This is a genomic window from Xanthomonas sp. NCPPB 4467 (assembly GCF_041475665.2).
Taxonomy (GTDB): Bacteria; Pseudomonadota; Gammaproteobacteria; order Xanthomonadales; family Xanthomonadaceae; genus Xanthomonas; species Xanthomonas dyei.
This window is the reverse complement of the sequence record NZ_CM191260.1, coordinates 1,719,453-1,950,138: the sequence shown is the minus strand read 5'-3', so window position 1 is coordinate 1,950,138 and position 230,686 is coordinate 1,719,453. Positions and strand designations below refer to the sequence as shown.

The following is a 230,686-nucleotide window of genomic DNA, read 5'->3' as shown; positions in this document are numbered from 1 at the left end:
GGTCGGCTGCGATCTTGGGTCGCTGGAAAAGATCCTGGCCTCACAGCAACGCGGCGGCGGGGGCGGCGGCGATGGCGAAAAACGCGCCTGGCGCCCGGAAATCAGCGCGATCCTGGCCGGCCTGGTGGTCGGCGTGCGCCGCAAGGGCGACAGCCAGGTGTTCGTGCAGCTGGAAGACGGCCGCGGGCGGGTGGAATGCAGCGCGTTCTCCGATGCGATGGCCGAGTTCGGCCACCTGCTCACCCGCGACCGCATCCTGATCGTCAAGGGCGGCCTGCGCGAGGACGAATTCAACGGCGGCTACAGCCTGCGCATCCGCCAATGCTGGGACTACGAGCAGATCTGCGCCGATCATGCGCAACGGCTGTCGCTGCGCCTGGATCTGCGCGAAAAACAGGCCTTCAAGCGCATCGACGCCCTGCTGGCCAAGCACCGCCCCGGCAAGACGCCGCTACGTCTGGATCTGCTGCTGCGCGCCCCCGGCGGCGGCGTGGCCGGCATGCTCGACCTCAATGGCAGCCACTCGGTGCGCATCGACCAGCACCTGATGGACAGCCTGCGCGCGGACCCGGCGGTGCGTACGGTGAAGATCAAGTACAGCCCACCGTGGGCGTGAGAATGGGGAGTCGGGAATGGGGAATCGCAAGGGCGAACCCCCGATGTCTTGCTCTGATTCCCGGTTCCCCATTCCCGATTCCTCTCCCAACCCCACCGTACGGGTCCATCGGACGCATTCGGCTACACTCCCCGCCTTACGTTGACGACGCCATTGCATGAATCCTAACTACCTCGACTTCGAGCAACCCATCGCCGATCTGGAAGCCAAGATCCAGGAACTGCGCAACGCCAGTACCGGGCCTGCAGTCAATGTGGAGACCGAGGTGCGGGCGCTGCGCGACAAGGCTCGCGTGCGCACCGCACAGATCTTCCGCGACCTGTCGTCGTGGCAGATCTCGCAGCTGGCGCGCCACCCGCAGCGCCCCTACACGCTGGACTACATCAACACTATTTGCGACGAATTCCAGGAGCTGGCCGGCGACCGCGCCTATGCCGACGACAAGGCGATTGTCGGCGGCCTGGGCCGCATCGACGGCCGGCCGGTGGTCATCATCGGGCACCAGAAGGGCCGCGACACCAAGACCAAGGTGGCGCGCAACTTCGGCATGCCGCGCCCGGAGGGCTACCGCAAGGCGCTGCGCCTGATGAAGCTCGCCGAGCGCTTCCGGCTGCCGCTGCTGACCTTCATCGACACCCCCGGCGCCTATCCCGGCATCGGTGCCGAAGAACGCGGCCAGTCCGAAGCGATCGCGCGCAATTTGCTCGAAATGGCCGAACTGAAAGTGCCGGTGATCTGCACCGTGATCGGCGAAGGAGGCTCCGGCGGCGCGCTGGCCATCGGTGTCGGCGACCGCACCTTGATGCTGGAATACGGCACCTATTCGGTGATTTCGCCCGAAGGCTGCGCCTCGATCCTATGGAAGGATGCGGGCAAGGCCAAGGACGCCGCCGAACAGCTCGGCCTCACCGCCAAGCGGCTCAAGGGCCTGGGCCTGGTCGACAAGGTGATCCGCGAACCCACCGGCGGCGCGCACCGCAATCCCGAGCAGATGGGCAAGCGCCTGAAGGCCGTGCTGCTCAACGAGCTGGACGCGCTGGAGAAAATCCCGGTCGACGCACTGCTGCAACAGCGTTACGAGCGCCTGCGCAGCTACGGCGCCTACGAAGGAAACTGAATCCTGCGGCTCCGCCTGGCGGAGCCACGAGGAACTTGCACCAGGGACAAGGACTCCTACCGGCATGAGCCCACTCATTCTTCTGTCGATCGTGTTGCAAATCGCCTGCTGCGTACATGTCGTGCGCAGCGGCCGGCCGCTGTACTGGATCTTGATCCTGCTGACGTTTTCGTATCTGGCCGTATTGATCTACGCGTTTGTCGCGGTCATCCCGGACATGCGTAACGACCCGACCGCACGGCGTGGCTTGCAGCGCGTGCGCCGCAAGCTGGACCCGCAACGCGAGCAGCGCGATGCCGCACGCAAACTGGATGTCTCCGACACCCCGGAAAACCGCCGCCAGCTGGCCCGCACCCTGCTCGAACAGGGCAACTATGCGCAGGCCGCCGAGGTGTACGAAGGCGCCTTGCGCGGCCTGTATCGCGACGACCCGGACCTGATGCTGGGGCTGGCGCAGGCGCAGTTCGGTCTTGGCAATGCCGCGCAGGCCCGCCAGACCCTGGATGCCTTGATCGCCGCCAACCCCAACTTCCGCTCGCATGACGGGCATCTGCTGTACGCACGCGCGGTGGAAAGCAGCGGCACCATCGAAGAAGCGCTGCACGAATACGAGACGCTGGTGCAGGGCTACCCAGGCGAAGAAGCACGCGTGCGCTATGCGCAGTTACTAAAACGCGCCGCGCGCCCGGAGGAAGCCAAGGCCATGTTCGACCAGGTGGTGCGTCGCGCTGCGGCCTCGCCCAAACATTACCAGCGCGAGCAACGCAGCTGGATCGACCAGGCGCGCAAGGGTCTGAGCGAGTTGGACGCCAGCGCCTGATCCAATCGTCACTCGGAGGCACCTGCGCAGCTACAGGCGACCTGCATTGAATCGATCGGCAATCTGATCAAGGCGACCAATCATGCAGAGAAAGCCGGACATCGAGGCAGGTCTCAAAGCCGAGATCGATCACTTGCTGGAGCATTCCGCACAGACATTTCGCAGCGGCGCCCTGGCGGAATCGCTCGCCCTGGGACTAAGGGCCTGGGCGCTGATCCCCGAGCCCAAACAGCATTGGGATGACTACCCGCAAAGCCTGTCTGCAAGTTTCGTGAAGGATTATGCCGACCGGCGCGACGAGGAGAACGTGCGAACATGGATCGAAGTGATGGCACTGATGTACGACGATCCAGGCCACACCGATCATCTTGTCCTGATGACCGAAGGCGAAGCGATGCTTCAGCTCGGGAATGACGCACGCGCCTGCGCTGTATTCGGCAAAATTTATGCGCTGTATGGCAGGAAGGGATTTGCTGGACACCAGAAAATCTATCTGGAGATGTTTCTCAAGCAACAGCAGACAGGCGCATAACCTCACTACGCCTGCCGCGTGCGTTAGACATCACGTTGGAGATCCTACGGATAGACTCATACAACTCTAATGGCGTTTACACCCCATGCCCACAACCGCTGAAACAGTTCCGCCCGCCATCCAGGAAGATCGCATTGATCGCTTCAATGTATCGGATACATGGAAGAAGCGTTTCAAGGTGATCGCGAAGGCGGGTGGTACAAAGCTGCCAGACTTTCGCTCCCTGAGCAGTGGCGAAAGGAGAGGAATCAACTTCAACTGGCTTGCATTCTTGCTGGGGCCGTTCTATTTCTTGGCAAAGGGGCTCTGGCGTCAGGCCGTTGTTTACGTGCTTCTCGCGATTGCCCTGGCAACCCTCTTGGAGCTCGTAGGCCTCGGTCAGCTCGGGAGAGCGGTAGGCTACGGATTCGCCGCGATCTACGCAGTCCGAGCGAACGTGAGCTATTACGCCAAAGTTGTCCAAGGGCAGGCTCCGTGGCTCTGATGTCTCGCAATGCATTCAAGCCGACGCCGCTTCGCGGCGCGGTTTGACTCAAGCGTCATCCAGTGATCACCGGCCGTGGCTGCATCGCGTGCGCAGATCGATCTGTCAGGTCAGTGGCTGGCCACCGACCGACGGCAGCGTGATGCGTCACGACACAAGGTCTGCATGCAGATCCGACAGCAGAGGCAGCGTCCCGCGCCTGCGAAACCGAACCGCGCAGGCGTGTTCCGGGCGCAGTGCAGAACGTGCTCAGAACGGCTTGGCCAGCACCAGCCAGATCACGCCGACCAGCAGAATCACCGGCACCTCGTTGAACAAGCGCAACGCCCGCCCGCTCGGGACCGCGCGGCCCTGGCCCGCACCCTTCAACCAGCGCCCGGCCACGATGTAATGCGCCAGGATGAGCGCCACCGCGAACAACTTGGCATGCAGCCAACCGCCGGTCACCATCGTCGGGAAATCGGGTATCACCCGGTAGCCTTGCCACAGCACCGCGCCCAGCAGCAGCGCCAGACCGAGCATGCTGTGGCCGAACCTGTAGAGGCGGCGGCCCATCAGCACCAGCCGCGCACGCACGGAGGGTTCGCTGCCGGCTTCGGCGATGTTGACCAGAATGCGTGGCAGGTAGAACACCGCCGCCATCCAGGCGATCACGAACAACAGATGGAAGGTTTTGATCCACACATACAGGGTCATGCGCTGGCTCCGTTGGCTCGCGTAGGATGACCCGCATTTTCACCTATCCGCGCACGCGAAAGCAGCTGAGCCCCATGCAGCAGTCAGACGAAAAACAGTACGACGCCCAGTATTTCCGCCGCTGGTACCGCGATGCCGGGCTGGCCGACCCGGCCCGGCTGCGGCGCAAGGCCGCACTCGCCGTGGCACAGGCCGAGTACTACCTGGAGCGACCGATCCGCAGCGTGCTGGATATCGGCTGCGGCGAAGCCGCCTGGCGCGCCCCCTTGCTGGCGCTGCGGCCCAAGCTCAGCTACCTGGGCTTCGACAGCAGCGCGTACGCCGTGCAGCGCTACGGACGCAGCCGTCAGATCCACCCTGCCCGCTTTGGCGATTTCGCCTGGCTACGTCCCTGCGCACCGGTGGATCTGCTGATCTGCGCGGACGTGCTGCATTACGTGCCCACGCGCGAATTCAACCAGGGCCTGCCGGGGCTGGCCGACATGTGCGCAGGCGTGGCGTTTCTGGAGACGTTTGCGCAGGAAGACGCGTTCGAAGGCGACCACGACGGCTTTCAGCCACGCCCGGCGCGCTGGTATCGCAAACGCTTTGCCAGCGTCGGCTTCGCCGCGCTGGGTTCGCATTGCTGGTTGTCGCCGCAGTTGGCAGGTGAGGCGTCGGCGCTGGAGCATGGTTGACGCAGCGTTGGCTGTTTGAGGCAGTTATCGTGTGTAGCGTCGCTCCGTACCCTCACCAATCTCCCGCAGGGAGAAGGGCTTACTCCCGTCAGACCCGCCGTTACCCTGCGGGCGAGCGCGATCTTCCAGCCCAGCGAGCTGTTTCTTCCCCCACCGGGAGAAGGTGCCCCGCAGGGGCGGATAAGGGTACGGACGAAGCCACAGAAAGTTGGATGCACATGTGGCTTCGCCCGTACCCCCCCTCTCCGGCAGGGAGACAGAGGCTTACCCCGCAGGCGAACGCGATCTTCAAGCCGTGCGAAGCCGCTCGAAAGACCACGACCAGCGGCAGCTAAGGCTGCTTACGCGTGCCCTAGCTTCTGTGACAGCGTCTACCGTCCGGAGCCCCATTAAGGTGCAAATGCGCCAAACCCGGTATGCTGCGCGGCAGCAAAACCGCACGGATGGGTGGAATGCTTTATCAACTGCATGAGCTGACCCGCAATCTGCTAGCCCCCTGGGTGCATCAGGCCCAGGCGAACGCCAAGATGTTCTCCGACCCCGACAGTCTGTGGGCCTCGCTTCCCGGCGCCGAACGTATGGCGGCCAGCAATGAGCTGTTCCATCGGCTGGGCAAGGAATACGAAAAGCCTGCCTGGGCGCTGGACGATGTCGAGGTCGACGGCCACTCGCTGCCGATCATCGAACGCGAGGTGCTGAGCAAGCCGTTCTGTCGCCTGCTGCGCTTCAAGCGTTTCAGCGACCACGTCGAGCTGATCGGCAAGATGAAGGAGCAACCGGCCGTGCTGGTGGTGGCGCCGTTGTCCGGCCATCACGCCACGCTGCTGCGCGACACCGTGCGCACCATGCTGCGCAACCACAAGGTCTATGTGACCGATTGGGTGGACGCGCGCATGGTGCCGCTGGAAGCCGGTGCATTCCGGCTCGAGGACTACATCACCTATATCCAGGACTTCATCCGCCATATCGGCGCCGAGCGCCTGCATGTGGTGAGCGTGTGTCAGCCCACCGTGCCGGTGTTGGCGGCGGTGTCGCTGATGGCGACCAACGACGAGCCCACGCCGCGCTCGTTGGTGATGATGGGCGGGCCGATCGATGCACGCCGCAGCCCCACCCAGGTCAATAATCTGGCCACGGAAAACGGCATCGAGTGGTTCCAGAACAACCTGATCCACACCGTGCCGTTCCCGTATCCGGGACATGGCCGCCAGGTGTATCCGGGCTTTTTGCAGCACGCCGGTTTCCTGTCGATGAACCCCAACCGGCACGTGATGTCGCACTGGGATTTCTACACCGATCTGGTCAAGGGCGATCTGCAGGATGCGCAGGCGCATCGGCAGTTCTACGACGAGTACAACGCCGTGCTCGACATGCCGGCCGAGTATTACCTGGACACGATTCGCGTGGTGTTCCAGGACTTCCTGCTGCCGCAGGGCAAGTGGAAAGTGGACGGCCAGCTGGTCAAGCCGTCGGCGATCCGCAACACCGCCTTGTTGAGCATCGAGGGCGAACTGGACGACATCGCCGGCCTCGGCCAGACCGAAGCGGTGCACGATCTGTGCACCGGTATCGATGCGGCGCACCGCCGCCATCTGGTGGTGGAAGGTGCCGGCCATTACGGCATCTTCAGCGGCCGTCGTTGGCGCGAAGTGGTCTACCCGCAGGTGCGCGAATTCATTGCGCGCTATGACGCAGACCCGGTGGGCAGCCGCGACCCGGCTACCGTCACGCCGATTCGCAAACGCGGCAAGCGCGCCTGATCTGCACAACAAAAAATCCCCGGCATGTCCGGGGATTTTTTTATGCTGAAAAATCGAGAGGCAATGTAAAACGCGGCATGCAAAGTGCGCTGCGCTATGGCCACGCGCGTGTTGCACGCCACTCTCGATCATCACGCATCCGCATCACCGCTTTTGACCAGCAGATGCTTGGCCAGCATGCCGTGCAACGTGCCTATCCCACGTGCCGCATGCAGGGTGACGAACAGCAACAGTACCCCCAGTAGAGACAACGGCACCACCATCAGCGGCATCACGATCACCTGCCCGTCCCAGGTGATGGACATTCCTTGATCGAAGAACAGCGCCAGCGGCGCAGCAGTGAGCGTCAACGCCACGCTCAGCAGAGTAGTAAACAGCGTGAAGTAGACACTGCCCAACGGCAGCATCAACACGAAGTACAGCAGCGTGCTCCAGGTCCGCACGTCGGTAAACATCGCAGCGATGCGCTGCAGCCAGCCGCCTTGCACGCCCGGATGTTGCGGGCGACGCGGCATGCGCACCCCGAGCAAGGTTTCCACCATGCGTCCTTCCACCAGCGACAACACGCGCACCGAGCCGAAGAACAGCACCATCAGCGGCACACCGATGATCAGGATCAACAGGCCCAGCGACAGGCTGACCCCGGTGACCACCCAGGTGAAATAGAACACGCCGGTGAGTAGCGACAGCAACATGTAGAACAGCGCGCCGTAGGTACGCGGGTCGGCGGCCACGCCAAAGAACTTGCCGATCAATGAAGGACGCTTGGGCGGCAGTGGCGGGCGCAACGCGCGGCTGACCGTGACCTCGGTTTCGCGATAGATCTCGGCCACTTCCTCGGGCGCACCGTAGCTGCCGGCGACCCCTGCAATGACCTCGGCTTCGCTCTTGCCGCTCTGTTCGGCAAGCTCGGCGCGCAGATATTCTTCGGCGTCGTAAAGCGCATCCTGGACCATCGCCGGATCGGCACCTGCCAGCGCCTGGCGCAACTGCGTCAGGTAATCGGCAATGGTGGTCGGCAACGGACGTGTCTGTGCGATCGTCATCATGAGTGGGTCCCCTCCAGCACTGAATCAACGGAATCACGGGTGGCGCGCCAGGCGGCGGTCCATTGGCGCAGGCAGTCACGCCCGCTGTCGGTAATGCGGTAATAGCGGCGCGGCGGCCCCGATGCAGACGGCTCGATATGGCTGTGCAACAGCCCCGCCCCTTCCAGATTGCGTAACACCGGATACAAGGCGCTCTGCTTGCCGCTGAGCACACCCTCCAGCCGCTCGAGCCGCTTGGCGATCAGATAGCCGTACAGCGGCTCATCGGCCTGCGCCAGCACCGCCAGCAAGGCCAGCGACACCGTGCCAGCACTCAACTCCTTCTGAAATTTACGCAGGTAGACATCCGGCTCGCTCATCGGTCATCTCCGCTAGGTCGAAGGTGATGCTATGTAGAACCTAGCTATAGCGAATGTGCCGGTAGTCATGGGCGGGGATTGGGGAGTCGCTTTTGGGGAGTCGCACAGGCCAAGGCCAAGGCTTGGTCGGCAAGCCACGTTGAGCATTATTGGTATCGCAATGAAGTTCACCGCATCCCGCAGCGCCGCCGTTGCGAATCCCCACTGCCGACTCCCCAATCGCCGCACCACTAGCGCCCGCCCGCGCAAACCCTAGTGCGTTCATGAGCTTAGAACCTTTGGGTTACTGCCTTTCTAGCACGGCTTAACTACAGTCGACGTCCCCCGTGCCGATAAGTTTCGCTCAGGGGTTTTTCACTTTTCGATGGGGCGATACGATGCAACTGACACGCTTGGCGCAGCCGGCCACGGCTGAAACTTCTTTTGGAGCCACCCGGCGCCTGTGCCTTGCGATCGGGTTGGCGCTGCCGGTACTGGGCTTTGCGCAGACACAACCTGCGCCAGCCAATGCCGAACAGACCCAACCGGAGCCCGCCAAGCCGCCGGTCACCGCCGCGCCCGCCACCGCCAAGGGCTATCCGCTCGAAGCGCAGGGCTGGGGCGCCAAGCAGGGCGGCAACATGTGGCAGGTGCGTTGGGCCGAAGATTGGTCGTATTTGAAGGACCCGTCCAAGCGCAAGAGCCCGTTCGATCCGCTCAAGTACATCCCGCTCACTGCGTCGGGCGATATCTACGTCTCGCTCAGCAACGAGCTGCGCCTGCGCAGCAATACCATCACCAATCCTGGCCTGATTCCCGGCAGCCATTCGCAGCAGCAATACCTGCTGCGCGCGTTCTTCGGTGCGGACCTGCATGTGGGCGAGCACTTCCGTCTGTATACGGAACTGGCGCACGGCAGCCTGGATGGACGCAACGAAGGCGCCAAGACCGGCACCCAGGAAAACAACGCGATCCTGCAACAGGTGTTCTTCGACGTGAAGGGCAACATCGGCGGCGCCGATACCGGTCTGCGTGTGGGCCGCCAGGTGTTCGTCGACGGGCCTGTCACCTTGATGGCGCTGCGCGACAACACCGATATCTTCGTGACCTTCAACGGTGCGCGCGCCTGGGCCATCGGCGACAAGACCCGTGTGGATCTGTTCGATTTCAATTTCAACCTGGACGGCACCGAAGGCCTGGGCGACGACCGCATCGACCGCTCGCGGCATTTCCGCGGCGTGGTGGGTGGCTATCGGTTGCCGACCGCCAAGCCGATGTATCTGGAGCCGTTCTTCTATCAGTTCCGCAACGACAATCAGCTCTGGGGCCGCCAGACCGCCGAAGAAAATCGCAACTATTACGGCCTGCGGTTGTGGGGCAACGTGGGCAAACTGCGCACCGATTCGTTCGTGACCGTGCAGCGCGGCAGTTTCGGCGGACGCGACCTGCGCGCCTATATGGCCAGCACCTCCAATGCGTGGACGCTGAGCGACACCGGTTGGAAGCCGCGCCTGGGCTTTCATAGCGAAATCGCCTCCGGCGGCGGCGGCACGTCCGGTACCGGCACGCTGCGCAACAACAATTTCCTCTATGGCAACACGATCTACTTCAGCTGGGCCACGTTCTTCGGCCCGGTGAACCTGGTCACTGCCGCGCCGACCTTCACGTTCTCGCCCACCTCCAAGCTCATCGTGAACCTGGAATGGGAAACCTTGTGGCGCCAGACCACCAGCGATGCGATCTACAACAACCAGGCGCGCGCCTACGCACGCACCCAGAGCACCGGCGAGCGTCGCATCGGCACCATGCCGCGCATCAACGCCACCTGGAACATCGATCCGAACTGGTCGGTGACCTTCCGCGCCGAGCACCTGATGGCCGGTCCAGCGCTGGAAAAGGCCGGCTACGGCGATTCGACCTTCGTGATGGGGTGGTTGAACTTCCGGTTCTAAACGCGGTGTTTGGTCAGCACGCTGCACTGTGCTGACTCGATGTGCATGCGTTTTGTTTTAACGAGTCGTTGCTCGATCACATGCCGCGTCCCGCAAGGATGCGGCATGTTGGTTTTCAGCATTGGATTGTTTGATGACCACGCGTCTTTCGCACGCGGCACGCAACAAACAATCGCTGCGTTCGGTCACTTGCGGCGACTGATTGTCGCGCGGCTCCAACGCTCGACCGATGCCGCCACTGGCTGCTTTGCACAGGCAACCGCGGTACGTATCCGCAATCGGTCTGCGCGTGCCAGGCACATCGAAAAGGCGCTCTTGTTACTGAATCGTCGTCGCCCGGCGCGCTGCCGCAAGCGCACTGCCGGCCAACGGCCAGCGGTCTTCAGCCGCGTTGCCTTCCGGCCGTGCGTACTGGTGCAGCAGCAGGCTGTTGCCGTCGGGGCCCGGCTGCAGCGCGCGTGCCTGCCCGCGCAACGAAGGCGGCAGCTCGGCAAGCCGCTGCACGAGCGGCCTTGCATCGGTTGGGCGATCGCGCAGCCACTGCAGCGCCGACAGCGCGCGCAACGCCGCGGCGGTGTCCTGCATCTTGTGCTGGTAATTGGCGTAGTCCGGCTGCCCTGCACGTGCCAGCAAGCAGCCCATCGCATTGGCGACGCAGGCCACCGATGCCGTTTGAGGCGCCGCAATCCATGCCTGCGGCACCGGCTGATCCTGCGCCAGCAAGGTACGCACCGGTGCGCTGCAGGCCCAGGTATAGGTCGGTGCGAGCAAGGCTTGGGTGCGTTCGCGATCGAACATGCGCAGCGACATGCGCTCTTCCCAGGACAGGTTGCCGTCTTGCGCAAGCACCCTGTCCTGCAGCAGCGAAAACGCCATGCGCGATTCACCGTGCAAGGCATTGCACAGCGCGATGTCCTCCACCGCCAGCGGTGCAAAGGCAGTGGCGCACTGTGCGGGCAACGGGTGCTGCGCCGGCAGTTCGGCCAGCATGTCGGCAAACAGATGCGCATTGCCGCGCAACATCGCCGCGCCGATCAACGGCATCACCAGATTGTCGCCACTGCGCAGCAACACCCGCGCAGTCTGCGCATCGGCGCAGACACCCGCTAACGCCTGCAAGGTATGTCCCTGCACGAAGTCCACTGCGTTGCCGTTCATCGACAACGATAACGGTGGCAGCTCCGGCAGCGGCGCATTGATGTCTGCGCGGAACGGGCTGCGGTAATCGGCGTACGTGGCCAGCGCGCGCAGCCTGGCCAGCAGCGGCGCCTGCGCGGCCAGCGCATCGGCATAGGCCTGCGGGTTCTGGCGCACCCGCTCCAGGCAGCCGCCGGCACTGGCGCTGCACAGCGCAGGGGCAGACGATGGCCAGCGCGGCGGGCCCGGCAGACGCGCCGCAGCACTCTGAAATGGCGTGCCTGCCGGCAACCGGTTGAACCGTTCCACATCCTCGGCCAGCAAGCTCTCTCGCTGCGTCTCGGGCATGGCATACGACAGCGACCAGAGCGCGACGAACATGTTGGTGCCGCGCAACGGCGGCGGCGGTTGCCGCAGCTGCGCCAGCGCCTGACGCTGCGCCTCGGGAATCGGCCAATGCCTGGAGACCGCATACAGCGCCACCAACGCTGCCAGCAGGATGCAAACACCCAACAACGCCGACTTGAGGAATTTGCCGAGCATGCGCGTTCCACCTTCCCTGGAGAGAGGCACATCTTAGTGCGACAGCGCGCGCATACGACAACCTGAGCGGAGGCGCATCGAGACAATCAACAGTGCGGTATTTCATGATGCAAAAATATCGACAGCCGTCCGACGGACAACCGCGCCCCGCTAGCCGAGACAGCACCACTGACCGCCCGCCGAAAGCGGTGTTTCGCTTGAGCAAGGCGGTGTCGGGCCCCGTCGCCCAGGCAGTGTCCTACGCGCACCCAGCGACGCGCACCTTGTTCTGGCAGAAGTAGAGAGTGGCCTGCCGCAGCCGTGGCACTCAACGTGCCGCTGCTCGATGGCGATGTTTCGCCACGCAGCAGCGCATCTTTTACCAATCCCCACGACCCAATCCCAAATCCCCGCCCCACCTGCACCGGACGCGGCCGAATGCCTACACTACGCAGATGTCCGAATCCCCCACTCCGCATACCCGCCCCTCCCTGCAACGCGTGTTTCTGACCGGGTTGCTCACCTTGCTGCCGGTCTGGCTGACCTGGGTGGTAGTGAAGTTCGTCTTCTCGCTGCTCTCTGGCATCAGCAGCCCCTGGGTGGTGCCGCTGTCCGGGCGCATCGCTGCCTCGTTTCCCGATTACCTGGGCTGGATCAAGGCACTGTGGGTGCAGAACACCATCGCCCTGGTCGCCACGGTGGCGGCGATCCTGTTTGTCGGCATCCTGAGCCGGCGGGTGATCGGCCAGCGTCTGCTGCGCTGGTTCGAGGCGATCATGCGGCGCATCCCGCTGGCCAGCGTGGTCTACGACAGCGCGCGCAAATTGCTCGACATCCTGCAGACCCAGCCCGGCAGCACCCAGCGCGTGGTGCTGATCGACTTCCCGCATCGCGATATGAAGTCGGTCGGCCTGGTCACGCGCGTGATCAAGGAGCAAGGCACCGGACGCGAGCTGGCGGCGGTGTATGTGCCGACCACGCCCAACCCCACCTCCGGCTATCTGGAAATCGTGCCGGTGGAGTTGCTCACGCCCACCGACTGGACTGTGGATCAGGCGATGAGTTTCATCATCTCCGGCGGCGCGGTTTCGCCGGAGTCGGTTCCTTTCACCCGTACTGCGGATCGCTGATGCCATGACACACACGCGTACCCTCGACGACCGTGCGGTCCGGCTGTTCATTGCCTTGGCGGCGTTCTTCTGCGTCAACGCAGCGCTGGCCGAGTTCATCGGCGTCAAGATCTTCGCGCTGGAAGACACGCTCGGCATCGCACCGCTGAACTGGAACCTGTTCGGCCAAACCGGCTCGCTCAGCTTCACCGCCGGCACCTTGTTATGGCCGGTGGTGTTCATCATGACCGACACCATCAACGAGTTCTTCGGCAGCCGCGGGGTGCGTTTCATCTCGTGGGTGGCGGTGGCGCTGATCGGCTACGGCTTCGTGTTTGCGTTCGCGGCCATTGCCCTGGCGCCGGCCGGCTGGTGGGTGACCGCAGCGCAGAGCCAGGGTGTGCCGGACTATCAAGCGGCGTTCGCCGCGGTGTTCGGGCAGGGCTTGTGGACGATCGGCGGCTCGCTGGTAGCGTTTCTGTTCGGCCAGTTGATCGACGTGTCGGTGTTCCATCGCATCCGCAAGGTCACCGGCGAAAAACACGTGTGGCTGCGTGCCACCGGCTCCACCGCAGTGTCGCAGTTGGTGGACAGCTTCGTGGTGATCTACATCGCCTTCGTGCTTGGCCCGCAGCATTGGTCCATCGACCAGTTCCTGGCGGTGAGCACGCTCAACTACGTCTACAAGATGGGCTTTGCGATCGCCCTGATTCCGCTGTTGTACCTCGCGCGCCGCGCCATCAGCGCGTATCTGGGCGCCGATCGCGCCGAGCAGCTGCGCGAAGAAGCCGCTGCCGACTAAGCGCAGCTAGCAAAGCAACTGGGCAGCCACCAGGCGGGCGCGGCCGGTGCTCGGTGCGGCATGTACCGTTCGTACGCGCCGGTTCCTCCGCGCCGTCCACACCCACCTGACGACTACTCGCTACGCTTTTTGAGCCTTTCTAAAGGCGGCGCCCCGCCCACACACTGCCTGCCCGTGGCCGGCTGTGCCCGTGGCAGCACGCTGCGCGGTGCGTTATCGCAGCGCACCATTCCAACGATGCACTGCGCCTGCCCGTGCCGCATCTGAATTGCATGTGCGCCGCATGCTCCGGATAGCTGGCCGTAATGGTGCGGATCGGGCAAGCTCCCCGCTCGCTTGTTTCCGGAGCCGGTAATGCCCCTCAGCTTTTCCCGCCTGCTGTCGCTGGCCCTCGCCGCTGTGTTGAGCCTGTCAGTGGCAGCGCCCGCCGATGCGGCCAAGAAGAAGACCGCCAAGGCACAGACCACGCAAACGCGCGCGAAGGCGAGCAAAGGCAAAAAGACCACCAAGCCGGCGGCCAAGGCCTCGAAGACGGCCAAGGGCAGCAAGGCTGCCAAGGCCAGGCCACGCGCAGTCGCCGCGCCGGTGGTGCTGACCAAGGCCCAGCAGCTCAACCTGCTCTACGACCAGTACTGGGACGCCTCGCTCAAGCTCAACCCGCTGCAGGCCACCTTTCAGGGCGAGAGCCGCTACAACGACCAGCTGCCCAACTTCCTGTCGCCGGCGTTCCGCCAGCAGTCGCATGATTTCACCGTGCTGTGGCTGGGCAAGGCAGAGGCGCTGGGGCCGGACGGCCTGAGCGGGCAGGACCTGCTCAGCTACCAGATCTTCGTGCGCGATGCGCGCAGTGCGCTGGCCGCCGAGCAGTTCCCCAGCTGGATGCTGCCGATCAACCAGTTCTACAACATCGCCAGCATTGCGGTGGTGCTGGGCTCGGGCACCGGCGCCCAGCCGTTCAAGACGGTCAAGGACTACGACAATTGGTCGCGGCGTGCGGTGGGCATTCCCGACCTGTTCGATCAGGCCATCACCAACATGCGCGCCGGCATGCAGGCCGGGGTGGTGCAGCCCAAGGTGCTGATGCAGAAAGTACTGCCGCAACTGGATGCGATCATCGCGCGCAGCGCCGAAGACAGCCTGTTCTGGGGCCCGGTGCGCAACCTGCCGGCCGATATGCCCGAAGCCGACAAGCAGCGCATCACCGCCGAATACAAGCGCTTGATCGAAGTGCGCATCATGCCGGCCTACCGGGAGCTGCGCGGTTTCATCGCCACCGAATACCTGCCCGCCTGCCGTGATACCGATGGCCTGGCGGCGCTACCCAACGGCGCGGCGTGGTACGCCTACGACGTGCGTCAGAGCACCACCTCCGATCTGAGCCCGGAGCAGATCCATCAGATCGGGCTGGACGAGGTCGCGCGCCTGCAGGGCGAAATCGCCGCGCTGGCCAAGCAGGTCAAGTTCCGCGGCACCCTGCCCAAGTTCTACAAGTTCATGCAGACCGACAAGCGCTTCAGCTTCCGCAGCGACACCGAGTTGCTGGACTATTACCGTGGCCTGCAGGGGCGCGTGCAGGGCGCGGTGCCGCGCCTGTTCAACATCCAGGGCATGCCGCCGCTGGAAGTGCGCGCGGTGGAACCGCAGCGGGCACAAGCGGCGGCCAACGGCTCGTACATGCGTCCCAGCGTCAATGGCAGCAACGGTGGCACGCCAGGCATCTTTTACGTCAATACCTCCGACCTACCCTCGCGCAAGACCTGGGAAGCGGAGAGCCTGTACCTGCACGAAGCGATTCCCGGCCACCACTACCAGCTCGGGCTGCAGCAGCAATTGACCGACCTGCCCAAGTTCCGCCGCCTCGGAGGCGAGACCGCCTACATCGAGGGCTGGGGCCTGTATGCCGAATCGCTGGGGCGCGAGCTGGGGCTGTATCAGGACCCGTACAACACCTACGGCTATCTGCAAAACGCATTGTGGCGCTCGATCCGGCTGGTCGCCGATACCGGCCTGCACAGCAAGGGCTGGACGCGTACCCAGGCGATCGATTACATGCTGGACAACTCGGCGATGAGCCGCACCGATGCCGAAGCCGAAGTCGACCGCTACATGGCCATCCCCGGCCAGGCGCTGGCCTACAAGGTCGGCGAGATGAAGATCGCGCAGCTCCGCGAGCAGGCGCAGCGCGAGCTGGGGCCGCGCTTCGACGTGCGTGCCTTCCATACCGAAGTGCTCAAGGACGGCTCGGTGCCGCTGGAGATCCTGCAGGACAAGATCCAGCGCTGGATCGCCACGCAGAAAGGCTGAGGTCGGCGATTGCGGCCGAGGGAAGGGTTATCGGCCGTCGCGTTCAAGCTGGTGTTAGACCTGGGTGCGGATCTGCGCTTGGCATGCGTCGCTCAACACCGGCATGACGTCGCCGGTTGCCGGTTGCGGGTGCTGCAGCGGCCACGCTCGCCGATTTGAGGCGTCCCCTCAAGGCGCGCCACCGACGAGGGTGGTGCCTTCAACCCACCGCCCGCGCCGCGGCCAATGCGGCGATATCGCGCGGCGTGGTGCGGCAGCAGCCACCGATCAACCGCGCGCCTGCGGCCAGCCACTGCGTGTGCTGGTCGGCCAGGGTGCACGCGGGCGTATCACCTGCATGCCAGCGTTTGTCGCCGGTGTCGTAGTGCTCGCCAGAGTTGGGATACACCACCAGCGGCAAGGCGGTCAGCGCCGACAGGCTGTGCAAGGCGGTGGTGACCCGATCCAGCGCAATACAGTTGATCCCCACCGCAATTACCTGCGCGCAGGCATCCAGTGCCGGCACGACCTGCGCCAATGGCGTGCCATCGCTCAAATGGTCGGCATCGCGCAAGGTGAAAGAGAACCACGCATGCAATTGCGGAAACTCTTCCAGCAGCAGACGTAACGCCACGATCTCGTTCGCCGACGGCAGCGTCTCGCAGGCCAGTACATCCACGCCCGCCGCTGCCAACGCGGCGATGCGCGGGCGATGGAACGCCATCAGCTGCGCCAACGGCAACACGTAGTCGCCACGGTATTCCGAGCCATCGGCCAGATACGCGCCATATGGCCCGACTGAGCCTGCCACCCACAACGGCGCAGCGTGCGGCTGCGCCTGCAGATGATCGGCACGCGCCTGTGCGGCCAGGGCCACGCTGCGTGCGATCAGCGCTTGCGATTGCGCCAGATCCAGACCGCGCGCGGCGAACCCCAGCGGCGTGGCCTGGTAACTGGCGGTGATTGCGCATTGCGCGCCGGCAGCGAAGTAGTCGCGATGCACCTGATAGATCAGCTCCGGTTGCTCCATCAGCACGCGCGCCGACCACAGCGCATCGTTGAGATCGCAGCCGCGTTGTTCCAGTTCGGTGGCAAGCGCGCCATCCAGCAGCACATAGCCATCGTGCTGGAGCGCCGCACTGAACGGCGCAGTTGCGCGCGGCTGGCGGGGAAGAATCGTCATGCGTGCAGTCTCCTGGTCGCGAGCCATTGGGTCAGCGCATAGGCGCCGTAACACAGCGCCACAAAGGGGATGCCGCACCACAGCGCGATGCGCTGTTGCGGATCGAATGCCAAGCCGATGCAGGCCAGCAAACACAGCGAGAATCCGAGGATCGGCGTCCACGGATACCAGGGCGCGCGATAGGCCAGCGTCTCCACGGCAATCCCGTCGCGGACCAGCTGCCGACGAAAGCGGTAATGCGATGCGCAGATGCTTAGCCACACCACCACCACCGCAAAGCCGGACACCGCGGAAATCGCAACGAATACCGTCTCGGCCGCGTATACGCCGGTGAGCAGGGCCAGCAGACCGCCCAGCATGCTCAGCAGCAAGGCCGGCAACGGAATGCCGCGACGGGTCAGGCGCGCAAGGCGCGCCGGGAGCGTGCCTTCGTTGGCCAACGACCACAGCATGCGCGCCGCCGCATACAGGCCCGAATTGGCCGCCGACAGGATCGCGGTCAGGATCACCGCATTCAAGATGTCCGCCGCGTACGGAATGCCCAGCAACTCGAACGCGCGCACGAACGGGCTGGTCTCGACGGCCGCCTGGCTGGCGGGCAGCAAGGCAGCAAGCACCAGCACAGTACCCACGAACAGCACCACCAGCCGCACCAGCGTCGTGCGGATCGCCAGCGGAATGGCGCGTGCCGGCTGCGCGGTTTCGCCCGCAGCCACGCCGATCAATTCGGTGCCGGAAAACGCGAAGTTCACCGCCACCATCGTCATCAAAATCGGCAACGTGCCGTGCGCAAACCAGCCATCGGCGCGCAGATGGCGCAAGCCGGGCGCAGGCGCACCATCGGCCAACGGCAGCAGGCCGATCACCGCCGCGCCACCGAGCACGATGAACACCAAAATCGTGATCACCTTGATCAACGAAAACCAGAATTCGCCTTCGGCAAACCAACGCGCCGACACCGTGTTCAAGCCGAAGATCAGCGCACAGAACAACAGACACCACGGCCACGCCGGGCTCTGCGGAAACCAGTACTGCATGCAGAACGCTGCGGCAGTCAGGCTCGACCCCAGCGCCACCGTCCAGGTCAGCCAATACAACCACGCCACCACATACCCGGTGGCCGGCCCCAGATAGCGCGTCGCATACACATGAAACGCCCCGGTCTGCGGCATCGCCACCGCCAGTTCGCCCAGGCATTGCATCACCAGATACACCACCAGCGCACCGATCAGATACGCGATCACCGTGCCCAGCGCACCGGTGCTGGCGATGATGTAGCCGGTGTTGAAGAACAGCCCGGTGCCGATCACCCCACCCAGCGACAACATCACCAGGTGGCGCACCTGCATGCTGCGCTGGAACTGCGGTGCGGCGCTGGAAGAAGGGTCTGGCATGCGTCGGTCTGATGGGCGGCGCACCATCCTGCCACGCGCATGCAGGCGAGCACAGCCATGCGGTGGCGAGCTGTGACGCTGTACAAGCACTTCAGGCAGGCGCGGGTATGCTCGCGTGCCGATCTTGCGGAGCACCGTCATGTCTGACACCCGTTACCGGCGCCTGCCTGCAGCGTTGCCGCCCCGCGCACGCTGCGCGCTACCTGCGCATGCGCCACACCGCCGCGCGCTGGATCTGCGCGAGGCGGTGATGGCGGTTGATCGCTGCCAGCAACAGGATCTGTCGGTATGGCAGCGGAGCGCAGCATGATGCTGGCCGGCATCCACCATGTGGCGATCATCGCGGGCGACTACGCGCGCTCCAAGCAGTTTTACTGCGAAATTCTGGGCTTGCGCGTGCTCGACGAGCATTACCGCCAGGCGCGCGATTCGTGGAAGCTGGATCTGGCTCTGCCCGACGGCAGCCAGATCGAGCTGTTCTCGTTCCCCAACGCCCCGTTGCGCCCCAGCCGCCCAGAAGCACGCGGTCTGCGTCACCTGGCCTTTCGCGTAGAAGACCTGGATAGCGCGGTGGCGCATCTCAACGCCCATGGCGTCATCACCGAAGACATCCGCATCGACGAATACACCGGCCGGCGGTTCACCTTCTTCGCCGATCCGGACGATCTGCCGCTGGAGCTGTACGAGATCGGCTAACTGCAGCTGCTCTGCCGCGCTGGCGGACGGGGGGTATCCCACGCTGACGTCGGCGTTGCGGCTAATGTGGTTACCGCGCCACGCACAGTCGCGCTGCGCGCATGCACCGGCAGCGTGCCCCCCTCCCCCCCGGTGCTTACGGCAAGACGGCACGTGTCGAACGCAATGCTGTAAGGCGGGACAGCGCCTACGTGGGTGGCTAGTTGATAAAACCTGATCGACGCAAGCATGCTCCAGGCCTGGATTCGCATCGGCACCGCCAGGTCGAAGTCACTGACCAGCGTCGACCATTCCCGAAATGCCGTGCCCAGCTCGCCGGCACTGCCGAGCCAGCGCGTACCAATGCCGCGCCGGCAACGCATGAACGCATCCCGCAGTGCGGCTTTCCGCCACCATACCCCACGGTATACATTCGCCATCAGGCCGCCGACGGCGGCCACAGCAATCCCTGGGAGGGGAACCATGCGCAAGACCTTCAAGACCCTGATGCTGGCTCTGCCGCTGGCGGCCGCCTCGCTGCTGGCCCAGGCCGCCGATTCGCCGGTGGGTCGCTGGAAGACCATCGACGACGAGACCGGCAAGCCCAAGTCGGTGGTGCAGATCGAACAGGCCGCCAACGGCACGTTGAGCGGCAAGGTGGTCGAGATCCTGCAGTCCAACAATGGCCCCAATCCGATGTGCGACAAGTGCGACGGCGCGCTGAAAGGCAAGCCGATCAAGGGCATGACCATCCTGTGGGGCCTCAAGGCCGACGGCACCGCCGTGTGGGATGGCGGCTCGGTGCTGGACCCGGCCAAGGGCAAGACCTACAAGGCCAAGATCACCCTGACCGAAGGCGGCAAGAAGCTGCAGATGCGCGGCTACGTCGGCATCGAAGCGCTGGGCCGTACGCAGACCTGGGTGCGTGAGTAGCTGGGATTCGGGAATCGGGAATCGGGAATCGCAAGAGCGGGCGTCCTTCGGGGCGCCTTTTTCTTTGCGGACCCGGAGTACCGGCAGGCGAGAAGACCTGACACGCAAAGGTGACCGTCATTGCGCTCCCACACCCGGCGACTAGCCTGCGCACATCAACATCGCGACAAACCTAGCCTGCTTCAACCGATTCCCCATTCCCAATTCCCCATTCCCGCCCCTTTCCCGACTAGTGCGATAATCGCGTGTCCCCCGCATCACGCCTGCCATGACCCGCACCGCACTTGTCACCACCGCTCTGCCGTATGCCAACGGTCCGCTGCATCTTGGCCACCTGGTCGGTTACATCCAGGCCGATATCTGGGTGCGCGCGCGCCGGTTGCGCGGCGACAAGACCTGGTTCGTCTGCGCCGACGACACCCACGGCACGCCGATCATGCTGGCGGCCGAGAAGGCCGGCGTCACCCCGGAAGCCTTCATCGCCAACATCCAGGCCAGCCATGAGCGCGATTTCGCCGCGTTCGGGGTGACCTTCGATCATTACGATTCGACCAATTCGCCGGTCAATCGCGAGCTCACCGAAGCGTTCTACAACAAGCTGGAAGCAGCCGGCCATATCAGCCGGCGCTCGGTGGCGCAGTTCTACGACCCGGCCAAGGGCATGTTCCTGCCGGACCGCTACATCAAGGGGATCTGCCCCAACTGCGGCAGCGCCGACCAGTACGGCGACAACTGCGAAGTGTGCGGTGCCACCTACGCGCCAACCGAGCTGAAGGAGCCCAAATCGGTGATCTCCGGCGCCACGCCGGAGCTGCGCGATTCGGAGCACTTCTTCTTCGAGGTGGGCCATTTCGATGGCTTCCTGCGTGAGTGGCTGGCCGGCGATGTGGCGTTGACGGGCGTCAAGGCCAAGCTCAAGGAATGGCTGGATACCGAAGGCGGCCTGCGCGCGTGGGACATCTCGCGCGATGCGCCGTATTTCGGCTTCCAGATTCCCGGCCAGCCGGGCAAGTATTTCTACGTGTGGCTGGATGCGCCGATCGGCTATCTGTGCAGCTTCAAGACGCTGTGCGCGCAGATGGGCGAAGACTTCGACGCGCATCTGGTGGCCGGCACGCAGACCGAGCTGCATCACTTCATCGGCAAGGACATCGTCAATTTCCACGGCCTGTTCTGGCCGGCGGTGCTGCACGGCACCGGCCACCGCGCGCCCACGCGCCTGCACGTCAACGGCTATCTGACCGTGGACGGCGCCAAGATGTCCAAGTCGCGCGGTACCTTCGTGATGGCGCGGACCTTCCTGGATGTCGGTCTGGAGCCGGAGGCGCTGCGCTATTACTTCGCCGCCAAGTCCTCGGGCGGCGTGGACGATCTGGACCTCAACCTGGGCGATTTCATCGCACGGGTGAATGCCGATCTGGTCGGCAAGTTCGTCAACCTGGCCAGTCGCTGCGCCGGCTTCATCGGCAAGCGCTTCGACGGCAAGCTGGCCGACGCGCTGCCCGATCCGGCGCAGTACGACCGCTTCGTCGCCGCGTTGGCGCCGATCCGCGAGGCGTATGAGCGCAACGATGCAGCCAGCGCGATCCGCCAGACCATGGCGCTGGCCGACGAGGCCAACAAGTACATCGACGACACCAAGCCGTGGGTGATCGCCAAGCAGGACGGCGCCGATGCGCAGCTGCAATCGGTCTGCACCCAGGGCCTGAACCTGTTCCGCATCCTGGTCGCCGCACTCAAGCCGATCCTGCCGCGCACCTGCGCCGAAGCCGAGGCTTTTTTGTCGGCGCCCATGGCCAGTTGGGACGATGTGCAGCGCCCGCTCACGGCGCACACGATCCAGCCCTACACCGCCCTGTTCACCCGTATCGACCCCAAACAGATCGACGCAATGACCGACGCTTCAAAAGACACCATGGCCGCAGCTGCGGCTCCCGCTACGGCCACCGCCAGCACTGCAACGGCGGCCAAGACCGATGCAAAGGCGGCTACGCCGGCCAATTCCCCTGCCTCCGTCTCGAATACAGGTCTTATTGGCATCGACGATTTCGCCAAGCTCGATCTGCGCATCGGCAAGGTGCTGGTGTGCGAGTTCGTGGAAGGCTCGGACAAGCTGCTGCGCTTCGAGCTGGATGCCGGCGAACTTGGCAAGCGCCAGATCTTCTCGGGCATCCGCGGCAGCTACGGCGAACCGGAAACGCTGGTCGGCCGCAGCGTGGTGTTCATCGCCAACCTGGCCCCGCGCAAGATGCGCTTCGGCATCAGCGAAGGCATGATTCTGTCGGCCGGCTTCGACGGCGGCGCCCTGGCGCTGCTGGATGCCGACAGCGGCGCCCAGCCGGGCATGCCTGTGCGGTGAAGCGGGATTGGGGAGTCGGGATTGGGGAGTCGGGATTGGGGAGTCGGGATTAGTAGAAGCCAGAGCTGATTGTTGAGAGAGACCTGACACGAGTGCTTGGCGCGTCCCCTCATCCGCCCCTGCGGGGCACCTTCTCCCGCAAGCGGGAGAAGGCGTTAGATCAGCGATATCGCAGCCCCTTTCCCGCGCGCGAGAGAAGGAGTTAGATCAGCGATGGAGCAGCCCCGTTCCCGCATGCGCGAGAAGGGAGTTAGATCAACGCTGGCGTAGCACCTCCCCCGCATGCGGGAGAGGAGAACAAACCGTCACCGCGCCCTCAACCCATCCCGAATCCCAACTCCCCAATCCCAGCCCCTATGCACCTGGCCCTGTTCGACTTCGACCACACCATCACCACCTGCGACACCTATGCGCGCTTCCTGCGCAAGGTGGCCACGCCCGCGCAGTTGGCATCGGCAAGGTGGCAGGTCGGTCCGTGGGTGCTGGGCTATCGGCTGGGCCTGGTGTCCGCTGCGGCGTTGCGTGCACGTGTGACCCGCATTGTGTTCAGCGGCCGCACGCTGGATGAGATGGCCGCACACGGCGTGGACTACGCGCGCACCGCACTGCCGGGCATGCTGCGTGCAGAGATGATGCAGCGCATCGACTGGCACCAGGCGCAAGGGCACGAGGTGGTGCTGGTGTCGGCATCGGTGGATCTGTATCTGCAGCCGTGGTGCACGCAGCATGGGCTGTCGCTGATCTGCAACCGGCTGGAGCACAGCGACGGCCGCCTGAGCGGGCGCTATGCCGACGGCGATTGCGGCCCGCACAAGGCCGCGCAGATTCGCGCGCGCTACGACCTGTCGCAGTACGCATGCGTGCATGCCTACGGCGACAGCCGCGAAGACACGCCGATGCTGGCACTGGCGCAACAGCGCTGGTATCGCGGCAATCTGCTGCACTGATCGTATGCCTGCCTCCGCCCCCTCCCTGGTCGAACGTCTCGACCGCCTGCTGCCACAGACCCAGTGCGGTCAATGCGGCTACGACGGCTGCCGCCCCTACGCGCAGGCCATGGCCGACGGGCTGGCCGACGTCGACCATTGCCCGCCCGGCGGCGATGCCGGCGCCCGCGCGCTGGCGCAGGTGCTGGAGGTACCGGCACGCCCGTTCGATCGCAGCCGCGGCGCGCACAAACCACCGCAGGTGGCCTGGATCGTGGAGGCCGATTGCATCGGCTGCACCAAGTGCATCCAGGCCTGTCCGGTGGATGCGATCGTCGGCGGGGCCAAGCACATGCACACGGTGATCGCGCCGCTGTGCACCGGCTGCGAGCTGTGCCTGCCGGCCTGCCCGGTGGATTGCATCGAGTTGCGCGCCGTCGGCTAGGCGCCGCGTGCGCACGCCGCTGCGCTACCCGTCTGGCACGACCGGCACTGGACATTGCATCGGCCACACATGGTGTTGCGATTGCCGCACTGGCGCTCGACCGATGACAAACGTGGAGGGGCTTGCCGGGCACCTCGATGCAGGTCGCAACGGTGATTCGGCCTGCCGGCATGACCAGCGGCGCCTCCCCACGCGCAACCGCCCGGGATCACGGCAACGCCAACGCCACCGGCCATGGCGACCGGGTCCTGCATTCAGTCAGGAACGTCCCGATGCCGCCGGCGCATCCATGCTGCGGCTGTGCCCGTATGCATAGGTACTCCCATCGAGGAATCGGCCGATGCGTCCATTTGCTGCTGTCGTTGCTGCGCTGGCACTCCGCTGCCGGCCGATTCCGCCATTGTTGCTGCTGGTGCTGGGCAGCGCGCCGCTCAACGCGGTGGCGGTCACGCGGGTGGACGGCGATGTGTTCGATGCCGACAAGGGCGCGCTGCGCTACCGCGAGTCGCACTGGCTGCTCGACGACGGCGGGCGGCTGGTGCTTTACCGCTGCCCGAACGGACAAGCGTTCGCACGCAAGCAGGTCGATGGCAGTGGCACTTCGCCCGATTTCAGCCTGATCGATGGGCGCGACGGCTACCGCGAAGGCGTGCGCACGCGCAATGGCGTGCGCGAAATGTTCCAGCAACAGCCCGGCAAACCCGAACGCAGCACAGCGTTACCGGCCGGCGAAGACGAGCGCGTCATCGATGCCGGTTTCGATGCCTATCTGCGCCGCCACTGGGATGCGCTTGCCAGCAAGTCGCAACGTGTGGACTTCGTGCTGCCCAGCCTACAACGGCAATTGGCGTTCCGGGTCGAACGCATCGACGACAGCGCCGGCCAGCGCCGCTTCCGCATTTCGCTCGACGCCTGGTATGGCGCGGCGGTGCCCTCGCTGGAAGTGCGTTATTCCATCGCCAACAAACGCCTGCTCGAGTTCCGCGGTGTGGGCAATCTGCGCGACGCGCAGGGGCGCTACCCGCGCGTACGCATCGTGTTCCCGGACAGCGCTGCGCGCGCAACCACTGCAGACGACCTGCGCCAGGCGCGCGAGCAGCCGCTGATCCGGAGCTGCAGCGCGTCATGAGCCAGGCCGGCACCATCTTCACGTTCGACCACGCGCCGTTGCGTACAACGGCCCGGGCACCCACTCCCCCTACAGGAACACGTCCATGGCAAAGGCCTATCTCTGGCTCAACGCAGTGCTCTACGTCGTGCTGGCGATCTGGTGCACGCTGTCGCCGGCCAAGACCGCAAACGCGGTTGGCTATACCCAGCTCTCGCCGGCCGGGCAATCGGAGTATCTGGTCATCTATGGCGGCCTGCAGTTGGGCATGGCGTTTCTGTTCGGTTATTTCGCCTGGATCAATCAACCGCGCACCGGCTTGCTGGTCGCACTGGCGTTCTACGTGCCCATCGTGCTGTTCCGCAACGTTGCGCTGTCGCGCTTGTGGCCGGTTTCCGCGCCAACCGTCGCGCTTGCCGGTGTCGAGATCCTGTTGCTGCTCGCCGCCGTGCTGCTGTGGTTGCGCAAGTGACAGACAGCGCCTGCACAGTCCGGTAGCATCGCCCCCACCTTACTCAACGCCCGACCGCATGAGTGCCATTCCTGGCCACGACGACGATGAAACCGGACGCCTGCTGACCGCAACTGCGGGTGGCGACCGGCATGCCTTCGAAGCGCTGTACCGGCAGACCTCGCCCAAGCTGTTCGGGGTCTGCCTGCGCATGATCCCGCAACGTGCCGAGGCCGAAGAGGTGCTGCAGGACGTGTTCACGCTGATCTGGCACAAGGCCGGGCAGTTCGATCCTACGCGCGCGCGCGGGCTGACCTGGCTGGCGATGATCGCGCGCAACAAGGCGATCGATCATCTGCGTGCCAATGCGCCGCAGCGCCGCAACGTGGCGCTGGACGATGCCGGCGAACTGCGCGATGGCGATGCGTCGCCGCTGGAGCGCACCGAGCGCGCCAGCACGCGCCGCCGCATCGACCACTGCCTGGCCGAACTCGAACCGCCGCGCAGCGAACTGATTCGCACCGCGTTCTTCGAAGGCATCACCTACGAAGAGCTCGCCGCGCGCACCGACACCCCGATCGGCACGGTCAAAAGCTGGATCCGCCGCGGCCTGGCCAAACTCAAGGCATGTCTGGAACGATGAGCACGCCCTTTCCCATCGACCAGGAACCGCCGCGCGACGTGTTGGCCGGCGAGTACGTGCTCGGCCTGCTGAGCGCAGAAGAACGCCTGGCAGCAGAACAACGCATCGCCACCGACGCCCAGTTCGCCCAGGCGGTGCTGCAGTGGCAGGATCTTCTGGCCCCGCTGCTGGAAGAGATCGCTGCCGTGACCCCGCCTGACCAGGTGTGGGCGCAGGTGCGGCAGGCGCTGGGCTTTGACATGCCGCTGCGTGCAGTGACGTCGGCCGCGCCGGCAGCCACCACCAGCAGACCGGCCGCGCCCTTGTGGAACAACGTGCGCGTATGGCGGTGGGCCAGCGCCGGCGGCCTGGCGACCGCTGCAGTGTGCGTGCTCGCGTTGTTGAACCTGCGCACGCCGCCGGCACCGGTACCGCCTGTTGGCGATACGCCGGTCGTACAGACCCCGGTCGCCCCACCTGCGACCACCACACCGCCGGCCACCGGCATTGCAATGACCTCCACGCTGGCCACCGAAGACGGGCGTCCGGGCTATGTGGCGCTGATGGATGCAGACAAGCACACCATCACGGTGACGCCGCTGGATCGCACCGCCACGGCCGACAAGGTGCCCGAGCTGTGGCTGATCACGCCGGACGGCAAGGCGCATTCGATGGGTACCTTCGACGATCAGCGTGCGCGTCGTGCGCAGATTCCCGACCAGCTGATGCCCATGCTCAGCAACGAGGCGATCCTGGCAGTGACGCTGGAACCGCCCGGCGGTGCACCGGGTGGCGTGGCCACCGGCACGGTGGTTGCCAAGGGCGGCATCAGCACGCTGGCAATGGCGCCCTGATCGGGCGCATGAGCACCTGCTGCGCGGCTGCGAGACGCGACGCAGCAGTGGCCTGACAGGGCCACTTCTCCTCACTGCCAATGTGTGCTGTCCGTCCGGGATGAGCACGCCTGCGTGGCGCTGCTCCCGCATGCTCGCCTGCGGCGCTCAGGCAGGCAACTTCACAAGCCGCCTCATCTGCGTCAGTGATACTGAGCGCACACATCGGTGCGCGCGCGTGCGTCATCGGGTTGCGCAAACGCGTCAATCCCGTCCGTGCGTGCGACGATCAAGCGGGCTGGTGCATCTGTTTGCCGGCAGCTTGCGTACAGGGTTTCGATAACCTACGGAGAACCACGCGTGCCGAGCACTGGACTCGACCCCCACGTCGCAACGCCTCAGCCCTCGCCCAAGCGGCGCGGCTGGGTTGCATCGCGCATCGGCAGCCTGCGTCGCTGGGTGGATTCGCAAACCGACGAGCCATTGGACGAGGCACGCGCCGACCGCATCGACTGGCTGCGTGCCCTGCCCTTCATCGCGCTGCATGTAGCCTGCCTGGCGGTGTTCTGGGTGGGCGTGTCGTGGTTTGCGGTGGGCATGGCATTGGCGTTGTACGCGCTGCGCATGTTCGCGCTCACCGGCTTCTATCACCGCTATTTTTCCCATCGCGCATTCAAGACCTCGCGCGTGTTGCAGTTCGTGTTTGCCGCCATCGGTGCGACCTGCGTGCAGCGCGGGCCGCTGTGGTGGGCGGCGCATCACCGCAACCACCATCGGCACACCGACACCGGCCGCGACCCGCATTCGCCGGCCCAGCACGGGTTCTGGTGGAGCCACACCGGTTGGTTCCTGACCCCGCGTAATTTCCGCACCGATTGGGAAGCGATCCCGGACCTGCGCCGTTTCGGCGAGCTGCGTTTTATCGACCGCTTCGACATCGTGATGCCGGTACTGCTCGCGCTTGGCCTGTATCTGCTTGGCGACTGGCTGGCCGATGCCGCGCCCGCGTTGCACACCAACGGCCCGCAGCTGCTGGTATGGGGATTCGTGCTGTCCACCGTGGCGCTGTTCCATGCCACCTTCACCATCAATTCGCTGGCGCACCGCTTCGGTAGCCGGCGATTCGAGACGCGCGACGACAGCCGCAACAACTGGCTGTTGGCGCTGATCACCTTTGGCGAAGGCTGGCACAACAACCATCACTTCTTCCCCGGGTCGGCGCGGCAAGGCATGCGCTGGTGGGAGTACGACGTGACCTGGTACGGCCTCAAGGCAATGTCGTGGGTGGGGCTGGTGTGGGACCTCAAGCCGATGCCGGCAATGCTCACGCGCCGCGCGCAACGGGTGGCGCGATGAGCGAGGGCAGGATTGCCGTGGTCGGCAGCGGAATCGCCGGCCTGGGTGCGGCTTGGCTGTTGTCGCGTCGCTACGAGGTCACCTTGTTCGAGGCGTCCGATTATCTCGGCGGCCACACCCATACGCACGACATCCAGCTGGACGGCCAGCGCTATGCGGTGGACAGCGGCTTCATCGTGTTCAACCCGCAGCACTACCCGCTGCTGACCCGCATGTTCGCCGAGCTGGACGTGGCATCGCAGCCGACCACGATGAGTTTTTCGGTGCACGATGCAGCCAGCGGGCTGGAGTACAACGCTGGTAGCCTGGATGGATTGTTTTGCCAGCGGCGCAATCTGCTCAGCCCGCGCTTCTGGCGCATGCTGGCGGACCTGCGGCGTTTTTATCGGCAGGCGCCAGCGGTGCTGCACAGCGACGAACGTTTCAGCACGCTGGGCGCGTATCTGCAACGGCATCACTATTCGGCCGCGTTTCGCGACCAGCACCTGGTGCCGATGGCGTCGGCGCTGTGGTCCTCGCCGTCGCAGACCATCCTTGAATTTCCGATGGGCCAACTGATCGGCTTCATGGCCAACCACCACATGCTACAGATCAGCGGCCGGCCGCAGTGGCAGGTGGTGCGTGGCGGCTCCAACAGCTACGTGCGTGCGTTGCGGCGGCGTTGGCAGGTGCTGGAGCGACTGTCCACGCCGGTGCATGCGATCCGGCGCACGCCTGACGGCATCATGCTCCGCTCGCTGCGCGGCGAAGAATATTTCGACGAGGTGGTACTGGCTTGCCATGCCGACGATGCACTGACCTTGCTTAGCGATGCCACCGCGTCCGAACGGCAGATCCTGGGCGGAATCACCTACCAGGACAACGACACCGTGCTGCATACCGATGCCGGCGTGTTGCCGCGCGACAAGCGCGCCTGGGCGGCGTGGAATGCGCATGTGCCGGCCGACCCGCAGGCGCCCTGCACGGTGAGTTACTGGATGAACGCGCTGCAGTCGATCGAGGCGCCGCAGCCCTTCATCGTCAGTCTCAACCGCGACCACGACATCGACCCGGCCAAGGTGCTGCGGCGCATGCGCTATCGCCACCCGGTACAGAACGCCGCCGCACTGGCGGCGCAGGAGCGCAAGGCAGAGATCCAGGGCCGCCACCACACCTGGTTTGCCGGTGCCGCATGGGGCTTCGGCTTCCACGAAGACGGCCTGCGCAGCGGTGTGGACGTAGCCCATGGCCTGGGAGTGACCTGGTGATGCAATTGCTGCGCGAAGCCAGCACCGACGCCGTGCCGCTACCTCCCGGTGAGGACAGCGGCACCGGCAGCGTGGCCGGCGGCTTGCGCAGCGCGATCTACACCGGATGGGTGCGGCATCGCCGCTTCGCGCCCAAACCGCTGGATTTCCGTTACCGCCTGTTTTTGATGTACCTGGACCTGTCCGAACTGGATCAGGTGTTCGCCCATCGCTGGCTGTGGTCGGTAGGTCGCGCCAATCTGGCGCAGTTCCGCCGCAGCGATTACCTGGGCGACCCCTCCATTCCGCTGGACCAGGCAGTGCGCGATTGCGTGCAGGCGCAGACCGGCGAGCGCCCGGACGGCGCCATCCGGCTACTGACGCATCTGCGCTACTTCGGCCATGTGTTCAATCCGGTGAGCTTTTATTACTGCTTCGATCGGCACGACGGTTTGCGCTGGATCGTGGCGGAAATCACCAACACGCCCTGGCAGCAACGGCACACCTACGTGCTGCCGGTCGCACAGGCACGCACGCATCGCGATGTGCATGCATGGCGGTTCGACAAACGCTTCCACGTGTCGCCGTTCATGGGCATGCAGCACCGCTACGACTGGCGCTTCAGCGTGCCGGATGCGCAGCTGCGCGTGCATATGGACGTGCTGGATGCCAACGACGACGTCGCTGAGTGCGCGATCGACAACAGCGGCACGCGCCGCTTCGATGCCACGCTGGTCCTGCAACGTCAGCCGCTGACCGCGCGCGCATTGGCGCGCACCTTGCTCGCCTATCCCTTGATGACCGTGCAGGTGGTGCTCGCCATCCACTGGCAGGCCTTGCGCCTGTGGCTGCGCGGCAACCCTGTCCACGACCACCCCCATCCGCCTGTGCGAGACCCCCGATGAACGCCACGTCCCTGCCCGATACTGCTGCGCCACGCGCGGCTTCATGGACGGACCGCCTGCTGCGCAAGCGCCTGCTGGCGACGCTCGGCGACCTGCGCGACGGCCAGCTGCAACTGCACGAAGGCGACGCGGTGACCACGCTGGGCACTGCCAGCGGTGCGCACGCGCTGCAGATGCAGTTGCGCGTCATCGACCCGGATTTTTATCGGCAGGCCGCACTCAACGGCAGCGTCGGTGCGGGCGAGTCGTACATGGATGGGCAGTGGCAGTGCGACGATCTGGTCGGGCTGATGCGCCTGCTGCTGCGCAATCGCGACCGGCTGGACGCAATGGAAACCGGCACCGCGCGCCTGGGTGGCTGGGCGATGCGTAGCCTGCATGCGTTCGCGCGCAATACCCGCAGCGGCAGCCGGCGCAACATCGCCGCGCATTACGACCTGGGCAACCCGCTGTTCGAGCTGTTTCTGGATCAGAACCTGATGTACTCGTCGGCGATCTTCGTCGATGGCGAAGAAGCGCAGGGCGAGGCGGCGCTGGAACGTGCGGCCACGCGCAAGCTCGAACGCATCTGTCAGAAGTTGCGCCTGGGCCCGCAGCACCACGTGGTCGAAATCGGCTCCGGCTGGGGCGGTTTTGCCCTGCATGCGGCGCGCGAACACGGCTGCCGGGTCACCACCACCACCATCTCGCGCGAGCAGTTCGATCTGGCGACACAGCGCATCGCCGATGCCGGTTTGAGCGACCGGGTCACCGTGTTGTTGAGCGACTACCGCGACCTGCAGGGCCGCTTCGATCGCGTGGTGTCGATCGAGATGATCGAGGCGATCGGCCACCAGTATCTGGACACCTACTTCGCCAAGGTCGGCAGCCTGCTTGCCGACGATGGCGAGGCGCTGATCCAGGCCATCACCATCGAGGATCACCGTTACAAGCAGGCGCTGCATTCGGTGGATTTCATCAAGCGGCATATCTTCCCCGGCAGCTTCATTCCGTCGGTTGCGGCGATGACCGGCGCGGTGGCGCGGGCCAGCGATCTGCGCCTGTTCCATCTGGAAGATATCGGCCCCAGCTACGCATTGACGCTGCGCGCCTGGCGGCAGCGTTTCATGACCCAGTTGCCGCAGGTGCGCGCACTGGGCTACGACGAACGCTTCATCCGCATGTGGGAGTTTTATCTGGCGTATTGCGAAGCCGGCTTTCTGGAGCGTTCGATCGGCGACGTGCACCTGTGGCTGAGCAAGCCCGGCGCGCGCCCACCGCAGTTCGTACCCGGTCTTGCGTGAGGCATGAAGCAGCTCGGTAACTATCTCGGCCTGCAGGTGCTCTGGGTGGTGGCGGTGGCCGCCGCCGCGCACGGGCGCGTGTGGCCAACGCTGCTGGCGCTGGCGTTATTTGCGCTGTACCAACTGCGGCCTTCGCGACGCGCGGTAGGCGATGTGCCGTTACTGATCGCCGCATTGGCGCTGGGCTTGCTGCTGGACACCACGCTGGCGGCCGGAGGCTGGGTGCGTTACGCCGCGCCGTGGCCCGGCAGCGCACTGGCACCGGCGTGGATTCTGGCGCTGTGGGTCGGCTTTGCGCTCACGCTCAATCATTCGCTGCGCAGCGTGATGCAACGCACCTGGCTGGCGGTGTTGCTGGGCGCCATCTTCGGCCCGTTTTCGTATTGGCTGGCGCAACGCAGCTGGCATGCGGTGGAACTGTTCCCGCCGCTGCTGCATACGGTGCTCGCCGTCGGCATCGGCTGGGGCGTGGCCTGCGGCGTGTTGTCGCTGTATGCACGGCGTTTGGCGCGACCATTGCCGCGTGACCTGACCGGAGAACTGCAATGACTGTGTGGCCGCTGCTGCATGTGGGCGTAGTCGCAAGTGGGGTGATGGTGCTGGGCTGGCTCTGGCAGCGCCGCAGCGGCAATGCCGGCCCCGTCGACGTGTTGTGGGCCGCCTGCCTGGCGGTGGCTGCGCCGTGTTGCGCGTGGATGTCCGACGGTGCGCTGCTGCCGCGCGTATTGGTGGCGGTGCTTGGCGGTGCGTGGGGCGCGCGTCTGGCCTGGCATCTGGGCGTGCGCGTGTTCGGCGACCCGCATGAAGACGGCCGTTATCGCGCGCTGCGTGAGCATTGGAACGGCGACCAGCGCAAGTTCCTCGGCTTCTTCCTGGCCCAGGCGGTGGTGGTGGTGCTGTTTGCGGTGCCGTTCCTCGCTGCGGCCAGCAACCCGAACCCGGCGTGGAGCGTGTGGAGCACCTTGGCGGTCGTGGTGTGGTTGATCGCGGTCGGCGGCGAGGCCGTGGCCGACCGGCAGTTGTCTGCACACAAGGCCGACCCGGCCAATCGCGGCAAGACCTGTCGCACCGGGCTGTGGCGGTATTCGCGTCATCCCAATTATTTCTTCGAGTTCGTGCATTGGTTCGCTTATCTGGCCCTGGCGGCCGGCGCCGGGCCCTGGCCGGTGGCGCTGTGCGCGCTCGGGCCGGTGGTGATGTTCGTGTTTCTGTATCGCTTCACCGGTATTCCCTACACCGAGCAGCAGGCCCTGCGCTCGCGTGGTGAGGATTACGCGCAGTACCAGCGCACCACCAGTGCGTTTTTCCCGCTTCCCCCTTCGTCCTGAGTTGCCTGGAGAGTTGCATGTCCACCGTCACCGCCCCGCCCTCCTCGCTGCCCGAAGAAGCCTTCGCCACCCGTCTGGCCGAATCCGGGGTGCTGCCCGACGCCGCGTTGCGTCATGGCATCCGGCGTCTGTGCGCGCAGCGTCTGCGCGATGAGCGCGGCGGCGATGCCGATGCCAACGGCGAGCGGCAGCGCGCTTTCATCGACAGCCTGCGCGCCAGCGCGATCGCGATCGAAACCGATGCCGCCAATCGCCAGCATTACGAATTGCCGCCGCAGTTCTTCACCCTGTGCCTGGGCAAGCGGCTGAAGTACAGCAGCTGCTACTGGGACGCGAGCACACCGGACCTGGACGCGGCCGAAGAACGCATGCTGGCGCTATACGGGCAACGCGCCGAGCTGGCCGATGGTCAACGCATTCTGGAGCTCGGCTGCGGCTGGGGCTCGCTGACCTTGTGGATGGCCGAGCGCTACCCCAACGCCACCATCACCGCAGTGTCCAATTCGCGCCCGCAACGCGCACACATCCTGGAGCAGTGCCGCCTCCGCGGCCTAGACAACGTGCAGGTCATCACCGCCGACGTCAACGCGCTGGCGCTGCCGCCGGGCAATTTCGACCGGGTGGTGTCGGTGGAAATGTTCGAGCACATGCGCAACTACCGCGATCTGCTTGCGCGTGTGGGCAGCTGGCTGGCGCCCGGCGGCAAGTTGTTCGTGCATATCTTCTGTCATCGCGATCTGGCCTATCCGTTCGAGGTGGCCGGCGAAGACAACTGGATGGGGCGGCATTTCTTCACAGGCGGGCTGATGCCGGCGGCCGATACCCTGCTGCATTTCCAGCAGGACGTGGTGATCGAACAACGCTGGGTCTTGTCGGGCGAGCATTACGAAAAGACCGCCAATGCCTGGCTGGAAAACCAGGACCGCCACCGCGCGCAGATCATGCCGCTGCTGAAGCAGACCTACGGCGACGACGCGCAGCGCTGGTGGCAGCGTTGGCGCATGTTCTGGCTGGCCTGCGCAGAGCTGTTCGGCTACGACCATGGCCGCGAATGGGGGGTGGCGCACTACCGCTTCGTCAAACGCTGAGCGCAACGCTGGGTCAAACGCCTGCACGGCGATGACTGACCAGCAGGCGCACCTGCCATGTATCCGCGTAGGCGACATCACGCGGACCATCACGGTAGCTGGCGATGTAGAGCAGGCGCGATGGATCGGACGCATCTATCGCGCGTCGGCCGGGCGCTTTGCAGTCGAGATAACGTGCACATGCTTCAACCTCGATGAGTGAAGCGTGCCAGGCACGACGCGGCTGAGCCCATGCAATCGCCCGTCATCCATGCACTGCGCTGACAAGCGCGTAGTGCGCGGGGGATGACAAACCGATCAAAGACGCCGCCGCGCACCCTGGCGGATACGCAGCCGTCTCGGTTGGCGCACGCGACGCGCGATCAGCCCGCCGCTGCGGTGATCACGATCTCCACCTTCCATTCCGGCCGCGCCAGTTTGGCTTCGACCGTGGCGCGCGCTGGGGTGAAGCAGTGCGGCACCCATTCGTCCCAGGCGACGTTCATGCCGTCGAAGTCGGCGATGTCGGCCAGGTAGATTTCGGCGCGCAGGATCTTGGTCTTGTCGCTGGCTGCCTGCGCCAGCAGCTTGTCGATCTCCGCCAGCACCTGGCGGGTCTGCCCGGTGATGTCTTCGCTGGTGTCATCGGCAATCTGGCCGGCCAGGTAGCACACGCCACCATGAACGGTCATCTCGGACATCCGCGGACCCGCATCGAATCGCTGCATTTCAGACTTCCTACGGTTGATTGGCCCGGCCATTGTCACGCGAATGCGGCAAACATGCAGCCTGCGCACGTATGTAGCGCGCCAACCACAGCCCAACCATCACCATCCAGGACACGATCGCCCCGATGGCACTCTTCTGGCTGATACCCAGCGGCACGCTGGTCACGCTGACGTGGAACAACAACAGCGCAAATGCCGCCAAGCCCAGACCGAACGCCGGTACGAAGTGCTGTCGCCACCAACGATCACCGCGGAAATACCAGGATTGCAGCAATATCGCTGCAATGACGCATAGAAATGCGGTATCCGCCGACAACAGATGCACCATCTCCGCCGCGTCGGGTGCGAACACCGGCATCCAGCTGTCGCCGATCGCCACAGCGCTCAGGCCTATTGCCGCCATGCAGAACAAGCCCACCACCGTGCGACTGCACGCTATCGGCGCCAGCGCCGCATACAGGCCCAGCGCCAGCAACGCCATGGCTGCGGCCAGCAGGCAATAAGCGGTGCGCAGCAGCAAGCCGTAAGCGCCGTGCAGGTAGGCACTCAGTTGTGCATCGATCCAGTCCAGATCGCCGCGCAGCCATTGCAGCGACACCACCAGAGCGATGAAGGCCATGCCCGTCCCTGCGGAGATCGCACCGGCGTAACCGCTCCAGCGTGGTGGACATGGCGGCCGGGTTTGCGCAGCATCGCGGTGATCGCCTGCATTGCCCGTCAACAGCCTGTCTCTCTCGCAACTGTCATCTGATCCATCTGGCTCCCCGACGGCACTTACGCGTGGCTTTGCCCTATGATGCGCGCGGCCGCCATGAGCGAACAACTAGCGGTATGGCAGAACCTTAGCGTTCACTTCATTTCTGCATTGACGCGATCACGCTGCACGCACTTCAATCGACCGGCCAATCCAGACCCTCCGCGCGCGCGGCACATTCCGTGCATGCACCCTCTTTCCCTCAAGTAGATCCCGTTGCCCTCATGACGGATACCCCCGTGTCTTCCGAAGCGTCTGCCAGCGGTTGGCGTCGCGCCCTGCCGGTCATCATCAGCCTGGCGATCCTGGCCATGGCGCTGCACGCGCTGTCGGCGCAGTTCACCGACCATGGGTACCGCCAGATCCGCCAGGCGTTCCGGGCGTTGGGTGCCGGGCAGATCGCACTGACCTTGCTGCTCGGGTTGAGCAGCTACGCATGCCTGGTGGGCTTCGACTGGGTCGGGCTCAAGCGCACCGGCAAGCGGCTGCATCCGGCGCGGGTGGGCATCACCGCCTTCATGGCACATGCGGTGGGCCAGACGCTGGGTTTTGCCGCGCTGACCGGCGGCGCGGTGCGCTTGCGCGGCTACGGCAGCGTCGGGCTGACCCTGACCGAGATCGGCCAGGTGGTGCTGATGAGCACGCTGGGCTTCATCTTCGGCGCCTGGGTACTGCTCGGGCTGGCCCTGATGCTGGAACCGGAAGCGGCCGCGCGTGCCCTGCCGATCACCGCCGAAAGCATCCGCATCGCTGGTATCGCCCTGCTGGCCGGCTATCTGGCGATGCTGGTGCTGGTGGGCAAACAGGGCCGCGAGTTCGGCATCCGCAGCCACCGCTTCTGGCTGCCCGACCGCACCACCGTGCTCGGCGTCACCGCCCTCAGCGTGGTCGAGCTGGGCCTGGCCGCGGCGGCGTTCTACGTGCTGCTGCCGCCGGACCCGGGCACCGGCTACTTCGGTTTTATCGGCATCTGGCTGGTGGCGGTGGTGGCCGGCCTGATCTCCACCGTGCCGGCCGGGCTGGGCGTGTTCGAGTGGAGCCTGCTCAAGCTGCTGCCACACGTGACGCCCGCCGCCGTGCTGGCCGCGGCGCTGGCGTATCGGGTCACCTACTACATCGTGCCGTTGCTGATTTCGGTGGCCATGGCGGCCGCCTCCGGGCTGGGGGCGCCGGTGCGCGCCAGCGCCAGCACCGCACGCACGGTGTGGAAGACGCTACGCCCGTGGCTGCCGCAGATCCTGGCCCTGGCGGTCTTCGCGGTGGGCGCGGGCTTGATGATCGACGGCACCCTGCCGACGCCGCGGGCGCGCCAGGAAGTGGCGCCGCTGCCACTGATCGAAACCTCGCATCTGCTGGTCAGCCTGGGCGGCATGCTGCTGCTGTTGATCGGCCAGGGCCTGCAGCGCCGCAGCCATGCGGCCTGGATGCTGGCGCTGGGCGTGTGCGTGCTGCTGCCGCCGCTGTCGCTGCTGCGCGGCAGCCATATCTCGGTGTCGTTGTCGGCGGCGCTGGCAGCGGTGGCGCTGTGGGCCGCGCGGCGCGAGTTCTACCGCCAGGGCGCGTTGCTGGACGAAGCCTGGTCATGGCGCTGGCTGAGCAATCTGGGTCTGGTGCTGGTGGCCACCTTTTGGCTGCTGTTCTTCGTCTACAGCCATGTGGAATACAGCAACGACCTGTGGTGGCAATTCGCCACCTCGGCCAATGCGCCGCGTGCGTTGCGCGCCGCGTTGATCCTGTGCGTGGGTGTGGTCATGTTCGGCATGGCGCGGCTGCTGCGCGGCGGGCGCCGCCCGATGCCGGCCGCCGATACGCAAACCCTGCAGACGCTGGCACCGATTCTGGAGATCAGCACCGACACCCAGGCCTGCCTGGCGTTGACCGGCGACAAGGCGTTTCTGTTCGATGCGCAGGGCCGCGGCTTTGTGATGATGCAGCGCTACGGTGGCTCGTTGATTTCGATGGGCGACCCGGTGGGGCCGCCGGAGGTGGCGCGCGCGCTGATCTGGCGCTTCCGGGAGGAGGCCGACCACATGGGCCTGCGCCCGGTGTTCTACCAGGTCGGCGAAAAATACTGGCAGACCTATCTGGACATGGGCCTGACCCTGGTCAAGCTAGGCGAAGAAGCGATCGTGCCGCTGGAAGGCTTCACTCTGGAAGGCCGCGACCGCGCCGATCTGCGCCAGGCCTGGAACCGCGGCAAGCGTGGCGGCCTGACCTTCCGCATGCTGCAACCCGAGCAGGTGGACGCGGTCTTGCCGCGCCTGGCCGAGGTGTCCGAGCAGTGGCTGGAAGAAAAATCCGGCGAAGAAAAAGGGTTTTCGCTCGGCAGCTTCGATGCGGACTATCTGCGCCGTTTCCCGGTGGCGGTGGCCGAGACCGACGGGCAGATCGTGGCCTTCGCCAATGTGTGGCGGGCACCGGCCGGCGGCGAGCTGTCGGTGGACCTGATGCGGCATAGCGCCGAGGCACCCAAGGGCACGATGGATTTCCTGTTCATCGAGCTGTTCCTGTGGGGCCAGGCCAATGGCTATACGCGGTTCTCGCTGGGCATGGCGCCGTTGTCGGGACTGGCCGAACACCGCCTGGCGGGCCGCTGGAACCGCTTTGCCAGCCTGGTCGCACGCCATGGCGAGCGCTTCTACGGGTTCAGCGGGCTGCGCCGGTTCAAGTCGAAGTTCGCCCCGACCTGGCGCCCGCGCTATCTGGTCGCGCCGGGCGGCATGCATCTGCCGGCCGCGCTGCTGGACGTAACCCGGCTGATCTCGGTGGACCCCGGCCGGCAGGAGTAACGCCGCTGACGCACCTGCGCCCTCTTCGGCGCAGCTGGGCATGCAGATCACACGATGTGCCTGGATGGCTTGGAGCAGCCGACAGAACATCGCCAGCCGTCGTCAGGTGGGCGCACTCACATCCCGCGCGCCGAGTAGCGCATCGCGGCACCGAACACCGGCCGCGCCCGCCTTGCAATGGGCGCGGTCGTTTTGTCGGGCGCTCTTACGTTCGGCAGGTGAGCCGCAGCGACCGGTGGCAGGGGCATCGTTGCGATGCCCTGCACCTTCAGGGTTTCGACAAGCCGTGCATCTGCTCCATGATCACCTTGGCCAGGGTGGCGTAGTCGCCCTTGAAGTGGTGATCGCCCGGCAGCGCCACGCGCTTGGCGGTCTGCGCAGGCAGGCTCGGGCACAACGCATCGTCGTCGTCCTGGCCGTAGATGCACACCGTGGTTCCGGCCGGAAGACGCTGTACTTCCGGCGCGATCGGCAGGCCTTCGTCGTCCGAGCCCAACCAGTTGCTGACATGGAATTCGTAATCGGCCAGCTTGCCCACCGACAACAACGCGGTCATGCGGATGTTCTGCCTGGTCTCCGCCGGCAATTTGTTGATCGCCGCCGGCAACACATCGGCACCTTGCGAGAAGCCGATCAGCACCACGCGCTTGCGCTGCCAGCGCTGCGCATAGACGCGCGCAATGCGGTCCAAGTCGTTGGCGAAGCCTTGCGGCGTGCGCTCGGTCCAGAAGTAGCGCAGCGAGTCCAGCCCGACCACCGGAATGCCCTGCGCGGCGAGCGCGGCGGCCACTTCCTCGTCCAGCCCGGCCCAACCGCCATCGCCGGACACGAAGATCACGACGGTGTCGTCGTCGCTGTCGCCGTCCGGCTTGGCCGGCAACTCGACCACGGGCAGGTCGGTCAGGCCGCCTGGCGGAGGCGGCAAGGCCACGCCCTTCTGCTCGCCCAGCGAACGGACGGCGGCGCGCAGGCCCGGCAAGATGTCGCCCTGCGCGGACCGCTTGAAGGTGCGGGCCTGCGGAATCTGTTTGAGGAAGGCGTCTTCGGCTGCCGCAGGACAGCGCTTGTCCTGGCTGCCGGCCAGCACCCACGGAATCTGCAGCGTCACCGGAACCAGGCGATTGCTACCAGGAGCCACACCCGGCTGGCAGATCGCCTGATCGGACACGGTGGCCGGGCACAGGCCATCGGTCAGCACCCCGGCCAGCACATGCGGCCTGGCCTGCGCGCCGATGGCGTAGGCCAGCGCCGCACCTTCGCCATCGCCAACCAGCAACGGCAGCCGGTAGGTGGGGATGTGATAGAAGGCCTGCAGATAGCGCGAGAAGTTCTCCACATCGCCCACCGAAAACGCGCACGTGCCGCCAACCTTGCGCAGGACAGCGTACAGATGCGCGGTGTCCACCACCGCCACCATCGCGCCATCGTCGCGCAGGGCTTGCGCCTGGGCCTGACGCGTGCCGGCATTGCCTGCGCCCGCCAGCCAGATCACCACACGCTGCGGCTCGCCCTTGGGCATCAACACCGGGATCTGTTCGAAACGCCCGTGGCTGACCGGTTCCGGAGCCTGCGCGGCGGCCACTCCCGACAGCGTCAACACCGCCGCGCCGCAGAGCGCGCTCCATCGTTCAAGTCGTCGCATGTCGCACCATCGGGAAAAGTGGTCCAAAGATAATCGTTCCGGCACTCGCCGCGAAGCGCGACGCTTCGCTCATCGCGCCTGTTCCGTCTGACGGGCTTCCCAGGCGGCCAGCGCCTGGCGATAACGCGTCAGTTCTTCGGCGTACAGATCGTGCACGCACAACGGGCAGCCGCTTTCGCAACATTCGTTGGGCGCCGGTGCCTGCGGCGGTTGCGGGCGGGGATCGGCGGCGGATGCGGTGCTGTCGTGCATGCGTCCATTGTAGCGTGCGCATCTACTGCTCCTGGTTGAAGCGGCGCGCCGCGGAAGCGCCGGCTCAGCGACCCAACCGGCGACGCAGGTTGTCCCGCGCTGCCGCGTCGATGCGTGCGTGGAAATAGTCGCTCAGAAAGATGCGCGGGCGCTTCAGCAGCCCGGCCAGGAAGCGGCGGCGATTGAGCCGGAACAGCAACGCTGGCACATGGCCCCGGTACTCCTCGGCAATCGCACGGTCGTAAGCGTCGAAGACGGCGGCGGGCGCGGCCAGAATCGCCATGTCGCAATCCAGGAACAGCGCCGCTTCCTCGTCCACATCCTGCGGTTGCAGTTGCCCATGACGCGCGGTGAGCAGGATCAGCGCCTGCACGCGTTGCAGATCCACCGCGGCCTGCGGCCACCAGCGCGGGATGCAGTCCATCGCCCACTGCGCAGATTCGGCTTCGTTGTCGCTGCGCCCGGGCTGATAGATCGCATCGTGAAACAGCACCGCCAGCCAGACCTCCGCCGGCTGCCGCCAACCCGGCCCCGCAGCCACCTCGGCGTAGTGCTGCAGTAGCGCGCGCACGTGGCCGAAGTGATGGTAGGCGCGCGGCGGCGTGGCATAAGCCTGCTCCAACGCGGCCAGATGGTCGGCATGCAACGGCAGAGGTGTGGTGGCATCCATGCGCGCAGGCTACCGCGTGCGCGCGCGTCTGCACACACCGTTGGGTCTCAACGCAGCGGCCAACGGCCTTCGATCTGATAACGCGACTGGCCAAGAAAGCTGCGCACCAAGGCAAAGTCGCGCACCGTCCAGGCAAGCGCGTCGCAGCGGCGTTGCGGCAAGGCCTGGTTGCAATACAGCAGCGTCATATGCGGCGTGTACTGCGCATCGCCGGCGATGCCCACATGCGCCAGCTGACGGCCAAGCGCCCCCTGCAACGCATACAGCCCGCGCACGCATTCTTCGCCACGCAGCACGCACGGCAGTTGCGAGCGCCGCCCACCGAAGGTGCCGACGCGATCGAACTCGACCTCAAAGGCCTCCATCGCCACCCGCTCGGCGGCCTGGCTGGCACGGCTCACCAACGAGGGCGGCAGCCCGCCGGCGTAATCGCCCAGATGATGCAAGGTCACATGCAGCCGCTCGCGCCCAAGCGGTTTGCCATCCACCTGCCCGCTCTGCAGCAACCCAGCGGCGATGCCAGCTGCGCACGCGGCGGTGGCCGCATCGGCCATCACCGCAAAGAACAGCCGCTCGGTGGTCTTCTCTTCCCCCAGGCCCAGCGACAACTGCGCTTCGGCCGATGACAGGTATAGAAACTGCTGCTTCATGGAGTGATTCCACGACCGCCTGCGCGGGCCTGGCTGAAGAAGGGCGGCGGATACTAGCAGACCCGATGCGTGTGCGAATACGCCACGCAATCCGGCGCCGACGTGGAACACGTCATCAGCGTGGAACGGCACTGTCGATCTGGCGACGTGATCAGCAGATCGCTGGCGGCATGCCGCACGCACAAAAAGAAACGGGCAGCGTGCGCTACCCGTTTCCCGCCTGTATCGATTTACTCCGAGAGCTGCATCAATGCCGATGCACCTCGGTCTTGCTGCCGTGTTATGCGGCGTTCTTCATTGCATGCTTGCGGTTGCGCATCACGTCGTGACATGCGCGCACTTCCGGCAGCAGACGCAGTGCGGCGTCGCGTGCCGCGGCCGGCGTATCGGCATCGGCGATGGTTTCATCGAAGGCCTTCAGCAGGCGATCTTCGGATTCTTCCAGCTCGGCCACGTAGCCGTACTTGGTGTCGCCAAGCGTTGCGCGCACCTTGCCGTAGAACTGCTGCATGCTGCCCACCATGGTGCCGTGCTTTTCCGGCGTACCGCCAGCCGATACCACCACACTGCTCAGGCTGCTCACGATGTCGGTCTTGACCCCGGCAATGCGGCGGAACAACGTCGCCAGCTCTGCATCGCCAACCTTGGCAGCGGCCTCGTCGTAGAAGTCCTTGCCGTCGCGGGAAATGGCGATGAGGTCGTTGAGGCTATGCTCGGTCTTGCTCTGAATGCTCATGTGTCGCTCCTTGTTGGATTCACCGGCGCTGCAGGAATGCAATGCGCTGGCTTTCGGGGGGTAGCGCAATCGATGCGTTGATTGCGCTGCCGTGACCTTGTGTACAGCTGCATCCTGGCGGCGCGACCATAACCGGCATGTGAGCGATACGGGCATCGTCCTCACGCCATCGTGCGGCCGATGAATTGCGATTCATCGATGGCAACGACGCATCAAGACCCTTTCGGCTGCCGACTCGCCCACATGTTGTCGATCAGATTGGGATACGGCCGCCCGGCGTCTTCTGCACGCTGCTTCGCGGCGGCCTTCTGTGCCTCGGTCAACGGTGTGGAGGCGGCTTTTCGCTTGGGATTGGGACGCTTCCACGGCGGTGGAGTGAATTCGGTCATGGCACTGTTCGGTCCGGTTGCACTGCGGGCAGTCTCGACGCACCGCTGTGAGGTGCTCGTGGATGCGCTGCGTGCATGCCGCACCCACCTCAATGCACACAGCGAACGCAAGCGCAGCGTCGCGTTGATCAGCCGATCATGCGGTCGACGAGCGCGCGTTGCACGCATCAAAGATGCAAGGGGTACAAGCAACATCCGCACGCGCCTCAAGCAGCGCAGCGCACGCCCGTCATCAAGCGCAACTGCATGGGTCAACCACTCAGCAGTTGGTCACCAACGTGCGCTGGCGTTGCTCCTGCCACACCGCCAGCGCGTAGACCAGCAACCCGCCCAGTGCAGTCGCTGCACCCACATACCCGGTAGAGGTCCAGCCCCAGCCCGCGGTGATCGCCATGCCGCCCAACCAGGGCCCCAAGGCATTTGCGGTGTTGAAGGCGGCATGGTTGGACGCTGCGGCCAAGGTCTGCGCTTCAGCGGCGACATCCATCAGGCGGGTCTGCAACGCTGGTGCCAGGGCGCCCATCGTGCCAACCGCCACGATGGAAACGAATACCCACAGGCCCGAGTGCGCAGCCAGCGGGAAGGTCAGCATCACCACGATCGACCACGCCAACAGCACCGGCACCGCGCGGAATTGCATGCGGTCGAACAACCACCCGCCCAGGATGCTGCCAAGCACGCCACCGACGCCGAATGCGGCCATCGCCAACGGAATGCGCGCAGGCGCTACGCCCGTGACCGCGGTCAGGGTCGGCGCCAGATAACTGAAAACGCAGAACATCCCGGAAAATCCCACCGCGCCGATCGCCAACGCCAGCCACACCTGCGGCTGATTGAACGCACGCAGCTCGCGCAGTGGTTGCTGACGCGGCTCGTCCGGCGCAGGCGGCAACAATGCGGCCACCGCCGCGACCGTGCCCAACGCGATCACCGATACCGACGCATACGCCCAGCGCCAGCTCACGATCTGCCCCAGCCAGGTCGCCAGCGGGTTGCCCACCAGCAAGGCAACGCTCAAGCCCAGCAGCACGCGCCCCACCGCGGTGGCGCGTTGATTGGGCGGGCTGATCGAAGCGGCAACCAGAGAGGCAACGCCGAAATACGCGCCGTGCGGCAGGCCAGCGATGAAGCGACACAGCAACATCGTGTGGTAGCTCGGCGCCAACGCACTGGCAATGTTGCCCAGCGCGTAGAACACCATCAGCAGCAGCAACAAGGTGCGGCGCGGCCAGCGCGCGCCCAGGATCGCCAGCAACGGCGCGCCGACCACCACACCCAGCGCATAAGCGCTGATGACATGACCCACCTGCGGCTCGCTGATCTGCAGGCCCTGCGCGATCTGCGTCATCAGGCCCATCGTGGAAAACTCGCTGATGCCGATCGCAAAACCGCCCATCGCCAGCGCAAGCAGGATCAGCACGTAATCGCGCCGTGGCACGCGCGGCGTTGAGGGATCGATATCGGACATGCCCGACTCCAGAATGACGGGGCGGCTTATTATTGTGCAATGCAGCAACCAACGAAAGGCGGCGGCCGATGACAGTTCAGCGCCAATCCGCAGCACATCACAGTTCGACCGGTTTGGCGCGATGCGGGGACGCAGTGTCCTATTGACGTCGCTCGAATCTGCTTGGGTCCGCCACCATCGCTGTGGGGCACCGCGATCGGCGTGGTGCCGCGCTTGGCGCGCTTCAACTCGAACTGGTTGCTGATGTCCAAATCCACTGAATCTCCGTTGTTTTCCCCGGTGCGCCTGGGCGCATTGGATCTTGCCAACCGCGTGATCATGGCGCCGCTGACGCGCAACCGCGCCGGCGCCGGCCAGGTGCCCTCGCCGCTCGCCGCCGAGTATTACGGCCAGCGCGCCACCGCCGGCCTGATCGTGGCCGAAGGCACGCAGATCAGTCCGCTCGGCCAGGGGTATCTCGACACCCCCGGCATCCATACCCAGGCGCAGGTCGAAGGCTGGCGCGCAGTCACCGATGAAGTGCACCGCCGTGGCGGCAAGATCGTGCTGCAGCTGTGGCATGTCGGCCGCGTCTCGCATACCAGCGTGCTGCCTCCGGGCGAAGTACCGGTTGCGCCCAGCGCCATTCGCGCCGAAGGCAAGACCTACACCAAGAACGGCTTTGAAGATGTGTCCGAACCACGCGAACTTGCGCTGGATGAAATCCCCGCATTGATCGAGGACTACCGTATCGCCGCACGCAATGCGATCGATGCCGGGTTCGATGGCGTGGAAGTGCATGCCGCCAACGGCTATCTGCTCGATCAGTTCCTGCGCGATGGCTCCAACAAGCGCACCGACGCTTACGGCGGCGACATCGAAAACCGCACGCGCCTGCTGAGCGAAGTGGTGCAGGCCATCGCCGACGAAATCGGTGCCGAGCGCACCGGCGTGCGCTTGTCGCCGGTGACTCCGGTGTACGGCGCGCACGACTCCGATCCGCAGCCCTTGTTCGAACGTGCGGTGGAGCGGCTCAACCTGATCGGTGGGCTGGCCTTCGTGCATGTGATCGAAGGCGCCACCGGCGGCCCGCGCGACAACATCGCCTTCGACTACGCCGCGTTGCGTGCCAAGTTCGATGGTGCCTGGATCGCCAATAACGGCTACAACCGCGGCATGTCCGAACAGGCCATCAGCAGCGGCTACGCCGATGCGATCGCTTATGGCCGCCCGTTCATCGCCAACCCGGATCTGGTGCGTCGCCTGCGCGAGAACGCGCCGCTGACGGAAGTCGACCAGACCACGCTGTACGGTGGTGGCGCCAAGGGCTATACGGACTACCCCGCACTGGCGGATTGAGTCCGACCACGGCTCGCCCGATCACCTCTGCAACGACGCGGCGGTGATCGGGCAGCGAATGCATCGCGCGCGCGCAGTGCGCGATGCAGTGCGGCACGACCACCGCAGACCAGCCAACTGGACGTCCTGCGTGTGCAGCCAAGGTTCGCATGGCGCGCCGACACCGCAGCATCGCCACATGACGCGCACATCGCATGCCGCTAGCATCCAGGCAGCCCTTGTTGCTGGACGACCCATGCGCCGCTTTCTCTCGTTTGCTCTGTGCTGCACGCTGCTGATCGGCGGGCCAGCGCTCGCCGTGCCGTTCTGGGGCGCGCACCAGTCCAGCCCTGCCGATACCTTGCCCACGCAGCTCAAACCAGGCGAATGGATCTGGGGTGGCGTCAGCAAAGGCTGGGGGCCGATGGCGGTGATCGTCAGCCTGACCGAACAACGCGCCTATGCGTATCGCAATGGCATCCTGATCGGCGTGTCCACCATCAGTTCCGGCAAGCCCGGGCACGAAACGCCGACCGGTGTGTTCACCATCCTGCAGAAGGACAAGGACCACCGCTCCAACATCTACAACGCCGCCCCAATGCCGTATCAGCAGCGGCTCACCTGGGACGGCGTCGCCCTGCACGCCGGCGGCCTGCCCGGCTATCCGGAATCGCACGGTTGCGTGCATCTGCCGTCAGAATTTGCGCGATTGCTGTTCGACAATTCCAACATGGGCATGGTGGTGGTGGTCGCGCAGGCCGGCATCAGTGCAGACGATGTGGTGCATCCGCGCGCGCTCAGCCCGATCGATCCCACCACCGGCGCCGAGCGCGCCCTGCTGCCGCTGCCCAACGGCCAGGCATTTGCCTGGCAGCCGGACCTGGCACCGACCGGCCCGATCTCCATGCTGATCAGCAGCACCGACCAGCAACTGGTGGTCTACCGCAACGGTGTGGAAATCGGCCGCGCGCAGGTTGCCTTGCATGCACAGCCCGGCGCCAAGCCGCTGGGCACGCAGGCGTTCATCGTCGGCCAGGGCTTTTTGCCGGGCGACCTACCCGGGTTGCCCGGTCAGCGCATGCCCAACTGGATGCGGATCGGCATTCCCGGCAGTACCACCGCCGCAGGGCAGGCGCTGGACGCCGCCACCATCGCGCGCCTGCAGGTGCCGCCCGCATTTCTGGCCGGGCTGCTGCCGCTGCTGACCCCTGGCGTGGTGTTGGTCGCCACCGACCAGCGCATCCTGCCCGAGACCACCGGCGCCAAGCTGCAGGTACTGAATTCGGATCCGCCTGAAACGCCATGAGCGCTATCGGCGCGCTGCCTGCCCAGGCGGCAACGGCACTGCTGTTTGCGTGCTGCGTGCTGCGTAACGTCGCGTGGTAACGGGCTGATCTGTCGCTGCGGGCAGCACGATTGTCAGCACAGCGCTGCTGGCACATGATGCGGCTACCTCATTGCCAAGGATGTGGGTGATGCGCCTGCTCGCTGCGGTTTTGTTCGGCATCAATGTTGTCGCATGGACCATGGCCGATGCATCGGCACAAACAGCGCGTCGTGCGCCGCCAAGCGCGGACTGCCTGGATGCGCGCCAGGTGACGGAATTGCATCAGGCCGATGCGCGCACGCTCGCGGTCGCACAACACGACGGACGCCTGTTCCGCCTGCAGTTGGTGCAGGACTGCTCACAGCTCGCCGCGCAGGCAGATGCCCATCTGCTCGCGCCGCACGGTTGGGTCTGCAATGGCGCACAGGCGTTTGTCAGCGTCGGGCAGCAACGGTGCGCCATCAGCCAGGTCGCCACGCTCAGCGCGCGCGACTACGCCGGTATTGCCCGGCAGCGCGACCGCGACGGTGTGCCCACGCTGGAAGGCGTCAGCGTGCGCGAGGCGCGTCGTCGCAACTTCGCCGGCGCGTCCAGCTACTGCTTCAATCCCAGCATGCTGCGCGCATGGTCGGAAGACGCGCAGGGCCTGGTGGTGGAAGTGTCGCCACGCCATCCCGGCACGCATCGCCATTATCGCGTCGAGTTGATGGATAGCTGCCGCGAACTCAGCAGCGCACCCCCCATCCGCTTCGTCTCCGGCATGGGCTTGAATGCGATCTGCGGCAATCCCGGCGACAAGGTCGATGTCCTCGACGAAATCGGCCTTGCCGGCGCAGGCGTCGGGACGGGCCAGCAAGGCGACCTGAGCACCACGCGCGGCGGGCAGTTTGCGCGGATGCGCCAGAGCTGCATGGTAGCCGCGGTCTATCCGCGCGATTGATCGCGCCTGCAAGACAGGCGCTGCATTGCACCGCGGGAGCGCGCGCGATGCAGTGCAGCTGCCCGCATCGCGCACAAGCGCATTCCTGCGCGAGCGATTTACCAGCGGGTGACGCTCACGCCTTGCGCAAAAAGCAGGTCTTCAGCACCAGTCCCTTGATCTTTTCCGAGTTGCCTTCGATATGCTCGGCATCGTCTTCGACCAGGCGGATATTGCGGATCACCGTGCCTTGCTTGAGCGGAATCGACGCGCCCTTGACCTTGAGATCCTTGATCACCGTCACCGTGTCGCCGGCCTGCAGCACGTTGCCATTGCTGTCGCGCACGACCGTCGCGCTCGCGGCGGCGTCGCCCGCACTCCATTGGAAACCGCACTCCGCGCAAACCGACAACGCGCCGTCGGCATAGGTGTTGTCCTGGCCGCATTGCGGGCAGGCGGGAACGCTAGACATGCGAGTCCTTGATCGAAACGGGCGTGGATTGTAGCTCCCCGGCGCTGCGATCACGCACCCGGCACGGCCGCGGCGCGATAGTGCCGTGCTTATCGAATACCCCGCAGGTCGCACGTGTCCAACCAGCCAGAGTCCCCCACACCGCGCGCCACACCCCCTGGTGACGCCGACGCTGGCCCCAGCGATGCGGGCCCGAGCAGCCCTGCAAAACCCAAGGGCTCGCACCTGGTGGTTTACGTCGCACTGGCGGGCAACCTGGCCATCGCAGTGGCAAAATTCATTGCGGCAGGCATTTCCGGCAGCTCGGCCATGCTCAGCGAAGGGGTGCATTCGCTGGTGGACACCGTCAACGAGGTGTTGCTGCTATACGGCTTGCGTCGTGCTGCGCAAGCGCCCACGCCCACGCACCCGTTCGGCTACGGACGCGAACTGTACTTCTGGAGTTTCATCGTCGCCTTGTTGGTCTTTGCGATGGGCGCGGGCGTCTCGCTGTACGAAGGCATCGTGCATCTGCGTCATCCCGAGCCGGCCAAGAGCCATCTTGTCGCCTATTGCGTGCTCGGTGTCTCGATCGTGTTCGAAGGCATTTCCTGGGTGGTGGCACTACGCGAATTCCGCGCCAAAAAGGGCCGCATGGGCTATTTCGAGGCGTTTCGCCAGAGCAAGGACCCCAGCACCTTCACCGTCTTGCTGGAAGACAGCGCCGCGTTGATCGGCCTGTTCATGGCACTGCTTGGCCTGGCCGGCGCGCAGTTGTTCGACATGCCCGAGCTCGACGGCATCGCATCGATCGGCATTGCCGGTGTGCTCGCTTTCACCGCGTTCCTGCTGGCGCGCGAAACCAAGGGCTTGCTGATCGGCGAGCCCGCGCATGCGCATGTCACCGAGTCGCTGCTGCGCATTGCCGCCAGCGACCCGGATGTGCGCGCCGCCAACGGCGTGCTCACCATGCAGATGGGCCCCAACCAGGTGGTTGCCGCGCTCAGCGCCGAGTTCGAAGACAGCCGCACCACGCCGCAGATCGAAGCCTGCGTCGGGCGCATCGAAACGGCAGCCAAGCGCCAGCATCCCGAGCTCACCGCGTTGTTCATCAAACCGCAGACACCGGAAACCTGGCGCGCGCGCCGCGCACAGATCGAACGTGGGGAGCAGACCGATTGAGCGCGCACATAGGTATCTGATGCGCACGCAATCCGCGCACAAAGTGCGGCGTTTCTAGTGATAGTGGCGCAGCACCTCTAACCAGCACGTGTGCCGCCACTGTATCGGCGCGGACAAGATAGCGAGCCGAACTGCACGCACATCACATGTGCCCGCGCGGCAAGGCACTGCGTCGCAGCATGGTCATGCCACGCTCTGCACCAAGCTGATCCTCGCCCCAACCGCAGCTGCAGCCACGGTTGCATCCCCGGCGTTGATTGCCTACGGTGTGCGGGCAACATCTCTTGGCATCGTGAATCAGCCGATGCACTCCCCTCGATCACCCGTCATGGAGGTTTCCAATGGAAATCAGCCAGGGTCGCGTTGCGACCATTCACTACACACTGTCCGACGACAGCGGCCAGGTGCTGGACCGCTCCACGCCGGACACCCCGCTGAGCTATCTGCACGGTGCCGGCAACATCGTTCCCGGCCTGGAGCAGGCACTGGATGGCAGGCGCGTCGGCGACACGCTCACCGCCGACGTGGCGCCCGAGCAAGGCTATGGCCCACGTCACGATCAGCTGATCCAACATGTGCCGCGCGATGCCTTCCCCAACGATGTCGACGTCGTGCCCGGGGTGCAGTTCGAAGCCCGCACGCAACAGGGTCCGGTGCTGGTGACCGTGACCGACGTCGGCCCGGAGCAGGTGACCGTGGACGGCAATCACCCGCTGGCCGGTCAGACCCTGCACTTCGCGGTGGAAGTGGTGGAGGTACGCGAAGCCACCACCGACGAACTGAACCAGGGCCACGTCGACGACATCGCGGCCTGATGCCCTGCGCCGCGTGCCACTTGGTAGGCGGCGCCTGGGCCTGGGCGCAACACCTGCGCGCCGGTCTGGACGGCGGATGCGGCAGCCGTAGTACAGTGCGCGGCCCGCTCTCAGGCACTGTGCATGAAACTCGGCATCGACTTCGGTACCAGCAACTCCGCCGCCGCGGCGATCGTCGATGGGAAGGTCGAACCGGTGCGTTTTGGCGAGGCCTTGCAGTTCCGCACCACGGTGTATTTCCCAGACACCATGCGCGATCCGGAGAATTTCAGCCTCACGCCAGCGCTGGAATACGAAATGGAGCGCCTGATCGACTCCGCCCGCCGCGATGCCGTTGCCGCCGGCCGTACCCCCAATCAGGACAGCCTGCGCCGCGAGGCGCTGCGCATCGTGCGCCGGCAATGGATGGAAGAGCAGGTGCGCGAGCCGCGCAGTTCCGCAGCACTGCTGCAAAACGCGGTGTACGGCGACGAGGCGCTGGATGCCTACTTCCTCGAAGGCGAAGGCAATCTGGTGCAGAGCCCCAAGTCGATGCTGGGCTATAACCTGCACCCGCGCGCGCGCCAGACCATCACCGGCATCGCCACGCACGTGCTGGAACATATCCGTCTCACCGCCTCGCGCCAGTTCGATCTCAACATCCGCAACGCCGTACTCGGCCGCCCGGTGCAATTTCGCAGTTCGATCGGCGAAGCCGGCAATGCACAAGCGCTGGAGATTTTGCAGACCGCCGCCATCGGCGCCGGTTTCGACAGCGTTGAGTTTCTCGAAGAACCCGCAGCGGCCGCGATGCACTATCACGTCAGCCACGACACCCGGCACGACACGGTGGTGGTGGACATCGGCGGCGGCACCACCGACATCGCGCATGCCAGCGTCGGCGGCAGTGCCCCGCCGCAGGTGCACCGCGCCTGGGGCATTCCGCGCGGCGGTACCGATATCGATCTGGCGCTCAGTCTCGCCGCCTACATGCCGCTGTTCGGCCGCGGCATCACCCGCGTGCCGGCGCACCACTATGTGGAAGCGGCGATGGTGCAGGACATGACCCGTCAACGCGAATTCCGCCTGCACAAATACCAGGACGTACCTGCCCCGTTCGACAAACGCCTGCAGGCATTGCAGGACACCGGCAATACCGCGCGCCTGTATCGCGGCGTGGAAGCCTGCAAGATCGCGCTCAGCGAGCTCGACCAGCATCAGGCATCGCTGGACTTCATTGAGCGCGGGCTGGGCGTGGATGTGCAGGCCAGCGCACTGGTGGCGTCCGCTTCCAGCTATCTGCGCGAACTGGAAGGTTTGCTTGCGCAGGTACGGGCCGACCTGGCCGCGCCACCGGCCACCTTGTTCCTGACGGGCGGCATGTCGCGCGCCGGCTATATCCGCGACACTGTGGCGGCGGCCTTCCCGGAATCGCGCATGGTGCATGGCGACCCCTCGTTCGGCGTGGTGCAGGGCCTGGCATGGGCGGCGGCACAGGGCGCCCGCCCGTCGGACGATTAACACAAATCGGCGCTCAGCGCCTATAATGCGCGGTTGCTGCCTGACGCCCCGCCGTCGTGTCAGCAAGGCACGCCCGTCGTGCCATCGCGATTGCGCACCGAACGCCATCGCACTTCTCGACACCGCTTTCGCGCGCACCACCCTGGCCGCACGCGGTGTCATTGCACTTCCCCGCTACAGGAGGCCACATGGCACGTCCCGCGACCAAGCAGAAATCCCAGCCCAGCATCGCTCGCAGCGAAGGCAAGTCGCAGCCGCTCAGTCGTGAGCGCATCGCTGCCGACATCGCCGCGTTCCGCAAGACCGGCGGCCGGATCGAAGTGCTCACCACCAACTTCGGCCCCGCCCGCAACGACGGCGACAAGATCGCGTAAGCAGCGAGCACGCTGTCACTTGCGCCCGCATCGCAGCGCGCGCTTGCGACAGTTGCCGCCAAGGGTTGCCTTGAAGTGTTACCGACGTGCCACCGCAAGGTGGCACGTCTTTTTTCGGCATCAGTTGCTGTAGTCGATACGCACCGAACCCGAGTGCGACTCCAGTTTGATATCGCCATTGCCGCCGCCCAGCGCCGCACGCAGGCTCTTGCCGGGGCCGTATTCCGGCCGTTCGACCTGCCCGGCCATCGAGCGGATGTCGCCACTGAAGACCTCCACATTCAGCGCCGCCGACACGTTGCGCGGCACACCCAGCGTGATCGTCCCGCTGACGCTCTCTGCAGAAATACTGCCACCCGGGGCCAACCCGGTCACCGTCACTGCGGTCGAGCCGGACACGCTCTGCGAACGCAACTGCGAGACCTGCCCCGCACCGATCCGGATATCGCCGGAGACGGACTCGGCCGACACGATGCCGCTGGCACCGGCTTGCGCATCGATCTGCCCGCTGACCGTGCCCAGCGTCACCCGCCCGCTGCTCACCGTGCTGCGCAACGTCCCACTAACCGTCTCCAGCTGCGCCTCCTTGGCGCGGCCGCGGGCCACCACATCGCCACTGACGGATTTGAGCTGCAGCCGTGCAAGATCGACCTGATCTACGTCCACCGAGGCGCTGACCGCATCCACCTGCAGCATGGCGGCCCGCGGTACGCGCAACTCCAGCTGCGCGCCCTTGCCGCTGCGACTGGTGCGCGGATAGATCACTTCCAACTGCAGCCGGTTCGAACTCGCATCGACCTTTAGCCGCTGGTCCTCGCCCAAGGTCCCGGTCAGCGCAACCTCGTCGCGGTCCCAACCACGCACGCGGATCTGCCCGGCAATGTTTTCCAGCTCCACACGTCCGCCGCGTGCCAACGGATGACTCTGGTTGACCGCAGTTTGCGCCACCGCCGGTGCGGCGCACACCGCAGCCAACAGCAACAGGGAAACAGATGCGTAGCGCATGAGCATGGTCCTCAACTTAGAAAGGGAGTCTGGCCCTGAGAGGCAAGACGGGTCAGTTGCAGCCGCTTGGCATAGGTGCGCTGCAGTTGCGATAACAAAAAAGCGGACCGCGGACTCTGCGCGATGGCCGCATGGATGGCCTGTGTGCTTTGATCCAGCTCGTCCAGCGCAGGGCGCAAATCGACCGGCACCTGCTGCAGCGGAACCTCGGCAATGGCTTGCTGGTATTGCCCGGCCAGCGCCTGCGCCTGCGCGACGAGGGCCGGCTGCGCAGGAGGCAGCGGCGATGTGTGTTGCCTGAGACCAGGCACCACCGCGACCCAGGCCACGGCCGCCGCCAACGCGACGCCAAGCACCGGCAGCGCCCAGCGACGACGACGCGGCCGGCGCGCCACCTCCGTGGCGTGCGGCAGCAATGCCGGTGCGATGCGCTCCCATACCTGCGCGGGCGGCTGACGCTGCTGCGGCAATGCCTGCAAGCGCGCGCGCAGCGCAGCGTCTTCGGCCATGGACTCGGCGTCGATGCGATCGGGGTGGTCGGGGGTCATGCGTGTTCTCCAAGCCGCGCGCGCAGCAGACCGCGCGCGCGATGCAGTTGCGCCTTCGAACTGCCGACTGCCATCTGCAATTGATCGGCAATTTCCTGGTGTTTCCAGCCTTCGATATCGTGCAGCACCAGCACCGCCCTGGCGCGCGGCGGCAGCGTTTCCAAGGCACGCTCCAGATCCATCCGGATCGAGTGACAACCGGCAGCATCGGGAACCGCCGCCAGCATCGCATCGGTGTCGTCACTGGCGTGATCGCCAAACGCCGCACGCGCGCGCAACTCCATCAACGCGGTATTGACGGCAAGCCGATGCAACCAGGTGCCCAACGCACTCTGGAAGCGAAACTGCGGCAATGCCTTCCACGCGGCGATGAAGGTGTCCTGCAATACGTCATCGGCGCGCGCGGCATTGCCGCCACACAAGCGCCAGACCAGCGCATACAGCCGCGGCGAGTGGCGCCGATAGATCGCCTCATACGCTGCACGCTCACCAGCCGCTGCCGCACGCGCCAACGCCGCGTCGTCGCGGTCGGCAGGAGTGGCACAAGGCAGGGCATCGATGGGCACGGAGGTGTCGAGCATAGCCAGTTGGATGCGCCGGGCAGCGGAAAGGTTTAAAGCCGCGCCAACTTTTTTTAAAGCCCGCAGAACGGCGCGAGCCCTGGCTGGTGTGCTGGCGGTGCCCCATGTCTGGATCCGGGGGAAACAGCCGTCCCACCACTGCAATCGCTGCAGTGTTCGCTAATACTCAGCGCAGTAGCCGATCACCACTGCGAGAGCGGCAGACAAAGCGTGGCGAGCAGTCGTCAGGTGGCGCGCAGGTAACGCACTCAGAACCGGGCGTACGGGTAGTCCCTGCCAATTCCCAGCCACGGCCGCCTGCCGGTAAGCGCAGTACGCATATTCGCGGCTCTAGACCTTTTGGCCGGCCGCCGCATCCAAGTCTGCAATGGCGCACTCCTGCGCCGCGGTGGCGCTGCCCGCTGGCGACACCGCGGCGCAGCGCCTGGTTTACGTTGGAGATCGTCATGCCACACCTGCTCGGACTGGCCCTGGCCTTGTGCACGCCTCACTGCCCCCAAGCGCAGCGACTGGACGCAGTGCAGCTCAGGCTGACGCCTAGCCGGATCGATGCGTGCTTATTGCAGAATCGTTCGACGCAGGGGTCCTGCATCGCTGCCAGCACGCCGGATCAGTGGATCCCTGTCCACGCGATTGCGCAGACGTTGAAGCGGTTAGCGGTCTTGGTGACGCATGACGCGCGTGATCGGCACTGACCTGAGGAGTGCTCACTACGTGTTGTGGGACGTTGATAGCGCAAGATCTGCGACTTGCTGCGCCGTCTACACCATGCCGGTGATAGGAGTCGCGACACAACGACACCGTCGATGCGCCTGTCTGCACACGCGTCACCGTCGCCAGAAAAGGCTTCCCGGGTGCGCGTTGTAGAGGTAGCACGCGCAACCAGCCGAGCATTCCGACGCGCAGACGTTCATCCCCTGCACCTGTCGCGTCCGGGTTGCGCCGTTACAATGGATATTCACTCCGCTTCCGCACGATCCGATGTCCGTGTCCGACCCCTTGCCCGCCATGATCCGCAGCCTGCTGCCTCACTGGAACCCGGAGTGGCTGGCAGTCGCAGTGCCAACGATCAAAGTCGTTCTGATACTTGCCTTGGCGGGCTTGCTACGCCTGTTATTGCGGCAATTGCTGCGACGCGTATGCACGCGCTACAACGTGCCCGCCGAGATGATGATCGGTATTCGCCGCGTTGGCAGCTCCATCATTTCGATCAGCGCGTTGCTGATGGTCTTGCACGTTGCCGGTGTCTCTGGCGAAACGCTGTGGACGGCGTTCACCGGTTTTGCCGCGGTCGGCGCGGTGGCGTTTTTCGCCGCATGGAGCGTGCTATCCAATATCTTCTGCACCTTCCTGATCATCACCACACGCCCGTTCCGCCTGCACGATCACATCGAGCTGCTCGAAGGTGGCGACAAGCCCGGCCTGAAGGGACGGGTGATCGATATCAACGTGATCTACACGACATTGGAAGAAACCGGCGACCATGCGGGCAGCGTGCTGCAGGTCCCCAACAGCCTGTTTTTCCAGCGCACCACGCGCCGGTGGCGCGAGAGCAGCGGATTTCATGCGCACTGAGCCGGTAACGGGCGCACAGAGTGCTGATGCTGTGATCGGCAGCCGCAAATTGCTGGAGCGTCTGCCCGTCTGACCGAGCACTCGCTCTCGTCCACACTCGCGTAAGGGTCAATCGAGGCGTCGGCAGCATGCGAGTGCTCCAAGGCACTCAGCGTAACTGGCTGTCCTTGCTGCCGCGACGGTTGAAGCCGCTTTGCGCGCCCTGCTCCAGGTCATGCGCCTGCTGACAGTTCACACACAAATGCACGCCAGGCACGGCCTTGCGTCGCGCTTCGGGAATCGGCGCATCGCAGGCTTCGCACTGGGTCAGACTTGGCCCCTGGTGCAGCTGACTGCGCGCACGCTTGATCGCGTCTTCGACGGTGGCATCGATCTGGTCCTGCACTGCCCCATCACCCGCCCATCCAGTCGCCATGATCGCCTCACCCTTATCCGGTCAGGCTGGATAGATGGTCATTGGCGCAGGCAAATCCAAGCCGGCCGTGCACGGTGCCCTCAAACTGAGTGCTCTAACATTCAGTCATCCGCACTCACAAGGATCCGCCATGGAACAACCTGTCCACCCGTTCTCCGAACTGTTCGCCCAGCTTGGCTTGCCTTCCGACGAAGCCAGCATTCGCAGCTTCATCGCCGACCATTCGCCATTGCCGGGCGATATGCGGCTGGAAGAAGCGCCGTTCTGGACACCCGCACAAGCGCAGCTGCTGCGTGAAGAACGTCTCGACGATGCCGACTGGATCGTGACCGTCGATCAGCTCAATATCGCGCTGCATATGACTGCTGACGATACCGGCGTCTAACTCAAGTTTGTCGGATAGTTGCGGTCGAGATCGCCTTCAACTATCGCGCTGTACAACGCGCTGATCAAAAAAGAGCGGCCAGTGGCCGCTCTTTTGCTTGCAGACGTGCAGCTCGCAGCAAGACGCTATCCGGCTGCACGCTGGACGTCAGGTCACCTTCTTGGCGATCGTCATGCCCAGCACGAACAGCACGATGGCGATGATGATGCCGGCCCAGAACAGGAACTTGGCAATTCCCATCGCAGCGCCTGCCATCCCGCCGAAGCCGAGCGCACCGGCAATCAATCCGATGATGGCGAAAATAATGGCCCACTTGATCATGTTGTTGTCTCCTAAACCGGCATGGCGCCGTTGTTCGATCGTGTGCTTGCGACACATCGCCGCAAAACATGCGCTGCACGCTACCCATCCGCATGTGCCGCGTTCGTGAATACAGCTGACACATACCGCCACACGCAGACGGCGTTCAGCGCTAACAGCGCACGGGTTTCCTGCAAAGACACTGCACGTTGACGCTTCGTCGACGTCACCAGGCAACTCGCGATCAATGCTGTTTTCAACACTGATCGAGTCGATAGCGACCACGCAGCAGGGGAGCTGATCGCGCTTCCCTGCATGAAACTGATGTCATTGACCGCAATCGTCGGGAACCATCCGAACGCTCTGCAGCGCGCCCGCTCCTCACGGTTAAGACAGATTCGCCAGCATCGGCGATCATGCAGCTCTTGCAGCAGTCGATCGCCATGGACACTCTTCGCTATCTCACCGGTTACCCGCCCGCCGTCCTGGATCAGGTGCGTGAGCTGATCGCACAGGACAAGCTCGCCGCGGTCCTGGCGCGGCGCTATCCGGAGCGGCACAGCATTCGCACCGATCGCCATCTGTACGATTACGTCAAGGCGATGAAGGAGCGTTACATGCGCTCCTCGCCCACCTTGCACAAGGCGATTTACGACAACCACCTGCAGGTGGTAAAGCATGCGCTGGGCACGCACACGGCCATCTCGCGCGTACACGGCGGCCGGCTCAAGGCCAGTCGCGAAATCCGGATTGCCTCGCTGTTTCGCGATGCACCGGAGCCCTTCCTGCAGATGATCGTCGCCCATGAGCTGGCGCACTTGAAAGAAGCCGATCACAACAAGGCCTTCTATCAACTGTGCAACCACATGACCCCGGACTACCACCAGCTCGAATTCGACCTGCGCCTGTATCTGACCCACCTGGCACTCGCAGCAGACAGCTGATCGCGTTGTGCCGGGTCACGGATTAGGATGCAGCCATGCACGCCTCGTCCCTCGCGCAACTCACCCTCGCCGCACAAGGCCGACAGCCCGCGGCCATCAATGCGTTGGCGCAGGCGCTGGTGCGCGCCGGCGAGACGGAGCAAGCTCTCGCCTGGTACATCCGTGGCGCAACCGCAGGCGATGCCACTGCCCAGATCGAAGCCGGCCGCATGCTGGCCTACGGCATCGGCGGTCCAGTGGATGTCGCTCAGGCCATCGCGCACTGGCAACACGCCGAACACAACGGCGTGGCTGCAGCGTCGTATCTGCTGGCGACGCTGGCTGTGGGCGAGGACCCTGGGCAGTTGGGAACACAAGCGCATGCGCGGTTGCACGCGGCTGCGGCGGCACACTACCCGCCGGCGCTGCGTGCGCTAGCCATTCAATCCGGTCGAATCGATCATCCTCAGCAGCAACAACAGTGCGTGCGCCTGCTGGAGCAGGCTGCATCGGCCGGCGATATACCAGCCGCGGTGCTGCTCGCCGAGCGCCTGCTGCGCGGCGAAGGCGTTACCGCTCAGCCAGACGCAGCAAAACAACTGCTCCAGCAATTGCAGCCACTGGGTGTCTCGGCCCTGCCCGACGTGCAGGTGGCGCCCCCCGATGCGGTCGATGACAGCGCGCGCGCGCACATCCACTTCACCCCACGCAGCGCGCCGACGCGGCTCCACCAGTGTCCAACGATCGAAAGGCACTCCGCGGTGCTTTCCGCCGACGAGTGCCGGCTATTGATCCTGCTGGCACGCCCGCATCTGCGTGCGTCCCAGGTGGTCGATCCGGACGATGCAAGCAGCCAGCGCACGCCGATCCGTACCAGCCGCGGCGCCACGCTTGACCCGATTCTGGAAGATTTCGCCGCCCGCGCCGCGCAGGCGCGGCTGGCCGCCTGCGCACGGCTGCCACTGAGGCACGCCGAGCCGTTATCGGTGCTGTGTTATGCGCCAGGGGAGCACTACCGCGCGCATCGCGACTACCTGCCGGCAAGCAGGATCGCTGCAGATCGTCCCGCTGCCGGCAATCGTCAGCGCACCGTCTGCGTCTATCTGAATGCGGTCGAGGCAGGTGGCGAAACCGACTTCCCGGTCGCTGGCGTCAGCGTGCAGCCCGGCGCGGGGTCGCTGGTGTGTTTCGACAACCTGCACGCCGACGGCCGACCCGATCCTGATTCGCTGCATGCCGGCTTGCCGGTGGCCGCCGGGACCAAGTGGCTGGCGACGCTGTGGTTCCGACAGCAACGCTATCGGGATTGGTGAACAGATTCATACACTGCGCCCTGCCGACGTGGTTTAAAATGTTGCAGCGCGACGTGATCGGACAGGGTCTGCAGACGTCGCTTTTTTGTTTCCCCATCGCACGGGTTCAGGCCCGGGGCCAGGGGAGGCACATCACGCAGCCCCGCGGAGCCTTCGATGCTTTTCGAAACCCTCGATACCACCGGTCACGAGCAGGTGATCTTTTGCCACAACCGCGACGCCGGCCTCAAGGCCATCATCGCCCTGCATAGCACCCGGCTCGGGCCAGCGTTGGGCGGCGTGCGCATGCGCCCCTACCCCAACAGCGAGGCGGCGCTCGCCGATGCGCTGCGACTCAGCCGCACCATGACCTACAAGAACGCGCTGGCCGGGCTGAATGTCGGTGGCGGCAAGGCGGTGATCATCGGCGACCCCAAAACCGACAAGAGCGAGGTGCTGTTCCGCGCATTCGGCCGTTTTGTCGACACCCTGGGCGGGCGCTACATCACCTCCGAAGATGTCGGCACCGACGTCAACGACATGGAACAGATCTACCTGGAAAGCGAGTACGTCACCGGCGTGCATCAGGTGCATCGCGGCTCCGGCGACCCGGCGCCCTTCACCGCCTACGGTGCCTTGCAGGCGCTGATGGCCTCGCTCAATCGCAAGCTCGGTCACGAAGAAGTGGGCAAGGCGAGTATCGCGATCCAGGGCCTGGGCCACATCGGCATGGAACTGGTGAAGTTGCTCAAGGAACGCGGCGCAAAGCTCTATGTGGCCGATCTGAATCAGGCGCTGGTGGATCGCGCAGTGGCCGAGTACGGCGCCGAAGCCGTGCGCCCGGACGAAATCCATCAGGTGCCGGCCGACGTGTTCGCACCGTGCGCGCTGGAAGGTGCGATCAACGAAAACACACTGCCGCAGCTCAAGGCCAAGATCATCTGCGGCACCGCCAACAACCAGCTCGCCAGCGCCGCCATCGGCGAAGAACTGCACAAGCGCGGCATTTTGTATGCGCCCGATTACGTGGTGAATGCCGGCGGGGTAATGAATGTGTCGCTGGAGATCGACGGCTACAACCGCGAACGCGCCATGCGCCTGATCCGCAGCATTTATCACAATCTGGAAAAGGTCTTCGACCTGTCCACGCAGTTGAACGTGTCGCCGCAGCAGGCAGCCGACCAGATTGCCGAAACGCGCATCGAGGCCATCAGCAAACTCAAACTGCCGCTGGGCCGCACTGCACCGCGTTTTTTGCATAAATTGCGCGGCGAATAAGCACGCCAACGCGCGGGCCGTGTTCGACGACCTGTGCGATGACGACACGTGCGTTGACGCAATCGCCGACGCACGCATGACGCCCGGGCATTGCACCCGGGCGTCATGCACACCGATCAGAAATCGGCGCTGTACTTCAGGCTCACCGCGCGGTCGTCGCCGCGCTCGCCCACGCGTTGGTCGTAGCCGAAACGCAACTGGCTCTGCTGGCCCAACGGCGCCGAGGCCGCAATGCCGAACACACCGCCCGAGCGCGCCGGCTGCATGCCGCGCAGCGGCGCCCATGCCTCCACACCGATGAAGCTGGCATCCAGCATCAACCCCTGGCTGCTCAACGCCTGCTGCCATTCGGCATAACCGCCCAACTGCAGGCCGCGCCAGCGATAGGCCGAACGCATGCCGGCCAGCAGTTGCGTGCGCGAGGACGTGCTTGCATCGGCACGCAGACCGAAACCATCGCCACCGCTTTCGCGGAACCCTTCGCTACGCAAACGCACGTAATCCAGGCCCATGTACGGCGTCAGCGACGCAGTTGCATGGCCCCAGCGATACCCGGTTTCCAGGTTGCCGCTGAGATAGCTGCCGCTGTAATCGCTGAAGGCACTGCTGCGGTCTTCGCCCAACTGCAGGGTGCGCTCGATCTGCCGGTTGACGTTACCGAAGCCCAGCTGGCCCAGCGTGTACGCCGACCCCAGCGTGGTGCCCCAGTACAACTGCGCCTGCACCTGCCGATCGCGGCCGCGTGCGCCATCCAGATCGCCCAGGCTGTTGGAACGTGTTTCGCCGAAAGCAAAGCCGGTGACCGCACCAGACGCCAAACGCAGATCGTTGCCCATCATCCAGCCGGAGGTAGCGAATCCTGCGGTGGTCACCCCACCCTCGCCCGGCCCGCCCAGTGCACGCTGCCAGGTGCCCAGCAGGCGCGGCTGTTGCGACAGACCATCGAAATGCGCCGCCAACGCGCGCCGGCCCAGATCGATGGTGTCGAAGGTCATCGCCGCAGAGGCCGCATGCGCACGTCCAGACAGACTGCGCAGCGAATCCGCTGCGGTTTTGGCATCGGGTGATTGCTGCAACGCCGCCGCGGCACGAATGAAGTCGCCGCTGATGCCACCGTTGCCCTGCAGCTGCTGCGCATCGACCTTCTGAAACGCCTGTTCGACGCGAATTGCCGACTCCATCGATGCCGTGCCGATTGCGCCCAGCGATGCGGCGACGGCCGTGACATCCATGCGCTGCAGCGACACGAACGCGGTGTTGGTGTCGTAGCTCAGAGTGGCGTTGAGGAAGGTCACCGCCGGCCCGCTACTGAGCGTGGCGAAGGTTCCCTGCAAGCCATTGGTCGCCTGCAGCACCGGATAGATCGTGTTGTCGACGACGTAATTGCGCCGGCCAAGCAATTGCAGGTCGCCTGCAATGGTCGCGGTGCCGGCGACATTCACACGGTCGCCGACATTCAGCGCCAAACGGCCGTTGCTGGCCTGGGTGTAGTTGCCGTTGACTGAGAGCACCGCGCTGCCGACCTGCAACGTGCCGGCATTGTCGACGCGGCCGCCGACCCTGCCAGCTCCGACCAGGCTCGCCCCGTTGGCGATCCCCACCCGCGCGCTTTGCAGACTGGCCGTCTGCAAGGTACCGCCCAGCACCTGCGTGTCACCCGTGAAGGTATTGGCGTCGCTGCCCAACACCAACGTGCCTGTGCCACGTTTGGTCAATCCACCGCTACCGCTGATGTCGTTGGCCCAGGTCGACCGTAAGGTATTGACCGTGACATCCACCGTGCCCCAGTCAAACCGCGCCGGCCCCAGTACCGCCTTGCCCACGTTGAGCAGGCCGTAACCGAATGTCGGATCGACGCCGGCCGCGCCCAGATCGGTGGCCGTTCCCAACAACGTCTGTCGGACCAGATCGTTGTTGAAATACGGAAATGCCTGCCACACCAATGCCGCCGCGCCCGAGACCAGCGGCGCGGCGAAGGAGGTGCCGCTGCCATAGAAATAGGTGATGTTGCTGGCGGTTGCATCGGGGTCGATAAATAGCGACGTGCCCGGTGCCACCAGGCAATACCGCATCGCCACGCCGCACGCGTTGGAATACGACGCCAGTTGGGTGGGGTTGGCGGTGTCCAGCGCGCCGACCACTAGCCAGCCGCGCTCCAGGTCTGCCGCCGGAAGCGTGCCGTTCGGACCCACCTGGCTGGGAAGCGCCGCCGTGTCGGACGGCTGCGCCCGCGACTCATTGCCCGAAGCGAACACCACCAGGCCATCGTTACCGATGACAAAGGCGCGATATTCCTGCGCGATCTGATTGGTGACCGTCGGGTCGTTCCAATACAGGCCGCCCCACGAGTTATTCATGATGCGCACACCGGCGCTGATCAGATCGGCATGCACTGGGCCCAGACCGAGCGGCCCGTCGACTTCATTGCCTTGGCCAGTGCCATCGTCCACCGGCGCGCGGTCGCTGATGATGCGCGCAGACACCAGGCCCGCACCGGGCGCAATACCGCCCGGCCATTGCCCCACCGCACGCCCGGCCGCCAGCTCGGCGACAACCGTGCCATGCCCGAGCACATCGCCCACGGCAACGTTGTTGGTGCGCGGGTCGACATAAAGGAAGCTGTCGCTCACACGCCCCTGCAGGGCCGGATGATTGGTATTGATGCCGCTATCGATGACACCGATGCGATAGCCCGCGCCGGTGAAACCCAGCGCCTGCGCGGCACGTGCATTGGTCAACGCCAGATGCGCGTCGATTGCCGGTTCCGGTGTCGGTGCAGTGACCGGCGGTGGAGGCGGCGGTGGTGAGGTGGGCGGCGGCGGCGGCGGCGGCGAGGTCGGTGGCGGTGCCGTCGGCGTGGTCGGACGAATACCGCCTCCGCCACCACCGCCGCCACATGCAGTCAACGCCACAGCCAACGCCGAGGCCAGGACAGTCCTGGCGACGTCTTTCTTCTTCATTCGTGTTCTCCCCGAACCCATTCCATGGATTGGGCCCCATCCCGGGCCCTAGTTCTCATCATATACGGCATCGCTTCGGGTCTGCAGCCGCACGTCAGCTTGCTGGCGCGAATCGGCCATGAGGCAGATAATCGTTTCACTTTAAACGGTATCCGCTCATGTCCGACATTGTCATCGTTGCTGCCAAACGCACTGCCATCGGCTCGTTTCTCGGTCAATTCAACGGGGTGCCGGCGCCGACGCTCGCCGCTGCCGCCATCGAAGGCGCGCTGGCGCAATCGGGAATCGCACCGGCCGACGTGTCCGAGGTCATCGTCGGTTGCGTGTTGCCGGCCAATCTTGGCCAGGCGCCGGCGCGCCAGGCGGCCATCGCTGCAGGTATCCCGACATCCACCGGCGCCACCACCATCAACAAGGTGTGCGGCTCGGGCATGAAGGCGATCATGTTCGGACACGACCTGATCAAGGCCGGCTCGGCCAGCATCGTGGTGGCCGGCGGCATGGAGTCGATGAGCAATGCCCCGCACCTGTTGCCCAATTCGCGCACCGGCAATCGCTATGGCAATTTTCAGGCGGTGGACCACATGGCGTGGGATGGCTTGACCAATCCATACGATGGACAGGCGATGGGCGTGTTCGGCGAAGCCACCGCAGAAAAGTTCGGCTTCAGCCGTGCCGATCAGGATGCCTTCGCCATCGCCTCGGTCGAGCGCGCGCAGGCTGCGCAGCGCAGCGGCGCCTTTGCCGATGAAATCGTTCCGGTGACCGTGGCCACGCGCAAGGGCGAGCTTGTTGTCGACAGCGATGAGCAGCCGGGCAAATCCGACATCGCAAAGATCCCGACCCTGAAGCCGGCCTTCAAGAAAGATGGCACTGTCACCGCAGCCAGCTCGTCGAGCATTTCCGACGGTGCGGCAATCACGGTGCTGATGAGCGCCGACGATGCGCAGCGCCGTGGCGTGACGCCGCTGGCGCGCATCGTCGGCCACGTCACCCATTCGCAGGCACCGGAATGGTTCACCACCGCACCGGTGTCGGCGATCCAGGCGTTGGTCGGCAAAATCGGCTGGCAATTGGACGAGGTGGACCTGTTCGAAATCAACGAAGCCTTCGCTGTTGTGGCGATGACACCGATCAAGGAACTGGGCATTGCGCACGAGAAGGTCAACGTGCATGGCGGTGCCTGCGCACTGGGTCATCCGATCGGCGCATCCGGTGCGCGCTTGGTAGTGACATTGGTGAATGCGTTGCGCACGCGCGGCGGCAAGCGCGGAATCGCGACGCTATGCATCGGTGGCGGTGAAGCGACAGCCATCGCTATCGAATTGATTTGATTGCCATTAACAGCGAATTTGCAAAGCTGAATGCGCATGCGCTTGACACTAGTCTTCGGGCCGTCATCATGTCGGGGGCGCGCAATAGCGCGTTGCCTAATCTAATCGACGAGGATTGAAACAATGACCATCAACAAGCTGCTGATCGCAATGGCTCTGGGCCTGGCCCTGACCGCTTGCTCGAAGCCGGAACAGGCTCAGGACGCTGCTGCTTCGGCTAACGAAGCTGCAACCGACGCTCAGACCGCTGCTGACCAGGCTGCTGCCTCGGGCTCGCAGTCGGCTGACGCCGCTCAGGCCGCTGCCAACACCGCCGCTGCTTCGGCCGACACCGCTGCTGACGCTGCCCAGGCTGCTTCCGGCGCCGCGACCGACGCTGCTGCCGACCAGGCTGCTGACGCTGCCAAGACGGCTGAAAACACCGCCGAAGCTGCTAAGGACACCGCCGAAGAAGCCAAGAAGTAATCACTTCTTAGCTCCAAGCGAGTTCGGAAAAAGCCGCTGGTTTCCAGCGGCTTTTTCTTTGCCTGCGATTTGACGCGCCGTTTGCGCACAAAGATGGATGCGCCGCGCCGGTGCGATTCAGACACGTGGCTTGTCCCAGGCAAGCCTGCCCCACGCAGGTAGCGGGCCGCACCTTGACGCAGAGTGCATCGGCTCCTGCATAAGCTCCGCTCTCCAACACCGGAACAGGAACAGGACCACTCATGAAGACGATCCGCATGCTGTCGTTGAGCGCTATCGCCGCCCTCACCCTCGCCGCCTGTCAAGGCCCTGATGCCGAGCAGGCCCGTCGCGATACCGCGTCCGCCGCCAAGCACGCTGCCGCTGCCACCGAGCAGGCCGCCGACCGCGCCGCAGTACAGGCCAAGGCCGCCACCGCCGATGCACGCGTAGCCGCACGCGAGATGGCAGCCGACGCCAGTCGCGCGACCGCCAACGCTGCCGATGCTACCGCCGACAAGACCCGCGAGATGGCCAACAAAGCTGAGCAGAATGCCGACAAGCACGACGCCGAGCATCCGCAGCACTAAGAACGACGAAAAACCCGCTGCGCTCGCCGGCAGGTGAGCGCAGCCCATCGCAAGAGTGGCGTTGCCCTATGCGCTTGGGTGCTAGAGGGCCGGCCAGTCAGCTGCAGCTTGCAATGCCCGTCAGCCGCTCTGAGCCGTGCATGTGCTGCGTCCACGCACAGACAATTTCGTGCTGGCGCACACGTCTTGCGTGGAGATTGATCTCGTCTTGTCGAGCCCGGCACGCTAGCATTCGGCATGCCCACCTCCTTTACATCGCGGCGCCGCAATCAGATGGCGCTGGTCTTCTCTGCGCTGATCTTTATCGCCATCGGCATCGGCATCTTTGTCGGCGCGCGCCGCTCGCTCGCCGATGCGGCGCTGGTCTCGCATACGCATGAAGTGATCGGGCGGGTCGACGAGATCCAGGCACGCTTGCTGGATGCCGAGTCGGCGCAACGTGGCTTCCTGCTCACCGGCAACGAGGCCTACTTACTGGATTACCAGACCAGTGTGGAACGCCTGCCGATCTTATTGAGCAATCTGCGCAGGTTGATTGTCGACAATCCTGCGCAAGAGCAGCAGCTGGATCAACTGCAAACCCTGGTGGAGACGCGGCTGCGGCAAATCCAGCACACGCTGGATGTCTATGCACAGGGCGGCCTGGAACCGGCACGCGCCGGCATCCGGCAAAGCGCGTTCCGCACCACCAGCGCCATCCGCGAGCAGGCGCTGACGATGGTGCAACGCGAGCAGGAACTGCTGGCGCTGCGCGCCGAAAGCAGCCGGCAAAGCGCCACCTTGTTGCTGACGCTGGCACTGGCCGGCATCCCGTTCGGGCTGCTGGTAGTCGGCGGTGTCTATGCGCTGCTGATGCACGAACTGCGGCATCGCGCACAGGCCGAACGCCTTGCCGCAAATGCCAATCGCGAGCTGGGCGATAGCGTCGGTGCATTGCAGCGCAGTGCCGCCGATCTCACTCTGCTCAGCCGCTATACCGGCCTGCTGCAAAGCTGCATCAGCGCCGAAGAAGCGTTGGTGGTGACCAGCCGTACCCTGGCCAGCCTGCTGCCGGGCATTGCCGGCAGCGTGTACCTGCTGCGCGCCTCGCAGGATCGCGCCGAGGCGATCAGCCACTGGGGCGAGCCGCTGGTACAAAGCGCACCGCATCTGTTGCCGGAAGAATGCTGGGCATTGCGCCGCGGCCAGCCGCACATCATCGAAGACCTCGCGCGGGATGCGCCGTGCGCGCATATCGATACGCCGGACACCCAGGCACCGATCACCACCGCGTGCCTGCCGATGTCGGCGCAGGGCACACAGCTGGGCTTTCTGTTTCTGTCCTCGCCTGGTCCGGGTCCGATGCCGCGCCTGGAAATCGCCGAGGCAGCGGCAGAGCAATTGTCGTTGGCGTTGAGCAATCTGCGCCTGCGCGAGTCGCTACGCCGCCAGTCGATCCGCGATGCGCTGACCGGACTGTACAACCGCCGCTATCTGGAAGAGTCGCTGAGTCACGAGCTGGCGCGTTGCGCGCGGCGCGGCCTGCCGTTGTCGGTGCTGATGCTGGACGTGGACCACTTCAAGCAATTCAACGATAGCCAGGGCCATGCCGGTGGCGACCTGCTGCTGGCGGCGGTCGGCGACCTGTTGTTGACCCGGTTGCGCGCCGAGGACGTGGCTTGCCGCTATGGCGGCGAAGAATTCACCGTGATCCTGCCTGAGGCCGATGGCGAGGAAGCCGTGCGCGTGGCCGAGGAGATCCGCGGCCATATCGCTGCGCTGGCGGTCAGCGATGGCCAGCGCGCATTGCCGCGCGTCACCGCCTCGATCGGCGTGGCCAGCTTTCCGGCCGATGGCGAGCTTGGCGCGAGCCTGATCCAGAAAGCCGACGCAGCGCTGTACGCAGCCAAGCATCGCGGGCGTAACCGGGTCGAGCGTCATGGCGGTGACGCACCGCTCGGGACCGACGTCGGGGCTTGAGCAGGCACGTTGTCGATCCCGGATTGTGCACTTCGTCACACAAAAGATCGATTGACGCAGCGATAGTCGGCCTTGACCCCCGAAGCGAGGCAATCCGATGTCGATGTGGCGCGATCAAGGTCCCAACAAGAAAGACGGCGTTCCCGCAGCGCCGGATGCTCCTGCCGCCGATGGGCGGCTGTTCAATGCCGACGCCAGCCCTGCCCCGCCGGTACCGGCGGCCACCGCCACGCCCAGCGTCGTCCCCACCGCCGCGCCGCCGCAGCGCCAGAGCGAGGCCAAGGAATCGCTGATCGCCGCCGACATCAGCATCGAAGGCAAGATCGAAGGTGCCGGCCACGTGCGCCTGGCCGGCCGCTTCAAGGGCGACGTCAACGTCAAGGGCGATCTGACCATCGAACGCGGCGCCAAGCTCAATGGCGGCGTGCGTGCCAACAAGGTCATCATCGCCGGCGAGCTGGAAGGCAATATCGAATCGGCGGCACAGGTGGAACTGCAGACCTCCGGCGTGCTGGTGGGAGACGTCAAGGCCGGTAGCCTCACCGTGGCCTCGGGCGCCCGTATGCGCGGCCAGGCCGACTTCGGCTGGGGCGAAGACACCGGCAAGCCGGCAAGCGCCAGCAAGGCGACTGTTGGCGGCGATAACGACGCCACATGAGTGCACCCCGCCCGGGCACGCCCGGAGCCACGCGCAGCTGTCCGCATTGCAAGGCGACGATCCTGGAAAGCGCCATTATCTGCCCTGCCTGCAAGCACCATCTGCGCTTCGACTCGGCGGCTGCGCAACACGCGCAGCCGGCGCCCATCGTGCCGTTGAAGGTCGACGGCACCATCCGTCATCCCGCCGACGGCGATCCGTGGGAATACACCGTGGTGGTGGTGGTGCGTAACGGCAAGGGCGAGGAGATTCGCCGCCACGTGGTCGATGTGGGCGCGATGCACGCTGGCGAAGAACGCGGATTTACGCTGGCTGTGGAAGCAAGCGCGGTGCGCGGATCGGGGCGGCGAACACGGCATTAGCGCGCTGGGTGCGGCATCGCCGCTGTGGAATCAGACTGGCGCAGCGGCAGCGCAGTTTTCGCAACGCCAGTGACGCTGAGCACAACAGCGTCCCTGGTAAAACCGCGTATCGCTTCGCCATTGCGCGCCGACGCAGGCCGACGATCGGCATCGCACTCCAAAGCTTGCAGCGGCTAACAACACCTAGCGAGCAGTCGCCGGGCGAGTGTAGGCGGCGCACTCAGCACCGGAGCGTACGCGCGGTGAATGTCGATTCCGACCACACGCCGCAGCCGCATGGTCGCACCGATGCGCGCCATTCCCATTCTCAGGATCTGCACACCGGCTTGGCCAGAGTTGCGGGCATGCGCAACGGCAACGACACGAACACACGCGGCGATCTGGTGGTGCTTGGCCCCGAGGGGCTGTATTGCCCGCAGGGCGACTTTCATATCGACCCCTGGCGACCGGTGCCGCGTGCGGTGATCACGCATGGCCACGGCGATCACGCGCGTGGCGGCATAGGCGAATACCACTGCACGCGCGACAGTCTGCCGATCCTGCAATGGCGGCTCGGCGAGCAGGTCTATCACACGCATGCCAATGGCGAAGCATTTACGTTGGGACACGCGCGCGTGTCGCTGCATCCGGCCGGACATGTGCTGGGCTCGGCGCAGGTGCGTATCGAAGTGGATGGCGAGGTCTGGGTGGCATCCGGCGATTACAAGCGCCAGCACGACCCCACCTGCACGCCGTTCGAAGTGGTGCCGTGCGACACCTTCATCACCGAAGCGACCTTTGGCCTGCCGGTGTATCGCTGGCCGGAGACATCCGATGTGGCGGCCGATATCGTCGCCTGGCGGCGCGAATGCGCCGAGCGCGGCGAGGCCGCTATTCTGTATTGCTACGCCTTGGGCAAGGCGCAGCGGGTGCTGGCCGAATTGCGCGCCTGGGACACGCAGCCCGCGCTGTTGCACGGTGCGATTGCGGCCGGGGTGGAGGTGTATCGCCAAGCCGGCATCGCGATGCTGGACACCCAACCGGTCAGCGAGCATGCGCGCGGTGCCGACTATGCCGGCCAACTGGTGCTGGCGCCGCCGTCGGCGGCGGGCAGCCCCTGGATCCGCCGCTTCCGGCATGCGCAACAGGGATTCGCCTCGGGCTGGATGCGCATTCGCGGCAATCGGCGTCGGCGCAATTACGACCGCGGCTTTGTGGTGTCCGATCACGCGGACTGGCCGGATCTGCTGCGCACCATCGAAGACACCGGTGCGCGCCGGGTGATCGCCACCCACGGCAATACCGATGCGTTGATCCAGCACCTGCGCGAGCGCGGCGTTGCGGCGGAAGCCTTCCGCACCGATTTTGGAGCCGAGGAATGAACCCGCCCCCCGTCTGCAGCGATGCGCGCGCGCGTTCGCGTCTGCGCTTGAGTGGCGCACTGGCGTTTGGCCGACACGCATTGGTCTGTCGCGTGCATCGCAGCGCGCCGGCCGCGTCAATCGGCCCACTCCGCCTGCGGCGCCGCGTGCGCATGTCAGGCGCATGTACTCGCCGTGCGCTGGAGCTGCGCGTTGGAGCTGCCGACACAACGCCCCAGGCGCTGCCGTGAAGCGTTTTGCCGCGTTGTACCGCACCCTCGACCGTAGTACCGGCACGCTCGACAAGCGCGCTGCGCTGGTGGCGTATTTTCGCCAAGCGCCAGCGCTGGACGCGGCCTGGGCGCTGTATCTGCTGGCCGGCGGCAAGGTCGCCGGCGCACGCATGCGCATCGCCAGCAGCGGCGAGCTGCGCGAGTGGATCACCGACACCGCCGGCATTGCCGATTGGTTGGTCGCCGACAGCTACGACCATGTCGGCGATCTGGCCGAAACGCTGGCGTTGTTGCTGGACGACCCGATCATCGAAGCACCGGATCTGCCGCTGGCGGAATGGATCGAACAGCGCTTGCTGCCGGTCGCCAACCAGGACGTTGCGCTGCGCAAGGCATGCATCGTGCAGGCCTGGCGCAGCCTGGCCTTCGATGAGCGGCTGGTGTTCAACAAACTGTTGACCGGCGCATTGCGCGTGGGCGTTTCGCAGCGGCTAGTGCAACAAGCGCTGGCCGAACTATCGGGCGTGGACATCGCACGCATCGCCCAGCGCATGCTCGGTAATTGGCGACCGCACCCGACCTATCTTGCCGATTTGCTGACCAGCGAAGAACTGCCGGGCGATCGTCAGCAGCCCTATCCGTTCTTTCTCGCCTCGCCGCTCGACGCCGAGGTCGACACACTGGGCGCCATTGACGACTGGCTGCTGGAATGGAAATGGGACGGCATCCGCCTGCAGCTGATCCGGCGCGCCGGCGACGCGGCGCTGTGGTCGCGCGGCGAAGAACGCCTGGATGGCCGTTTCCCGGAAATCGAACACGCCGCAATGCAGTTGCCCGACGGCACGGTCATCGACGGCGAGCTGCTGGCCTGGCAACCCGAGCAACCGGTGCCGATGCCGTTCACCGCCTTGCAGACGCGCATCCAGCGGCTCAAGCCCGGCCCCAAGACATTGGCGGCCGCGCCCGCGCGCGTGGTGGCCTACGACTTGCTCGAACTGGACGGCGTGGATCTGCGCGAGCGCCCGTTGCACGCGCGGCGTGCGCTGCTGGAGGGCGTGCTCACCGCGCTCGACGATCCGCGCATCGTCGCCTCACCACGGGTGCAAGCCGGCGATTGGCACGCCGCCGCACAGCTGCGCGTACAAGCACGCGAACGCGGCGTGGAAGGGCTGATGCTCAAGCGCGCCAACTCGGTGTATCAGGCCGGCCGCCGACGTGGCGACTGGTGGAAATGGAAGATCGACCCGCTCACTATCGATGCAGTGCTGCTGTATGCGCAGGCCGGCCATGGCCGCCGCAGCACGCTGTATACCGACTACACCTTCGGGCTGTGGCACGAGGGGCAACTGGTGCCGATCGCCAAGGCGTATTCGGGGCTGGACGACAAGGAGATTTTGCAACTGGACCGCTGGATTCGCGCCAACACTACCGAGCGTTTCGGTCCGGTGCGCGCGGTCAGCCCGCAGCATGTATTCGAGCTGGGTTTTGAAGCGGTCAACCGCAGCGCGCGGCACAAATCCGGCATTGCGGTACGGTTTCCGCGCATCCTGCGCTGGCGGCACGACAAGCCGTTTGCCGAGGCCGATCACCTGAGCACTCTGCAGGCATTGGCGCGGTGACGGCGACGCAGCAGGCACGCGGCACGCCATTGCAGCAGTGGCGCGACTGGTTCGCGCAGCGCGGCTGGGCACCGTTGCCGTTTCAACGCGATCTATGGAAGCGCTATCTCGCTGGCGAATCCGGCTTGCTGCATACGCCGACCGGGAGCGGCAAGACGCTGGCAGCATTCGGCGGCCCATTACTGGACGCATTGGCCGCGCGTGGCCACACGCTGCCGGTCACATCGGCCAAGCCTGCCGCTGCCGCACGCCGACAGCAACAACGCAACTTGCAGGTGCTGTGGATCACGCCCTTGCGTGCGCTGGCCGCCGACACCGCACGCGCACTGCGCGAACCGGTGGACGCGCTGGGACTGGAGTGGCAGGTGGGTTTGCGCACCGGCGATGCCAGCGCGCGCGACAAGCGGCTGGCACGCAGCGGCAAGCTAGATGTCTTGGTCACCACCCCCGAATCGCTGGCCTTGTTGCTGTCGTATCCGGACACCGCAGCGCAGCTGTCCGCGCTGCGCTGCGTGATCGTCGACGAGTGGCACGAACTGCTCGGCAACAAGCGTGGTGTGCTGCTGCAGCTGTGTCTGGCGCGCCTGCGCGGCTGGGCGCCTGCGCTGCGCATCTGGGGCCTGTCGGCCACGCTGGGCAATCTGGCGCAGGCACGCGATGTGCTGCTGCCGCATCGCCCCGATGCGGCGCTGGTGTCGGGGGTCAAACCGCGCGCCATGACGCTGGAAACGCTGTTACCCGACAGCGGCGAACGCTTTCCGTGGGCGGGCCATCTGGGTCTGGCGCAGTTGGCGCGCGTGCTGCAAAAAGTCATGCAGCAGCGCACCAGCCTGGTCTTCACCAATACGCGCGCACAGGCCGAGTTGTGGCACCAAGCGTTGAGTGCGGTATGGCCGGACGATCTCGCCACGCTTGCGCTGCATCATGGCTCGCTGGACCCCAGTCTGCGCGCCGCCGCCGAACAGGGGCTGCGCGACGGCAGCCTGCGTTGCGTGGTCGCCACTTCCAGTCTGGATCTGGGCGTGGATTTCCCGGCGGTGGATCAAGTGCTGCAAGTCGGCAGTCCCAAGGGCATCGCGCGCCTGCTGCAACGCGCCGGCCGCGCGCGTCACCGTCCCGGCGAATCCGGGCATGTGGTGTGCGTGCCCTCGCACGCCTTGGAACTGGTCGAATACGCCGCGGCACGTCGCGCCATCAACCACGGCCATATCGAAGCGCGGCCGCCACCGCGTTTGTCGCTGGATGTGCTGGCCCAGCACTGCGTCACCCTCGCCCTGGGCGGCGGCTTCGATGCCGCTGCATTGTTCGAGCAAGTGCGCGGCACCGATGCCTTCGCTGCGCTGGACATACCCACCTGGAACGCAGTGCTCGACTTCATCGTGCAGGGCGGCAGCGCATTGGCGCATTACCCGGATTTCCACAAGGTGGTGCGCGACGAGAACGGCGTGTATCGCGTCACCGACCGCCGCGTCGCGCTGCGGCATCGCCTGTCCATCGGCACCATCACCAGCGATGGCAGCGTGCGCGTGCAGTTCCTGCGTGGCGGCCGACTCGGTGCGGTGGAAGAACAATTCGTCGGCCGCCTGCGCCGCGGCGATCGCTTTCAATTTGCCGGACGTTTGCTGGAACTGGTGCGTCTGGAAGACATGACCGCCTACGTGCGTGTGGCCAAGGGCGGCAGCGGTGTGGTGCCCAAATGGATGGGCGGGCGCATGCCGTTGTCGTCGGCATTGGGCCGCGAAGTGGAAGCGCTGTTCGCCGCGCCCGGCGATGCGCCTGAAATGCAGGCGCTGGCCCCGCTGCTGCACTTGCAGGCATCGCTCTCGGCGCTGCCCGGCCCGGATCACCTGCTGGTAGAAAGCATCAAGGCGCGCGATGGCCGGCACGTGTTCGTGTATCCATTCGCCGGACGGCAGGTCAACGAAGGGCTAGCCGCGCTGCTTGCCGCGCGCTGGGGCCGACGTCAGCGCAATACCTTCAGCTTCGCTGCCAACGACTACGGCTTTGTGCTCTCGCCCGCGCAGGATGTGGAGATCAACGCCGACGTGCTGCGCGCCTTGCTGTCGCCGGCCGGGTTGTTGGACGATCTGCGCGACAGTCTCAACCTGGGCGAGCTGGCACGCCGGCAGTTTCGCGAGATCGCGCGCGTGGCCGGGTTGCTGTCGCCGTCCCTGCCCGGCCGTGCACCACGCAGCCTGCGGCAGCTGCAGGCCTCCAGCGGACTGCTTTACGACGTGTTGCAGCGCTTCGATCCGGAGCATCTGTTGCTGGCCCAGGCCGAGCGCGAAGTCTTTGAAGGCCAACTCGAACTGGCACGCCTGGCGCATGCATTGGAGGACTGCGCACGCCGCGACCTGCGCCTGTGCACGCCACGCAGCCTCACCCCGTTGTCGTTCCCGCTGTGGGCCGAACGCATGCGTGGTCAATTGAGTACCGAGGACTGGAAGGCGCGTGTGTTGCGCGCCGCCGAGCAACTGGAGCGCAAGCATGGGCGATAGCGTGCAGCTGCAGTTGGCCGGCGAAACGGTGGAACTGCTCGGCGAACGTGCCTTGTATCGACCAGCGCAGCGCGCCTTGCTGATCGCCGACCTGCATCTGGGCAAGGCCGATGTATTCCGGCGCGCCGGTATCGGCCTGCCCGCAGGCGGCACCGCGCACGATCTCGAGCGCCTGGACGCACTGCTTGCGCAGCGCCAGGTCGAGGCATTGTGGATACTCGGCGACCTGTTGCATGGTCCTGCCCCGCGCGCGGCCTGGCATCGCCGTTGGAGCGCATGGCGCGAGCAGCATGCCGACCTGCGCGTGATTGCCATCCGCGGCAACCACGACCGCGCCGTGGCCGGTGCGGATCTGCAGATCGAAGCGGCCGACGAACAGGTCGAAGACGGGCCGTTCGTGCTGCGCCACGATCCGTTGTCGCATCCCACCGGCCACGTGCTGTGCGGGCATCTGCATCCGTTGGCGGCCCTGCCGGGCCTGTCGCGGCGCTGGCCGGCGTTCTGGTTGCGCGAACGGCTCACCATCCTGCCGGCGTTCTCGCATTTCACCGCTGGCGTGGTACCGACACTGCTCGAAGGCGAGCGCCTGGTGGCCTGTGTGGAGGGCGATGCGGTGGCCTTGCCGGTGCGTTAGCCGCTGCGCTGCTGTGAGCGGCCAGCAAAAGGACTGCGCACTGCCAGGCGGGCGCGGCGGGCGCTCTGTGCGGTATGGATTCCTGGCGCACTCCTACTCGCGCACTCCGGTTCTGAGTGCGACGTCTACACTCGACGCCTGCTCGCCCGGCTTTTTAGCTGCTCCTGGCAACCGTGCGTACACCCGCTACGTCAGCGTTGCTAGGACGCGTGATGGCACCACATACACCACCCCGAACCATCGTCGAGCGGTGTGGCCGATACGCTCGACACCAAAGCATCCAACGATACCTGCCCCTTCCAACTACCCGCCACGCGGGGCGAGCACCTGCGTCCGCTCAGCCGCTGTTGGCGACGCTCTGCGGCCGTGGCAGCGCTTGCGGTAATGGTTGCGACAACGCGTCCACGAACTCCGGCGCCAGCGCCAACTTGCCGAACCAGCCATGCTGGGTGCCGCTGAGCACGCGCAGCATGTGGCCACGACCGCCCGGTACGCGCCCCATCGGCTGCAGCAACAGATCGCGCCCGCGTGCCCACACATCGCGCTCGGATTGAAACAGCGGCGTGAGCCAGCGGCTCCAGCGGTGATAGATCGCCACATGCGCCTGGCGCTCGCGCTGATAGCGCTGCAAGGCGTCATCGATATCTTCGCCCGCGCGCAAGGCATCGCGCATGGCCAATGCATCCAGCAATGCCATGTTGACGCCCTGGCCCAGCTGCGGGCTCATCGCATGAGCGGCGTCGCCGGCCAGCACGAAACGGCCACGATGCCAGCGCGTCATCACCGCATCGCGGTAGCTGGCGCGTGCCAGCGCGGTGTGCACCTGCACGCTGTCCAGACGCAGATGCGCGTCCGGCCACATCTGCGCCACCTCATCGCGCCACGCGCCGATGCCGCGCTGCTCCCAGGCGGCGAAATCGCTGCACGGCAGGCTCCAGAAAAAACTCAGGCGCGGGATGTCGTCGCCAGGCCGCGTGCCTACCGGCAGCAGCCCGATCATCTTGCGCGCACCGATATAGCGCTGGCGCAGTTCGTCGACAAACGGCCAATCTTCGCGCGGCAACAGACACCACAGCGCGCCCCATGGATACACCCGATCCAGCCGGGTGCCCTGCACCTGCGCGCGGAGCGTGGAAGCCGAGCCATCGGCGGCGATGATCAGATCGTACGGACCATGCCATTGCCCGCGCTGGTCCTGCACGCGCCTACCCTCGTGATCGATGGCGGTGATCTGGGTATCGGTCTGCAGCTGCGCGTACTCGGGCCAGGCATCGCACAACAGCGAGAACAACGCACCGCGCTGCATGCCCAGACCCATCAGGCGGGCATCCAGATCGCGGTATTGCATGTCCATCACCGCGCGCCCGCAGGGCGTTTCGCCGTACAGGCGGCGCACCGGCGCGCCATGCATCAGGGCCTGCGACAACAGGCCCATCTTCCACAACACCTGCAGGCCGCTGGGCTGCAGCAGGAAGCCGGCACCGACCGGCCCCGGCCTGGCGGCGCGCTCGAAGACGTCCAGTCGATGGCCATCGGCGCCCAGCAAGACCGCCAGCGCCTGCCCTGCCGTTCCATAGCCCACTACCGCAATCCGTAATGCTTGTTGCATCGTCCCTGCTCTGGTTCGCGAACACCGTCCTGCGTGGACCGGTGCAAAAAAAACCCCGCCGTGGCGGGGTTCTTCAACCGCACAATCGAGTCAGATTACTCGACCGGCGTGATGTTCGAAGCCTGGGCACCCTTGGGGCCCTGGGTCACGTCATAACTGACGCGCTGGCCTTCCTGCAGGCTGCGGAAGCCCTTGGAGTTGATCGCGGAGAAGTGCGCGAAGACATCGGCGCTGCCGTCCTCCGGTGAGATGAAGCCAAATCCCTTGGCGTCGTTGAACCACTTGACGGTACCGTTCGGCATGGTGATGCGAGACCTTTGCAATAATTAATGGGTGGTGTACGGCGGTGCGTACGCGCCGAGTATGCAAAGCTTATTCCCCAATGACAATCACCCGCGTGCAAGTTCGCCAATCAGTTCGGGCAACCCGGACGAGGCGGCATCCACGTTGGCCAACACCTCGGCCATGGTGATTTCCTGCGCGTCGCCGCAACCGGCCGCCCAGTTCGCCACGATCGCCAAACACGCATATTCCAGGCCTTTTTCGCGCGCAAGCCCGGCTTCGGGCATGCCGGTCATGCCGACCAGATCGCAGCCGTCGCGACGCATGCGGGCGATCTCTGCAATCGTTTCCAAACGCGGCCCTTGCGTCGCGCCGTAGCACCCGCCGGCCACCATCGTGACCCCGGTCACCTTGGCCGCAGCGATGACCTTGCTGCGAAACATCGGCGAATACGGATGACCGAAATCCACATGCTGCACCTCGCTGCCCGGCTCCTCGCAGAAGGTGGACACGCGCCCCCAGGTGTAATCGATCAGCTGATCGGGGCATGCCAGCACGCGCGGGCCGAACTGTTCGGTGATGCCACCGACCGTGTTGAGCGCAAGCACGCGCGAGGCGCCAATTTGCTGCAACGCAGCGATATTTGCGCGGTAATTGACCTTGTGCGGCGGCAGCGAATGACCTTCGCCATGCCGGGCCAGGAACGCCACCCGATGACCTAGCAGCATGCCGACGCGGATCGGCCCCGACGGCGCGCCGTAGGGCGTGTCCAGCTCGTGGGTCTGCACGTCATCGAGCTGCGCGAGCTTGTAGACACCAGTGCCGCCAATGACGGCCAATGCGATGGAATGGGAAGACACAACCGACCTCTGCAACGTAACGGACGTGGAAGCGCGCAAACGCGCACGAGTGCCCGCGCGGCGGCGGGCCAGTGATTCAGAAGCGACCAGTAAAGCGTAGCGAGCGATCGTCCGGCGGCGATGGGCGCCAAGGCAACACCGGGAGACACAAACCGTGCACGCCGATTGCGCGCAGCGGCCGCGTCCGCCTGGCGGCTACGCCGCCGCGTTGCTGATCACCGCGCGCGCTTTACTGCTTCATCGCATAGATGGCAGGAATACCGCGCAGCTGTTCGTTGACGTCCATGCCGAAGCCGAACACATAGCGGTCGGCCACTTCGACGCCCACGTAATCGGCGGTGACGCCCGGCACGCAGCGGTCGTGACGCTTGACGGTCAACACAGCCACGCGCACGTCGGTGGCGCCCTGCTCCAGGCACCACTGGCGCACGCCCTGCAGCGTGTAGCCCTCATCCAGAATGTCGTCGACCAGGATCACCCGGCGGCCGAACAGCGCGGTGGCCGGGCGGTGCTTCCAGACCAGCTCGCCTCCGACGGTTTCGCCACGGTAACGGGTGGCATGCAGGTAATCGAACTGCAGATCCTGCCCACGTGCGCCCAACTCCAGCGCCAACTGGCCGGAGAACGGCAGCGCGCCGTGCATGATGGTGAGATACACCGGCACTTCGCCGGCGTAGTCGCGCGCGATGGCATCGGCAATGGTGCCGACGGCGGCATCGATGGCCGGGCGGTCGACCAGCAGATCGGCTTGGGCCAGGGCCTGGGAAATGGTGAGCGTGGACATCAGGCAATTGATCCGAAAGGGGCGGAAGGAGTGTTGAAAGAGGCATCGGTGCCGGCAAGCAGGCCGTCCCAGCCGAGCGCGCCGCGGCCGATCAGGCCGATCAGCGCTGCGGTATTGAGGCTGCGGCCTTGCACGGCCTGCAGCGATTCGTCGACCAGTTCCGGATGGCAGACCAGCACCACGTCGCAGCCGGCATCCAGGTGCGCATGCACCCGGCCCGCCACGCCGCCGGCGCTGAACGAGGCCGCCATGCCGATGTCGTCGGAAAACACCACGCCGCGGAAGCCCATCTGGCCGCGCAGGATCTGCTCGATCCAGCGCTGCGAATAACCGGCCGGTTCCGGCGCGACCTGCGGGTAGACCACATGCGCCATCATCACCGCGTCGGCACCGGCCTCGATGCCGGCCACGAATGGCAGCAGATCGTCGGCCTGCAATTGCTCCAGCGAACGCGGGTCGCTGGCGTGATCCACATGGGTGTCTTCGAGCACCGTGCCGTGGCCGGGGAAATGCTTGAGCGTGGCGGCCATGCCGGCGCCGTGCAGCGCCTGCACATAGGCGCGGGTGAAGGTGGCCACGATCTGCGGGTCGTCGCTGAAGGCGCGATCGCCGATCGCGCGGTTGCCGCGCCCCAGGTCCACCACCGGCGCAAAGCTCAGGTCCACGCCGCTGGCGCGCACTTCAGTGGCCATTAGCTGCGCGTGCGCACGGGCCGCGGCGAGCGCGCCTTGCGGATCCTGCAGATACTGCGTACCGAAGCTTTGCAACGGCGCCAGCGCGCTGAAGCCGTCGCGAAACCGCTGCACGCGGCCGCCTTCCTGGTCCACGCACAGCAGCACCGGGCGCGGCGCGGCAGCGCGGATGGATGCCGACAGCTCGGCCACCTGGGTGCGCGAGGCGAAGTTGCGCTTGAACAGCACCACGCCGGCAACGGCATCGTGCTGCAGCCAGTCGCGTTCCTGTGCGCTGAGTTCGGTACCGGCAACGCCGATCAGAAGCATGTTGGGGGACTCCCGGGCCAGGCGCCACGAGGGCGCAGCGCGGCATTGTCGCAGATGCGCGTTGCAGCGTCAGATCGCGCATTCAGACAGGGGGACCCAAGCGCCTTGCGGCCAGGCGTTGCGGCGCCCGCGCACCGATACCGCGAGCCGCGTGATCGCCTTTGAGCTCGCGCCCCTGGCGCTGGCAGCGCCGGTGCCGTTATTCGCACCGCAAACGCAACAGCCTGCGTCCCCGGGCAGACACTCCGGCTGTGCTGCCCAGCTCGCCAGCGGCGTACGACACGCGGCGGTCTGCAGTAGGACGCATGCGGCAGGTTCACGACCGCACTGGCCGCCCAGCAGACAACTTCGGTCTACGCCGCCTCAAAGACGGTCCAGATTCGCCCGCCAATGTGCGGCCTGGATCTGGATGCCCTCCAGCACCTCGGGCGCCATGCCATCGAGCTGCCGATACGGCATCGCCAGGCGTTCGTTCGTGCCCAGCAGCGGGCGCTGCCGCGCGAGGAAATCCCAGTACAGCGCGTTGTACGGGCAGGCCCGCGCACCGGTGCGCGCCTTGCGCTGATAGCTGCAGCCGCTGCAGTAATCGCTCATGCGATCGATGTAGGCCGCACCACCGATATACGGCTTGCTGCCGAGCAGGCCACCGTCGGCAAACTGACTCATGCCCACCGTGTTGGGCAACTCCACCCACTCGAACGCATCGATGTAGACACCCAGATACCAGCGATGCAGCGCCTGCGGGTCCAGCCCCGCCAGCAGCGCAAAATTGCCGATCACCATCAGCCGCTGGATGTGGTGCGCATGCGCATTGGCCAGCGAGTTACCGACGGCATCGGCCAGGCACCGCATGCCGATCTGCCCGTCCCAGAACCACTGCGGCAGCGGCGCATGCTGATTCAACTGATTGGACTGCGCATAGCCGGGCATCTGCGACCAGTACACGCCGCGCACGTATTCGCGCCAGCCCAGAATCTGCCGGATAAAGCCTTCCACCGAGGCCAGCGGTACGTGCCCTTGCCGCCACGCCGTTTCGGCACGCGCAATCACTTCGGCCGGGTGCAACATCTTGACGTTGAGCGCGAACGACAGCAGCGAATGGAATAGCCGCGGGCTACGCGTGCTCATCGCATCTTCGTAGCGGCCGAAATCCGGCAACGCAGTGGCGATGAAGGCATCCAGATGCTGCAAGGCTTCATCGCGGTCCAGCGGCCATGGCAGCGCCTGCGCATTTGGCGCGCCGAAACTGCGCACGCCGGCAGCTTCGATGCTGCGCCACAACGCGCCATGGTCGTGCGCGGCGCGCCACTCCTGCGGCGCTGGCGGATCGCCGGGCCACGGCGCGCGGTTGTCGTGATCGAAGTTCCAACGCCCACCTTCCGGTTGGCCGGAGGCATCGAGCAAGATGCGATGGCGCGTGCGCATCCGTCGATAGAAGACCTCCATGCGCCACTGACTTCCGGCGCGGAAACACGCCGCCACCTCAGCGCGCTCGGTCAGAAAATGCTCGCTATCGACCATGTGCGTAGCGAATGCGCAGCCCGCGCTCCAGTGGCGCAGCGCCTCATCCAGCCGCCACTCATCCGGCGCCTGGTACTGCAGATGCTCGGCGCGGTAATGCGCCATCAACGCCTCGAGATTGCCCGGGATGGATTGCCGATTACTGGGGGCATCGATCGCGACATAGCGTACGCGGTGCCCGTGCTGCCGCAAACGCGCGGCAAACGCGCGCATTGCCGCAAAGATCGCCAGGATCTTCTGCGCGTGATGCAGCACGTAATCGGTTTCCTCGCGCACTTCCATCAGCACGTAGACCACGCCGGGGTCGTGCGTCGCAAACCAGCTGTGCTGCGGGTTGAGCTGATCGCCCAGGATCAGGCGCAGCGTATGTGCGGGCGTTTGCGAGGCGCTGCTGCGCGTATCGGACTCATGCATTGGTGCTGAGCTCGCGCACGCATGCAAGACACGCTTGCATCAGCGCGGCGCTCGGGTAGGCATTTTGAAACGCTGCACACGACATCTGTGCGTCTGCGTTGTCTGCAACGCAAACCCCGCTCTGCCATTGCGCGGCACTGATGCTCAAACACCACGGATGCGCCACCGGCTTATGCATCCGTATGGTGCGTGACATCGTCGGCACACACCCGCTGCGCCAAGGCGGTTCCGCTTTGCCACGCGCCCTCCACCTTGCCGCCCGCCAACCAGTCGCCACACATGCCAAGGCCAAGCTGCGCATCCCAGAAGCAGCCGGTCTGCAACGGCGGATCGGTGCTAGCCACCTCCCACCGATAGGCATCACAGGCCTGCGGCAGCGGCAGGCCGAGCGCCGCCAGTTCCGGCAGCAGCATGGCGATGACGTCCTCGGGCGTGGCATCGAAATGCAGCTGGCTCCAGTCGGCGGCGGCATGCAGCAGCCAGGTCTCGGCGCCCTGCCGTGCCGGTTTACTGGAGTCGCGCGCTACCCAGCGCAAGGGGCCGGCGTTGACGAACAGCGCGTCGTAGCCGGGATCGATCCGCGCGTCGAACCGCAGCACCACCGCCCAGGCCGGCTGCATGCATGCATCGCCGGCGATGGTCGCAAGCGCAGGCGCGACCCCTGCCAACAACGCCGCCGCATCCGGTGCGGCAAGTGCGAGCAGCAACGTATCGACCACATGCAACGCGGGCGCGCCGTGCACGCCCAACGCCCAGCCCTGGCCCCTGCGTTGCACGCTGCGTACCGCTGCATGCAACCGAACATCCAGCCCTGCCGCCAGCACGCGAGCGGGAGCGGCCATCTCCGGTACTCCAACAAAACGCGCCAACGCAGTGTGCGACGCACGCATCTCAGTTCCATCCCAGCTTGCGATGCGTGCTGGCCAGCGCGCCGCCACGCCCGCGGCGACCCATGTGCTCACCACTGCGGCAAAGTCCGGATCGCGCGCGGTGAAATATTGCGCGCCCACATCGCACTGCCAACCTTTGCCTGCACGGGCACGCATGCGTCCACCAGCCGCATCGCCCTGCTCGTACACCGTTACCACCGCGCCGGCGGCCTGCAGCGCCTTGGCACAGGAGAGCCCAGCCAAGCCGGCGCCAAGCACCGCGACCGTGCGCGGGTGGCGCGACATCGACGGATCAGTCACCGGCACGGGCATGACGCAGGCGATCTCTCACACCGCACATCCATCGGGCCCGCACGCATCGGCGCCGCCAATCGGCACCGATTCGGCGGCCAACTGCAGCAACGCCTGCGCAAACGTCTCCGGTGGCTGCGCGCCCTGGATCAGACTACGTCCGTCGATCACGAAGCTGGGCACTGCACGGATGCCCAGCGCGCTGGCCTGTGCCAACTGAGCCTGCACCTCCACAATGCCTTCGTCGGAGTCGAGCATCGCCTGCACGCGCGAGGCTGCAAGCCCGCCGGCCTCACCCGCACGCAGCAGCGTGTCGGTCGCAGCCACGTTCTGGCCTTGCGCAAAATGCGCATGAAACATGGCTTCCATCACCGTACCGACATCGCCTTCGTGCGTAGCCAGCCAGAGCAAGCGATGCGCCCGCAACGTGCTGACCTGTACCTGGCCGCGCCCGAAGTCGAACGGCAGGCCTTCCGCGCGTGCGGTGTCCTGGGTCTGCGCAAGCATCTGATCCACGCGCGCGGCACCGCCGAACTTGCGCGCCAGTGCATCGCGCAGCGGCACCGGCTCGGCACCGGCATCCGGGTCGAGCTCGAACGCGTGGTAATGGATGTCCAATACCGGCAGCTGCGCACCAAGCGCAGCGACCGCCTGTTCAAAACGGCGCTTGCCGATCCAGCACCAGGGGCAGACCACGTCGGACCAGATGTCGATGCGCATAAGGCTCGGATTCGTTGGTGGGAATTCGGGATTGACAAAGCATAAGCCCAATACCGAGACAGGGATTGGAGAATCGTGATGGGTGATGCGCAAGGCATCGCCCAAGGCCGACACATGCGCCTTGGCTCTTACGAATCCCGAATGCCCACTCCCGACTCCCGGCGGTCCACCCACTGCGAGAACGGGTGTGAGGCAAGCGCCAGGTTGTAATAGCGCACGTCGTCGGTGACTTCCGCACCGATCCATTCCGGCTTGGCGAACGTCTCGTCAGCACTGCCAAGCTCGATCTCGGCCACCACCAACCCTGCGTTATCGCCCAGGAATTCGTCCACTTCCCACACATGCCCCTGGTACTCGACCAGATGCCGACGCTTGTCGATCAAGCCGCCCACGCACAACGCCAGCAACGCGCGCGCATCGCCGAGGGGGATCGGGTATTCGAACTCCTGACGTGTGTGCCCAACCTCGCGCGACTTCAGATTGAGAAATGCATTCTCACCCTGAAGACGCACCCGCACCGACGCGTTCTGCGCGCCGCTGCGCAACGACGCCTGATCGTTGATGTATCCCTGCGCCATCGGGATCACGGCATGCGCAGCGCTACGCCAGCCATCGCCGGTGACAAGAAACTTGCGTTCGATTTCTAGAGGCATGGGAATCGGGAATCGGGAATCGGGAATCGGGAATCGCAACAGCATACGGCGAACCGCCTTCACCATTCCCGATTCCCTAATGACTAATCACCGCCGTTCAAACACCGCAATGCTTTCCACGTGCGCGGTGTGCGGAAACATATCCATCGCACCGGCCGACACCAGCGTAAAACCCTGTTCGTTGACCAGGTAGCCGGCGTCGCGCGCCAGCGAGCCCGGGTGGCAACTGACATACACGATGCGCTCGAATTTCTTCAGCGGCAGTTGCTGCAGCACGTCCAATGCGCCCGAACGCGGCGGGTCCAGTAGCAGCTTGTCGAAGCCCTGACGCATCCAGGGCGTATTGCGCTGATCCTGGGTCAAATCGGCCGCATAAAACTGCGCATTGTCCAGGCCATTGCGTTGCGCATTTTCCTTCGCGCGCGCCACCAACCCGGCATCGCCTTCCACGCCGACCACCTCGCGCACCGTTCTTGCCAGCGGCAGAGTGAAATTGCCCAACCCGCAGAACAGATCCAGCACGCGGTCATCGGGTTTGGCATCGAGCAGCGCCAGCGCGTGCGCAATCATCTTCTGGTTGAGCGAGGCATTGACCTGGATGAAGTCCAGCGGCCGAAATGCCAGCTCCACATCCCATTGCGGCAGGTGGAACGACAGCGGAACGTCCTGCGGCCACAACGGATGCACGCTGTCCACGCCGCCGGGCTGCAGGAAGATCGCAAACCCATGCGCCTGCGCAAACTCCGCCCAGGCCTGCCGATCGCGCTCGCTGAGCGGCTGCATGTGGCGGATGGTCAACGCCACCGCATCGTCGCCGCCGATGAACTCGATCTGCGGGATGTCGCGCTTGCCGTCCAGGCTTTCGACCAGGGCGGCCAGCAGCGGAATCTTCTCGCCGATCTGCGGGATCACCGTGTAGCAGACCGACAGGTCGGCCACAAAGCGCGGGTCGAGTTCGCGAAACCCCACCAGGGTCTTGTCCTTCTTCTCCACCCGCCGCACCGAGAAACGGCCTTTGCGCCGATAGCCCCAGGAGTCGCCCACCAACGCGGGCAGCACCGTCTGCGGGCTCACATGGCCAATGCGCTCCAGGTTGTCCGTCAGCACGCGTTGCTTGGCTACGATCTGCTGCGACTCCTCCAGATGCTGCAACACGCACCCGGCGCATACGCCAAAATGCGGGCAGCGCGGAGCCACCCGCTGCGGCGAGGCCTCCAGCACGTCGACCGTTTTGGCTTCATCGAAATGGCGGCTGCGCGCGGTGGGCTCGGCACGCACCAGTTCACCGGGCAAGGCGCCGCTGATGAAGGTGACCTTGCCGCCCTCGCCGTCGCGGCGCGCTACTCCGCGGCCGTCATGGCTCAGGTCGGTGATGGCGGTCTGGAAGGGGGTACGGTCGAAACGGTTTCGGGTTCTGGCCACGTGGCGACAAGCTGCGGGCAAAAAGGGTGCGTATTGTCGCAGATGCGATCGACCGAGGCCGCCCTGGGCGGCGTAGCAATTGTCGTGCCCTGCAAACACAGGCAAACTCCGCGTGCGCGCCGAAGTTCAGGATGCGTAACCGCTGACAAGGAGGCAGCAATGAATATGGCGACACGTCAGGAACCCCATCCACGACTCTTGTTGGTGGAAGACGACCCGATTAGCCGCGGCTTTCTGCAGGCTGCCCTGGAAAGCCTTCCGGCCCAGGTGGATTGCGCAGATTCGTTGTCGTCGGCGCTGGACCGCGCGCGCGAACGTCGCCACGACCTGTGGCTGATCGACGTCAATCTCCCCGATGGCACCGGCAGCGGCCTGCTGGGCGCGTTGCGCCTACTGCATCCGGACGTGCCTGCGCTGGCGCATACCGCCGATGGCGACATGGCGGTGCAGCGCGGCCTGCAGTCCGATGGCTTTCTGGAAATGCTGGTCAAGCCGCTGACCACCGAACGCTTGCTGCAGGCGGTACGCCGCGGCCTGGCGCGGGGCCGCTACAGCGTGGCGCCGGTCGGCGTGGTCGACATCGCCGCCAGCGATTGGGACGAGGCGGCAGCGCTGAGCGCGCTCAACGGCCAGCAGCATCACCTCAACGCACTGCGCGAACTGTTCCTGGCAGAGCTGCCGGGCACACGCGACGCAGTCACCTCGGCACTGAACATCAGCGATGAGCAGGCGCTGCGCAACCATCTGCATCGGCTGCAGGCCAGTTGCGGTTTCGTCGGCGCCGCGCGGCTGGCCGGCGCGGTCCGCCTGCTGCGTGGCGACCCGCAATCGCACACGGCGCAGACCCAGTTTCATGCGGCGGTGGCGGCCTTATTGCACTGAGTCGAGGGTGTCGTGATCGGTCGGCAGCGTCAGGAGCGTCAGGCGTTGAGAGGAGTACGTCTCCCGGTTGAATGACGCGCGGCAGTGCGCTCGGGCGGCGGCGTATCGATCAACGCCGCCTCGCCAGATCTTCGAGCATTTCCCAGGATTTCAGGCCGCGTCCGTTCAGATGATGCAACAGCACGCTGCGCATGCTGCGGCGCAGGCCGGGCATGTCATCGGTGGCCGGCATGGCGTCTTCCCCCAGGGCCAACAGCGCAGCACCAGTCACGGTTTCGCGCCGATCCTGGGCCAGACGTTCGCTCAGTACTCGCATGGCGCCCTCCTGCGGATCGAGTCGATAGCGCGCCGCCGGGTCGATCGGTTGCCCGTCGCTATCGTGTTGCAGATCGAAGGCAAACCCCAGCCCGTCCAGCACATCACGCTCGAACCGGCGCAGCCCCCATGCCAGCGACAACTCCGAGGCCAGATGCGCACGTGCCTGCGCGTAGCACGCATAAAGCTCCGGGACCGCATCATTGCGTGGGGCCAGACGCAGCAACAGCTCGCTGATATAGAAACCGGCCAGCATGCGTTCGCCCACCAACCGCGGCGCGGTGTCCAGCGCTTCGGCCTGACGCAGTTGCGCAAGTTCGCCACGCTGCACGGCCGTGAACTGGATCAACTGCAGCGGCTGCAGCGCCGCCCGCAGGGCCTGCTTGCGCGGGCCCTGCACCCCACGCGCCAGCAGCCCGACCCGCCCGTGCTGCTCGCTCAGCACTTCCACCAGCACGCTGGTCTCGCGCCAGGCGCGCACATGCAGGACGAAGCCGTGTTCGTGCTCGATCAGCATGGAAGCAGTTGCCGGGACTGGGGACCCGGGACCCGGGACACGTAGACAGCAAGGGCAGCGCCTCCGGAATGGCGACGGTGCGCAGCAGCGCTGCCCGAGCTGCATGCGCGGTCCACAGACACGCGCACCATTTGCACAACGCTTATCCCGGCATTGTTCCGCAAAGCTGAAAGCTCCGCCTCGTGTTGAGCGAGCGCCGCTCGCTCAACACGAGGCGCAGCATGCCGAGATATCGCCCGGCGACATGTCCTCAGCATTGGCGACGCACTTACGCATAGCGTGCGCTTTCCGGGTCCCGGGTCCCGGGTCCCCGGCCCCGGTTTCATTCGTATCCGAAGGCCTTCAACGCCGCTTCGTCATCCGACCAGCCTTCGCGCACGCGCACCCAGGTTTCCAGGAACACTTTTGCACCGAACAGCCGCTCCATCTGCAGCCGCGCCTTGCCGCCGATTTCCTTCAGACGGGTGCCGCCCTTGCCGATCACGATCGCCTTCTGGCCCTCGCGCTCGACCCAGATCACCGCACCGATCCGCAGCAGCGCGCCGTCTTCGGCAAAGCGCTCGATTTCCACGGTGGTGGCATACGGCAGTTCTTCACCCAATTGACGCATCAGCTGCTCGCGCACCAGCTCGCCGGCCAGAAAACGCTGGCTACGGTCGGTGATTTCGTCCTCGCCATACATCGCCTCGGCTTCGGGCACCAGCTTGAGCAGATCGCTCACCAGCGCTTCCAGCCCCTTGCGCTTGAGCGCGGACACCGGATGCACGGCGGCAAACGTACGGCCTTCGCTGACCTGCGCCAAAAACGGGAACAATGCGGTTTTGTCCTTGAGCCGGTCGACCTTGTTGACCACCAGCACCACCGGCACCTCAGCGTCGCTGAGCACGCGGAACGCCAGGGTGTCTTCTTCGTCCCAACGGCCGGCCTCGATCACCAGCACCGCGGCGTCCACACCTTCGAGCGACCCACGCGCGGCGCGATTCATCACCCGGTTCATCGCGCGCTTCTGCTCGCGATGTAGTCCGGGCGTGTCGACCAGCGCCAACTGCCCTTCCGGGAAGGTGGCAATGCCCAGCAACCGATGCCGCGTGGTCTGCGGCCGATTGGACACGATGCTGACCTTGGCGCCCACCAGGGCATTGGTCAGAGTGGATTTGCCGACATTGGGCCGGCCGATCACGGCAACGCTGCCGCTACGGTGGGGAGTGGTTTCGCTCACGTGTTTACATCCAGTTGTGCGATGACGGTAGCCGCCGCCTGTTGCTCGGCAAGGCGGCGCGACGTGCCCTGGCCCTCGGCGCGGGCGATGGGCTGCTCCAGGATGCAGGCGACGTGGAACTGCTTGGCATGCTCGTCGCCGCTCTCGCTGATCAGAGCGTAATTGGGCAGCGGCAGCTGCCGTGCCTGCAGCCATTCCTGCAGCCGGGTCTTGGGATCTTTTTCGGCCTTGCCCACCGGCAATGCTGCAAGCGATGGTTCGAACCACGGCAGCACCACCGCACGGCAGCGTTCGAATCCGCAGTCCAGATAGATCGCCGCAACGATCGCCTCGACCGCATCGGCCAGGATCGAATCGCGCCGATGGCCGCCGGACTTGAGTTCGCCCGGGCCCAGCGTCAGCCGCTCGCCAAGATTGAGCGTGCGCCCGATCACCGCGAGTGCGCCTTCGCGTACCAGCTCGGCGCGCGCGCGCGTCAATGCGCCTTCGTCGGCCTTGGGCCAGCGCTGATACAGCGCCTCGGCAATCAGCAGGTTGACGATGCCGTCGCCGAGAAATTCCAGTCGCTCGTTATGCGGCGTCCCGGCACTGCGATGCCGTAGCGCCTGGGCAAGCAGAGCCTGATCGGCGAATGCATGCCCGATCGGATCGCCACGTTGGAAGGTTCTATTCGACACCGCGCTTCGTCAAATCCTGTTCCGTGCCGAACTTGCCGACAACATCCAGATTGCCAACCAGCTCACGACGGACCTCGTAGTTGACCTTCATCCGCCAGCCGCCTTCAACACGCTCGAACTTGACGTCTTCTTTTTTGACGTTCTCCGAGTAATTGATGTACAGACGACGAAAGAACAGGTCCTGCAACTTGGACGGGTCCATGGTGGCACTGCCCGGCTCATTGGCCAGGCCCTTCATCGCAGTACGGACGGAGTAATACTCCTGATACATCGGAAACAGCTTCATCCCGATATACAGGCCGAATCCGACCACCGCCAGCACCACCACGAACGACGTCAACGTCATACCGCTTTGCTTGCGCTTCATTGTGCTTTCCCCGGCACGCCGTGCGTGCATTTACTGGATTCCAGTCCCGATCCGCGACGGATCGAAACTCCCCTTGCAGAACCACCCTTCGCAATTGAGCCAGATCAAAAACGCCTTGCCGCGCAGATTGGCTTCCGGCAGGAAATGCGTCTGGGTCCAGAACCGGCTGTCTTCACTATTGTCGCGATTGTCCCCCATCACGAAATAGCTGTCTGCCGGCACCGTCCAGTCGCCCTGGCCGGCAGGCATGTTGCGATCCACCCACTCCAGCACGGTATGCATGCGGCCCGGCAGGTCCTCGACCAGCAGCGTGGTGCCGGTCATCTCGGCGCCCTTACCCTTGCCGATGTACTCGCCCTTGACCGTATAGCGCATCGGCTTGTCGTTGATATACAGCGTGTCGCCGTGGAAGCCGATCTTGTCGCCCGGCAGGCCGACCACGCGCTTGATCCAGTTCTGATCCGGCGCATGCGGGGGTTTGAACACCACCACGTCGCCGCGCTTGGGCTCGCCGGTCGGGATGAACTTGGTATTGGTGATCGGCAGACGGAAACCGTAGGCGAACTTGTTGACCAGGATGAAATCGCCGATCAGCAGGTTGGGCATCATCGAACTGGACGGAATCTTGTACGGCTCTGCAACGAAGCTGCGCAGGATCAGCACCACCGCCAGCACCGGGAAGAACGCGCGCGAGTAATCGATGATCGCCGGCTCGCTGTCCAGCAGCCCGGCACGTGCGGCACGGCGCTTGGCCAACAACAGCTTGTCCAGCAGCCAGATGAAGCCGGTGCCAAGCGTCAGCACAACCAGGATGATTTCAAACCATTTCATTGATGTTCCTTCGGAAAGGGAATCGGGAGTCGAGAATGGGGAATCGGAACGGCAAGAGCGCGCAAGCCTCTGCGATTCCCCATTCCCGATGCACTATTCCCTGCTACTTATCCATCTGCAGCACGGCCAGGAAAGCCTCCTGCGGAATCTCCACGCGGCCGACCTGCTTCATGCGCTTCTTGCCTTCTTTCTGCTTTTCCAGCAGCTTTTTCTTGCGCGAAACGTCGCCACCATAGCACTTGGCCAACACGTTCTTGCGCATCGCCTTGACCGTGGAACGCGAGATGATCTGCGAGCCGACGGCGGCCTGAATCGCCACGTCGAACATCTGCCGCGGGATCAGTTCCTTCATCTTTTCGCATAGCTCGCGGCCGCGCCGGTCAGCATGGCTGCGGTGCACGATCAGCGACAACGCATCGACCTTGTCGCCGTTGATCAGCACGTCCACCCGCACGAACGGGCCGGCATCGAAACGCACGAAGTGATAATCCAGCGAGGCGTAGCCACGGCTCACCGACTTGAGCTTGTCGAAGAAGTCCAGCACCACTTCAGCCATCGGCAGTTCGTAGCTGATCTGCACCTGGCTGCCCAGATAATTGATGCTGATCTGGGTGCCGCGCTTTTCTTCGCACAACTTGATGATGTTGCCGATGTATTCCTCGGGCGTCAGCACGTTGGCGCGAATGATCGGCTCGCGAATCTCCTCCACCAGGTTCAACTGCGGCAGCTTGGCCGGGTTGTCCATGTTGATGATGGAGCCGTCGGTCTTGAGGACTTCGTACACCACCGTCGGCGCGGTGCTGATCAGGTCCAGGTTGTATTCGCGCTCCAGGCGCTCCTGCACGATTTCCATGTGCAGCATGCCCAGAAATCCGCAACGGAAGCCGAAGCCCATCGCCTCGGAGCTTTCCGGCTCGAAACGCAGCGCGGCATCGTTCAGACGCAACTTGTCCAGTGCTTCGCGCAGATCCGGATAATCCTCGGCATCGACCGGGAACAGGCCGGCGAACACGCGCGGCTGCATTTCCTGAAATCCCGGCAACGCATACGGCGCGGGGTCGGCAGCCAGGGTCAAGGTGTCGCCGACCGGCGCGCCATGCACATCCTTGATCGAAGCATTGATCCAGCCCACTTCGCCAGCGCCTAGCGAAGGCAGCTCCTTGCGCTTGGGGGTGAACACGCCGACCTTGTCGACCAGGTGCGTGCGCCCGGTGGACATCACCAGAATCTTGCTGCCCGGCTTGATCTGGCCCTGCATCACGCGCACCAGCGACACCACGCCCAGGTAATTGTCGAACCAGGAATCGATGATCAGCGCCTGCAGCTTGTCGGTATCGCGCGGCTTGGGCGGCGGAATGCGCTGCACGATCGCCTCCAGCACCAGGTCGATGTTGAGACCGGTCTTGGCGCTGACCGCCACCGCGTCTTCGGCATCGATGCCGATCACCGCTTCGATCTCGGCCTTGGCACGGGCGATGTCGGCGGTGGGCAGGTCGATCTTGTTGAGCACCGGCACCACTTCCAGCCCCTGCTCCACCGCGGTGTAACAGTTGGCGACCGATTGCGCTTCCACGCCCTGCGCCGCATCGACCACCAGCAGCGCGCCTTCGCAGGCGGCCAGCGAGCGGCTGACTTCATAGGAGAAGTCGACATGCCCGGGGGTGTCGATGAAGTTCAGCTGATAGACCTGCCCGTCCTTGGCCGTGTACGGCAAGGACACCGACTGTGCCTTGATCGTGATGCCGCGTTCGCGTTCGATCGGGTTGGAGTCGAGAACCTGGGCCTCCATCTCGCGCGCCTGAAGACCGCCGCATAGCTGGATGATCCGGTCGGCCAGGGTGGATTTCCCGTGATCGACGTGGGCAATGATGGAGAAATTGCGGATGTACCGCATTGAATCAGAGGACATTGAGGTGGGCGCCGGCGGTGCCGTCGTCAGGGTAACGCAGCATTATCGCACGGCCGGCCCCATTGGGGCCGGGGGAATTGGGAATCGGGAGTAGGGAATCGTGAAAGCCAAGGCAGGCCGCGCTCTTACGATTCCCGATTCCCGATTCCCGGCCTCGATCACCCGCCGGCCTTCAGCGCCACATAGCTGGTGGCCTTGCCGTCGGTGACCAGCAGCATGACCACGTCGCCCTTCTTGTAGCTGGACAGCGCGCGGTTGAGTTCGGCGACGCTGCCCACCTTGGTACGGCCGACGCGGGCGATGATCAGCCCCGGCGACAGCGGCGGCTGGGTGCTGCGCGCAGCAGCTCCAGTGACCGCGGCAATCCGCACGCCCTCACCCGCTTCCAGGCCCAACCGACTGCGCTCGGCGGCGGTCAGGTCGGCCACCTGCAGGCCGAGCAAGGCCACACTGGCCGGAGCCTCCGGCTTGACGTCGGCCGCTGCGGTGCGTGGCGCGGCGTCCTCACTGCCATCCTGCAATGGCGCCAGCACGACTGACACCTGACGCGGCTTGCCGTCGCGCAGGATGTCCAGGTTGACCTTGGCGCCCGGCGGCATCAGGCCGATCATCGGCGGCAGATCGCTGGCCACCTCGATCGGCTTGCCATTGACCGCACGGATGACATCGCCCACCTCGACACCGGCCTTTGCGGCCGGGCTGCCGGCGGGGATGTCGTTGACCAGGGCGCCGCGGCTATCCGGCAGGCCCAGCCCTTGCGCCTTGAGCGAGTCGATCGCGCCAACCTGCACGCCCAGCATGCCGCGACTGACCCGGCCGGTGGCTTTGATCTGTTCGGCCGCACTAAACGCCAGGTCGATCGGGATCGCAAAACTAATCCCCATGTAGCCGCCAGACGCGGAGAAGATCTGCGAATTGATGCCGACCACTTCGCCGCGGGTGTTGAGCAGCGGGCCACCGGAGTTGCCCTGGTTGATCGCCACGTCGGTCTGGATGAAGGGCACGTAGCGCTGATCCGCGTACGGATTGCTGCGGCCGGTGGCGCTGACGATGCCGGCGGTGACCGAGTGATCCAGCCCGAACGGCGAGCCGATCGCCACCACCCACTGACCTGGCTTGAGCGTATTGGAGTCGCCCAGGCGCACGGTCGGAAGCCCCTTGGCCTCGATCTTCAGCAGCGCCACGTCGAACTGTTCGTCGCTGCCCACCACCTTGGCCTTGAACTCGCGGCGGTCGGTGAGCTTGACGGTGACTTCGCTGGCGCCATCGACCACGTGGTGATTGGTCAGCACATAGCCGTCGGCGGAAATGATGAAGCCCGAGCCCATCGACTTGCCGGCGATGCCGCCATCGTCATCGCCACCGCCCTGGCCCGGCCCCTGCCGCGGGCCGCCCGGCATCTGAAAATCCGGGCCGAAGAAGCGCTTGAAGAACTCCGGCATCTGCTCGTCGTCCGGCATGCCGCCCTGACCGGGCATGCCACCCTGGCCACCGCGCCCGCCACGCGCCGAACGCGCCATCGCATCCTTGCGGGTGATGGTGGTTTCGATATTGACCACGCCTGGGCCGACCTGTTCGACCAGATTGGTGAAGTCCGGCAGGCCGGCGACCAACTGCGGCGCCGGGGTGGTGCTGCGGTTGGCGGCAATCGGCGCACTGGCCTTGGCGGCCGGCGCTGGCGCGGTTTGCTGAGCACAGGCTGCCAGCGGCAACGTCATGGCGATCAGGCCAAACATCTGGGTACGCATGCGGTGATTCATCGAGTTGCCTCCGATGGCAGGGCGACAGGGGCCGGAACCCGCGAGATGACACGGGCCCGGCAAGTTAACGGGAGGAAGCGCGCCGACTGGATGAAGATCGGCGGCCGGATCAGTTCTGCGGGACCTGCACCGGCAGCGGCCGGCTCTGCGCAGGGTTGCCGGTCGCCTGGGGCGCAGGCTCGAACGGATAGAACGCCGGACCCTGGCGGCTCTGGCTGAAACTGGCGTTGAGCGGGCTATCGCCGGCGCCGGACAACGCGGCGCGTGGCCACGGGCGCGCCTGCAGTGTCGTGTCCGGATGGGTAAATGGATTGGAGGTTGCCGCCGGGCTCACCGCAGCAGCCGGGGTCGCGGAAGCCACCATCCGGGCCGGGGTCTGTTGCTGACGCGTCGCGACATTGCGCGCCACCTGTTGGTTACGGGTAGCGGCACCGCGACGCGTGGACGCCAGCGCCGCAGCCGGCACCGCCGCCACAAGCGCGCCACCGTCGCCAGGGTTGGCCGGATCCGGCATGGCTGGCGCCTTCGGCGCGACTGGCGGCCGTGCGATGGCAGGCACTTGCGCCGTGGTGGCATACACCGGCACAACGGAGGCTGGCGGCGCCGTCTCGGGCAAGCGCTCGCGTGCCATGAACAAGGCGATTGCGGCAACCGACGCAGCAATCGCCGCACCTCCACCCCAACGCCAGCGTGCGGCCGAGCGCGGCGCCGGCTGCGCTTGCGGCGCTGGCTCATCGGCAATGGCGTTGCGCACACGCGCGGCAAAATCCAGCGGCGCCGGCGCACTGGCCGCACCGCGCAGTACGTCGCCGCACAGCTGCCAGCGTTCGTGGCAGCCGGCCAGCTCCTCATCGTGCGCCAGACGGCGCAGCAAGAAGCGCGACTCGTCGGCGTTCAACTCTCCGTCGACCAGCGCAGACAACTGCTGCCGGTAGTGACGTTCGAATTTGTCGGTGGTGGACATGGCAGGGTTATCGCTCATACACGGTGTCGCTCACGGGTAGCGCTTTCGGTCTCCAGCAGAGGCCGCAGCTCGATGTCGATGGCCTCGCGCGCCCGGAAGATGCGCGAGCGCACCGTTCCGATCGGGCAATCCATCTTTCGCGCGATGTCCTCATAACTCAGCCCCTCCACCTCGCGCAGGGTGATGGCCGACCGAAGTTCTTCCGGCAGGGCTTGGACCGCGCGCATCACCGTTTGTTCCAGCTCCTGTCGCATCAATTCGCGCTCCGGGGTGTCGTTGTCGCGCAACCGGGTCGCTCCGTCGAACTGTTCGGCATCGCTGATCTCGATGTCGTCGGTGGGCGGGCGGCGGTTGTGCGCAACCAGATGGTTCTTGGCAGTGTTGACGGCAATGCGGTGCAGCCACGTATAGAACTGGGAGTCGCCGCGGAAACTGTTGATCGCGCGGTACGCGCGCACAAACGTATCCTGGGCCACGTCCTGACATTCGCTCCAGTCGGCGATGTAGCGCCCGATCAACGCGACGATCCGATGCTGGTATTTGCGCACCAGCACATCGAACGCCGCGCTCTCGCCGCGCTGCACACGCCGGACCAGTTCCAGGTCCAGCTCCTGAGGTGTATCGACTTCGGCCATGTTGGGCCGCACTCCTGTCAGCCCACCGAAGTCGGGCAATGAGACCGCCGTTGAAGAGGAAAGTTCATACCGATCGGTACGATCGTCACGTATCAGGGTAGCGGCCCGGATGCGCCGCTGGCGACGCCTCCCGCGAAGCGCATGCCGTCCTGTCGACTGGTATGGGTATTTGACGTGATGGAAACAACCTCTGGATGATAACGGCCTTTCCTTATATCGCCGGACGGCCAGACGCATGCTTCCAGGTTTCGACGGGCTCCGATTCAGCCATTGGCAGGCCGACCTGCGCGAGGACGGCGTGGTCGTCCTCAGCCTTGATCGCCAGGGCGCACCGGTCAACGCGTTTTCGCAGGAGGTGCTGCTCGAACTCGGCGCGCTGGTCGAGCGGCTGGCGCTGGACCCGCCCAAGGGCGTGGTACTGCGCTCGGCCAAGTCCAACGGCTTCATTGCCGGCGCAGACCTGAAGGAATTCCAGGACTTCGACCGCAAGGGCACGGTCAACGATGCGATCCATCGCGGCCAGCAGGTGTTCCAGAAACTGGCCGAACTGCCCTGCCCCACGGTAGCGGCGATCCATGGCTTCTGCATGGGCGGCGGCACCGAAATCGCGCTGGCGTGCCGGTACCGGGTGGCATCGGACGACGCCAGTACGCGCATCGGCCTGCCGGAAACCAAGCTCGGCATCTTCCCCGGCTGGGGCGGCAGCGCCCGCTTGCCGCGCCTGATCGGCGCACCGGCGGCGATGGATCTGATGCTGACCGGTCGCACGGTGTCGGCCAAGGCCGCGCGGGCGATGGGGCTGATCGACAAGGTGGCCGCCCCTGCGGTGCTGGTCGATGTTGCCGCCGCCCTGGCCTTGAACGGCACCACGCGCCCGTTCAAGCAACGCGCGACCGCGTGGGCTACCAACACGTTGCCGGCACGCAAGCTGCTCGCGCCGCAGATGCGCAAGCAGGTCGCACGCAAGGCGCGCAAGGAGCATTACCCGGCGCCGTATGCCTTGATCAACGTGTGGGAGCGCGCGGGCGGCAGCGGCATCCAGGCGCGGCTTGCGGCCGAGCGCAAGGCGGTGGTCAAGCTCGCCAGCACCCCGACTGCGCGCAACCTGATCCGCATCTTCTTCCTCACCGAGCGCTTGAAGGCGCTGGGCGGCAAGGAGGCAGGCGCGGCGGCGTTGCCGCCGATTCGCCATGTGCATGTGATCGGTGCCGGCGTGATGGGCGGCGATATCGCCGCGTGGGCCGCCTACAAGGGCTTCGAGGTCACCCTGCAGGACCGCGAGCAGCGCTTTATCGATACGGCACTGACGCGCGGCGGCGAGCTGTTTACCAAGCGGGTGAAGGACGACGCCAAGCGGCCGGCGGTGGCAGCGCGGCTACGTGGCGATTTGGCTGGCGCGGGTGTGGCGCAGGCGGATCTGGTGATCGAGGCGATCATCGAAAATCCGCAGGCCAAGCGCGACTTGTATCAGTCCATCGAGCCGCAACTCAAGCCCGATGCAGTGCTGACCACCAATACCTCGTCGATTCCGCTGACCGAGCTGCGTGGTCACATTCAGCGCCCCGCGCAATTTGCCGGCCTGCACTATTTCAACCCGGTGGCGATGATGCCGCTGGTGGAAATCGTGCAGCACGATGGCCTGGATCCGGCCAACGTGGCGCGCCTTGCGGCGTTCTGCAAGGCGCTGGACAAGTTCCCGGTGCCGGTGGCCGGCACGCCCGGATTCCTGGTCAACCGCGTGCTGTTTCCGTATCTGCTCGAAGCGGCCACCGCGTATGCCGAGGGCATTCCGGGACCGGTGCTGGACAAGACTGCGGTGAAGTTCGGCATGCCGATGGGGCCGATCGAGTTGATCGACACGGTGGGGCTGGACGTCGCTGCCGGTGTCGGTGCCGAGTTGGCGCCGTTCCTGCATCTGCCGATTCCTGCCGCGCTTGCCACGGTGGACGCCGGCAAGCGCGGCAAGAAGGACGGCCAGGGCCTGTACACATGGGAGAACGGCCGCGCGGTCAAACCCGAAGTGGCCAGCGGCTATGCCGTGCCCGCAGATCTGGAAGACCGCCTGATCCTGCCGCTGCTCAACGAAGCGGTGGCCTGCCTGCACGACGGCGTGGTGGCCGATGCCGACCTGCTAGATGCCGGCGTCATCTTCGGTACCGGCTTCGCCCCGTTCCGCGGCGGCCCAATACAGCATATCCGCAGCGTCGGTGCGGATGCCCTGCTCGAACGTCTGCAGGCACTGCACGCCCGTTATGGCGAACGCTTCGCCCCTCGCCCGGGTTGGGATTCGCCGGTGTTGCGGGAGCCGGTGGCCTAAGCAGCGCTGCGGTACAACGACAACGAAAACGCCACCGCAAGGTGGCGTTTTTCTTTGCCTAGCAGCTGCGCGATCGCTTCGTCAGTGGTTCTAGTGCGAGTGCTTGTGCGCGCAATGCCCGTGTGCATGATCATGTACATCGTCGGCAGCAACCTGCATGGACGGCGTACCGCAGGGTTCGGTACCGCAATCGCCGCTTTCCACCTGCAAGGTGACGTGGGCGATGTCGAAGCGGTCGTGCAGCAGGTTGCCGAGGGCGTCGCGCAGGCGATCGCGGTCGGTGGTGTCGCCGACCACGACATGCGCGGTGAGTGCGGGCGTGCTGGAAGCCAGGGCCCAGACGTGCAGGTCGTGGACGTCGTCGACGCCGGGGTAGCTAGTCAAGGCTTGACGGACCTGCGCCAGGTCGATGCTTTTGGGGACGCCTTCGAGCAGGACGTTGATCGCTTCGCGCAGCAGCACCCAGGTGCGTGGCAGCACCCACAGGCCGATGAGCACCGCCAGTACCGGGTCGATCCATTGCCAGCCGGTCCAACGGATCAGCAAGGCGCCGATGATCACCGCCACCGAGCCGAGCATGTCGCTCCAGACTTCCAGATAGGCGCCCTTGACGTTGAGACTTTCGCCGCTGCCGGCATGCAGCAGCTTCATCGCGATCAGGTTGATCACCAGGCCGAAACCGGCGATCAGCAGCATGCCGTTAGAGGAAATATCCTGCGGCGCGTGGAAGCGTTGCGCGGCTTCCCAGAGGATGTAGGCACCGACACCGAACAGCAGCGCGCCATTGACCAGTGCCCCCAACGCTTCGAGACGGACATAGCCGTAGGTGCGGCGCGCGTCCGCCGGGCGACGGCTCAAACGCACCGCGAGCAGGGCGATCATCAGACCGAGCGTGTCGGTGGCCATGTGCGCCGCATCCGACAACAGCGCCAAACTGTTGGACACGAACGCGCCGATGACTTCGGCCACCAGAAAGGTGGCAGTGAGGCCAAGCGCCCACCACAACGGTGTTTCATGGCGGATTTCGCTGGGTGCGTGGTTGTGATCGTGTCCCATGGGGTGCAGTGGCCTTGTGCGATGCGCGCACCTTAGGCGCGTGCGATGGCGGAGACTATTACACCTGGGCGTGATGAGATTACATCACGTGAGCGCGGCGCGGCGCTTCGTTGTCCAGGCCGGGCAGCCACTCGGAGCGGCTAACAAACGCTCTCGAACGCCGCAGCAATGGCGGCAATGTGGGAACCACACTGCCTTCGTTGGCGGATGGAGTGATGTCGTCTTGGCAGTGACGTTGCTCAGATGGAAAGAAGCCGACCAGACCGCACCTCATCAGACGGCCGCGCTGGGTTCACTGCTTGCCCTGCTTGCAATCATGCGTACCGACCCTCCCGACCGGCCCTTGCCCGCTCACCGTCGCGGGACCTTATGCGGCATGGATGCCGCATAAGAGCCTTATCTGTTCGGAATCTGGCAGTTTAGGTGTCGAGAGCCGGCGTGGGCTGCCGTCAGAGCCTGGATCTCAGCGATCGCCATGCAGTTTGGTACCCACGCCGGATTCTCCCTTGATTCGCCCGAACAGTTGCCCGAGCTGACACTCGAAACGATAAGACTGGGCAAGCGAGGGAGCTCTCGACATTTTTAGCCTAGCGGAGATTTCCCATGAGCGGAATCGGGATCGATGTGTGCAAACACTTTCTGGACGTTGCCGTTTTTCGAGGCCAAACCCGTCAGTTCACCAACACCGCAGGCGGTCATCGGAAGCTTGTCGATTGGCTGAAGACGCTGTCGGTGCGGCAGGTGGTGCTGGAGGCGACCGGGGGCTACGAGCTGGCAGCGCTGGATGCCTTGCATCACGCCGCACTGCCGGTAGCGCGCGTCAATGCGCAACGGGCACGCAACCTGGCCAACGGTTTGGGACTGGCCAAGACTGACCGGCTGGACGCGGCCATGTTGGCCTGCATGGCCGAGAAGATGGAACTCCATCGGTATGTTCCACTGGAACCCTGGCAGCGCGATCTGGGCGAGCATGTACGTGCCCGTCGGCAACTGGTCGAACTGCTGAAAGCAGCAAGGCAGCAGTTGCTGCAGGTTGCGGAAAAAGCGCTACGAAAGATCCTGCAGGGCAACGTGAACCAGCTTGTGCGCAGCGTGGCGCGGCTAGACAACCTGATCGCCGGGCAGCTGAAGACGCTGCTCATCGAGCAACCGCACCTGGCCGCGTTGAAGACGCTCAAAGGGGTCGGTCCGGTGCTGCTGGCCGTGCTGGTGTCCCGGTTACCGGAGCTTGGGACGCTCAACGGAAAGCAAATCTCCCGATTGGTTGGCGTTGCCCCGCTCTCGCGCGACAGCGGCGCGATGCGTGGTAAACGGGGGATCGGCGGAGGCCGAGCCGATATCCGGCAGGCGCTGTATATGGCGGCGATGTCCTCGGCTCGGCACGAGCCAGGTCTGCGCGATTTTTACAGATCGCTGCGCACACGCGGCAAGGAAGGCAAGGTCGCCCTCGTGGCGGTGATGCGCAAGATGCTGGTCATCCTCAATGCGCGCGTGCGCGATCAAAGAGCCGCTCTGCAGCCCACCTGAGCGCGCTCGGCGGCCGTGAGTAAACGCAAAAGCGTGCCAGCCAGCGGCCGGCACCTACCGATGAACACGCCCGAAGGAAACTGATCAAAGGTCGCGGATTGAGGTCCTGACCAACACAGTTGCTCCATGGACGTACTTGCGGCGTGTCCCGCGAGGGTGGGCGGGCAAGGGCCCTGCAGCGAAGTGACAGATCGGTGACTCTGCAATCGATCTATCCACGCTGACCCATTCCTCCTCAGGGCTTGGCAGCAGCCTTGTCATCGCCGGTACTGAACACCGTGCGGCAATCCACGCGGATCTGTTCGTCGTTCCTGCGCCAATAGAACAGATCGCAATGGCGCTTGCCTTCGACGGTCTTTTTCACCGCCACCGCGTAGAACGATTGCGCGATCTCGTTGCGGCTGGCAGTGCCGTCGCCGTTCCAATCCATATCCTTGAACTCGACGCCCTGGGTGATGGCCATGCCCACGCTCCAGGCGTAGGCCAGCCACGCCAGGATCAGCACGATCACGCCCAACAGGATCTTGCGTCGGGTGGTGAATCGCCCGCGCAGGATCATGCGGTGCGCTGGATGGTCGCGCCCAGCGCCCCCAGCTTCTCCTCGATGTTTTCGTAACCACGGTCCAGGTGGTAGATGCGATCGATGGTGGTGTCGCCGTCGGCCACCAGCCCGGCCAGGATCAGCGAAGCCGACGCGCGCAGATCGGTGGCCATCACCGGTGCGCCGCTGAGGCGCTCGGCGCCGCGCACGATCGCGGTATGGCCTTCGACCTGGATGTCCGCGCCCAGGCGCAGCAGTTCGTTGACGTGCATGAAGCGGTTTTCGAAGATCGTTTCGTTGATCACGCCCACGCCCTCGGCCACGCAGTTGAGCGCCATGAATTGCGCCTGCATGTCGGTGGGAAACGCCGGGTACGGCGCGGTGGTCAGGTTGACCGCGCGCGGGCGCTTGCCGTGCATGTCCAGGGTGACGCTGTCGGCGGTGGTGGTGATGGTGGCGCCGGCTTCGGTGAGCTTGTCCAGCACCGCATCCAGAGTGTCCGGGCGCGCGCGACGCACGGTGACGCTGCCACCGGTCATCGCCGCAGCGACCAGGAAGGTGCCGGTTTCGATGCGATCCGGCAGCACCGCATGGTGCCCGCCCCCCAGACGCTCCACGCCGTGCACCACGATGCGCGGCGTGCCGGCGCCTTCGATCTGCGCGCCGAGCGCGATCAGGCAATCGGCCAGATCCGTGACTTCCGGTTCCATCGCCGCGTTTTCCAGCACCGTAGTGCCTTCGGCCAGCACCGCGGCCATCAGCACGTTTTCGGTGCCGGTGACGCTGACCATGTCGAACACGTACCGGCCGCCCTTCAGACGCCCATTGCTGGTGGCCTTGATGTAGCCGTTCTCTACGCTGATCTCCGCACCCAGCGCCTGCAGGCCCTTGATGTGCTGGTCCACCGGGCGCGAACCGATCGCGCAACCGCCGGGCAGCGACACTTCGGCGGTGCCGTAGCGCGCCAGCAGCGGGCCCAGCACCAGGATCGAGGCGCGCATGGTCTTGACCAGCTCGTACGGGGCAACCTGATGGGTCACCGAGCGCGGGTCGACCAGGATCGAGCGGCCCTTGGCCAGGGTGCCTTCGTCGATGGTGACCTCGGCGCCCAGCTCGCTGAGCAGCTTCACCGTGGTGATCACATCGTGCAGGTGCGGCACGTTACTGATTTCCACCGGCGCATCGGCCAGCAGGGTGGCGCACAGGATCGGCAGCACTGCGTTCTTGGCGCCGGAAATATTGACTTCGCCATGCAGCGCTTGGCCGCCGGTCACTACGATTTTTGCCATGGGAGCTTGGGAGATCCGAAAGAGATGTCGGGGGAATGAGATATCGCGGGATTAAGAGCTGAGACAACGGCGTGCCGGACGACGCGCCCCGGGCGGCACTGCGGCCGGGGCCGGTCTGCCCGACGGCGCCGCTCAGCCTTCGTCGGGGGTCAGCGTCTTGAGCTGCAGCGCGTGGATCGCGCCACCCATCAACTCGCCCAGGGTCGCGTAGACCATGCGGTGACGCGCCAACGGGGCCTTGCCGGCAAATGCCGGGCTGACCACGGTCGCCTCGAAGTGCACACCGTCGTCGCCGTGCACGTCGACGCGGGCTTCGGGCAAGCCGGATTCGATGAGTTTACGGATGGTTTCGGCGTCCACAGGGCGTTTCCTCATAAAATGAGTGCACATTCTACTCTTCACCCGAGTCCCGCATGGCCGTCTCGCACCTGCCCACCGCCACCGTCAGCGACGCCAGCCTGGTCGCCAGCGGGCAGCGCGTGCTGGAGATCGAGCGTGAGGCGCTGGCCAGCGTGGGCGCGCGCATCGGCGACGCGTTTGCCGCGGCATGCCGGCTGGTGCTGGCGTCGCGCGGGCGGGTGGTGGCCACCGGCATGGGCAAATCCGGCCATATCGCGCGCAAGATCGCCGCCACCCTGGCGTCCACCGGCACGCCGGCGTTCTTCGTGCATCCCGGCGAAGCCGGCCATGGCGACCTGGGCATGATCACCGAGGCCGATATCGTGCTGGCGCTGTCGTATTCGGGCGAATCGGACGAAGTGCGCATGTTGCTGCCGGTGCTCAAGCGCCAGGGCAACCCGATCATCGCCATGACCGGCCGCCCCGGCTCCAGTCTGGCCCTGGCCGCCGACGTGCACCTGGATGTCAGCGTCTCCGCCGAGGCCTGCCCGCTGCACCTGGCACCGACCTCCAGCACCACCGCCTCGCTGGCGATGGGCGATGCGCTGGCGGTGGCGCTGCTGGATGCGCGCGGTTTCACCGCGGACGACTTTGCGCGCTCGCACCCGGCCGGCAGCCTGGGCCGGCGCCTGCTGCTGCACATCACCGACGTCATGCACGGCGGCGATGACCTGCCCAGCGTGCGCGAAGATGCCAGCCTGAGCCAGGCGCTGATGGAAATGAGCCGCAAGCGCCTGGGCATGACCGCGGTGGTCGACGACGACGGTCGCCTGATCGGCCTGTTCACCGACGGCGACCTGCGCCGCGCACTGGACAGCGACATCGACGTGCGCAGCGCCGGCATTGCCGAGGTGATGACGCGCAACCCGCGCACCATCGGCGCCGACCAGCTGGCAGCCGAGGCCGCGCGGCTGATGGAGGACTACAAGATCAATGGCCTGATCGTGGTGGACGCCCAGCAGCGTGCGGTCGGCGCATTGAACATTCACGACCTGTTGCGCGCCAAGGTGGTTTAACAGGTTCAGTTTTCAACTGCGGAACCCCGTCCTCACCGATTCGTGCCGATGCCCTACTCTCCCTTGCAGCACCTCCCCGCCGAGCTGATCGAACGCGCCGCGCGTATCCGCCTGGCCTGTTTCGACGTCGACGGCACCCTGACCGACGGGCGCCTGTACTACGACCATGCCGGCAACGAGAGCAAGGCGTTCAACGTGCTCGACGGCCAGGGCCTCAAACAGCTCGAATACGCCGGCATCCATGTCGCGCTGATCACTGCGCGCGCCAGCCTGTCGGCGGAAAAGCGCGGCCAGGATCTGGGACTGCACGTGCAGATCGGAGTCAAGAACAAGCGCCTGGCGGTGCTGGCGCTGTGTCAGGAACACGGCCTGTCGCTGGACCAGGTGTTGTTCATGGGCGACGACCTGCCCGATCTGCCGGCGTTGCTGGCGGTCGGCCTGCCGGTGGCGCCAGCCAACGCGCACCCCTGGATCGCCGAGCGCGTGCAGTGGCACACCCAGGCACGTGGCGGCGAAGGCGCCGCTCGCGAGGTCTGCGATGTGGTGCTCGCCGCGCAAGGCCAGGTCCAGGGCATCATCGAAAGGTTTTCCGCATGAGCGTGAACTGGCGCACCACCCTGGGCGTGGTGCTGTTTGCCGCCGCCGTCATCTCCGGCTGGTCGGCATGGCAGCAACGCGCCCGCCCGGTAGCGGCAGCCGTGGATGAGTCGAAAGTCGACTATGTGCTGCGCGACTTCGAACTGATCGCCCTGGACAAGCAGAGCGGCAAGGAATCGATGACGCTGCGCGCGCCGGAAATGCACCGCAACCGCGCCGACCAGACCTCCGACATCACCACGCCGGTGTTCCTGCTGCCCGACAACGCCAACCAGCCGTGGACGCTGCGCGCCAAGACCGGCTGGGTCAGCCCCAAGGGCGACGAGCTGCGCTTGCGCGGCGATGTCCAAGGCGACAGCCCGACCGCCGGCGCGACGCCGCCCACCACCTTCCGCACCGAAAGTCTGGACGTGTTTCCGCAGCAGAACCTCGCCAAGACCGCTGCTCCGGTGACCATGCGCCGGCCGGGTATCATGCAAAGCGGGGTCGGCTTCGAAGCCGATCTCAAATCACGCCAGTACAAGCTCCTTTCTCAGGTCAAGACCCGCTATGAACCGAATGCTGCCCGCTAAACTGGCGTTTGCCGCGCTGCTGTTGCCTGCCATGGCGATGGCCAAGACCAGCGACCGCAATCAGCCGATGGCGATCGACTCCAATGCCAACGATTGCAACATGCTCGACGACAGCGGGAAGTGCCGTTTCAGCGGCAATGTGGTGATCACCCAGGGCACGCTGGAAATCCACGCCGATACCGCCGACATCTTCCAGAAGAACGGCCAGACCGACCGTGTGGTGCTCAACGGCAAGCAGGCCACGCTCAAGCAGCAGATGGACGACGGCGCGATGATGAACGGCCAGGCCGACAACATCGAATACAAGGTCGCCGACGAGATCATCATCCTGACCGGCAACTACAAGGTCGACTCGCCCAAGGGCACCAACGCCGGCCAGCGCATGGTCTACAACACCAAGACCGGCAATATGCAGAGCGGCGGCGACGGCAGCCGCGTGCGCACCATCATCCAGCCCAAGAATGCAGCCCCCACCGCGGCAACGCCGGCACCGGCCGCCAAGCCTGCTGCCAAGCCGCAGGGGAAGAAGTAATGCTGGTCGCCACCGGTCTGCGCAAGAAGTACAAGCAACGCGAAGTGGTCAAGGAATTCGGCCTCACGCTCGAGGCCGGCGAAGTGGTCGGCCTGCTCGGCCCCAACGGCGCCGGCAAGACCACCTGCTTCTACATGATCGTGGGCCTGGTCGAAGCCGACGCCGGGCGCATCGAGCTGGACGGACGCGACCTCACCGCCGAGCCGATGTACGCGCGCGCCAAGCTCGGCGTGGGGTACCTGCCGCAGGAACCGTCGATCTTCCGCAAGCTCACCGTGGCCGACAACATCCGGCTGGTGCTGGAGCTGCGCGAGGAACTGGACACCGCCGGCCGCGAGAAGGAACTGGCCTCGCTGCTGGAAGAATTGCAGATCACCCATGTGGCCGATCAGCTCGGCGCCAGCCTCTCCGGCGGCGAGCGCCGCCGCTGCGAGATCGCCCGCGCGCTGGCCGCAAAGCCGCGCATGATGCTACTGGACGAACCGTTTGCCGGCGTGGACCCGATTTCGGTCGGCGAGATCCAGCGCATCATCATTCACCTCAAGGAACGCGGCATCGGCGTGTTGATCACCGATCACAACGTGCGCGAGACCTTGGGAATCTGCGACCGCGCGTATATCCTCGCCGAGGGGGGCGTGCTGGCGCAGGGGGCACCGGACGCGCTGCTAGCCAATCCCGACGTCCGTCGCGTGTATCTGGGGGAAACTTTCCGCCTTTGAGCGCGTCGCCGCGCCATCGATTCTTCCAGTCAGTGCCTGCATGAAAGCCCGGCTTCAGACATCGCTAGGACAGCAGCTGGTCATGACGCCGCAATTGCGTCAGGCGATCAAGCTATTGCAGATGTCCACCACCGAGCTGGAACTGGAAATCGCCGAAGCGGTGGAAACCAACCCGCTGCTGGAATGGGCCGACGAAGCCGCGCATGCGGCCGGCGACACAGCGGTGGAGTCCGCGTCGTCCTCGTCCAGCGAGGAACCCCAGCGCGAAGAACCGGCGCCTGCCGAACGCGACGACGATTGGTCGCAGGACGAATTGCAGTGGACCGGCTCGGGCAGCGGTGGCAGTTTCGACGATGACGAGTCCGGCGATGCCGCCGAGCGCGTGGCCGAATCGGAAACCCTGGCCGACCATCTGCTGTGGCAACTGCACTTGTCGCCGTTGTCGCCACGCGACCGCCAGATCGGCGCGCTGCTGATCGATGCGCTGGACGAAGACGGTTATCTGCGCGAGCCGCTGTCGGCCATTCTCGAAACACTGGCGCTGGGCGCTGCGGTGGACGAGGCGGAAGTACTGACCGTGCTGCATCAGATCCAGCGTTTCGACCCGGTCGGCGTGGGTGCGCGTACGCTGGGCGAGTGCCTGACCTTGCAGCTGGCGGTGCTCGACCCGGCCATCCCCGGGCGCGAGCTGGCGCTGCAGATCGTCGCCGGCCCGCTGGAACGGCTGCCGCGTGCCGGTGTGCCCGGCCTGGCGCACGAACTCAAGCGCTCGGCCGCCGATGTCGAACAGGCCGTGCAGCTAGTGCGTTCGTTGGACCCGCGCCCGGGCAAGCAGATCGGCGACCTGTCACAAGACACCTACGTGGTGCCCGACTGCGTGATCTGGCGCCAGCGCGGCGTCTGGCGCGCGTCGCTGGCCGGCCGCTCGCAGCCCAAGGTCACCATCCATCGCGGCTACGAGAACCTGATCCGCAGCTGCGGCGAATCCGACGCCGGCTACCTGCGTGGGCAATTGCAGGAGGCGCGCTGGCTGCTCAAGAGCCTGGAAGCCCGCGGCGAAACCCTGCTGCGGGTGGTGCGCTGCCTGTTGCAGCACCAGGCCGGGTTTCTGGAATTCGGCGCGCAGGCGCTGCGCCCGCTGACCCTGCGCGAGATCGCAGGCGAGCTCGGCCTGCACGAATCCACCATTTCCCGCGCCATTGCCCGCAAATACGTGCGCACCCCGCGCGGCACCATCGCGCTGCGCTCGTTCTTTGCCTCCGGCATCGACACCGACAGCGGCGGCGAAGCGTCCAGCACCGCCATCCAGGCCATGATCCGGCGCTTGATCGACGCAGAAAACCCGCGCAAACCCTTGTCGGACGCCAAGTTGGCAGATCTGTTGAAGACTTCCGGCGTACCAGTGGCGCGGCGCACCGTTGCGAAGTATCGTGAGGCCATGAACATTTCCGCCTCCCACGAACGCGTACGCATCGCCTGACGTTGCAACCACCGCAACGCCGGCCTGCGCCGGGTGAGTCGGATCACCGGAAAGGTTCATTGGCCCACCGACCAATGGAGGTATCCGATGCGCATCGAGACGTATGGCCACCAGCTTGAAGTGACCCCCGCCCTGCGGGACTACGTGGCAAGCAAGCTGCAGCGACTGCAGCGCCATTTCGACCAGCACTGCGAAGTCCGAACGCAGCTGGCCGTTCGCAAGCCGGACCACCACGTGGTCGCCACCGTCAACCTTCCCGGTCGCACCCTGCACGCAGATGCCAGCGGTTCCACCATGTATGCAGCCATCGACCTGCTGGTCGACAAGCTCGACCGCCTGGTGCTCAAGCACAAAGAAAAGAAATGTAACCACCACGCACGCGAGGTGCGCGACAATCCCGCATGACGCTTCCCGCTTGATGCCCTCATGCCTTTAACCGATCTGATGGCGGCCGTGCGCACCGTGGTGTCGCCGGCCGCCGATCGCGACACCGTACTGCACACCGCCGCCGAGTTGCTGTCCTGCCGACAGGCCGGTGCCGACGAGCTCTACGCCAACCTGTGCGAGCGCGAGGCACTGGGCAGTACCGCCATCGGCCATGGCATCGCCATTCCGCATGGACGCTGCCCCAATCTGACCGAACCCCGCGGCGCGCTGCTGCGGCTGGATGCGCCGGTTGCGTTCGGCAGCGATGAGCCGGTGGACCTGGTGTTCGCCATGGCGGTGCCTGCGCACTACACCCACCAACACCTGATGCTGTTGTCGGAACTGGCCGAGCGCTTCTCCGACGCGCAGTTCCGTCAGAAGCTGCGCGCCGCGCCCGATGCCGACGCGCTGATGGCCCTGCTCACCGATGCGCCTCCACCACAGGCCAGCGCGGCATGAATACCAGCATCACCGCACGCGAATTGTTCGACCAGCAACGCGACAAGCTGGCGCTGCGCTGGGTCGCCGGGCAGAAAGGCGAGCACCGCGAGATCCAGGCAGGTAGCAACAACGCCCGCCGCCCGTCGCTGGCCGGCTATCTCAATGTGATCTATCCCAACAAGGTGCAGATCCTGGGCACCGAAGAGCTGGCCTGGCTGGATTCGCTGGACGCGCGGCAGCGCTGGGAGACCATCGAAAAGATCATCCAGGTGCAGCCGCTGGCACTGGCGATCAGCAAGAACCAGTCCTGCCCGGAAGATCTGCGTGCGGCGGCCGACGAATCGAATACCCCGCTGTGGATCTCGCCCAAGCGCGGCCATGAGCTGCTCAACCACCTCTCCTACCACCTGGCGCGCACGCTGGCGCCGCGGGTCACGCTGCATGGCGTGTTCATGGAGATCTATTCGATCGGCGTGCTGATCACCGGCGAAGCCGGCTCGGGCAAGAGCGAGCTGGCGCTGGAACTGCTCAGCCGTGGTCACCGCCTGGTGGCCGATGACGCGCCGGAATTCACCCAGATCGCCCCCGACGTGCTGGACGGCACCTGCCCCGAACTGCTGCAGGACCTGCTGGAAGTGCGCGGCTTGGGCGTGTTGAACGTGCGCGACATGTTCGGCGACACCGCGGTGAAGAAGAACAAGTACCTGCGCCTGATCGTGCACCTGACCCGGCCGATGACCGAGCCCACGCCGTCCGGCTACGAGCGCCTGACCGGCGATTCCGGCAGCCGCCACGTGCTGGATCTGGATGTGCCGCTGATTACCCTGCCGGTGATGCCGGGCCGCAACCTGGCCGTGCTGACAGAGGCCGCCACCCGGCTGCATATCCTGCGCACCAAGGGCATCGACCCGGCGGCGATGTTCATCGCCCGCCACAGCAACCTGCTGGAGCGACGCACGCCATGAGTACCGCGCCCTCCACGTTGATGATCGTGAGCGGGCTGTCCGGCTCGGGCAAATCGGTCGCATTGAAGACCTTCGAAGACCTGGATTACTACTGCTCGGACAATCTGCCGGTGGAGCTGCTGCCGGACTTCGTCAAGAGCCGCCTGCGCGGCAACCCGATCGGCGACCAGCGGCTGGCGGTCGGCATCGACGTGCGCAGCCGCAGCGACCTGACCCAGCTGGCGCAATGGCGCCAGGCCGCGCAGGAATACGGCATCGAGGCACGCCTGCTGTTTTTCGAAGCCAGCGATGAAGCGCTGATCAAACGCTATGCCGACACCCGCCGCCGTCATCCGCTGAGCCATCTCGGCCTGGCGTTGCCGGAGGCGATCACCCGCGAGCGGCAGTTGACCGAACCGCTACGCGCGCAGGCCGACGCCATCATCGATACCAGCACGCTCAACGTGCATCAGTTACGTCGCCGCGTGGTCACCGAGTTTGCGCTCGGCTCCAACGACCGCCTGTCGCTGCTGTTCGAATCGTTCGCCTACAAGCGCGGCGTGCCGGCCGAAGCCGACTTCGTGTTCGATGCGCGCGTGCTGCCCAACCCGCACTGGGACCCGGAGCTGCGCCCGCTCACCGGCCGCGATGCCGGCGTACGCAACTATCTGGACAACGAGGCGGACGTGCAGCGCTACAGCGCGCAGATCGTGGACCTGCTCGACACCTGGCTGCCGCGGCTGCGCAACGACACCCGCAGCTACGTGACCATCGCCTTCGGCTGCACCGGCGGCAAGCATCGCTCGGTGTACATGGCCGAACGCATGGCGCGGCATGCGCGCGAACAGGGCTGGCCGGAGGTGGCGACGTTTCATCGCGAGCAGGACTGATTGGGGCCGGGATTTGGAATTCGGGATTGGGGATTCGTCAAAGCGATCAAGCGCTGTCCTGAGTGCTGTGACGAATTTGACTGAACTGGATTGGAAGGTTTCTTTTGCGGGTTGACGCGTTGCCTACGCGTCGTTGGCGTGGATCGCGGGACTGGATGTAGCTGGCGCGCTTTGTCGCGGCTTCCTTAGTCTTTACGCGGTATTGCGGATTGCAGGTGCTTCGACACTCGCGTGCGCTTCGAAAAGCCTGCAAACCTGCACCGCATCTGGACGTGCACTGCTCCGCAAAGTGCCAACTGCAGCGCTCGCTTACTGTGCGTTCGGCAGCGACCCGATGCGGGTCACGGATCATTGGTCATACCCGCCGCAACGCGCTGGTTGCGCGCCGCGCACGCGCTCTGTTGTCGTGGTCCTAAACGGCTATTCAGTTCGCAACGCATCGGTGCGGGTAAACGCTATCGCGCGGTCACGCTGACCTGTTAACGTTTCGGCATGGCCTGTGGCATTCTCCTCATTACTCATCCCGGCATCGGCGCAGCGTTGTTGAACGTGGCGACGGGGCTGTTGCGGCATTTGCCGCTGAAGACCGAAGCATTCGATGTGCCGTTCGATGCAGACCTGGGCGCGTTGTTGCCCCAGGCCTCGGCGGCGATGCGTCGGGTCGACAGCGGCGACGGCGTGCTGGTCATGACCGACCTGTATGGCGCAAGCCCCAGCAATCTCGCCAGCCGGTTGGCCACGCTGGGCACGCCGGTTCGCCGGGTGTCCGCGCTCAGCCTGCCGATGCTGCTGCGGGTGATGAATTACCCCGAACAAGGTTTGCAGGAGCTGCCCGCCACCGCGGCGGCCGGTACCCGCAACGGAGCGATCATCGACGATGCTTGAACGCGAACTCATTGTGTCCAACCGACTCGGACTGCATGCGCGGGCAACCGCCAAGCTGGTGCAGACGTTGTCGTCCTATCGCAGCAACGCCACGCTGGCGGCCAAGGGCCGCGAGGTGAACGCCAAGAGCATCATGGGCGTGATGTTGCTGGCCGCCGGCCAAGGCACCAGCGTGATGGTGCGCCTGGATGGCGAAGACGAAGCGCAGGCCTTGCAGGCGCTGGTGGAGTTGTTCGAGCGTCGTTTCGACGAGGACAGCTGAGCATGCGTCGCGTCGGTGCCGTTGCGACCGACACGGCGCCACTGCGCCAGGCACACGCATGAGTCTGCGCCTGCGCGGACATGGCGCCTCGCGCGGCAATGCGCTCGGGCGCGCGCGCGTACGCCAGAGCCACACGCTGGAAGTGGCCGAGCAACGCGTGCCCGCCAACCAGGTGGAAACGCAGTTGCAGCGCCTGCACACCGCCATCGAGGCAGCACGTGTCGAAATGCAGGAACTGCGCGACCGCCTGCATGGCGCGCTGGCGCGCGAAGTCGGCGAATTTTTGGAACTGCATGCGCTGCTGCTGGACGACCCGGAATTGCTGCAAGGACTCGATGAGCTGATCCGCACCCACCGCTACAGCGCCGACTACGCGCTGCGCGTGCAGCGCGACCGGCTGGCGGCCGTGTTCGATGGCATGGAAGACGCCTATCTCAAGAGCCGCATGGACGATCTGGATCACGTGATCGGCCGCATCCATGCGTTCTTGCACAAGCGTGCGCCCGACCTCAAGGGCGTGGCCGGCGAGATCCTGGTCTGCGACAACGTGGCGCCGTCCGAACTGGCGCAGCTGCAGGCGCAAGGCGTGGTCGGCATTGTCACTACCGCCGGCAGCACGCTGTCGCATAGCGCGATCCTGGCGCGCAGCCTGCATCTGCCACTGGTGGTGGGAGTCAGCGATGCGGTGCAGCGGATCGACGATGGCGACGTGCTGATCGTCGATGCCGGCTCCGGCCAGGTCATCGTCGACCCCACGCCCGACCATCTGCGCGACTACCGCGAGCGTTTACGCACGCTGGCCAAGGAGCAGCGCGAACTCGGCCGGCTGCGCTCCAAGCCCACGCGCACCCGCGACAACGTCGATATCACCCTGCTGGCCAACGCCGAGTCGCTGGAAGACGTCGCGCGCGCGCATGCGCTGGGCGCCAGCGGCCTGGGCCTGTACCGCACCGAATTCCTGTTCCTGCAGCGTAACGAGCTGCCCGACGAAGACGAGCAGTTCCACACCTACCGCGACACCGTGCTGGGCATGAGCGGCCGCCCGGTGACTATTCGCACGCTGGATCTGGGCGCCGACAAGGCCGACCGCACCGGCCTGACCTTGAGCGACGAAGACAACCCGGCCCTGGGCCTGCGTGGCGTGCGCCTGTCGCTGGCCCGCCCTGCGGTGGCGCAGGCGCAGTTGCGCGCGATCCTGCGCGCCTCCGGCTACGGCCCGGTGCGCATTCTGGTGCCGATGGTCAGCGGCCGCGAAGAAATCCAGTTGGTGCGCAAACAGCTGAAAAAGCTCGCCGCGCAGCTGCGCGACGAAGGCCACGAGATTGCCGAGCACATTCCGCTGGGCGCGATGATCGAAGTGCCTGCCGCGGCGCTGGCGCTGGATTGCTTTATCGACGACATCGACTTCCTGTCGATCGGCACCAACGACCTGGTGCAGTACCTGCTGGCGGTGGATCGCAACAACGAGGCGCTGGGCGAGTTGTATTCGCCATTGCATCCGGCGGTGTTGCGGCTGATTGCGCAGGTGATCGCCACCGGGCGGGCATACGGCAAGCCGGTGGCGGTGTGCGGCGAGATTGCCGGCGACCCGCGGTTCGTACCGATGTTGCTGGCGTTGGGGCTCACCGAATTCAGCCTGCACCCGGCCACCTTGCTGGAAGTGCGCCGCGCGGTACGCGACATCCACCTGGGCGAGCTGCGCGTGCATGGCGACAAGTTGTTGCGCGCACGCGACCGCAAGGGCATCGAGAAGTGGCTGGCCTGCAATGCGCAGGCCGTGTTGCGTTAGCGCCACAGGCGACTGAGAGCAGCCAACAAAACGACTGTGTTCACCGCCATGCGTGCGCAGCCGGTGCTCGGTGCGGCATGTACCACACGGACATCCGGTTCCTCCGCGCAGCCCGCACCCAGCTGACGACTGCTCGCTACGTGTTGTTAGCCGATCTGATCGCCTCTGCCCTGCGCGCATCGCGACACGCAGAGTCGGCCATTTCATAGCCACTTGCGCACGCCGCACGTCGTTGGCCCGATGCGGCAAGCGCCGGCGCAATGCGCTCACCCTTTCAGGGCGCATCCTGCATCGCTTCGGCAATCCGCATGCGGATCGCCAAACCGCTGTATGTTTCGTCACCATGCGCAAGCGATAATGCCGTGCTGATCCAGCACCGCGTCTTCCACTGACGGCGCGTCCACTCTTCCGGGGAGCCGCGCATGGCCGAAGCCGTCCGCCACGACAAGACCGCGCGCCAGCTACGATTGCTGTCCGACGCGCTGGATAGCGGACGCTTGGGGCCGGTACGCCGGCTGGTCAACACGCTGGCGCCGGCGGAGATCGGCAACCTGCTCGAATCGCTGCCGCCCGGCAAGCGCGAAGTGGTGTGGGGGCTGGTCGACCCGGAAGACGATGGCGAAGTGCTGCTGCATGTCGGCGACGAAGTGCGCGAGAGCCTGCTGGCCGACATGGATACCGACGAAATCGTCGCCGCGGTCGAAGACCTGGACATCGACGATCTGGCCAATCTGGTCGAAGACCTGCCCGACACCGTCATCGACGAAGTGCTCAAGTCGATGGACCGCGAGAACCGCGAGCGGCTGGAGCAAGTGCTGTCGTATCCGGAAGACACCGCCGGCCGCCTGATGAACCCGGACGTGGTGACGGTGCGCGCCGACGTCAATGTCGATGTGGTGCTGCGCTATCTGCGCCTGCGCGGCGAGCTGCCCGATCACACCGATCACCTGTATGTGGTGAGCCGACGTCATCAGTACCTGGGTCGCGTGTCGCTGGCCGCGCTGGTCACGCATGAGGACAGCACGCCGGTCAATCGCTTGATCGACGACGAGCAACCGGCGATCGATGTGGGCGATGGCTCGGACGAGGTGGCGCGGCGCTTCTCCGATCACGACTGGATCTCCGCGCCGGTGGTGGACGACAACAACATCCTGCTCGGCCGCATCACCATCGATGACGTGGTGGACATCATCCGCGAGCAGGCCGAGCACCAGGCCATGAGCGCGGCCGGTCTGGACGAAGACGAGGACATGTTCAGCCCGGCGCGGCGTGCATTCCGTCGCCGGCTGATCTGGCTGGGCATCAATCTGTGCACCGCTTTTCTGGCCTCCAGCGTGGTCAGCCGCTTCGAAGGCACCATCGAAAAACTGGTGGCGCTTGCGGCATTGATGCCGATCGTGGCCGGCATGGGCGGCAACGCCGGCACCCAGGTACTGGCGCTGATGGTGCGCGGCCTGGCGCTGGGGCAGATCGGCTCGTCCAACGTGATGACCCTGCTCAAGAAAGAGCTCACGGTCGCGCTGATCAACGGCCTGTGTCTGGGCGTGGGGCTTGGGCTGATCGTGCTGGCCTGGTTCGGCCAGCCGATGCTGTCGCTGGTGATCGGCACGGCGCTGACCTTGAACATGCTCACCGCTGCCTTCGGTGGCGTGCTGGTGCCGGTGACGCTCAAACGGCTGGGCTTCGATCCGGCGCTGGCCGGCGGCGTGATCCTGACCACGCTGACCGACGTGATGGGCTTCTTGAGCTTCCTGGGCCTGGCCACGTTGATCCTGATGCCGTGAGCGCGTGCGCCTGACCGCGTGCACGCGCAACCGAAAATGGTGGAGCACATGACGCATCCACGTTGCTCGCCGCAACGCGACGTGCCAGCGCCCCTGCATGCGGCGATACTGCAGCTTGGTGATCGATGGGGAGTGCTGCGTGATTGCTCGTTGCGTCTTACTTGGAATTCTTGCGCTGGTGCTCGCCGGTTGCTCCAGCATGGCTGAGCGCAAACATGATGGGCGGCGCGGCCACTTCGTCGCCCGCACCCTGCAGCTGGAAGGCCGGCTATACCGCTATCAGGTGTTCGTGCCGGCCGCCAAGGCGCCGCAGCCACGGCCGATCGTGTTGTTTCTGCACGGCTCCGGCGAGCGCGGCGACAACGGACGCGACCAGGCCGAAGTCGGCGTCGGGCCTTACCTGAGCGAACACACCGCCGACTTCCCGGCACTGGTGGTGTTGCCGCAGGTACCCGACGACGAGGAATGGCTGGGCATCAATGCGCGCATGGCGATCGCCGCGCTGGATGCGGCCAGCGCCGAGTTCGCTGCCGACCCGCAACGCACCTACCTCACCGGCATCTCGATGGGCGGCTATGGCGCGTGGGAAATCGGGCTGATGCAGCCGCAGCGATTCGCCGCGATCGTACCGGTCTGCGGCGCGCTCAAGGCGCCACGCGACGAGCGCCGCACGCTGTACGTCAGCCTGGTGGCCAAGGAGGCCGACCCCTACACGGCAGCGGTCACCCAGCTCAAGCACGTGCCGATCTGGACATTCCACGGCGCCAAGGACACCTCCGTGCCACCGCACGACGACCGCGCGTTGTACCGCGCGGCAAAAGGCGTGGGCGCCAACCTGCGCTACAGCGAATATCCCGAAGGCAACCACAACGTCTGGGACGTGACCTACGCGGACCCGGCGATGTGGGAGTGGATGTTCAAGCAACGTCTGCGCTGAGCGTGTTGCAGTTGGCCGCAGTGGACGCGCGCTCAGGCGCGCGGAGATTGCTGCAGTGAAGGCGAAGGCCGGCCGTGATCGTGCCGGCGCCTACCTGGCGCTAGCGCGCGTTGCGCCTGCCAAGCGAGTTCGACCTACGCAGCAGTCGAAGACCTGACCGCCGCCATCAATGGTGGTAGCCGGTTTCCGCGGTGATCTTGCCGCGGAACACCCGGTACGACCACACCGTGTAGCCCAGCACCAGCGGCAGCAACATCACCAGCCCCACCATCGCAAACAGCTGCGAGGATGGCGGCGCAGCAGCCTGCCAGATGGTATAGACCGGCGGCACCAGATACGGCCACATGCCCAGCACCAGGCCCAGGAAGCCGAGGACGAACAAGCCCATCGCCAGCAGGAACGGCGGCGTATCCGGCCGCCCCGGTTCGGTGGCGCGCCACAGCGCATAGCCCACCACGGCAACCAGCACCGGTACCGGCATCAGCCACAGGTAATGCGCCTCGTTGAACCAGCGGTCCATCACATGCGATTGCAACGACGGCAGCCACGCGCTGACCAGGCCGATGAAAACCAGCACGCTCAGGGTCAATGGCCGGCTCAACTGACGCGCCAGCGCGTGCACGTGACCTTCGGTCTTGAGGATCAGCCAGGTGCTGCCGAGCAGCGCATAACCGAACACCAAGGCCGCGCCGGTCAGCATCGCGAACGGGCTGAACCAGCCCCAGATCCCGCCCACATAGCGGTCGTTCTCGATCGGCAGGCCCTGCACCAGCGCGCCCAGGATCACGCCCTGCGCGAAGGTGGCCAGGATCGAGCCGGCAGCAAACGCATTGCTCCACAACCGCCGCGAACGCTGCGCCTTGAAGCGAAACTCGAACGCCACGCCGCGGAACACCAGCGCCATCACCATCAGCAACACCGGCAGATACAGCGCCGACAGAATCACCGCGTAGGCCTTGGGAAACGCCGCCAGCAGCCCTGCCCCGCCCAGCACCAGCCAGGTTTCGTTGCCGTCCCAGATCGGAGCGGCGGTGTTCATCATCAGATCCAGCTGCGCCTCGTCCTTGCGAAACGGCGCCAGGATGCCGATGCCGAGCACGAAGCCGTCCAGCACCACGTACATCAACACCCCGAAGCCGATCACCGCGAACCATGCCACCGGCAACACTGTTGTCATGTCCATCATGCGGCTCCATCGATCGGTTCGTCCGCGGCCGAGAGCGGCCGTGCGGGGGTGTGTTCGCCATGGTCCAACTGCGGCGCATCGTGCGGGGTCGGCCCGATCTTGCCGATCTTGACCAGGTACCAGATGCCCCAGCCGAACACGAACGCATAGCCGGCCACATACACCGACAACGAGATGGCGGTCATCAGCGTCGACTGCGGGCCCACTGCGTCGGCTGTGCGCAGCAGCCCATAGACCACGTACGGCTGCCGGCCGATTTCAGTGACGAACCAGCCGGAAATCAGCGCAATGAAGCCGCTTGGCAGCATCCAGCGCCAGGTCGCCAGCAACCAGCGCCACTGCACCAGCGTGCCGCGCCACAGCGCGAATGCCGACACCCAGGCCACCAGCAACATCAACGAACCGATCCCCACCATGATGCGGAAGGCGAAGAACACCGGCGTCACCGGCGGGCGGTCGCGTGCCGGCACCGAGGTCAGCGGCGCGATGTTGCCGTCCAGGCGGTGGGTCAGGATCAGGCTGCCCAGGCGCGGAATCGCCAGCTCGTAATCGTTGCGCTCGGCCTGCGCATTGGGCACGGCAAACACCACCAGCGGGAATCCCTTGCCTGGTTCTTCGGCATGCCAGTGCGCTTCCATCGCCGCGATCTTCATCGGCTGATGCTTGAGCGTATTCAAACCATGCATGTCGCCGACAAAGATCTGCAGCGGCACGGTGATGGCCGCAAACACCACCGCCAGCTTGAGCATGCGCAGGCCGGCCTCGCGGTGCACGCCGCGATGCAGATACCACGCACCCACCGCGCCCACCACAAAACAGGTGGTGATGAACGAGCCCAGCGCCATGTGCGCAAGCCGATACGGAAACGAGGGATTGAAGATGATCTTCAACCAGTCCACCGGATGCACGATGCCGTCGATCACCTCGTAGCCGGCCGGCGTCTGCAACCAGCTGTTGGACGAGAGAATCCAGAACGTGGAAAACAGCGTGCCCAGCGCCACCATGCAGGTGGCAAAAAAGTGCAGGCGCTCGGAAATGCGCCCCCAGCCGAACATCATCACGCCCAGAAAACTGGCTTCGAGGAAGAACGCGGTGAGCACTTCGTAGCTCAGCAACGGCCCGATCACCCCGCCCGCAATGCGGCTCAGTTCCGGCCAGTTGGCACCGAACTGGAAGGCCATCACGATGCCGCTGACCACACCCATGCCGAACGACACGGCAAAGATTTTTTGCCAGAAGAAGTACAGCTCGCGCCAGACCGGCAGACGGGTGCGCAACCAACGCCATTCCAGAAACGCCAGCAAGCTGGAAAGCCCGATGGTGAAGGCGGGAAACAGCACGTGGAAGGCGATGACGAATCCGAACTGGATACGCGACAGCAGCAGGGCGTCCATGGAGAGTGCTCCAGGAAAAGGTGGGAAGCGTCGGCGCACATGCAGCAAATCGATCGCCGAGACACATTGCGGTGGTCGATCGCGACGTCTACGCGACACCCTCATGGTATGGACGGATGCACCCGTTCCCGATGCGACATGGCGTCGCATCTGCGGCAGTGTGTCGCAGCTGCCAGGCAAAAACGGCGCACCGGTGCGCATGCGGCTAGGCCCTGATCAGTGCGGCCCGTTCAGACGATGCGCGCACGTCGAACCGATTGCCGTGCCCTTAGATCGGCGAACAAAACGTAGCGAGCAGTCGTCAGGTGGGTGCGGGCGGCGCGGGGGAACCGGTGTGTACGAAGGGTAAAGGCCGCACCGAGCGCCGGCCGCGCTTGCCTGACGGTGAGCACAGGCGTTTTGTTAGCTGCTCTTGGTCGTCCGGCTCCCTGCCGACACCGGCACCGTTGAGCCGATTACAGCGCATTGCCCTCCCATGCCGTCGCCGCATCACCCAGGCCGCTATGGCCGCACCTGCTCCCAGACGCGCAGGAAATTGCCGCTATAGACATCGACGATACGCTGGACAGGCCAGCCTGCATCGAGCATTGCCTGGGTGAGCCGGGGCAGATCCGCGCCGCTGCGCATGCCAGTCGGCAGGCTGGAGATGCCGCCATCGAAATCGCTTCCGAAACTCAGATGCTTCCACGGATCTTCGACGATTCCCATGCCGGCGATCAGCCGGGCAAAGGCTTCGTAGTAGCCGATGACGAAGGCCAGATCGGCATCCATATTCGGGGTGCCGTCGGCCAGATACGCATGTTGCAGAAAGTACGGCGCCAGAATGACGCTGATGCAGCCACCGGTCTGCACGATGGCGCGGATCGCCGCATCGTCGAAGCCGCGCTCGAGATGACGCGATGGCCGCGTTTCGGTGCCACGGGTAATGCTGCGCGATGCGGCGTGCGAGGCCATGACCGGCACGTTGCGCTGCACGCAGATCTCGCACGCGTCGATCACCCCCTGGCTCGAGGTATGCGACAGATCCACCAGCAGTCCGACCGCGATGCAACGCTCCACGACCTGCCGACCGAATTGCGTCAGCCCCGCCCCTTCGATCGTGCGCCACGGATTGAGCGTGGCATAACCGGCCTGCGAGATGTCGGTATGGCTGAAATGGTTGAGTGTCAGGTAGGCGGCCCCTTCCTCGGCGGCGGTGCCCAGACGCTCCAGTCGCAACGCCTGGCTGCGACTGCCGCGTGGACCGAGCATATGCGCCCCCTCCAACGACAGGATCGCGCAACACAGACCTTCGGCCCGAATCGCACGCAGCTCGGCGGCGCTACGTGCCAACCGCATGCGTCCCCGGCTCGCTTCTACCATCGCCTCGACATAGCGCCGATGATCCACCCAGTTTTTCCAGGGATCGAAGAACGGCACGGCAATGAGGTTTTCCCAGAGCGCATGGGCACTGAAACAGGCACCGCCATAACCGCCCGCGAGAAAGTCCGGGCCGCTCACATGATGCATCAGCGGTTGATTGCGACCTCTCGGCGAGGTCTTGTTCATCAGCCAGAGGATCAACGAGCGTCGATGCGCCTTCCAGTCGCCTTTCCAAAAATCGTAACCGCCCAACCGCGACAGATACAGCGAATCCAGATGCGTGTCGACCGGATAGGCAAGCGCATGCACGGCCTCCAGCGTCTGCGCAACAGTCAGGTCTGCAGACTCCTGGGATGACACCGCACTCATGGACGCTCCGGCAATGACCCTGAAACACGCACGACTCACCGCGCCCTATGATCGTTGGATCATAAAAGATGGCATCCGGAAAACGCGCTGAAAGCGCTGGATTCGACTGCATAAAACCTAATGGAACGGTTCCGGCAAGTCCATGGCCGCAGCGCTTTTTTGAGAGCGCATCCACAAGGCGACGTCGTGCTCATTGGCGTCGATGGGCAGCCGACCCTCTGCCTGGCGTCATCTGACCGCAGGATGCGCGCTTGTCATGGCATTGCCGTCGGCAACCGCAAGTGCGTGCAGCGACGGGATCGAGCCGGCGGCATGACGTTGCCGCCGATACCCGCCTGCAGGTCGATGAACTGCAGGCGTCGACAGTTTGCCGATACAAACCGATGCGTCGGTTCTACGCACCCGGCACGATTACGCCGCGGCGCGTACCCGGCGTGCCAGTTCGCTGATCAACGCGATGCCGGCAGTGAGCCCCACCATCGACAGGAATTGCGCGCGGGTGTCGGCCGAGGACGCCAGCAGCACGAAGATCACCGCCAGGATCGCCAACGCCAGCAGCGTCAGCACCGGATACCCACGCATACGGAACGGCAAGGCGATACCGGCACGGTCCGCACGCGCACGCAGGATCAACTGCGACACCAGCGAGATGGTCCACACCAGCAGGCAGGTGGCGCCCACGATATTGAGCAGCATCGGCAGCACCTTGCCCGGATACAGCAATTCCAGCACCGCCGCGGCAAAACCGAACAGCACGCTGGCGATCACCGCGACCAGCGGCACTTGCTGGCGGCTGGTGTTGCCCAGCCAGCGCGGCGCCTCACCGCGCCGGGCCAGCGAGAAGATCATGCGCGAGGCGCCGTAGAGATTGGCGTTGAGCGCCGACAACAGCGCCACCACCGCCACCAGCGTGATGCCTGTAGCCGCGCCGGGAATCCGCGCCACCTCCAGAACAGCGGCGAACGGCGAACTCAGCGCGGCGCTGGTCCACGGCACCACCGCCACGATCACGCTGATCGAGCCGATATAGAACACCAGGATGCGCCAGGCCACGGTGCGGATGGTGCGCGCCAGGCTGCGCCCGGGGTCGGCGGTTTCGGCCGCCGCCACCGCCACGATCTCGGTGCCGCCGAAGGCGAACACCACTACCAGTAATGCTGTGCCCACTCCGGCCAGGCCCTTGGGGGCGAACCCGCCGTGCTGGGTGAAATTGGACAGCCCCGGCGACGCCACGCCCGGCAGCAGGCCGGCCAGCAACGCGCAGCCGATCAAAAGGAAGATCACGATGGCGATCACCTTGAGGATGGCGAACCAGAATTCGAATTCGCCAAAATTACGCACGCCCAGCAGGTTGATCACGGTGAAGCTGGCCATGAAGATCGACGCCAGCATCGGTACCGGCAATGCCGGCCAGACGGTGGCCAACAGGCTGGCCGCGCCCACCGCCTCGGCGGCGATCACCACCACGATCTGCAGCCACCACAGCCAGCCCACGGTGGCGCCGGCGGTCGGACCCATCGCATCGGCCGCGTACACCGAGAAGGCGCCGCTGGCAGGCTTGGCCGCGGCCATCTCGCCGAGCGCGTTCATCACGATGATCACCAGCGCGCCGGCAATCAGGTAGGACACCAGCACGGCCGGGCCGGCTGCATGGATGCCCACCCCCGAGCCCAGGAACAACCCGGCGCCGATCGCCGTACCCAGGCCCATCATCATCAATTGCCGCGGTTTCAAGGCATGGCGCAATGCAGGCGCAGCGGTCTCAGCAACAGGATCGGTCGGAAGCGACATGGACGGGATCGGGAAGGTGGTAACGCGACACGATACCGCGTCGTGACGCCGACCGCGCCTCTTGACGAAGACGTCCAGGCCAGGCTGAAGCTGCGGCCGCGCTGTCGACAGCCGGCACTCCCAACCGAAGCGATTGCCCAAGGCCATGCCGGTGCGCGACGCGCGCGCGTCGTGCTGCAGTGCACACTGGCCGCAGGAGCAACGCCGACGGCGGTACTGGCATTGCCAAGGCGACGCGACGCGCTGATCGGTCGGACGACACGGCTGCAACGCGGCGACCTTGCCGAGCGTGCGCGCTCATCGAAGGCGGCCTGTGCACACTGTGATCTCGTACCGCGATAACTCGTCTGCGGCGCCATCCCACCAATCGTGTGGCGATACGCGGTCGTCATCGCCCTTCCCTCCTCCCGACGGCATGTCGCTGCGGCGCGCGGCTACGTCAGACACGTGCAGAAAGCGTTGCCTGCAACAGCGCTGCACATAAAAAATCCCCGGCATAGCCGGGGATCGGTGGATGCAACGCTACGCCGACGCTTACTCGGCCAGATTCTTGCCTGCACCTGCGGTGGCGATCACCTTGGCCTTGACCTGCGCGGCCGGCGTGACGGTGTAGATATAGCCCAGCGGCTCCGGGAACACCTTGGAGCTGACCCAGTTGGTGGCATTGGCGTAGGGCTTGCTGCCATCCGGCGTGCCCCAGGTGATGCCGCTGCCGACGTAGTTGTTGATCAGGTCCCAGTAGCCGATCTCGCTGCTGTCGCGCGAGGTCACCGGGTTCTTGATGTTCTCGAAGTAGTTGGACTCGATCTTGGCCACGCCGCCCATGCGCACGTTGATGCCGGAGGTGCTGACGTTGTTGAAGTAGTTGTTATAGACGTGGCTCAGCCCGCGACGCTGCAACGGCACGCGCGAGTCCACGTTCTCGAAGCGGTTGTGGTGGTAGGTGGTGCGGGCGGCCGAGTTCTTGGTGTCGCTGTCGCTATAGCCGTTGAGCGCGACCTTTTGATAGTTGTAGACATAGTTGTAGGACACGGTGACGTGATTCACGCCCTTCTTCATGTCGATGCCGCCATCGAACGAGGCATCGCCGGCGCCGGAGCATTTGGTCAACGAGGCGAACACGGTGTTGTGGTCGACCCAGATCCTGGACGGTTCGCCAGTGGAATTGCCTTCCAGCGAAATCGAATCGGCATCTTCGCCGCCTTGCAGCAGGCCGATGGTCATGTTCTGGATGATCACGTTATGCGCGTCGCCCACCACGCGCACACCGAAGTTGGCCGCCGAGCCGTTGGCACCCTTGATGGTGACATCGCTCTTGTTCTTGATCTGCACGGTCTTGGCCGGCAGCTTCCACTGCGCGCAGACGTCCTTGATGGTGCCGAAGTCGAACTTGCCGGTGTAGTTGAGCACCAGCCCGCCAGTGCCGGAATAACTGTCGATCGCAGCCTGCATCGCTTCGAAGGTGGCCACGTTGATAGGTGTCTTGTTGCCGCCGCCGGTGGTGGCAGCGCCGTAGCCAACCGGGCCGGCGATGGCGCTTGCAGCGCAGGTGGACAGTGCGAGCGCGAGTGCGCCCTGGAGCATCTTGCTGGTCATGCAGCCTCTCCCAAAGAAGTCGATAGGCGATGCGCGACGTCTGCGTGATGGCAAGGACGTCGGCAAAGCAGTGCGTGGGGGCCGCATTCTTCGCGCGATTTAAAACATAAAACAATTATCCATCTTTGAAACTTTGACGCACCACGGTGTTCTCCTTGCGGGACATGCAAAAGAGACAGCAGGAGACACGCAGGACAGGACACTGCCGTGCGTGCAAATTGATACGTGATTGACGAGGTCCGGTTGCGTGCGAGAGTCGCTGCGTCAGCGTTGACTGCTGCACGGTTGCGCTGCTGCAACGCGTTGATTCAATCTGTCGTTGCAGTGCGATGCCGCGCACCGCACCTCGATGCTGTGCAGTGCGGCAGAGAGAGACGTCCCCGCAGCATCGATGCATCGCACCTGTCTTGTAGCGCTGAAGTGACGCGCACTTGCCGCAGATACACCTCGCTGCTGCAAGTGCTGATGACATGCCTGCGCAAGCTGCGCAGTGTCAGATCAGACGATGCTCATGGCGATAACGGCCTTACGCAGCCACGTGTTGCATGCAGTACGCACGACCGACAGCGCGTGGATTGCGACCGCTATGACGCCGCAGTGGGTGCGGAAACCCTGCTTGATGCCCAATTGCGCCACAGGCAACGTCTTGAACGATCAGGGTGACGCACATCGCCGACTCACGCAGCCGATGTGTGGTCGAGCGCTGGCGCGGTGTTTTCACGCGGCAGGACGCGAGCGCGATGCACTGCACCACGCTCGCGCGAGAATGCGCGGCTTGCACACCGGTCGACGCGCGACAGCGACAACGCGACGCAGCAGGCAAGCTACCCACCAGTAGCGCCACGCCTTTACACAGCGCGAGTGATCGATCCCGACAGATGCGCAAGCTCGCCGCCCGGCCACGGCGTGTGGTCCTCGAGAAAGTCGCCGACCAGACGCATGCAGGCAGCGCGTTCTTCCACGTGCGGCATATGGCTGGAATTGGCGAACACGTGCCACCGCGCATCCGGAATCAAGCGCGCGTACGGCTCGACGGTTTCCGGCGTGGCTTCGTCGTACTTGCCCGACAGCACCAACGTGGGCGCCATGATGCGGTGCAGCCGCTCGATGATGCTCCAGTTGCGCAGACTGCCCACCACGTGGAATTCGGTTGGGCCATTCATGGCGTGATACACGGTGGGGTCGGCATCGATGGCGGCGAAGGTGCGCGCCACCTCGTCCGGCCACGGCACCAGGCGGCACACATGCTGTGCGTAAAACACCTGGCTGGCCGCCCGATATTCCGGGTGATCCAGCGTGCCGGCCGCTTCGTGTTGGTCCAGCGCGCCCTGTATCTGCTCGGGCAGGCCAGCGCGCAGACGCAGTGCTGCCGCGCGCCACAAGCCCATCGACGCCGGCGAATTGGCGATCACCAACGCACGCAACCCGCTGGGCCGGCGCACCGCGTGCTCGGCGGCCAGCATCCCGCCCCACGACTGGCCCAGCAACGCGTATTGCGACAGGCCCAAGTGCTCGATCAGCGTCTGCAACTCGTCCAGAAACAGCCCGACCGTCCAGAACCCGGGATCCGCGTTGGGAAGATGGGTGGAGCGGCCATTGCCGAGCTGGTCGTAATGAATCACTGCACGGCCATTGCCGGCCAGGTCCTTGAAGCTGTCGACATAGTCGTGAGTGCAACCGGGCCCACCGTGCACCACCACCAGCGGGCAGGCATCGCTGCGCAGGTCGCCGCTGATGCGGTACCAGGTGCGATAGCCGCGGAATTGGACGTACCCCTCGGTGGACTGCATGACCTGCGCCTGTCTCGGCAATGATGAACGCCGAGCCTAGCGGGCAGCCGTGTCTGCGTTAACTGGCAAATCTCACAGGTTTGCAGCGGTTTCGGAGCCATCGCGTGGGTGGCTTGCGCGTTGGACACGCTACGGATAAACGCCTATGAAGTACCGACGATTGCGCAGACCAATCGCAAATTCGATGTTCAAGGTCGACGACTATCGACCACATCGCTGCAACTGCTGCGATGCGCAGCGTGACCAGGTCTTCAGCATCACGCACTGCGCCGCAGGCGCGTGCCCTGCTAGCAGTCGGTCGTCTTACCTCAGCCTGCGCAACACAGCGCTGGCCATTGGAAGCGTCGATCGCCAAGCATCGATGTGCGGTGTGCACTCAATGCCACAAGCAGCCACCGCAACGTACTCAAGGCTCCAGCAATCGGTAGTGCATCCCGCGCACCACCGCCTCGACACGATTGCGCGCGCCCAGTTTGCGCGCGGCCGAATTCAGATGCAGGTTGACCGTGGCGGTGGACCGATTGAGCGCGGCGGCGATGCTCTTGGCGGTCAGCCCCTTGGCCGAATACTGCAGGCATTCGCGCTCGCGCCGGGTCAGGGCGATGTGGTGGCAGCGTCGCTCCTGCGGGTCCAGCAGTTCCTGTGCGCGCGCCTGGAACACATGCGCAAGCAGCAAGAACGGAGCAAGCTGTGCTTCGGCCAGGCGCGGCGCTTCGGCGGCACTCGCATCGACCGCGCCACTGAACGTGGCAAACGCCCCGCCTGGCAGATGCAGCGGCACGGTGACACCGGTACCCATGCCGCTATCGCACAGATAGCGCGTCACCTGGCGGTGCTGCGCACCGACGTATTCCACCCCGGGCCGGTTGCCATCGGTGCGGTACGACCACACGAAGGGCGTGGTGCGTTGCGTGGCACGCTGCTGAACGGGGTCATGTTGGTAGTAACCGTGCTCGCACCAAACATGTTGCATATCGCCGGGCGCATTGCGCTGCATGAACACGCTCGGGGTAATCAGCGCGCCTTCCATGCTCAGCGGCACCGGCGCGTAGTCGTATACCAGCGACTGGAAGCCCAACACGCACACGTCGCCGAACACCCGATCCAGACAGGCGTTGAGCGTACGCAGTGCCTGCAGATCGCGGCCCAGGCTGGCCAGAGTGTCGAACATGGGGGTCCTTCGGAGCGGTTGACGCCTCTGCTGGATGACATCCAGCACGGAAAACCTAGCACTTTTACCAATGGATGGGCTTGCCGGCCACATTATCGTCACAATGCCGGTCACATAGCTGCAGGGCAGCATCGGCTTTCCGGACCGCGCGCCTGCGCTGAACCTGCCTTCCTTACAACGGACACTTGCATGACCGAGACACCACGCCGCGACGATGCGGCAGAGCTGCAACGCTTTGGCTACGCGCAGGAACTCAAGCGCCAGCTCACGCTGAAGGATCTGCTGATCTACGGCCTGGTGTTCATGGTGCCGACCGCGCCGTTCTCGATCTTCGGCGGGGTGTTCGACATCAGCGCGGGGATGGTGCCGCTGGTGTATCTGGTCGGCTTCGTGGCGATGCTGTTCACCGCCTTGAGCTATCAGCAGATGTCGCAGGTGTTTCCGGTGGCCGGCTCGGTGTATGCGTACGTCGGCCGTGGATTAAGCAGCGGCATGGGTTTTCTGGCCGGTTGGGCGATCCTGCTCGATTACCTGCTGGTACCCACCCTGCTCTACGTGGTTGGCGCCAATGCCATGCACAACGTGTTGCCGGCGGTGCCGCAGCCGGCATGGATCGCGTTCTTCGTGGTGCTCAATACCGTGGTCAATCTGCGCGGCATCGAAACGACGGCGCGGGCGAATCGGTTCTTCTTGTCTGCGCAGCTGGTGGTGCTGGCGGTGTTCGTGGTGCTGGCAACGCTGGCGATCCAGCGCGGCGTCAACGGTGCGCACTGGAACCTGCGCCCGTTCTACAACCCGCAGGCGTTTTCGCCGCAGCTGATCTTCAGCGCACTGTCGGTGGCGGTGGTGTCGTTTCTGGGCTTCGATGCGATCTCCACGCTGTCGGAAGAAGCGCGTGGCGGTAACCGCGTGGTAGGCCGCGCCACCTTGCTGGCCTTGGTGCTGGTGGCGGGCCTGTTTGTGCTGCAGACCTGGCTGGCCGCGTTGCTGCAACCGACGCTGCAGCGTTACCCAAGCGCGCAGGCATCCAACGATGCGTTCTTCGAGATCGGCCGGCTGATTGCCGGGCCGTGGTTGCAGATCGTCATCGCGTTGACGGTAGCCATCAGTGCGGCAATCGCCAATTCATTGGTGGCGCAAGCGGCAACCTCGCGGCTGTTGTTCGCCATGGCGCGCGACCGCCAGTTGCCGGCGTTTCTGCGCTACATCCATCCACACACGGGCGTGCCGCAGCGCGCCATCCTGCTGGTGGCGGCGTTGAGCATGGTGCTGGGCGAGGTATTCGTCGGCCAAATTGCGCTGCTGTCGTCGCTGTGCAACGTCGGCGCGCTGACCGCATTCGTACTGCTGCATCTCGCCGTGCTCTGGCACTTCCGCAACCAGGGCCGGATCGTGTTGCATGGCTTGGTGCCGCTGATCGGCATCGTGATCCTGGCCTATGTGTTGATCAACGCCGACCGGCATGCGCAGCTGGGCGGCAGCGCATGGATGGTGGTGGGGTTATGCGTGCTGGCGTTCCTGAAACTCAGTGGCCGCTCCATCGAGTTCCGCGCCAGCGACGCAGTGGAATAGCGCTTCGCGCACGGCGTTGAGCGCATGCACTGTGCGTCTGCCACCGTGCACTGCGTGCGCGCTGCAGTGCGCGCGTCTGCTGCAGCCATCACCGCCCGCTCGAACGCCACATGCCGTGCTGCATTCGTCGCGCGCGTATCTTGCGTCGACCTGTGGAGTCCCGTAGCCAGTCTCCCTAACGTGCTGCCCCAACAGCGCTGTGCACGCACGCGTGCACGTGCGCGTAAGTACATGCGCGCCGACGCTGCCATGTTCATCGCACATGCGACGCAACGCATCGATGTGCGCAAAAGCGATTGTATTTTTATTGATCGCCCATCTCTGAACGAGATTTTCAGCACATATTCAGTTGTAAACATTCGCTAGTCTCGTTCCGCGCCAACGATGGCGCCGCAGGGTGTGGCCCCCGCCGCAGCCTGCCGTTCCCTGACGAGAAGGACTACCCATGAATCGCAAGAATGCGTTGTACCTCGCGCTGCTCTCTGCTGTGTCCGGCGTTGCGCTGGCTGCGCCACCCACCGAGATGGATGCCGCACCGGTGAGCAGCGCGCCGCAGGCGGCCAAGCTCGGCGCGGCGACCTTGCAGTCGGCTAGCCTGCGCGGCGGCATCATGCCAACGCGCGTGGCGCAACTGGCTGCACCGAGCAGCAAGGAACTCGGCGCCGTGCGTGAGCGCCGCATTGCGCAGGTCAAGCATGGGCAGCCGCTGCAGATCGGCTTTTCGCGCGCGGTGGCGCAGCCGTTGGTCAACCTGGCCAAGCTCGATTGGCAGATGGCCGGCGACGGCTCACGTGTTGCGACCTTGAAGCTGGGCTCCGCGCAGGCGGCATCGTTGCGTGCGGCGTTGGTGCTGCGTGGCGCCGGCGCAAAACCGGGCGACCCGTCCAGGGTGACGCTGCGTTTTGCCGGCGACGACGGCCGCGTGTTCGAACAATCCGGCGCCAGCTTCGTCGGCACCGGCGATGCCATCGGCTGGTCACCGACAGTGAGCGGCGAAAACCTGCTGGTCGAGCTGTCGCTGCCGGCAGGCCTGTACCCGGAGAACTTCAGCCTCAGCGTTCCGCAGCTGTCGCATCTGGATATCAGCCCCACCGCCAGCCCGCGCGACATGATGACCATTGCCATCGGCGAGAGCGATTCCTGCCAGAACGACATCGTCTGCCGCGCCAATCCCACCGCCGGCTTCACCAGCGCCGCGAAGGCGGTGGCACGCATGGTGTTCACCACCAGCCAGGGCTCGTTCCTGTGCACGGGCACCCTGCTCAACAACACCAACACGCCCAAGCGCAATCTGTTCTGGACTGCGGCGCACTGCATCAGCACGCAGACGGTGGCCAATACCTTGCAGACGTACTGGTTCTACGACGCGGCTAGCTGCAATGGCAACACGGCCAGCGCGCAGGCGACCACGCTCAGCGGCGGCGCATTCCTGCGCCATGCCAATACCACGCGCGACACCGCGCTGCTGGAACTGAAGACCGCACCGCCGAGCGGCGCGTTCTATGCCGCCTGGAACAGCGCGGCGATCGGTGCCACCAGCACTTCGATCGTTGGCATCCATCACCCCGCAGGTGACGTCAAGAAATACTCGCTGGGCACGGTCAATGGCCTTAACACCTCCATCGACGGCAAGACGCCGCTGTACCGCGTGGTCTGGAACGATGGCGTCACCGAAGGCGGTTCGTCCGGCTCGGGGTTGTTCACCATCGCCAGTGGCGGTGCGTATCAACTGCGCGGCGGCCTGTATGGCGGCTATTCGTATTGCACGGCGCAGACCGATCCGGATTACTACTCGCGCTTCTCCGACGTGTATTCGTCGATCTCGACGTTCTTCGGGCAGTAAGCGTCCAGGCGTTATCGAGCAAGGCGTGGCAGGCGTTAGATCGCCTGCCACGCGTTTGCAGGACACGGGTTGGCGCGTTTCGACCTTGAGCGACCGATTGGTCTACTGCGCACCCGTCGGGCGGGCATGGCCGGTTCCCAACATTCTCATGGACCACTTGTAGACTCCGTTTCCTGAGCGCCGTCCACACGCGCCGGACGACTGATCGCCACGCTTTGTGAGCCGCTGCTGGACGCGAAGCAGTGCTCCGCACAGCCGCCTGCATGATCGATGTATGAGGCGTTTTGTCTGGCGCAGTTACGGCAACGCGGTGATGCGCTCACGCGATGGGTCGTTCCACAACTGTTGCTTGCTGAGATCGTTCAACAGCGTGGTCGCGCTGCTGTTGCCGGTGCGATGGGTGTACAGAATCCAGTTCGGCAGACCCGGGAAAGCACGGTTCGTTTCGATCGCGCGAGCGCCCTGAAAACGCATCAACCGGTACACCCAGAACGTATGCCAGCGACGGTCGCGGGTTGCAGCCGGGTTGGCGGTGATTACCGACAGCTGCAGCAACGCGCAAGCGCTACTGCGTGGCACGCGCCGGTAATCATCGGGTGTGGGTTCGTGCGTGGGCACACGCAAGGCGCGGTAGCGATCGCCCTGCGACACCACCACGGTGCGCCACGCATTGCCGCCGGCCAGACCAACGCCGCCACTGCCCAGGGTCACCACGTAATCCGGACGACGGTCGCCATTGAGATCCACGCGCTCCACGCCATGAAAACCAAGCAGCCCGCCACCCAATTCGACCGGTGGCAGCAGCAGGCGTCCGGCTGCATCCTGCACCTGCAACATCGGCGCTGCGCCGCGGTTGTCCATGGCGAGCACGGTATTTGCATCGCGGAAATGGGTCACGCCCTCCCACTGCACGCTGCCTTCTACGGCGGGTAGTGAGTCCACTTTGCACTCGGAGCCAACGGGCGGCCGCGACCAGGGCGGATACTGCGGATGCCAGGCCTGCGCCTGCGCCGACAACAGCAACGTCAGCACTGCGAGACGGCATGCGTAGCGACCGCGCTCACGCCGTCTCGTGTTGTTGCGCACATCCATAGCGGCGACGCTCTTGTTCCGATGATGCCGCACTATGCGGACTCGCCTGCATGGCGGCAAGCGTGTGCGGCGCTGCCAAGGCAGTGCGGGTGCCAGGCAGGATGACGCCGCGTCGCAGGACGTTGGGCCGACCTGCTTCGGAGACCGACTGGCCTCGCGGAGATGCCACCACGCACAATCCCCGGCAGTCCATGTGATCGTATGCTGCGGTGCCTGCGCTGCCTGCGCTGCCTGCGCTGCCTGCGCTGCCTGCGCAGCCATCGCTGCGGCGATGCGGCGATGCGGCGATGCGGCGCACACTGGTGCCACGCCAAGCGCAGCGTACGTCAAGCGAGCAAAGCGCATGGCAATCCTGCAGACTGCCAACACTTCCATCGCCAGGATCGGCATGCCGTTTCCCCATCGCTGTCGCCATGCTGTCACCGCTGCGCTGCTTGTCGCAGTGTCCACTGTCTCCACTGCCGCGATGGCGGCGACGCCGGCCGCCGCGGAAGACGTCAAGGCCTACGCACTGCAGCTGTGCCTGGAGCAGAACTACCAACGCAGCGGCCGGCTGGAACCCGACCAACTGCGCGACCGCTCGTATCTGCTCACCACCTACGCGCTGGACAATGCCAGCCCTGGCGCCACCGGGCGATTGCAGGCCTTTGTCGCGCAACAGACGGCGAACTATCACCGTGGCGAGGTGCCGATGAAGGACGAAGCACGGCGCGGTCCGTTCACCACCATCTTTGCGCAATGCATGGCGTTCTATCACTCACCCGCGCTACGCGACTTTGTAGCGAAACAACGCTGAGTCTTACCGGAGCGACGTGTTTCGATCGCTGCCGACATCCTGCCCCCCGATGATCCCGGAACCGCGATGACCAGTTTCACCAATCTCCGCAGCCGCCGCGGTGCGCTCAAGATCGCACTCGGTGCCGGCGCATTGCTGGTAACAGGCCAACTCGCCGCCGGTGCCCGCAAGGCGCATGCGACCGACGGTGCGGCACCTGCACCCTTTCCGGCCAAGGGCAGCGTGCTGGTGCTGCTCGGCACCAAGGGCGGGCCAACGCCCTCGCCGCTGCGTGCGGCGGCAGCCAATGCACTGGTGATCGACGGGCAGCCGTACCTGATCGATTGCGGCAATGGTGTGGCCCAACAGCTGGCCAAGGCCGGCATCCGCCTCCCCACGCTGCGCGATATCTTCCTGACCCACCATCATTCCGATCACAACGCCGACCTGCTCACTGTGGTGTGGCTGGCCTGGGCCAGTGGCTTGCAGACGCCAGTGCATCTGTATGGGCCACCGGGCATCGGCAAGATGGTGGATGCGTTCGTCGAAATGCATGCCATCGACATCGAGGCGCGTATCCGCGAGGAAGGTCGCCCGCCGTTCAAGCAGCTCATCCACGTGCACGAGTTCGACCACGCCGGCACCGTGTTGCAGAACGATCAGGTCACGGTGACGGCCACGCTGGTGGACCACTACACGCTCAAACCGGCGTTCGCCTATCGCTTCCAGGCACGCGACCGCACAGTGGTGTTCTCCGGGGACACGCGCTACCTACCGGCGCTGGCTGCATTCGCTCGAGACACCGACATCCTGGTGCATGAGGTGATGTATCTGCCTGCGCTGGAAAAGATGCTCAAGACCAACGACAACGCCCCTACCTTGTTGGACCATCTGCTCAAGAGCCATTCCACCAGCGAAGAGGTTGGACGGATCGCCGCCGCGGCCAATACCAAGATGCTGGTGCTCAATCACTTCGTGCCTGGCGGCGATCCCAGCATCACCGATGCGATGTGGAGCGAAGGCGCGCGCAAGCACTACGCCGGGCCGATCGTGGTCGGCGCCGATTTGATGCGGCTGTAGCCGGCGGAACTACACTATGCGTCAAAACAATGTTGCGCAGACTTTAGAATAAATCCAAAATTTAAGAGATCGAAAAAGTCAAATTTCATTATTTTAGTTACCCGTTGCAGGGCATTTCGCAGGCCAAAATAATGTCGCAAGATATGGAACCACCCGTTGATCCAATGCAGGAAAATCGCCGTCTGCGCGCGTCGATGGAGCGCATGCGCTCTAACCAGCGGCTTGCTCGCAGCGGTGTACTGATCGCAATGTTCGCCGGCATGGCGTTTTTCCAAGTCCGACATTTATTCAAGGACAACGCGTTACTGCTGATCGGCGTACTTCTGTCGACGGTGAGCGGCATCATTATCGTACTAACGGCGCTACCATTTCTGCGCAGCCCCTGCCCAAAATGCAAGCGTTCCTATCATGGTCCAGCAGTACTGCTCCGCTCGGCGGAGCAGCCAGCACCTTGCAGGCATTGTGGCTTCCAGATCAATCAGCACGTTTCCCGTTACTCCTGAAACGCAGTGCACCTAATCGCCTTCATGTCGTGATCTTTGGTTGGAGCACGCAGGCATCTTAAGGTGTGGGGAACAAGCAACTAAATATCCTTACATAGCCACCCGCCTGCGCCCACCCCACAGCTGCTCGTCAGCCTTGCAATAGCGCTCGATAAACTCCTGCTGCGACGGCATCTGCTCCACCACACGTTGGATCGGCTGCGCAATGCCATCCAGCAGGCGGCGCAGATCGGTGTCGGACAACGCCGCTGCCAGCGGATGATGCTGCAGCGGCACGATGCCCTGTCCCAGCAGTACATGCGTCCAGGAGTCCACGCGAAACAGTTCATCGGTGCCTTGCCAGGCATGCGCGCGCTCGCGCCAGGCACGCAGACGCAGGCGCAGCGAGTCGGGCAGTTCCATGTCGCGACACTGCTGCCACAGCGGCTCGTCGCGCTGGGTGGCGTGGTAGTGCAAGGTGACGAAATCGCGCACGTGCTCCATCTCGGCGCGGCTGATGTCGTTGAACACATCGACCTGCGACGGCGCGATGCCATCGGCCGGGAACAGCGTAATCAACCGCACCACCGCGGCAATGGTGAGATGGATGCTGGTGGATTCCAACGGCTCGATAAAGCCGCTGGCCAGGCCGAGCGAGACCACATTCTTGTTCCAGGCCTTGAGCCGTCGCCCGGTGCGGAACGGCACCAGCCACGGCTCCTTGACCGGGGTTGCGGCCGTGTCGCGCAGCAGCTTGGCGTGCGCCTCGTCATCGGACATGTGCTGGCTGGAAAACACCAGCCCGTTGCCAACGCGATGCTGCAACGGAATATGCCAGCGCCAGCCCGCCTCATGTGCGATGGCGCGCGTATACGGCACCGGCGGCCCTACTGCTTCGGTCTGCACCGCCACCGCGCGGTCGCACGGCAGCCAGTGGCTCCAGTCTTCGTAGCCGGTGTGCAGCGTCTGCTCGATCAACAGACCGCGGAAGCCCGTGCAATCGATGAACAGGTCGCCTTCGATCACCTGCCCGTCCTCCAGCACCAGCGCGGCCACATCGCCGCTATCCGGCTGCAACGTCACCTGCTGGATCTTGCCCTCGACACGCGTGACCCCGTACGCTTCGCTGCGCGTGCGCAGAAACCGCGCGTACAACGCCGCGTCCAGGTGGTAGGCATAGTTGACGGCCGGCTCGCGTGGCAACGCGAAGCGGTCCAGCCGCGAGGCCACGGTTTCCAGGCAGTAATCGCCGAACGCGCCGGGCATGCCGCGGCGCTGACTTTCCAGCCACAGATGATGGAACGCGCACACCAGCGTGCTCTGGCCGGTAATGCCGAAGGGGTGGATATAGCGCTCGCCCTGCCGGCGCCAATGCTCGAACGAGATCGACAGCTTGAAGGTGCCGGCGACCGCACGCAGAAACTCCTGTTCGTCGATCTGCAAAAACCGATGGAAGGTGCGGATGGGCGGCACCGTGGATTCGCCCACCCCCACGGTGGCGATCTGATCGGACTCGACCAGGGTGATGTCCAACAAATCGCGAAATTGATGCGACAACGCACAGGCCGCGATCCAGCCGGCGGTGCCGCCCCCGGCGATGACAACCTTGCGAATCCTGGCCTGGTGCACGGCGTTTTCCTGTCAGTGGGAGCACAACACGATGGAGGCGATCAGCGATTGAGCTTGCCGATCAGCATGGCGCGCAGCTGGCGCGCGAGTGTGGGGTCGATCGGGCCCAGCACCTGGCGCGCGTGCTCGGGCAGATGTTCGCCGGCACGCTCGGCAGGGCCGAACACGTAGTAATCGAACAACGCACGCCAGGCGGCCTTTTCCGACGCCGGGCGGTCGCGGATGGCCCACAGCGCGTGATACAGCGCCTGCATCGGTGCAGGCAGCTGCGCAGGCGCCGTGCTCCACCAATAATTGACCAGGACATTGAACGGTTGCAGCGACTGCACGTGGTGCCACCACATGCTGGGGATGAAAATCGCATCACCCGGCTCCAGCACCGCCGTGCGTGCCTGCGACAACGCATCGGCCATGCGCGGATAGCGCGCAAGATCCGGATTGGTCACATCCACCATGCTCACCACCTGCCCGCCCGGCGTGGGCTCCAGCGGGCCCGGATACAGATTGGCCACCTGCTCGGGCGCAAACAGCGTGAAGCGCCGCTGGCCTACCGCGCACACCGCAACGTTATTGGGCGCATCGAAATGGCAGGAGGCGATGACCCGGTTGCCGATCCAGATGCTGGGCGGCACGGCGTTGCCGTCTGCGCTGACATCCAGCGCATTGCCTGCCGCAAAACCCGGCAGGTGCGCATCGATCGGCAACGAGGCCAGGTAATACGTGGGCGGCTGCGGATCGTCCAGATGCGCGTCGATTGCATCCAGCAGCGCGCTCAAGCTGCCGCGCTGCACCTCGAAGTTGAGATCGCTGCAATCGTCGCGATAGAACGGCCTACCGCCGATGTCCGGAGCGCCATACGAATACTGCAGTGCCCGGCCGGTATCCATGCCGCGCAACTGTGCCATGGCCTGCGATGTACCACGCTGCGCTGCCTGCACCAGCGCCCAGTCGCGCGCCACCCCGCGCAGCACCAGCGGCTGCGCAGCCGCGCACAACTGTGCCAGCAATGCCGCATCCGGCTGGCAGTCGCTGCGCTCGGGCAGCGGGGCGATCGATGACAGTGCGCGCATGCGATCAGGCGTGTGCTGCGGCTGCCGCAGCGGCCTGCGCGTGCTGGAGCCGGCGCTGTTTTTCGCCCATCAGCCGGCGCAGGTTGTACTGCGAGGCCAGCATCAGGAAGGCACCCTCCAGATACCCGGCGTGATGCAACTGCTGCAGGGCGGCACCATCCAGCGCAGCCAATCGCTCGCGGTCGATGCTGTGCAACCCTTCCAGGTGCACGCCATGGCTATCGTCGAGCACCATATCCAGCTTCACCGGTTGAATCAGGCCCAGCGCATCGAATGCCGCGCACATCGCCTGCACCGCATCCATGCCGTCACGGATGCCGCGCAACACGCTGATGATGTGCTCCAGATACGCACTGTGCCCGCCCTGCGGCAGAAACACCGGCTCGCCGTCGGCGCGACTGATGCGCGGGTGCTCCAGGTCGACATGAATCACCGGCTCCTGCACCAGCGCGCCATCGATACGCTGCTCCTGAAACCCGATCAAAAATGGCCCCTTGGCGACGATGCCCGGCAGGTAACCGGCATTCCAGCGGCCGTCCTGCAGAAACAGGTTTTCATCGGGCGCAAAGCCCAGCAATGCCACCGACTGATAGGCGCCGGTGGCCGCATCCTTGCGAAAGAACAGCGGGTATTCGCGTTGCAGCTCGGCGTACTCGGTGACGAACGCCGGCACAAAACCCACCGCATCGCCAAATTCGGCACCAAAGCGCAGAATCACGCGCAGATCGTGGTGCGCCACATTGTTGAGCACTGCATATCGCGACATCTAAGGCTCCAGCAGTAGCCGGCGATGGGCACTGCACTGGTCGGGGGATCGATCACGCGACGGCATGCCGCGCCTGCTGCCCGCGAGCATTGCCAAAAAGTGCGAAGCCGGCAAGCGGCAGAGCAGCATGCGCTGGCGGAAGGCAGACGAAGGTGCGTCGATTGGCGGACACGTCATCCGTCCGCCGGTTTCGCTTCGATGACGCAGCGCACCTGTGCCGACTGTTGCGCTCGCCTGGGATATCGCTGCCGGATGACGCGCGCGGCCTGTGTGGCTGGCGCCGCAGCGTCTCGCACGCACATCCCACTGACGCAATCGCAAGCGCCGACCGCGCAGAGGCAATCTGCGCGGCAGCCGGCGTGCACCAAGGCACACACCGGCTGCGCGTCTGCAACGTCCTGACGTCAGAACGTCAACCCGTGCGCTTCACTCAGAACGCGTAACGCACGCCCAGCGTGTAGCGCGGCTGCTGGTCGATCAGGCGGATCATCTGCTTGTCCGACCGCCCATGCCACCGCACGTCTTCGCCGGTCAGGTTGATCGCCTCAAAGCCCACCGACAGCTGCTTGCTGAAGCTGTAGCTCAAGCTCAGGTCCCATTGCTGGTAGGCCTCCACGTAGTACGGATTGCGGTTGGCGCCGTCCTGGTTGGCGGCGATCAGATACTCGTCACGCCAGTTCCAGGCCAGACGCGCGCTCCAACCGTACTTTTCGTACATCAGCATCACGTTGGCGGTATCGCTCAAACCGAGCAGTGCGAACTGGTCGCGGTCGATCACCGTGTTGTCGAAGCCCACATCGCCCTCGACGATGGTGTAGTTGGCATAGATACCGAAGCCAGTGCTGTCGAAGAAATACTGCCCGCCCAGTTCCCAGCCATGGATGTTGGCCTTGTCCTGATTGACCGGCCGCGACACATCGAATTGATACAGCGGGTCGGAAGCATTGCCGACGATGTCGTACGCATTCTCCAGCGCAAGACTCTGCGCAGAGCTGCCGTTATAGGCGGCCAATCCACCGGTCGCCGCAGCGTTGCGCAACAGCGCCATCGCTGCGAACAGCGAGGTATCGTTGGCCGAGCAGGCGGCCGCTGCGTCATTACCGGCCGCGCCAACCTGCGCTGCGCAGGCACCGCTTTGCAGGAAGGCCAGCGCAGACTGCGCGTCTGGTCCCGAGGTGGGATCTCGCAGCCCGTACAGCGATTCGCGCGACACCGTGTTGCCGATGAAATTGCTGACGCGCTTGTTCCAGAACGTGGCCGAGACATAGCTGGCATCGGCGAAGTACCACTCTAGCGCCAGATCGAGATTGTCCGATTCCAGCGGATCCAGCGTCGGGTTCTGCGAGCTGCCGGAGGCACGGGTGGAAGGGTTGATCAGGATCGATCCGCTCGGTGTATTCGGCGTCGGCCCGGCGATCAGGTTGTTATAAGGCGCACGCGCGATCGTCTGGCCGAACGACGCGCGGCCTTTCAGCTGATCGGTGATGTCGATGCTGAAATCGAGATTGGGCAGGATGTAGTTGTAGCTGGTCTTTTCGCTGAAGGGCTGCTGCTCGGTGGAGCGCAGCAGCTGGAAGTCGTTGTTGGCCTGCCAGAGCAACGCAGTGGGCGTGGCCACCTGCGAGGTGGATTCCACATCGGTCCGCTCGTAGCGCAAGCCCAGTCGCGTATTGGTGGTCATGCCGGAGATGTCGCCCTTCAGTTCCAACTGCACATAGGCGGCGCGGGTCTTCTCTTCCACCTGGTTGTCGGCGCTGTACTGCGGGTTGTAGCGGGTGGTGGCGCCATACTGGCTACCGCCCCACAGGGCCAGCTGGTCGGCATCGCCACGCCAGGCATTGGGCGCCGCACCGTTGGCGTTGAAGTCCTTGAACATGCCGGTGATGCTCACCGGGCGCAACAACGCCTGCATGCCGGGCTCGTTGCCGGCATTGGCCACGCCCCAATCGCCGAGTGTCGAATAGGTGTCGCTGGTCAGCCGGTTCATGGTGGTGTTGGCCGTACTCACACCGAACTGGAAGCGCCCGTCGTCGAAGTCGAAAGTGCCATCCATGCGCCCCTCTTTGATCTCGGTCACCTGCGATTGGTAGTAGATGCGCAGCACCTGCGAGCCGAGTTCGGCGGGGGTGAAGTCCGGGTTGACCACACCGTTGGTGCCGGCCAGGGAATCGGCAGCGGTGGGATACCAGGTGCGTGCGCCGATCGGCAACGAATTGTTGAACGAAAGCTCCTGTCCCCATTGACCGCCACAGGACGGGCCGTTGACGCAGTTATTGGTGCCGGCGAAGCTGAAGTACGTGGCACTGCCGCCGGTGGTCGGGTCGTTGGGCATGCTCTTGGTTTTCGAGTTATGCGCATCGAAGGACAATTGGAAGCGGTCGCTCACCTGCCAATCGGCATTGAAGCCGAGCGAGCCGAGCGTGTACTTCTGCTCGTTACGCTGCTGCTCCATGCCGAAGTCCTTGGCACCGTTGGGTACATCGCGCAGATACACCGGCGTTGCCACCGCCTGGCCAGTATCGAAGGTCAGATCGGTGAAGCTGTTGGCGCGTTGCAGCCAGATGCCCTGTTCGCCGCGTTCTTCGCGGATTTCATTGGACGAGTAGGTGTAATCCAGGGTCAGGGTGAGGCTGTCGCTCGGGGCGAATTGCACCACCGCCTGGCCGTTCATGCGCTCGCGCTGGAAGTCGGCGAAGGCATAACGCAGGTCGTTCGGCATGCCGTAGAGCTGGCCGATCTGCGGTGCGTTGGTCACGACCGCGCCCGGACGCAAGGCCGGATCCGTGCCTGTCCAGGGCTGGATATTCCAGGTGTTTTCGGTGGCCTGCACCGAACCGCCATGACGCTTCTGGTAGCTGGCGCTCAGGCCGATACCCAAGGTCTTGTCCGGGTTGGTGTAGCTGAAGATGCCCGACACTTCCGGGGTCAGCGAATCGCCGAACGGCTGCGAGCGGTCGGACACCATCTTGGCGCCGGCATTGGCCACCACGCCCTCGTGATTGAACGGCTTGTCGGTCTGGATGTTGATCGTGGCGCCGATACCGCCGCTGGGCGCAGTGGCGCGGCTGGTCTTGAACACCTCGATGCCGGTGATGGCTTCGGAGGCGAGCTGGGCGAAGTTGAACGCACGCGTGCCCACATCCACGCCACCGATCGGCGTCTGCCCGGGCGCACCGAAGGCGTCGGCACCGGGAATCAGGCGGCCATTGAGCGTGACCGTATTGAATTGCGGACCGAAGCCGCGTGCGGTGACCTGCGCACCTTCGCCATCGCGGCGTTCGATCGAGATGCCGGTGATGCGTTGCAGCGACTCGGCCAGGTTGGTGTCCGGAAACTTGCCGATATCTTCGGCGCTGATCGCATCCACCACACCGGCGGCATCGCGCTTGATGCCCATCGATTGGTCCAGGCTGCTGCGGATACCGGTGACGTTGACGGTATCGAGCGTGGTGGCGGCGTCGCTGCTGGACCGCGGCGCGGGTGTCGGCGGCGCGACGTCCTGCGCAAACGCGGGATTGATGACCAACAGGCCGCCAACGAAGGTGAACATGGCCTTCGACTTGAAGCTGTTCAACGTACGACGCATCGATATGTCCTCGGGAGTGGAGTCCAACCGCCTACGGCCGATGTCGCGGCATGCGACACGGCGAAGTCATGACCACCGCCCGGTAGGCGATGGAACAGCACTGCTGTGAATAAGGTCCCCTAGCGCGCATGCCACCGATCGCCCCTTCGATCCGCGGCCTGCGTTGTGCGTTGCATGCCTGCGGCTGACAGCGCCGACACAGGTGGTGTCGGTGACAGCTGCGCAACGCATGCCATGCACGGCGTGCCGGCCAGTGATAGCGCTAACACGCCACGCAGCCTAGTCAGGCGAGAAAGGGCTTGTCACCGTGCGTTGCAGCATAGTGATGGGCACGCACTGTTACAGCCGATACGGCAGCCGCTTGAGCCCGCATGCAGTCTTCAATGGCAGTGCGGCTGTAAGCGTTATCATCGGATTGCGCAAAAACCGGCAGCAGGCGCAGCGAAACTTGCACAATCAAACTGCCGCAACAGCGTCGCGCAAGGCGACTGCGCAAACGGCGCATCGACGACAACGTGATTGCGTCAAATGCGCGATGCACACGATGGCCATGCAGTGATGGCGACCGATGGTGTGGCGCTGGACATCAGTGCAGCGTTGACGGATGCATAAAGAAAAAACGGCGCAATCTTCGCAATCGATTGCGCCGTGTAGCGCGGTTGCCGCGCGCGTCAAGTGCGCGCATCGGTCAGCGGGATCGTCAGCCCGCGCGCGCTGGCGACGGTCAGCCGATCACATCCACGCGATCGTCGCTGCGGTCGGCATCCGGCAGCGCATGATCCGGGTCCAGAGTCACGTGCAGCACTTTCTGCGTGGTGGGCAGCGTCAACGTCGGGGCGGTGTTCTGCAGCCAGGTCTCCACCGGCACGCGACGGTCCAGGTGGCTGCCGTCGGCCAGATCCACGCGCACGGTGACCGGCATCACCAGCTTCTGCCGGCTACGCAGAGTGAGCTGCAGCCCCTTGGCCGGGTCGTGATCGACGTACTGCGCGCGGGCGATACCCATGTCCAGCTGCCAGTTATTGAAATACCAGCCGCGCCACCACCAGCTCAGGTCTTCACCGCTTTCGCTTTCCATCAACCGGAAAAAATCCGAAGGCGTGGGATGTTTGTAAGCCCAGGTGGCGATGTATTTGCGAAATGCCGGATCGAAGCGCTCCGGCCCCAGAATCTGCTCGCGCAGCAACACCAACCCCAACGCGCCTTTGAAATAGGTCAGCGGATGACGGTAGGTTTCGCTGGTGGCATCGGCGATATCCATCAAGGTGGGTGCCGTGCGGTCCGCCAGCAACGGCAGGATTTCATCGACCGGGTTTCCGCCCTTGGGCGCATATTCCGAGTCGCGCTTGGGCGCGTATTCGCCCTTGTTGAAAGCATCCGATGCGTACACATCGATGAAGGTATTGAAGCCTTCGTCCATGAAGGCATGGCGGCGTTCGTTGGAGCCGACGATCATCGGGAACCAGGTGTGGCCGATCTCGTGGGCAGTGATCCAGAACAGGTCCTTGCCGCCGTCTTCGAAGCCATCGAAGACGATGCCCGGATACTCCATACCCGCGCCATAGCCGCCCAGGTTGATCGCAGCCGGCCACGGGTACGCATACCACTGGGCAAAATGTTCGATCGCACCTTTAACGTATTCGGTGGAGCGGTTCCATTTATCCGCGCCCACACCTTCCACCGGGTACACCGACATCGCCAGCGACTGCTTGCCGCCCGGCAGGTTGATGCGTGCGGCATCCCAGACGAACGCAGGCGATGCGGCAAACGCGACATCGCGCGTGTGCTCCATATGGAAGCGCCAGGTGCGCGTGCCGTTGCCTGCCGGCGCCGCTGCGCGTGCGGCGACCTCTGCAGGCGTGCGGATCAGCACCGTGCGGTCGCTGTCGCGCGCCTGTTGCAGACGTTGCTGCTCGGCGCGGCTGAGCACCTCGGCCGGGTTGGTCAACGCACCGGAGCCGGCCACCAGAAATCCATCCGGCACGGTCACCGCGTAATCGAAGTCGCCGTACTCCAGATAGAACTCCGAGCCCAGATACGGTTGCGTGTCCCAGCCGCGCAGATCGTCGTACACGGCCATGCGCGGGTACCACTGCGCAATTTCGTAGATCTCGCCCTGCTTGCTGGCGCTGTAGGCGGTGCGCCCGCCCCAGGTGCCGGGAATGCGGTAGCGGTAACGGATCTGCAGCGTCAGCGCCTTGCCCTGCCCGGCCAGCGGCTGCGGCAGATCCACCCGCATGCGGGTGTCGTCCACCACGAAGTGCACGGGCTGGCGGCGGCCATCGCGCTCGATCTCCACGCTGGCGATCTGCATGCCCTCGGTGAACTGGGTGCGCCGCGATGGACGGCTGGCCGCCGCGCGCGCGTCGGCGCGGTACATGTTCTGGTCCAGCTGCAGCCACAGCACGTCCAGCGTGTCCGGGCTGTGGTTGGTGTAATGGATGGCGGCGGTGCCGCTGAGCGTGTGGCTGGCCGGATCGATGCGCGCGTCGAGCTGGTAGTCGGCACGGTTCTGCCAGAACAACGGCCCGGGCACGCCACTGCCACTGCGGTAGGCATTGGGTGCATCGGGCAAGTGCAACGGTGCGAACAAGGCCAGTGGATCGAAAGGGCTGGCCGGTGCGGGTACTGCGGTTGCGGAACTGGCTGGTGCGGGAGCGGCAAGTGCGGGCGCGGCAACGCATGCCAGTGACAATGCAACGGTAAGCGATCGGCGCACGGTGGGGGTCATGCGAAATCCTGCGGCGTGGGGGGCTTCCATCCTAAGGCGCGGCGCGCCGCGCGCGGGAATGCCATTGGTCCCGGATGGCGCTGCACGATTCCGCAGCAGCAGCGCTCCGCTCGACGATCTGTGCGACGGCCATGCCGGTGATGCTGAGAACCGCTACCAAAACCAACCCACGCCTGCCTATCGCAGAGCGGCTGATCTGCGGCTTAGAGTGGCTAACAAAACGTAGCGCGTAGTCGTCAGGTGGGTGTGGACGGCGCGCTCAGAACCTGAGTGTACGAGGGGTACATGCCGATTCCGAGCACCGGCCGCGCCCGCCTGGCGGTGAGCACAGTCGTTTTGTTAGCTGCTCTTGGTTGCAGGGCCCTTGCCCACCTACCATCGCGGGACACGCTGCAAGTACGTCCGTTTAAGCGCTTACGCGGCATCCATGCCGCGTAAGGTCCCGCAAGGGTGGGCGGGCAAGGACCAGTCGGGATGGTCGGGATGCATGGCGTTGAGTAAAGCAGCCAGCAAACTCTCTGGTGCGGTGTCCTCGCCGCTTGCGGGGCCGTGTGGCGGCATGGACGGGTTCACGGCGTGACCCGCGAGCGACGAGGGCACCGCGCATTCGATCCACTCAGCGTTTGACCTGGACTTCTGACCGCATCCACCAAGACACGGCCGACAACACCAGACTCACCGCCAGGCGCCCGCTCGCTACGTTTTGGTAGCCGCTCTTATTCCGGAATCAAGCTGCCCAGTCGCAAAGCCCCCTCACCGTCCGCGCCGAGTGCGTCGTCCGGATTGCTCAAGCGGCAGCGCTGCAACGACAGGCAGCCGCAGCCGATGCAATCGGTGAGCTGGTCGCGCAAGGCCTGCAGTTCGCTGATGCGCGCATCCAGCTGCCCGCGCCAGCGCGCGGACATGCGCGCCCATTCCGCGCGCGTGGGCGTGCGCTGATCCGGCAATACCGAGAACGCATCCAGCACCTGCTGCAAGGGCACCCCGAGCCGTTGCGCGACACGAATCACCGCGATGCGCCGCAACACATCGCGCGCGTAACGCCGTTGGTTGCCTGCAGTACGCAGGCTGCGGATCAGGCCTTTGCGCTCATAGAAATGCAATGCCGACACCGCCACGCCACTGCGCTTGGCCACTTCGCCCACCGACAACTCACGCTGCATTGCCTTGACCTCAACCTTGGTTGAGGCAGGATGCTGCGCGGCCATGACCGACGCAAGCGCCACGGTCACGCCCCTGCTCACTCGCTCTGGATGTTCGATGCCCAACGATACCGCCCTGCCCGCCACACCGCCCCACCCCGCGCACCCCACCTCGATCCTGGCAGCGCCGTATCGCGCCGCCACACTCGGCATGGTCGCGCTGGTATCGCTCAATGCCTTCGAGTCGCTGGCGGTGGCCGCCGCCATGCCCACCGTGGCGCGCGAGTTGAACGGCTTGCCCCTGTATGCGCTGGCCTTCGGCGGCACCCTGGCCACCAGCGTGGTGGGCATGACCGCCGCCGGGCGCTGGAGCGACCGTCGCGGCCCCGGCGGCGCGCTGGGCGTCGGGCTGCTGTGTTTTGTGATCGGGCTATTGATCGCCGGACTGGCGCCGAGCATGCCGTGGCTGATCGCCGGGCGCCTGTTGCAGGGCCTGGGCGCCGGCGCGTATTCGGTGGCGTTGTACGTGATTGTCGGGCGGCTGTATCCGGAAGCGTTGCGGCCACGCGTGTTTGCGGCATTCTCCGCCGGCTGGGTGGTGCCGTCGTTGATCGGGCCGAGCATCAGCGGGTTGATCGTGCAGCACGTGGGCTGGCGTTGGGTGTTTCTGTCGGTGCCGCTGCTGGCGATCCCGGCCGGACTGATGCTGTGGCCGGCATTGCGCGGGCGGAGCTGGACCAATGCGGATCCGGCCGCGCCGACTGCGTCGCTGGGCTGGGCCATCGGCGCGGCATTGGGCGTACTGGGCGTGTATCTGGGCGGTCAGTTGCACGGCATGACTGCGCTGGGCGCGATGCTGCCGCCGCTGATGCTCACGGTGTATTGCGCGTGGCAGCTGTTGCCGGCCGGCACGCTGCGGCTGGCGCGCGGGTTGCCCAGCGTGATCGCGCTGCGCGGCATTGCCGCGGCGGCGTTCTTCGGGTTCGAGGCGTTCTTGCCGTTGCTGCTGTCGCGCGAACGCGGGCTCACGCCACTGCTGGCGGGCGTGGCACTGAGCGTGGGCGCGCTCGGCTGGTTCAGCGGTTCGTGGTACCAGGGCCACAGCCGCGCAGGTTGGTCGCGGCCGCGCCTGCTCAAGACCGGCGCGCTGCTGATGACGCTGGGCATCGTGATCGGCGCAGGCGCGGTGTGGCCGGCGATTCCGGTGCCGCTGGCAGTCGCCGGCTGGGCGCTGACCGGCCTGGGCATGGGCCTGGTGTATCCCAGCCTGTCGGTGCTGACGCTGGCCTTGTCGCCACCGGCGCAGCAAGGCGCCAACAGCTCTGCGATGCAGCTGAGCGAAGCGATTGCCGTTGCCGGCATGCTGGCACTGGCAGGCGCGCTCTTCGCCGCGCTCTTGGCGTCGGCACCATGGGCGGCCTACCTGAGCGTGTTCGCGCTGGCCTGGTTGCTGGCGATGGCGGGCTTTTTTGTGGCGCGGCGGGTGTGACGAGGGCTGCGTGGTTGGCGCGGTGAGTCGTGGTGCCGAGATAGGCCGATGCCGCATGCGCATCGGATCGACGCGGATACGTCGTGCATCGGGCAGGCCTTGCGCAAACGATCATGCCCGGTTGGCCGACTGCATCCGCAGTGACATCGCGACGCAGAGCCGATCAAGGACTTTGCCGACCCTGCCGAGATCGCTGCGCAAAACGCTCCTGATCGCCCACCGCGAGCGATTGGTCATTTTTTCGCCACCCATCTTGACAGCGTTGCGGGCCGGGGCCTGCACGCAGTTGTCCACAGCCTTGTGCAAGTTCCATCCACAGGGGGTGTGGAAAACCTGCGCTGCGTCGCACAGCGCGCAGGGCTTGCGCGCAACTGCGGCGTATGCAACGCAAATGCCGCAGTTGCCTGGACACGCGTGATGCGCATCGTCGGTACGACCACATCGCCTATCTGCAACGCGCCGACGCGTTGAAATCAGTCCACGATCACATGCGGCACGAAGCGCGAGGTGTCGCGGGTAATCGGGCCATCGTCGTCGCGCATGCCCAACCCGGCAGGGCGATCGGCCACCACCCAACTGCCCACCAGCGCATGGCGGCCATCGAAGACCGGCAGCGGGTGGTGCGCCTGCAGGATCGCCGGGCCGTCCACATACGGGCCATCGGTGTGTGCGGCCTCGCCTTGCGCAGTGACCAGCGCGATGTTGGCGCCTTCGCGCGAGAGCAGCGGTTTGCGTACCCAACCGGCGGCGGGTACCTCGCCGGCCTGCGCAAAGCGCGCTGCCAGCAGATTGGGATGCCCTTCATGGCGTTCCCACAGCAGCGGCAGGATGCCCTTGTTGCTCAATACCGATTTCCATGCCGGTTCGATCAGGCGCACGCGGTTGGCGATCAACGCCGGGCCGAAGCGCTCTTCCATCATGAATTCCAGCGGATACAGCTTGAACAAGGTCTGGATCACGCGGTCCTGGTCATCGGTGAACCAGCCTTCGGCGCTCAGGCCGATGTCTTCGATGGCGACTTCTTCGGTCGCAATGCCGACCTGATGCGCGCAATCGCGCAGATAACGCACGGTGGCGCGGTCTTCCAGCGAGTCGCGCACCGCCGAAAAATGCATCTGCGCACCCAACGCGCCATCCACCGCCAGCGCGCCCAGCGTTTCGCACAACAGATCCTGGATCAGGTTGTATTGATCGGTGCCGGCGGGCAGCACGCCGGCGGCGATCTGCTGCTCCAGCCACAACCACTGGAAATACGCAGCCTCATACAGCGAGGTGGGCGTGTCGTAATTGAGCTCGTACAACTTGGCCGGGCCGTTGCCGGAGTACGCCAGGTCCATGCGGCCATACAGATGCGGGTCGCGGTTCTTCCAGGAGCTGGCGATCCAGTCCCAGTAAAACGGCGGGATGGCCAGCTTGGTCAGCAGCGCCTCGGAGCCGACCACTTCGTCCACCAGCTGCATCGCCATGTCGTGCAGGTCTTGGGTGGGTGCTTCGATGTCGTCTTCGATCTGCCGCAACGAAAACGCGTAATAGGCGCGCTCGTCCCAATACGGCTCGCCGTCGATGGTGTGGAAATGGAAGCCGAGCGACTCGGCCTGCGCGCGCCAATCCGGGCGTTCGGCAACTGCGATACGTTGCATGTCAGCCGCCGAACCCGGAACTGCGCCCGCCGCTGCCGAACGAGCTGCGTGCCGCCGCGCTGGAGCCAAAGCCCGAGCGCGACACGGTGATCGCGCGCGTCGGCATGTCGATCGCGCCGCTACGCCCGCGTACGGTGCCGATGCGATTGCTGGCCAGATCGCCATTGGGCTTGTAATAACCGCCGCTGCGGTAATCGCGATACAACGGAATCGAACCGCCATAGCGATAGCCGCCACCGCCGGTCATGTTGCCCAGCGCGTAACCCAGCAAAAAACCGCCCATCGGCGGAATCCAGCTCTGCTGGCCCTGGTTCTGCACCGCAGTGCAGCTACCGAACTGTTCGTCGCACTCGTAGCGGGTGTTGAAACGCGGCGCGGCCTGCTGGTGCTTGGCCACCGCCTCGTCGTAGGCCTTGAGGCATTGCTGGATGTCGTTCTGTTCCTGCTTGACCTGGTAGCAGTCGGAAGCCGACTGCAGCACCACGCCGGTTTCTGGCTCCGAGCCGCAGCCGGTGACCAGCGCGGCCGGCAATGCCGCCATCAGGGTGAGCTTGAGATTGCGTGATCGCTTCATGGCGCAGGCTCCGTTACGGCGTGATCGCTGCGGCGTTGATCAGGCCAACCGCAATCGACACGCCGGCAGAAAAAATACCGGCGGCGGCGACGTTGTCGGTGATCTGCCGCGAGATGCGCCCGGCCACCAGGTTGGCCAGCAGATACGCCACCACCTGGATGCCGCAGGCGACCACGCCCCAGATCAAGGCATCGATCAGACTCACCGAATGGGTGATGGCCGAATGCAGCGGCAGCGCCACCCCAATGAGGTTGCCGGCCAGTGCGGTGGCGGCGGCCACATTGCCTTGCCGCAGCAAGGTGAAATCCTTGTGCGGGGTGACCAGGGTCACCAGCACCACCGCGACGATCAACACGCCCAGGCCGGTACCGAAGTAGGAAAGAAACGCGAGAAAACTCTGCAGATTGATCGGATTCATGACAGGACCGGTTGAGTGAAGGGCGAGCGCGCGCTCAGGTGATGTCCAGATCGGCGACGGTGACGTCGATACCGACTGCGTAGGTCACGCAGAATTCGTTGGGGCCGGAATCCTCGCCGGTCACCAGCAAGAATTCTTCGCGCTGCAGCTCCGGCACGTCGCGGCTGTAGAGCATGGCGTAATGGGTCAGGTCGCCATCGCGGCGCGGCGGCTGATAGCGGTACAGCACCTCGTCGTAGGCGATCGGCGGGATACGCGCACTGTCGTCGGTGGATTGGGTGGCGCGCTCCCAGCGTTTGCCGGCGTACTCGATCTGCGCCGCGCCCAGGTGCGGGTGCTGCATCACGAACTCCTGAAACGCCTGCTTGCTCGGCGGGTTCACCGTCTCGCAATACACGAACGCCTTCATCGCCTCCAGATCGCCGCCCACGGTGGTGACCTGCAAAAACGCATCGTCGTCCAGATAGAACCGGTGCAGCGAATAGCCATCGCCCAGATTGACGTGGCCATAGCACGGGATGCCCTGATTGCCGCCCGGCAACTCGGCGGTCATGGCATCCGGCGCCATGCGGTACAGCGTGGTATCGATGGCCACCTGCCCCCCCACGCGCAAGCCCAACGGCAGTGCGTGCCCGATGGCGCCGGTGCCGGAGCTGGGCAACGGTGGCGGTTGCGGTTGGCCGAACAACTTGCTGAAAAAACTCATCGTCAGACACCTTGTGGCGATGCAGGAATGGGGGCGGCCGAAGCACGCAATGCCTGCCACGCAATCGCCTGCGCAGGCACCCGCTGTTCGGCCAGGTAATACAGCATGGCACCGCCGGCGACAGCGGTGCGTGCTGACGGATTCAAGCGCAACGCGCCATCGGGCGCACGCAGGCCCAGCAGCAAGGCACCGCGCTGGCTGAAATCGGCGGCGAGCCGGCTGTAATCCAGCGCATCCACCTCCGCAGGCACGGCAAGACTGAACTGGGTGGGGCCATCGTCCACCGACAACAACTCGGCGGTGATGGCGGCACTGCCCGGGTCCTGCGCGGCGCGGGCCAGGATTTCGGCGGTCATCGGGCGCGTGCACTCGATGGCCGGGTAATGGTGATTGACCAGGCGCGCGGCGCTGGCCGAGTCGAAGTGCGCCACCACATGCGCGCGCGGCGCATGCGCCATCAACGCGAACACCGCCGCCAGGGTCTGGTCGTCGGACGGTGGGTTGACGATCACCCGCGCCGCGCCCGCAATGCCGGCGCGCAGATACACCTCGGTATGCGTGTACGACTCGGCGGCGACAAAGCGCATATGGTCGGGCATCGGGTTTTCAGCGACGCCTTCGGCGATCAGCACCACGCCTTCGTCGTCGGTGGCGGTGTCCGATAGCAGCAGCTCCAGCAAGCGCGTGGAGGCAGTGCCCTGCCAGCCGATCAGAATGGTGTGCCCGGTCAAATCGGCGTAGGCCATCTTGCCCATGGAATGGCGCCTCCAAAACGTGATGAGGACGCCGCTGGTCTTGGCCAGCACCGTGGCGAACAACGCCACTGCGCCCGGCATCAACACAAACGCGGCGATATAGCGCCCGGGCACCGAGCCCGGCGACAGGTCGCCATAGCCGATGGTGGTGGCGGTAGTCATGTAGTAATACGGAAACGCGTCCAGACCGACGAGCTTGTGCTCGCCGGCCAGCCACAGCAACGCCCAGCTCAGGCCCATGTGGGCCAGCAGCGCCAGCGCCACCATGCCCCAACTGACGCGGCGCACGTGGCGCCGCAAGACCCGGAACAGCTTTCCAACAATGATCATGGCGCGTCCTGTGCCGTGGCGTTACGGGTCAGCTGTCGCTGCGGGGAACCTGCTGCACATCGCGCACCTGCCCGATCAACGGCGCGGTCCCGCTGGCGGTGTCGTGGCCGAGTTGGGCGGCCGGCTTCTTGAAGCGTGCCAGCACCGCGGCCGCATTGGATTCGCCTTCCATCAGGCCGGCTGCGGCCAGACGTCGATTCAGATCGCCATCGCCGGTGGACGATTCGAGCTCTTCGGCCGATTCGATGCGGGCGGAGGTTTCGGCCTGGCGCGCCTTGATGCGCTCCAGCGATTCCAGTGCCGAGCCCATCTTGCTGCTGGCACCGGAATGCCGCGCAGCGATGGCGGCCTGCGCCTTCTGCACCGCATCGGTCGCCTTGACGGTATCGATCTGCTGGCGCATGCCGCGCAGCTGGTTTTCGGTCTTCTGGATGGTGGCCTTGAGCGTCACCACCGATTGGTCCAGCGCTGTCTTGGAGGCCTTGTCGCCGGCGTCTTCGCTTTCCAGCGCGGCCAGCTTGACCGCCACGTCGTGCGCCAGTGCCTCGTCGTTCTTCGCCAATGCGCCTTCGATGTAGCGGGTGTATTCGGCCATCTTGCCGGCACGTGCGTCGATCTTCTGCTGCGCCAGCTTGCTCTGCGCCATCAGTTTGGTCAGCTCTTCGCGCGAGCGCGTCAGCTGGGCGCCGGCATCGCGCATTTCCTGGTCCAGGATGCGCAACGCATTGGCGTCGACCGCTTTCTGGCCGGTTTCGTGTGCAGTACCACGCAGCAGCGTGATCAGTTTGGAAAAAATACTCATGACAACACGCCTTTAGGAAAAGAACGGCTTGAGAGATTCGGCGGCATCCAGCGTATTGGCCGCCAGGGTCTGGATTTCCTCGTCGATCTGGTCGAGCGTGGACGACGCCGACAGCTCGCCGAAGACCACATAGCTATCCTTGCCATCGACCTGGACCAGGCCCAGGTTGGACAACGGGTTGAGCGGATTGAGCCGCAGGCAGGCATCGTTGAACGCTGCGCGGTCGTTGACCTGGTCGGCGTTGGCCAGCAGCGTGGAAACGAACACCTGCGAGCCGGAGGCGGCAACCTGGATCTGCATGTCGCCGTGGTCGGCCAGGGTGAGGTTGATGGCCGGCTCCAGCCCGTCGATCAGTTCGACCTCGATCGGCTCGCCGCGGTAGCGCTCGGCCAGCAGGCCGTGCAATTCGACAGTGGTGTACTGCGTCATAGGATGTCCTGTCCTTCGGTCATGGGGCGATGTGATGCAGCAAGAGCGTGCAATGGGCGGACATACTACAGACTGTCTGCGACCGGCAGAAAGGGCCGCAAGTCCGCTGGTCAGGCAAGCTGCAGGCGGAAGCAGCCCCCCGTTCAGTTGGCTCGAAACCGCACGCCGCATGCGCCGCCTGCGCGTCGCTGTCTTCCAGCCGCGCATCGGAGGCCAGCTCCGCGCAGCCCCGCTCCCGGGTCCACTGGGCCGCCGCTGCCACCAGCGCACGACCGAGTCCGCGGCCGCGCCAGGCCGGAACCACCTACCCCCCGTTCCAGAAAGCCAACCGGGGTGCTTTCGGTGCCATTGACGTAGTCGTGGCGCACCGATAGCTCGGCAAACTCCGGTGCCGCATCCGCGTCGTCTACTGCCAGCAGATGACTGGCGTCCGAGCGCACGAGCGCCGCCTGCAGTTGGTCCGCGTCATCGTCGGCATCCGGCCACAAGGCCAGGCGCAAGGCCCGCGCATCGGCACCGACCGCCGCGCGCACCCGCCACCCGGCCTGCGCACTCACGGATACAGCATGCGTTTGGTCCACCGGCTGGCCGCATCGGCCTCGTAGCGCCAGCGCTCGTGTAGCCGGAACTTGGCGCCGTACCAGAACTCGAACGCCTGCGGCACCACCCGGAAGCCGCCCCAGCCGTCCGGACGCGGCACCTCGCGGCCTTCGAAAGTCGCTTCGACCTTGGCGATCGCCGCATCGAACTCCTCGCGCGAGCCCAGCGTCTGCGATTGCAGCGACGCCCACGCGCCGATCTGGCTCATGCGCGGGCGCGAGGCGAAATACGCGTCCGATTCGTCCGCGCTGACCAGCTGTACACCGCCTTCGATACGCACCTGGATGCCGGCTTCGCGCAGGCTGCGCCACAAGAACAGCAGCGCCGCCTGCGGATGGGTCTGCAGATCGCGGCCCTTTGCGCTGTCCAGATGCGTGTAAAACACGAATCCGCGCGTGTCGAAGGCCTTGAGCAACACGGTGCGCGCGCTCGGCCGCCCGTCCACGTTGGCGGTGGCCACGGTCATTGCGCTGGCTTCCAGTTCGGCGCTGTTCTGCGCCTCGGCATACAACGCGGTAAAGGTGGCAAGCGCTTCTGCGTACAGATCGGGCATGACGGTAGGTGGCAGCAGGAGAAGCGCCCATTGTGGGCGCATTGCACGCGCTTGTCGCATGGCACGGCTGTCGCCGCCTGTGCAATTGGCATTGCCATCGGCGCCTACGTGTTGTGGCAATCACCGGCTCTGCGTGGGCCGCACCGATGAGCCGCGTCGAGCCGCCCGATACGCGAGTGCGAAGGCGAATGCTACGATCCCTGCGCATGAACCCCGCACCCAATCTCGTGATGATCGGCCCGATGGGCGCCGGAAAAAGCTGCATCGGCCGCCGCCTGGCCGAGCGCTTCGGGCTGGAGTTCGTGGATGTGGATCAGGCCATTGTCGAACACGTGGGCAGCAGCATCCCGGCGATCTTCGAACAACATGGCGAAGCGCACTTTCGGCAGCAGGAAGCCCAGACCTTGCAGACGCTGCTGCAACAGGACAACAAACTCATTTCCACCGGTGGCGGCGCAGTGCTGGATCCGCTCAACCGCGCGCGGATTCGTGAGCGCGGGTTTGTGGTCTATCTGCACGTGAGCGTGCCGGCGCAACTCACCCGGCTGGCGCGCGACCGCAATCGCCCGCTGCTGCAGCGTGCCGACCGCGAGCAGGTGCTGCACGCGATGGCCGCGCATCGCACTCCGCTGTATCAGGAGGTTGCCGACCTCACCCTGGAAACCGATCATTTCTCCCCCGCCGAGGCCACCGCGCAGCTGGTGCTGCGCCTGGCTGCGCAATGGCGCATGTCGAGTACCCCCGCATGACACTTCCCCGTTCCTCGCGCAGCGTCGATGTCGACGGTGCGCAGCCGTACACCATCACCATTGCGCCTGGCCTGCTGGCCGATGGCGCGCGCCTGGCCAGCCATGTGCGCGGCCGTCACGTGCTGCTGCTCAGCGACACGCAGGTGGCGCCGCACTATGCGGCCGGCGTGCGCAGCGCGCTGCTGCAGGCGCGCCCGGACCTGCAACTGGGCGAGCTGGTGATCGCCGCCGGCGAAGCCTCCAAGACGCTGGACAACTTCGGCGCCGCCATCACCGCGCTGGCCGAACTGGGCGCCACGCGCGATGCCTGCGTGTTCGCGCTCGGCGGCGGCGTGGTCGGCGACCTGGCCGGCTTCGCCGCCGCCTGCTGGATGCGTGGCGTGGACTGCGTGCAGCTGCCCACCAGCCTGCTGGCGATGGTGGATTCGTCGGTCGGCGGCAAGACCGCGGTGGATATCCCGCAGGGCAAGAACCTGGTCGGCGCCTTCCATCCACCACGCGCGGTGATCGCCGATACCGACACCCTGCTCACCCTGCCCGCCCGCGAACTGCGCGCCGGCCTGGCCGAGGTGATCAAGTACGGCGCCATCCGCGACCCGCTGTTCTTCCAGTGGCTGCACGCCGAATGCCGCGCCTTGCTCGACAGCGATGCGGCGGCGCTGGCACAGGCCATCGCCCGCAGCTGCGAACACAAGGCCGAGATCGTGGCGCGCGACCCGCTGGAAAAGGGCGAGCGCGCCCTGCTCAACCTGGGCCACACCTTCGGCCACGCCATCGAAACCGAGCAAGGCTATGGCGCGCCCGGCAACGACAACCTCAACCATGGCGAAGCGGTGGCGGTAGGCATGGTGCTGGCCGCGCGCCTGTCGGCCGCGCTGGGTATGAGCGAGGCACAGGACACCGACGCACTGCGCACCCTGCTGCAGGAGTTCGACCTGCCCACCGAGATCCCGCCCGGCCTGTCGCCCGAGTCCCTGCTGGGGCGCATGCGCCTGGACAAGAAGAACGTCGCCGGCCGCCTGCGCCTGGTGCTGTGGCGCGGCATCGGCAAGGCCGAAGTGGTGCCCGATGTGGACGAGGCGGCGGTGCTGCGGATTCTGGCGGGGTGAGGCCGTGATGGTGGGTTGAGGTGAGCGTTTGTCGGTTGAGATGGAGGTTGGCCGGTCGATGTTGACCTTCGCCGGTCGACGGTGGGTTGCGACCTGCCGGGCTTCGATGACCTTGGCCGATTGAGATTGCACCTGGCCGGCTGAGAGTGAGGTCAGCCAGACAGGGCGGGCACGGATTGCGAGACAGCTACGCAACACCACCGTCGATCGCCGCCCCGGACCCCGGCACTCACTGGTCCGACAGCCCCCTGCGCCCGTAGGAGCGCACCTGGGCGCGACGGGCCTCACCGGTCAACCCCGTTCGCGCCCGAGTGCGCTCCTACGGAGCGTGTGCACACTGCGGCGCGTGCAACGCGAAGCGTCGGTTGCGTAGGAGCGGATCAGCGCGCGCGGGCTTTCCCGACAGCCACACTGGACCTGATGAAGCTTCGTAACCGGAGCAGCGCGGCGCGCCCACTGCCCCCAGCCTTCAGCACTGCCCGGCTACAATCGGGCGCATGCGCATCCTCCTGCAACACGATTCCGGCGGCAACGAGCCGCTCCGCTACGTCCAGCTGACCCTGCAACCGGACCTGTTCGGTGGCTGGGAACTGCTGCGCGAAAGCGGCCAGATCGGTGGGCGCACGCAACTGCGACGCGACCAGTACCTGCTGCAGGACGAGGCCGACCGGGCGTTCGAAAAGGCCCGCGACACCCAACTCAAACGCGGCTTCCAACTCATCACCGGCGGCGCCGACGCGCCGCGCTGAGGACACATCTCCCATGCTCAAGAACGATCGTCTGCTGCGCGCCCTCAACCGTCAGCCCGTGGACCGCACGCCCGTGTGGTTGATGCGCCAGGCGGGCCGCTACTTACCGGAATACCGCGCCACCCGCGCGCGCGCCGGCAGCTTCCTGGGCATGGCCAAGAACCCGGATATCGCCTGCGAAGTGACCTTGCAGCCACTGGCGCGGTTTCCGCTGGACGCGGCGATCCTGTTCTCCGACATCCTCACCATCCCCGATGCGATGGGCCTGGAGCTTTACTTCGTCGAAGGCGAAGGCCCCAAGTTCCGTCACCCGGTGCGCGATGCCGCCGCCATCCATCGCCTGGGCGTGCCGGACATGGAAACCGAGCTGCGCTACGTGATGGACGCGGTGCGCCTGATCCGCCGTGAGCTGGACGGCGCGGTGCCGCTGATCGGCTTCTCCGGCAGCCCATGGACGCTGGCCTGCTACATGATCGAAGGCGGCGGCAGCAAGGAATACGCGCGCATCAAGGCGATGGCCTTCAATGCTCCGGACGTGCTGCACCACCTGCTCAGCACGGTGACCGATGCGGTGATTGCCTACCTGTCCGCACAACGTGCGGCCGGTGCGCAGGCGCTGCAGGTGTTCGACACCTGGGGCGGCGTGCTGTCGCCGGCGATGTACCGCGAATTTTCGCTGCCCTACCTCACCCGCATCGCGCGTGAGCTCGAACGCGGCGACGGCGCGCAGCGCACTCCGCTGGTGTTGTTCGGCAAGGGCAACGGCGCCTACGTGGCCGACCTGGCCGCCAGCGGTGCCGAAGCGGTGGGTGTGGACTGGACCATCTCGCTGGCCGACGCCGCCCAGCGCGCCGGCGGCCGCGTTGCCCTGCAGGGCAACCTGGACCCGGCCACCCTGTACGGCTCGCCCGAAGCGATCCGCAGCGAAGTCGGCAAGACCCTGGAAAGCTACGCGCAGGGCAACGGCGGCTCACGCGAGGGTCACGTGTTCAACCTCGGCCACGGCATGTCGCCGGATATGAATCCCGACCATGTCGGCGTACTGGTGGAAGCGGTGCAGAGCCTGAGCAAGCGCTGATGCTAGGGGTGATCGACAGCGCCGTCATCTGCTGTCGATCACCGCTTGACGGTGCGCGCACGCGGTTGGTTCGCGTAGCGCTTGATGTGTCTTGCCCGCGCGAGCAAATGGCTGGTCGGGGAAGCGAAAAACACAGGTTTGGCACCCAGCAAGATGCTGGCGCAAGCGTGGTATCCGCGCGCTGAGCCAGCGGTGAGACAAGCGGGTGGAACGTCGCAGCTGCTGCGTGCACACCCCACTGTCATCCATCTCTTCCATCGTCGATTTGAGGCACCACTCTGTGCCCACACATACCGTGTGGATTGACGTAAACCCAACGCATCGCGCATGACCGCGCATACCGGGCCAGAGCGCGCAGATAGCGCGCGTCGCGCAGACACGACCCGGCATCTGCACTCGCACCCAATGAGGTATTGGTCAATCACAGGCTCGCAGCGCTCGCACTGGCAAAGCAACGGACGCAAACCCTGCTCATCACTGGCAGCGCACCACCAACCATGGATGCGTCTCACGCATAAAGCCGAATCCTGCGTCGATGGCAAGCCAACACGCGCGCATTAGCAGACTCAGCCGCAGCCAGCCATCGACACGCATCTGATCGTCCGGCACACATCGGAAACGCGATCGCGCGCACAACATGCAGCGCTTGGCGCAGCCAGAGCCATCAAGCGAAAAAACGTTCAAAGATCATCGCGACTGCCAACTACCGCGCCCTCATCGTTTCTGCATGGATTTAATGCAAACCGCATCGCGATTTACCGCTGAACGCGCGGCAAGATTCGATAAAAGCGGTATTAAGTCAGGTGCAGCGCTAAAGCAGCGCCGCATTCACGTCGTTAACCCCGTGATTGCCATCGTTAACCCCAATTCCCCAAACCGATGGCGCTCTATTGTGGCGACACGGTGATGCGGTGGCACCGCAGCATTCTCTCGACAGGCCAACGATCTGCCAAACCTCGACACCGTCGCGTTTTTCAAGCACTCCAACCGTCATTCAATTCCAAGGAGAAAAACATGGCATTTCCCACCGCCGTCAACGACCAGATCACCGACTCCGTCACACAAGCCAATACCAAGGTATTGGGCGATGCACCGGCCATTGCCATGGGCAATCTGTACCAGGCCACCGCACAAGCGTTGGCGAATGCCGCGCACAACGCGACCAATGCGCAGCAGCAAAGTTACGTCACCGCACAGTCAGCCACCACGATGGGGGTCGCCACGCTCTACTCCATCGATACCGCCACTACCGGAGTGGCGACCAAGGAGATCCTGAGCACCGGCGTCAAAGGCCTGGGCTGAGTTAATCGCATCGACCCCTGAACCATAAGGAGCAAGAAATGGCATTCCCGACCGCAGTCAATAGCCAAATCACCGATTCCGTTACCCAGGTCAATACCAAGGTGCTGGGCGACGCGCCCGCGATCGCCATGGGCAATTTGTATCAGGCAACCGCGCAAGCGCTCGCAAACGCTGCCCACAACGCGACCAACGCGCAGCAGCAGAGCTATGTCACCGCGCAGTCGGCCACCACCATGGGCGTGGCGATGCTGTACTCCATCGACACCGCCACCACCGGTGTGACCACCAAGCAGATCCTGAGCGTTTAATCGCCAGGCTGACGCCAAGGACATTCGCGCATGGCATTTCCCACCGCCGTCAACGACCAGATTACCGACTCGGTCACCCAGGCCAACCTGCAGGTACTGGGAAGCTCCCCTGCCGCAGCCATGGGCAATCTGTACCAGGCCACCGCGCAGGCGTTGGCAAACGCAGCCCACAACGCAACGCTCGCGCAACAGCAGATGTACATCACCGCACAAGCGGCGACCACGATGGGTGTTTCGCTGCTGTATTCGCTCGATACCGGCGCCACGGGCGCCGCCACCAAGAAGATGCTCGGCTAACCGCTAACGCCGCAGCGTCTTCCTTCTTTCACTACCTCAAGGAGCTATCACCATGGCCTTTCCGACTGCCGTCAACAGCCAGATCACCGATTCGGTTTCCCAGGTCAACACCAAGGTCCTCGGCGATGCGCCGGCGATCGCAATGGGCAACCTGTTCGTTGCCACCAGCCAGGCGCTGTCCAACGCCGCCCACAACGCCACCAACAACCAGCAGCAGTCCTACGTGACGATGCAGGCATCGACGACCCAGGGTGTGTCCACCTTGTATGCGATCGACACCGCGTCCGATGGCGTCGCCACCCGGGAAATCCTGAGCGCCGGGCTTCGGTAAGCGGCAACCGGGCGCCGCTGCCGCCACAAGAGCGGCGCCCGGTCTGCACTGCCATTGCCGCTCTGACCTAACCCTTGGACGCATCGAGAAAGGACGCATCATGTTGCAACTACATCATGTCCCCACGTCCAACACACTGGACGTGGTTGTGAGACTGATCAGAGGCCGCACCATTGTGGCGACGTTCGCGCCGCACCAGAAAGCGGTGATGAACATCGAGTTCGACGGCATCCTGCCGGTGATTCCCGGCGTTGAGCCCTTGGTCTACCGCCAGCAGTCGGACAGCGTGATCGACGTGCCGTACGGCAATTTCGCACTCCTCGAACGCGTACACAACGGCGTGGCCTTGCAGTACGCGTGCAAACACGAGCCACAGACCAGCGTCCTGTTCGCGGCATCGGTCAGCGTTGCCCAGCGCAGGCCGTTGTTGGCCTAGCACGCAAACGCCAGCGCACGGTCATGCAGCCCAGTGCAGGTGCCGCAAGCGTGGCCAGCCTGGTCGGCACTGCCGCCACGGGCGCGGCGCTGACCATCGGGCAGGCCCCGGCTTTTGCAATGGGCGCGACGTATCTGGCGCTAGCGGACTCGATCGCACTGGCGATGGAAAACGCCGTCGCCGGCCAGCAACGCGGACAGGTGCTTGCCGATGCCGCCCTCACCCAGATTCTTGCCTTAATCATCCAGAAGGGAGCGACTTCGTCATGATCGACGACAGTACCGTGAACAGCCAGATCGTCGACGCCGTCAGCAGCATCGTGACGCTGACCACCGGTCAGGCACCTGCGCAGGCGCTCGGCATGCTCGATGCCGTGATGCTGGAGACGCTGGGCATGGCGATGCACAACGCGGTCAACCGGCAGCAGGGCGCCGGCATGATCAATGCCGCAGCGATCACCGCGGCTTGCGCCAAGATGATTTCCGCACCGTTCCCGGTTCCGGCGCCGCTGCCACCGGCACCACCTGGTCCTGCGCCGACGGTTGCGCCATTGCCAGGCCCGCCTCCCTCACCGCCTGCGCCGGCAGCGCTGATCGCGGCCGCCGCTGCGGAAGCCAAGGTGGCCGTCGATGTGCTGAAAACGCAGGCGCAGGGCGCGTCGGCAAACGCGGCGACCGCAACCGCCGACCTGATGCAAGTGCATGCGCTGAGCGTGCCGCCCCCTCTGCCCATCAGTCCTCCCGCCACCGGCGCCGGCCCAGATCATGCTGCCACTTCTGATGCTTCTGCTGCTGCACCCACAGCTGCACTCGCAACTCCAGCCACTGGCGCAGCCTCTGGTGCTCCTGCATCTGCACCTGCTGCTTCTGATGCATCTCCATCTAGCGCTGCATCTCCATCTACATCTACGCCATCTGTGCAGTCATAGACCGTCTGCGCAGATGGCGTGCTTCTCCTCTATCACCAGGCCTGATTGAAAGGCCGCAGATCCTTCCATGGGAACCAAGATGGAACCGACAAAGGTCAATGCGCAGGTCATCGACGTCATCAACCAGGTGCAGCTTGCGACCATGAGCCCGCAGGTCGTACTGACCAGCGGGGCCGGTAAGGCCTATCAATCGGTGGCGCAATCGACTGCCATCGCAGTACAGGACGCCACCGACGCACTGCGCAATGTCTCGACCATCGCGACCACCGCGGTCGGCGTGGCGATGGCGCAATACCTGGCCACCGGCGACGAAAAATATGTTGTCGCGCTCGTCCAGGCGCAGGCACTGATGCAGGGCGCCACCGACGACTTCGCCAGGATCGGTTCGGCGGCAGGGCTGGTGCTGAAGAATTTCCCCGCTGGTTGAATCCACAAGGAGTCATGCAATGTCCGTTTCGATCGCAGGCCGCCTGATCTCGATGCCAAGGATGTTGTCGTCACTGGGCAGGCAGGCCATGGCGTTTATTGATGGAGGCACGCAATGGCTGGACTGGGCGATCCAGTCGCCCGGCGCGCGCTATGACTTCCCCGACGAGACCAGCTTGCTCGACGAGGTGCAGCAAGGTCTGCATGGCTCGCGCCTGACCTTGCTGCCGCAGCTGGCGCTGAAGGTCAGCCCGGTCAAGCTGATGACCTTGAGCCCGGCCGACCTGGGCACGCTCGCGCAGGCAGAATCCGGCGATACCGGGTCGGTGGTCAAGGCGCAGCTGCAGCGCATTTTTCACGACAACGCCTTGTTTACCGCAAGCGACCTGGCCGCAGGCCGTAGTCTTCTGACGCAGTTGAAGGTCGACGGCGCCGGGGTGTTCCAGTCGCTGGACCTGGAGGAAAGCCTGGCGCTGCGCCAACTGGCCGCCGAAGCGCCGCCAGCCAACGTGACGCCTGCGCTGCAGCAGGAGGCCGCCGCATTCGCCATCGAGCAGGCGCGCACACCGCTGGAATTTTGCGATTACTACCGCTTCTATCTGGCCTGCACCGCCACGCTCGCCACTGAGGACGAGCGCGCGCTTGCCGCGTCCTCGGCACTGCAGACACTGCTGCCGCTGCTGTTCACTGCCCTGGATTGCCCACAAGTGCAGGGGCTGCCCTCGCCCAACGAGGTCGCAATGAGCGTTGCCGAATGGCTGGCGCGCGGTCGCCAGATCGGCTTTGCGCGGTTATCGCTGGCCGCCCAACAGATCGTCCAACACACCCGCTACCAGGGCGGCGGCGACAACCAGGCAGCGAGCGATGCAATCCGCCTCTACATGCAGTCTGCACAGGCATTCCTGGCGGCCAACCGGCCCAGCCATGGCGTGCTGGGCCAGGATGGCAACAGCTGCGTGTTCGCCATCCATAACGACAGCCTGGCTGCGTTGCTGCAGGTCAACAACGGCGTTATTTCGCTCCGCGATTTCGGTACCGCACCCGCGTCCAGCAATGGGTCGTACGAGGCGGATGCGGAGGCTACTCAGTGAGCACACCGGCCCCGCGCCTCGATGCAACTGACGAGGCCGCACCGACGACCAGCGCCGCCGACGCGGCCCGCGATGCGGTACACGCAGGTCGCGCAGCGGCCCTGGCGGCCGCACGCCAGGGCAGGACGCAGGCCGAACACGCACTGGGCGAGATGCTGCGCGCGCTTGCAGCGCAGCGCCCGCCTGATACCGCATCGCTGCCGGCACCGATACGGCAGCAGCGAATCAATGACGTTGCCCCGCTCCACTGCGCTTCCACTTCAGGAGACACCGACATGTCCGACGACACCCTTCCGACCCCATCAGCCACGACCGCTACAGCGCCGACCACAAGCACTGCGCAACCGTCCGCGCCGTCGGCAATCGAGGCCGCGCTGCAGGCAGCGCAAGCTCAGGTCGAACAGGCAATAGCCGCCAGCGACAAGGCCGTACAGGCCGCGATGCAGGCCGCAAACGCCGCCGTCGCCGACAACGAGCAGGCGGCTTATGCATCCCGTCAGGCATTGCAGCAGGCCGATGAAGCCGCAACCGCTGCCGTTGCCGCCGCGCAGCAACAGGCCGAGCAGGCGATGGCCGCGACAGTGGCGGCAACGCAGACGGCCGCAGGATCGCCATCGAACGGAGGCTGAGGCCATGCAGGTCTATGCCGCGTTATGGGATGAAGCGGGCACCTATCTGATCGCACGCAAACGCTGTTTCAACAACTGGTGGGGGGATCACTCCGCACCGGTGTTGGCGGCGGAAGCGGTTGCCCTGTTGTGCAAGATCACTGCGAATGCAGCCGGTGCCAGCCCACCCTTTGCAGAGGCCGACTGGGACAGTGCTCGAAACTGCCTGCGAGGGGCGTGGCTAGCCGCCAACGGCCTACGGGAGAAAGATGCAGCCTATATCGGCGCAGCGCAGGCACTCGGTCTTGCATACCAGAATGCCTGCACCGACAGTCCAAGTTGCGATGTGGTCACCGACAAGGCCATGGAGGGCGCCGGCCACCTGCTCAGGGTGAAATTCGGGCCGAGCTCATCTCGTGCAAGGGCAGGCGAATCGCTGGAATCGAAAATCAAAGGCGCCGGCAGCGATCCTCTGCAATGGAACGCTGCATGTGTGGATGCCGACACGCTGGTACGCGACATGCGGGAATGGGCCCGGCAAAAACCGTTGGCAATCGTGAACCAGGCTGGCCAGTGGTCGCTGCCTGGCGGCGGTCTCAATCCCGGGGAATCTGCCGAGCAGGCGGCACGGCGCGAATTTACCGAGGAAACCGGCTTCGCTCTTGAAAATCCCGCCGACTTTTTGCGGGATCTCGACATCGAACTGAAGGATCCCGGCGGGAACGCGTTCCAGCTGGTGCGTTTCAAGAGCACGGCGGCGCTCGACGGCATCGTGGATGTCATCAATCGGGCGATCAGGTCGCGAGTCGGCGCCAATCGACCGAACGCAAGTGCGGTGTGCGATTGGGAGATCGCGTCGGTGCAACGCATCGATCGATCGCAACTGACCCACTACCTCGGCGTCCACCAGCCGTTGGCACCGCAGACCATCGAGGAAGGCGCCTACGTCAGCGCAAAACTCGCTTATCCACCTAAGCCAGGCCCGCCCTATCCAACCACTCGTGACGACACTTGGCCGCGAAGAGAAAGCCAGGCAATTGGTTGGTACGCACAAATGGCCACGCATCTGCAGACATCTCCCTGATTCCGATCTCGATGCTTCCTCCCCTCGACGCGGAGTTTCACCATGACCTTCCACACCGGCTTCGACACCGACCGCTTTCCGGGCCTGCCCGCGCTGGCCTGGCTGAAGACAAATACCAGCCTTGCCTGGTGCGGCTATTACCTCGCACCCGCGCCCAGCCATGCCGACACCGGCTGGATGGGGTGGCGACCGACGCTGGTCGCCAATGGCTGGGGATTGGCACCGGTCTATCTGGGCCAGCAGACCACGGGCCCAGGCGCGCACGTCGTCACCGCCGAGCAGGGCGGCATCGACGGCGCGCAGGCCGCCGCGTTGGCCGGCAGCGAAGAATTTCCAACTGGCGCCACCGTCTACCTGGACTGGGAGGACGGCAGCCGCCCCGGCGCCGCTGCGATCGCCTACATCCGCGCCTGGATCGCCGCACTGGCTGACGCCGGTTATTCCCCAGGGCTGTATTGCTCGCATGCGCTGGCAGCGGATCTGGTGGCCGATCTGATGCCTGGGCCGAGTCCGCAGATCTGGGCCTGGCGTGTCGCGACCGTCGGCAGGCACCCCTATGCCGGCGACATTCGCACGCTGACGGCATCAGATCCGGCCGGCTGCGGCGATGCGCACGCGGCACTCTGGCAGTTCGAGCAGGACGCAGTGCTGTCGCTGCCCGGAACGCCCTGCGATGGTCTGGAAGTCGACCTGAGTCATGCAGCCGTCGCGGATCCGAGCGCGCCGTGAGCACAGATTTTTTCCACAGGTTCGCAGACAAGGCCAAGCCATGAAGGAATCTCCCGAACAAGAAGACCTGCGCCGTGCGATCAGCGGCGAGCTGACCAAGCGGATCAACGACGCTGCGCGCTATCCCAACGTGCGCTCGGCAGTGATCCAGGCGTTGGGCAGCATCCAGGATCGGATCGCAATTCTGTGCATCGAGTTACGCGAACGTTTCATGCTGCGCGCCGACCAACCGCTGGCCCGTTTCTACATCAAGGGTGGCAATGCGTTCACCGCCTGCATGGATCTGCTGCAGGGACACGACCAGCATCTGTTCGACTCGGGAAGCTCGGACTGGGACACGCAGGTGGCGATCGACCCCTGGCTTCCCGGCGCCGTGCAGGATGCGCTGCATGCAGAGATCGAAGACATCGTCGTCGATGAAATGAGAAAGGCCGGCGTGCTCATCGCGTTCGAGCTCAGCCTGCTTGCGCCTAACGCGTCGCCGTTGGCACAGCAGGTCTACCCCATTCCACGTGCCCAATGGCCCCCGCACACCACCGACGTGGGGTGTTTGCTCAAGTGCGACGAGCCGCAAACCTTTCGCCGTGTCTTCGACCGCGACCGCACCGGCTTGTCTGCCTACAGCGGTGTGGAAATCGCCAAACCCGGCGAGCGCGGTATGCCCTCCCCACCGGGTATCGTGCTGAACGATGGGATCAAGCCCTTTGTTCTCTATCGACTGGGCTACACCTGGCAAGCCACGCTGATCGAAGGCTACCCCGACCACATCGTTTCGCAGCCGGCCAGTCCACGCGGCATCCTGATGGAACTGATCGATGTCAGCGTGCCACGCCGCGATACGATCGAGGCAATCGCGATCTGGTCGGAAATAGGCAACGGGCACCTGACCATCGCCACCGCCGCCGGCCAGCAGGAACGCTGGCAATTGCCGCTGCCGGATCTGGACTACCATCTGCGCGAGAATCTGATGATGTTGTGCGAGATCGCCAGCGATCCGTTGGCACTCGGTGCGCACAAGGAAGCAAAGCGCCGCGAGCGCGTCGCTGCAATTTACGCCTGGTACGCATCCACCGCTCAGCTGGCGCATTTTCAGAGCGTGCTCGCCGGGATGGCCGGCAGACACGTAGGCGCGTTGGGCGACGATGCCGCCACGCTGGTCAACGCGTTGATGGCGTCGGTGCGCACACGCACCACGCAGGCGGCGCCGGACTATGCCAATGGACAGCCGACCGACGCCACGCGCGCGCGCATTCTTGCCGCACGCCACGGCACCGGCACCCTGCTCACGTTGCTGTCCGGTGCGTTCACCGCGCCGGTGCTGCTCTCGGCCGCCTTCAGCGACGACCTGCTGTTGATGAACACCCTCGCACAAAGCCCGTCTCTGGCCGTCGATCAGCTGCACTTTTCCGGCGTGGACATGGCAGCGGTTGCACGGGTCAGCTACAAACAGCTGCAGGCACTGGACATTGCCGCATTCGCGCACTCTGTGGGAGGTTGGCTTGGCGAGGACGTCCAGGTTCTGGCCCAACCGCACAACACGCCGCGCGTGGGAGGCATCAGCTACGAATGCACACTGGTGGTGTTCGTCAATGCCAAACAGCCACCGTTCGAAAAAACCGCCCTGGCGTTTTTGACCCTCACCACTGCCACGGACGCGCAGGCGCCGTTCCACTCCGGCCCGGCCGGTCAAGGCAGCGCTTACGCAGCGCTGCTGGATATCAACGGCCAGCGCAAGGCGGCTGCGGCGCTGGTCGAAGAGTTCGTGCTGCGTGAACGGCTGTCCAAACAGCACGATGCCATCAAAACCCTGTTGCCTCAGGCTTAAACCGGAGACACATCTCCTTGTCCGCGCGCGTTGCGAAACGCGCGCGGACTCACCCCCACCAACCGTCGAAAGCTCTTTTCGAAATGACTCAAGTCCCCGAAGCCGACCTTCAGCGCCACTTCGGTCACACGCAGTTTTTGCTCGCGCTGCAGCAGATCCTTGGCCTTCTCGATACGGAGCTGCTGCAGCAGCGGCTTGAACGTGGTGCCCAGCTCCTCGCGGAACAGAAAGCCCAGATGCGACTGACTGACGTGCGCCTGCTTGGCCAGATCGCCCAGGGTCAGCGGCTCTGCATAGTGTTCGCCAAGATGCACCAGGGCGCGCCGCAGCGCGTCGTGCAAGGTGGCAAGGCGTTGGCCTGGGCGATGCGGAAGGCCGTCAATCCAATCGACAGGGGCTGCCGGTAGCGTGGGCGCAACTGGGCGATCGTCCGGCTGCGATGGCACTGAGCTCGCGACACGCTGCTGTGCTTGCAGCAGGCTTGCGGCCAGGACAGGCGCATGCCGCTGAAGATCGACGATCTGGACCGGCCTGCCTGCGGTCATGACCGCCAGGCGCAGCACCACCCGCTCCAGCTCCTGCAGGTTTTCGGGCCACGAATAATTCGTCAGGGCATCCATCAGCGTGTCAGTCACCCAGTGCCGGGAATCGAGGCCGTGCCGTGCCAGGATGCGTTCGAGATGAAACGCGATGTCCGGCAACCGCTCGCACAACGCGGCAAGCTCGATCGATAGCACATCGAGTTGCGACAACAGCGCACGCGAGAAACGCCCCGCGCGCACGCACTCTGACAGATCGGCAGTGGTGGAGGCGATCACCCGGGTGAAGACATCGGCACCCGAGGCGCGCCAGTGGCCGTGCCGGTCCCGAAGACACCGAGCCAACTGACGCTGCAGCGCTGCATCGAGCGCGTCCACCCCTTGCAGGAACAGCGTTCCGCCGGCCGCGCGCTCGAACCATGCCAACGGGTCGCCATCAGGATCGTCGCAATCCACCACAACGAACGGCCCGTTCTGCCAAGGCCCGTTTGCATGCAGCAAGATGGCCACCTCATCATTCTCGGTGCCGAAGTCCCCCCTCACGATCGCCGGCAAGCGACTGTCTGCAGCACGCTCGACGAACGCGTCGACCATCCACACCTGCTCGCACACGCCTACTACAAGCGATGGTCGATCGAGTCGATTTTCCGCCCAGGCACGCGCGGCATCGCGCTGCATCAGATAGGCACAGCACTTTGCGATCCGTTGACACAGCGTCACCGCCTGCGTGCTCATCCCGTCTTGGGCCGGCGTCACTTTCAGGGTGCCGAGAACGCGATGGGCATACTGGACCGGAAAGCAGCGCGCGATCGCCATCTGCTCGCTTGCCAGATCGGGCGAATGCGCATCGCTGTCCTGCGCGCCGACAAACGCGCATGCTGCACCGTTCAAGAGCCCGCTCTGGGCCAGTTCCGCGGCAATCTTTTCGAGCATCGTTGCGATGGAATCGCCCGGAAGATAGGCGTGCTGTACTACATCGAAGACCTGCTTTTGCATTGATAGTCCGACCTGATGACTGGCGCGCTCAGAAGGCGGCCATACCCAAGTCGCGCCATCCCTGACCAGACCGTCGGCAATACTCCAAGCAATGATTCCGCTCTTCGGGAAAATCCAACACGTCCCTGGCTTCCCGCTCGATCGATCCATCGCACAGTGGGATGAACCTCGCTTGCGCTTACCAGACCCGTTGGAGGCACCGAGCAGTCGCCGGCGAATCAGACGTTTGTTGCAAGCCACCTGCGGCATTAACACGCCGCCTGACGGCTGTCCCGGCGATTGGTGATTGGTGGCCGACTCCGTCGTCCATTGGGTGAGGTGGGTCTCATTCATTACCGCTGCAGCGACCACGGATGGCCTGCGGCGACGGGCTCAAGCAGACATCCTTGCAAGCGAGCAGGCTCTCCCCGGCGACCGGACGATGCCGGCCCAGGCGTCGGGGCGTGACCTCATGCACTCTTTCAGACGCAGCGATGCAGCGCCGTACCGCAAGGCGTCCGCCCCGGCACCGTGCAGGGACATGCGTGTGGCGCGGCCGTGTCAGCACCGCGGTAACGCTTCTGCCGATCTTTCGATGGTCGGCGCGCCGAACACGTTTGATCAACCAGCCGTCCACATTCGGATCACATGCGCACGCCGTTGCGCGTTTCTGCACAGCGACGCTGAGACAATTCGCGGTCTTTCCGATGGACATCCCGATGGCGATTCCAATGCCCCCTCCGGTCCCCGTCCCGCGCGCCTACGCCAGCATCAAACCGCTGTTGTGGCTGGTGTCGCTGGCGATCTTCATGCAGATGCTGGATGCGACCATCGTCAATACGGCATTGCCGTCGATGGCGCGCAGCCTGCACGAGAGTCCGCTACAGATGCAGTCGGTGGTTTTCAGCTACGCGCTGGCGGTGGCGATGTTCATCCCGGCATCGGGCTGGATCGCAGATCGCGTCGGGACACGGCGTACCTTTCTGGCCGCGATCGTCGTGTTCACGCTGGGCTCGTTGCTGTGCGCAGCAGCGCAACAGCTGCCGCAGCTGGTGGGCGCGCGCATCGTGCAAGGCATCGGTGGTGCGATGTTGTTGCCAGTGGGCCGGCTGGCGGTGCTCAAGACGGTGGCGCGCGAGGACTTCCTGCGCGCCATGAGTTTTATCGCGATCCCCGCGCTGATCGGCCCGCTGATCGGCCCGACGCTGGGCGGTTGGCTGGTGGAAGTGGCGTCCTGGCACTGGGTGTTCTTGATCAACCTGCCGATCGGCATCATCGGCTTCATCGCTGCGTTGAAGATCATGCCGGACCACTACGGCGATGCGCGCAGGCGCTTCGATCTGGTCGGCTATCTGATGCTCGCGGTCGGCATGGTGGCGTTGTCGCTGGCGCTGGATGGTATTTCCGAACTCGGCCTGCAGCATGCGTTTGTGATGTTGCTGGCGATCGGCGGGCTGGCTGCGCTGGCCGGTTACTGGTTGCATGCCGGCAATACCGGCAACGCGCTGTTTCCGTTGGCGCTGTTCAAGGTGGCCAGTTATCGCATCGGCATCCTGGGCAACCTGTTCGCGCGCGTCGGCAGTGGCTCGATGCCGTTCTTGATTCCGTTGTTGCTGCAGGTGGGCCTGGAGATGAGCCCGATGAATGCCGGGCTGATGATGGTGCCGGTGGCGCTGGCCGGCATGGCCGCAAAACGCGCTGCGGTGAAGCTGGTCGGGCGCTTCGGCTACCGCACCACCTTGATGATCAATACCGTGCTGGTGGGGCTGGCGATGGCAAGCTTCGCACTGATCGATGTGGGTCAGCCGCTGTGGCTGCGGCTGCTGCAGCTGGCCTGCTTCGGCGGCGTCAATTCGCTGCAATTTACCGTCATGAATACCGTCACCCTGCGCGACCTGGATCGCGATCAGGCCAGCCCGGGCAATAGCCTGTTGTCGATGGTGATGATGTTGGCGACCGGTTTTGGCGCGGCGGCGGCGGGCAGCCTGCTGGCCGCCTTCAACACCCATCTGGGCGGTACGCACGGCGCCACTGCGGCACTGCATGCCACCTTCCTGTGCGTGGGTGGCATCACGCTGACGTCGACGCTGATCTTCTGGCAGCTGGCCGATACACGTCCGCATCCCAGGGACGTGGAAGCGGTGGCTGAGTAACGCGTCGCACGCTTCGATCAGGCGCTATGCCGCGCCTGGCGTGCGAGCCGTGCGTGGCACCGGCGCCCTCAGTGGTCGGCAGCGCCAAGGGCAGCCACCAAGACGACTGTACTCCCAGCCAGGCGGGCGCGGCCGGTGCTCGGTGCGGCATGGACCATGCGTGCGTTCCGGTTCCTGCGCGCCGTCGCACCCAGCTGGCGACTGCTCGCTAGGTTTTTTAGCTGCTCTAGATGTCCTGGCGCGTGCGGCCCCGTCGCAATGCATCGGCAATGGTGTCGGCCAACATGTCACCGGTCAGCGGCTTGCGCAGGAAGCTGTCGAAGCCGGCCTCCTTGGCGGTGGGTTCGGCGGCTTCATCGGAGCGCGCGGTCACCGCAATCAGCGGCATCTCGTAGCCGAACACGCGCAATTGCCGCGCCAGTGCGAACCCGTCCAGCCCGGGCAGATCCAGGTCCAGCAGTGCCAGGTCGAACGTATTGTCGGCAGCTTCGGTCAATGCGGCCAGACCGTGCGGCGCATGCACCACCGAGTGGCCCTGCGAGCGCAGCAGGCCGACGATGACCTCGGCGATGGTCGGGTCGTCCTCCACCAGCAGGACGCGCTGCGGCGCAATGGTCGCGCTGGCACGCGTCACTTCACCACTCAGCGCAGCGTTGGAGGTCACCCAGCGCAGCGGCAGGTCCACGACAAATCGCGTCCCGGCGCCGAGACGGCTGATCACTTCGATATGCCCACCCATCGCCAGCGCCAGTTCCTGGCAGATCGCAAGACCCAGACCGCTGCCGCCGTAGCGCGAGGTGGTCTTGGCGCCATCGCCCTGCTCGAACCGCTGGAACAGCCGTGCCTTCTGATCGGCATTGATGCCCGGGCCGGTATCGGCGACTTCAAAGCGCAGGCCCTGATACGACCCCAGCGTGGTCAGCTTCAAACCGACCACACCGCGCTCGGTGAACTTGATCGCGTTGCTGAGCAGATTGAGCAGAATCTGGCGGATGCGGGTGGGATCGCCGCTGGCGGTGATATCGCCCAACAGGCCGACGTCCAGGCTGAAACGCAGGCCGCGTTCCTGCGCCAGCGGCGCCATCAGCGCCTCCACCTCGGCCACCAACTGACGCACCGAGAACGGCTGCAGATCCAGCTCAAGGCGCCCGGATTCGATGCGCGCCAGATCCAGCGCATCGTTGACCAATCGCAGCAGATGCGCACCCGCGCGCCGGATCGATTCGGTATAGCTGCGTTGCGTGTGATCGAGCTGGGTCTTGAGCAGCAGCTCGCTCATGCCCATCACGCCGGTCATCGGTGTGCGGACTTCATGCCCCAGCGTGGCCAGAAAGCGGGTCTTTGCCAGCGACGCCTGCTCGGCCAACTCCTGCTTGTGCACCGCCAACTGCCAGGCATTCAAGCGGCGCAATCGTCGGCGATACAACAACACCACCGCCACAACCACGCACACCGCCAAGGTGACCAGCAACACCAGCCCCCACGGACTACGCCACCACGGCGGCAGGACCTGAAATTTGAGTGTCTGGCTCGCCGACCAGATGCCGTCGGCGGTACGCCCCTGCACTTCCAGCGTGTAGTCCCCCGGCGGCAGCCGCGAGAACAGACGCTCACCGCTGGGGCCGACATCGATCCAGTCCGGGTCGTAGCCGCTCAGCCGGAAGCGGTAGCTGGACGACTCCGGGTGGGTAAAGGTGGGCATGCGCGCCACGATGTGCAGGTCGCGGTCGTCGTCCTGCATCCTCAACGGCTCTTGGCCGGTGATATCCAGCCCACGTTCGCCTCGCCGCAAGCCGACGCGTTCGATCAGCAAGGGCGGCCTGCGGGTGTTGGGGCGCATGGCAGTGGGATCGAACACCACAACGCCGTCGGGCGACCCTGCAACGATCTGCCCGCCCGTTGCCTGCACCAGGGTATTGGGCTGCAATTGCGGGCTGGGAAGCCCGTCGTGCACCCCATACACCCGCACCAGCTTGCTGCCGGGATCGATACGGATCAAGCCGCGCTGGCTCGACACCCAGGCCACGCCCTTGGCATCGACCACCAACCCGTTCGGCGCCACCATCGGGAATTCCTGATCTTTCCCCACCGTGTCCAGATGCTTGAGCTGCCGACCATCCCAGAGGTAGCGCCGTATCTGCCCCGTCAAGCCGATCCAGACGATGTTGCCTTCAGCAAGACGAAAGACCTGCGTTGGCAGCGTTGGCGCGCCGCGCACCGGCACAAACCGGTCGGCCGCCGGATCCCAGCGCCGCAACCCGGCATTGTTGGCAAGCCAGATCTGTCCATCCGGACCCGCGCGGATGTCGAGAATGGTCAACGCTTCCAGCCCATGACTGCCTTCGACGATGGTCCGAAGCAATTGCCCTTCCTCGCTTCTGATCTGCAGCCCCTGCTGCACAACGGTGACCCACAGTCGCCCCTGCGCATCCTCGGCCATGCGACCTGCCCGCTCCAGGGATGCATCGGCATCGACATTGCTGCCCAACTGCCAGCGTTTGACCTGGCGCGAGCGCGGGTCATAGCGCACCAATTCGGCGTGGACCCCAATCCAGACGTAGCCGGCCCGGCTTTCGAGCATGTAGTCCGCGGCAACGTATTTGCCGATCTTGGGCCGCTCTTGCCGCAGGTTCCCGGTCGCCGGGTCGAGGTATTCCAGCACGCCTTTTGTGCCCGTCAACCAGATGCCGCCAGAGGCCGCCGGCGTCGTTGCCGTGATGGAGGGATTGGCCGGCGACTGCAGCGCGTTGCTATGGTGCGACAGCACGGCAAACATGTCCCAGTGGGGAGGCAGGTGCCACAAGCCTCCTTCAAGCGCGGCAAACCACAATCCACCTTCGCGGTCTTCGTATGCGGCGATCCAGTTCCGCTTGACCAGGCCGTGTGCCGAAAAGCTGTAGATCGGCACGTTACGAATGTCTTTCCCTGAAAACGCCAAGCCGATGCCACCGTTGGCGTCCAGCCAGTACCGCCCACCACGATCGTGCAGCAGCACGCCCAGGATGCGTTGCTTGTGCGAGATGTCGCGCCATGGCTGGGGACGGGCCTGACCATCGGCCTTCATCCCGAAAAAGTCGCCGGTAAGATCCGACACCCACAGTGTGTCGCCGCTACGCTCCAGGTACAGCCGATTGACGGCCTGGGAGCTGCCGGGAAGCGCCACACGTTCTAGACGCGTGCCGTTCCAGCGTGCGAGCCCGCCGGGAGTGCCCATCCACAACGTCCCGTCCGGTGCCACCTCGAACCCCGTGACGCTGTCAGCCGGCAGGCTCGTGTCGTCGCCCGGCACAGAGGTGAATCGCTGCACGCTGCCATCGGGGCGCCGCCGATACAGACCATGGGTTGCGGTGCCCAGCCAGATGTCGCCGTTCGGGGTCTGCGCCAACGCCCACACCGTGATTTCGCGCAATTCCGGAAACTGCGGGCTCTCCAACGGCGTGAAGATGCGCGTCTTGTTCTCCAGGAAACCGGCACCGCCGTTCTCGAAGCCCATCCACACCCGATTGTCGTCGCTGACACAAACCGTCCAGACCGCATTGCTGGGCAGCCCTTCTTCCATGCGCCAGATGCGGAAGTTGCGCCCGTCGAATCGGGCCAGACCATCATCGCTGGCAAGCCAGAGATAGCCCTGCTTGTCTTCGGCGAGTTCGCTGATGGTCTCCGACGGTAGCCCATCCGCAAGCGTGATCTGGGTAGGCACCGGAGTGACCGGTGCCCGTGCTGCCAGTGCGGGTGACACGGTCGTGCATAAGCCAAGCGACAGCAAGACCATCAACCAATGGAGAACAGATAAAAAAAGGCGCACTGGACACGTTTCACGACAAGTCGCCGCATAGTGCGGGCCGCGCGCTGCGCGGGCAAGCCCAAGCGACCTCAAGCGATCGCTCCGGCAGCGCCAGCAAATCGATCGCAACGCCGTGGCTACCGGCTACCGGCACCAGGGTGTCTAGCCCACGCAGGATGGGCACCATGGTCATTTGACCAGATTGCAGCATCGCCAGCGGCACCCGCACCGCAAGGCCATGGGCTCAAGCTTCGGCGAACTGCCGTTGCCCGGCAGATCACAAGGCTTGCGTGGCCGGGTTGGCATACCCGTGGCGCGCGCTGCCAGGCAGCGTTGATGTGCGGCCCACTGCCCGCATGCCCATCCCGATGCGGGCCACCTCCAGTGCATCGTTGCCATCTCCGTCATGGCACTGAAGCAGGCCGTGCGCGGTGAGCGCTGTGCGCCAGCTCAGCCTGGCATAGGCATGGACTGGTCGCGCGCGCGCGCCGTTGCGCATGCCGCCGCAATCGCATCGATCAACATGTCGGCCGTCACCGGTTTGCGCAGGAATCCATCGAAACCGGCGATCTGCGCCTGGCGTTCGGCATCGCCATCGGCACGTGCGGTGACGGCCAGCAACGGGAAGCCGTGACCGAGCCGGCGCAGTTGCGAGGCCAGCGCGAAGCCGTCCAGGCCCGGCAGATCCAGATCCAGCAACGCGACATCGAAGCCGCCATCGACCGCTTCGGACAATGCCGCCAGACCGTGTGCGGCATGCACCACGCGATGGCCGCGCCCGATCAACAGCCCGCTGATCACGTCGGCCACGGTCGGATCGTCTTCCACCAGCAAGATGCGCAGCGGCGCGCCGGCCAGCGTGCGTGGTTCGCCCGCAGCACTGCGCGGGGCCGACCGATCGATCGGCAACGGCAGATCCACGGTGAACTGGGTGCCAACGCCGAGTCGGCTGCGGACACGGATCTGGCCCTTCATCGCCACCGTCAGTTCCTGGCAGATCGCCAGCCCCAAGCCGCTGCCGCCATAGCGCGCGCTGGTACGCGCGCCTTCGCCCTGTTCGAAGCGTTGAAACAGACGCTTCTGCTGCTCGGGCCCGATGCCGGGACCGGAGTCGCGCACCTTGAAGCGCAGGCAGTCGCCGTGCCGGCTGACGGAAAGCCCTACTTCACCGCGTTCGGCGAACTTGATCGCATTGCCAAGCAGGTTGATCAGAATCTGCCGCACCCGCGTGGCGTCGCCCATCACCGACAGATCGGCGGGCAACTGATTGCGGTAATGAAACCGCAGCCCACGCGCCTCGACGATGGGGTGCATGAAGTCGGCCAGTTCCTGGGTCAGCTGCGATGGATCGAACGGCTGCTGCACCAATTCCAGCTTGCCCGCTTCGATCCGTGCCAGATCCAGCGCATCGTTGACCAGCCGCAGCAGATGCGCACCGGCCTTGCGGATCGCATCGACGTGGCTGCGCTGTTTCGCATCCAGCGGCGTAGCCAGCAGCAGCTCGCTCATGCCCAGCACACCGGTCATCGGCGTGCGCACCTCATGCCCCAGCGTGGCCAGAAAGTGCGACTTGGCGATCGAAGCCTGCTCGGCAAGTTGCTGGCGCTGCTGCGCCAGCACCCACTCCTGCTGACGCCGCACGCGTCGCCGCCAGCCCCACACGCCCAGGCAAAGCAGCAGCACGCCCAACAGCACCGCAACCAGTTGCGCCGGCGTACTCAGCCACCACGGCGGACGCACCTGCAGGTGCAGCGAGGGTGCGGCGATCCAGTTGCCGTCGCCGGCACGCGCCTGCACGTCGATGCGGTAGTCGCCCGGCGGCAGCCGCGACATCACACGTTCGCCGGTGGCGCCCTGCTCCACCCACCCCGCGTCGTAACCCTCCACACGGTAGCGATAGCGTGCCGAGGCAGGATCGACGAACGACAGCAACCGCGCGCTGATGCGTAGATCGCGATCGCGTGCCTGCAGCACGATCGTCTCTTTGTGCGGCAGTAGCTGCAGACGCTCGGCATCGTTGCGGCGGACCTGCACCGATTCGATCACCAACCGCGCCACCGGTGCCGGTGCAAAGGGCTGCGCGGGATCGAACAACACGATGCCGCTGGTGGTCAGTGCCAGCACCTGCCCGCTGGTGCCGACCACCGGTGGGCGCATCGAAAATTCGCTGTCCGGCAGGCCGTCGCGCTGCCCGAACATGCGCACCTGCGGTTGCCCGCGCCGGTAGGCGTACAGGCCGCGCGAGGTGGTCGCCCAGACAGTGTCCGTGCCGCCAAGCGCCAGTCCGCGAATCTCGGTGGAGGGCATACCCTGCGCGTGGCCCACCCGCTCAAGCAACTGCGCATTGGCACCATCCCAGCGGTAGCGCTCGATCGCCCCAGGCCGCCCGGCCCAGAACTCGCGCGGCGACACGAACGCCAACGCATAGACTTCAGGCGCAGCGTCGGCGCCGCCGATCACCTTGCGAAAGCGCTCGCCCTGCCAGACCCACAGCCCATCGCCGGCGGCCACCCATGCCGAGCCATCCGGGCGCACGAGCAGTTGCTGCACCATGCCGCCCACTTCGCTGAGGTCGGTACCGAAGCGAAAGGTTGCCAGCAGGCGGCCATCCGCCGCACGCCGCTGCACGCCGCCTTCGACGATCGACAACCAGAACTCGCCATCGATGCCCGGCGTCATCAGTTCCACGCGACGCGCATCGGAGGTGTCGATCTGCATCGCCAGCGCATGTTTTTCTCCGGTCTTGGGCTGATAGCGCGTCACCCCCTTCTGCAGCGCCACCCACAGGCTGCCATCGCCGGCCGGTAGCACCGACTGCACGCTGCCGCCTCCCAGCACATCGCTGTGCAGCACGGGGACGATCTCGCCTTGATCGCCGACGCGATACACCCCTTCGCCGGTCGTCACCAGGAAGCTGTCGCCGTCGGCGGCTGCGTTCATCAGGTACAGGCTTTCCAGCGGCTTTCCTTGCGCCTGCAGGATCGTGGAGAAGCGCCGCCAATCCGGCGGCAGATAGGCCAGGCCCTGCGAAATCAGCCCCAGCCACACACCGCCCTGACGGTCCTGCATCACATCGAGCACGCCACTGTGCGCGGTGAGAAAGCCGCTGCCCCGATCGCCCTCCATGACGCGTAGTTTGGTTTCGCCCGGCGCAACGCGGAAAAACCCATCGGCCGCACCCACCCAGTAACCGCCATGCACGTCGTGCACCACGCTGCCGGCACGCACGCTGGAAGCTCCTTTCCAGGGCGCAGGTTCAAGCACGCCGGCCGGGGTCACCCGATACAGGCCTTTGCCGCTTCCCACCCACAGCGTGCCATCGGGATCCTTGCTGAGCTTTAACACCATCGCGCTCAGGCGGTCCGGCGCGACGCGCACGAAGCGCTCGCCGTCGCGCATCACCAGCCCGCCAGCGGTCCCGATCCACAACCGGCCGCGCGCATCGGTGAGCATGCTCATGATGGTGTCGCTGGGCAGCCCGTCCGCTGCGTCGGGGGTGGCACGGAAGACCGTGATGCGGCCATTTTCCTCGCGGCGGCACAAGCCACCGCTGCTGCTTCCGATCCACAGCGCACCCTGCGCCTGCGCCAGCGCCCAGACCTGCCCGCCACAGGCTTGCGCAACGTCCGGAAAGGTCGTGAATGCCGCACGGTCCGCATCCAGCATGCTCAGTGGCGAGTCGTTGACGCCCAACCACACCCGGTCGCGATCGTCGACCAGGAGCGTTTCCACCTCGTTGCCGGGAATCGAGCGGGCATTGTGCGGGTCGTGTTGCCATACCTGCAGGCCGATACCGTAATGACGCGCCAGGCCGTCGCTGGTGGCCGCCCAGACATAGCCCTGCCGATCCTGCGCCAGTGCCAGCACCATGCGCGAAGGCAGACCTTCGCTCGGGCCGAACCGGCGCATCCGCGGCGTCTCGATCTGGTTCACCGCCGCTGCCTCCACGCCGATCAACAGCGCCACGACAGCAAGCACGGACAGCACTACCTGTTTCATCGTCATCCTTGTCCCAGCCACCTGCGCGATCGCGCGCACTCCCCGGCCGGACTGCACTGTACCCGCTCCGGCGCACTTGCCCCTAGTCGGCGGCGCTGTCGTCCGGCGAGTCGGCAGCCTCGGCAAGCGCCCGTGCCAGAGCGTTCGCCAGCAGCTCACCGGTGACCGGCTTGCGCAGGAAACCATTGCAGCCAGCCGCCATCGCCTGCGGCTCGGCATCGGCGTCGGCCCGCGCGGTCACCGCCACGATCGGGAAGCGCACCCCGCGCGCGCGCAGTTGCGCCACCAGCGCGGCACCGTCCAGGCCGGGCAGATCCAGATCGCATAACCCGGCGTCGAAGCTACGCGTACTCACCTCGGCCAAGGCGGCCAACCCATGCAAGACATGGGTGACCTGGTGCCCGCGCGTCTGCAGCAACCCCACGATCACCTGCGCCACGGTCGGGTCGTCTTCCACCAGCAGCAACTGCAGCGGTGCCTGATCCCTGGCAACGACCGCGCGTGCTGGAGCCGGGGCCGCCGCAGGCAACGTCGCCACCCAACGCAGCGGCAGCTCCACCACGAAGCACGCGCCCTGGCCCAATTCGCTGTCCACGCTCACCACGCCGCCCATCGCCGCAGCAAGCTCACGGCAGATCGCCAGGCCCAGCCCACTGCCGCCATGCCGGGCCAGGGTCAGTGCGCCTTCGGCCTGTTCGAAGCGCTGGAACAGGCGCCCACGCTGCTCGACGCTCATGCCGGGCCCGGTGTCGCGCACCTCCACCCGGATGCCTTGTGTCGGGCTCTGCGGCAACGCCGAGACGCGCAATTGCACGCCGCCGCGCTCGGTGAACTTGACCGCATTGAACAGCAGATTGAGCAGAATCTGCTGCACGCGGCTGGCATCGCCATGCAGTGCCGGCGGCAGCGCGTCATCCAGTTCGCACGCGAACGCCAGCTGCTTCTGCTCGGCACTGGGACGAACCAGTTCGACCACTTGCCCGATCAGCAGACGTAGATCGAAATCGCGATTGTCCAGCGGCAGCTTGCCGGCTTCGATCCGCGCCAGATCCAGGGCATCGTTGACCAGTCGCAGCAAGTGCTTGCCGGCCGACTGGATCGCGCCGGCGTAGCCCTGCTGGCGCGCATCCAGCGGTGTCTGCAACAACAGCTCGCTCATCCCCAGCACACCGGTCATCGGCGTGCGCACCTCATGCCCCAAGGTCGCCAGAAAGCGTGTCTTGGCCAACGACGCCTGCTCGGCCAGCTCGCGCTTGTGCTGGGCCAGCTGCCACTGCGCCCGCATGCGCACACGATGCCGGTAGGCCGCGGCAAGCAGTGCACTGAGCAACAGGCCGACCATGCAGATCAACGCAATACCGACGTCGCTGCGCCACCAGGGCGGCAGCACCGAGAATTGCAGCGATTGCACCTGCGATGCATTGCCAAGCGGATCCACACCCTGCATCTCAAGCACATAATTGCCCGGCGGCAACGATGAAAACTCGCGCATGCCCGCAGCCCCATGCTCGACCCAATCGGTGTCGAAGCCTTGCAATCGCGTGCGGTAACGGTTCGCCATCGGGTCGATGAAAGACAGCAGCCGCATATTGATGCGCAACTGTCGATCGCTCGGTACCAGCGAAAAACCACCGCCGATCGGCAATGCGCGACGTCGATCGCCCTGCTGGACGCTCACCGCTTCCAGCCGCATCTGCGGGGTAAACGAGGGAACGTCCGGCGCGTTGGTATCGATCAGCAGCGTGAATCCGTCGGCGGTCCCGCCCACCAACACACCGTTGTTGGACATCAGCAGGCAGCGGCGACTGAACTCCTGGCTGGTCAACCCGTCACGTGCACTGAAACTGCGGATTTTGGCAGGCGTTGTGCGGGGGTCGATACGCCATAGGCCACGCGGGCCGGACATCCACACGCGCCCAAGCGCATCCAGCTCAAGACCGTAGGCATCCATGGCGGGAAATCCTTCGGCAGCGCGAATGCGGCTTACCCGTTTCCAGACGCCATTGCCTTGCTCCCAGCGCTCGATGCTACCGGCGATGTAAAGCCATATGCGATTGCGATCCTTGACGACAAAGCGCTGGATAAAGTCGACATCCAGCCCCGGCACCAGCATGAATCGATGCGTGTCGGCATGCCAGGCATACACTCCGCCAGTACCGCTGATCCACACGCGCCCATCCGGCCCCATGCTGATCTGGTAGTACGGCAACTCCTTCAGGCCATGCAGATCGTTTGGGGAGATCGTCTCCAGGATGCGCCCGCTGACGAGGTCGCGTCGCTGGATCACTTGCTCGAACGCTGTCCACACGGTGCCATCGCCGGGCTCCCCGATCCAGAGCACCGCCTCGGCGGGCCCATCCCCGGTGAAATGGGTCAGCTCTCCAGTGGTCAGGTCCAGACGCGACAGTGCATGCCGCGCGTTACCGAGCCAGAGCTGCCCGCGACCGTCTTCCAGCGCGGAGGTGACTTCCATCTCACGCAGATCCGGATGCTGGATTCCGGTCTGCACCAAGGCGCCAGACGATGTGTCGTAGCGCAGCAACCTGCCACTGCTATCGAACTGCCACAGGCCGCCAGAGCGATTGGCCGGTGCAAGGCTGCAAGAGATGCCTTTGCCCTGATCGTTGACCTGCTTGAAGGCTGCCGTCCGACGCCAGTCCTCGCGCAGGTAGGCAAGCCCGCGGCCATGCAGGGGTACCCAGATCCCCCCATGCGGACTTCGCCAGATGGTGGTGACATGACGATTGGAAACCAATGGTTCATCCCCGTTGTTGACCGGCGTCGGTGGATGATCGGCACGGGTGTGCCATAGCCCCTGCTCGGTGCCGAGCCAGAATTCGCCATCTCCGGCATCGGCCACCGTCCAGACCCGATTGCCTGCCGCAAACATCGAGGCCCAGGTGGGCGTATGCCACCCACCGGAGGAATCCATATAGCGCAACCCGGTGTCCGAGGAGCTCCACAGCCGCTGGCCTACCCACTGCAGCGCATTGATGCCGCTGGCGTCGCCATCCGGTCGCACGCGGTGCAAGGCCAGCCCGTCGTAGTACGCCAAACCGCCGAGCGTCCCGATCCACATGCGCTCACGGTCGTCCAGGGCCAGGGCGTAGACCGGATTGGGGTCTAGCGGATCTTCCATCTTGGACAGATCGAGTGAGCTGAAATGCCCCTTGGCATCCAGACGCAAGACATTCCCGGTCGACATGCCGAGCCAGATCTCATCGCCGCGGCCGGCAATGGCATAGATATCTCCCAACGCCAGCGCAGCAATGTCGTCGGGAAGATAGGCGGTGAATTTGCTGCGATCGGCGCTCAGCGTTGCCAGCCCGGCACCCGCCAGTGCCAGCCAGATGCGATCCTGGTCGTCGATATACATCGCCTGCAGGGCATTGCTGCGCAGCGAGTAGCGATCGGTCGGATCGTTACGCCATACCTTGAACTCGGCGCCGTCATACCGAACCAGGCCATCGGTGGTGGTCATCCACAGATAGCCCGCACGATCCTGTGCGATTGCGGTAATCATGGTCGAGGGCAGCCCTTCGGCGGCACCCACAATGCGAAAGCGCGGGATGGCAGGCACCTCGGCCAGGGCCGGCAACGCCATCAACGCAACGAGCAACCCCAGTAACAGACCGCGCATGCGGGAATCCTTTCCACGTCCAGCCGGCATGCTCGCAATGGATCGTTGCAAGCGCAAGCCGCGCGCGCAGCGCCGGGATGTGTCTAGAATCCGCCCATGACGCCCATCGCCCGCCTGCTGCTCCTTCCTGCCCTGGCACTGACCAGCCTGGCCGCCTCCGCCGCACCGGTGCGCTATGCGCTGGACCCGGTGCACACCCGTGTGCTGTTCGCGGTCGACCATGCCGGCTTTTCCAAGGCATTGGGCACCGTGTCGGGCAGTAGCGGAACGCTGGTGTTCGACCCGGACGACTGGGCCGCCGCGCGGCTGGATGTGACCGTGCCGCTGCACCGTGCCGACCTGGGCGATGCCAAGTGGAATCAGGCCACCCTGGCACGTAACCTACTCGACGCCGAGCGCTTTCCCGACGCGCATTTCGTCTCCACGCACGTGGAGGCCAGCGGCGAGAACCAAGCCAAGGTCACCGGCAACCTGACCCTGCACGGCGTCACCCGCCCGGTGACCCTGGACGTCACCCTCAACGCGCTCAAGCGCCACCCGCTGCCGCCGTTTCGCCGTACTGCCGGCTTCTCGGCAACCGCCACGCTGAGCCGGGCGGAGTTCGGGGTCGATGCATGGAAGTCGATGATCGGCGACACCGTGGAGTTGCGCATCGAAGCCGAAGCCGTGCGCGAAGGCCGCGCCGACGACGACGCAGCGCCGGCGCAAGCCGAACCTGCCACCACTGACGCGCCTGCCGCCCAGGAATCGGGAACATGAGCCTGAAAAACAGCGAGCGCTGGGGCGGTGTCAGCCAGACCCTGCATTGGCTGATCGCCTTGCTGATTCTGGTGCTGGGCATCGTCGGCCTGACCATGGGCGAACTGCCCAAGACACCGAAGTACTTCTGGGTCTATACCGCGCACAAATCGGTGGGGCTGACCGTGCTGGCGCTGGTGATAGCGCGCCTGGGTTGGCGTCTGTACGCAGGCGCGCCGCCGCCGGTGGCGGGCACCCCGCGCTGGCAGGAACGGATCGCCGGGCTGACCCACTGGCTGCTCTACGCCATGATTTTCGCCATGCCGCTGTCGGGCTGGCTGTACGACTCCAGCAGTGGCTTGCGCCCGTTCCGCTGGTTCGGCCTGTTCGCGGTGCCCAAGCTCAGCGGCCCGGACGAGCAGCTACGCGCCGCCTCTCATGTCGTCCACGAGTGGGGCTTCTGGCTGTTGATCGCTGTGGTGCTGGCGCACGCCGGCGCTGCGCTGTACCACCATATTTTCCAGCGTGATGCCACCCTGGCGCGGATGTTGCCGCGCGGCTGGCTGTCCTCCAAACCCTAAGGATTTCCCATGTCGTCCAAGTTGTTCGCCTCTCCCCTGCTGGTCGCCGCGTCGCTGGTCGCCACTTTCGCCACCGCGCCGGTGCTGGCCGCCGACTACGTCCAGGCGCCCGGCTCCTCGCTGGTGTTCGCCAGCAAGTACGACGGCGAAGTGTTCACCGGCAAATTCCCCGGTTTCGACACCACGCTGAGTTTCGATCCGGCCAATCTGGCCGCAGCCAAGCTCGATGTGCGCATTCCGCTGGCCAGCGCGATCAGCGGCAACAACGATCGCGATTCGACCCTGCAAGGCCCGGACTTTTTCAACGTCGCCAAGTTCGCCACCGCGCGCTATCGCGCCGACAAGTTCCGTGCGCTCGGCGGCAACCAGTACGCGGCCGACGGCACACTGGAACTGCGCGGCGTCAGCAAGCCGGTCACGCTGTCCTTTACCTGGACGCCGGGCGCGCAGCCGGTGCTGGCGGGCAAGGCGGTGGTCAAGCGGCTGGACTTCGGTGTGGGCGGCGGCGACTGGGCCGACACCAAGACCATCCCCAACGAAACCGCGATCAGCACCAAGGTCGTGTTGAAGGCGAAGTAAGGCCACAGGCCGCAACCGGACGCGGCCACTGAGCGGCGGACTACCTCGTCGGGTCCGCCGCTTTTTTTATGCTCGGCGGCCGGATGACACCGCACGACAGCTAGACTTGGCGTCCACTCATGGACGCCGCCAATGCGCACACAGGGGACGTTGACCCGCTGGACTGCCGATCGTGGCTTCGGCTTCATCAGCCCGACACAGCCCGGGGACGACTTGTTCGTCCACATTTCTGCGTTTCCACGCAGCCCGATGGCACCGCGCATCGGCGAGTTGATTTCCTTCGAGACCGAGCCGGGCCCGGACGGCCGCCCACGTGCCGTGCGCGTCATGCGTGCCGGCACACAGGCAGCCAAGCGCAGCCCGCGCCGGCAGCATGTAGCGGCGCAATCAACATCGGCTCATAGCCCCGTCCGGCTTGGCAAAGTCATGTTGCTCTTGCTTGTGGCAGGCGCTGGAGGCTACGCGTATCTCAATGGGGAAACGCGGATGCCAGACCCTGAGCTCCCCAAGACTTCGTCAGCGTCAACGGCACCGACATCTGCACGAGCACGAACACCGGCAGGCAGGACGCTGCCAGCCCGTACCTCGGCTCAGAGCTCGCCTGTGGTAACGGCACCCGCATCTGCAAGCAGAACGTCCGCCACGCCCGTCCACACACCGCACTACAGCTGTGGAGGACGCACGCATTGCTCGCAGATGAACTCCTGCGAAGACGCCACTTACGTACTGCAGCACTGCCCAAATACCGTAATGGACGGCGACAACGATGGCGTGCCCTGCGAACAGCAATGGTGCCGTTGAATCAATGCGGCTGACGTCTTGAACGGTCGGCCGACAAGAATCGTGTGTTGGCCGCATCTTGTTGGATGCAGTCAAAAGCCCAGGTCAAATGCCGAGTCGGTCGAGGGCGCGGCCCCGTCACCGCTCGCGGGACAGGCTGCGAGTACGTCCGTGTAAGGCTCGGTGGCGGCATCCATGCCGCCACCCGGTCCCGCGATCGGCAAGGACACCACAGCAGAGAGTGAATCGGTGGCTTTTTTCAAGCCATGCACCCCGACCAACTCGACTGGTCCTTGCCCGCCCAGCGTCGCGGGACCTTATGCGGCATGGATGCCGCGTAAGAGCCTTATCTGTTCGGAATCTGGCAGTTTAGGTGTCGAGAGCCGGCGTGGGCTGCCGTCAGAGCCTGGATCTCAGCGATCGCCATGTAGCTTGGTACCCACGCCGGATTCTCCCTTGATTCGCCCGAACAGTTGCCCGAGCTGACACTCGAAACGATAAGACTGGGCAAGCGAGGGAGCTCTCGACATTTTTAGCCTAGCGGAGATTTCCCATGAGCGGAATCGGGATCGATGTGTGCAAACACTTTCTGGACGTTGCCGTTTTTCGAGGCCAAACCCGTCAGTTCACCAACACCGCAGGCGGTCATCGGAAGCGTGTCGATTGGCTGAAGACGCTGTCGGTGCGGCAGGTGGTGCTGGAGGCGACCGGGGGCTACGAGCTGGCAGCGCTGGATGCCTTGCATCACGCCGCACTGCCGGTAGCGCGCGTCAATGCACAACGGGCACGCAACCTGGCCAACGGTTTGGGACTGGCCAAGACTGACCGGCTGGACGCGGCCATGTTGGCCTGCATGGCCGAGAAGATGGAACTCCATCGGTACGTTCCACTGGAACCCTGGCAGCGCGATCTGGGCGAGCATGTACGTGCCCGTCGGCAACTGGTCGAACTGCTGAAAGCAGCAAGGCAGCAGTTGCTGCAGGTTGCGGAAAAAGCGCTACGAAAGATCCTGCAGGGCAACGTGAACCAGCTTGTGCGCAGCGTGGCGCGGCTAGACAACCTGATCGCCGGGCAGCTGAAGACGCTGCTCATCGAGCAACCGCACCTGGCCGCGTTGAAGACGCTCAAAGGGGTCGGTCCGGTAAAGGGGTCGGTCCGGTGCTGCTGGCCGTGCTGGTGTCCCGGTTACCGGAGCTTGGGACGCTCAACGGAAAGCAAATCTCCCGATTGGTTGGCGTTGCCCCGCTCTCGCGCGACAGCGGCGCGATGCGTGGTAAACGGGGGATCGGCGGAGGCCGAGCCGATATCCGGCAGGCGCTGTATATGGCGGCGATGTCCTCGGCTCGGCACGAGCCAGGTCTGCGCGATTTTTACAGATCGCTGCGCACACGCGGCAAGGAAGGCAAGGTCGCCCTCGTGGCGGTGATGCGCAAGATGCTGGTCATCCTCAATGCGCGCGTGCGCGATCAAAGAGCCGCTCTGCAGCCCACCTGAGCGCGCTCGGCGGCCGTGAGTAAACGCAAAAGCGTGCTAGCCAGCGGCCGGCACCTACCGATGAACACGCCCGAAGGAAACTGATCAAAGGTCGCGGATTGAGGTCCTGACCAACACAGTTGCTACAGGGACGTACTTGCGGCGTGTCCCGCGATGGTGGGCGGGCAAGGGCCTCGCAGCCAAGCCGCAGATCATCCGCTCTACAGCCGATGCCCCTCGTTCGATCAGCTCTCCAGACGGATGCTAACTGCCACTCCGGCTACGCCTCCTTGAAGGTGGGCGTACACGCTTTGTTAGCGGCTCTCAAACCTTGGCCACCAGCTTGATCACGCTGGAGAAATCCAGCGCGCCGTTGCCGGCCGTGCTGTTCATCGCGTACAGGTTGCGGGCCAGCTCGCCCAGCGGGATCGACACGCCGGCCTGCACTGCAGATTCGGCCACCAGGCCCAGGTCCTTGAGCATCAGGTCGTTGCCGAAGCCGCCGCTGTAGCCGCGCGAGGCCGGTGCGTTGGGCAGTACGCCGGGCCAGGGATTGCAGACTTCGGTGGCCCAGCTACGTCCGGTGCTGACCGCCATCATCTGCGACAGCACCGCCGGGTCCAACCCCTGCGCGACGCCAAGCGCCAACGCTTCGCCGGTGGCGGCCATGATCACGCCCAGCGCCATGTTGTTGCACAGTTTGGCGACCTGGCCGGCGCCGTTGTCGCCGACATGGAAAATGTTCTTGCCCATGGCTTCCAGCACCGGACGGGCGCGCTCCAGCACGTCGGCAGCACCACCGACGATAAAGGTCAGCGTGCCGGCAGCAGCACCCGCGGTGCCGCCGGAAACCGGCGCGTCCAGCATCGACAGCCCGCGCGCGCGCGCGGCATCGGCCACCTTGCGCGCGGACACCGGCGCGATGGTGCTGCAGTCGATCACCAGCGCGCCGTCGGGAATCTGCGTCAGGATGCCGCCATCGCCCAGATACAGCCCTTCGACATGCCGGCTGGCCGGCAGCATCGAGATGACGATCTCGGCATCAACCAGGGTGTCGTGCGCCGAGGTTGCTGCGTGGGCGCCAGCGGCCGATGCCGCATCCAGTGCGCCCTGCACCAGATCGAAAACGCGTAGCTGGTGCCCGGCCTTGATCAGGTTGGCGGCCATCGGGCCGCCCATGTTGCCCAGGCCGATAAAAGCGATCTTGCTCATCGTGTCGATCTCCAGAGTGGAGCAGGTATCAAAAGGGTCGGGAGGCGCTCAGCGCGCAATGCCGCGCAGCGTCGCAAACAGCGTTACGCACGCAGCATTACGCACGAAATCTGCGCGGTGGTTGCATGGTTGCGCCAGACCTGCGGGGCACGCGGCTGTCATGCCTGGTGCGCGCCAAGATCTGCCAGCGGATGCTGCGCTGCCGACCATGGTGCGTTGAAAAATTCAGCCGCCCATTGCGTATCCGCTTCGCTCAGCAATGCCGGCTGCCACCGCGGCTGGCGGTCCTTGTCGATCAGCAATGCCCGGATGCCTTCGGCAAAATCGCCGTGGGCGGCGGCGTGCAGCGCCACCACATATTCGGTGCGGAAGGTATCGGCCAGCGTCTCATTGCCGGGATGACGTTGCAGCTCCCATGCCAGCCGTGCCGAGCCGGGCGCGCCGGCGGCCAGGGTCGTGCGCGCAGCCTGTAGCCACCCATCCTCGCTTTGCAGCGCCCCGATCGCCTCGACCACCTGCTCCAGCGTGTCGCCGGACACCAGTTGCTCGATCAATGCCGCATGCAACTGCAGCGGGCCCGGTTCCAGCGGCTGCGCGATTCCATGCAAAAACGCACCGAGTTGCTCACGATCGTTGCCGGCATCGCCGGTCCACGCGTGCGCGCTCAAGGCATCCAGCACGGCGCTGTATTGCGCGTGCTCCAACCGCACATCGGCCAGACCGGCGTAGATGGCATCGCTGGCATTGAGCGGTGCCCCGGTCAAGGCGAGAAACACACCAGCGCCGTGCGGCACGCGCCGCAGCAACCAGCTGCCGCCTACATCGGGAAACAAGCCGACGCTGATCTCGGGCATCGCCAGGCGCGAACGCTCGGTGACCACGCGATGGCTGGCGCCGGACATCAGGCCGATTCCGCCCCCCATCACGATGCCATGGCCCCAGCACAGCAGCGGCTTGGCATAGGTATGGATGCGGTAATCCAGCCGATATTCTTCTTCGAAAAATGCGGCGGCATGCGGATTGTCTTGCGGCCTTGCACGGCGCTGGGCCGCATCTGGTACCGCATCGCGATGCGCGCGCATGCTCTGGTACAGCCCATGCAGATCGCCGCCAGCGCACAAGGCTTTATCGCCGGCACCACGCAGCACCACGCAGGCAATCTGCGCATCGTCGGCCCATGCACTTAACTGCGCATCCAGCAGCCGGGTCATCTGCAGCGACAGGCCATTGAGCGTCTTGGGCGCATTCAAGGTTGCAATGCCGATGCGATGCCCGTCGGCACAATCGCGCTGCTCGAACAGCACCGGCGCCTCGTCGGTGGCGCTGACGTCCGTCATCAGCGGTTGCTCCACTGCGGCGCGCGCTTTTCCAAAAATGCGGCAACCCCTTCGGCCTGGTCGGCCTGTTCGAACAGGTCGACGAAGGCTTCGCGCTCGGCAACCAAGGCTGCGGCGTGCGTGCCATGGCGGGTGGATTGCACCAGCCGCTTGCAGGCGGCCACGCTCACCGGACTCTGCTTGCCGGCACGCTGCGCCCACGCAATTGCCAGCGCGCGCGACTCGCCCTTGCCGACCACCTCTTCGACCAGACCGATACGGTGTGCGGTGGCGGCATCGATACGCTCGCCCAGCAGGATCATGCGTTTGGCCCAGCCTTCGCCGACCAGGCGCGGCAGGTTCTGCGTGCCGCCCGCGCACGGCAACAACCCGACGCTGGCTTCCGGGAGCGCCAGATGCGCCTGCTGCTCGGCAATGCGCAGGTCGCAGGCCAGCGCGCATTCCAGACCGCCGCCCATGGCATAGCCGTTGATGGCGGCGATCGACACGCCACGAAACGCGCTCAACGCCTCGAACGCTTCGCCGAAACGACGCGCGGCCGCGCGTGCAGCGGCCTTGTCGCCGTCGGCAAACTGCTTGAGGTCGGCGCCGGCGCTGAAGAACTTTTCGCCTTCGCCGGTGATCACCAGCGCATACACGCTGCGGTCGGCGTCCAATGCATGCACCAGGTCGCGCAAGGCGGCCAGGCTCTGCACGGTCCAGGTGTTGGCCGGCGGGTTGCTCAAGGTGACGATGGCGACATGCCCATCGCGCTCGACCTGCAAGCCGGTATGCACACGCCCTTCCCATGCGCTCATCGCAGTTCCTCCTCGCCGTTGAGCAGATGCCGCGCAATGATCATGCGCATCACTTCGTTGGTGCCTTCCAGGATGCGATGCACGCGGCTGTCGCGCAGCAGGCGTTCGATCGGGTACTCGCGGATATAGCCATAACCGCCGTGGATCTGCAGTGCGTCGTCGCAGATGGCAAAACCCGCATCGGTGGCAAAACGCTTGGCCATGGCGCACCACACGGTGGCATCGTGGCTGCCGGCATCGAGCTTGCGGGCGGCGGTGTGCACCATCTGCCGCGCGGCCACCAATTGTGTGGCCATGTCGGCCAGCTTGAATTGCAACGCCTGGAAATCTGCCAGTTTCTTGCCGAACTGGCGGCGCTCGCCCATGTAGCGACGTGCGGCATCCAGTGCACCCTGCGCGGCACCCAGCGAGCAGGCGGCGATATTGATGCGGCCGCCATCCAGCGCCTTCATCGCCATCTTGAAGCCTTCGCCTTCCTTGCCGAGCAGATTGCCGGCCGGGATGCGCACATCGGTGAATGTCACCCCGCGCGTGGGCTGACTGTTCCAGCCCATCTTTTCTTCCTTGCGGCCGTAGCTGATGCCGGGCGCGTCGGCCGGCACCGCAAAAGCGCTGATGCCGCGCGCGCCATCGTCGCCGGTGCGTGCCATCACCACCAGCACATCGGTGGCGCCAGCGCCTGAAATAAAGGCCTTGCTGCCGTTGAGCACGTAGCTGTCGCCATCGCGCTGGGCGCGGGTTTTCAACGATGCCGCATCCGAGCCGGCACCCGGCTCGGTCAGGCAGTACGAGCCCAGCTTGGCGCCGCTGGTCATCGCCTCGCCCCATTGCGCACGCACGCCGTCGTTGCCATAGCTGGCAATCAACCATGTCGCCATGTTGTGGATGCTGATGAAGGCCGAGGTAGATGGATCGACGGTCGCCAGTTCCTCGAACACCACCGCCGCATCGAGCCGACGCATGCCCAGGCCGCCCACGCCTTCGTCGGTGTACAGGCCGCAGAAACCCAGTTCAGCGGCCTTGGCAATCGCCTCGCGTGGAAAGTGGCTCTCCGCATCCCATTGCGCGGCATACGGCGCGAGTTCCTTGTCGGCGAAGTCGCGCGCGGCAGCGCGGAAGGCTTCCTGCTCGTCGTTCAGATCGGCCGCGTTGGGGTGTAGCTGGATAGCTGCATTCATGGCGTTGGGGTCACTTGAGAGAGATGGTGGTGTTGACGCCATGGCCCAGCGTCTGGTCGTCGAACCAGCGCGCGGTGACGGTCTTGGTCTGGGTGTAGAACATCACCACCTGCTTGCCGTACGGGCCCAGGTCGCCGAGCTTGGAGGCGCGCGAGCCGGTGAACGAAAACAGCGGCACCGGCACCGGAATCGGCACGTTGATGCCGACCTGGCCCACGTCGATGTCTTCCTGAAAACGCCGCGCAGCAGCACCGGACTGGGTGAACAACGCGGTGCCGTTACCGTTGGGATTGGCGTTGACCAGCGCGATCGCATCGTCCAGCGTGTCTGCGCCCAGGATCACCAGCACCGGCCCGAAGATTTCTTCGTCGTAAATGCGCATGCCCGGCGTGACGCCGGAGAAGATCGTCGGGCCGACGAAGTTGCCGTGTTCGAACCCGGTCACGGTGGGGCTGCGACCGTCCAATTCCAGCGTGGCGCCCTGCTCCACGCCGGAGGCGATCAGGCTCTCCACGCGCTCGCGCGCCGCACAGGAAATCAGCGGGCCGACGTCGGTGCCCTGGGCGTTGCCCGCGCCCAATTTCAAGGTCTTGGCCTTGGCGACCAGGGCGGGAATCCACTGCTGCGCGTCGCCCACCAGCACCAGCGTGGAGGCCGCCATGCAGCGCTGGCCGGCCGCACCGAATGCGGCACCGACCATCGCATTGAGGGTCTGCTCCTGATTGGCGTCCGGCAGCACCACGGCGTGATTCTTGGCGCCCATCATGCATTGCACACGCTTGCCGGCCAGCGATGCGCGGCGATAGACGTGCGTGCCCACCTTGGTGGAGCCGACGAACGACAGCGCCTTGATGTCCGGGTGATCGCACAGTGCGTTGACCACATCTTCGCCGCCGTGCACCACGTTGAGCACGCCCTTGGGAATGCCCGCTTCCAGCGCAAGTTCCACAAGGCGCATGGTGACCATCGGGTCCTGCTCGGACGGCTTGAGCACGAAGGTGTTGCCGGTGGCAATGGCCATCGGAAACATCCACAGCGGGATCATTGCCGGGAAGTTGAACGGGGTGATGCCGGCGCACACGCCCAGCGGTTGCAGCAGGCTGTAGGTGTCCACGCCGGTGGCGACGTTGTTGGCCAGCTCGCCCAACTGCAGATTGCCGATCGCCGCGGCGTGCTCCACCACTTCCAGCCCGCGGAACACATCGCCTTCGGCATCGGCCAGAGTCTTGCCCTGCTCGGCGCTGAGCAGCGCGGCCAGCTCGGGCATGTGCTCGCGGATCAGCTGCTGATACTTGAGGAAGACGCGTGCGCGGGTGCCGATGGGCGTCTTGCGCCAGCTGACGAAGGCGCGGCTGGCCGCAGCCACTGCAGCGTCGACTTCGGCCGTGGTGGCGAACGGCACCTGAGCCAGCACCGACTGGTCGGCCGGGTTGACCACGTCCTGCCACTGGTCGCTGGCGGAGACCAGCATTTGTCCATCGATCAACAGGGACACGCGGGGGACGGATTCGCTCATCACAGGGTTCGCTCGCAGAAGACATCGGGCCGGCTGGCCCAGTACTTCGCATTGTTCGCAGCCCAACCTGCCATTCCCAGCCCACATTTGCTTAATCGCGCTAAGCTGGCCGCACAATTTTGCGAATCTTGCGAATGCCCCAGTCCTCGCCGCCCGTCCTCCGCCATCAACTCGGCCTGCGCCTGCAGCGGCTGCGGCAGCGCCACGGCCTGACCCAGGCCGAGCTGGCGCGCCGGCTGGCGTTATCGCCGAGCTATCTCAACCAGATCGAGCGCAACCAGCGCCCGCTGACGCTGGCGATCCAGCAGCGGCTCAAGGCCACGCTGGGCGATCTGGACGGCCTGCTGGATCTGGACGACCCGGCCGCCCTGGCCGACCCGCTGGACGAATCGCTGCGGAGCCTGGGCCACACGCTGTCGCCGGCCGAGTTGCGCGCGCTCACCGGCAACCTGCCGCAGGTGGCGCAGGCATTGCTGGATCTGCATCGCGCCCATCAGCGCCTGCAGGAGCGCAACGCCGCGCTGCAAATGCAGATCGGCATTGAGCATGCGGCGATGCCGTCGCTGTCGCCGGGCGAGCAGGTGCGCGATTACTTCAACCGCGCCCACAACTACCTGCCCGAACTGGATGAGCACGCCGAAGCCTTGTATGCCGAACTCGGGCTGACCCCGGAAAACCTGCCGCTGCGGCTGCGCCAGCGCCTGGCCGATCGCCACGGCCTGCTGGTGCAGGAGGCGCCCGATCTGCACAGCGACAAACGCAGCGTGGATGCGCAGGCGCGCGTGCTGTGGCTGCCCGCCCATCTGCGGCCCGGCCAGCAGGCGTTCCAGATGGCCACGCAGCTGGCCTTGCTGGAATGCGCACCGCTGCTGGAGGCGCGCATCGCCGATGCCGGGTTCGAAGATGCCGAGCGCATCGCGCTGTCGCGGATCGGGCTGTCCAACTATTTCGCCGGCGCGCTGGTGATGCCGTACAGCGATTTCCTGCACAGCGCGCAGCGCTCGCGCTACGACATCGAGTGGCTGGCGGACCGCTTCGGGGTGGGCTTCGAGGCGGTCTGCCATCGTTTGAGTACCTTGCAGCGACGCGGTGCGGCGGGCTTGCCGATCTTCTTCATGCGGGTGGATCGCGCCGGCAATGTGTCCAAACGCCATTCGTCCACCGACTTCCACTTTTCGCACGTGGGCGGCGCCTGCCCGCTGTGGATCGTGTACGAGGCGTTCAACCAGCCCGACCGCATCCTGACCCAGATCGCGCGCATGCCCGATGGCCGCCGCTATTTCTGGCTGGCCCGCCAGGTCAGCAGCGGCGCCCCCGGTTACGGGCGCCCGCGCAAGACCTTTGCGCTGGCGATGGGCTGCGACCTGCGTCATGCCGACCAGCTGGTCTATGCGCGCGGCTGGGACCTGGGCGCGGTAGACGATGCGGTGCCGATCGGGCCGGGCTGCCTGACCTGCGAGCGCAGCGACTGCGTGCAGCGCGCATTCCCCGCCCTGCCCCGGTTGCCGGTCAGCGCGCGCTAGCGACGGGACCACGCTTCGTGCCCGCGACCTGGGCAACGTTTGATCGCCCGCCACGCACTCACGCCGGACTGTGACGGAGCAAACGCTAGCGCTGCACTGCAGCATTCCAAGCCGAGATAGCTCACGCAAAATGCTTCATTGGAATGGAATGACTCGCGCTTCTACCCTGAAGCGGACACATGCAGGACAGGGGGACGCCCGCGCGATCGTCGATCGCGACAGCGCCACAGCAACGCACTCACCGTCACCGCACCACCGCACCACGCCACGTCCGCTCGATCGCGCCAGCCCCAGGTCGGCACCGGCGGGCCGCAGCAGCCGCCATCACCTTATTCGGTCACTTAGTCCTGGGAGGGATCAACCGATGCCTGTTCACCACACCGGTCATTCGGCAAGCCGGCGCCTGCGCCGCACGCCGGTCCGCGACGTCCTCTGCACCACCATCGCCTGCGTGCTGGCCACCGCGTTCAGTGCGCAGGCACAGGACACCGCGCCCGCCGCGCCGCCGGCCAACACCACCAGCAACACCGCCAGCAACGCGCAGGCCCCGGTGACGCTGGACAACATCACCGTGATCGGCCAGCGCGCCAGCCTGAATCAGGCCGTGCAGGCCAAGCAGATGTCCGATCACGTCATGGAAGTGATTTCCGCAGACAACATGGGCCAGATGCCAAACGTCACCGTGGCCGAAGCGCTGGTGCGCCTGCCCGGCGTCAACGGCACCCGCGACCGCGGCAACGAGAGCCTGGCCACCGTGCGCGGCCTGGGCCCGCGCATGACCATGGGCACCGTCAACGGGCGCGAGATCGCCTCGTCCGAGCCCAATCGCGCAGTGCGCTGGGAAGTATTCCCCACCGAGATCGTCTCCACCGTCAAGGTCTACAAGACCCAGTCGGCCGACCTGATCGCCGGCGGCCTGGCGGCGACCGTGGACATCTCCACCATCAGCCCGCTGGACTACACCGGCCCCGGCTTTGTCGGCACCGCCGGGCCGGTGTTCTACGACCACGCCAAGGACGTGGACGGCTACACCCCGTGGGGCAGCCGCTTCGGCGCCAGCTGGGTGCACAAGTTCAACGACAATCTGGCCGTGGCCTTCGGCGCCACCTATCAGAAACAGAAGAACGCCAGCTCGTCGATCGGCAGCTGGGGCTACACCGATGCCACCACCTCGCGCGACGTCGATGGCGATGGCACCGTGGACCCCACCCCATTCGGCGCGGCCGACCAGCTCAAGCTGATCGAGCAGACCCGCACCGGCGCGATGGGCACCGTGCAGTGGCGCTCGGGCAATTTCGAGTTGAAGTTCGACGGCCTGTATTCGCGCATCGAGATCGACGAAGACCAGTTGCAGAACTGGTTCAACGGCCTGGCCTTCAGCACCTTCTCCGGCGCGACCAACCCGTACACCACGCCGGGCTCGTCATACACCATCGTCGATGGCGATGTGGTGGCCGGCACCTTGGCCAATTCCAACCTGCAGGTCGACCATGTGGTCAGCCACTACAACGAGGTCAAGACGCTCACCGCCGGTGGTTTGAATGCCAAGTGGAACGGCGATGTGTGGACCTTGGGCAGCGACCTGTCGTTCTCGCAGGCCAAGCGCGACAACACCTGGCAAGCGGTGCGCTTCGGCAGCAATCCGGACACGGTGTCGTTCGACTTCCGCCGCAGCGTCACGCCCACCATCAGCACCAGCTCGGACACGCCCGAATACGGCATCGCCGGGCAGACCGAACCGCAGGCACTGCGCGACAAGATCGCCGCGTTGGCGCTCAATGCCAGCCGTGCGGTGGATGCGGGCCCGTTCACCTCGCTGGAATTCGGCGCGCGCGCCGCACGCCGCGAAAAGCAGAACCGGCATTTCATCAGCAACCAGTCCGGCTACGACCAGCCGATCTCGGCGTATCAGGGTTTGATCTACCCGGTCACGATGCCGGACTTGAATGTGCCCACGCTAACCGGCGGCAACCTGGGCGAGATCGCGCGCGTCGGGTTTGGCGGCTTCGATCCGAGCACGCTCAATGAGCAGATGCTCGACCACTGGAACGTCAAGGAAGACGTGCGCGAAGCCTTCGCCAAGGCGGTCTTCAGCTCCCAGCTGTTCGGTACCGATGTCACCGGCAATGTCGGCGTGCGCCTGGTCAATACCAAGACCAGCAGCGACGGCTTCGATTCGGTCGGCGGCACCGTGCAGGCCAGCAGCGACAGCAAGGAGTACACCGACGTGCTGCCCAGCGCGACGCTGAACTTCCTGATCGACGATCAACGCATCCTGCGCTTTGCGGTGGCCAAGGTGATCGCACGCCCGCCGCTGGACGAGCTGCGCACCGGCCGTCGCCTGGACGACCCCACCGTGACCGTCGGCCAGCTGACCGGCAGCGGCGGCAACCCGCAGCTGGACCCGTTCAAGGCCACCCAGGTCGACGTGTCGTACGAGTGGTACTTCCACAAAGAAGCGCTGGCGGCGTTGGCGGTGTATCGCAAGGAAGTGGATTCCAGCATCGGCTACCGCACCGATCGCGAAGTGATCAACGGCCTGGATTACCTGGTCAGCGCGCCGTTCAATGGCGGCGGCGGTTACATCAATGGTGTGGAACTCACCTTCCAGACGCCGTTCTTCTTCATCCCGCACATGGAAAACTTCGGCGTCTATTCCAACTATTCGTTGGTCGATTCCAACCTCAAGGAATTCTCGCCGGAAAACAACCCGCTGCCGCTGAGCGGCCTGGCCCGCAAGACCGGCACCTTCGACCTGTGGTACAGCAACGGCACCTTCGAAGCGCGCGTGGGCTACAAGTACCACAGCCCCTACACGGTGGTGTACGGCTGGAATGCCGCGCGCCTGGCACGCCTGCAGAGCGAAGGCACCGTGGATCTGAGCTTGAACTGGCAGTACAGCAAGCAGCTGGGCTTCCGCTTCCAGGCCGGCAATCTCACCAACGAGCCGCTGCGCGCCTACACCGATAACAAGCCCAACCGTCTGGCCAATCAGGACGATGGCGGCTACCAGCTGTTCGGCCGTCGCTACCAGCTGGAAGCGACGTACCGCTTCTAAGCATCGCGGACGCATGACGCGCAGTCGCCGGCAATGCATGCACGGCACGCAGGAACCGACAGGTACGCGTTGTACCTGCCGGTTCTGTGCAGGCCACCATGTACCTGCCGCCTGCACCGTCGTGTTCGATCGCCCCCACAGACGCATCCGGCGCCTGCTGCGCCGGGCAGCAGGCCAGTGACGTCGATCCGCGGGAACGCACTGCGACTCTGGTTGCGCTTCCGCACACCGCCTGCGCTGCACGATGGCCACATGCAGCATGCTGTTGGCCGCTCCATGGTTGATTTGTCGAGGAATGACATGCGCTCTACACGCCGCTTCTGGACGCCGACGCTGCTGGCGTTGGCATTATCCGTTTCCGCACACGCCGCCCAGCCTCCCGCCACGTTGTATCTCGGCGCGGACCTGTCCTACGTCAACGAGATGGAGGAATGCGGTGTGCAATACCGCGAGAACGGTGTGGTCACCGATCCGTTCGAACTGTTCCATGCGCATGGCGCCAACCTGGTGCGTGTACGGCTGTGGAACGATGCGCGCTGGACCAAGTACAGCGACCTGACCGACGTCAAAAAGACCATTGCGCGCGCACGTGCACAAGGCATGCAGGTGCTGCTGGACCTGCACTATTCCGACGATTGGGCCGACGGCGAAAAACAGCTGATTCCCAAGGCCTGGGCCAGCATCACCGATACCGACGAACTGGCCCGCACGCTCTACGGCTTCACCTACGACACGCTCAGCGCGCTCGATCGCGCCGGGCTGATGCCGGAGCTGGTGCAGGTGGGCAACGAAAGCAATTCCGATCTGATGGACAGCCAGCCCTGGGACAAGAAGCGCCCTATCGACTGGCAACGCAACGCCAAGCTGTTCAACGCCGGCATCAAGGCAGTGCGCGACATCAGCGCGCGTTCGACGATCAAACCGCGGGTGATGCTGCATATCGCCCAGCCGGAGAATGTGGAGCCGTGGTTCGCCGCCGCCACCAAGGCCGGCGTCACCGACTTCGACCTGATCGGCATCAGCTACTACCGCAAGTGGTCCACCCAGTCGATGGCGCAGCTGGGCAAGACCATCCAGCGCTTGCGTGGCCGCTTTGATGCCGACGTGGTGGTGGTGGAAACCGCCTACCCGTGGACGCTGGAGTCCGGCGACACCTCGCATAACCTGCTCGGCGAAGACGCGCTGATTGCCGGCTACCCGGCAACGCCGCAAGGCCAGTCCAAGTACATGATCGATCTGACCCAGCTGGTGATCGATACCGGTGGCGCCGGCGTCGTGTACTGGGAACCGGCATGGACCAGCAGCAGCTGCAAGACGCGCTGGGGTACCGGTTCGTCGTGGGAAAACGCCAGCTTCTTCGATTTCAAGCATGGCAATGACGTGCTGCCGGCGATCGATTTCATGCACCATCCATACACCGGCGCGCCGCCCTCGTACACGCCCGCAGCGCACACACCTGCATCGGCACACCCAGCAGGCGCCAGCACGAGGACACAACCATGACCGGCATCAATCGCCGCGAGCTACTGCGCGGCATGCTTGCAAGCGGTGTGAGCGCCGCACTTCCGGTCGGCGCGGCTACCGCGCTGGTGCCAGGTAGTGCCGGCGCCGCATCGGCGACTGCCAAAAACACACCACCGGCTGGCCCATTAGGTGACGCAACGCTGGCGCCACGCGAGCGGCTGCTGTTCGACTTCGGCTGGCGCTTTCATCTGGGCCATGCCAGCGACCCGTCGCGCGATTTCGAATTCGGCACCTTCCAGCGCACCTTCGCCAAGGCCGGAAAAGACACCGCCACCGCTGCGCAACTGAGCTTCGACGACAGCAGCTGGCAGCAGGTGGATCTGCCGCACGATTGGGCCGTGACCCTGCCCTTCCGCCCGGAGCCGATCTCCGCTTCGATGACCGAGGAAGACCCGGCGGCGGCACACGGCTACAAGGCGTTGGGAACGAGCTTTCCCGAAAACAGCGTGGGCTGGTATCGGCGCACGCTGCAGATTCCCGCAAGCGATCTGGGCAAGCGCATCTGCCTGGTGTTCGACGGCGTGTTCCGCGATTGCGTGGTGTTCTGCAATGGCCACATCGTCGGGCGCAATGCCAGCGGCTATTGCGGCTTCGAGGTCGACCTGAGCGAAGTGCTGGACTACGGCAAGCCCAACCTCATCGCCGTGCGCGTGGATGCCACGTTGGGCGAAGGCTGGTTTTACGAAGGCGCCGGCATCTATCGGCATCTGTGGCTGCAGAAGACCGACCCCCTGCATCTGCCGCAAGATGGCGTGTTCGTGCGCAGCACCGTGCAGGGCGACAGCGCCACTGCGCAGGTGTCAGCCGAAGTGCGCAACGACGGCACCGCCTCGCGCCAATGCAGCGTACAGGCCCGCATCACCGCACCCGATGGACGCGTGGTGGCGCAAGCGGTGAGTGCATCCATCACGGTGGCGCCGGGCCAGGTGCAACAGCTCGAACAGACCCTCCCGTTGGGCCAGGCGGCGTTGTGGTCGATCGACACCCCGCAGCTCTACACCCTCACCACCAGCGTGCACAGCGATGGCAAGGCCACCGATGCGGTGGCCACCACCTTCGGCGTGCGCAGCATCGCGTTCGACGCGCAGCGCGGTTTTCTGTTGAACGGCGCGCCCCTCAAGCTGCACGGCACCAACAACCATCAGGACCATGCCGGCGTCGGCACCGCCATCCCCGACGCCCTGCACGAATGGCGCCTGCGCCAGCTCAAGTCGATGGGCTGCAACGCGTATCGCAGCTCGCACAATCCAGCCACCCCCGAACTGCTTGCCCTGTGCGACCGCCTGGGCATGTTCGTGATCGAAGAAACCCGCCGCATGTCCACCGACCCCGAAGCGATGGGCGAACTGGAAACCATGGTCCGCCGTGGACGCAATCATCCCAGCGTAATCCTGTGGTCGCTCGGCAATGAAGAACCGCAGCAGGTGACCGAGCGCGGCGCGCGCATCGTCGCACGCATGCAGCAGCGCGTGCGCCAGCTCGACCCCACCCGCCCCACCACCTTTGCCATGGACAAAGGCTTCGGCGACGGCGTGGGACAGGTGGTGGACGTGGTCGGCTTCAATTACCGCACCAGCCAGATGGACGGCTTCCACGCGCAATACCCCAATATCCCCATCTACGGCAGCGAAACCGGCAGCACCGTGTCGGTGCGCGGCAACTATCAGCGCGACGACGCACGTGGCTATACCCGCGCCTACGACCTGGACCACCCCTGGTGGGCGAGCACCGCAGAAGCGTGGTGGAGCTACGTCGCGCAACGCCCGTACATCGCTGGCGGTTTTATCTGGACCGGCTTCGACTACCGCGGCGAACCAACGCCCTACAACCGCTGGCCGAATGTCGCCTCGCAGTTCGGCATGCTCGACAGCTGCGGGTTCCCCAAGGACAACTACTGGTACTACCGCGCACAGTGGACGCGCGAACCAGTGCTGCATCTGTTCCCGCACTGGAACTGGGACGGCCTGCTGCAGCCCGACGACAACGGCCACCTCGCCGTCTGGTGCCATAGCAATCTCGACGCGGTGGAGCTGCTGGTCAACGGCGTCAGCCAGGGCCTGCAGCAGGTGCCGGCCTACGGCCATGTCGAATGGCGGGTGAAATACGCCCCCGGCGTCATCGAAGCGCGCGGCTATCGCGGCGGCAAACTGGTGCTCACCGAGCGCCGCGAAACGGCCGGCAAACCGGCAGCGATCCGCTTGAGTTGCGATCGCACCGCACTGCGCGCCGATGCCGAAGATGTGGCAGTCGTGAAAGTGGAGATCGTCGATGCGCAAGGCCGCCTGGTCCCCGATGCCGACAACCAAGTGCACTTCGCACTGCGCGGCCCCGCGCAGCTGATCGGCGTGGGCAACGGCGACCCCGGCAGCCACGAAGACGACAAGGCGCCGCAACGCAATGCCTTCAATGGTTTGTGCGCAGCGCTGCTGCAGACAACGCAAAAGACGGGCGACATTGTGCTGCAGGCCACCGCCCCTGGCCTGATGTCGGCCACCCTGCGTATCACTGCAAAAGCGGCCACGCCACGCGCAGCAGTGGCCTGAAGCAACTCGCCCCGTGGCTACGGGGCGAGACTGGCTGCTCGGTGATGGCAAGCAGCAAACGGCAGCAGACACCGTGCCGCCATGTCGTGTCCAGCAGGCCGGGCGACAGCGTCATGTCATTGCGCTGCGCTTGGATCCAGGTACTCAAGCCTGAGTGCTTCCGGCATCCGGATCGCGTGGAAAATACCGATTGAGCTTTTCATCCCAGGCCTGGAACTGCGCAAGCGTGTAACCGTCCATCGGACGTGGATCGTCGGCTACCGCTTTTTGCTGCGCCACGTAGGCGATGCGTTGCGACGATAGTTCGTCCCACGCTTTGCGAAGCGTGACCGGATCCGGATGCGAGACCAGCATCGCTTCCAATAGCGTGGCTTGCGCAACACGTGCAGCCAGCAGATCGCTGAGCGCATCGGTGACTGCGCGCATCCATTCCTCGTTACGAGTGTCCATGCCAAGCGTACCGCGAGCGTTGATAGAGCCCGAGCGTATCGCGTGCACGCCAATGGCAATGTGCACTGCCCTTGGCCGGCCACCCGCTGCGCAATGGTCTGCACAACGCAGCACAGAAAGCCGTTGCATTGTCAGTCGGTTTTTCCCCGACAACCCGGCAATACCGGCTAAATACGAGCTCGACCGCAGGATTTCAGTTCTGTGCCGGTTGGTCGCTATCCAGTTGCCGATTCATCACATGCGTTTCACGCACAGGTCGATCGGTGCCTTCCCCATGGACATCAGGACCATCCACATGACCGCTTATTTGCAACGCTATAACGTCGGCCGCCGTCTCGGCGCCGCGTTTGGAATCCTGATCCTGCTGTCGAGTCTGCTTGTGGCAATTGGCTTGAGTTCCATGGCCAATGCCAGAAAACAATTCGATTTCATCGTGCTGGACCGCATGGCCAAGATCGAGATCGGCAACAGCATGCTCGATGCCAATTCGTCGATCTTGATTGCGCTGGGCACCTACGCCATGACGACCAGCGACGAACTCAACAAGGAAGCGGTCGCAACCATCAAGAGTCAGCGGCAGCGGTATACCGACCTGCGTGCCAAGCTCGATACGCTTTCCAGCTCGGAGGCCGGACGCAAGATCCGCGCGGAGATGGACGAGCGCCGTGCTGTAGCGGGCAAATTCAACGATGAGGTCATGGCGCTGGCTGCCAAGAACGACAACACCCAGGCGCAAGCAGTGCTCAGTGAGAAAGCACGTCCTGCCACGACGGCGTGGCAAGACAAGATTCGTGAACTGGTGACGCGTCAGGAAGTCCAAAGCCAAGAGGCCTACGCAGAAGCGGTGCAGTCGATGAACCGCGCCAAGCTGCTGTTGCTGATCGGCGGAGTCGCCGTCGTGGCGATCAGCAGCCTGCTCGCCTGGCTGATCACCCGCAGCCTGACCCAGCCGCTGGCACGCGCCACCAAGGCCGCCGAAGCCATCGCCAACGGTCAGCTGGACAACAACGTCCAGACCGATGCAAAAGACGAAACCGGCCGCCTGTTGCGTGCCATGAGCGGCATGCAGGTACAGCTGCAAGCCTTGCTCAGCGCACAGGGCGACATGGCCAAGCGCCACAACGATGGGCAGATCAGCTTCCGCATCGATGCCAACGCATTTCCCGGCGATTACGGCCGCATGGCGCAGGACACCAATACCCTGGTCGCCTCGCATCTTGCGGTGCAGACCACGCTTGCGCGCATCATGGGCCGCTATGCGATTGGCGACCTGAGCGAGAGCATGGACGCGCTGCCCGGCGAAAAAGCCGTACTCACCCAGACCATGAACGAGGTCAAGGCCAATCTGTCGGCGATGAATGTCGAGATCAAGCAGCTGGCGCAGTCGGCGGCCAACGGCGATTTCAGCGCACGCGGCGATGCCGACCGCTTCCAGTACGACTTCCACATCATGGTCGACAGCCTTAACCAGCTGATGGCCACCGCCGATGGCAATCTGCAGTCGCTGTCGTCGCTGCTGCAGTCCATCGCGGCGGGCGATCTCACTGCCCGCATGAGCGGCGACTTCAAGGGCGTGTTCGCACAGATGCGCGACGACGCCAATGCCACCGCCGCACAGCTGGCCGAGATTGTCGGGCGCATCCAGCACTCGGCGGTGTCGATCAATTCGGCCGCCAGCGAAATTGCCGCCGGCAATCAGGACCTGTCGCAGCGCACCGAGCAGCAGGCGGCCAACCTGGAAGAAACCGCCGCATCGATGGAAGAACTCACCTCCACCGTCAAGCAAAATGCCGAACATGCACGCCAGGCCAATCAGCTGGCCATCGGTGCCGCTAGCGTCGCCTCGCAGGGCGGCGACATCGTCAGCAAGGTCGTTGGCACCATGACCGGCATCGAAGCCTCGTCCAAGAAGATTGCCGACATCATCAGCGTCATCGACGGCATCTCCTTCCAGACCAACATCCTGGCGCTGAACGCAGCGGTCGAAGCCGCACGCGCCGGCGAACAAGGTCGCGGTTTTGCGGTGGTCGCCAGCGAAGTGCGCACCCTCGCCCAACGCTCCACCGCGGCGGCCAAGGAGATCAAGAGCCTGATCGACGATTCGGTCGAGCGCGTGGCCGAAGGCTCGGCACTGGTGCACAGCGCCGGCACCACGATGGCCGAGATCGTGGCCAGCGTGCAGCGCGTCACCGACATCATGGGCGAAATTTCCGCCGCCTCGCAGGAGCAGTCGGCCGGGATCGAACAGGTCAACCTCACCGTCACCCAGATGGACGAAACCACGCAGCAAAATGCCGCACTGGTGGAAGAGGCAACGGCCGCCGCACGCTCGATGGAAGAACAGGCCGTGCAGCTCAGGCAGGCGGTGTCGATCTTCAAGATCGAAGCCGAACGCCCGTCAGGTGTGCGCGCAGCTGCACCGACCGTGCTGCATCCCAGGAAGCCGGCCGGCGTTGCCGCAGCGAAGCCACGCGTTGCCGCGACATCGATCAAGCGCCCGGTCAGGCAAGCGGTAGTCGCCAGTGCGTCGAGCAATGGTGCGGATTGGCAAGAGTTCTAAGCCGGCGTTTTTAACAAGAGATGGCGCAATACGAAGGCCGGCTGCGTGAGCAACCGGCCTTCTGCATTGCACCCGATTGCCCTCCAATCAATGACGACGAGACAACGATCAGCTCCACTCGGCCAGCAACTGCGCCATCCGCGCAAGACCCAGCTCCAGCTCCTCAGGCGACACACCGCCGGCCCCCAACCGCAGGTGCTGCGGGCAGGCGTACGCACCGCCGGACATCACAAACGTCTTGTACGGCGGCGCCAGCAGGCGGCTGCTGAACGTATCGGCATCGATCGGCAGGTTGAGATGCGCCAGACCAAGCAGCCCCGCCTGCGGCCGCTGCCATGTCAGTGCCGGCTGCTCGGCCACAAAGCGGTCCAGCAGATCGATCCGCATCCGCCCCATCGCACGCGAATGCGCAACCGCAGCGTCGAAATGCTCCGGACGCAGCGCAACCTCGGCAATGCGCTCCCCCAGTACGTTCATGATCTCGCTGGTGTTTTCGCGCAGGACCATCGCCGCATTGAGCAAGGCTTGGTCGCGCGTCACCAGCCAGCCGGTACGCAGCCCCTGCAGGCCGAGTAGCTTCGACACGCTGCCGGTGCTCACGCCGCGGTCGTAAAGGGTCGCGATGCGTGGCGTCTCCTGCCTGTCCCACTCCAGGCCGCGATAGACCTCGTCGGAAAGGATGTAGGCACCCACGCGCTCTGCCGCAGCCACAATGCGCTGCAACGTAGCCAGGTTCTCCACGCGTCCGGTCGGATTGTTGGGATTGCACAGGAAGATGAGCTTGGTCTTGGGCGTGACCAGCGCTTCGAGCTGGTCGATATCCAGTGCCCAGCCGGAGGCCTCCGAACGCGTCACCAACTTGGGCACCGCACCGATTTGCTGTGCCAGCACCAGCGGTTGCTGCCACCCCGGTGCATCGATGACGAACTCATCGCCGGCAGCGAGCAATTGCGTCAGCACCAAGTAGTTCGCCTCCTGCGCGCCGGCGGTGATCAGCACATCCTGCAACCCGCATGTGCTGGCATACCCATACTGCGCCAGCACCCGTTCGCGCAGCAGTGGCAAGCCTTGATAGTCCTCGCCGGTCCAGTCCAGCGACTGCGCAGGATCCAGGTGCGCCAGATAGCGCTGCAATGGCGGCGAAGGCGACAACGAATAGGTGACGCAGGCATCGGGCTTGGCACGATGCGCGGTGAGCCATTGCTCCCAAAAACTGTTCGACGGCACAGGCATGCGTCAGGCTCCCTTATCCCATGACGGCCGGGCACACGCCCAGCCCAAGCGAAGCATCGATCACCGCGCCGCGTAGAATGCGGGCCTCATCGCGGCACAGGTAAAAGCACAGGTCGGCAATCTCCCGCGGCGCGATCAAGCGCCCGCCGGGCAGCGATGCTTCAAGCGCCTGGCGTTGTTCGTCCGACAATGCATTCAAGGTACTGGCCTGAAACATCGGCGTGTCGGTGGCGCCAGGACAGACAGTGAAGACATCGATGCCTGTGCAGGCGTAGGTGGCCGCAAGTTGCCGCCCCAGAAACGCCACCGCCGCCTTGCTCATGCCATCGGCAGCGCGAAAGCGCGGAAAGTGCGTGATCCCGCCGTCCACCGAACTCATGAACACGATCTTGCCGTGTCCGCGCGCCAGCATGCTCGGGATCACATCCTCGCTGAGCCACAGCGGCCCCAGCGTATTGACCCGGAAAAATACCTCGTCCTGTTCCTTGTAGCTGGCCGCAGCACGTTCGACGGTCTTGGTGCCGACGCCAGCGTTATGGATCACGATGTCCAGCGGCAGAGACAGCGTTTCCATCAGCTGCGCGTGGCTTTGTCGGTCGCCTACATCCAGCGCTAATGCGTGCACGTAGTTCTCGCCTACCTCATCGAGCAGCGCCTGCGCCCGTTGCCGGCTCTCCTCCCCCGGGCGGTAGGTAAAGCTCACCCTGTAACCGGCCTGCGCAAAAACGTGCACCAGTTCGACGCCGATGCCTCCTGCACCGCCGGTAATCAGCACATGTTGACGATCGATCCCGAGTGCATTCATCGCGCAACTCCCGCAGTAACGGCCTGCATCAGCGCATCCCGTTTGTCCAGTGCAGCAAAGGCGCCTTGCAACGCACCGCCCAGTCGAACCACATCCTCCATCGCAGCGTAGACCTGCATGGAAACGCGCAGCACGTAACTCGCGTCGTCTGGCCAGGCGCTCACTGCCACGTCAATGGCATGGGTGTCGTACAGCCAGTCCTGCAGCGCAGCCGCATCGGGATGTGCCGCACAGAGGCGAGGCGGCAGCGCGAAGGCCACCATGCTCCCCAGGTGGTCGTCGGTGGCCAGACGTTTCAGCGGCAATCGCGCCGTCAGGTACTGCGCACAGCGCAGCGCCGATGCATGGTGATGTGCGAACACTGCAGGCAGGCCGCCAGGCAGCACGTTCCGCAGGAAAACGATCGCTTCGGGAATGCACAGCAGCGGCGTCGGGTCGGAGGTACCCAGCCAATCGAATTCCAGATGCAGGCGCGGGCGAGCGCTGCTGCTGTCGCCGTAGCCGCGACTGATCACCGGCGGATGCACGCCCGCCTGACGATCGCGACGCACATGCAAAAATCCCGCACCACGCGGGCTGCACAGCCATTTATGGCAATCGCCCGCGTAATACGCCGCTCCGATCGCCTGCACGTCCACCGGCAACATGCCTGGTGCATGCGCACCATCGACCACTGTATCGATGCCACGTTCGGCCAGCGCAGCGACCAGGGCTTCGATCGGAAATACGATCCCGGTCGGGCTGGTGACGTGATCCAACACGGCAAGCCGCGTGCGCGGCGTGACCCGTTCCAGCACGGCCTGCACGACATGCTGCGGGTCCGACACCGGCACGCCGACCTGCGCAACCACGACGGTGGCCCCGGTGTTGCCGGAGACAAAGTCGAGCAGATTGCGTGCAGACAAATACGCATGGTTGGTAGTCAGAATCTCGTCGTCGGGCCCAAAAGAACGCGAGCGCAGCACCGCGCTCAATGCGGTGGTCACGTTGGGCAGCAACACCAGGTCGACTGGATCGGCGCCGATGACCCCGGCCAGCGCCTCGCGCGAGGCATCCAGCAAACGCGGTAGATCGCGCAGGATGAACACAGACGGCAGCCGCTCGATCTGCGCGCGAAACGCCGCCTGGCGTTCCAGTACAGCGTTGGGGCATGCCCCCAGCATGCCGTGATTGAGACAGGCGACGCCTGGATCGAGCGCAAAACGCTGCTTCATCCGCACAGCCGGTGCGTCGGATTCCCACGGTGATTGCATCAGACACGTCCTCTCGGCAACGGCAGATCAGGAAACAAGGGTGGGTTCGGCCGTGACGCGGTGCTGAGCGATCAGCTGCAGCAGCGTCTCTCGCGAAGGTGCGGCCGACGATGGCACGGCAGGTGTCGCGGCAAGACTGCGCACCCGCGTGACGACGTCGTGCCGATTGAAAATTGCAGATGGGTCTTCAAGCATTCCCGTGCGCCGCGCCAATGCGTGCCAGACCACTGCATCATGGCGCGCGGCCGCAGCGATATGCTGCAAGCCGATCGCATCCGGGTGCTGAAATGCAGGCGGTTCGCCGGCCCACAGCGCGCTGCGTGTGCGGTCTTGCGCCACGCTATCGACGTACCAGGGCCGCACAAGACGCTGTGCAAGCGCGTCGGCATCGATGGCAAACCGCAGCGGGTCATCCAGTCCTTCGCGATGCGCAAGATCGGCGACGGCATATGCATAGCGCATCGCCAGCGACATGCCGCGCGTATAGGTCGGATTGGTGGTGCACAACGCATCGCCGACCGCGATGGTCCCAGCCACGGTCGGCATGCCGCTCGCCACCGCAGACCGATAGCGGTTTTCGCACACTGGCCAGCGCAGCACATCCGACACCGGCTCGCAGACGCCAGCGTCGAGCCAGGGCGCGATGCCGGCGTGTGCGCATGCGGCTGCAGTGAACACCGCTGGCTCAACCATGGCATGCCATGCGCTATCGCCATGCGGTGCCATCAGCGTGATGGAGACATAGCCGTTATCGGCGGGACACACGATGCAGCCACTGGACGCAGCATAGCCACCCACCGAAAAACCCGCAGTGAGTTGCACGTTCGGCCGCTGCCGGCAGCGATACCACCGCGTGAAATATGCGAGCCCGCAGTTGTCCACCAAGGTATCGGGCGTCTGCACACCGGCCTGTCGCAACCATTTGCCGAACGCCGAGCCGCGCCCCAGCGCATCGATGGTCAGCGCCGCGCGCAGCTCACCGCGCGAGCTGCACACCCCTTCCACCAGTGGACTGTCGTCGGTGCGAACCAGCAGGCCGTGAACGCTGGTTGCGTCGTGAACCGTGATGTTCGGCTCTGCCAGCACCACCGCACGAACGACGTCCTCGATCAACGAGCGGCGCGTCGACAGACCGAACAACTCCGGATCATCGTTGCGAGGCACAGCGACACCTGGCGCAAGCGTTGCGCCGAACGGCATCTCGATCGCACCGGCATCCAGCAACGCCTGCCAGATATCCGGCGCGCGTTCGCGCAGCACCTGCCGCCCCAGCGCGGCCAGCGCATGCGTATGACGCGCGTGCGGCACGCCTTTGCGCCACCACCGCTGCGTGGGCAGATGCGCATCGCGCGCCAGCGATGACCCGCCGACGACCCCGTCGCGTTCAAGCACGGTCACCTGGTAGCCGTGCCTGGCAAACGCCAGTGCGCTCATCAAGCCAGCGATGCTGCCGCCGACCACCAGCACCTGCGACGCATCGGTCATGGCGCACACCCTGCGTCCGCATCGATCAGGCATGGCGGCAGGTCGTACGCAAATGGCAAACGGGTGGCGACCACAAACCCCGGCATCATCGGCCGCCCTCCATCGCCAATCCATACCCGTCCGGGTTGTCGAGCGCAGGCACACTGGAGATGCGCAGCAACAACGAGCGCGCCGTCCACAGTTCGGCAAAAATTCGGTAGCGCAGCGCGGTCTGATCCAGGTAGTCCACACCCGCGGAACCGCCCGTGCCAACGCGACGGCCGATGAAGCGCTCCACCATGCGCGCATGCCGCTGCCGCCAGATCAACATCGCCTGTTCCAGCTCGACCACGCTTTCCAGCAGTTCGCGCGGCCACGCAAGCTGCGGCAACTCACGATGACTTTCGACAAACACCAAGGCCGCACGTACCGCACGGTGTGCGTCGTGGGCGGGCGCGTCGAGCTGCGCATGCTCGTCGGCCAGCAGGAACGCCTGGGCGCTGTCGTCTTCCGCCGCGTGCCGCGCACGCAGCCGTTGCAGCTCTTCTGTACTGCCGCCACGCTCGGCGGCCAGACGCCAGCGACGCTCGCTGTCCGCGCGCATCGCCTGGATGTAGCGACGCGCGAAGCGCTCCTTCGCTGCCGGCGTGGTGCCGCCATCGATCGGTAGCCGAGCCAACCATGCATACAGACACTGCTTGAGGGACGGGCCGGCCTTGGCGCGCGCGTCGACGCGCTGCGCGGCAGTCGAAGGACTGCCATCCGGCAATTTGAGCGCATCGCGATAGGAACCCGCGCCGATGGAAATGCGTTGTGCATCTTCAAGGCCTAGCAGGATCTCGATCTCGCGCAGTTGCGCCGATTGAAACCCGCTGGCAGGCGTCAACCGCTCGCGAAACTCCAGAAAGTCGCGCGCGGTCATCGTTTCCATCAGTCGAAAGTGCTGGTTTGCCTGCTCGAACACCGTGATCGCACGACGGAGCGAACGCACCCCGGCAACGACCTGATGCCCTACCACTTCCGGTGCATTGAGCAGGTCACGCGTAAAGGTCAACTCGCGCAGCACCAGCTTGAACCACAGCTCGTGGACCTGGTGCACGCTGATGAACAAGGCCTCGTCGTTGCTGACCGCTGCCTCGTCATCGTCAAGTCCTCCCTGCAAGGCCAGCAGCTGCTCGACCTTGATGTAGTCCCAGTAGTTCGCCGTTACCGTCCGCGTGCCTTTCCGGCGCTGCGAAGCCAGGGCGGGCTCTGCATTCAACCGGCCAGCATCATCCAAGCAGATGCTCCCTTTTCAGTTGCGTCCACGCGGCGAGATTGGCGTAGGCCATCTTCTCCAGATCGTCCCAGATGGCCGTTTGCGCCACCTCCGGCTTGACGATCAGCTCCAGGCGATGCCCGTTCGGGTCGCGGAAATACCACGACCTGGCCAGTTCGGCATGCCGTCCATCCCCGGCCACGTCATGGATCACGGGCCCTTCCACCTCGACCCCGCTGGCACGCAAGCGAGCGCAGAGTACGTCGGCCCGCTCGCTGTCGCGTACTTCAAGGGCCAGATGCTGCGCCCAGTCTTCCTCGACCGGCACCAGCGGCAGCGCACTGCCAAGCACCTCGAAGAAACAGATATAGCTGCCGTCTTCCATTTCAAAGAAGACATTATTGTTCGTTGCCTTCAGACCACTGGAAGGAACGTGATCGATCAGTGCCGCCGCAAACTTCAAACCCAGGGTATCGACATAGAAACCCACTGTCTCTGCCGCATCCCGGCAGCGATAACCTACATGATGAAGTTTACTCAACATATCGCACCCCCATATTCCGCCCATAGAAATTCAACTTTCAATTAAATGAAAGGTCTTCAACGCATATTTTCTAGCCAGCGACAACGCGCACCATGCTTGCGCACAGCTTATTTAGCGACTGCAGCTATCGGACGCAGCTAACCCTTGCGGCATCCTAAACCGGCGATGCTGGCAAAGAGCCGACGGACCTCGAGCGTTATCATCCACAACGAGATGGAACTTAGCACTTATAGCAGGAGATTTTTATTAATACCTCGACGATTTTTCAAAGACATTTGCAATCGATCGCGAGTTTTTCCGCTGGCGCCGTAGATCGCTACCGATGGAAAAACTCAACTCTTCACGAGAGTTGCAGGTGAGCACGCAGATCCGTCGAGACATGCATCACAAAGTGATGCTCTGCAGATCTTCCAAAGACCATCGGAGGTCACCTGCAGAAACTTCGAGATTTACATCAATTTCTCGAGGCAGATCTCATTCCAGCATAATCAACACATGGTTACTTAAGCGGAACCATTATCCATCCCAGTTTCCGCCTTAGGGATAAAGAGTCGCAGGCTGTCACCGAGACGACACCCTGGACGCGGATACATGGCCAGCTCACACGACAACCTCCGCACAAAAAATCGGCTATGCTCGGGCGCGACACTCTGCACGATCATCGCAAGCTGCACTGGCCCGATTGGCAGCGGATGTCTCACACCGAACCCGGGCACCGAACCAGGCGTTCTGACCCCATCGGCATCGCTCCCCTTGTACGTCTGCCCAAGCGTCCAGTGCTGCACCCTGGATCGCGGTTCCAGCCCGCTCGGCTTAAACTCGGCTTCCACCGGTCGCCCCGACCACCGCAGCGGCCTTTCGCAGTACACGGCAGGCCGACGCCGCACGCCCTGCACGCCACCGCTTGCCCCACCGGGCCCAGATTTCGGAAGACGTTTCTTGCAAAGCACTGACACCAAAGACAAATCCAAGCCCAGCAGCGGGGCTCCCGAGCACACCCCGCTGATGAAGCATCACGGGCGTATGATTTTATATATCTGTTTTTAAAAGGAATTTTATTGGATTTCAACCGCTGAGAATCGCAGTTGCTACGCCACTGCTACGACGTCCTCCATGCCCTAGCGTGATCGCCCCAGGTTGACTTCCCCTCCTTGCATGCTATCGATTTAACTGAGCCTGGGTTTCATTCCTTCCCAGCTCACTAAGCCCCCAGGCTTCCGGCGTTCTGACCTCCTCCCTCAGGAAGCTGGAAACCCATTCCTGGGGGCTTTTTCTTTTCTGCCTCTTGCGCTTTTCTAAAAATCCAATACCCCTGAAAGCATCCATATCTTTCTGGGAGGAAAGCATGAAACCCCGCAGCAAATATTTTCCCGTGTCAGCGGCAATCGCTTTAATGGCGGTGGCTGGTTGTTCAACCATCAAACCCGCCCCCTCTAATCCAACGCCACTATCTCTGAGTTGGACAACCCCAAAGCAACACGGCACCATTTACCGTCTCTTTCATCCCAAGCAAGAGCGAATCTGGAAAGGGGTTTCGCCCTCGTTGCGGGAAAAGGTAGAAGCCATCTTAACCCAGTTGGCAGCAGAGGGGTTTGACGTGCGGCCGGTAGAGGGGTATCGAAGCCCAGAGCGCCAAGCAGCATTGATGGCGTCGGCCAGCGGCGTCACGAGTGTTGGGGCTTGGTCCTCTTGTCACAATTACGGCTTGGCGTTGGACGCAGCCATTTTCGTCAATGGCGAGCCAAGCTGGAACTTGAACGATCCGCACGTGATGGCCGGCTACCTGCGATTTGGGGAACTGTCAGAAATCGTGGGATTGAACTGGGGCGGGCGATGGACCAGCCCCAAGGACTACCCGCACGTGGAACTGAAAACCGAATGCGGACAAGCAAAGTGGGCCTATCGCCAGGGCCGAAAGCTTCCCACTTTTGAAGTGGTGGACGAGGAACCCTCTTCGTATCTGCTTGCCCAAGCACTGGCGCCGAGCTGGTGCCCTCCCGGCACGGTTTGGGCGTGCGCTGCCTGGGGACTTGAAAACCCTTTGGCATGGAAGTGGGTCACGCCTACTCAGGTTTGTCTGGCCACCTTTCCTAACAACCCGAGAAAGATCACCTGATCGCCTTGCGCAAATGAAATCCCCTGCTATGGATTTAAATATTAATCCATAAACTCGGGAGGGTTTTCATGTCTGCATGCCGTTTTTCTATTTTAACCGCAGTGGTCAGCGCTGCTTTGTTTGCGTCCCCGCTCTATGCGCAAACCGCCACCGGCACGGGAGCCACGGCTTCCGGGCCAAACTCTACGGCCACAGGGGAACAATCCCAAGCTTCTGGCCCCAACTCCACCGCGACGGGGGCTTACTCCACCGCGACCGGTAATGGAGCCGTGGCGACCGGTGTCCAGGCCAATGCCTCAGGTGACAACGCGCAGGCCTCCGGCACCAATGCCCAGGCGTCTGGCCAGAACGCGGTGGCCATTGGTCAGGCCGCAAACGCGGCGGCCGAGAGGACTGTTGCCATCGGCACTTTGAGCTTTGCTGGTGGCGAAGATGCGGTAGCAGTTGGACAACAAGCCGTCGCGACCGGTGTTAAATCGTTGGCCCAAGGGGTGCAGGCGCAAGCCAGCGGCGACTTGTCCATGTCTTTGGGCTACTTCAGCCGTTCGCGGGGCAATGCATCGATTGCTCAAGGCAATTTGGCAGAGGCAAACGCTGATCATGCCGTCGCCATTGGCACTTCTGCCGTTGCCGATGCATTTCAGACACTAGCGCTGGGCGTTGGGGCTGAGGCCCGTGCTCAGGATTGTGTCGCCCTGGGCTCCCATAGCCGGTGCTGGGCCAGCGATGAAGTCAGCGTGGGCTCCACTTATGAGGACGGGGGCCAGAGCACCCGCCGGATTACCAACGTTCGGGCCGGAACATCCGACACCGACGTGGCGAACCTCGGGCAGGTTCGTCAGGCTGCACAAGCGTTTGGCGGCGGTGCCACATTCGTTAACGGGAACTTTGTCGCTCCGATCTACCAGTTCCGAAGCGGGGCCACGCATCAGACCGTGGGAGCGGCGTTGGACGATCTGGATGGGCGCGTCGCTGCCGTTGAGCAAAGCCCGGGCAGCGGCTCCGGTAATCCTGGGCCACGCGGCGCAGACGGCCTGAGCGCTTACGAGGTCGCGTTGACCAACGGCTTCCAAGGCAATGAAAGCGATTGGCTGGCGAGCCTGAAAGGCGAGTCCGGCGCGCAGGGGCCAGCCGGCAACGATGGCGTGGACGGAACCGCAGGCACCGGTTCCGGCTCGGTGGCCAAGGCGGGCAAAAACGTTGAGGTCACCACCAACGCGGACAGCACCCAGACCGTTTCGGTCAGCGACAACGTGCAGCTGTCGGACACCGGATCGGTGAGCGTCGGCGCGACCACGGTCAACGCCCAAGGCGTCTCCATTCAAGGGGGCCCCTCGTTCACCACTGCGGGGGTCAATGCCGGCAATCAACGCGTGAGCAACGTTCAAGCCGGCCGGCTCGAGCGTGGCTCGACGGACGCGGTCAACGGCGGTCAACTCTGGGACGCGCAGCAAGCCTGGAACGACCGCTGGACGGACACCGACCGCCGCGTGCGTCATCAGGACCGTCGCATCAATGCGTTGGGAGCACAGCTCGGCGCAATGAGCCAAATGGCGACAGCTGCAGCGCAGAACGGCGGCACGGCGGTGGGCCAAGTCAACCTCAACATGGGCGTCGGCTTCTCTGGGGGCGAGGCGGCAGTGAGCATTGGCTGGGGGGCCCGTATCTCCGAGCGCACCAGCGTTTCTGCCGGCCTGTCCTTCGGCTCCGGGAACAAGCCGGTTGCCGGGTTTGGGGTGAGCATCAACTTGGGGCGGTAACGCATTCGTAGCAGCGAGAGGAGGTGATCGTATCTCGGCAAGGGTCCTTCGGGGCCCTTGTTCGTTGATGGCCCTTGACGAACTGATCTTCTCTTCTATGGATATATAGGAATACTCATTTATGGAGGACCCTTGAGCTGGAAACGCAATCAAAAACACCTACCCCGTCCTCGGCATCTCTACGGCCTGTTCTTTAACAACGGCTGTTGCTACGTGGGGCAAACCGTGGACTTGAAGCAACGGGAGCAGCAGCACCGGAGCCCTCGTGGGGCCTGGCAGGGCAAGTCGTTTTCATTCGTTCCGCTGAGTGTCATGACCGGCACCCAGGCCGATGCCGAGCTCCACGAATACGCGTGGCGCTACAAGGCGTTTCAGAAAGGCTGGCGCATCTACGCCAAGCCGCCGGGAATACTCATCCGCAACCCGCGACGTCGGACATCGTGGGCAATGAAGGGCCTTGCTGCGAGTTACACCTGGCCAGGCAACGTCCCCGGCCGCGCACCGTCGGTCGTCACGACCTCTGCAAGCGGTGTCCGCCTGCTCAAACCCGCACTCACATGGCTCTTTCTCTACCCAATGTTCCTGATGCTCGTTGTGCTGGCGTCGCGCTCGACGCTTTAAGCACCCGAGGGGTAGGGGCATCCCGGGTGCCAGATGGGGGGCGACCAGACAGCTCTAGGGACTTGCGGACTGATTTGGCGCGAAGTAGGATCTTAGGTAGGCGCCCGCCGAAGCTTTGGACCGCTTGAAAAAGGCAGCAGTTGAGACATGTAGTTCCGCTTTTGATCTTCCTATCCTTTCCGGCATGCCGGCTGCTCGATAGGCGACAAAAGGTCCAGCGCACCGAGCAGTTACGAGAGCATACGGATGAAATCCTTTATTAGTTCTGCCGCTTTTGCGGCTTCCCAGACCATGTCTCACGCGGGCCACGCGATTAAGCGTTCCCACCTCGTGGAGGTGATCTCGGCCATGTTGGGCTACCGAAGCTTTGCCGCGCTTTGCGTCGAAGAGGCGGACATGGCTCTAGACAATCACTTGGCCGACGCAGAGCTTTACGTGCTCAACCTGCCGTTGGCCGAGGACCGTGCGAACAAGCTTGGTGTGCCGCAGTCCCTGGATGCGTGTAAGGCCGCCGTCGTGTCAACTTTCCCCGTTCCCGTCTATGACGGCATTGATGAGTTCTGGGATAGCCACGCACGCGAGCTGCTCGAAGGGGAAATCGCAGATGGCGAAAACACGGCCGCCGCCATGGCCGGTTGCAATGCAGCTTTCCCCGACTCCCCCGACCTTGAACCGCCAGAAGACACTGGCGATCTGTGGGCGAGCACTGATAGGTGGGCCATCGAGGCGAGTGGCACAATGAGTGGCGAGTATGACCCTGACGGTGACCGGATGTTCAACGGTCACACGTTAGAGGTGTGGGGTGAGCTCTCCTACATAAAGGCGGGTCGATCCGGCCTGATTTTTGAAGAAAGCAAGGAGGGCGCAGAGTTGGACGACGACTGGCGTGATGACGATTCTGACGATCTAGACGTGCAGTTCGCCGAGCGTATGGGAAGGGACGCCTGACCGTTTCACACCAGCTTGGCCGTGCGCGGCCAAGCTGGCTTTTCAAGTTTCACTGGTGATTGGGTTTGTGGCGTCGTTAACGAACCATGTTCTGCCTGGAAGGCATCTTTGAATGCACATGCTCCACATGCAACACCTGTGACGTCTCTTGGCGTCCAGCCAGATCCAATACCTCCAGCAAACGGTGCGCCTTGCGCTTGCTGTCAGTCATTGCACGGCGTGTTCCTTGCCCTTCTTTGTGCTCGTGGAATAGCGCATCGAGCTTGTTTTGAAGAGCCTCGGCCTGTGCCCTAGGACGTTGAGCTTTTGATGTGGCAGCCTGCTGCTGCTTGATTCCGGCATCTAGCACGGTTGCCTTCAAACGCTCCAAGCCCAAGCGCTCGTGCAGCCGCTCCACGTCGTCGTAGGTGCCATAGAGCTTGTAGCTGCCCTTGGTGAGCCGAGTGAAGGCCACCAGCGATGATGCGTTGTCCATCATTCCCAGGTTCATCAGGTGGAAGACCTCGCGCTTGCCCTGTCCCTGGCTCTTGTGGACCGTTACCGCGTAATCGTGGACCAACGCCTTGTGCTCATGCGTGTTCCAGACGACCTTGCGCCCATGTTCCTTGGGGTTCTCGGAGCGCAGGGTGCCCACGATGTCGTAACCGCCTGACCGAGAGGGCTTGATCGACTGGATGGTGGCTTGGGTGCCGTTGACCACGCCCAGGTCCTTGTTCTTCGCCGTGAACATCACCCGATCCCATTGCACCAGGGCTAGGTCAAATTTGCGACCGTTGCAGCGTCCTTCAACCGTCACTTCCTCCGCGCCAATCTCACCGCGCTCCTTCAGCCCCTTGCGTATCCCTGCATTGAGCGCGCTCACCTCGGCTCGGCTGTGGGCCAGCACCAGCTTGTCGTCCAGCTTCGCCGGATTCTTGAAGTAATCGGCCACCAGCCGCTCGATGCTCTTCTCCTGCGACTCGGCCTCTACGATGGAATTTAGCAGCATCGTTTTGAGCTCGTCGCCCTTCTCTAGAGTTTCCCGACGGCTGCGCGTGCCTTTCTTCAGATCGATGATCTCGCCGTGCTCGTCTTTGGCGTAAAACGCCATCGCCAGCTCTCGGTCTTCCACCCTCGCCTGCCGACGGATCTCGGTCAGCTTCACGTCACCCACTGCTTGCTTGGTGAGCTGGAAGCCTGAGCCGGCGCCGATGGGCTGCAGCTGCTCAGCGTCGCCTTGGAGAATGACCTTGGCATTCGCCTTCTCGGCATGAATGAGTAAAGCCTGCGTGTCTCTGGTGTCCACCATTCCGGCCTCGTCAACGACCAGCACGTCGTTGGGCTGGAGTTCTCGCTTGCCCTCTGCAAGATCATGGAGCATCTGGGCCATGGAAACGCTTGGCATGCCGCTCTCCGACTCGAGCTTTTGGGCGGCCTTGTTCGACACGCACACCCCTAAGAGCACCATGCCTTCCGATTCCAGGGCTTCCTTGTAGAGCTCGGAGATCGTGGTCTTTCCCGTGCCTGCTAAGCCGCTCAAATTGGCCACACCTCCACTGTTGAGGCAGATGTGGTCCACGGCCACCCGCTGCTCTTGCGACAGTTGGAAGCCCTTGGCCTCTTCGTAGTCCGCAATGACACGCTTCACGGTCTCCGGGCTGGCGTGGTGCTGGGTCTCCTTCGCCCGGCGGTTGGCGATGTCCACGACCGACCGCTCGGCTTCCAGCATCCAAGGAGCGCAGAAGCGATCTTCTCTGTGCTTGCGAGTGAGCGTGGCCCCCTGGTCTTCTTCGGCGAGGCGCTCGGCATTGACCAGCACCAAGCCGTTGTCCGTCTTGAACTTCTCAATGAGGGCTTCGAGCCCTTCCGCATCCACCTTGCCGGCGTATTCCATCCCCAGCACTCGCACCAAGTCGATGTCGTTGAACACCGCCTCGTTCTGATGCAACAGCTCCAACAACTCTGCGTCGCTCTTGTGCTCCATCATTTCCAGGTTGCCCTGGGCAAGCTTCAACGTCTCTGTGCTCACGTTGAAGTCTTTAAGAGCCTCCTGCCAATGCTCCACCAGCTCCTGATACGTAGGTTCATTCTTGTGTTGTCGCGTGGCCTTGTTCGCCTGCTGCTTGCTGACGCCATGCTGCTCGGCGTATTCGATCAGCGCCTTCCGGCGCTTGCTGAAGGCGTCGATTACCTCCTGGTCCACGCCAGCCAGGCGAGCGAAGGTGCGGTTGGTCTCCCGGCCATCATCGTCCAGTTCCCGGATGTGCTCAACCGGGTAACCCAGCGCCTGCAGGTTTTTGTAGAGCTCCAGCTTGTAGACCTCATCGACCGATCGGGCGTTCCGCCAAATCTCTACCGCGTCGAACGTGGATTCCTTCCCGTCCTCGCCCAATGCCACCCCGTAGACCAAATGGTGGGTGTGTAGGTCCATGTCCAAGTCTCGTCCGGCGAAGTGTTGGTGGCTGGACCACACCAAGCCCTGCACGCCGATCACGTCCTTCCCACCCTTCCCTCGTCGCGTTTCCACCTGGGCTTCCAAGCGCCCCATGGCCAATGCCGTAGCGGCTTGGTGGGCCTGAAGGATCGCATCGCGTTCCTCAGGCGTGCCCAAAGCGAAAGCAATGCCCACGTCTTTCGGAGCAGAGATGGTGACGTCATAGCCGACCCTGTGCCCGCCTACCACGACAACCTCTGGCTGGCCCTTGTCGTCCACTACGGGGGCTCCGTGCTTGTCCACCTTGGGCTTGAGCTTCCCCTTCTCCCCGGCGTTCTGGCAAAGCGCCCTTCCCGTCACTGGGTCGAAGCCCGCGGCAAGCTTCATCATGCGCTCGCGCGTCACCGTCGAAGAGAGAAGGTTGAGGTGAGCCGCCATCTTGCCGCCCCATGCCATGGCCTCCTTCGCATGGCCATCCTTACTGAGGTAATACTCGGTGGCCATCAGGTATTCGACCACGGCTGCACCGGACTTGCTGTCCTTGCCTTGCGCGGTTAATGGCGTCACGTTGATCATACGGTCTCCTTTTTACTGGTGTTCCTTCATGCATAGCAAAAAAGCAAGGATGGGCAATGGGAATCGGAGGCGGGAATGATCTATTTCTTCATTGAGGACACCGACGAGCTGGTCAAGATTGGTCGAGCCAAAGACATCGAACGGCGCCGTCGAAATCTGCAGACCGGTAATCATCGCAAGCTGTTGCTGCTCGGCTGGATCCGCACCGACGACGATGTCCGCGTGGAGAGAGAGGTCCACGAACACTTGAAGGTTCGGCGAGGTCGCGGCGAGTGGTTCGACCTTGAACCAGCTGACGTGCTTCCCATCCTGTCGCGATTTGGCATCGATGGCTTCGTTGGAACCACTGACGATCCGTTTGCAGTGACGGGCTATGATCGCGATGGCGTGCCCGAATACATGGGTGTCTGGAAGTGGGGCGATCTTGAGCATGAGGAATGCTGCCCATTCTGCGGTTCCTTCTGCGGACTGCACTTCCAGGACGCGTCCAGCATGTATCACTGCATCAACTGTGACGCTTTGACGTCGTTCGACTTTCTCTCGTCTGAGGACGAAGAGGGCGAAGAGGACGAAGAAGGCCGCTGAGCTGGGTCATTTCTTGAAGATGGCTTCCAGCTCGTCGTCGCTGACGGCGCGCAGCTTCGGGGCTGCAACGCCCCGCTTCTCCAGTTCGGCAGCGGCTTGTTCGGCGGTCATTTTCAGCACCCGCTGAACCTCGGCAGCGCTTTGCGCGTTGCTCGGGGGCAAGGGCTTCTGCTCCACTGGCTGGGCCCCCTGCTTTGTCCACCTCGCCCGCTTCTGCCCCTCCCGCACTTTCGGGTAGCTCACCCCGGGCCAGTCCAGCAGGAGCAAGTCTCCGGTCGTCTGAACGATGGCACGGATGCCCCAGCGCTCTTGGCCGCAGGCCTTACCCTTGCGGAACCCCAAGTCATCGGTGAGCCGACCTGGCCCCACGATGGCCTTGGATTCCTCGTGAATCGTGGCCTTCTCATCGTGTGTGCGCCAAGCGACCGTTCGCTTCCCCAGGTTCCTGGAGATCTTTTCACGCGTCTCACCGACCTGGAGCTGGCAAATAATGTGTGTTCCAACCAACCCAGAAAAGGCTTGGGCGGTTTTGTCGCCGTAGGCTTTTTCAACCTGACTCCAGTCCTGAACCGCCATACACGCCACCACCCCTTTGCTGCGTCCCAACGCAAGCAGCGGCTCGATGTTGAGCTTACCGGCAGAGGTCAACTCATCAAAGAAAAAGCCGAGGAAGCGACTGGATTCGTCGTCCGACAGGCTTGGCCCGATCACCTCAGGCACCGTGACGTTTATCATCGCGCTGATGTAGCTGCGCGCCAGGACTTCATCCGGGCCGGATTGAACGATGACCTGTTTGCGCCCGATGTAGTCGTCGCGGATCCAAGCCAGCATGGAGAACATGCGATCTGGGTTTCGCTTTGGCCAGGCAAGCGCCAGGCGCTCGATGATCGCTGTTCCGTTCGCGACACATGCCATCACGCTGCTCGTCGTGCCGCTTTCGACATTAGAAATCAAGACAGCGGCGCGGGGGTAAGCGATAGAGAGCGCGGCGTGCATGGTTATTGCGTCTCGTGCCAGTCGATCTGCCAGTTCACTCCACCCCCATGCCTGTCCTCGCGTCGCTTGAAGCTCTCGGACGCAGCCTTCAACGATTGCCTGAGCGGCAGACGCCCAGAACGCTCCTGCCCCTTCTTCGGGCGGGATGATGGTTTGCGCGAAGGCAGCGGCTTGCGTGACAGTGGAAACGTCCCGGCCCACGTCCCAAATCCAGCTGCGCTTGTCGAACGGGCAGACGATCACCGGGCGCTTGAAGATCGAGGTGAAGTCGCCCTTGATGTCGTAAATAAATGCTTTCTTGTCGAGCCGCACCACCTGCTCCAGCAGGTGCTTGAGGATGACGCTCTTGCCCGAGCCCACGCTTCCGTAAAGAAATATGTGACGAGCGAGGAGCTTTTTGGAGACAACCCAAGCCGGGTGCAGCGACAAGGCATGCAGCTCGTCCGCCTGCTCTTGCTTTGTCAGTGACCGGCGACGGGCTTCGGCCAGAGCTTCTTTCCCCTGAAGCAGTTGAGCACCTGATACGTGCCAGGTATTCGAGCGAGGGATGAGCCCTCGGCGCGTCACCCAAGCGGACGCCGAGCAAGCCACTCCAGCCGCGATGCCCACCCGGGCCAGGGTTCCGGCCGTCGCCTGCTCGCGTGCCAGGTCCCACCAGGCTGCGGCTGGCTCACGCAGGGACATGGTGGCCGTCGCAAGGTTGCCCAGCGCTGCGGCGCTGCCCGTGAGCGCCTGCCCGAAGTTCATCAACGAATGGGCAGATGGGATCTGCCAGCCCAGCCAAAGCACCGCGGGATAGGTCAGCGCCGCAACGCAAGCGCCTGACAGCAGAGCCTGGGGCCAGTAGCGAACGTCCGTGCTTGGCGCGACGTGGCTCGGGACCTGCCACGACCAGCAGTCATAGATCGATGACACGTCGTTTCTCCAGCTTGTGTTCCCGGTGGATCTCGCCCGGCTTGCGGCCGCCGCTGTCCCGATGATTGGGATCAGCTCCCCCGGCCATCAGCTCCAGGCAGGCCCGGGCATGCTTGTGCTGAGCGGCCAAGTGAAGCGGGGACTCGCCAAAGGCATTGGTGAGCGAAGGATCAGCCTGAATCTCGATCAGCCGGCGAACGATGGCGTGGGCGCCCATGCGAGCAGCCTGGTGAAGAGGACGATCTCCCGACTCATTCGCAAGGTTTGGATTCGCCCCCAAGAAAAGCGCAGCGTCGATGACTTCCGGTGACACCAGCAAAATTCCTTCCTCCAACCAGCGCTGGAGGGGCGCTCGGATCGGCAGATAGGTTCGAAGCGCGAGCGCCGATGCAAGAACCTCGGCTTCGTGGAAGCGAGCAAGCTGGACACCATGAGAAGCGATTAGCCGCTGTTCCAGCTCAGCGGCTTGCACGGGGTCTACCCCGTAGCGCTCCAGTTCTTCAGCAGGGAAGTGCCTCACGCGTTTTGCCAAGCCCAGCGCGACGTAGGTCTGGGCCACCAACTGCCCGGCTGCCATATCGAGCGTCCTCGTCCCGGAGGGCCCTTCAATCGCGGGATCAGCACCGTGATCGAGCAAGCGCCGGACGATGGCGCCATCACCTTGCCGTGCGGCCAAGTGGATGGGCATCAACCCACGGGCATTGGGGCAGTTCGGATCGGCACCCATGCCCAAGCACGCGTCCACCGCGGCCAGGTTTCCCAGCGTGGCGTTTTCGCAAAGCCAGGTCTGCCACGGCGCCCCGAACAGCCCGGGGTGTTGGCAATGCGCGTGTGCGGCGGCCAGCACCTCGCTCCCGTGCATCGTGGTCAGCGCGCCGCCGTGGGTCTGAATAAGGTGCTGCTCGGTGGCTTTGGCTTGGTCCTCTGGGACTTCGTAGCGCTGAAGCAGCCCGGCGATGTCCAGGAGTGGTAGGGATAGCGAAGGGAGCTCAGGCTGGGTCCTCATGGCCCGAAGCCGGTGAGCTGCGGTGCGGTTGGCCTGAACCTGATTGATCGATTCGCGGAGCTCCGACAGCAGTCCGGCGCGTTGGCCGTCGAGTAGATTCGTGTAAGCATGGCCCAATGCCGGGTGCTGCAAAGCGCTCCTGTTGAACGCCTGCTCGAGCGCTGCGGGATCGGTGACGTGGATAAGTGCTACGGATGCACCTTTCCATAACTCCAAATCCATCCCCCCGAGCTGGTCGTTCGATCGAATGACCCAATCGAAACCCGCCGGTGTTGAGGTATCCACGCCTGCCACTTGGTCCTCGCGACAGAACTTCTCGGCCAAGGCGAGGGCCTGCCAAGCATCAGCGTTGGCGAGCGCTTCGTGGTGCTTGCCGTAGAACCGGGCCAGGGTCAGTGGGTGGAGGACGGGGTGGAGCAACGGCTCGTGGGGACGATTCAAAAAATCGCCCCCGCTCAGGTTTGCTTGATTGTTGATGTGGGGTTCCATCCCCATTGCATACCGTTTTTTTTCAGTTTGGCAATCAGCTAAAAATCTCGATGCTCTAGGCCATGCCGATTAAAAGTCCTGCCTGAAGGACAAACAAGACGATGTGCAGATCCATTTGCTCCAAGTCCTCCCGGAGCCAGGCCGTCATGCAAGCCAACCTGCGACGTTGGCGACCACGTAGCTCACCACGGAAAAACCGCCCAGCGTGAGCAACAGATTTCCCACGTTATCCACGGAATATTCGTAAGCATCAGCGAAAATATACATAGGGACCTCCCCCGGTTGTGTTTTGTGTAAACCCAGTCAAACACAAATGCACACATTGGCAAGCGCAGAAATGCGAAATTCCGGGCAGTTTTTCTGTTTAGTCAACTCGTTGGTTGTTGCTTGATGAGATGGGCTTTGATCAGCCGGGAGAGAGCGTCTGCCAGGGAATAACCGTGTTTGCGCGCATACGCCTCCAGGGCTTCGCGGCACTCGGGCTCCACCCGTGCATTGAGCACTGCGGTGCGTTTGGGCCTGACAAATCGCTTGGGGTTGTTGTTGTTCATTGTTTCAGGATGCGTCCGCTTTTTCCTTTGTCAAACCCCCCCACCCATGCTGTTGCTTTGAGCCGCTTTTGATGTTGCTTTTATGGGTAGGTGGACTCATACACGATCGGACGCTGCATAAGCTAAGGGCCCCGTAGGGGCCCTGAGGTGTGTGTCGGTGTGACTGAAGGTCATTGGCGGTAGATGTTCTTCTGGGACTGAGCCTCCTGCTTGTTCCAGTCGTAGTTGGCTTCATAGTTCTTCATGAACTCGGCCTCTTTCTTTGCAGTCGCCGCGAAGTTCGCGTAGCCCAACTTACCGGGGCCCATGGGCTGCTGACGTTGCGCAGCAGTCAGCATGGGCGGGGCTTCCCCCTGCTGCTGCCCTTCGTCCTTTTGCTGGCGCTTTTGGCGCCATTCGTCGATGGTGCCGAACATGACTTGGGCATGTTTGTCTTCGGGGACGGCCTGGGCGCGTTCCTTGGCCTGCGAATCCATCTGGTCGCGGAAAGCGGCGATCTCTTCGGGCTTGGCTTGTTTGGCCCAATCCAGCACCGCCTGCTGCTTCTCTTGGATCGCGGATTGATCCTTCGCCAAGGAACCATCAAAGGCGTCCTTCTGCTGGGGCTGGTGGTCGGTGGGTCGATGGCCGGCCAACTTGGCTCGGCGCTGGTCGCGGGCGGCCAGCAGATCGGTCATTGCATCAGTGGGGGCAGTGCTCATGAAATCCTCCTTCAAGGGAATGGGTCGTAGGGTCAGCATTGATCGATTTGAGAAAAGGGCAAGGGGGTAACCCTTGCCCTTCGCGTGCTCAATCGTTGGGCATCAGCTCAACCAAGTCGGTGCGGTTCACGCCAGCCCGGCAGAGCGACACGATCGCGTTGCCGCGCGCCGTGGTGAGGGCCGGGTATTCCTCTTCCAAGAAAAGGGGTTGAACCTCTCGCTTGCCGCCCGTGGGCATGTCGATGTCCCGTGCCAGCTCTTCCTGGCCCAGCGTGTCCTCAGCCCCAATGCGCCAAGTGCGCCCGGTGGCTGGATCCACACGCAAGGCCGTCAACCGACCTGCGCCCTGCATCAGCATCTGCTCGTAGGCCGCTGCGTAGGGGTGCGCCGGATCCATCAGAACAGAGTGCCGGAAGTTGGACAGCCCGCCGTCGTAGTCAATGCCGCGGGTTTTTTGCTTGAACCGAGTCAGTTCTGCCTTGCCCAGCCGTTTCATCAGGTAGTTCCGAGTAACGAAGGAGTGACTGAGGGCATAGAACGACTGCATGGTGTTCGCCAGAAGATCAGCCTCGTTTTCCGAGCCATAGGCGTTGATAAGGCTCTCGTGGCCTTGAACGGCCAGTGCTGTCATCAGCCCAAGGCTACGAGAGGTGCTGAAAAGGAGCACGTCATCAGAGGTCAGCAGCAGGTGGGCCTCGTCCATCATCAACAGGACTTCGGTTTGGCATGGCAGCATTTCACGCCATTTGTCGCCATGTGCACCGCGCGCCCGAATGCCGTTCATCACCCGCTGCTTGAGCAAGCGTTGCATCATGTCGCCGGCATCACCGAACTGGGTTGGCGGCAGGAACAAGCCCACGAACTTGCCGTATAGCGCCTGGGAAACGTCGACCTCGCCCGTCTCAATCGAGTGCCACGGGATGTCGTTGGCGTCTCGCAGCTTTTCGCCACGCAACAACTTCTCGATAAGACCACGGGAGTTGAGGGTGAAGGATTGGCGCTGTTCGGCATGCATCGCAGGCACTTCCAGCAATGCCCACTCCAACGAGCTTTGAAGTTGGGACATGGGCCGGAGCAGGTCCGGATGCACAGTCTCGGACTGGGTCGCCAAGCGGTTCTGGTAAGCCTCGTGATAAGCGGCATATGCCTCGCGCTCCTCGTCGGTCACGCTCATATTGGGGCGTTCCAAGCCCAACCAGTTCACCAGCTCCAGCACCCGGGGACTGGCGATGCCGCCCACTGGCGACGGCAGGACGCGCTCAACCATGGAGAGCAGCTTTGCATGGTGGAACGGGGTGTAGAACCAGGCGCGGGAAGATTCAGCAACAAGGGCATGCGTGCCGATCTGCTCCTCCACCCTGGCCAGATCAGAGTCCAAGCCTTCCACCCCCGTGCCGCGCTTTTCCAACTCTTCACGCTCAAGCAAGAGCATCAAGCGGACGTGTTCCAGAGCTTCCAACTTGGCGATGCAAAAGTCGCGATACGCCTGATCGTGATGGCACGCCGCTTTCAGAATGATGCCGGTGTGGAAGAGGAACGCGTCGCCACCATCGCTCCACAACTTCGACTTCTCATCCACCTTACCGCCCGTCGCACCGCGCAGCGCTTTGGTGATCTGATCCGGCTCCAAGCCCTCGTAGGGCGCTACCGACATGCCGGCTCGCACGATGATGTCGAAGGCGTCATCGCCCAGGTCGGAAATGATCGCACCATCCTTGGCATCGAGGATCAGCGCACCGCCAGCACTGCCGTTCATTCCACGTTGGGCAGCCAGCGCCAGCGCCGACTTCCGGTAACGACGCGCCAACGGACGCAACCCGCTGTAGGACTTGCCCGAACCAATGCGCCCGTAAATGATCAGGCCTTGCGTCAGGTCGCGCCAAGACAGCATCATGATCGCGCCTTTGTCAGGCGCATATCCGTATCCGCGATCATTGAGGTGGCCTGACGCCCGGCCCACGGCCAGCAATGGGGTCTTGTCCCGCAACGCCTCTGCCGCCTGCTGTTCGCGCGCCTTGACGTGCGATGTGGACAACGCCCCTTGGGTCGCTAGATTGTTGTCGTTGTTCTGCAGGTAGAGTCGGGCCGCCGTCTGGATGAAGTTGCCCTCGGTAAACTGCAAGGCATACATGCCAGCGATCACGAAGGCCACCCCCACGCCCATGCCGTCCGGCAAGAACTGGGAAAGGCAAACAAGCGCCAGGATCACCGCCATCCACTTCATCAACTGAATGAAGCGCTCAGCCGTCCCACCCAGCACGCCGCGATGGGGACTGGAGGCCGCAGCAAGGAAAGCCATAAACAGCAGCAAGCCCGGGATGCTCAAGACCAAAGAGACGATGCCAGCGGCCTTGATGAAGATCCCGATGTTCGCCAACATGTTCGGCAAGTCGCCAGCACCCGCCTGCCGGACAGAAAGCGATTGTTCCTGCACTTGCCTGAAGGCATCGAACAACGCACTCGACGTTGCACCGATCAGCACTGGAAGGATCATCAGGGCCATTCCCTTGAACGCTTCCTTCATCCCTTCCGCCTGCTTCAATGCAATGAAGTAAGGAATGGCCGCCAGCAGAACCACGTAGCTGAATGCTCCGATGAGCGAGCCCAGAAAGTATTGAACGGCGCCGATTAGCGGGAATGCAAGATACATCAGCGGGGTGGCGGTGCTGTCTCCCCCCAACGCCATGTCGTCGCCCACCACGAACCCTTCGGCGCGACGTCCCTGCTTGGTGATGATCATCCGTGCTTGGGTGTTGCGGAGATCTTCGGGCACCATCGGCCACCACATGTGAAACAGCTCTACGTCCACCCCTTCAGGAACAACCAACGCCATTTCTTTCTCGTCCCACAACGCCCCTGCTTTCACGGCGAGTTCCGTGTCCTCCATGGGCACGTCCAGCACTCGACTCTTGACCCGATCGCTGACGTCAAAGCGCCCAACCAGATTCTCGTAACGTTCGTTCCCGTCCAAGATGATTTGCTCCAGCGTGCTCGACGCTTGGCTCTCCTTCTTGAACACCTTCCGAACAATGTCTGCCGTCCAATCCAACGCTGACAACAACATGCTCATTGTCCCCTCCTGTTCCGCCGGTGAATTTCTTCTGCCTGTTTCTCGCACTGGGAAAGCTCAGCACCGAAGAGCGCTCCTTTGTCGCTCTTCTCCTGACACTGCGCAGGCGTCAGGCTTCCAATACTGACCGGGACCGTGGCTTTAACTCTCTGAACAATCATCGCCGCAGCACAGAGCATGAGGCAGGCAGCCGAAGTCACGATGAACCCGGCTTTGGAGACGTGCTTTTCGCTCGCGTGGCGAACCTGGCTGGCCCGTAGCGCGTCCAACTTCCACGCATCGAACTCGCCGTCGTCTGTGACCGGGATCTTCCGATCTGCACGCAAGTAGTAGTAAGACGTCAACACGTTGTCGCGGCAGTCCTGAAGGCCAAAGCGCTCCGGGCTTCCAATTAAGAGACGGCCATGCAGGTTGAGCCACTTCGATCCGAAGTGGAGCTTTCCTGGCTTCCGATATTGTGTGAAAAACCACGCAAACATATTTCCTCCCATTGTTTAATGGATACACATTCTTTCTAACGAGCATTCCGAAATGCGCAAGCGCCTTACTTGATCTTTTCCGCCCACGCGTCGATATCGTCGTTCGCCTGATCCTGCCAATCGGTTTTTGGTTCGGCTTTGGGCGCTGACTTCGGAGTAGCCCGAGGCTTGGGTGTCGGAACGGGCGTTGCATCTGTCCGGGTAACGGCTGCTGGCACTACCGCAGGAACGACAGCGGCCGCTTCAACCTTGGGTGGTGCTGCCGCATTGGGAGCCTCCGACACGGAGGGAGCCTTTGGGGGCGTCTCTTCCTGCAGGATGATCACGGCCGGCACGGCTCCAGCGATGGGTGGAGCCGGTAGCACCGGAGCTGCAGCCACTGGGATCTGCTCAGGAGCTGTCACCCCGGCCGTGGCATCGATACGCGAATCGGAAGCCGCGTCACTGGAGCGGTGGGAGAACCACCAGGCGAGAGCGCCAGCCAGCGCCAAGACGACCACGCCCACACCGGCAATACGTCGCCGTCCCTGCCTGGCGTTGACCTGCGCTGACGGGGCAGGCGAAGACGTGACGGGCTTGTCCGGGCGCCCGTGTGGTTTTGCCGCGACCTTAGTCGGCACTGGCTTGACAGCGCTCACCAACGCCTGAGTCGGCTTGCTTGGAGCAGCCTCCTGAACTTCCGAGACTTGAGGCTCGACAGCTGCTTGCGCGGGTCGCACTGTCTCTTCCACTTCTCGAACACCTGGAGCCGAAGTGCTCATCACCACGTCGGCGTCGGATGCGGAGGTGGCTTTTGGCTTCTCTGCAGGCGCGGGTGCAACGTCCGTTACCAACGGCTCTGGCATCGTGGGCGTGGGCTCGGATTGAGTGGACCTGTCCTCGCCCGCCTGCGCTTCGGTCCGGGCATGCGCCATCTGCTCGGCCATTTCTCGGGCCCGCTCGGCTTCCAGTCGCTCCTGCTCGGCTGCATATGCGTCCTTCTTTGCCTTGGCTTCCTCGGCACGGCGGGCCATGGCTTCTTGAGCCTCGCGCCCCTTCTCCGCAGCCAACGCTGCCGCATGCTTGGTTTTTTCTGCCACCGCTTTGCCGAAGCTCGCTGCCAAACGGCCGGCGCTCTTCAGGTTCTCTTTGGTGGCATCGCTGACGATCTTCTCGTCGTCCGATGCCCCGGTGGTTTTGGCCTCGGCGGCCCTGGCGAGCAGCTTGCGTTGCTCGCGCTGTTTGATGAGTTCTTCGGGTGTCATGGTCCCTCCCACGCGCTTGAAAAAGATTGGGCTAGGGGCGTGCGCCCCCAGCCCACGATTGGCATCAACGAACGTCGGGGATCGGCGTTACGCGAATGAGGAACGGCTCGTTGTTCTCCCCGCACGCCACTTCCGAGCGGTGCCCGGTCAACGCCCCGCGGCGGTGCAGCTCCTCGGCCGGGATCGGGCACACCGCAAGGTCACCGCCTTCAAAGCGAATCGTCAGCTGGTTCTTCGAGGCCTTGAGCAGTGCCGCCAGCTTGTCCAGAGTCGCGGCGGTCTTCGGATTGCTGCCCTGCATGTCTTGAGGGTTGTAGCGAATGGTCAGCGCATCCAAAGCCTCCGCCGGCCCATCCTTGGTAGTCACCGTCTTGGTATGCACTTGGGCATCCAGTCCCGCCGCCTTGGCCGCTTCGGCCACTTCCTTGGCCTCGTTGAGCTGGGCTCGATAGGACGCAATGCCGCCAACCACGGCACCCGCCGCGCAACCAGTTAGGGCTTTGTCTTTCTTGCCAATCAACAACGCGATACCTGCGCCGGCCGCGCATCCAATGCCACCTGCCTTGAACAGTCGCAGCTTGTTGGTCTTTTGCCGCTCGGGCGGTGCGGTGTCCTGCGCAAGCGCGAGACCAGGGGCCAACAGAGCCGCGATGGTGAGGGTGAGAGCGAAACGTTTCATGTAGACCTCCTTGAGGCAGTGGGGAAAGAGTTAGGGCTTCGGTGGAAGGAAAGCTGCAGCGCTGCGGCTGGACGGCTTAGGAGACGGCTGCTTGGTATCTGGTTCGGGCTGGGCCAGGAACTGGCTGAAGGCCTGGAGGGTTTTCGTCACCAAGTCCTCGTTTGCTTGGAGCACAGCGGCGACTTCAATCCGCATGTCGGCAAGTGCGCTTTCCAACGTCATGGCATTGCGCGCTTCGGATTCGCGAGCCGTGGCTCGAATCTCGTTGAGTGTGTCCGTCGCTTCCAACCCTTGGATAACACCTCGGGTTTTCTCAATGACCGCGAAGCGCAGGAACTTATTGAGCGAAACACCCTGCTCTTTGGCGCAATACCGGGCGCGCTCCAGCTCATCGCTGGCGATGTTGAACGACTTGGTTAAAAGCGACTGGCGAACCACTTACCCTCCTGCATTGAAAACCCATGCACCATGGATTAGCAGAGGATTCAGTAAGCGCAAGCGGACTAAGGAAGAAAACTTTAATTCTGCTGGTTCTCCAGCATTTTCCAGATGATCTCTTGGCCAAGTTGTTAGCCAAGACGTGAAACAAGGCGCAGCAAGGCATTTATGGGTGGAAACGCGCAGCGTTTCTAGCCAAGTCGGAACTCACCGGAGGTGCGACTTGTGTATGCCCCACTCCCTTCACCCTTCGGAAAACCTTCAACGGTGAATGGGGAAACAAATCGGTTTCTCGCATTCGCCCCCCAGTTTTTGCTCCACCGATCTTGCTCTTCCGCATTTCCCCGGTAGTTGTATGAGAAAGCCCATCCCTCATAGCAACCCGGAGACCCCAATGCCCTTCGCCCCCGCTCCACTCCATCCCCTAAAAACGTTTTCGCAACACCCTGCCCCGCTCTCCACTCCGGCCCCCGTCACCCTGCTCCCCAACTATCAGTCCCCCGCCTCTTTTCGTAACAGTTCCCCTTTCAACCCCCATGTCCCCGCCACACCTGTCACCCCTGTTTTCGTTGAGCGATTCCTTGGGTGCTGGCTGGCGTGTGCTGGAGTTCTGCTGTGCTGCTCGGGTGTTCGGAAAGCCCTGACTCCATCCGTTTTAGTCAACTCTTCATGGGGGTTCGGGTGGTCGAGTGCTGGGGTTTCGGCGGTCTGTTTGGGTGCCCTGAAAGCGTTGACACAAGCCGTTTTAGTCAAGCGGCCTGTCCTTGCTTCCGTTCGCTGCACCTCGGACTTCGATCAGCGTGTTGAGGTCCAGTGCTGGCCTGGGACCGGATCAGCGAAGCGGGCTCTTGGTTTTTGTTGGGCGGTTGCTGGGGGCGTTCGACAGGCTCGGCAAAGCGTTTTAGTCAAATCTTTTTCAGGCTCCTGCAGTGCACCTCCGCCCCCGTTCTGCGTTCTGGGTGCTGGGTCTGCGTTGAACGGATTGGGGGCTTCCCATGCTTGAGCTGACCCCGTTCTTGGATGCCATCGCCCGAGTCGATGCCCCGCTGGAAGGCAAGGCCAATGGGTGGCAACGCAAAGCGGGCTTGGCGGAGTTCGGCGACGCCTGCGCCTTCTGCTCCGATCCGCTGGACCTGTCCTCTTCCAAGTCCTGGACTGCTACGCCGCTCGTCCCCGCGCAACTGGGCGGCCCCGCTGGCGTGGTGGAGAACTGGGTGCCTGCCTGCCGTCCCTGCGCCGCGGCAAAGGGCATGCGAGATATCGTGGGGTGGTCCGAGTGGCAGGCGTCAGCACACCCTGACCGGGTTGCCTTGCTGCTGGAGCGGCGGCGTGCTGCATTGCTGTATGCCGAAAATCACTTCTCCCCATTGAGCCGTCACGCCAACCGTGAGCGGCTGCTGGCCAACCTGTCCGCTCGTTTCGACGAGCCCCGGTTCCGGGTCTATGCGTGGTCCGGTGAGGTGGATGGGGAGCGCGCGTGCTTGGTGGGCTGGAGCACCAGAGCCGGGGATGACCAGGCAGTGGGTGAGAGCAAGCTGGCGTTACGGATGAGGGACGGTGCAGAGGTGTTGGCAGAGGGCCAGGTGACCCTTCTGCGGGTTCCGGTGAGCCGCTTCTTGCCTGCCGTATGGGCACTCATCGAGGCCCATGGGATCGTCGTGGAGCTGGATGTGCCAGGCGATGGCCCGGTGGACGTAGACGACTGGCGGGAGTGCTGGCGCCACCGAGTGCAGGATCCTGTCAGCAACCACAAGCGGGTTCCGATGACCGGCGGCCCGGCGCTGCCGCATGCTCCCCGTGTGCTGTCCACGAACCCGGACTCGGTTCGCCGGCTGGCCCAACTGCGGGCCTCAAAAGGGGCGGACAGGCTGGAGGAAGCGGAGCTGCTGTATCGCAAAGCGATGGCCCGGAAGGCCAAATACCTGGAGCGGGTGAAGCGTGGCTTGGAGGCCCCTATGCCGCTGGACGAATACGGGGCTTGGGCCGATGAGGTTAGATCTCTACAGACTGCCTGGGCGCG

At 64.6% G+C, this 230,686-nt stretch carries 201 protein-coding genes, 1 tRNA gene, 7 other RNA genes and 4 pseudogenes (2 of these 213 only partly in view); 115 read left to right on the top strand and 98 right to left on the bottom strand.

The window, feature by feature from the left end; translation table 11 throughout:
• From dnaE to ACCQ06_RS08575, 5 genes and pseudogenes are all read left to right on the top strand, one after another.
• Nucleotides 1-616: the 3' end of a DNA polymerase III subunit alpha gene (gene dnaE / locus ACCQ06_RS08595; RefSeq protein WP_316691714.1), read on the top strand. The gene continues 2,972 nt to the left of window position 1, outside the view; 616 of the gene's 3,588 nt are visible here — the last part of the coding sequence; its start codon lies off the left edge, out of view; the stop codon is at nt 614-616.
• A gap of 157 nt (nt 617-773) precedes the next feature.
• Nucleotides 774-1,733 (top strand): acetyl-CoA carboxylase carboxyltransferase subunit alpha, encoded by a 960-nt coding sequence (locus tag ACCQ06_RS08590; RefSeq protein WP_228322640.1) that lies wholly within the window; start codon nt 774-776, stop codon nt 1,731-1,733.
• Nucleotides 1,734-1,797: 64 nt separating this feature from the next.
• Nucleotides 1,798-2,553, top strand: coding sequence for a tetratricopeptide repeat protein (locus tag ACCQ06_RS08585; protein ID WP_316691711.1), 756 nt, complete (start codon nt 1,798-1,800; stop codon nt 2,551-2,553).
• Between the two features lie 45 nt (nt 2,554-2,598).
• Nucleotides 2,599-3,085 (top strand): annotated as a pseudogene (locus tag ACCQ06_RS08580) (hypothetical protein).
• 85 nt (nt 3,086-3,170) lie between these two features.
• On the top strand, nt 3,171-3,569 hold the full coding sequence (locus tag ACCQ06_RS08575; RefSeq protein ID WP_316691709.1) for a DUF2628 domain-containing protein: 399 nt from the start codon (nt 3,171-3,173) through the stop codon (nt 3,567-3,569).
• A 249-nt stretch (nt 3,570-3,818) separates the two neighbouring features.
• On the opposite strand, the gene ACCQ06_RS08570 is transcribed toward ACCQ06_RS08575, so the two are convergent.
• On the bottom strand, nt 3,819-4,265 hold the full coding sequence (locus ACCQ06_RS08570; protein ID WP_316691707.1) for a HemJ family protein: 447 nt from the start codon (nt 4,263-4,265) through the stop codon (nt 3,819-3,821).
• 74 nt (nt 4,266-4,339) lie between these two features.
• Between ACCQ06_RS08570 and ACCQ06_RS08565 the strand changes: the two genes are divergently transcribed.
• Nucleotides 4,340-4,942 carry a methyltransferase gene (locus ACCQ06_RS08565; RefSeq protein WP_316691705.1) on the top strand — a complete coding sequence of 201 codons (603 nt, stop codon included), beginning with the start codon at nt 4,340-4,342 and terminating at the stop codon, nt 4,940-4,942.
• A gap of 416 nt (nt 4,943-5,358) precedes the next feature.
• The gene (locus ACCQ06_RS08560) at nt 5,359-6,702 is read left to right on the top strand and encodes a polyhydroxyalkanoate depolymerase (RefSeq protein ID WP_316691703.1); all 1,344 of its coding nucleotides are present in this window, start codon (nt 5,359-5,361) and stop codon (nt 6,700-6,702) included.
• A 131-nt stretch (nt 6,703-6,833) separates the two neighbouring features.
• Here the strand turns inward: ACCQ06_RS08560 and ACCQ06_RS08555 are convergent, their stop codons facing one another.
• Both ACCQ06_RS08555 and ACCQ06_RS08550 read right to left on the bottom strand, forming a co-directional pair.
• Complete coding sequence (locus ACCQ06_RS08555) at nt 6,834-7,751, bottom strand: sensor domain-containing protein (RefSeq protein WP_104614005.1); 918 nt, start codon at nt 7,749-7,751, stop codon at nt 6,834-6,836.
• Complete coding sequence (locus tag ACCQ06_RS08550; RefSeq protein WP_104614006.1) at nt 7,748-8,110, bottom strand: PadR family transcriptional regulator; 363 nt, start codon at nt 8,108-8,110, stop codon at nt 7,748-7,750. Before ACCQ06_RS08550 ends, ACCQ06_RS08555 begins: the two co-directional genes overlap by 4 nt.
• Before the next feature lie 377 nt (nt 8,111-8,487).
• Here ACCQ06_RS08550 and ACCQ06_RS08545 point away from each other — a divergent pair, with 377 nt between their 5' ends.
• A complete protein-coding gene (locus ACCQ06_RS08545; RefSeq protein ID WP_104614007.1) occupies nt 8,488-10,041 on the top strand; it encodes an alginate export family protein in 1,554 nt (517 codons plus the stop codon).
• A 318-nt stretch (nt 10,042-10,359) separates the two neighbouring features.
• Here the strand turns inward: ACCQ06_RS08545 and ACCQ06_RS08540 are convergent, their stop codons facing one another.
• Nucleotides 10,360-11,721 carry a hypothetical protein gene (locus ACCQ06_RS08540; protein WP_316691701.1) on the bottom strand — a complete coding sequence of 454 codons (1,362 nt, stop codon included), beginning with the start codon at nt 11,719-11,721 and terminating at the stop codon, nt 10,360-10,362.
• A 434-nt stretch (nt 11,722-12,155) separates the two neighbouring features.
• Between ACCQ06_RS08540 and ACCQ06_RS08535 the strand changes: the two genes are divergently transcribed.
• The 4 genes from ACCQ06_RS08535 to ACCQ06_RS08520 all read left to right on the top strand — a co-directional run bounded on the left by ACCQ06_RS08535 (nt 12,156) and on the right by ACCQ06_RS08520 (nt 15,915).
• A complete protein-coding gene (locus ACCQ06_RS08535) occupies nt 12,156-12,830 on the top strand; it encodes a DUF502 domain-containing protein (RefSeq protein WP_055845184.1) in 675 nt (224 codons plus the stop codon).
• 4 nt (nt 12,831-12,834) lie between these two features.
• On the top strand, nt 12,835-13,611 hold the full coding sequence (locus ACCQ06_RS08530) for a queuosine precursor transporter (protein ID WP_104614010.1): 777 nt from the start codon (nt 12,835-12,837) through the stop codon (nt 13,609-13,611).
• Nucleotides 13,612-13,671: 60 nt separating this feature from the next.
• A non-coding RNA gene (locus ACCQ06_RS08525) (sX9 sRNA) lies at nt 13,672-13,747 on the top strand.
• A 218-nt stretch (nt 13,748-13,965) separates the two neighbouring features.
• Entirely contained in the window at nt 13,966-15,915 is a 1,950-nt protein-coding gene (locus tag ACCQ06_RS08520) for a DUF885 domain-containing protein (RefSeq protein ID WP_228322647.1), read from the top strand.
• A gap of 199 nt (nt 15,916-16,114) precedes the next feature.
• On the opposite strand, the gene mmuM is transcribed toward ACCQ06_RS08520, so the two are convergent.
• Together mmuM and mmuP are read right to left on the bottom strand one after the other, a co-directional pair.
• On the bottom strand, nt 16,115-17,077 hold the full coding sequence (gene mmuM, locus ACCQ06_RS08515) for a homocysteine S-methyltransferase (protein ID WP_316691695.1): 963 nt from the start codon (nt 17,075-17,077) through the stop codon (nt 16,115-16,117).
• Nucleotides 17,074-18,471, bottom strand: a complete 1,398-nt coding sequence (gene mmuP / locus ACCQ06_RS08510) for an S-methylmethionine permease (RefSeq protein ID WP_104614013.1) — start codon at nt 18,469-18,471, stop codon at nt 17,074-17,076. The genes mmuM and mmuP overlap by 4 nt, the downstream gene beginning before the upstream one ends.
• Before the next feature lie 139 nt (nt 18,472-18,610).
• Between mmuP and ACCQ06_RS08505 the strand changes: the two genes are divergently transcribed.
• From ACCQ06_RS08505 to ACCQ06_RS08425, 17 genes are all read left to right on the top strand, one after another.
• A complete protein-coding gene (locus tag ACCQ06_RS08505) occupies nt 18,611-18,781 on the top strand; it encodes a hypothetical protein (RefSeq protein WP_228322650.1) in 171 nt (56 codons plus the stop codon).
• Complete coding sequence (gene gloA2 / locus ACCQ06_RS08500; protein WP_104614235.1) at nt 18,778-19,167, top strand: SMU1112c/YaeR family gloxylase I-like metalloprotein; 390 nt, start codon at nt 18,778-18,780, stop codon at nt 19,165-19,167. Before ACCQ06_RS08505 ends, gloA2 begins: the two co-directional genes overlap by 4 nt.
• Nucleotides 19,168-19,629: 462 nt before the next feature.
• Nucleotides 19,630-20,079 (top strand): DUF2147 domain-containing protein, encoded by a 450-nt coding sequence (locus ACCQ06_RS08495; protein WP_228322651.1) that lies wholly within the window; start codon nt 19,630-19,632, stop codon nt 20,077-20,079.
• A 268-nt stretch (nt 20,080-20,347) separates the two neighbouring features.
• Entirely contained in the window at nt 20,348-22,438 is a 2,091-nt protein-coding gene (metG, locus tag ACCQ06_RS08490; protein WP_316691693.1) for a methionine--tRNA ligase, read from the top strand.
• Nucleotides 22,439-22,794: 356 nt separating this feature from the next.
• Nucleotides 22,795-23,385 (top strand): HAD family hydrolase, encoded by a 591-nt coding sequence (locus tag ACCQ06_RS08485; protein WP_228322653.1) that lies wholly within the window; start codon nt 22,795-22,797, stop codon nt 23,383-23,385.
• Nucleotides 23,386-23,389: 4 nt separating this feature from the next.
• Nucleotides 23,390-23,809 (top strand): Rnf electron transport complex subunit RnfB, encoded by a 420-nt coding sequence (rnfB, locus tag ACCQ06_RS08480; RefSeq protein ID WP_104614018.1) that lies wholly within the window; start codon nt 23,390-23,392, stop codon nt 23,807-23,809.
• A gap of 340 nt (nt 23,810-24,149) precedes the next feature.
• Nucleotides 24,150-24,938 carry a hypothetical protein gene (locus tag ACCQ06_RS08475; RefSeq protein WP_228322654.1) on the top strand — a complete coding sequence of 263 codons (789 nt, stop codon included), beginning with the start codon at nt 24,150-24,152 and terminating at the stop codon, nt 24,936-24,938.
• An 85-nt stretch (nt 24,939-25,023) separates the two neighbouring features.
• The gene (locus tag ACCQ06_RS08470) at nt 25,024-25,389 is read left to right on the top strand and encodes a DUF4345 domain-containing protein (protein ID WP_104614021.1); all 366 of its coding nucleotides are present in this window, start codon (nt 25,024-25,026) and stop codon (nt 25,387-25,389) included.
• Between the two features lie 58 nt (nt 25,390-25,447).
• The gene (locus ACCQ06_RS08465; RefSeq protein ID WP_104614022.1) at nt 25,448-26,011 is read left to right on the top strand and encodes a sigma-70 family RNA polymerase sigma factor; all 564 of its coding nucleotides are present in this window, start codon (nt 25,448-25,450) and stop codon (nt 26,009-26,011) included.
• Complete coding sequence (locus ACCQ06_RS08460; protein ID WP_170068436.1) at nt 26,008-26,844, top strand: anti-sigma factor; 837 nt, start codon at nt 26,008-26,010, stop codon at nt 26,842-26,844. Before ACCQ06_RS08465 ends, ACCQ06_RS08460 begins: the two co-directional genes overlap by 4 nt.
• Before the next feature lie 339 nt (nt 26,845-27,183).
• A complete protein-coding gene (locus tag ACCQ06_RS08455; protein WP_228322655.1) occupies nt 27,184-28,179 on the top strand; it encodes an acyl-CoA desaturase in 996 nt (331 codons plus the stop codon).
• Nucleotides 28,176-29,426, top strand: coding sequence for an NAD(P)/FAD-dependent oxidoreductase (locus ACCQ06_RS08450; protein ID WP_228322656.1), 1,251 nt, complete (start codon nt 28,176-28,178; stop codon nt 29,424-29,426). Before ACCQ06_RS08455 ends, ACCQ06_RS08450 begins: the two co-directional genes overlap by 4 nt.
• Nucleotides 29,426-30,310, top strand: coding sequence for a DUF1365 domain-containing protein (locus ACCQ06_RS08445; RefSeq protein ID WP_228322778.1), 885 nt, complete (start codon nt 29,426-29,428; stop codon nt 30,308-30,310). Before ACCQ06_RS08450 ends, ACCQ06_RS08445 begins: the two co-directional genes overlap by 1 nt.
• Nucleotides 30,307-31,593 (top strand): class I SAM-dependent methyltransferase, encoded by a 1,287-nt coding sequence (locus ACCQ06_RS08440; RefSeq protein WP_316691688.1) that lies wholly within the window; start codon nt 30,307-30,309, stop codon nt 31,591-31,593. Before ACCQ06_RS08445 ends, ACCQ06_RS08440 begins: the two co-directional genes overlap by 4 nt.
• A gap of 3 nt (nt 31,594-31,596) precedes the next feature.
• Nucleotides 31,597-32,142: a DUF2878 domain-containing protein gene (locus ACCQ06_RS08435; protein WP_316691687.1), complete on the top strand. Its 546-nt coding sequence runs from the start codon at nt 31,597-31,599 to the stop codon at nt 32,140-32,142.
• Nucleotides 32,139-32,921 carry a DUF1295 domain-containing protein gene (locus ACCQ06_RS08430; protein ID WP_316691686.1) on the top strand — a complete coding sequence of 261 codons (783 nt, stop codon included), beginning with the start codon at nt 32,139-32,141 and terminating at the stop codon, nt 32,919-32,921. The genes ACCQ06_RS08435 and ACCQ06_RS08430 overlap by 4 nt, the downstream gene beginning before the upstream one ends.
• Before the next feature lie 17 nt (nt 32,922-32,938).
• Nucleotides 32,939-34,009, top strand: a complete 1,071-nt coding sequence (locus ACCQ06_RS08425) for an SAM-dependent methyltransferase (RefSeq protein ID WP_228322658.1) — start codon at nt 32,939-32,941, stop codon at nt 34,007-34,009.
• Between the two features lie 362 nt (nt 34,010-34,371).
• Here the strand turns inward: ACCQ06_RS08425 and ACCQ06_RS08420 are convergent, their stop codons facing one another.
• Both ACCQ06_RS08420 and ACCQ06_RS08415 read right to left on the bottom strand, forming a co-directional pair.
• On the bottom strand, nt 34,372-34,716 hold the full coding sequence (locus ACCQ06_RS08420) for a RidA family protein (RefSeq protein ID WP_104614031.1): 345 nt from the start codon (nt 34,714-34,716) through the stop codon (nt 34,372-34,374).
• Between the two features lie 10 nt (nt 34,717-34,726).
• Nucleotides 34,727-35,437: a DUF998 domain-containing protein gene (locus ACCQ06_RS08415; RefSeq protein ID WP_228322659.1), complete on the bottom strand. Its 711-nt coding sequence runs from the start codon at nt 35,435-35,437 to the stop codon at nt 34,727-34,729.
• A 257-nt stretch (nt 35,438-35,694) separates the two neighbouring features.
• Here ACCQ06_RS08415 and mprF point away from each other — a divergent pair, with 257 nt between their 5' ends.
• Nucleotides 35,695-38,259 (top strand): bifunctional lysylphosphatidylglycerol flippase/synthetase MprF, encoded by a 2,565-nt coding sequence (mprF, locus tag ACCQ06_RS08410; RefSeq protein WP_228322660.1) that lies wholly within the window; start codon nt 35,695-35,697, stop codon nt 38,257-38,259.
• Between the two features lie 268 nt (nt 38,260-38,527).
• Here mprF and ACCQ06_RS08405 read toward each other — a convergent pair whose 3' ends face one another.
• From ACCQ06_RS08405 to ACCQ06_RS08375, 7 genes are all read right to left on the bottom strand, one after another.
• Nucleotides 38,528-39,901: a virulence factor gene (locus ACCQ06_RS08405; protein ID WP_228322661.1), complete on the bottom strand. Its 1,374-nt coding sequence runs from the start codon at nt 39,899-39,901 to the stop codon at nt 38,528-38,530.
• Nucleotides 39,902-39,970: 69 nt separating this feature from the next.
• On the bottom strand, nt 39,971-40,153 hold the full coding sequence (locus ACCQ06_RS08400; protein ID WP_104614034.1) for an oxidoreductase-like domain-containing protein: 183 nt from the start codon (nt 40,151-40,153) through the stop codon (nt 39,971-39,973).
• A gap of 64 nt (nt 40,154-40,217) precedes the next feature.
• The gene (locus ACCQ06_RS08395; RefSeq protein WP_228322662.1) at nt 40,218-40,823 is read right to left on the bottom strand and encodes an HD domain-containing protein; all 606 of its coding nucleotides are present in this window, start codon (nt 40,821-40,823) and stop codon (nt 40,218-40,220) included.
• 47 nt (nt 40,824-40,870) lie between these two features.
• Nucleotides 40,871-41,473: a 2'-5' RNA ligase family protein gene (locus tag ACCQ06_RS08390; protein ID WP_228322663.1), complete on the bottom strand. Its 603-nt coding sequence runs from the start codon at nt 41,471-41,473 to the stop codon at nt 40,871-40,873.
• 280 nt (nt 41,474-41,753) lie between these two features.
• The gene (locus ACCQ06_RS08385; RefSeq protein ID WP_104614037.1) at nt 41,754-42,209 is read right to left on the bottom strand and encodes a PA2169 family four-helix-bundle protein; all 456 of its coding nucleotides are present in this window, start codon (nt 42,207-42,209) and stop codon (nt 41,754-41,756) included.
• A gap of 212 nt (nt 42,210-42,421) precedes the next feature.
• On the bottom strand, nt 42,422-42,598 hold the full coding sequence (locus ACCQ06_RS08380) for a hypothetical protein (protein ID WP_228322664.1): 177 nt from the start codon (nt 42,596-42,598) through the stop codon (nt 42,422-42,424).
• 259 nt (nt 42,599-42,857) lie between these two features.
• The gene (locus ACCQ06_RS08375) at nt 42,858-44,066 is read right to left on the bottom strand and encodes an MFS transporter (RefSeq protein WP_228322665.1); all 1,209 of its coding nucleotides are present in this window, start codon (nt 44,064-44,066) and stop codon (nt 42,858-42,860) included.
• Nucleotides 44,067-44,309: 243 nt separating this feature from the next.
• Here ACCQ06_RS08375 and ACCQ06_RS08370 point away from each other — a divergent pair, with 243 nt between their 5' ends.
• The 3 genes from ACCQ06_RS08370 to ACCQ06_RS08360 all read left to right on the top strand — a co-directional run bounded on the left by ACCQ06_RS08370 (nt 44,310) and on the right by ACCQ06_RS08360 (nt 47,650).
• Nucleotides 44,310-45,404 carry an alkene reductase gene (locus ACCQ06_RS08370; RefSeq protein ID WP_211287628.1) on the top strand — a complete coding sequence of 365 codons (1,095 nt, stop codon included), beginning with the start codon at nt 44,310-44,312 and terminating at the stop codon, nt 45,402-45,404.
• 235 nt (nt 45,405-45,639) lie between these two features.
• On the top strand, nt 45,640-46,689 hold the full coding sequence (locus ACCQ06_RS08365; RefSeq protein WP_228322666.1) for a L,D-transpeptidase: 1,050 nt from the start codon (nt 45,640-45,642) through the stop codon (nt 46,687-46,689).
• A gap of 160 nt (nt 46,690-46,849) precedes the next feature.
• Nucleotides 46,850-47,650 carry a hypothetical protein gene (locus ACCQ06_RS08360; RefSeq protein ID WP_228322667.1) on the top strand — a complete coding sequence of 267 codons (801 nt, stop codon included), beginning with the start codon at nt 46,850-46,852 and terminating at the stop codon, nt 47,648-47,650.
• Nucleotides 47,651-47,765: 115 nt separating this feature from the next.
• Here ACCQ06_RS08360 and ACCQ06_RS08355 read toward each other — a convergent pair whose 3' ends face one another.
• On the bottom strand, nt 47,766-48,101 hold the full coding sequence (locus ACCQ06_RS08355) for a zinc ribbon domain-containing protein YjdM (RefSeq protein ID WP_104614043.1): 336 nt from the start codon (nt 48,099-48,101) through the stop codon (nt 47,766-47,768).
• A gap of 114 nt (nt 48,102-48,215) precedes the next feature.
• Between ACCQ06_RS08355 and ACCQ06_RS08350 the strand changes: the two genes are divergently transcribed.
• The 4 genes from ACCQ06_RS08350 to ACCQ06_RS08335 all read left to right on the top strand — a co-directional run bounded on the left by ACCQ06_RS08350 (nt 48,216) and on the right by ACCQ06_RS08335 (nt 51,951).
• Nucleotides 48,216-49,262, top strand: a complete 1,047-nt coding sequence (locus ACCQ06_RS08350; RefSeq protein ID WP_228322668.1) for a cation diffusion facilitator family transporter — start codon at nt 48,216-48,218, stop codon at nt 49,260-49,262.
• 341 nt (nt 49,263-49,603) lie between these two features.
• Nucleotides 49,604-50,077 carry an FKBP-type peptidyl-prolyl cis-trans isomerase gene (locus ACCQ06_RS08345; RefSeq protein ID WP_228322669.1) on the top strand — a complete coding sequence of 158 codons (474 nt, stop codon included), beginning with the start codon at nt 49,604-49,606 and terminating at the stop codon, nt 50,075-50,077.
• A gap of 123 nt (nt 50,078-50,200) precedes the next feature.
• Nucleotides 50,201-51,577: an Hsp70 family protein gene (locus ACCQ06_RS08340; protein WP_228322670.1), complete on the top strand. Its 1,377-nt coding sequence runs from the start codon at nt 50,201-50,203 to the stop codon at nt 51,575-51,577.
• A gap of 188 nt (nt 51,578-51,765) precedes the next feature.
• Entirely contained in the window at nt 51,766-51,951 is a 186-nt protein-coding gene (locus ACCQ06_RS08335; protein ID WP_010366034.1) for a hypothetical protein, read from the top strand.
• Nucleotides 51,952-52,071: 120 nt separating this feature from the next.
• Here the strand turns inward: ACCQ06_RS08335 and ACCQ06_RS08330 are convergent, their stop codons facing one another.
• Genes ACCQ06_RS08330 through ACCQ06_RS08320 form a run of 3 tightly spaced genes read right to left on the bottom strand, consistent with a single transcriptional unit; the run spans nt 52,072 to nt 54,085 of the window.
• Nucleotides 52,072-52,956: a DUF4097 family beta strand repeat-containing protein gene (locus ACCQ06_RS08330; protein ID WP_104614047.1), complete on the bottom strand. Its 885-nt coding sequence runs from the start codon at nt 52,954-52,956 to the stop codon at nt 52,072-52,074.
• A gap of 11 nt (nt 52,957-52,967) precedes the next feature.
• Nucleotides 52,968-53,504 carry a hypothetical protein gene (locus tag ACCQ06_RS08325; protein WP_316691665.1) on the bottom strand — a complete coding sequence of 179 codons (537 nt, stop codon included), beginning with the start codon at nt 53,502-53,504 and terminating at the stop codon, nt 52,968-52,970.
• A complete protein-coding gene (locus ACCQ06_RS08320; RefSeq protein WP_055845275.1) occupies nt 53,501-54,085 on the bottom strand; it encodes an RNA polymerase sigma factor in 585 nt (194 codons plus the stop codon). The genes ACCQ06_RS08325 and ACCQ06_RS08320 overlap by 4 nt, the downstream gene beginning before the upstream one ends.
• 981 nt (nt 54,086-55,066) lie before the next feature.
• On the opposite strand from ACCQ06_RS08320, the gene ACCQ06_RS08315 reads away from it, so the two are divergent.
• Nucleotides 55,067-55,660 (top strand): mechanosensitive ion channel domain-containing protein, encoded by a 594-nt coding sequence (locus tag ACCQ06_RS08315; protein ID WP_316691664.1) that lies wholly within the window; start codon nt 55,067-55,069, stop codon nt 55,658-55,660.
• A 148-nt stretch (nt 55,661-55,808) separates the two neighbouring features.
• Here ACCQ06_RS08315 and ACCQ06_RS08310 read toward each other — a convergent pair whose 3' ends face one another.
• Nucleotides 55,809-56,075: a DksA/TraR family C4-type zinc finger protein gene (locus ACCQ06_RS08310; protein WP_104614052.1), complete on the bottom strand. Its 267-nt coding sequence runs from the start codon at nt 56,073-56,075 to the stop codon at nt 55,809-55,811.
• A gap of 130 nt (nt 56,076-56,205) precedes the next feature.
• Between ACCQ06_RS08310 and ACCQ06_RS08305 the strand changes: the two genes are divergently transcribed.
• Complete coding sequence (locus tag ACCQ06_RS08305; protein ID WP_316691663.1) at nt 56,206-56,460, top strand: DUF2789 domain-containing protein; 255 nt, start codon at nt 56,206-56,208, stop codon at nt 56,458-56,460.
• A gap of 147 nt (nt 56,461-56,607) precedes the next feature.
• Here ACCQ06_RS08305 and ACCQ06_RS08300 read toward each other — a convergent pair whose 3' ends face one another.
• Nucleotides 56,608-56,781 carry a DUF1328 domain-containing protein gene (locus ACCQ06_RS08300; protein WP_003489471.1) on the bottom strand — a complete coding sequence of 58 codons (174 nt, stop codon included), beginning with the start codon at nt 56,779-56,781 and terminating at the stop codon, nt 56,608-56,610.
• A gap of 395 nt (nt 56,782-57,176) precedes the next feature.
• Between ACCQ06_RS08300 and ACCQ06_RS08295 the strand changes: the two genes are divergently transcribed.
• From ACCQ06_RS08295 to ACCQ06_RS08285, 3 genes are all read left to right on the top strand, one after another.
• Complete coding sequence (locus ACCQ06_RS08295; RefSeq protein WP_316691662.1) at nt 57,177-57,704, top strand: YgjP-like metallopeptidase domain-containing protein; 528 nt, start codon at nt 57,177-57,179, stop codon at nt 57,702-57,704.
• Nucleotides 57,705-57,739: 35 nt separating this feature from the next.
• Nucleotides 57,740-58,996, top strand: coding sequence for a 2OG-Fe(II) oxygenase (locus ACCQ06_RS08290; protein WP_316691661.1), 1,257 nt, complete (start codon nt 57,740-57,742; stop codon nt 58,994-58,996).
• A 156-nt stretch (nt 58,997-59,152) separates the two neighbouring features.
• Nucleotides 59,153-60,253, top strand: coding sequence for a Glu/Leu/Phe/Val dehydrogenase dimerization domain-containing protein (locus tag ACCQ06_RS08285; protein ID WP_104614056.1), 1,101 nt, complete (start codon nt 59,153-59,155; stop codon nt 60,251-60,253).
• Between the two features lie 116 nt (nt 60,254-60,369).
• On the opposite strand, the gene ACCQ06_RS08280 is transcribed toward ACCQ06_RS08285, so the two are convergent.
• Nucleotides 60,370-63,213, bottom strand: a complete 2,844-nt coding sequence (locus ACCQ06_RS08280) for a S8 family serine peptidase (protein ID WP_316691660.1) — start codon at nt 63,211-63,213, stop codon at nt 60,370-60,372.
• Nucleotides 63,214-63,371: 158 nt separating this feature from the next.
• On the opposite strand from ACCQ06_RS08280, the gene ACCQ06_RS08275 reads away from it, so the two are divergent.
• From ACCQ06_RS08275 to ACCQ06_RS08250, 6 genes are all read left to right on the top strand, one after another.
• Nucleotides 63,372-64,547 carry a thiolase family protein gene (locus tag ACCQ06_RS08275; protein WP_316691659.1) on the top strand — a complete coding sequence of 392 codons (1,176 nt, stop codon included), beginning with the start codon at nt 63,372-63,374 and terminating at the stop codon, nt 64,545-64,547.
• 123 nt (nt 64,548-64,670) lie between these two features.
• Nucleotides 64,671-65,012, top strand: a complete 342-nt coding sequence (locus ACCQ06_RS08270) for a hypothetical protein (protein WP_104614059.1) — start codon at nt 64,671-64,673, stop codon at nt 65,010-65,012.
• Nucleotides 65,013-65,254: 242 nt separating this feature from the next.
• The gene (locus ACCQ06_RS08265) at nt 65,255-65,581 is read left to right on the top strand and encodes an XAC1346 family secretion chaperone (RefSeq protein ID WP_316691658.1); all 327 of its coding nucleotides are present in this window, start codon (nt 65,255-65,257) and stop codon (nt 65,579-65,581) included.
• Between the two features lie 237 nt (nt 65,582-65,818).
• Nucleotides 65,819-67,540 carry a diguanylate cyclase gene (locus tag ACCQ06_RS08260; RefSeq protein ID WP_316691657.1) on the top strand — a complete coding sequence of 574 codons (1,722 nt, stop codon included), beginning with the start codon at nt 65,819-65,821 and terminating at the stop codon, nt 67,538-67,540.
• Nucleotides 67,541-67,637: 97 nt separating this feature from the next.
• Nucleotides 67,638-68,198, top strand: coding sequence for a bactofilin family protein (locus ACCQ06_RS08255; protein WP_104614062.1), 561 nt, complete (start codon nt 67,638-67,640; stop codon nt 68,196-68,198).
• Nucleotides 68,195-68,560, top strand: coding sequence for a hypothetical protein (locus ACCQ06_RS08250; protein WP_104614063.1), 366 nt, complete (start codon nt 68,195-68,197; stop codon nt 68,558-68,560). Before ACCQ06_RS08255 ends, ACCQ06_RS08250 begins: the two co-directional genes overlap by 4 nt.
• 171 nt (nt 68,561-68,731) lie before the next feature.
• Here ACCQ06_RS08250 and ACCQ06_RS08245 read toward each other — a convergent pair.
• A non-coding RNA gene (locus ACCQ06_RS08245) (sX9 sRNA) lies at nt 68,732-68,808 on the bottom strand.
• Nucleotides 68,809-68,904: 96 nt separating this feature from the next.
• On the opposite strand from ACCQ06_RS08245, the gene ACCQ06_RS08240 reads away from it, so the two are divergent.
• From ACCQ06_RS08240 to pdeM, 6 genes and pseudogenes are all read left to right on the top strand, one after another.
• Complete coding sequence (locus tag ACCQ06_RS08240; protein ID WP_316692524.1) at nt 68,905-69,921, top strand: ligase-associated DNA damage response exonuclease; 1,017 nt, start codon at nt 68,905-68,907, stop codon at nt 69,919-69,921.
• A complete protein-coding gene (locus ACCQ06_RS08235) occupies nt 69,918-70,151 on the top strand; it encodes a hypothetical protein (protein WP_316691656.1) in 234 nt (77 codons plus the stop codon). Before ACCQ06_RS08240 ends, ACCQ06_RS08235 begins: the two co-directional genes overlap by 4 nt.
• Nucleotides 70,148-71,752, top strand: a complete 1,605-nt coding sequence (locus ACCQ06_RS08230; RefSeq protein WP_316691655.1) for an ATP-dependent DNA ligase — start codon at nt 70,148-70,150, stop codon at nt 71,750-71,752. The genes ACCQ06_RS08235 and ACCQ06_RS08230 overlap by 4 nt, the downstream gene beginning before the upstream one ends.
• Nucleotides 71,753-71,783: 31 nt before the next feature.
• Nucleotides 71,784-71,885, top strand: a tRNA-Pro gene (locus ACCQ06_RS08225).
• Nucleotides 71,851-74,250, top strand: a pseudogene (locus ACCQ06_RS08220) (ligase-associated DNA damage response DEXH box helicase); the annotation flags it as partial. The gene ACCQ06_RS08225 and the pseudogene ACCQ06_RS08220, both read left to right, overlap by 35 nt.
• Nucleotides 74,240-74,884, top strand: coding sequence for a ligase-associated DNA damage response endonuclease PdeM (pdeM, locus tag ACCQ06_RS08215; protein ID WP_228322680.1), 645 nt, complete (start codon nt 74,240-74,242; stop codon nt 74,882-74,884). The pseudogene ACCQ06_RS08220 and the gene pdeM, both read left to right, overlap by 11 nt.
• 337 nt (nt 74,885-75,221) lie before the next feature.
• On the opposite strand, the gene ACCQ06_RS08210 is transcribed toward pdeM, so the two are convergent.
• The 10 genes from ACCQ06_RS08210 to rlmD form a co-directional block, all read right to left on the bottom strand.
• Complete coding sequence (locus ACCQ06_RS08210; protein ID WP_316691654.1) at nt 75,222-76,493, bottom strand: FAD-dependent oxidoreductase; 1,272 nt, start codon at nt 76,491-76,493, stop codon at nt 75,222-75,224.
• A 95-nt stretch (nt 76,494-76,588) separates the two neighbouring features.
• Complete coding sequence (cspE, locus tag ACCQ06_RS08205; RefSeq protein WP_003488188.1) at nt 76,589-76,795, bottom strand: transcription antiterminator/RNA stability regulator CspE; 207 nt, start codon at nt 76,793-76,795, stop codon at nt 76,589-76,591.
• Nucleotides 76,796-76,882: 87 nt separating this feature from the next.
• On the bottom strand, nt 76,883-77,635 hold the full coding sequence (locus tag ACCQ06_RS08200; protein ID WP_104614238.1) for an S-methyl-5'-thioinosine phosphorylase: 753 nt from the start codon (nt 77,633-77,635) through the stop codon (nt 76,883-76,885).
• Nucleotides 77,636-77,864: 229 nt separating this feature from the next.
• Nucleotides 77,865-78,419, bottom strand: a complete 555-nt coding sequence (locus ACCQ06_RS08195) for a hypoxanthine-guanine phosphoribosyltransferase (RefSeq protein ID WP_055845328.1) — start codon at nt 78,417-78,419, stop codon at nt 77,865-77,867.
• Nucleotides 78,419-79,420: a beta-N-acetylhexosaminidase gene (gene nagZ, locus ACCQ06_RS08190; RefSeq protein WP_228322683.1), complete on the bottom strand. Its 1,002-nt coding sequence runs from the start codon at nt 79,418-79,420 to the stop codon at nt 78,419-78,421. The genes ACCQ06_RS08195 and nagZ overlap by 1 nt, the downstream gene beginning before the upstream one ends.
• A gap of 363 nt (nt 79,421-79,783) precedes the next feature.
• Nucleotides 79,784-81,355 (bottom strand): cryptochrome/photolyase family protein, encoded by a 1,572-nt coding sequence (locus tag ACCQ06_RS08185; protein WP_316691653.1) that lies wholly within the window; start codon nt 81,353-81,355, stop codon nt 79,784-79,786.
• Nucleotides 81,356-81,525: 170 nt separating this feature from the next.
• On the bottom strand, nt 81,526-82,530 hold the full coding sequence (locus ACCQ06_RS08180) for an NAD(P)/FAD-dependent oxidoreductase (RefSeq protein WP_316691652.1): 1,005 nt from the start codon (nt 82,528-82,530) through the stop codon (nt 81,526-81,528).
• Between the two features lie 42 nt (nt 82,531-82,572).
• Complete coding sequence (locus tag ACCQ06_RS08175) at nt 82,573-83,256, bottom strand: DsbA family oxidoreductase (protein ID WP_316691651.1); 684 nt, start codon at nt 83,254-83,256, stop codon at nt 82,573-82,575.
• Nucleotides 83,257-83,384: 128 nt separating this feature from the next.
• On the bottom strand, nt 83,385-83,909 hold the full coding sequence (locus ACCQ06_RS08170; protein ID WP_316691650.1) for a CYTH domain-containing protein: 525 nt from the start codon (nt 83,907-83,909) through the stop codon (nt 83,385-83,387).
• A gap of 87 nt (nt 83,910-83,996) precedes the next feature.
• The gene (gene rlmD, locus ACCQ06_RS08165) at nt 83,997-85,331 is read right to left on the bottom strand and encodes a 23S rRNA (uracil(1939)-C(5))-methyltransferase RlmD (RefSeq protein ID WP_316691649.1); all 1,335 of its coding nucleotides are present in this window, start codon (nt 85,329-85,331) and stop codon (nt 83,997-83,999) included.
• Between the two features lie 159 nt (nt 85,332-85,490).
• Here rlmD and ACCQ06_RS08160 point away from each other — a divergent pair, with 159 nt between their 5' ends.
• Nucleotides 85,491-86,213, top strand: a complete 723-nt coding sequence (locus tag ACCQ06_RS08160) for a response regulator (RefSeq protein ID WP_316691648.1) — start codon at nt 85,491-85,493, stop codon at nt 86,211-86,213.
• Between the two features lie 109 nt (nt 86,214-86,322).
• Here ACCQ06_RS08160 and recO read toward each other — a convergent pair whose 3' ends face one another.
• From recO to rpoE, 9 genes are all read right to left on the bottom strand, one after another.
• Nucleotides 86,323-87,045: a DNA repair protein RecO gene (gene recO / locus ACCQ06_RS08155; protein ID WP_316691647.1), complete on the bottom strand. Its 723-nt coding sequence runs from the start codon at nt 87,043-87,045 to the stop codon at nt 86,323-86,325.
• Between the two features lie 322 nt (nt 87,046-87,367).
• The gene (gene era / locus ACCQ06_RS08150) at nt 87,368-88,264 is read right to left on the bottom strand and encodes a GTPase Era (protein WP_104614076.1); all 897 of its coding nucleotides are present in this window, start codon (nt 88,262-88,264) and stop codon (nt 87,368-87,370) included.
• Entirely contained in the window at nt 88,261-88,941 is a 681-nt protein-coding gene (rnc, locus tag ACCQ06_RS08145) for a ribonuclease III (protein ID WP_228322689.1), read from the bottom strand. The genes era and rnc overlap by 4 nt, the downstream gene beginning before the upstream one ends.
• The gene (locus tag ACCQ06_RS08140; protein WP_316691646.1) at nt 88,931-89,338 is read right to left on the bottom strand and encodes a DUF4845 domain-containing protein; all 408 of its coding nucleotides are present in this window, start codon (nt 89,336-89,338) and stop codon (nt 88,931-88,933) included. The genes rnc and ACCQ06_RS08140 overlap by 11 nt, the downstream gene beginning before the upstream one ends.
• The gene (gene lepB, locus ACCQ06_RS08135; protein WP_228322691.1) at nt 89,339-90,139 is read right to left on the bottom strand and encodes a signal peptidase I; all 801 of its coding nucleotides are present in this window, start codon (nt 90,137-90,139) and stop codon (nt 89,339-89,341) included.
• 103 nt (nt 90,140-90,242) lie between these two features.
• Entirely contained in the window at nt 90,243-92,033 is a 1,791-nt protein-coding gene (lepA, locus tag ACCQ06_RS08130; protein ID WP_228322779.1) for a translation elongation factor 4, read from the bottom strand.
• Between the two features lie 173 nt (nt 92,034-92,206).
• A complete protein-coding gene (locus tag ACCQ06_RS08125; protein ID WP_104614081.1) occupies nt 92,207-93,808 on the bottom strand; it encodes a DegQ family serine endoprotease in 1,602 nt (533 codons plus the stop codon).
• A 109-nt stretch (nt 93,809-93,917) separates the two neighbouring features.
• Nucleotides 93,918-94,790, bottom strand: coding sequence for a sigma-E factor negative regulatory protein (locus tag ACCQ06_RS08120; RefSeq protein WP_104614082.1), 873 nt, complete (start codon nt 94,788-94,790; stop codon nt 93,918-93,920).
• Nucleotides 94,787-95,407 (bottom strand): RNA polymerase sigma factor RpoE, encoded by a 621-nt coding sequence (gene rpoE / locus ACCQ06_RS08115; protein ID WP_005991949.1) that lies wholly within the window; start codon nt 95,405-95,407, stop codon nt 94,787-94,789. Before rpoE ends, ACCQ06_RS08120 begins: the two co-directional genes overlap by 4 nt.
• Nucleotides 95,408-95,642: 235 nt before the next feature.
• Between rpoE and ACCQ06_RS08110 the strand changes: the two genes are divergently transcribed.
• Nucleotides 95,643-97,724, top strand: coding sequence for a 3-hydroxyacyl-CoA dehydrogenase NAD-binding domain-containing protein (locus tag ACCQ06_RS08110; RefSeq protein WP_316691645.1), 2,082 nt, complete (start codon nt 95,643-95,645; stop codon nt 97,722-97,724).
• 90 nt (nt 97,725-97,814) lie between these two features.
• On the opposite strand, the gene ACCQ06_RS08105 is transcribed toward ACCQ06_RS08110, so the two are convergent.
• Nucleotides 97,815-98,780, bottom strand: coding sequence for a cation diffusion facilitator family transporter (locus ACCQ06_RS08105; protein ID WP_316691644.1), 966 nt, complete (start codon nt 98,778-98,780; stop codon nt 97,815-97,817).
• A 603-nt stretch (nt 98,781-99,383) separates the two neighbouring features.
• On the opposite strand from ACCQ06_RS08105, the gene ACCQ06_RS08100 reads away from it, so the two are divergent.
• Entirely contained in the window at nt 99,384-100,307 is a 924-nt protein-coding gene (locus ACCQ06_RS08100; protein WP_316691643.1) for an IS110 family RNA-guided transposase, read from the top strand.
• Between the two features lie 235 nt (nt 100,308-100,542).
• On the opposite strand, the gene ACCQ06_RS08095 is transcribed toward ACCQ06_RS08100, so the two are convergent.
• The 3 genes from ACCQ06_RS08095 to ACCQ06_RS08085 form a co-directional block, all read right to left on the bottom strand.
• Nucleotides 100,543-100,866: a hypothetical protein gene (locus ACCQ06_RS08095; protein ID WP_104614518.1), complete on the bottom strand. Its 324-nt coding sequence runs from the start codon at nt 100,864-100,866 to the stop codon at nt 100,543-100,545.
• A complete protein-coding gene (gene murA / locus ACCQ06_RS08090) occupies nt 100,863-102,137 on the bottom strand; it encodes a UDP-N-acetylglucosamine 1-carboxyvinyltransferase (RefSeq protein ID WP_228324268.1) in 1,275 nt (424 codons plus the stop codon). Before murA ends, ACCQ06_RS08095 begins: the two co-directional genes overlap by 4 nt.
• A 132-nt stretch (nt 102,138-102,269) precedes the next feature.
• Nucleotides 102,270-102,497 carry a BolA family protein gene (locus ACCQ06_RS08085; RefSeq protein WP_104614516.1) on the bottom strand — a complete coding sequence of 76 codons (228 nt, stop codon included), beginning with the start codon at nt 102,495-102,497 and terminating at the stop codon, nt 102,270-102,272.
• Between the two features lie 53 nt (nt 102,498-102,550).
• Here ACCQ06_RS08085 and ACCQ06_RS08080 point away from each other — a divergent pair, with 53 nt between their 5' ends.
• The 16 genes from ACCQ06_RS08080 to ACCQ06_RS08005 all read left to right on the top strand — a co-directional run bounded on the left by ACCQ06_RS08080 (nt 102,551) and on the right by ACCQ06_RS08005 (nt 115,810).
• A complete protein-coding gene (locus ACCQ06_RS08080) occupies nt 102,551-103,552 on the top strand; it encodes a KpsF/GutQ family sugar-phosphate isomerase (protein ID WP_104614515.1) in 1,002 nt (333 codons plus the stop codon).
• A 48-nt stretch (nt 103,553-103,600) separates the two neighbouring features.
• Nucleotides 103,601-104,149, top strand: a complete 549-nt coding sequence (locus ACCQ06_RS08075; protein ID WP_104614514.1) for a KdsC family phosphatase — start codon at nt 103,601-103,603, stop codon at nt 104,147-104,149.
• Nucleotides 104,146-104,721: an LPS export ABC transporter periplasmic protein LptC gene (gene lptC / locus ACCQ06_RS08070; RefSeq protein WP_104614513.1), complete on the top strand. Its 576-nt coding sequence runs from the start codon at nt 104,146-104,148 to the stop codon at nt 104,719-104,721. The genes ACCQ06_RS08075 and lptC overlap by 4 nt, the downstream gene beginning before the upstream one ends.
• Entirely contained in the window at nt 104,699-105,253 is a 555-nt protein-coding gene (gene lptA / locus ACCQ06_RS08065; protein ID WP_104614512.1) for a lipopolysaccharide transport periplasmic protein LptA, read from the top strand. Before lptC ends, lptA begins: the two co-directional genes overlap by 23 nt.
• Nucleotides 105,253-105,972, top strand: coding sequence for an LPS export ABC transporter ATP-binding protein (gene lptB, locus ACCQ06_RS08060; RefSeq protein WP_104614511.1), 720 nt, complete (start codon nt 105,253-105,255; stop codon nt 105,970-105,972). Before lptA ends, lptB begins: the two co-directional genes overlap by 1 nt.
• 40 nt (nt 105,973-106,012) lie before the next feature.
• The gene (locus ACCQ06_RS08055) at nt 106,013-107,452 is read left to right on the top strand and encodes an RNA polymerase factor sigma-54 (RefSeq protein ID WP_104614510.1); all 1,440 of its coding nucleotides are present in this window, start codon (nt 106,013-106,015) and stop codon (nt 107,450-107,452) included.
• Between the two features lie 87 nt (nt 107,453-107,539).
• Entirely contained in the window at nt 107,540-107,857 is a 318-nt protein-coding gene (gene hpf / locus ACCQ06_RS08050; protein ID WP_011037930.1) for a ribosome hibernation-promoting factor, HPF/YfiA family, read from the top strand.
• A gap of 21 nt (nt 107,858-107,878) precedes the next feature.
• Nucleotides 107,879-108,337 (top strand): PTS sugar transporter subunit IIA, encoded by a 459-nt coding sequence (locus ACCQ06_RS08045; RefSeq protein ID WP_228324266.1) that lies wholly within the window; start codon nt 107,879-107,881, stop codon nt 108,335-108,337.
• The gene (hprK, locus tag ACCQ06_RS08040; protein WP_005993219.1) at nt 108,334-109,284 is read left to right on the top strand and encodes an HPr(Ser) kinase/phosphatase; all 951 of its coding nucleotides are present in this window, start codon (nt 108,334-108,336) and stop codon (nt 109,282-109,284) included. The genes ACCQ06_RS08045 and hprK overlap by 4 nt, the downstream gene beginning before the upstream one ends.
• Nucleotides 109,281-110,153 (top strand): RNase adapter RapZ, encoded by an 873-nt coding sequence (rapZ, locus tag ACCQ06_RS08035; RefSeq protein WP_170068500.1) that lies wholly within the window; start codon nt 109,281-109,283, stop codon nt 110,151-110,153. Before hprK ends, rapZ begins: the two co-directional genes overlap by 4 nt.
• A 492-nt stretch (nt 110,154-110,645) precedes the next feature.
• Entirely contained in the window at nt 110,646-111,038 is a 393-nt protein-coding gene (locus ACCQ06_RS08030; protein ID WP_104614508.1) for a PTS sugar transporter subunit IIA, read from the top strand.
• Entirely contained in the window at nt 111,031-111,300 is a 270-nt protein-coding gene (locus ACCQ06_RS08025) for an HPr family phosphocarrier protein (RefSeq protein WP_104614507.1), read from the top strand. Before ACCQ06_RS08030 ends, ACCQ06_RS08025 begins: the two co-directional genes overlap by 8 nt.
• 58 nt (nt 111,301-111,358) lie before the next feature.
• Nucleotides 111,359-113,089 carry a phosphoenolpyruvate--protein phosphotransferase gene (ptsP, locus tag ACCQ06_RS08020; RefSeq protein ID WP_316691642.1) on the top strand — a complete coding sequence of 577 codons (1,731 nt, stop codon included), beginning with the start codon at nt 111,359-111,361 and terminating at the stop codon, nt 113,087-113,089.
• Between the two features lie 77 nt (nt 113,090-113,166).
• Nucleotides 113,167-113,241, top strand: a non-coding RNA gene (locus ACCQ06_RS08015) — sX9 sRNA.
• A 270-nt stretch (nt 113,242-113,511) separates the two neighbouring features.
• A complete protein-coding gene (gene mgtE / locus ACCQ06_RS08010; protein ID WP_005993208.1) occupies nt 113,512-114,873 on the top strand; it encodes a magnesium transporter in 1,362 nt (453 codons plus the stop codon).
• A gap of 97 nt (nt 114,874-114,970) precedes the next feature.
• Nucleotides 114,971-115,810 (top strand): carboxylesterase family protein, encoded by an 840-nt coding sequence (locus tag ACCQ06_RS08005; RefSeq protein ID WP_170068499.1) that lies wholly within the window; start codon nt 114,971-114,973, stop codon nt 115,808-115,810.
• Nucleotides 115,811-115,976: 166 nt separating this feature from the next.
• Here the strand turns inward: ACCQ06_RS08005 and cydB are convergent, their stop codons facing one another.
• The 8 genes from cydB to ACCQ06_RS07965 all read right to left on the bottom strand — a co-directional run bounded on the left by cydB (nt 115,977) and on the right by ACCQ06_RS07965 (nt 126,469).
• Nucleotides 115,977-116,993 carry a cytochrome d ubiquinol oxidase subunit II gene (gene cydB, locus ACCQ06_RS08000; RefSeq protein WP_316691641.1) on the bottom strand — a complete coding sequence of 339 codons (1,017 nt, stop codon included), beginning with the start codon at nt 116,991-116,993 and terminating at the stop codon, nt 115,977-115,979.
• A complete protein-coding gene (locus ACCQ06_RS07995) occupies nt 116,993-118,390 on the bottom strand; it encodes a cytochrome ubiquinol oxidase subunit I (protein WP_104614596.1) in 1,398 nt (465 codons plus the stop codon). Before ACCQ06_RS07995 ends, cydB begins: the two co-directional genes overlap by 1 nt.
• 275 nt (nt 118,391-118,665) lie before the next feature.
• Nucleotides 118,666-118,741, bottom strand: a non-coding RNA gene (locus ACCQ06_RS07990) — sX9 sRNA.
• A 150-nt stretch (nt 118,742-118,891) separates the two neighbouring features.
• The gene (locus ACCQ06_RS07985; RefSeq protein WP_316691640.1) at nt 118,892-120,121 is read right to left on the bottom strand and encodes a membrane dipeptidase; all 1,230 of its coding nucleotides are present in this window, start codon (nt 120,119-120,121) and stop codon (nt 118,892-118,894) included.
• Nucleotides 120,122-120,532: 411 nt separating this feature from the next.
• Complete coding sequence (locus ACCQ06_RS07980) at nt 120,533-121,912, bottom strand: amino acid permease (RefSeq protein WP_316691639.1); 1,380 nt, start codon at nt 121,910-121,912, stop codon at nt 120,533-120,535.
• A 534-nt stretch (nt 121,913-122,446) separates the two neighbouring features.
• Complete coding sequence (locus tag ACCQ06_RS07975; RefSeq protein ID WP_104614502.1) at nt 122,447-123,508, bottom strand: pectate lyase family protein; 1,062 nt, start codon at nt 123,506-123,508, stop codon at nt 122,447-122,449.
• 848 nt (nt 123,509-124,356) lie between these two features.
• The gene (locus tag ACCQ06_RS07970) at nt 124,357-125,298 is read right to left on the bottom strand and encodes a proline iminopeptidase-family hydrolase (protein WP_104614501.1); all 942 of its coding nucleotides are present in this window, start codon (nt 125,296-125,298) and stop codon (nt 124,357-124,359) included.
• Nucleotides 125,299-125,704: 406 nt separating this feature from the next.
• Complete coding sequence (locus ACCQ06_RS07965; RefSeq protein ID WP_104614500.1) at nt 125,705-126,469, bottom strand: LuxR family transcriptional regulator; 765 nt, start codon at nt 126,467-126,469, stop codon at nt 125,705-125,707.
• Between the two features lie 189 nt (nt 126,470-126,658).
• On the opposite strand from ACCQ06_RS07965, the gene ACCQ06_RS07960 reads away from it, so the two are divergent.
• From ACCQ06_RS07960 to ACCQ06_RS07950, 3 genes are all read left to right on the top strand, one after another.
• The gene (locus ACCQ06_RS07960; protein WP_316691638.1) at nt 126,659-128,041 is read left to right on the top strand and encodes an APC family permease; all 1,383 of its coding nucleotides are present in this window, start codon (nt 126,659-126,661) and stop codon (nt 128,039-128,041) included.
• Between the two features lie 445 nt (nt 128,042-128,486).
• Nucleotides 128,487-129,884, top strand: coding sequence for a trypsin-like serine peptidase (locus ACCQ06_RS07955; RefSeq protein WP_228324261.1), 1,398 nt, complete (start codon nt 128,487-128,489; stop codon nt 129,882-129,884).
• A gap of 148 nt (nt 129,885-130,032) precedes the next feature.
• A non-coding RNA gene (locus ACCQ06_RS07950) (sX9 sRNA) lies at nt 130,033-130,108 on the top strand.
• A 73-nt stretch (nt 130,109-130,181) separates the two neighbouring features.
• On the opposite strand, the gene ACCQ06_RS07945 is transcribed toward ACCQ06_RS07950, so the two are convergent.
• Nucleotides 130,182-130,826 (bottom strand): hypothetical protein, encoded by a 645-nt coding sequence (locus ACCQ06_RS07945; protein ID WP_316691637.1) that lies wholly within the window; start codon nt 130,824-130,826, stop codon nt 130,182-130,184.
• A 538-nt stretch (nt 130,827-131,364) separates the two neighbouring features.
• On the opposite strand from ACCQ06_RS07945, the gene ACCQ06_RS07940 reads away from it, so the two are divergent.
• The 3 genes from ACCQ06_RS07940 (at nt 131,365) to ACCQ06_RS07930 (ending at nt 133,334) form a co-directional block, all read left to right on the top strand.
• Nucleotides 131,365-131,772, top strand: coding sequence for a hypothetical protein (locus tag ACCQ06_RS07940; protein ID WP_104614595.1), 408 nt, complete (start codon nt 131,365-131,367; stop codon nt 131,770-131,772).
• Nucleotides 131,773-131,838: 66 nt separating this feature from the next.
• Nucleotides 131,839-132,831, top strand: a complete 993-nt coding sequence (locus ACCQ06_RS07935; protein ID WP_316691636.1) for an MBL fold metallo-hydrolase — start codon at nt 131,839-131,841, stop codon at nt 132,829-132,831.
• 143 nt (nt 132,832-132,974) lie between these two features.
• The gene (locus ACCQ06_RS07930) at nt 132,975-133,334 is read left to right on the top strand and encodes a hypothetical protein (protein ID WP_316691635.1); all 360 of its coding nucleotides are present in this window, start codon (nt 132,975-132,977) and stop codon (nt 133,332-133,334) included.
• A 90-nt stretch (nt 133,335-133,424) separates the two neighbouring features.
• Here the strand turns inward: ACCQ06_RS07930 and ACCQ06_RS07925 are convergent, their stop codons facing one another.
• The 7 genes from ACCQ06_RS07925 to soxR all read right to left on the bottom strand — a co-directional run bounded on the left by ACCQ06_RS07925 (nt 133,425) and on the right by soxR (nt 144,258).
• Nucleotides 133,425-134,942 (bottom strand): tryptophan halogenase family protein, encoded by a 1,518-nt coding sequence (locus ACCQ06_RS07925; protein ID WP_316691634.1) that lies wholly within the window; start codon nt 134,940-134,942, stop codon nt 133,425-133,427.
• Between the two features lie 41 nt (nt 134,943-134,983).
• Nucleotides 134,984-136,012 carry a cupin-like domain-containing protein gene (locus tag ACCQ06_RS07920; protein WP_316691633.1) on the bottom strand — a complete coding sequence of 343 codons (1,029 nt, stop codon included), beginning with the start codon at nt 136,010-136,012 and terminating at the stop codon, nt 134,984-134,986.
• A gap of 4 nt (nt 136,013-136,016) precedes the next feature.
• Entirely contained in the window at nt 136,017-136,778 is a 762-nt protein-coding gene (locus tag ACCQ06_RS07915; protein ID WP_228324255.1) for a SapC family protein, read from the bottom strand.
• Between the two features lie 430 nt (nt 136,779-137,208).
• Nucleotides 137,209-140,364 carry a TonB-dependent receptor gene (locus tag ACCQ06_RS07910; protein ID WP_170068498.1) on the bottom strand — a complete coding sequence of 1,052 codons (3,156 nt, stop codon included), beginning with the start codon at nt 140,362-140,364 and terminating at the stop codon, nt 137,209-137,211.
• Between the two features lie 724 nt (nt 140,365-141,088).
• The gene (locus tag ACCQ06_RS07905; RefSeq protein ID WP_316691632.1) at nt 141,089-143,095 is read right to left on the bottom strand and encodes a M1 family metallopeptidase; all 2,007 of its coding nucleotides are present in this window, start codon (nt 143,093-143,095) and stop codon (nt 141,089-141,091) included.
• Nucleotides 143,096-143,305: 210 nt separating this feature from the next.
• Nucleotides 143,306-143,382: non-coding RNA, sX9 sRNA (locus ACCQ06_RS07900), on the bottom strand.
• Nucleotides 143,383-143,811: 429 nt separating this feature from the next.
• Complete coding sequence (soxR, locus tag ACCQ06_RS07895) at nt 143,812-144,258, bottom strand: redox-sensitive transcriptional activator SoxR (protein ID WP_316692520.1); 447 nt, start codon at nt 144,256-144,258, stop codon at nt 143,812-143,814.
• 97 nt (nt 144,259-144,355) lie between these two features.
• Between soxR and ACCQ06_RS07890 the strand changes: the two genes are divergently transcribed.
• Complete coding sequence (locus ACCQ06_RS07890) at nt 144,356-145,726, top strand: MFS transporter (protein ID WP_316691631.1); 1,371 nt, start codon at nt 144,356-144,358, stop codon at nt 145,724-145,726.
• A 473-nt stretch (nt 145,727-146,199) separates the two neighbouring features.
• On the opposite strand, the gene ACCQ06_RS07885 is transcribed toward ACCQ06_RS07890, so the two are convergent.
• From ACCQ06_RS07885 to pdxH, 9 genes and pseudogenes are all read right to left on the bottom strand, one after another.
• The gene (locus ACCQ06_RS07885) at nt 146,200-147,366 is read right to left on the bottom strand and encodes a glutathionylspermidine synthase family protein (RefSeq protein ID WP_316691630.1); all 1,167 of its coding nucleotides are present in this window, start codon (nt 147,364-147,366) and stop codon (nt 146,200-146,202) included.
• Between the two features lies 1 nt (nt 147,367).
• Entirely contained in the window at nt 147,368-147,940 is a 573-nt protein-coding gene (locus tag ACCQ06_RS07880; protein WP_104614486.1) for a DUF1190 domain-containing protein, read from the bottom strand.
• A 13-nt stretch (nt 147,941-147,953) separates the two neighbouring features.
• Nucleotides 147,954-148,358, bottom strand: a complete 405-nt coding sequence (locus ACCQ06_RS07875; protein WP_115513533.1) for a DUF350 domain-containing protein — start codon at nt 148,356-148,358, stop codon at nt 147,954-147,956.
• Between the two features lie 34 nt (nt 148,359-148,392).
• On the bottom strand, nt 148,393-149,070 hold the full coding sequence (locus tag ACCQ06_RS07870; protein ID WP_193552497.1) for a YjfK family protein: 678 nt from the start codon (nt 149,068-149,070) through the stop codon (nt 148,393-148,395).
• The gene (locus ACCQ06_RS07865; RefSeq protein WP_228324250.1) at nt 149,067-150,149 is read right to left on the bottom strand and encodes a potassium channel family protein; all 1,083 of its coding nucleotides are present in this window, start codon (nt 150,147-150,149) and stop codon (nt 149,067-149,069) included. The genes ACCQ06_RS07870 and ACCQ06_RS07865 overlap by 4 nt, the downstream gene beginning before the upstream one ends.
• A gap of 28 nt (nt 150,150-150,177) precedes the next feature.
• On the bottom strand, nt 150,178-150,951 hold the full coding sequence (locus ACCQ06_RS07860; protein WP_011037963.1) for a PspA/IM30 family protein: 774 nt from the start codon (nt 150,949-150,951) through the stop codon (nt 150,178-150,180).
• A gap of 12 nt (nt 150,952-150,963) precedes the next feature.
• On the bottom strand, nt 150,964-151,380 hold the full coding sequence (locus ACCQ06_RS07855) for a YjfI family protein (RefSeq protein ID WP_104614482.1): 417 nt from the start codon (nt 151,378-151,380) through the stop codon (nt 150,964-150,966).
• Nucleotides 151,381-151,519: 139 nt separating this feature from the next.
• Nucleotides 151,520-151,913 (bottom strand): annotated as a pseudogene (locus ACCQ06_RS07850) (GNAT family N-acetyltransferase); the annotation flags it as partial.
• 20 nt (nt 151,914-151,933) lie between these two features.
• The gene (pdxH, locus tag ACCQ06_RS07845; RefSeq protein WP_055849447.1) at nt 151,934-152,533 is read right to left on the bottom strand and encodes a pyridoxamine 5'-phosphate oxidase; all 600 of its coding nucleotides are present in this window, start codon (nt 152,531-152,533) and stop codon (nt 151,934-151,936) included.
• A gap of 206 nt (nt 152,534-152,739) precedes the next feature.
• Between pdxH and ACCQ06_RS07840 the strand changes: the two genes are divergently transcribed.
• The 17 genes from ACCQ06_RS07840 (at nt 152,740) to ACCQ06_RS07760 (ending at nt 165,583) form a co-directional block, all read left to right on the top strand.
• Complete coding sequence (locus ACCQ06_RS07840) at nt 152,740-153,282, top strand: shikimate kinase (protein ID WP_104614481.1); 543 nt, start codon at nt 152,740-152,742, stop codon at nt 153,280-153,282.
• The gene (aroB, locus tag ACCQ06_RS07835; RefSeq protein WP_316691629.1) at nt 153,279-154,391 is read left to right on the top strand and encodes a 3-dehydroquinate synthase; all 1,113 of its coding nucleotides are present in this window, start codon (nt 153,279-153,281) and stop codon (nt 154,389-154,391) included. Before ACCQ06_RS07840 ends, aroB begins: the two co-directional genes overlap by 4 nt.
• A 497-nt stretch (nt 154,392-154,888) precedes the next feature.
• A complete protein-coding gene (locus ACCQ06_RS07830) occupies nt 154,889-155,140 on the top strand; it encodes a WGR domain-containing protein (protein ID WP_039414382.1) in 252 nt (83 codons plus the stop codon).
• A 13-nt stretch (nt 155,141-155,153) separates the two neighbouring features.
• On the top strand, nt 155,154-156,218 hold the full coding sequence (hemE, locus tag ACCQ06_RS07825) for a uroporphyrinogen decarboxylase (protein WP_316691628.1): 1,065 nt from the start codon (nt 155,154-155,156) through the stop codon (nt 156,216-156,218).
• Nucleotides 156,219-157,232: 1,014 nt separating this feature from the next.
• Nucleotides 157,233-157,520, top strand: a complete 288-nt coding sequence (locus ACCQ06_RS07820) for a RebB family R body protein (RefSeq protein ID WP_104614478.1) — start codon at nt 157,233-157,235, stop codon at nt 157,518-157,520.
• Between the two features lie 38 nt (nt 157,521-157,558).
• Nucleotides 157,559-157,828 carry a RebB family R body protein gene (locus ACCQ06_RS07815; protein WP_104614477.1) on the top strand — a complete coding sequence of 90 codons (270 nt, stop codon included), beginning with the start codon at nt 157,559-157,561 and terminating at the stop codon, nt 157,826-157,828.
• A gap of 30 nt (nt 157,829-157,858) precedes the next feature.
• Nucleotides 157,859-158,125: a RebB family R body protein gene (locus tag ACCQ06_RS07810; protein ID WP_055849430.1), complete on the top strand. Its 267-nt coding sequence runs from the start codon at nt 157,859-157,861 to the stop codon at nt 158,123-158,125.
• Between the two features lie 52 nt (nt 158,126-158,177).
• On the top strand, nt 158,178-158,456 hold the full coding sequence (locus tag ACCQ06_RS07805) for a RebB family R body protein (protein WP_104614476.1): 279 nt from the start codon (nt 158,178-158,180) through the stop codon (nt 158,454-158,456).
• A 148-nt stretch (nt 158,457-158,604) separates the two neighbouring features.
• Nucleotides 158,605-158,892, top strand: a complete 288-nt coding sequence (locus ACCQ06_RS07800; RefSeq protein WP_316691627.1) for a hypothetical protein — start codon at nt 158,605-158,607, stop codon at nt 158,890-158,892.
• A gap of 23 nt (nt 158,893-158,915) precedes the next feature.
• Nucleotides 158,916-159,161 carry a RebB family R body protein gene (locus ACCQ06_RS07795; protein ID WP_372365414.1) on the top strand — a complete coding sequence of 82 codons (246 nt, stop codon included), beginning with the start codon at nt 158,916-158,918 and terminating at the stop codon, nt 159,159-159,161.
• Nucleotides 159,158-159,820, top strand: a complete 663-nt coding sequence (locus ACCQ06_RS07790; protein ID WP_316691625.1) for a RebB family R body protein — start codon at nt 159,158-159,160, stop codon at nt 159,818-159,820. The genes ACCQ06_RS07795 and ACCQ06_RS07790 overlap by 4 nt, the downstream gene beginning before the upstream one ends.
• Before the next feature lie 79 nt (nt 159,821-159,899).
• Nucleotides 159,900-160,247 carry a hypothetical protein gene (locus ACCQ06_RS07785; protein WP_104614593.1) on the top strand — a complete coding sequence of 116 codons (348 nt, stop codon included), beginning with the start codon at nt 159,900-159,902 and terminating at the stop codon, nt 160,245-160,247.
• 19 nt (nt 160,248-160,266) lie between these two features.
• Nucleotides 160,267-161,337 carry a hypothetical protein gene (locus tag ACCQ06_RS07780; RefSeq protein WP_316691624.1) on the top strand — a complete coding sequence of 357 codons (1,071 nt, stop codon included), beginning with the start codon at nt 160,267-160,269 and terminating at the stop codon, nt 161,335-161,337.
• A gap of 275 nt (nt 161,338-161,612) precedes the next feature.
• Entirely contained in the window at nt 161,613-161,966 is a 354-nt protein-coding gene (locus ACCQ06_RS07775; protein WP_228324244.1) for a hypothetical protein, read from the top strand.
• A 4-nt stretch (nt 161,967-161,970) separates the two neighbouring features.
• Nucleotides 161,971-163,029, top strand: a complete 1,059-nt coding sequence (locus ACCQ06_RS07770) for an NUDIX domain-containing protein (protein WP_316691623.1) — start codon at nt 161,971-161,973, stop codon at nt 163,027-163,029.
• 42 nt (nt 163,030-163,071) lie between these two features.
• On the top strand, nt 163,072-163,758 hold the full coding sequence (locus tag ACCQ06_RS07765) for a glycoside hydrolase domain-containing protein (protein ID WP_228324242.1): 687 nt from the start codon (nt 163,072-163,074) through the stop codon (nt 163,756-163,758).
• Between the two features lie 40 nt (nt 163,759-163,798).
• Nucleotides 163,799-165,583 (top strand): hypothetical protein, encoded by a 1,785-nt coding sequence (locus ACCQ06_RS07760; RefSeq protein ID WP_316691622.1) that lies wholly within the window; start codon nt 163,799-163,801, stop codon nt 165,581-165,583.
• Here ACCQ06_RS07760 and ACCQ06_RS07755 read toward each other — a convergent pair.
• The gene (locus tag ACCQ06_RS07755; RefSeq protein ID WP_316691621.1) at nt 165,580-167,451 is read right to left on the bottom strand and encodes a helix-turn-helix domain-containing protein; all 1,872 of its coding nucleotides are present in this window, start codon (nt 167,449-167,451) and stop codon (nt 165,580-165,582) included. The genes ACCQ06_RS07760 and ACCQ06_RS07755 overlap by 4 nt on opposite strands.
• 377 nt (nt 167,452-167,828) lie before the next feature.
• Here ACCQ06_RS07755 and mdtD point away from each other — a divergent pair, with 377 nt between their 5' ends.
• Complete coding sequence (gene mdtD, locus ACCQ06_RS07750; RefSeq protein WP_316691620.1) at nt 167,829-169,250, top strand: multidrug transporter subunit MdtD; 1,422 nt, start codon at nt 167,829-167,831, stop codon at nt 169,248-169,250.
• A gap of 149 nt (nt 169,251-169,399) precedes the next feature.
• Nucleotides 169,400-169,473: non-coding RNA, sX9 sRNA (locus ACCQ06_RS07745), on the top strand.
• A gap of 3 nt (nt 169,474-169,476) precedes the next feature.
• Here ACCQ06_RS07745 and ACCQ06_RS07740 read toward each other — a convergent pair.
• From ACCQ06_RS07740 to ACCQ06_RS07730, 3 genes are all read right to left on the bottom strand, one after another.
• Complete coding sequence (locus tag ACCQ06_RS07740) at nt 169,477-173,022, bottom strand: hybrid sensor histidine kinase/response regulator (RefSeq protein WP_316692518.1); 3,546 nt, start codon at nt 173,020-173,022, stop codon at nt 169,477-169,479.
• Between the two features lie 462 nt (nt 173,023-173,484).
• Nucleotides 173,485-177,033, bottom strand: a complete 3,549-nt coding sequence (locus ACCQ06_RS07735; protein ID WP_316691619.1) for a sensor histidine kinase — start codon at nt 177,031-177,033, stop codon at nt 173,485-173,487.
• An 82-nt stretch (nt 177,034-177,115) separates the two neighbouring features.
• On the bottom strand, nt 177,116-180,673 hold the full coding sequence (locus ACCQ06_RS07730) for a hybrid sensor histidine kinase/response regulator (RefSeq protein WP_316691618.1): 3,558 nt from the start codon (nt 180,671-180,673) through the stop codon (nt 177,116-177,118).
• 96 nt (nt 180,674-180,769) lie between these two features.
• Between ACCQ06_RS07730 and ACCQ06_RS07725 the strand changes: the two genes are divergently transcribed.
• The 5 genes and pseudogenes from ACCQ06_RS07725 to ACCQ06_RS07705 all read left to right on the top strand — a co-directional run bounded on the left by ACCQ06_RS07725 (nt 180,770) and on the right by ACCQ06_RS07705 (nt 184,845).
• Entirely contained in the window at nt 180,770-181,432 is a 663-nt protein-coding gene (locus ACCQ06_RS07725; protein WP_316691617.1) for a YceI family protein, read from the top strand.
• Entirely contained in the window at nt 181,429-181,992 is a 564-nt protein-coding gene (locus tag ACCQ06_RS07720) for a cytochrome b (protein WP_104614461.1), read from the top strand. Before ACCQ06_RS07725 ends, ACCQ06_RS07720 begins: the two co-directional genes overlap by 4 nt.
• Nucleotides 181,993-182,001: 9 nt before the next feature.
• Nucleotides 182,002-182,571 (top strand): YceI family protein, encoded by a 570-nt coding sequence (locus ACCQ06_RS07715; RefSeq protein ID WP_228324233.1) that lies wholly within the window; start codon nt 182,002-182,004, stop codon nt 182,569-182,571.
• Between the two features lie 132 nt (nt 182,572-182,703).
• On the top strand, nt 182,704-183,372 hold the full coding sequence (locus ACCQ06_RS07710) for an excalibur calcium-binding domain-containing protein (RefSeq protein WP_316691616.1): 669 nt from the start codon (nt 182,704-182,706) through the stop codon (nt 183,370-183,372).
• A 532-nt stretch (nt 183,373-183,904) separates the two neighbouring features.
• Nucleotides 183,905-184,845 (top strand): annotated as a pseudogene (locus tag ACCQ06_RS07705) (IS110 family RNA-guided transposase).
• Between the two features lie 303 nt (nt 184,846-185,148).
• Here ACCQ06_RS07705 and mmsB read toward each other — a convergent pair.
• The 5 genes from mmsB to ACCQ06_RS07680 all read right to left on the bottom strand — a co-directional run bounded on the left by mmsB (nt 185,149) and on the right by ACCQ06_RS07680 (nt 190,864).
• The gene (gene mmsB, locus ACCQ06_RS07700) at nt 185,149-186,051 is read right to left on the bottom strand and encodes a 3-hydroxyisobutyrate dehydrogenase (RefSeq protein WP_316692517.1); all 903 of its coding nucleotides are present in this window, start codon (nt 186,049-186,051) and stop codon (nt 185,149-185,151) included.
• A gap of 143 nt (nt 186,052-186,194) precedes the next feature.
• Nucleotides 186,195-187,388 (bottom strand): enoyl-CoA hydratase/isomerase family protein, encoded by a 1,194-nt coding sequence (locus ACCQ06_RS07695; RefSeq protein ID WP_228322694.1) that lies wholly within the window; start codon nt 187,386-187,388, stop codon nt 186,195-186,197.
• Nucleotides 187,373-188,170 (bottom strand): enoyl-CoA hydratase, encoded by a 798-nt coding sequence (locus tag ACCQ06_RS07690; RefSeq protein ID WP_316691615.1) that lies wholly within the window; start codon nt 188,168-188,170, stop codon nt 187,373-187,375. The genes ACCQ06_RS07695 and ACCQ06_RS07690 overlap by 16 nt, the downstream gene beginning before the upstream one ends.
• Nucleotides 188,167-189,348, bottom strand: coding sequence for an acyl-CoA dehydrogenase family protein (locus tag ACCQ06_RS07685; protein WP_104614088.1), 1,182 nt, complete (start codon nt 189,346-189,348; stop codon nt 188,167-188,169). The genes ACCQ06_RS07690 and ACCQ06_RS07685 overlap by 4 nt, the downstream gene beginning before the upstream one ends.
• Nucleotides 189,349-189,358: 10 nt before the next feature.
• Nucleotides 189,359-190,864 (bottom strand): CoA-acylating methylmalonate-semialdehyde dehydrogenase, encoded by a 1,506-nt coding sequence (locus tag ACCQ06_RS07680; RefSeq protein ID WP_316691614.1) that lies wholly within the window; start codon nt 190,862-190,864, stop codon nt 189,359-189,361.
• Between the two features lie 134 nt (nt 190,865-190,998).
• On the opposite strand from ACCQ06_RS07680, the gene ACCQ06_RS07675 reads away from it, so the two are divergent.
• The 4 genes from ACCQ06_RS07675 (at nt 190,999) to galA (ending at nt 199,512) form a co-directional block, all read left to right on the top strand.
• Nucleotides 190,999-192,387 carry a helix-turn-helix domain-containing protein gene (locus tag ACCQ06_RS07675; protein ID WP_316691613.1) on the top strand — a complete coding sequence of 463 codons (1,389 nt, stop codon included), beginning with the start codon at nt 190,999-191,001 and terminating at the stop codon, nt 192,385-192,387.
• A 364-nt stretch (nt 192,388-192,751) separates the two neighbouring features.
• Complete coding sequence (locus ACCQ06_RS07670) at nt 192,752-195,445, top strand: TonB-dependent receptor (protein ID WP_316691612.1); 2,694 nt, start codon at nt 192,752-192,754, stop codon at nt 195,443-195,445.
• 300 nt (nt 195,446-195,745) lie between these two features.
• The gene (locus tag ACCQ06_RS07665) at nt 195,746-196,948 is read left to right on the top strand and encodes a glycoside hydrolase family 53 protein (RefSeq protein WP_228322698.1); all 1,203 of its coding nucleotides are present in this window, start codon (nt 195,746-195,748) and stop codon (nt 196,946-196,948) included.
• Nucleotides 196,945-199,512: a beta-galactosidase GalA gene (gene galA / locus ACCQ06_RS07660; protein WP_316691611.1), complete on the top strand. Its 2,568-nt coding sequence runs from the start codon at nt 196,945-196,947 to the stop codon at nt 199,510-199,512. Before ACCQ06_RS07665 ends, galA begins: the two co-directional genes overlap by 4 nt.
• 144 nt (nt 199,513-199,656) lie before the next feature.
• On the opposite strand, the gene ACCQ06_RS07655 is transcribed toward galA, so the two are convergent.
• Nucleotides 199,657-199,962, bottom strand: a complete 306-nt coding sequence (locus tag ACCQ06_RS07655; RefSeq protein WP_104614094.1) for a hypothetical protein — start codon at nt 199,960-199,962, stop codon at nt 199,657-199,659.
• Between the two features lie 295 nt (nt 199,963-200,257).
• Between ACCQ06_RS07655 and ACCQ06_RS07650 the strand changes: the two genes are divergently transcribed.
• Nucleotides 200,258-202,522, top strand: a complete 2,265-nt coding sequence (locus ACCQ06_RS07650) for a methyl-accepting chemotaxis protein (RefSeq protein ID WP_228322700.1) — start codon at nt 200,258-200,260, stop codon at nt 202,520-202,522.
• Between the two features lie 108 nt (nt 202,523-202,630).
• Here the strand turns inward: ACCQ06_RS07650 and ACCQ06_RS07645 are convergent, their stop codons facing one another.
• The 6 genes from ACCQ06_RS07645 to ACCQ06_RS07620 form a co-directional block, all read right to left on the bottom strand.
• Nucleotides 202,631-203,755 (bottom strand): aminotransferase class I/II-fold pyridoxal phosphate-dependent enzyme, encoded by a 1,125-nt coding sequence (locus ACCQ06_RS07645; RefSeq protein ID WP_104614096.1) that lies wholly within the window; start codon nt 203,753-203,755, stop codon nt 202,631-202,633.
• Nucleotides 203,756-203,768: 13 nt separating this feature from the next.
• Entirely contained in the window at nt 203,769-204,560 is a 792-nt protein-coding gene (locus tag ACCQ06_RS07640) for an SDR family oxidoreductase (protein WP_316691610.1), read from the bottom strand.
• Entirely contained in the window at nt 204,557-205,774 is a 1,218-nt protein-coding gene (locus ACCQ06_RS07635) for an aminotransferase class V-fold PLP-dependent enzyme (RefSeq protein ID WP_316691609.1), read from the bottom strand. Before ACCQ06_RS07635 ends, ACCQ06_RS07640 begins: the two co-directional genes overlap by 4 nt.
• A gap of 66 nt (nt 205,775-205,840) precedes the next feature.
• On the bottom strand, nt 205,841-207,298 hold the full coding sequence (locus ACCQ06_RS07630) for an FAD-dependent oxidoreductase (RefSeq protein ID WP_316691608.1): 1,458 nt from the start codon (nt 207,296-207,298) through the stop codon (nt 205,841-205,843).
• Nucleotides 207,299-207,383: 85 nt separating this feature from the next.
• Entirely contained in the window at nt 207,384-208,538 is a 1,155-nt protein-coding gene (locus ACCQ06_RS07625) for a tryptophan 2,3-dioxygenase family protein (RefSeq protein ID WP_316691607.1), read from the bottom strand.
• 10 nt (nt 208,539-208,548) lie between these two features.
• Entirely contained in the window at nt 208,549-209,079 is a 531-nt protein-coding gene (locus ACCQ06_RS07620) for a VOC family protein (protein ID WP_316691606.1), read from the bottom strand.
• 1,345 nt (nt 209,080-210,424) lie between these two features.
• On the opposite strand from ACCQ06_RS07620, the gene ACCQ06_RS07615 reads away from it, so the two are divergent.
• The 4 genes from ACCQ06_RS07615 (at nt 210,425) to ACCQ06_RS07600 (ending at nt 214,524) form a co-directional block, all read left to right on the top strand.
• Complete coding sequence (locus ACCQ06_RS07615; protein ID WP_316691605.1) at nt 210,425-211,195, top strand: M15 family metallopeptidase; 771 nt, start codon at nt 210,425-210,427, stop codon at nt 211,193-211,195.
• Between the two features lie 68 nt (nt 211,196-211,263).
• Nucleotides 211,264-212,955, top strand: a complete 1,692-nt coding sequence (locus tag ACCQ06_RS07610) for a YadA-like family protein (protein ID WP_316691604.1) — start codon at nt 211,264-211,266, stop codon at nt 212,953-212,955.
• 132 nt (nt 212,956-213,087) lie between these two features.
• Entirely contained in the window at nt 213,088-213,576 is a 489-nt protein-coding gene (locus ACCQ06_RS07605; protein ID WP_316691603.1) for a GIY-YIG nuclease family protein, read from the top strand.
• A 246-nt stretch (nt 213,577-213,822) separates the two neighbouring features.
• On the top strand, nt 213,823-214,524 hold the full coding sequence (locus ACCQ06_RS07600) for a hypothetical protein (protein ID WP_316691602.1): 702 nt from the start codon (nt 213,823-213,825) through the stop codon (nt 214,522-214,524).
• Between the two features lie 76 nt (nt 214,525-214,600).
• On the opposite strand, the gene mobF is transcribed toward ACCQ06_RS07600, so the two are convergent.
• Nucleotides 214,601-217,513, bottom strand: a complete 2,913-nt coding sequence (gene mobF / locus ACCQ06_RS07595; RefSeq protein ID WP_316691601.1) for a MobF family relaxase — start codon at nt 217,511-217,513, stop codon at nt 214,601-214,603.
• 75 nt (nt 217,514-217,588) lie between these two features.
• Here mobF and ACCQ06_RS07590 point away from each other — a divergent pair, with 75 nt between their 5' ends.
• Nucleotides 217,589-218,098 (top strand): GIY-YIG nuclease family protein, encoded by a 510-nt coding sequence (locus ACCQ06_RS07590; RefSeq protein WP_316691600.1) that lies wholly within the window; start codon nt 217,589-217,591, stop codon nt 218,096-218,098.
• Nucleotides 218,099-218,104: 6 nt separating this feature from the next.
• Here ACCQ06_RS07590 and ACCQ06_RS07585 read toward each other — a convergent pair whose 3' ends face one another.
• From ACCQ06_RS07585 to ACCQ06_RS07540, 10 genes are all read right to left on the bottom strand, one after another.
• Nucleotides 218,105-220,009: a type IV secretion system DNA-binding domain-containing protein gene (locus ACCQ06_RS07585; protein WP_316691599.1), complete on the bottom strand. Its 1,905-nt coding sequence runs from the start codon at nt 220,007-220,009 to the stop codon at nt 218,105-218,107.
• Nucleotides 219,993-221,504, bottom strand: coding sequence for an ankyrin repeat domain-containing protein (locus ACCQ06_RS07580; RefSeq protein WP_316691598.1), 1,512 nt, complete (start codon nt 221,502-221,504; stop codon nt 219,993-219,995). The genes ACCQ06_RS07585 and ACCQ06_RS07580 overlap by 17 nt, the downstream gene beginning before the upstream one ends.
• A gap of 144 nt (nt 221,505-221,648) precedes the next feature.
• The gene (locus ACCQ06_RS07575) at nt 221,649-221,771 is read right to left on the bottom strand and encodes a hypothetical protein (RefSeq protein ID WP_275544259.1); all 123 of its coding nucleotides are present in this window, start codon (nt 221,769-221,771) and stop codon (nt 221,649-221,651) included.
• Between the two features lie 101 nt (nt 221,772-221,872).
• The gene (locus ACCQ06_RS07570) at nt 221,873-222,055 is read right to left on the bottom strand and encodes a hypothetical protein (protein ID WP_316691597.1); all 183 of its coding nucleotides are present in this window, start codon (nt 222,053-222,055) and stop codon (nt 221,873-221,875) included.
• A gap of 170 nt (nt 222,056-222,225) precedes the next feature.
• Entirely contained in the window at nt 222,226-222,756 is a 531-nt protein-coding gene (locus ACCQ06_RS07565) for a hypothetical protein (protein ID WP_316691596.1), read from the bottom strand.
• Nucleotides 222,757-222,844: 88 nt separating this feature from the next.
• Nucleotides 222,845-225,826, bottom strand: a complete 2,982-nt coding sequence (locus ACCQ06_RS07560; protein WP_316691595.1) for a TraM recognition domain-containing protein — start codon at nt 225,824-225,826, stop codon at nt 222,845-222,847.
• On the bottom strand, nt 225,823-226,305 hold the full coding sequence (locus ACCQ06_RS07555) for a hypothetical protein (protein WP_316691594.1): 483 nt from the start codon (nt 226,303-226,305) through the stop codon (nt 225,823-225,825). Before ACCQ06_RS07555 ends, ACCQ06_RS07560 begins: the two co-directional genes overlap by 4 nt.
• 65 nt (nt 226,306-226,370) lie before the next feature.
• Nucleotides 226,371-227,549 carry a hypothetical protein gene (locus tag ACCQ06_RS07550; protein WP_316691593.1) on the bottom strand — a complete coding sequence of 393 codons (1,179 nt, stop codon included), beginning with the start codon at nt 227,547-227,549 and terminating at the stop codon, nt 226,371-226,373.
• Nucleotides 227,550-227,613: 64 nt separating this feature from the next.
• Nucleotides 227,614-228,228: a hypothetical protein gene (locus ACCQ06_RS07545; protein WP_316691592.1), complete on the bottom strand. Its 615-nt coding sequence runs from the start codon at nt 228,226-228,228 to the stop codon at nt 227,614-227,616.
• A gap of 30 nt (nt 228,229-228,258) precedes the next feature.
• Complete coding sequence (locus ACCQ06_RS07540) at nt 228,259-228,666, bottom strand: hypothetical protein (protein WP_316691591.1); 408 nt, start codon at nt 228,664-228,666, stop codon at nt 228,259-228,261.
• 995 nt (nt 228,667-229,661) lie between these two features.
• Between ACCQ06_RS07540 and ACCQ06_RS07535 the strand changes: the two genes are divergently transcribed.
• Nucleotides 229,662-230,686 carry the 5' portion of a hypothetical protein gene (locus tag ACCQ06_RS07535; RefSeq protein WP_316691590.1) on the top strand. The gene runs 25 nt beyond the window's last position, so 1,025 of the gene's 1,050 nt are visible here — the first part of the coding sequence; its start codon is at nt 229,662-229,664; its stop codon lies off the right edge, out of view.

Coding starts and splice junctions, on each gene's coding strand:
- ACCQ06_RS07915 (WP_228324255.1), bottom strand. CDS start 136,778: ATGTCGCGATATGCAGTGCTCAACAATGTGGCGCACCACGATCTGCGC.
- ACCQ06_RS07785 (WP_104614593.1), top strand. CDS start 159,900: ATGGAACCGACAAAGGTCAATGCGCAGGTCATCGACGTCATCAACCAG.
- ACCQ06_RS08210 (WP_316691654.1), bottom strand. CDS start 76,493: ATGCAACAAGCATTACGGATTGCGGTAGTGGGCTATGGAACGGCAGGG.
- mprF (WP_228322660.1), top strand. CDS start 35,695: ATGACGGATACCCCCGTGTCTTCCGAAGCGTCTGCCAGCGGTTGGCGT.
- ACCQ06_RS07875 (WP_115513533.1), bottom strand. CDS start 148,358: ATGAATCCGATCAATCTGCAGAGTTTTCTCGCGTTTCTTTCCTACTTC.
- ACCQ06_RS08290 (WP_316691661.1), top strand. CDS start 57,740: ATGCACGCCTCGTCCCTCGCGCAACTCACCCTCGCCGCACAAGGCCGA.
- ACCQ06_RS07760 (WP_316691622.1), top strand. CDS start 163,799: ATGAAGGAATCTCCCGAACAAGAAGACCTGCGCCGTGCGATCAGCGGC.
- ACCQ06_RS08195 (WP_055845328.1), bottom strand. CDS start 78,419: ATGTCCACGCTCACCATTTCCCAGGCCCTGGCCCAAGCCGATCTGCTG.
- ACCQ06_RS08470 (WP_104614021.1), top strand. CDS start 25,024: ATGGCAAAGGCCTATCTCTGGCTCAACGCAGTGCTCTACGTCGTGCTG.
- cydB (WP_316691641.1), bottom strand. CDS start 116,993: ATGGACATGACAACAGTGTTGCCGGTGGCATGGTTCGCGGTGATCGGC.
- ACCQ06_RS07980 (WP_316691639.1), bottom strand. CDS start 121,912: ATGTCGCTTCCGACCGATCCTGTTGCTGAGACCGCTGCGCCTGCATTG.
- ACCQ06_RS08370 (WP_211287628.1), top strand. CDS start 44,310: ATGTCCAAATCCACTGAATCTCCGTTGTTTTCCCCGGTGCGCCTGGGC.
- ACCQ06_RS07570 (WP_316691597.1), bottom strand. CDS start 222,055: ATGAACAACAACAACCCCAAGCGATTTGTCAGGCCCAAACGCACCGCA.
- ACCQ06_RS07770 (WP_316691623.1), top strand. CDS start 161,971: ATGCAGGTCTATGCCGCGTTATGGGATGAAGCGGGCACCTATCTGATC.
- lptC (WP_104614513.1), top strand. CDS start 104,146: ATGAGCGTGAACTGGCGCACCACCCTGGGCGTGGTGCTGTTTGCCGCC.
- ACCQ06_RS08120 (WP_104614082.1), bottom strand. CDS start 94,790: ATGAGCGATAACCCTGCCATGTCCACCACCGACAAATTCGAACGTCAC.
- nagZ (WP_228322683.1), bottom strand. CDS start 79,420: ATGCTTCTGATCGGCGTTGCCGGTACCGAACTCAGCGCACAGGAACGC.
- ACCQ06_RS07910 (WP_170068498.1), bottom strand. CDS start 140,364: ATGCGTCGTACGTTGAACAGCTTCAAGTCGAAGGCCATGTTCACCTTC.
- metG (WP_316691693.1), top strand. CDS start 20,348: ATGACCCGCACCGCACTTGTCACCACCGCTCTGCCGTATGCCAACGGT.
- ACCQ06_RS08435 (WP_316691687.1), top strand. CDS start 31,597: ATGAAGCAGCTCGGTAACTATCTCGGCCTGCAGGTGCTCTGGGTGGTG.
- ACCQ06_RS07765 (WP_228324242.1), top strand. CDS start 163,072: ATGACCTTCCACACCGGCTTCGACACCGACCGCTTTCCGGGCCTGCCC.
- lepA (WP_228322779.1), bottom strand. CDS start 92,033: ATGCGGTACATCCGCAATTTCTCCATCATTGCCCACGTCGATCACGGG.
- ACCQ06_RS07730 (WP_316691618.1), bottom strand. CDS start 180,673: ATGCGCGGTCTGTTACTGGGGTTGCTCGTTGCGTTGATGGCGTTGCCG.
- ACCQ06_RS07795 (WP_372365414.1), top strand. CDS start 158,916: ATGCAGCCCAGTGCAGGTGCCGCAAGCGTGGCCAGCCTGGTCGGCACT.
- ACCQ06_RS07855 (WP_104614482.1), bottom strand. CDS start 151,380: ATGACGCAGTACACCACTGTCGAATTGCACGGCCTGCTGGCCGAGCGC.
- ACCQ06_RS07720 (WP_104614461.1), top strand. CDS start 181,429: ATGAGCCTGAAAAACAGCGAGCGCTGGGGCGGTGTCAGCCAGACCCTG.
- ACCQ06_RS08310 (WP_104614052.1), bottom strand. CDS start 56,075: ATGGCGACTGGATGGGCGGGTGATGGGGCAGTGCAGGACCAGATCGAT.
- mmuP (WP_104614013.1), bottom strand. CDS start 18,471: ATGCCAGACCCTTCTTCCAGCGCCGCACCGCAGTTCCAGCGCAGCATG.
- ACCQ06_RS08025 (WP_104614507.1), top strand. CDS start 111,031: ATGCTTGAACGCGAACTCATTGTGTCCAACCGACTCGGACTGCATGCG.
- ACCQ06_RS08075 (WP_104614514.1), top strand. CDS start 103,601: ATGCCCTACTCTCCCTTGCAGCACCTCCCCGCCGAGCTGATCGAACGC.
- ACCQ06_RS08560 (WP_316691703.1), top strand. CDS start 5,359: ATGCTGCGCGGCAGCAAAACCGCACGGATGGGTGGAATGCTTTATCAA.
- ACCQ06_RS07735 (WP_316691619.1), bottom strand. CDS start 177,033: ATGAAACAGGTAGTGCTGTCCGTGCTTGCTGTCGTGGCGCTGTTGATC.
- ACCQ06_RS07620 (WP_316691606.1), bottom strand. CDS start 209,079: ATGTTGAGTAAACTTCATCATGTAGGTTATCGCTGCCGGGATGCGGCA.
- ACCQ06_RS08095 (WP_104614518.1), bottom strand. CDS start 100,866: ATGATCCTGCGCGGGCGATTCACCACCCGACGCAAGATCCTGTTGGGC.
- ACCQ06_RS08495 (WP_228322651.1), top strand. CDS start 19,630: ATGCGCAAGACCTTCAAGACCCTGATGCTGGCTCTGCCGCTGGCGGCC.
- hpf (WP_011037930.1), top strand. CDS start 107,540: ATGCGCATCGAGACGTATGGCCACCAGCTTGAAGTGACCCCCGCCCTG.
- ACCQ06_RS08450 (WP_228322656.1), top strand. CDS start 28,176: ATGAGCGAGGGCAGGATTGCCGTGGTCGGCAGCGGAATCGCCGGCCTG.
- ACCQ06_RS07680 (WP_316691614.1), bottom strand. CDS start 190,864: ATGAGCGAATCCGTCCCCCGCGTGTCCCTGTTGATCGATGGACAAATG.
- ACCQ06_RS07905 (WP_316691632.1), bottom strand. CDS start 143,095: ATGACCCCCACCGTGCGCCGATCGCTTACCGTTGCATTGTCACTGGCA.
- pdxH (WP_055849447.1), bottom strand. CDS start 152,533: ATGCCCGATCTGTACGCAGAAGCGCTTGCCACCTTTACCGCGTTGTAT.
- ACCQ06_RS08180 (WP_316691652.1), bottom strand. CDS start 82,530: ATGTCGCGCCACCCGCGCACGGTCGCGGTGCTTGGCGCCGGCTTGGCT.
- ACCQ06_RS08555 (WP_104614005.1), bottom strand. CDS start 7,751: ATGATGACGATCGCACAGACACGTCCGTTGCCGACCACCATTGCCGAT.
- ACCQ06_RS08465 (WP_104614022.1), top strand. CDS start 25,448: ATGAGTGCCATTCCTGGCCACGACGACGATGAAACCGGACGCCTGCTG.
- ACCQ06_RS07780 (WP_316691624.1), top strand. CDS start 160,267: ATGTCCGTTTCGATCGCAGGCCGCCTGATCTCGATGCCAAGGATGTTG.
- murA (WP_228324268.1), bottom strand. CDS start 102,137: ATGGCAAAAATCGTAGTGACCGGCGGCCAAGCGCTGCATGGCGAAGTC.
- ACCQ06_RS07860 (WP_011037963.1), bottom strand. CDS start 150,951: ATGAGTATTTTTTCCAAACTGATCACGCTGCTGCGTGGTACTGCACAC.
- ACCQ06_RS08420 (WP_104614031.1), bottom strand. CDS start 34,716: ATGCAGCGATTCGATGCGGGTCCGCGGATGTCCGAGATGACCGTTCAT.
- ACCQ06_RS08385 (WP_104614037.1), bottom strand. CDS start 42,209: ATGAGCATTCAGAGCAAGACCGAGCATAGCCTCAACGACCTCATCGCC.
- ACCQ06_RS08185 (WP_316691653.1), bottom strand. CDS start 81,355: ATGCATGAGTCCGATACGCGCAGCAGCGCCTCGCAAACGCCCGCACAT.
- ACCQ06_RS07590 (WP_316691600.1), top strand. CDS start 217,589: ATGATCTATTTCTTCATTGAGGACACCGACGAGCTGGTCAAGATTGGT.
- mobF (WP_316691601.1), bottom strand. CDS start 217,513: ATGATCAACGTGACGCCATTAACCGCGCAAGGCAAGGACAGCAAGTCC.
- ACCQ06_RS08520 (WP_228322647.1), top strand. CDS start 13,966: ATGCCCCTCAGCTTTTCCCGCCTGCTGTCGCTGGCCCTCGCCGCTGTG.
- ACCQ06_RS08280 (WP_316691660.1), bottom strand. CDS start 63,213: ATGAAGAAGAAAGACGTCGCCAGGACTGTCCTGGCCTCGGCGTTGGCT.
- ACCQ06_RS07710 (WP_316691616.1), top strand. CDS start 182,704: ATGCGCACACAGGGGACGTTGACCCGCTGGACTGCCGATCGTGGCTTC.
- hprK (WP_005993219.1), top strand. CDS start 108,334: ATGAATACCAGCATCACCGCACGCGAATTGTTCGACCAGCAACGCGAC.
- ACCQ06_RS07975 (WP_104614502.1), bottom strand. CDS start 123,508: ATGACCAGCAAGATGCTCCAGGGCGCACTCGCGCTCGCACTGTCCACC.
- mgtE (WP_005993208.1), top strand. CDS start 113,512: ATGGCCGAAGCCGTCCGCCACGACAAGACCGCGCGCCAGCTACGATTG.
- ACCQ06_RS07545 (WP_316691592.1), bottom strand. CDS start 228,228: ATGAAACGTTTCGCTCTCACCCTCACCATCGCGGCTCTGTTGGCCCCT.
- ACCQ06_RS07740 (WP_316692518.1), bottom strand. CDS start 173,022: ATGGTCTTGCTGTCGCTTGGCTTATGCACGACCGTGTCACCCGCACTG.
- ACCQ06_RS08405 (WP_228322661.1), bottom strand. CDS start 39,901: ATGCGACGACTTGAACGATGGAGCGCGCTCTGCGGCGCGGCGGTGTTG.
- ACCQ06_RS07885 (WP_316691630.1), bottom strand. CDS start 147,366: ATGCAACGTATCGCAGTTGCCGAACGCCCGGATTGGCGCGCGCAGGCC.
- rapZ (WP_170068500.1), top strand. CDS start 109,281: ATGAGTACCGCGCCCTCCACGTTGATGATCGTGAGCGGGCTGTCCGGC.
- lptB (WP_104614511.1), top strand. CDS start 105,253: ATGCTGGTCGCCACCGGTCTGCGCAAGAAGTACAAGCAACGCGAAGTG.
- ACCQ06_RS07810 (WP_055849430.1), top strand. CDS start 157,859: ATGGCATTTCCCACCGCCGTCAACGACCAGATTACCGACTCGGTCACC.
- ACCQ06_RS08430 (WP_316691686.1), top strand. CDS start 32,139: ATGACTGTGTGGCCGCTGCTGCATGTGGGCGTAGTCGCAAGTGGGGTG.
- ACCQ06_RS07805 (WP_104614476.1), top strand. CDS start 158,178: ATGGCCTTTCCGACTGCCGTCAACAGCCAGATCACCGATTCGGTTTCC.
- ACCQ06_RS08425 (WP_228322658.1), top strand. CDS start 32,939: ATGTCCACCGTCACCGCCCCGCCCTCCTCGCTGCCCGAAGAAGCCTTC.
- ACCQ06_RS08340 (WP_228322670.1), top strand. CDS start 50,201: ATGAAACTCGGCATCGACTTCGGTACCAGCAACTCCGCCGCCGCGGCG.
- galA (WP_316691611.1), top strand. CDS start 196,945: ATGACCGGCATCAATCGCCGCGAGCTACTGCGCGGCATGCTTGCAAGC.
- ACCQ06_RS08160 (WP_316691648.1), top strand. CDS start 85,491: ATGAATATGGCGACACGTCAGGAACCCCATCCACGACTCTTGTTGGTG.
- ACCQ06_RS07955 (WP_228324261.1), top strand. CDS start 128,487: ATGAATCGCAAGAATGCGTTGTACCTCGCGCTGCTCTCTGCTGTGTCC.
- ACCQ06_RS07790 (WP_316691625.1), top strand. CDS start 159,158: ATGATCGACGACAGTACCGTGAACAGCCAGATCGTCGACGCCGTCAGC.
- ACCQ06_RS08475 (WP_228322654.1), top strand. CDS start 24,150: ATGCGTCCATTTGCTGCTGTCGTTGCTGCGCTGGCACTCCGCTGCCGG.
- ACCQ06_RS08460 (WP_170068436.1), top strand. CDS start 26,008: ATGAGCACGCCCTTTCCCATCGACCAGGAACCGCCGCGCGACGTGTTG.
- ACCQ06_RS07640 (WP_316691610.1), bottom strand. CDS start 204,560: ATGAATGCACTCGGGATCGATCGTCAACATGTGCTGATTACCGGCGGT.
- ACCQ06_RS08400 (WP_104614034.1), bottom strand. CDS start 40,153: ATGCACGACAGCACCGCATCCGCCGCCGATCCCCGCCCGCAACCGCCG.
- ACCQ06_RS07685 (WP_104614088.1), bottom strand. CDS start 189,348: ATGAATGCAGCTATCCAGCTACACCCCAACGCGGCCGATCTGAACGAC.
- rnfB (WP_104614018.1), top strand. CDS start 23,390: ATGCCTGCCTCCGCCCCCTCCCTGGTCGAACGTCTCGACCGCCTGCTG.
- ACCQ06_RS07635 (WP_316691609.1), bottom strand. CDS start 205,774: ATGAAGCAGCGTTTTGCGCTCGATCCAGGCGTCGCCTGTCTCAATCAC.
- soxR (WP_316692520.1), bottom strand. CDS start 144,258: ATGCAGCGTGAGTTGTCGGTGGGCGAAGTGGCCAAGCGCAGTGGCGTG.
- recO (WP_316691647.1), bottom strand. CDS start 87,045: ATGCTGATCGAGCACGAACACGGCTTCGTCCTGCATGTGCGCGCCTGG.
- ACCQ06_RS08315 (WP_316691664.1), top strand. CDS start 55,067: ATGTCCGTGTCCGACCCCTTGCCCGCCATGATCCGCAGCCTGCTGCCT.
- ACCQ06_RS08550 (WP_104614006.1), bottom strand. CDS start 8,110: ATGAGCGAGCCGGATGTCTACCTGCGTAAATTTCAGAAGGAGTTGAGT.
- ACCQ06_RS07930 (WP_316691635.1), top strand. CDS start 132,975: ATGGAACCACCCGTTGATCCAATGCAGGAAAATCGCCGTCTGCGCGCG.
- ACCQ06_RS08265 (WP_316691658.1), top strand. CDS start 65,255: ATGAAGACGATCCGCATGCTGTCGTTGAGCGCTATCGCCGCCCTCACC.
- lepB (WP_228322691.1), bottom strand. CDS start 90,139: ATGAAATGGTTTGAAATCATCCTGGTTGTGCTGACGCTTGGCACCGGC.
- ACCQ06_RS08355 (WP_104614043.1), bottom strand. CDS start 48,101: ATGTCTAGCGTTCCCGCCTGCCCGCAATGCGGCCAGGACAACACCTAT.
- ACCQ06_RS07775 (WP_228324244.1), top strand. CDS start 161,613: ATGTCCGACGACACCCTTCCGACCCCATCAGCCACGACCGCTACAGCG.
- ACCQ06_RS07675 (WP_316691613.1), top strand. CDS start 190,999: ATGCCCCAGTCCTCGCCGCCCGTCCTCCGCCATCAACTCGGCCTGCGC.
- ACCQ06_RS08330 (WP_104614047.1), bottom strand. CDS start 52,956: ATGCGCTACGCATCTGTTTCCCTGTTGCTGTTGGCTGCGGTGTGCGCC.
- ACCQ06_RS08175 (WP_316691651.1), bottom strand. CDS start 83,256: ATGCGCATCGACATCTGGTCCGACGTGGTCTGCCCCTGGTGCTGGATC.
- ACCQ06_RS08005 (WP_170068499.1), top strand. CDS start 114,971: ATGCGGCGATACTGCAGCTTGGTGATCGATGGGGAGTGCTGCGTGATT.
- ACCQ06_RS08235 (WP_316691656.1), top strand. CDS start 69,918: ATGAACCCGCCCCCCGTCTGCAGCGATGCGCGCGCGCGTTCGCGTCTG.
- ACCQ06_RS08295 (WP_316691662.1), top strand. CDS start 57,177: ATGCAGCTCTTGCAGCAGTCGATCGCCATGGACACTCTTCGCTATCTC.
- ACCQ06_RS07820 (WP_104614478.1), top strand. CDS start 157,233: ATGGCATTTCCCACCGCCGTCAACGACCAGATCACCGACTCCGTCACA.
- ACCQ06_RS07985 (WP_316691640.1), bottom strand. CDS start 120,121: ATGAGTGCGGTGTCATCCCAGGAGTCTGCAGACCTGACTGTTGCGCAG.
- ACCQ06_RS08255 (WP_104614062.1), top strand. CDS start 67,638: ATGTCGATGTGGCGCGATCAAGGTCCCAACAAGAAAGACGGCGTTCCC.
- ACCQ06_RS07920 (WP_316691633.1), bottom strand. CDS start 136,012: ATGCGCGCACTGTCATCGATCGCCCCGCTGCCCGAGCGCAGCGACTGC.
- ACCQ06_RS07815 (WP_104614477.1), top strand. CDS start 157,559: ATGGCATTCCCGACCGCAGTCAATAGCCAAATCACCGATTCCGTTACC.
- ACCQ06_RS07645 (WP_104614096.1), bottom strand. CDS start 203,755: ATGCCTGTGCCGTCGAACAGTTTTTGGGAGCAATGGCTCACCGCGCAT.
- ACCQ06_RS08285 (WP_104614056.1), top strand. CDS start 59,153: ATGCTTTTCGAAACCCTCGATACCACCGGTCACGAGCAGGTGATCTTT.
- ACCQ06_RS07890 (WP_316691631.1), top strand. CDS start 144,356: ATGCCCAACGATACCGCCCTGCCCGCCACACCGCCCCACCCCGCGCAC.
- ACCQ06_RS08575 (WP_316691709.1), top strand. CDS start 3,171: ATGCCCACAACCGCTGAAACAGTTCCGCCCGCCATCCAGGAAGATCGC.
- ACCQ06_RS07715 (WP_228324233.1), top strand. CDS start 182,002: ATGTCGTCCAAGTTGTTCGCCTCTCCCCTGCTGGTCGCCGCGTCGCTG.
- ACCQ06_RS07840 (WP_104614481.1), top strand. CDS start 152,740: ATGAACCCCGCACCCAATCTCGTGATGATCGGCCCGATGGGCGCCGGA.
- cspE (WP_003488188.1), bottom strand. CDS start 76,795: ATGCCGAACGGTACCGTCAAGTGGTTCAACGACGCCAAGGGATTTGGC.
- pdeM (WP_228322680.1), top strand. CDS start 74,240: ATGGGCGATAGCGTGCAGCTGCAGTTGGCCGGCGAAACGGTGGAACTG.
- ACCQ06_RS08325 (WP_316691665.1), bottom strand. CDS start 53,504: ATGACCCCCGACCACCCCGATCGCATCGACGCCGAGTCCATGGCCGAA.
- ACCQ06_RS07665 (WP_228322698.1), top strand. CDS start 195,746: ATGCGCTCTACACGCCGCTTCTGGACGCCGACGCTGCTGGCGTTGGCA.
- ACCQ06_RS07670 (WP_316691612.1), top strand. CDS start 192,752: ATGCCTGTTCACCACACCGGTCATTCGGCAAGCCGGCGCCTGCGCCGC.
- lptA (WP_104614512.1), top strand. CDS start 104,699: ATGAACCGAATGCTGCCCGCTAAACTGGCGTTTGCCGCGCTGCTGTTG.
- ACCQ06_RS08485 (WP_228322653.1), top strand. CDS start 22,795: ATGCACCTGGCCCTGTTCGACTTCGACCACACCATCACCACCTGCGAC.
- ACCQ06_RS08395 (WP_228322662.1), bottom strand. CDS start 40,823: ATGGATGCCACCACACCTCTGCCGTTGCATGCCGACCATCTGGCCGCG.
- ptsP (WP_316691642.1), top strand. CDS start 111,359: ATGAGTCTGCGCCTGCGCGGACATGGCGCCTCGCGCGGCAATGCGCTC.
- ACCQ06_RS08380 (WP_228322664.1), bottom strand. CDS start 42,598: ATGACCGAATTCACTCCACCGCCGTGGAAGCGTCCCAATCCCAAGCGA.
- ACCQ06_RS08440 (WP_316691688.1), top strand. CDS start 30,307: ATGAACGCCACGTCCCTGCCCGATACTGCTGCGCCACGCGCGGCTTCA.
- ACCQ06_RS08105 (WP_316691644.1), bottom strand. CDS start 98,780: ATGGGACACGATCACAACCACGCACCCAGCGAAATCCGCCATGAAACA.
- ACCQ06_RS08390 (WP_228322663.1), bottom strand. CDS start 41,473: ATGAAGCAGCAGTTTCTATACCTGTCATCGGCCGAAGCGCAGTTGTCG.
- ACCQ06_RS08570 (WP_316691707.1), bottom strand. CDS start 4,265: ATGACCCTGTATGTGTGGATCAAAACCTTCCATCTGTTGTTCGTGATC.
- ACCQ06_RS08300 (WP_003489471.1), bottom strand. CDS start 56,781: ATGATCAAGTGGGCCATTATTTTCGCCATCATCGGATTGATTGCCGGT.
- ACCQ06_RS08110 (WP_316691645.1), top strand. CDS start 95,643: ATGCTTCCAGGTTTCGACGGGCTCCGATTCAGCCATTGGCAGGCCGAC.
- ACCQ06_RS08590 (WP_228322640.1), top strand. CDS start 774: ATGAATCCTAACTACCTCGACTTCGAGCAACCCATCGCCGATCTGGAA.
- mmuM (WP_316691695.1), bottom strand. CDS start 17,077: ATGACGATTCTTCCCCGCCAGCCGCGCGCAACTGCGCCGTTCAGTGCG.
- ACCQ06_RS08530 (WP_104614010.1), top strand. CDS start 12,835: ATGACACACACGCGTACCCTCGACGACCGTGCGGTCCGGCTGTTCATT.
- ACCQ06_RS08505 (WP_228322650.1), top strand. CDS start 18,611: ATGTCTGACACCCGTTACCGGCGCCTGCCTGCAGCGTTGCCGCCCCGC.
- ACCQ06_RS07560 (WP_316691595.1), bottom strand. CDS start 225,826: ATGAGCATGTTGTTGTCAGCGTTGGATTGGACGGCAGACATTGTTCGG.
- ACCQ06_RS08055 (WP_104614510.1), top strand. CDS start 106,013: ATGAAAGCCCGGCTTCAGACATCGCTAGGACAGCAGCTGGTCATGACG.
- ACCQ06_RS08305 (WP_316691663.1), top strand. CDS start 56,206: ATGGAACAACCTGTCCACCCGTTCTCCGAACTGTTCGCCCAGCTTGGC.
- ACCQ06_RS07550 (WP_316691593.1), bottom strand. CDS start 227,549: ATGACACCCGAAGAACTCATCAAACAGCGCGAGCAACGCAAGCTGCTC.
- ACCQ06_RS07965 (WP_104614500.1), bottom strand. CDS start 126,469: ATGTTCGACACTCTGGCCAGCCTGGGCCGCGATCTGCAGGCACTGCGT.
- ACCQ06_RS07830 (WP_039414382.1), top strand. CDS start 154,889: ATGCGCATCCTCCTGCAACACGATTCCGGCGGCAACGAGCCGCTCCGC.
- ACCQ06_RS07690 (WP_316691615.1), bottom strand. CDS start 188,170: ATGAGCGCATGGGAAGGGCGTGTGCATACCGGCTTGCAGGTCGAGCGC.
- ACCQ06_RS07575 (WP_275544259.1), bottom strand. CDS start 221,771: ATGTATATTTTCGCTGATGCTTACGAATATTCCGTGGATAACGTGGGA.
- ACCQ06_RS07610 (WP_316691604.1), top strand. CDS start 211,264: ATGTCTGCATGCCGTTTTTCTATTTTAACCGCAGTGGTCAGCGCTGCT.
- ACCQ06_RS08320 (WP_055845275.1), bottom strand. CDS start 54,085: ATGCTCGACACCTCCGTGCCCATCGATGCCCTGCCTTGTGCCACTCCT.
- ACCQ06_RS08345 (WP_228322669.1), top strand. CDS start 49,604: ATGGAAATCAGCCAGGGTCGCGTTGCGACCATTCACTACACACTGTCC.
- ACCQ06_RS08375 (WP_228322665.1), bottom strand. CDS start 44,066: ATGTCCGATATCGATCCCTCAACGCCGCGCGTGCCACGGCGCGATTAC.
- ACCQ06_RS07880 (WP_104614486.1), bottom strand. CDS start 147,940: ATGAAGCGATCACGCAATCTCAAGCTCACCCTGATGGCGGCATTGCCG.
- ACCQ06_RS08140 (WP_316691646.1), bottom strand. CDS start 89,338: ATGCACGCACGGCGTGCCGGGGAAAGCACAATGAAGCGCAAGCAAAGC.
- gloA2 (WP_104614235.1), top strand. CDS start 18,778: ATGATGCTGGCCGGCATCCACCATGTGGCGATCATCGCGGGCGACTAC.
- ACCQ06_RS08535 (WP_055845184.1), top strand. CDS start 12,156: ATGTCCGAATCCCCCACTCCGCATACCCGCCCCTCCCTGCAACGCGTG.
- ACCQ06_RS08335 (WP_010366034.1), top strand. CDS start 51,766: ATGGCACGTCCCGCGACCAAGCAGAAATCCCAGCCCAGCATCGCTCGC.
- ACCQ06_RS07995 (WP_104614596.1), bottom strand. CDS start 118,390: ATGGACGCCCTGCTGCTGTCGCGTATCCAGTTCGGATTCGTCATCGCC.
- ACCQ06_RS07555 (WP_316691594.1), bottom strand. CDS start 226,305: ATGTTTGCGTGGTTTTTCACACAATATCGGAAGCCAGGAAAGCTCCAC.
- ACCQ06_RS07630 (WP_316691608.1), bottom strand. CDS start 207,298: ATGACCGATGCGTCGCAGGTGCTGGTGGTCGGCGGCAGCATCGCTGGC.
- ACCQ06_RS07655 (WP_104614094.1), bottom strand. CDS start 199,962: ATGGACACTCGTAACGAGGAATGGATGCGCGCAGTCACCGATGCGCTC.
- ACCQ06_RS08240 (WP_316692524.1), top strand. CDS start 68,905: ATGCGCAACGGCAACGACACGAACACACGCGGCGATCTGGTGGTGCTT.
- ACCQ06_RS08260 (WP_316691657.1), top strand. CDS start 65,819: ATGCCCACCTCCTTTACATCGCGGCGCCGCAATCAGATGGCGCTGGTC.
- ACCQ06_RS07615 (WP_316691605.1), top strand. CDS start 210,425: ATGAAACCCCGCAGCAAATATTTTCCCGTGTCAGCGGCAATCGCTTTA.
- ACCQ06_RS08170 (WP_316691650.1), bottom strand. CDS start 83,909: ATGCCTCTAGAAATCGAACGCAAGTTTCTTGTCACCGGCGATGGCTGG.
- ACCQ06_RS08545 (WP_104614007.1), top strand. CDS start 8,488: ATGCAACTGACACGCTTGGCGCAGCCGGCCACGGCTGAAACTTCTTTT.
- rpoE (WP_005991949.1), bottom strand. CDS start 95,407: ATGGCCGAAGTCGATACACCTCAGGAGCTGGACCTGGAACTGGTCCGG.
- ACCQ06_RS08270 (WP_104614059.1), top strand. CDS start 64,671: ATGACCATCAACAAGCTGCTGATCGCAATGGCTCTGGGCCTGGCCCTG.
- ACCQ06_RS07865 (WP_228324250.1), bottom strand. CDS start 150,149: ATGATCATTGTTGGAAAGCTGTTCCGGGTCTTGCGGCGCCACGTGCGC.
- ACCQ06_RS08100 (WP_316691643.1), top strand. CDS start 99,384: ATGAGCGGAATCGGGATCGATGTGTGCAAACACTTTCTGGACGTTGCC.
- ACCQ06_RS07935 (WP_316691636.1), top strand. CDS start 131,839: ATGACCAGTTTCACCAATCTCCGCAGCCGCCGCGGTGCGCTCAAGATC.
- ACCQ06_RS08250 (WP_104614063.1), top strand. CDS start 68,195: ATGAGTGCACCCCGCCCGGGCACGCCCGGAGCCACGCGCAGCTGTCCG.
- ACCQ06_RS07650 (WP_228322700.1), top strand. CDS start 200,258: ATGACCGCTTATTTGCAACGCTATAACGTCGGCCGCCGTCTCGGCGCC.
- ACCQ06_RS08030 (WP_104614508.1), top strand. CDS start 110,646: ATGGCCTGTGGCATTCTCCTCATTACTCATCCCGGCATCGGCGCAGCG.
- ACCQ06_RS08360 (WP_228322667.1), top strand. CDS start 46,850: ATGTGGGTGATGCGCCTGCTCGCTGCGGTTTTGTTCGGCATCAATGTT.
- ACCQ06_RS07970 (WP_104614501.1), bottom strand. CDS start 125,298: ATGCAGTCCACCGAGGGGTACGTCCAATTCCGCGGCTATCGCACCTGG.
- ACCQ06_RS08445 (WP_228322778.1), top strand. CDS start 29,426: ATGCAATTGCTGCGCGAAGCCAGCACCGACGCCGTGCCGCTACCTCCC.
- ACCQ06_RS08125 (WP_104614081.1), bottom strand. CDS start 93,808: ATGAATCACCGCATGCGTACCCAGATGTTTGGCCTGATCGCCATGACG.
- ACCQ06_RS07755 (WP_316691621.1), bottom strand. CDS start 167,451: ATGAATGAGACCCACCTCACCCAATGGACGACGGAGTCGGCCACCAAT.
- ACCQ06_RS07725 (WP_316691617.1), top strand. CDS start 180,770: ATGACGCCCATCGCCCGCCTGCTGCTCCTTCCTGCCCTGGCACTGACC.
- ACCQ06_RS08275 (WP_316691659.1), top strand. CDS start 63,372: ATGTCCGACATTGTCATCGTTGCTGCCAAACGCACTGCCATCGGCTCG.
- ACCQ06_RS07565 (WP_316691596.1), bottom strand. CDS start 222,756: ATGAGCACTGCCCCCACTGATGCAATGACCGATCTGCTGGCCGCCCGC.
- ACCQ06_RS07580 (WP_316691598.1), bottom strand. CDS start 221,504: ATGGAACCCCACATCAACAATCAAGCAAACCTGAGCGGGGGCGATTTT.
- ACCQ06_RS07600 (WP_316691602.1), top strand. CDS start 213,823: ATGAAATCCTTTATTAGTTCTGCCGCTTTTGCGGCTTCCCAGACCATG.
- ACCQ06_RS08540 (WP_316691701.1), bottom strand. CDS start 11,721: ATGCTCGGCAAATTCCTCAAGTCGGCGTTGTTGGGTGTTTGCATCCTG.
- ACCQ06_RS08045 (WP_228324266.1), top strand. CDS start 107,879: ATGCCTTTAACCGATCTGATGGCGGCCGTGCGCACCGTGGTGTCGCCG.
- hemE (WP_316691628.1), top strand. CDS start 155,154: ATGCTCAAGAACGATCGTCTGCTGCGCGCCCTCAACCGTCAGCCCGTG.
- ACCQ06_RS07960 (WP_316691638.1), top strand. CDS start 126,659: ATGACCGAGACACCACGCCGCGACGATGCGGCAGAGCTGCAACGCTTT.
- mdtD (WP_316691620.1), top strand. CDS start 167,829: ATGCCCCCTCCGGTCCCCGTCCCGCGCGCCTACGCCAGCATCAAACCG.
- ACCQ06_RS07940 (WP_104614595.1), top strand. CDS start 131,365: ATGCCGTTTCCCCATCGCTGTCGCCATGCTGTCACCGCTGCGCTGCTT.
- ACCQ06_RS08080 (WP_104614515.1), top strand. CDS start 102,551: ATGGCCGTCTCGCACCTGCCCACCGCCACCGTCAGCGACGCCAGCCTG.
- aroB (WP_316691629.1), top strand. CDS start 153,279: ATGACACTTCCCCGTTCCTCGCGCAGCGTCGATGTCGACGGTGCGCAG.
- ACCQ06_RS08585 (WP_316691711.1), top strand. CDS start 1,798: ATGAGCCCACTCATTCTTCTGTCGATCGTGTTGCAAATCGCCTGCTGC.
- ACCQ06_RS08365 (WP_228322666.1), top strand. CDS start 45,640: ATGCGCCGCTTTCTCTCGTTTGCTCTGTGCTGCACGCTGCTGATCGGC.
- ACCQ06_RS08565 (WP_316691705.1), top strand. CDS start 4,340: ATGCAGCAGTCAGACGAAAAACAGTACGACGCCCAGTATTTCCGCCGC.